The organism is Pseudoalteromonas sp. DY56-GL79 (assembly GCF_041414765.1).
Taxonomy (GTDB): domain Bacteria; phylum Pseudomonadota; class Gammaproteobacteria; order Enterobacterales; family Alteromonadaceae; genus Pseudoalteromonas; species Pseudoalteromonas piscicida.
Window position 1 is genome coordinate 1 of sequence record NZ_JANHZS010000004.1, and the last position, 224,359, is coordinate 224,359.

204 protein-coding genes, 1 tRNA gene and 2 pseudogenes are annotated in these 224,359 nt (G+C 43.2%); 104 read left to right on the forward strand and 103 right to left on the reverse strand.

The window, feature by feature from the left end:
- Window positions 1–86: 86 nt before the first annotated feature.
- The 8 genes from NO992_RS03660 to NO992_RS03695 form a co-directional block, all read right to left on the reverse strand.
- Window positions 87–476 carry a VOC family protein gene (locus NO992_RS03660; RefSeq protein ID WP_010378641.1) on the reverse strand — a complete coding sequence of 130 codons (390 nt, stop codon included), beginning with the start codon at window positions 474–476 and terminating at the stop codon, window positions 87–89.
- A gap of 118 nt (window positions 477–594) precedes the next feature.
- The gene (locus tag NO992_RS03665) at window positions 595–1,356 is read right to left on the reverse strand and encodes an SDR family oxidoreductase (protein WP_010378639.1); all 762 of its coding nucleotides are present in this window, start codon (window positions 1,354–1,356) and stop codon (window positions 595–597) included.
- 6 nt (window positions 1,357–1,362) lie between these two features.
- Window positions 1,363–2,250: a 3-hydroxyisobutyrate dehydrogenase gene (gene mmsB / locus NO992_RS03670; RefSeq protein ID WP_010604932.1), complete on the reverse strand. Its 888-nt coding sequence runs from the start codon at window positions 2,248–2,250 to the stop codon at window positions 1,363–1,365.
- 12 nt (window positions 2,251–2,262) lie between these two features.
- Window positions 2,263–3,402, reverse strand: a complete 1,140-nt coding sequence (locus NO992_RS03675) for an enoyl-CoA hydratase/isomerase family protein (protein ID WP_371374456.1) — start codon at window positions 3,400–3,402, stop codon at window positions 2,263–2,265.
- Window positions 3,402–4,178 carry an enoyl-CoA hydratase gene (locus tag NO992_RS03680; RefSeq protein ID WP_010378634.1) on the reverse strand — a complete coding sequence of 259 codons (777 nt, stop codon included), beginning with the start codon at window positions 4,176–4,178 and terminating at the stop codon, window positions 3,402–3,404. The genes NO992_RS03675 and NO992_RS03680 overlap by 1 nt, the downstream gene beginning before the upstream one ends.
- 10 nt (window positions 4,179–4,188) lie before the next feature.
- Entirely contained in the window at window positions 4,189–5,346 is a 1,158-nt protein-coding gene (locus tag NO992_RS03685) for an acyl-CoA dehydrogenase family protein (protein WP_371374459.1), read from the reverse strand.
- Window positions 5,347–5,454: 108 nt separating this feature from the next.
- Window positions 5,455–6,945: a CoA-acylating methylmalonate-semialdehyde dehydrogenase gene (locus NO992_RS03690; RefSeq protein WP_010604936.1), complete on the reverse strand. Its 1,491-nt coding sequence runs from the start codon at window positions 6,943–6,945 to the stop codon at window positions 5,455–5,457.
- A gap of 96 nt (window positions 6,946–7,041) precedes the next feature.
- Entirely contained in the window at window positions 7,042–8,220 is a 1,179-nt protein-coding gene (locus NO992_RS03695) for an acetyl-CoA C-acyltransferase (protein ID WP_017219490.1), read from the reverse strand.
- Window positions 8,221–8,535: 315 nt separating this feature from the next.
- On the opposite strand from NO992_RS03695, the gene NO992_RS03700 reads away from it, so the two are divergent.
- The 9 genes from NO992_RS03700 (at window position 8,536) to NO992_RS03740 (ending at window position 19,070) form a co-directional block, all read left to right on the forward strand.
- Window positions 8,536–8,928: a MerR family DNA-binding transcriptional regulator gene (locus NO992_RS03700; protein WP_010378624.1), complete on the forward strand. Its 393-nt coding sequence runs from the start codon at window positions 8,536–8,538 to the stop codon at window positions 8,926–8,928.
- A gap of 24 nt (window positions 8,929–8,952) precedes the next feature.
- Window positions 8,953–10,128, forward strand: coding sequence for an isovaleryl-CoA dehydrogenase (locus NO992_RS03705; protein ID WP_010378622.1), 1,176 nt, complete (start codon window positions 8,953–8,955; stop codon window positions 10,126–10,128).
- Between the two features lie 9 nt (window positions 10,129–10,137).
- On the forward strand, window positions 10,138–11,745 hold the full coding sequence (locus NO992_RS03710; RefSeq protein WP_010378620.1) for a carboxyl transferase domain-containing protein: 1,608 nt from the start codon (window positions 10,138–10,140) through the stop codon (window positions 11,743–11,745).
- 9 nt (window positions 11,746–11,754) lie between these two features.
- On the forward strand, window positions 11,755–12,537 hold the full coding sequence (locus NO992_RS03715) for an enoyl-CoA hydratase-related protein (protein ID WP_010378618.1): 783 nt from the start codon (window positions 11,755–11,757) through the stop codon (window positions 12,535–12,537).
- A gap of 8 nt (window positions 12,538–12,545) precedes the next feature.
- The gene (locus NO992_RS03720) at window positions 12,546–14,489 is read left to right on the forward strand and encodes an acetyl-CoA carboxylase biotin carboxylase subunit (RefSeq protein WP_371374464.1); all 1,944 of its coding nucleotides are present in this window, start codon (window positions 12,546–12,548) and stop codon (window positions 14,487–14,489) included.
- On the forward strand, window positions 14,489–15,397 hold the full coding sequence (locus NO992_RS03725; RefSeq protein ID WP_253105086.1) for a hydroxymethylglutaryl-CoA lyase: 909 nt from the start codon (window positions 14,489–14,491) through the stop codon (window positions 15,395–15,397). Before NO992_RS03720 ends, NO992_RS03725 begins: the two co-directional genes overlap by 1 nt.
- A 27-nt stretch (window positions 15,398–15,424) precedes the next feature.
- Window positions 15,425–16,123, forward strand: a complete 699-nt coding sequence (locus NO992_RS03730) for a CoA transferase subunit A (RefSeq protein ID WP_010378612.1) — start codon at window positions 15,425–15,427, stop codon at window positions 16,121–16,123.
- 9 nt (window positions 16,124–16,132) lie between these two features.
- Complete coding sequence (locus tag NO992_RS03735; protein ID WP_010378611.1) at window positions 16,133–16,798, forward strand: CoA transferase subunit B; 666 nt, start codon at window positions 16,133–16,135, stop codon at window positions 16,796–16,798.
- A 697-nt stretch (window positions 16,799–17,495) separates the two neighbouring features.
- On the forward strand, window positions 17,496–19,070 hold the full coding sequence (locus NO992_RS03740) for a BCCT family transporter (protein WP_017219496.1): 1,575 nt from the start codon (window positions 17,496–17,498) through the stop codon (window positions 19,068–19,070).
- A gap of 65 nt (window positions 19,071–19,135) precedes the next feature.
- Here the strand turns inward: NO992_RS03740 and NO992_RS03745 are convergent, their stop codons facing one another.
- The 4 genes from NO992_RS03745 to NO992_RS03760 all read right to left on the reverse strand — a co-directional run bounded on the left by NO992_RS03745 (window position 19,136) and on the right by NO992_RS03760 (window position 22,885).
- Complete coding sequence (locus tag NO992_RS03745) at window positions 19,136–19,837, reverse strand: 3'-5' exonuclease (protein WP_371374468.1); 702 nt, start codon at window positions 19,835–19,837, stop codon at window positions 19,136–19,138.
- A gap of 9 nt (window positions 19,838–19,846) precedes the next feature.
- Window positions 19,847–21,742 (reverse strand): DUF294 nucleotidyltransferase-like domain-containing protein, encoded by a 1,896-nt coding sequence (locus NO992_RS03750; RefSeq protein WP_371374471.1) that lies wholly within the window; start codon window positions 21,740–21,742, stop codon window positions 19,847–19,849.
- A gap of 77 nt (window positions 21,743–21,819) precedes the next feature.
- A complete protein-coding gene (locus NO992_RS03755) occupies window positions 21,820–22,398 on the reverse strand; it encodes a pyridoxal 5'-phosphate synthase (protein WP_371374474.1) in 579 nt (192 codons plus the stop codon).
- The gene (locus NO992_RS03760; RefSeq protein WP_017219500.1) at window positions 22,391–22,885 is read right to left on the reverse strand and encodes a cupin domain-containing protein; all 495 of its coding nucleotides are present in this window, start codon (window positions 22,883–22,885) and stop codon (window positions 22,391–22,393) included. The genes NO992_RS03755 and NO992_RS03760 overlap by 8 nt, the downstream gene beginning before the upstream one ends.
- Before the next feature lie 179 nt (window positions 22,886–23,064).
- Between NO992_RS03760 and astB the strand changes: the two genes are divergently transcribed.
- The gene (gene astB, locus NO992_RS03765) at window positions 23,065–24,405 is read left to right on the forward strand and encodes an N-succinylarginine dihydrolase (protein WP_371374477.1); all 1,341 of its coding nucleotides are present in this window, start codon (window positions 23,065–23,067) and stop codon (window positions 24,403–24,405) included.
- A gap of 62 nt (window positions 24,406–24,467) precedes the next feature.
- On the opposite strand, the gene NO992_RS03770 is transcribed toward astB, so the two are convergent.
- Window positions 24,468–25,454 (reverse strand): WD40 repeat domain-containing protein, encoded by a 987-nt coding sequence (locus tag NO992_RS03770; protein ID WP_253105078.1) that lies wholly within the window; start codon window positions 25,452–25,454, stop codon window positions 24,468–24,470.
- Between the two features lie 116 nt (window positions 25,455–25,570).
- On the opposite strand from NO992_RS03770, the gene NO992_RS03775 reads away from it, so the two are divergent.
- Complete coding sequence (locus NO992_RS03775; protein ID WP_371374481.1) at window positions 25,571–26,020, forward strand: hypothetical protein; 450 nt, start codon at window positions 25,571–25,573, stop codon at window positions 26,018–26,020.
- A gap of 75 nt (window positions 26,021–26,095) precedes the next feature.
- Here the strand turns inward: NO992_RS03775 and NO992_RS03780 are convergent, their stop codons facing one another.
- Window positions 26,096–28,366, reverse strand: a complete 2,271-nt coding sequence (locus NO992_RS03780; RefSeq protein WP_371374484.1) for an acyl-CoA dehydrogenase — start codon at window positions 28,364–28,366, stop codon at window positions 26,096–26,098.
- 363 nt (window positions 28,367–28,729) lie between these two features.
- Here NO992_RS03780 and NO992_RS03785 point away from each other — a divergent pair, with 363 nt between their 5' ends.
- The 5 genes from NO992_RS03785 to NO992_RS03805 all read left to right on the forward strand — a co-directional run bounded on the left by NO992_RS03785 (window position 28,730) and on the right by NO992_RS03805 (window position 34,213).
- Window positions 28,730–30,550 (forward strand): M2 family metallopeptidase, encoded by a 1,821-nt coding sequence (locus NO992_RS03785; protein WP_045965750.1) that lies wholly within the window; start codon window positions 28,730–28,732, stop codon window positions 30,548–30,550.
- A 175-nt stretch (window positions 30,551–30,725) separates the two neighbouring features.
- On the forward strand, window positions 30,726–31,532 hold the full coding sequence (locus NO992_RS03790) for an ABC transporter permease subunit (protein WP_371374487.1): 807 nt from the start codon (window positions 30,726–30,728) through the stop codon (window positions 31,530–31,532).
- A complete protein-coding gene (locus tag NO992_RS03795) occupies window positions 31,529–32,422 on the forward strand; it encodes an ABC transporter ATP-binding protein (RefSeq protein ID WP_371374490.1) in 894 nt (297 codons plus the stop codon). The genes NO992_RS03790 and NO992_RS03795 overlap by 4 nt, the downstream gene beginning before the upstream one ends.
- 230 nt (window positions 32,423–32,652) lie before the next feature.
- Window positions 32,653–33,624, forward strand: a complete 972-nt coding sequence (locus tag NO992_RS03800; RefSeq protein WP_371374493.1) for a transposase — start codon at window positions 32,653–32,655, stop codon at window positions 33,622–33,624.
- A gap of 154 nt (window positions 33,625–33,778) precedes the next feature.
- Window positions 33,779–34,213, forward strand: coding sequence for a transposase (locus NO992_RS03805; protein ID WP_371374758.1), 435 nt, complete (start codon window positions 33,779–33,781; stop codon window positions 34,211–34,213).
- A 473-nt stretch (window positions 34,214–34,686) separates the two neighbouring features.
- Here NO992_RS03805 and NO992_RS03810 read toward each other — a convergent pair whose 3' ends face one another.
- Window positions 34,687–35,058 (reverse strand): hypothetical protein, encoded by a 372-nt coding sequence (locus NO992_RS03810; protein ID WP_371374496.1) that lies wholly within the window; start codon window positions 35,056–35,058, stop codon window positions 34,687–34,689.
- Between the two features lie 134 nt (window positions 35,059–35,192).
- Here NO992_RS03810 and NO992_RS03815 point away from each other — a divergent pair.
- Window positions 35,193–36,347: pseudogene (locus tag NO992_RS03815) on the forward strand (IS110 family transposase).
- Window positions 36,348–36,754: 407 nt separating this feature from the next.
- Here NO992_RS03815 and NO992_RS03820 read toward each other — a convergent pair.
- A complete protein-coding gene (locus tag NO992_RS03820; RefSeq protein ID WP_371374499.1) occupies window positions 36,755–37,468 on the reverse strand; it encodes a hypothetical protein in 714 nt (237 codons plus the stop codon).
- Window positions 37,469–37,735: 267 nt separating this feature from the next.
- On the opposite strand from NO992_RS03820, the gene NO992_RS03825 reads away from it, so the two are divergent.
- Together NO992_RS03825 and NO992_RS03830 are read left to right on the forward strand one after the other, a co-directional pair.
- The gene (locus tag NO992_RS03825) at window positions 37,736–38,311 is read left to right on the forward strand and encodes a phage integrase N-terminal SAM-like domain-containing protein (RefSeq protein WP_371374502.1); all 576 of its coding nucleotides are present in this window, start codon (window positions 37,736–37,738) and stop codon (window positions 38,309–38,311) included.
- Window positions 38,312–38,343: 32 nt separating this feature from the next.
- Window positions 38,344–39,315 carry a transposase gene (locus NO992_RS03830; RefSeq protein WP_371374505.1) on the forward strand — a complete coding sequence of 324 codons (972 nt, stop codon included), beginning with the start codon at window positions 38,344–38,346 and terminating at the stop codon, window positions 39,313–39,315.
- Window positions 39,316–40,025: 710 nt separating this feature from the next.
- Here the strand turns inward: NO992_RS03830 and NO992_RS03835 are convergent.
- From NO992_RS03835 to NO992_RS03845, 3 genes are all read right to left on the reverse strand, one after another.
- Window positions 40,026–40,892 carry an alpha/beta fold hydrolase gene (locus tag NO992_RS03835; RefSeq protein WP_010378593.1) on the reverse strand — a complete coding sequence of 289 codons (867 nt, stop codon included), beginning with the start codon at window positions 40,890–40,892 and terminating at the stop codon, window positions 40,026–40,028.
- Between the two features lie 561 nt (window positions 40,893–41,453).
- On the reverse strand, window positions 41,454–41,621 hold the full coding sequence (locus tag NO992_RS03840) for a transposase (RefSeq protein ID WP_371374508.1): 168 nt from the start codon (window positions 41,619–41,621) through the stop codon (window positions 41,454–41,456).
- Between the two features lie 40 nt (window positions 41,622–41,661).
- Window positions 41,662–42,078: a MerR family transcriptional regulator gene (locus tag NO992_RS03845; RefSeq protein ID WP_371374511.1), complete on the reverse strand. Its 417-nt coding sequence runs from the start codon at window positions 42,076–42,078 to the stop codon at window positions 41,662–41,664.
- Window positions 42,079–42,232: 154 nt separating this feature from the next.
- Between NO992_RS03845 and NO992_RS03850 the strand changes: the two genes are divergently transcribed.
- Window positions 42,233–43,153 (forward strand): NAD-dependent epimerase/dehydratase family protein, encoded by a 921-nt coding sequence (locus NO992_RS03850; RefSeq protein WP_371374514.1) that lies wholly within the window; start codon window positions 42,233–42,235, stop codon window positions 43,151–43,153.
- A 277-nt stretch (window positions 43,154–43,430) separates the two neighbouring features.
- Here the strand turns inward: NO992_RS03850 and NO992_RS03855 are convergent, their stop codons facing one another.
- The 3 genes from NO992_RS03855 to NO992_RS03865 all read right to left on the reverse strand — a co-directional run bounded on the left by NO992_RS03855 (window position 43,431) and on the right by NO992_RS03865 (window position 47,257).
- Window positions 43,431–43,598 (reverse strand): hypothetical protein, encoded by a 168-nt coding sequence (locus NO992_RS03855; RefSeq protein WP_371374517.1) that lies wholly within the window; start codon window positions 43,596–43,598, stop codon window positions 43,431–43,433.
- Window positions 43,599–43,711: 113 nt separating this feature from the next.
- Complete coding sequence (sohB, locus tag NO992_RS03860) at window positions 43,712–44,725, reverse strand: protease SohB (protein ID WP_371374520.1); 1,014 nt, start codon at window positions 44,723–44,725, stop codon at window positions 43,712–43,714.
- A 102-nt stretch (window positions 44,726–44,827) separates the two neighbouring features.
- Window positions 44,828–47,257 (reverse strand): VolA/Pla-1 family phospholipase, encoded by a 2,430-nt coding sequence (locus tag NO992_RS03865; protein ID WP_371374523.1) that lies wholly within the window; start codon window positions 47,255–47,257, stop codon window positions 44,828–44,830.
- A gap of 196 nt (window positions 47,258–47,453) precedes the next feature.
- On the opposite strand from NO992_RS03865, the gene NO992_RS03870 reads away from it, so the two are divergent.
- Entirely contained in the window at window positions 47,454–48,197 is a 744-nt protein-coding gene (locus NO992_RS03870; protein WP_017219153.1) for a YciK family oxidoreductase, read from the forward strand.
- A gap of 48 nt (window positions 48,198–48,245) precedes the next feature.
- On the opposite strand, the gene NO992_RS03875 is transcribed toward NO992_RS03870, so the two are convergent.
- The 6 genes from NO992_RS03875 to NO992_RS03900 all read right to left on the reverse strand — a co-directional run bounded on the left by NO992_RS03875 (window position 48,246) and on the right by NO992_RS03900 (window position 52,650).
- Complete coding sequence (locus NO992_RS03875; protein WP_010378583.1) at window positions 48,246–48,650, reverse strand: GFA family protein; 405 nt, start codon at window positions 48,648–48,650, stop codon at window positions 48,246–48,248.
- A gap of 225 nt (window positions 48,651–48,875) precedes the next feature.
- Window positions 48,876–49,736, reverse strand: a complete 861-nt coding sequence (rluB, locus tag NO992_RS03880) for a 23S rRNA pseudouridine(2605) synthase RluB (RefSeq protein ID WP_371374527.1) — start codon at window positions 49,734–49,736, stop codon at window positions 48,876–48,878.
- Entirely contained in the window at window positions 49,733–50,320 is a 588-nt protein-coding gene (scpB, locus tag NO992_RS03885) for an SMC-Scp complex subunit ScpB (RefSeq protein ID WP_371374530.1), read from the reverse strand. The genes rluB and scpB overlap by 4 nt, the downstream gene beginning before the upstream one ends.
- Before the next feature lie 53 nt (window positions 50,321–50,373).
- Window positions 50,374–51,168, reverse strand: coding sequence for a ScpA family protein (locus NO992_RS03890; protein ID WP_099028700.1), 795 nt, complete (start codon window positions 51,166–51,168; stop codon window positions 50,374–50,376).
- A gap of 11 nt (window positions 51,169–51,179) precedes the next feature.
- The gene (locus NO992_RS03895) at window positions 51,180–51,800 is read right to left on the reverse strand and encodes an L-threonylcarbamoyladenylate synthase (protein ID WP_010378577.1); all 621 of its coding nucleotides are present in this window, start codon (window positions 51,798–51,800) and stop codon (window positions 51,180–51,182) included.
- A gap of 4 nt (window positions 51,801–51,804) precedes the next feature.
- Window positions 51,805–52,650 (reverse strand): PHP domain-containing protein, encoded by an 846-nt coding sequence (locus tag NO992_RS03900; RefSeq protein ID WP_371374533.1) that lies wholly within the window; start codon window positions 52,648–52,650, stop codon window positions 51,805–51,807.
- Window positions 52,651–53,086: 436 nt separating this feature from the next.
- Here NO992_RS03900 and NO992_RS03905 point away from each other — a divergent pair, with 436 nt between their 5' ends.
- From NO992_RS03905 to trpA, 6 genes are read left to right on the forward strand one after another with little or no spacing between them, the layout of a single operon-like run.
- The gene (locus NO992_RS03905; RefSeq protein WP_371374535.1) at window positions 53,087–54,664 is read left to right on the forward strand and encodes an anthranilate synthase component 1; all 1,578 of its coding nucleotides are present in this window, start codon (window positions 53,087–53,089) and stop codon (window positions 54,662–54,664) included.
- Window positions 54,657–55,238 carry an aminodeoxychorismate/anthranilate synthase component II gene (locus NO992_RS03910; RefSeq protein WP_010378569.1) on the forward strand — a complete coding sequence of 194 codons (582 nt, stop codon included), beginning with the start codon at window positions 54,657–54,659 and terminating at the stop codon, window positions 55,236–55,238. Before NO992_RS03905 ends, NO992_RS03910 begins: the two co-directional genes overlap by 8 nt.
- A 9-nt stretch (window positions 55,239–55,247) precedes the next feature.
- Window positions 55,248–56,252: an anthranilate phosphoribosyltransferase gene (gene trpD / locus NO992_RS03915; RefSeq protein ID WP_253105042.1), complete on the forward strand. Its 1,005-nt coding sequence runs from the start codon at window positions 55,248–55,250 to the stop codon at window positions 56,250–56,252.
- A complete protein-coding gene (gene trpCF / locus NO992_RS03920; protein WP_371374539.1) occupies window positions 56,245–57,609 on the forward strand; it encodes a bifunctional indole-3-glycerol-phosphate synthase TrpC/phosphoribosylanthranilate isomerase TrpF in 1,365 nt (454 codons plus the stop codon). Before trpD ends, trpCF begins: the two co-directional genes overlap by 8 nt.
- 7 nt (window positions 57,610–57,616) lie before the next feature.
- Window positions 57,617–58,801, forward strand: coding sequence for a tryptophan synthase subunit beta (gene trpB / locus NO992_RS03925; RefSeq protein ID WP_017219145.1), 1,185 nt, complete (start codon window positions 57,617–57,619; stop codon window positions 58,799–58,801).
- Window positions 58,798–59,604: a tryptophan synthase subunit alpha gene (gene trpA, locus NO992_RS03930; RefSeq protein WP_253105038.1), complete on the forward strand. Its 807-nt coding sequence runs from the start codon at window positions 58,798–58,800 to the stop codon at window positions 59,602–59,604. The genes trpB and trpA overlap by 4 nt, the downstream gene beginning before the upstream one ends.
- A 42-nt stretch (window positions 59,605–59,646) precedes the next feature.
- Here trpA and NO992_RS03935 read toward each other — a convergent pair whose 3' ends face one another.
- Window positions 59,647–59,919: an HU family DNA-binding protein gene (locus NO992_RS03935; protein ID WP_010374071.1), complete on the reverse strand. Its 273-nt coding sequence runs from the start codon at window positions 59,917–59,919 to the stop codon at window positions 59,647–59,649.
- A gap of 122 nt (window positions 59,920–60,041) precedes the next feature.
- Here NO992_RS03935 and NO992_RS03940 point away from each other — a divergent pair, with 122 nt between their 5' ends.
- Window positions 60,042–60,611 (forward strand): inner membrane-spanning protein YciB, encoded by a 570-nt coding sequence (locus NO992_RS03940; protein ID WP_010374069.1) that lies wholly within the window; start codon window positions 60,042–60,044, stop codon window positions 60,609–60,611.
- Between the two features lie 90 nt (window positions 60,612–60,701).
- The gene (locus tag NO992_RS03945; RefSeq protein ID WP_021032635.1) at window positions 60,702–61,343 is read left to right on the forward strand and encodes a CPBP family intramembrane glutamic endopeptidase; all 642 of its coding nucleotides are present in this window, start codon (window positions 60,702–60,704) and stop codon (window positions 61,341–61,343) included.
- A gap of 72 nt (window positions 61,344–61,415) precedes the next feature.
- On the opposite strand, the gene NO992_RS03950 is transcribed toward NO992_RS03945, so the two are convergent.
- Complete coding sequence (locus NO992_RS03950; protein ID WP_371374545.1) at window positions 61,416–62,840, reverse strand: sodium-dependent transporter; 1,425 nt, start codon at window positions 62,838–62,840, stop codon at window positions 61,416–61,418.
- A 221-nt stretch (window positions 62,841–63,061) separates the two neighbouring features.
- On the opposite strand from NO992_RS03950, the gene NO992_RS03955 reads away from it, so the two are divergent.
- From NO992_RS03955 to NO992_RS03975, 5 genes are all read left to right on the forward strand, one after another.
- Entirely contained in the window at window positions 63,062–63,361 is a 300-nt protein-coding gene (locus NO992_RS03955; RefSeq protein ID WP_017219142.1) for a YciI family protein, read from the forward strand.
- 108 nt (window positions 63,362–63,469) lie between these two features.
- The gene (locus NO992_RS03960) at window positions 63,470–63,727 is read left to right on the forward strand and encodes a PepSY domain-containing protein (protein ID WP_010374059.1); all 258 of its coding nucleotides are present in this window, start codon (window positions 63,470–63,472) and stop codon (window positions 63,725–63,727) included.
- A gap of 2 nt (window positions 63,728–63,729) precedes the next feature.
- Window positions 63,730–64,404, forward strand: coding sequence for a response regulator transcription factor (locus NO992_RS03965; RefSeq protein ID WP_010374057.1), 675 nt, complete (start codon window positions 63,730–63,732; stop codon window positions 64,402–64,404).
- On the forward strand, window positions 64,398–65,741 hold the full coding sequence (locus NO992_RS03970) for an ATP-binding protein (protein ID WP_010374055.1): 1,344 nt from the start codon (window positions 64,398–64,400) through the stop codon (window positions 65,739–65,741). Before NO992_RS03965 ends, NO992_RS03970 begins: the two co-directional genes overlap by 7 nt.
- Window positions 65,725–66,159 (forward strand): hypothetical protein, encoded by a 435-nt coding sequence (locus tag NO992_RS03975; protein WP_010374053.1) that lies wholly within the window; start codon window positions 65,725–65,727, stop codon window positions 66,157–66,159. The genes NO992_RS03970 and NO992_RS03975 overlap by 17 nt, the downstream gene beginning before the upstream one ends.
- Before the next feature lie 124 nt (window positions 66,160–66,283).
- Here NO992_RS03975 and NO992_RS03980 read toward each other — a convergent pair whose 3' ends face one another.
- Complete coding sequence (locus NO992_RS03980) at window positions 66,284–67,321, reverse strand: AI-2E family transporter (protein ID WP_017219139.1); 1,038 nt, start codon at window positions 67,319–67,321, stop codon at window positions 66,284–66,286.
- Between the two features lie 115 nt (window positions 67,322–67,436).
- On the opposite strand from NO992_RS03980, the gene NO992_RS03985 reads away from it, so the two are divergent.
- Window positions 67,437–68,333 carry a TIGR01777 family oxidoreductase gene (locus NO992_RS03985; protein WP_371374551.1) on the forward strand — a complete coding sequence of 299 codons (897 nt, stop codon included), beginning with the start codon at window positions 67,437–67,439 and terminating at the stop codon, window positions 68,331–68,333.
- Here the strand turns inward: NO992_RS03985 and NO992_RS03990 are convergent.
- Both NO992_RS03990 and NO992_RS03995 read right to left on the reverse strand, forming a co-directional pair.
- Window positions 68,328–69,674, reverse strand: a complete 1,347-nt coding sequence (locus tag NO992_RS03990; RefSeq protein WP_371374554.1) for a murein transglycosylase domain-containing protein — start codon at window positions 69,672–69,674, stop codon at window positions 68,328–68,330. The two genes, NO992_RS03985 and NO992_RS03990, sit on opposite strands and share 6 nt — an antisense overlap.
- A 41-nt stretch (window positions 69,675–69,715) precedes the next feature.
- Complete coding sequence (locus NO992_RS03995; protein WP_017219136.1) at window positions 69,716–70,294, reverse strand: LPP20 family lipoprotein; 579 nt, start codon at window positions 70,292–70,294, stop codon at window positions 69,716–69,718.
- 176 nt (window positions 70,295–70,470) lie between these two features.
- On the opposite strand from NO992_RS03995, the gene NO992_RS04000 reads away from it, so the two are divergent.
- The 3 genes from NO992_RS04000 to NO992_RS04010 are packed head-to-tail and all read left to right on the forward strand — an operon-like array spanning window position 70,471 to window position 73,742.
- Window positions 70,471–72,132, forward strand: coding sequence for a hypothetical protein (locus NO992_RS04000; protein ID WP_371374557.1), 1,662 nt, complete (start codon window positions 70,471–70,473; stop codon window positions 72,130–72,132).
- 4 nt (window positions 72,133–72,136) lie between these two features.
- A complete protein-coding gene (locus tag NO992_RS04005) occupies window positions 72,137–72,754 on the forward strand; it encodes a penicillin-binding protein activator LpoB (RefSeq protein WP_017219134.1) in 618 nt (205 codons plus the stop codon).
- Window positions 72,702–73,742: a hypothetical protein gene (locus tag NO992_RS04010; protein WP_248694158.1), complete on the forward strand. Its 1,041-nt coding sequence runs from the start codon at window positions 72,702–72,704 to the stop codon at window positions 73,740–73,742. Before NO992_RS04005 ends, NO992_RS04010 begins: the two co-directional genes overlap by 53 nt.
- A gap of 38 nt (window positions 73,743–73,780) precedes the next feature.
- Here the strand turns inward: NO992_RS04010 and NO992_RS04015 are convergent, their stop codons facing one another.
- The 3 genes from NO992_RS04015 to yejK all read right to left on the reverse strand — a co-directional run bounded on the left by NO992_RS04015 (window position 73,781) and on the right by yejK (window position 76,439).
- Window positions 73,781–74,185 carry a phosphate ABC transporter substrate-binding protein gene (locus NO992_RS04015; protein ID WP_010374038.1) on the reverse strand — a complete coding sequence of 135 codons (405 nt, stop codon included), beginning with the start codon at window positions 74,183–74,185 and terminating at the stop codon, window positions 73,781–73,783.
- Window positions 74,186–74,195: 10 nt separating this feature from the next.
- Window positions 74,196–75,272, reverse strand: coding sequence for a porin (locus tag NO992_RS04020; protein WP_010374037.1), 1,077 nt, complete (start codon window positions 75,270–75,272; stop codon window positions 74,196–74,198).
- A gap of 153 nt (window positions 75,273–75,425) precedes the next feature.
- Complete coding sequence (gene yejK, locus NO992_RS04025; protein WP_017219131.1) at window positions 75,426–76,439, reverse strand: nucleoid-associated protein YejK; 1,014 nt, start codon at window positions 76,437–76,439, stop codon at window positions 75,426–75,428.
- Window positions 76,440–76,504: 65 nt separating this feature from the next.
- Here yejK and NO992_RS04030 point away from each other — a divergent pair, with 65 nt between their 5' ends.
- The 7 genes from NO992_RS04030 (at window position 76,505) to NO992_RS04060 (ending at window position 82,993) form a co-directional block, all read left to right on the forward strand.
- Window positions 76,505–76,717 (forward strand): DUF1414 domain-containing protein, encoded by a 213-nt coding sequence (locus NO992_RS04030; protein WP_010374035.1) that lies wholly within the window; start codon window positions 76,505–76,507, stop codon window positions 76,715–76,717.
- 4 nt (window positions 76,718–76,721) lie between these two features.
- The gene (locus NO992_RS04035) at window positions 76,722–78,242 is read left to right on the forward strand and encodes a DUF3413 domain-containing protein (RefSeq protein WP_305776279.1); all 1,521 of its coding nucleotides are present in this window, start codon (window positions 76,722–76,724) and stop codon (window positions 78,240–78,242) included.
- 65 nt (window positions 78,243–78,307) lie between these two features.
- Window positions 78,308–78,784, forward strand: a complete 477-nt coding sequence (locus tag NO992_RS04040; protein ID WP_010374033.1) for a hypothetical protein — start codon at window positions 78,308–78,310, stop codon at window positions 78,782–78,784.
- A 164-nt stretch (window positions 78,785–78,948) separates the two neighbouring features.
- The gene (aceK, locus tag NO992_RS04045) at window positions 78,949–80,673 is read left to right on the forward strand and encodes a bifunctional isocitrate dehydrogenase kinase/phosphatase (protein ID WP_017219129.1); all 1,725 of its coding nucleotides are present in this window, start codon (window positions 78,949–78,951) and stop codon (window positions 80,671–80,673) included.
- 16 nt (window positions 80,674–80,689) lie between these two features.
- Window positions 80,690–81,628 carry a LysR family transcriptional regulator gene (locus NO992_RS04050; protein ID WP_010374031.1) on the forward strand — a complete coding sequence of 313 codons (939 nt, stop codon included), beginning with the start codon at window positions 80,690–80,692 and terminating at the stop codon, window positions 81,626–81,628.
- Window positions 81,629–81,727: 99 nt separating this feature from the next.
- Window positions 81,728–82,111 (forward strand): hypothetical protein, encoded by a 384-nt coding sequence (locus tag NO992_RS04055; protein ID WP_017219128.1) that lies wholly within the window; start codon window positions 81,728–81,730, stop codon window positions 82,109–82,111.
- Window positions 82,112–82,384: 273 nt separating this feature from the next.
- Window positions 82,385–82,993: a MarC family protein gene (locus tag NO992_RS04060; protein WP_045963896.1), complete on the forward strand. Its 609-nt coding sequence runs from the start codon at window positions 82,385–82,387 to the stop codon at window positions 82,991–82,993.
- Between the two features lie 37 nt (window positions 82,994–83,030).
- On the opposite strand, the gene mltG is transcribed toward NO992_RS04060, so the two are convergent.
- From mltG to yceD, 9 genes are all read right to left on the reverse strand, one after another.
- On the reverse strand, window positions 83,031–84,002 hold the full coding sequence (mltG, locus tag NO992_RS04065; RefSeq protein WP_371374568.1) for an endolytic transglycosylase MltG: 972 nt from the start codon (window positions 84,000–84,002) through the stop codon (window positions 83,031–83,033).
- Between the two features lie 5 nt (window positions 84,003–84,007).
- Window positions 84,008–84,847 carry an aminodeoxychorismate lyase gene (gene pabC, locus NO992_RS04070; RefSeq protein ID WP_371374571.1) on the reverse strand — a complete coding sequence of 280 codons (840 nt, stop codon included), beginning with the start codon at window positions 84,845–84,847 and terminating at the stop codon, window positions 84,008–84,010.
- 33 nt (window positions 84,848–84,880) lie between these two features.
- Window positions 84,881–86,119 (reverse strand): beta-ketoacyl-ACP synthase II, encoded by a 1,239-nt coding sequence (fabF, locus tag NO992_RS04075; RefSeq protein WP_010374022.1) that lies wholly within the window; start codon window positions 86,117–86,119, stop codon window positions 84,881–84,883.
- Between the two features lie 86 nt (window positions 86,120–86,205).
- Window positions 86,206–86,442 carry an acyl carrier protein gene (acpP, locus tag NO992_RS04080; protein ID WP_010374019.1) on the reverse strand — a complete coding sequence of 79 codons (237 nt, stop codon included), beginning with the start codon at window positions 86,440–86,442 and terminating at the stop codon, window positions 86,206–86,208.
- A 216-nt stretch (window positions 86,443–86,658) separates the two neighbouring features.
- Entirely contained in the window at window positions 86,659–87,405 is a 747-nt protein-coding gene (gene fabG, locus NO992_RS04085) for a 3-oxoacyl-ACP reductase FabG (protein WP_017219124.1), read from the reverse strand.
- A 13-nt stretch (window positions 87,406–87,418) separates the two neighbouring features.
- On the reverse strand, window positions 87,419–88,345 hold the full coding sequence (gene fabD, locus NO992_RS04090) for an ACP S-malonyltransferase (protein ID WP_010374013.1): 927 nt from the start codon (window positions 88,343–88,345) through the stop codon (window positions 87,419–87,421).
- 53 nt (window positions 88,346–88,398) lie between these two features.
- Window positions 88,399–89,445, reverse strand: a complete 1,047-nt coding sequence (gene plsX / locus NO992_RS04095; protein WP_010374011.1) for a phosphate acyltransferase PlsX — start codon at window positions 89,443–89,445, stop codon at window positions 88,399–88,401.
- Between the two features lie 11 nt (window positions 89,446–89,456).
- Window positions 89,457–89,627 carry a 50S ribosomal protein L32 gene (gene rpmF, locus NO992_RS04100; protein ID WP_010374010.1) on the reverse strand — a complete coding sequence of 57 codons (171 nt, stop codon included), beginning with the start codon at window positions 89,625–89,627 and terminating at the stop codon, window positions 89,457–89,459.
- Between the two features lie 10 nt (window positions 89,628–89,637).
- Window positions 89,638–90,162, reverse strand: a complete 525-nt coding sequence (yceD, locus tag NO992_RS04105) for a 23S rRNA accumulation protein YceD (protein WP_010374009.1) — start codon at window positions 90,160–90,162, stop codon at window positions 89,638–89,640.
- A 119-nt stretch (window positions 90,163–90,281) separates the two neighbouring features.
- Here yceD and NO992_RS04110 point away from each other — a divergent pair, with 119 nt between their 5' ends.
- Window positions 90,282–90,884: a nucleoside triphosphate pyrophosphatase gene (locus NO992_RS04110; protein WP_305776283.1), complete on the forward strand. Its 603-nt coding sequence runs from the start codon at window positions 90,282–90,284 to the stop codon at window positions 90,882–90,884.
- On the opposite strand, the gene NO992_RS04115 is transcribed toward NO992_RS04110, so the two are convergent.
- The gene (locus tag NO992_RS04115; protein ID WP_371374579.1) at window positions 90,870–91,514 is read right to left on the reverse strand and encodes an HAD family hydrolase; all 645 of its coding nucleotides are present in this window, start codon (window positions 91,512–91,514) and stop codon (window positions 90,870–90,872) included. The two genes, NO992_RS04110 and NO992_RS04115, sit on opposite strands and share 15 nt — an antisense overlap.
- Before the next feature lies 1 nt (window position 91,515).
- Window positions 91,516–92,466 (reverse strand): 23S rRNA pseudouridine(955/2504/2580) synthase RluC, encoded by a 951-nt coding sequence (gene rluC / locus NO992_RS04120; RefSeq protein ID WP_010374006.1) that lies wholly within the window; start codon window positions 92,464–92,466, stop codon window positions 91,516–91,518.
- A gap of 610 nt (window positions 92,467–93,076) precedes the next feature.
- On the opposite strand from rluC, the gene rne reads away from it, so the two are divergent.
- Window positions 93,077–96,484 (forward strand): ribonuclease E, encoded by a 3,408-nt coding sequence (gene rne / locus NO992_RS04125; RefSeq protein WP_371374583.1) that lies wholly within the window; start codon window positions 93,077–93,079, stop codon window positions 96,482–96,484.
- A gap of 148 nt (window positions 96,485–96,632) precedes the next feature.
- Window positions 96,633–98,291, forward strand: a complete 1,659-nt coding sequence (locus NO992_RS04130; protein WP_371374586.1) for a SulP family inorganic anion transporter — start codon at window positions 96,633–96,635, stop codon at window positions 98,289–98,291.
- Here the strand turns inward: NO992_RS04130 and NO992_RS04135 are convergent.
- Window positions 98,278–99,153, reverse strand: a complete 876-nt coding sequence (locus tag NO992_RS04135) for a LysR substrate-binding domain-containing protein (protein WP_010374004.1) — start codon at window positions 99,151–99,153, stop codon at window positions 98,278–98,280. The genes NO992_RS04130 and NO992_RS04135 overlap by 14 nt on opposite strands.
- A 95-nt stretch (window positions 99,154–99,248) precedes the next feature.
- On the opposite strand from NO992_RS04135, the gene NO992_RS04140 reads away from it, so the two are divergent.
- Complete coding sequence (locus NO992_RS04140) at window positions 99,249–100,370, forward strand: S-(hydroxymethyl)glutathione dehydrogenase/class III alcohol dehydrogenase (RefSeq protein WP_010374003.1); 1,122 nt, start codon at window positions 99,249–99,251, stop codon at window positions 100,368–100,370.
- Between the two features lie 56 nt (window positions 100,371–100,426).
- On the forward strand, window positions 100,427–101,269 hold the full coding sequence (gene fghA, locus NO992_RS04145; RefSeq protein WP_371374590.1) for an S-formylglutathione hydrolase: 843 nt from the start codon (window positions 100,427–100,429) through the stop codon (window positions 101,267–101,269).
- 366 nt (window positions 101,270–101,635) lie between these two features.
- Here fghA and NO992_RS04150 read toward each other — a convergent pair whose 3' ends face one another.
- Window positions 101,636–103,534, reverse strand: coding sequence for a beta-ketoacyl synthase (locus NO992_RS04150; protein ID WP_371374593.1), 1,899 nt, complete (start codon window positions 103,532–103,534; stop codon window positions 101,636–101,638).
- 117 nt (window positions 103,535–103,651) lie between these two features.
- Here NO992_RS04150 and NO992_RS04155 point away from each other — a divergent pair, with 117 nt between their 5' ends.
- Window positions 103,652–104,647, forward strand: a complete 996-nt coding sequence (locus tag NO992_RS04155) for a GlxA family transcriptional regulator (RefSeq protein WP_371374596.1) — start codon at window positions 103,652–103,654, stop codon at window positions 104,645–104,647.
- Window positions 104,648–104,677: 30 nt separating this feature from the next.
- On the opposite strand, the gene NO992_RS04160 is transcribed toward NO992_RS04155, so the two are convergent.
- Both NO992_RS04160 and NO992_RS04165 read right to left on the reverse strand, forming a co-directional pair.
- Window positions 104,678–105,154, reverse strand: a complete 477-nt coding sequence (locus NO992_RS04160; protein ID WP_371374599.1) for a transcription elongation factor GreAB — start codon at window positions 105,152–105,154, stop codon at window positions 104,678–104,680.
- Complete coding sequence (locus NO992_RS04165; protein WP_371374602.1) at window positions 105,151–105,585, reverse strand: hypothetical protein; 435 nt, start codon at window positions 105,583–105,585, stop codon at window positions 105,151–105,153. Before NO992_RS04165 ends, NO992_RS04160 begins: the two co-directional genes overlap by 4 nt.
- A gap of 306 nt (window positions 105,586–105,891) precedes the next feature.
- On the opposite strand from NO992_RS04165, the gene ccoN reads away from it, so the two are divergent.
- The 10 genes from ccoN (at window position 105,892) to uspE (ending at window position 114,989) form a co-directional block, all read left to right on the forward strand.
- Window positions 105,892–107,325, forward strand: a complete 1,434-nt coding sequence (gene ccoN / locus NO992_RS04170; protein WP_010373997.1) for a cytochrome-c oxidase, cbb3-type subunit I — start codon at window positions 105,892–105,894, stop codon at window positions 107,323–107,325.
- A gap of 12 nt (window positions 107,326–107,337) precedes the next feature.
- Window positions 107,338–108,012, forward strand: a complete 675-nt coding sequence (ccoO, locus tag NO992_RS04175; protein WP_010373994.1) for a cytochrome-c oxidase, cbb3-type subunit II — start codon at window positions 107,338–107,340, stop codon at window positions 108,010–108,012.
- A 5-nt stretch (window positions 108,013–108,017) separates the two neighbouring features.
- Window positions 108,018–108,203: a cbb3-type cytochrome c oxidase subunit 3 gene (locus tag NO992_RS04180; protein ID WP_010373992.1), complete on the forward strand. Its 186-nt coding sequence runs from the start codon at window positions 108,018–108,020 to the stop codon at window positions 108,201–108,203.
- Window positions 108,200–109,165 (forward strand): cytochrome-c oxidase, cbb3-type subunit III, encoded by a 966-nt coding sequence (gene ccoP, locus NO992_RS04185; RefSeq protein WP_045963915.1) that lies wholly within the window; start codon window positions 108,200–108,202, stop codon window positions 109,163–109,165. Before NO992_RS04180 ends, ccoP begins: the two co-directional genes overlap by 4 nt.
- A 118-nt stretch (window positions 109,166–109,283) precedes the next feature.
- Window positions 109,284–109,775: a FixH family protein gene (locus NO992_RS04190; protein ID WP_371374607.1), complete on the forward strand. Its 492-nt coding sequence runs from the start codon at window positions 109,284–109,286 to the stop codon at window positions 109,773–109,775.
- A 6-nt stretch (window positions 109,776–109,781) separates the two neighbouring features.
- The gene (locus NO992_RS04195) at window positions 109,782–112,157 is read left to right on the forward strand and encodes a heavy metal translocating P-type ATPase (RefSeq protein WP_010373985.1); all 2,376 of its coding nucleotides are present in this window, start codon (window positions 109,782–109,784) and stop codon (window positions 112,155–112,157) included.
- On the forward strand, window positions 112,154–112,354 hold the full coding sequence (gene ccoS / locus NO992_RS04200) for a cbb3-type cytochrome oxidase assembly protein CcoS (RefSeq protein WP_371374610.1): 201 nt from the start codon (window positions 112,154–112,156) through the stop codon (window positions 112,352–112,354). The genes NO992_RS04195 and ccoS overlap by 4 nt, the downstream gene beginning before the upstream one ends.
- A gap of 1 nt (window position 112,355) precedes the next feature.
- Entirely contained in the window at window positions 112,356–113,027 is a 672-nt protein-coding gene (locus NO992_RS04205; RefSeq protein WP_371374613.1) for a sulfite exporter TauE/SafE family protein, read from the forward strand.
- Between the two features lie 185 nt (window positions 113,028–113,212).
- Window positions 113,213–113,947 carry an FNR family transcription factor gene (locus NO992_RS04210; protein ID WP_010373979.1) on the forward strand — a complete coding sequence of 245 codons (735 nt, stop codon included), beginning with the start codon at window positions 113,213–113,215 and terminating at the stop codon, window positions 113,945–113,947.
- A 118-nt stretch (window positions 113,948–114,065) separates the two neighbouring features.
- On the forward strand, window positions 114,066–114,989 hold the full coding sequence (uspE, locus tag NO992_RS04215; protein WP_010373977.1) for a universal stress protein UspE: 924 nt from the start codon (window positions 114,066–114,068) through the stop codon (window positions 114,987–114,989).
- Between the two features lie 53 nt (window positions 114,990–115,042).
- Here the strand turns inward: uspE and NO992_RS04220 are convergent, their stop codons facing one another.
- The 6 genes from NO992_RS04220 to NO992_RS04245 all read right to left on the reverse strand — a co-directional run bounded on the left by NO992_RS04220 (window position 115,043) and on the right by NO992_RS04245 (window position 123,177).
- On the reverse strand, window positions 115,043–116,239 hold the full coding sequence (locus tag NO992_RS04220; protein ID WP_371374618.1) for a PepSY-associated TM helix domain-containing protein: 1,197 nt from the start codon (window positions 116,237–116,239) through the stop codon (window positions 115,043–115,045).
- 74 nt (window positions 116,240–116,313) lie between these two features.
- A complete protein-coding gene (locus NO992_RS04225; RefSeq protein ID WP_371374622.1) occupies window positions 116,314–118,467 on the reverse strand; it encodes a TonB-dependent siderophore receptor in 2,154 nt (717 codons plus the stop codon).
- Window positions 118,468–118,764: 297 nt separating this feature from the next.
- On the reverse strand, window positions 118,765–119,658 hold the full coding sequence (gene ttcA / locus NO992_RS04230) for a tRNA 2-thiocytidine(32) synthetase TtcA (protein ID WP_010373971.1): 894 nt from the start codon (window positions 119,656–119,658) through the stop codon (window positions 118,765–118,767).
- Between the two features lie 163 nt (window positions 119,659–119,821).
- Window positions 119,822–120,958, reverse strand: a complete 1,137-nt coding sequence (locus NO992_RS04235; RefSeq protein ID WP_010373969.1) for an ABC transporter permease — start codon at window positions 120,956–120,958, stop codon at window positions 119,822–119,824.
- Window positions 120,955–121,689 (reverse strand): ATP-binding cassette domain-containing protein, encoded by a 735-nt coding sequence (locus tag NO992_RS04240; RefSeq protein ID WP_010373966.1) that lies wholly within the window; start codon window positions 121,687–121,689, stop codon window positions 120,955–120,957. Before NO992_RS04240 ends, NO992_RS04235 begins: the two co-directional genes overlap by 4 nt.
- A gap of 3 nt (window positions 121,690–121,692) precedes the next feature.
- Window positions 121,693–123,177: an alpha/beta fold hydrolase gene (locus tag NO992_RS04245; RefSeq protein WP_371374626.1), complete on the reverse strand. Its 1,485-nt coding sequence runs from the start codon at window positions 123,175–123,177 to the stop codon at window positions 121,693–121,695.
- 89 nt (window positions 123,178–123,266) lie between these two features.
- Between NO992_RS04245 and NO992_RS04250 the strand changes: the two genes are divergently transcribed.
- Genes NO992_RS04250 through NO992_RS04260 form a run of 3 tightly spaced genes read left to right on the forward strand, consistent with a single transcriptional unit; the run spans window position 123,267 to window position 125,721 of the window.
- Window positions 123,267–123,638 carry a GntR family transcriptional regulator gene (locus NO992_RS04250; RefSeq protein ID WP_010373963.1) on the forward strand — a complete coding sequence of 124 codons (372 nt, stop codon included), beginning with the start codon at window positions 123,267–123,269 and terminating at the stop codon, window positions 123,636–123,638.
- Entirely contained in the window at window positions 123,638–124,471 is an 834-nt protein-coding gene (locus NO992_RS04255; RefSeq protein WP_371374629.1) for an ABC transporter ATP-binding protein, read from the forward strand. The genes NO992_RS04250 and NO992_RS04255 overlap by 1 nt, the downstream gene beginning before the upstream one ends.
- On the forward strand, window positions 124,468–125,721 hold the full coding sequence (locus NO992_RS04260) for a hypothetical protein (protein WP_371374631.1): 1,254 nt from the start codon (window positions 124,468–124,470) through the stop codon (window positions 125,719–125,721). Before NO992_RS04255 ends, NO992_RS04260 begins: the two co-directional genes overlap by 4 nt.
- Before the next feature lie 132 nt (window positions 125,722–125,853).
- On the opposite strand, the gene NO992_RS04265 is transcribed toward NO992_RS04260, so the two are convergent.
- Window positions 125,854–126,396 carry a TIGR00645 family protein gene (locus NO992_RS04265; protein ID WP_010373955.1) on the reverse strand — a complete coding sequence of 181 codons (543 nt, stop codon included), beginning with the start codon at window positions 126,394–126,396 and terminating at the stop codon, window positions 125,854–125,856.
- Window positions 126,397–126,587: 191 nt separating this feature from the next.
- On the opposite strand from NO992_RS04265, the gene NO992_RS04270 reads away from it, so the two are divergent.
- The gene (locus tag NO992_RS04270; RefSeq protein WP_010373953.1) at window positions 126,588–126,830 is read left to right on the forward strand and encodes a hypothetical protein; all 243 of its coding nucleotides are present in this window, start codon (window positions 126,588–126,590) and stop codon (window positions 126,828–126,830) included.
- 315 nt (window positions 126,831–127,145) lie between these two features.
- Here the strand turns inward: NO992_RS04270 and topA are convergent, their stop codons facing one another.
- On the reverse strand, window positions 127,146–129,791 hold the full coding sequence (gene topA, locus NO992_RS04275) for a type I DNA topoisomerase (RefSeq protein ID WP_010373951.1): 2,646 nt from the start codon (window positions 129,789–129,791) through the stop codon (window positions 127,146–127,148).
- A 251-nt stretch (window positions 129,792–130,042) separates the two neighbouring features.
- Complete coding sequence (locus tag NO992_RS04280; protein WP_371374634.1) at window positions 130,043–133,036, reverse strand: hypothetical protein; 2,994 nt, start codon at window positions 133,034–133,036, stop codon at window positions 130,043–130,045.
- 171 nt (window positions 133,037–133,207) lie between these two features.
- On the opposite strand from NO992_RS04280, the gene NO992_RS04285 reads away from it, so the two are divergent.
- The gene (locus tag NO992_RS04285) at window positions 133,208–134,542 is read left to right on the forward strand and encodes a dicarboxylate/amino acid:cation symporter (protein ID WP_045963936.1); all 1,335 of its coding nucleotides are present in this window, start codon (window positions 133,208–133,210) and stop codon (window positions 134,540–134,542) included.
- A gap of 494 nt (window positions 134,543–135,036) precedes the next feature.
- On the opposite strand, the gene NO992_RS04290 is transcribed toward NO992_RS04285, so the two are convergent.
- The 4 genes from NO992_RS04290 to NO992_RS04305 all read right to left on the reverse strand — a co-directional run bounded on the left by NO992_RS04290 (window position 135,037) and on the right by NO992_RS04305 (window position 140,948).
- A complete protein-coding gene (locus tag NO992_RS04290; RefSeq protein ID WP_371374637.1) occupies window positions 135,037–136,383 on the reverse strand; it encodes an IS1182 family transposase in 1,347 nt (448 codons plus the stop codon).
- A 122-nt stretch (window positions 136,384–136,505) separates the two neighbouring features.
- Window positions 136,506–139,172: a TonB-dependent siderophore receptor gene (locus tag NO992_RS04295; RefSeq protein ID WP_253104964.1), complete on the reverse strand. Its 2,667-nt coding sequence runs from the start codon at window positions 139,170–139,172 to the stop codon at window positions 136,506–136,508.
- A 314-nt stretch (window positions 139,173–139,486) separates the two neighbouring features.
- Complete coding sequence (locus tag NO992_RS04300; RefSeq protein WP_305776296.1) at window positions 139,487–140,137, reverse strand: DUF2987 domain-containing protein; 651 nt, start codon at window positions 140,135–140,137, stop codon at window positions 139,487–139,489.
- Complete coding sequence (locus NO992_RS04305; RefSeq protein WP_010373940.1) at window positions 140,127–140,948, reverse strand: glucosaminidase domain-containing protein; 822 nt, start codon at window positions 140,946–140,948, stop codon at window positions 140,127–140,129. The genes NO992_RS04300 and NO992_RS04305 overlap by 11 nt, the downstream gene beginning before the upstream one ends.
- A gap of 255 nt (window positions 140,949–141,203) precedes the next feature.
- Between NO992_RS04305 and NO992_RS04310 the strand changes: the two genes are divergently transcribed.
- Complete coding sequence (locus NO992_RS04310) at window positions 141,204–142,499, forward strand: anti-phage deoxyguanosine triphosphatase (protein WP_371374641.1); 1,296 nt, start codon at window positions 141,204–141,206, stop codon at window positions 142,497–142,499.
- Window positions 142,500–142,642: 143 nt separating this feature from the next.
- The gene (locus NO992_RS04315) at window positions 142,643–144,301 is read left to right on the forward strand and encodes a hypothetical protein (protein ID WP_371374645.1); all 1,659 of its coding nucleotides are present in this window, start codon (window positions 142,643–142,645) and stop codon (window positions 144,299–144,301) included.
- Window positions 144,302–144,309: 8 nt separating this feature from the next.
- Here NO992_RS04315 and NO992_RS04320 read toward each other — a convergent pair whose 3' ends face one another.
- The gene (locus NO992_RS04320) at window positions 144,310–145,698 is read right to left on the reverse strand and encodes a histidine kinase dimerization/phospho-acceptor domain-containing protein (protein ID WP_371374648.1); all 1,389 of its coding nucleotides are present in this window, start codon (window positions 145,696–145,698) and stop codon (window positions 144,310–144,312) included.
- The gene (locus NO992_RS04325) at window positions 145,695–146,372 is read right to left on the reverse strand and encodes a response regulator transcription factor (protein WP_371374651.1); all 678 of its coding nucleotides are present in this window, start codon (window positions 146,370–146,372) and stop codon (window positions 145,695–145,697) included. Before NO992_RS04325 ends, NO992_RS04320 begins: the two co-directional genes overlap by 4 nt.
- Window positions 146,373–146,576: 204 nt before the next feature.
- Between NO992_RS04325 and NO992_RS04330 the strand changes: the two genes are divergently transcribed.
- The 3 genes from NO992_RS04330 (at window position 146,577) to NO992_RS04340 (ending at window position 150,567) form a co-directional block, all read left to right on the forward strand.
- Window positions 146,577–148,478, forward strand: coding sequence for an LTA synthase family protein (locus NO992_RS04330; RefSeq protein WP_371374654.1), 1,902 nt, complete (start codon window positions 146,577–146,579; stop codon window positions 148,476–148,478).
- Between the two features lie 75 nt (window positions 148,479–148,553).
- On the forward strand, window positions 148,554–150,197 hold the full coding sequence (locus NO992_RS04335) for a phosphoethanolamine transferase (protein WP_371374657.1): 1,644 nt from the start codon (window positions 148,554–148,556) through the stop codon (window positions 150,195–150,197).
- Window positions 150,187–150,567 (forward strand): diacylglycerol kinase, encoded by a 381-nt coding sequence (locus NO992_RS04340; RefSeq protein ID WP_010605037.1) that lies wholly within the window; start codon window positions 150,187–150,189, stop codon window positions 150,565–150,567. Before NO992_RS04335 ends, NO992_RS04340 begins: the two co-directional genes overlap by 11 nt.
- A gap of 67 nt (window positions 150,568–150,634) precedes the next feature.
- Here NO992_RS04340 and NO992_RS04345 read toward each other — a convergent pair whose 3' ends face one another.
- Window positions 150,635–151,870, reverse strand: a complete 1,236-nt coding sequence (locus tag NO992_RS04345; RefSeq protein ID WP_371374660.1) for a DEAD/DEAH box helicase — start codon at window positions 151,868–151,870, stop codon at window positions 150,635–150,637.
- A 162-nt stretch (window positions 151,871–152,032) separates the two neighbouring features.
- Here NO992_RS04345 and NO992_RS04350 point away from each other — a divergent pair, with 162 nt between their 5' ends.
- The gene (locus tag NO992_RS04350; protein WP_371374662.1) at window positions 152,033–152,317 is read left to right on the forward strand and encodes a hypothetical protein; all 285 of its coding nucleotides are present in this window, start codon (window positions 152,033–152,035) and stop codon (window positions 152,315–152,317) included.
- A gap of 41 nt (window positions 152,318–152,358) precedes the next feature.
- On the opposite strand, the gene NO992_RS04355 is transcribed toward NO992_RS04350, so the two are convergent.
- Window positions 152,359–152,793, reverse strand: coding sequence for a hypothetical protein (locus tag NO992_RS04355; protein ID WP_010373924.1), 435 nt, complete (start codon window positions 152,791–152,793; stop codon window positions 152,359–152,361).
- 265 nt (window positions 152,794–153,058) lie between these two features.
- Between NO992_RS04355 and xthA the strand changes: the two genes are divergently transcribed.
- The 3 genes from xthA (at window position 153,059) to rlmA (ending at window position 155,370) form a co-directional block, all read left to right on the forward strand.
- Window positions 153,059–153,868 carry an exodeoxyribonuclease III gene (gene xthA, locus NO992_RS04360; protein ID WP_371374665.1) on the forward strand — a complete coding sequence of 270 codons (810 nt, stop codon included), beginning with the start codon at window positions 153,059–153,061 and terminating at the stop codon, window positions 153,866–153,868.
- Window positions 153,869–153,949: 81 nt separating this feature from the next.
- The gene (locus NO992_RS04365) at window positions 153,950–154,573 is read left to right on the forward strand and encodes an energy-coupling factor ABC transporter permease (RefSeq protein ID WP_017219087.1); all 624 of its coding nucleotides are present in this window, start codon (window positions 153,950–153,952) and stop codon (window positions 154,571–154,573) included.
- Window positions 154,570–155,370, forward strand: a complete 801-nt coding sequence (rlmA, locus tag NO992_RS04370; RefSeq protein ID WP_349197192.1) for a 23S rRNA (guanine(745)-N(1))-methyltransferase — start codon at window positions 154,570–154,572, stop codon at window positions 155,368–155,370. Before NO992_RS04365 ends, rlmA begins: the two co-directional genes overlap by 4 nt.
- Before the next feature lie 67 nt (window positions 155,371–155,437).
- Here rlmA and yfbV read toward each other — a convergent pair whose 3' ends face one another.
- Complete coding sequence (gene yfbV, locus NO992_RS04375; RefSeq protein ID WP_017219085.1) at window positions 155,438–155,884, reverse strand: terminus macrodomain insulation protein YfbV; 447 nt, start codon at window positions 155,882–155,884, stop codon at window positions 155,438–155,440.
- Between the two features lie 152 nt (window positions 155,885–156,036).
- On the opposite strand from yfbV, the gene NO992_RS04380 reads away from it, so the two are divergent.
- From NO992_RS04380 to NO992_RS04410, 7 genes are all read left to right on the forward strand, one after another.
- Window positions 156,037–157,236 (forward strand): acetate kinase, encoded by a 1,200-nt coding sequence (locus tag NO992_RS04380; RefSeq protein ID WP_371374669.1) that lies wholly within the window; start codon window positions 156,037–156,039, stop codon window positions 157,234–157,236.
- A gap of 2 nt (window positions 157,237–157,238) precedes the next feature.
- Window positions 157,239–159,386: a phosphate acetyltransferase gene (gene pta / locus NO992_RS04385; protein ID WP_026001076.1), complete on the forward strand. Its 2,148-nt coding sequence runs from the start codon at window positions 157,239–157,241 to the stop codon at window positions 159,384–159,386.
- Between the two features lie 148 nt (window positions 159,387–159,534).
- Window positions 159,535–159,915, forward strand: coding sequence for an ACT domain-containing protein (locus NO992_RS04390; RefSeq protein ID WP_010373910.1), 381 nt, complete (start codon window positions 159,535–159,537; stop codon window positions 159,913–159,915).
- On the forward strand, window positions 159,912–160,424 hold the full coding sequence (locus tag NO992_RS04395) for a PTS glucose transporter subunit IIA (RefSeq protein ID WP_010373908.1): 513 nt from the start codon (window positions 159,912–159,914) through the stop codon (window positions 160,422–160,424). Before NO992_RS04390 ends, NO992_RS04395 begins: the two co-directional genes overlap by 4 nt.
- The gene (locus NO992_RS04400) at window positions 160,421–160,768 is read left to right on the forward strand and encodes an ArsC family reductase (protein ID WP_039497426.1); all 348 of its coding nucleotides are present in this window, start codon (window positions 160,421–160,423) and stop codon (window positions 160,766–160,768) included. Before NO992_RS04395 ends, NO992_RS04400 begins: the two co-directional genes overlap by 4 nt.
- Entirely contained in the window at window positions 160,768–161,895 is a 1,128-nt protein-coding gene (gene dapE / locus NO992_RS04405) for a succinyl-diaminopimelate desuccinylase (RefSeq protein ID WP_371374673.1), read from the forward strand. The genes NO992_RS04400 and dapE overlap by 1 nt, the downstream gene beginning before the upstream one ends.
- Window positions 161,888–162,580 carry a M15 family metallopeptidase gene (locus NO992_RS04410; RefSeq protein WP_371374762.1) on the forward strand — a complete coding sequence of 231 codons (693 nt, stop codon included), beginning with the start codon at window positions 161,888–161,890 and terminating at the stop codon, window positions 162,578–162,580. The genes dapE and NO992_RS04410 overlap by 8 nt, the downstream gene beginning before the upstream one ends.
- Before the next feature lie 42 nt (window positions 162,581–162,622).
- Here NO992_RS04410 and NO992_RS04415 read toward each other — a convergent pair whose 3' ends face one another.
- Window positions 162,623–163,510 (reverse strand): NAD(P)-dependent oxidoreductase, encoded by an 888-nt coding sequence (locus NO992_RS04415; RefSeq protein ID WP_222240745.1) that lies wholly within the window; start codon window positions 163,508–163,510, stop codon window positions 162,623–162,625.
- A gap of 128 nt (window positions 163,511–163,638) precedes the next feature.
- Here NO992_RS04415 and NO992_RS04420 point away from each other — a divergent pair, with 128 nt between their 5' ends.
- Complete coding sequence (locus tag NO992_RS04420; RefSeq protein ID WP_010373899.1) at window positions 163,639–164,154, forward strand: glutathione peroxidase; 516 nt, start codon at window positions 163,639–163,641, stop codon at window positions 164,152–164,154.
- The gene (locus NO992_RS04425) at window positions 164,120–165,100 is read left to right on the forward strand and encodes a 2-hydroxyacid dehydrogenase (protein WP_371374677.1); all 981 of its coding nucleotides are present in this window, start codon (window positions 164,120–164,122) and stop codon (window positions 165,098–165,100) included. Before NO992_RS04420 ends, NO992_RS04425 begins: the two co-directional genes overlap by 35 nt.
- 78 nt (window positions 165,101–165,178) lie before the next feature.
- Here the strand turns inward: NO992_RS04425 and NO992_RS04430 are convergent, their stop codons facing one another.
- Window positions 165,179–165,766 carry a phospholipid-binding protein MlaC gene (locus tag NO992_RS04430; RefSeq protein WP_371374680.1) on the reverse strand — a complete coding sequence of 196 codons (588 nt, stop codon included), beginning with the start codon at window positions 165,764–165,766 and terminating at the stop codon, window positions 165,179–165,181.
- 322 nt (window positions 165,767–166,088) lie between these two features.
- Entirely contained in the window at window positions 166,089–167,069 is a 981-nt protein-coding gene (locus tag NO992_RS04435; protein WP_371374683.1) for a zinc-binding dehydrogenase, read from the reverse strand.
- Between the two features lie 155 nt (window positions 167,070–167,224).
- Here NO992_RS04435 and NO992_RS04440 point away from each other — a divergent pair, with 155 nt between their 5' ends.
- Window positions 167,225–168,196 carry a LysR substrate-binding domain-containing protein gene (locus tag NO992_RS04440; RefSeq protein ID WP_010605058.1) on the forward strand — a complete coding sequence of 324 codons (972 nt, stop codon included), beginning with the start codon at window positions 167,225–167,227 and terminating at the stop codon, window positions 168,194–168,196.
- Window positions 168,197–168,257: 61 nt separating this feature from the next.
- Here NO992_RS04440 and NO992_RS04445 read toward each other — a convergent pair whose 3' ends face one another.
- Complete coding sequence (locus tag NO992_RS04445) at window positions 168,258–169,760, reverse strand: bifunctional diguanylate cyclase/phosphodiesterase (RefSeq protein WP_239359244.1); 1,503 nt, start codon at window positions 169,758–169,760, stop codon at window positions 168,258–168,260.
- A 252-nt stretch (window positions 169,761–170,012) separates the two neighbouring features.
- Window positions 170,013–170,255, reverse strand: a complete 243-nt coding sequence (locus NO992_RS04450) for a YdcH family protein (protein ID WP_010373888.1) — start codon at window positions 170,253–170,255, stop codon at window positions 170,013–170,015.
- 386 nt (window positions 170,256–170,641) lie between these two features.
- Here NO992_RS04450 and purM point away from each other — a divergent pair, with 386 nt between their 5' ends.
- Genes purM through NO992_RS04465 form a run of 3 tightly spaced genes read left to right on the forward strand, consistent with a single transcriptional unit; the run spans window position 170,642 to window position 173,053 of the window.
- Window positions 170,642–171,694, forward strand: a complete 1,053-nt coding sequence (purM, locus tag NO992_RS04455) for a phosphoribosylformylglycinamidine cyclo-ligase (RefSeq protein WP_017219542.1) — start codon at window positions 170,642–170,644, stop codon at window positions 171,692–171,694.
- Window positions 171,694–172,344 (forward strand): phosphoribosylglycinamide formyltransferase, encoded by a 651-nt coding sequence (gene purN, locus NO992_RS04460; RefSeq protein ID WP_371374689.1) that lies wholly within the window; start codon window positions 171,694–171,696, stop codon window positions 172,342–172,344. The genes purM and purN overlap by 1 nt, the downstream gene beginning before the upstream one ends.
- Window positions 172,345–172,357: 13 nt before the next feature.
- Window positions 172,358–173,053 (forward strand): DUF3108 domain-containing protein, encoded by a 696-nt coding sequence (locus NO992_RS04465; RefSeq protein WP_019647394.1) that lies wholly within the window; start codon window positions 172,358–172,360, stop codon window positions 173,051–173,053.
- 64 nt (window positions 173,054–173,117) lie between these two features.
- Here NO992_RS04465 and NO992_RS04470 read toward each other — a convergent pair whose 3' ends face one another.
- The 5 genes and pseudogenes from NO992_RS04470 to NO992_RS04490 all read right to left on the reverse strand — a co-directional run bounded on the left by NO992_RS04470 (window position 173,118) and on the right by NO992_RS04490 (window position 176,485).
- Window positions 173,118–173,882, reverse strand: coding sequence for a class II glutamine amidotransferase (locus NO992_RS04470; RefSeq protein ID WP_010605063.1), 765 nt, complete (start codon window positions 173,880–173,882; stop codon window positions 173,118–173,120).
- 332 nt (window positions 173,883–174,214) lie between these two features.
- Window positions 174,215–174,475 (reverse strand): YbaK/EbsC family protein, encoded by a 261-nt coding sequence (locus tag NO992_RS04475; protein ID WP_371374765.1) that lies wholly within the window; start codon window positions 174,473–174,475, stop codon window positions 174,215–174,217.
- Window positions 174,476–174,864: 389 nt separating this feature from the next.
- Complete coding sequence (locus tag NO992_RS04480; RefSeq protein ID WP_371374693.1) at window positions 174,865–175,005, reverse strand: hypothetical protein; 141 nt, start codon at window positions 175,003–175,005, stop codon at window positions 174,865–174,867.
- Window positions 175,006–175,203: 198 nt separating this feature from the next.
- Window positions 175,204–175,488: a hypothetical protein gene (locus NO992_RS04485; RefSeq protein WP_010373877.1), complete on the reverse strand. Its 285-nt coding sequence runs from the start codon at window positions 175,486–175,488 to the stop codon at window positions 175,204–175,206.
- A gap of 119 nt (window positions 175,489–175,607) precedes the next feature.
- Window positions 175,608–176,485, reverse strand: a pseudogene (locus tag NO992_RS04490) (LysR family transcriptional regulator).
- A gap of 147 nt (window positions 176,486–176,632) precedes the next feature.
- On the opposite strand from NO992_RS04490, the gene NO992_RS04495 reads away from it, so the two are divergent.
- Both NO992_RS04495 and NO992_RS04500 read left to right on the forward strand, forming a co-directional pair.
- Window positions 176,633–177,349, forward strand: a complete 717-nt coding sequence (locus NO992_RS04495) for a haloacid dehalogenase type II (RefSeq protein ID WP_222240748.1) — start codon at window positions 176,633–176,635, stop codon at window positions 177,347–177,349.
- Between the two features lie 113 nt (window positions 177,350–177,462).
- The gene (locus tag NO992_RS04500; protein ID WP_371374696.1) at window positions 177,463–179,106 is read left to right on the forward strand and encodes a sensor histidine kinase; all 1,644 of its coding nucleotides are present in this window, start codon (window positions 177,463–177,465) and stop codon (window positions 179,104–179,106) included.
- 63 nt (window positions 179,107–179,169) lie between these two features.
- On the opposite strand, the gene NO992_RS04505 is transcribed toward NO992_RS04500, so the two are convergent.
- Window positions 179,170–180,690, reverse strand: coding sequence for an aldehyde dehydrogenase family protein (locus tag NO992_RS04505; RefSeq protein WP_371374699.1), 1,521 nt, complete (start codon window positions 180,688–180,690; stop codon window positions 179,170–179,172).
- Window positions 180,691–180,848: 158 nt separating this feature from the next.
- On the opposite strand from NO992_RS04505, the gene NO992_RS04510 reads away from it, so the two are divergent.
- A complete protein-coding gene (locus NO992_RS04510) occupies window positions 180,849–181,760 on the forward strand; it encodes an AraC family transcriptional regulator (protein ID WP_222240751.1) in 912 nt (303 codons plus the stop codon).
- Here NO992_RS04510 and NO992_RS04515 read toward each other — a convergent pair.
- The 3 genes from NO992_RS04515 to NO992_RS04525 form a co-directional block, all read right to left on the reverse strand.
- Window positions 181,696–183,213: a trehalase family glycosidase gene (locus tag NO992_RS04515; RefSeq protein WP_371374702.1), complete on the reverse strand. Its 1,518-nt coding sequence runs from the start codon at window positions 183,211–183,213 to the stop codon at window positions 181,696–181,698. The two genes, NO992_RS04510 and NO992_RS04515, sit on opposite strands and share 65 nt — an antisense overlap.
- A gap of 8 nt (window positions 183,214–183,221) precedes the next feature.
- Window positions 183,222–184,484, reverse strand: coding sequence for a sugar MFS transporter (locus NO992_RS04520; protein ID WP_222240753.1), 1,263 nt, complete (start codon window positions 184,482–184,484; stop codon window positions 183,222–183,224).
- A gap of 329 nt (window positions 184,485–184,813) precedes the next feature.
- Entirely contained in the window at window positions 184,814–185,815 is a 1,002-nt protein-coding gene (locus NO992_RS04525; protein WP_371374706.1) for a LacI family DNA-binding transcriptional regulator, read from the reverse strand.
- A gap of 253 nt (window positions 185,816–186,068) precedes the next feature.
- On the opposite strand from NO992_RS04525, the gene NO992_RS04530 reads away from it, so the two are divergent.
- Window positions 186,069–188,321, forward strand: coding sequence for a TonB-dependent receptor (locus tag NO992_RS04530; protein WP_174168695.1), 2,253 nt, complete (start codon window positions 186,069–186,071; stop codon window positions 188,319–188,321).
- Between the two features lie 109 nt (window positions 188,322–188,430).
- Here the strand turns inward: NO992_RS04530 and NO992_RS04535 are convergent, their stop codons facing one another.
- From NO992_RS04535 to rlmE, 9 genes are all read right to left on the reverse strand, one after another.
- Window positions 188,431–188,835, reverse strand: coding sequence for a PaaI family thioesterase (locus NO992_RS04535; RefSeq protein WP_010373862.1), 405 nt, complete (start codon window positions 188,833–188,835; stop codon window positions 188,431–188,433).
- A 323-nt stretch (window positions 188,836–189,158) separates the two neighbouring features.
- Entirely contained in the window at window positions 189,159–191,402 is a 2,244-nt protein-coding gene (locus tag NO992_RS04540; protein ID WP_174168693.1) for a TonB-dependent receptor, read from the reverse strand.
- A gap of 555 nt (window positions 191,403–191,957) precedes the next feature.
- Window positions 191,958–192,042: transfer RNA gene (locus NO992_RS04545), tRNA-Leu, on the reverse strand.
- A gap of 23 nt (window positions 192,043–192,065) precedes the next feature.
- Window positions 192,066–192,413, reverse strand: a complete 348-nt coding sequence (secG, locus tag NO992_RS04550) for a preprotein translocase subunit SecG (protein ID WP_010373860.1) — start codon at window positions 192,411–192,413, stop codon at window positions 192,066–192,068.
- Window positions 192,414–192,417: 4 nt separating this feature from the next.
- Window positions 192,418–193,158, reverse strand: coding sequence for a triose-phosphate isomerase (gene tpiA, locus NO992_RS04555; protein WP_371374711.1), 741 nt, complete (start codon window positions 193,156–193,158; stop codon window positions 192,418–192,420).
- Window positions 193,159–193,237: 79 nt separating this feature from the next.
- The gene (gene glmM, locus NO992_RS04560) at window positions 193,238–194,578 is read right to left on the reverse strand and encodes a phosphoglucosamine mutase (protein ID WP_371374714.1); all 1,341 of its coding nucleotides are present in this window, start codon (window positions 194,576–194,578) and stop codon (window positions 193,238–193,240) included.
- Window positions 194,575–195,420 (reverse strand): dihydropteroate synthase, encoded by an 846-nt coding sequence (gene folP / locus NO992_RS04565; protein WP_010373857.1) that lies wholly within the window; start codon window positions 195,418–195,420, stop codon window positions 194,575–194,577. The genes glmM and folP overlap by 4 nt, the downstream gene beginning before the upstream one ends.
- 148 nt (window positions 195,421–195,568) lie before the next feature.
- A complete protein-coding gene (gene ftsH, locus NO992_RS04570; protein WP_371374717.1) occupies window positions 195,569–197,521 on the reverse strand; it encodes an ATP-dependent zinc metalloprotease FtsH in 1,953 nt (650 codons plus the stop codon).
- A 67-nt stretch (window positions 197,522–197,588) separates the two neighbouring features.
- Window positions 197,589–198,218, reverse strand: a complete 630-nt coding sequence (gene rlmE / locus NO992_RS04575; protein ID WP_095728537.1) for a 23S rRNA (uridine(2552)-2'-O)-methyltransferase RlmE — start codon at window positions 198,216–198,218, stop codon at window positions 197,589–197,591.
- Window positions 198,219–198,304: 86 nt separating this feature from the next.
- Here rlmE and yhbY point away from each other — a divergent pair, with 86 nt between their 5' ends.
- A complete protein-coding gene (gene yhbY, locus NO992_RS04580) occupies window positions 198,305–198,601 on the forward strand; it encodes a ribosome assembly RNA-binding protein YhbY (protein ID WP_010373854.1) in 297 nt (98 codons plus the stop codon).
- On the opposite strand, the gene NO992_RS04585 is transcribed toward yhbY, so the two are convergent.
- Window positions 198,598–199,845: a serine hydrolase domain-containing protein gene (locus NO992_RS04585; RefSeq protein ID WP_371374721.1), complete on the reverse strand. Its 1,248-nt coding sequence runs from the start codon at window positions 199,843–199,845 to the stop codon at window positions 198,598–198,600. The genes yhbY and NO992_RS04585 overlap by 4 nt on opposite strands.
- A 98-nt stretch (window positions 199,846–199,943) precedes the next feature.
- On the opposite strand from NO992_RS04585, the gene NO992_RS04590 reads away from it, so the two are divergent.
- The 4 genes from NO992_RS04590 (at window position 199,944) to NO992_RS04605 (ending at window position 204,451) form a co-directional block, all read left to right on the forward strand.
- Window positions 199,944–200,747, forward strand: a complete 804-nt coding sequence (locus tag NO992_RS04590; protein ID WP_010373851.1) for a hypothetical protein — start codon at window positions 199,944–199,946, stop codon at window positions 200,745–200,747.
- 119 nt (window positions 200,748–200,866) lie between these two features.
- Window positions 200,867–201,574 carry a response regulator gene (locus NO992_RS04595; protein ID WP_010373849.1) on the forward strand — a complete coding sequence of 236 codons (708 nt, stop codon included), beginning with the start codon at window positions 200,867–200,869 and terminating at the stop codon, window positions 201,572–201,574.
- A gap of 21 nt (window positions 201,575–201,595) precedes the next feature.
- Entirely contained in the window at window positions 201,596–202,882 is a 1,287-nt protein-coding gene (locus NO992_RS04600) for a HAMP domain-containing sensor histidine kinase (protein ID WP_010373847.1), read from the forward strand.
- Between the two features lie 222 nt (window positions 202,883–203,104).
- On the forward strand, window positions 203,105–204,451 hold the full coding sequence (locus NO992_RS04605) for a sodium-dependent transporter (protein WP_045963472.1): 1,347 nt from the start codon (window positions 203,105–203,107) through the stop codon (window positions 204,449–204,451).
- 35 nt (window positions 204,452–204,486) lie between these two features.
- Here the strand turns inward: NO992_RS04605 and NO992_RS04610 are convergent, their stop codons facing one another.
- Together NO992_RS04610 and NO992_RS04615 are read right to left on the reverse strand one after the other, a co-directional pair.
- Window positions 204,487–204,933 carry a GNAT family N-acetyltransferase gene (locus NO992_RS04610; RefSeq protein WP_371374725.1) on the reverse strand — a complete coding sequence of 149 codons (447 nt, stop codon included), beginning with the start codon at window positions 204,931–204,933 and terminating at the stop codon, window positions 204,487–204,489.
- Between the two features lie 107 nt (window positions 204,934–205,040).
- Window positions 205,041–205,784 carry a sporulation protein gene (locus tag NO992_RS04615; protein WP_371374728.1) on the reverse strand — a complete coding sequence of 248 codons (744 nt, stop codon included), beginning with the start codon at window positions 205,782–205,784 and terminating at the stop codon, window positions 205,041–205,043.
- A gap of 131 nt (window positions 205,785–205,915) precedes the next feature.
- Between NO992_RS04615 and NO992_RS04620 the strand changes: the two genes are divergently transcribed.
- Both NO992_RS04620 and NO992_RS04625 read left to right on the forward strand, forming a co-directional pair.
- Entirely contained in the window at window positions 205,916–207,487 is a 1,572-nt protein-coding gene (locus NO992_RS04620; protein WP_371374731.1) for a cation:proton antiporter, read from the forward strand.
- A 277-nt stretch (window positions 207,488–207,764) separates the two neighbouring features.
- The gene (locus tag NO992_RS04625; RefSeq protein ID WP_010373837.1) at window positions 207,765–208,052 is read left to right on the forward strand and encodes a hypothetical protein; all 288 of its coding nucleotides are present in this window, start codon (window positions 207,765–207,767) and stop codon (window positions 208,050–208,052) included.
- 189 nt (window positions 208,053–208,241) lie between these two features.
- Here the strand turns inward: NO992_RS04625 and NO992_RS04630 are convergent, their stop codons facing one another.
- The 6 genes from NO992_RS04630 to ilvY form a co-directional block, all read right to left on the reverse strand.
- A complete protein-coding gene (locus NO992_RS04630) occupies window positions 208,242–209,228 on the reverse strand; it encodes a sterol desaturase family protein (RefSeq protein ID WP_371374734.1) in 987 nt (328 codons plus the stop codon).
- Between the two features lie 118 nt (window positions 209,229–209,346).
- Entirely contained in the window at window positions 209,347–211,554 is a 2,208-nt protein-coding gene (locus NO992_RS04635) for a TonB-dependent receptor family protein (protein WP_371374737.1), read from the reverse strand.
- Window positions 211,547–212,815: an imelysin family protein gene (locus NO992_RS04640; RefSeq protein WP_371374740.1), complete on the reverse strand. Its 1,269-nt coding sequence runs from the start codon at window positions 212,813–212,815 to the stop codon at window positions 211,547–211,549. Before NO992_RS04640 ends, NO992_RS04635 begins: the two co-directional genes overlap by 8 nt.
- An 82-nt stretch (window positions 212,816–212,897) precedes the next feature.
- Complete coding sequence (locus NO992_RS04645) at window positions 212,898–214,724, reverse strand: Ig-like domain-containing protein (protein ID WP_222240770.1); 1,827 nt, start codon at window positions 214,722–214,724, stop codon at window positions 212,898–212,900.
- A gap of 309 nt (window positions 214,725–215,033) precedes the next feature.
- On the reverse strand, window positions 215,034–215,729 hold the full coding sequence (locus tag NO992_RS04650; RefSeq protein ID WP_010373828.1) for a response regulator transcription factor: 696 nt from the start codon (window positions 215,727–215,729) through the stop codon (window positions 215,034–215,036).
- Window positions 215,730–215,792: 63 nt separating this feature from the next.
- On the reverse strand, window positions 215,793–216,686 hold the full coding sequence (gene ilvY, locus NO992_RS04655; RefSeq protein WP_222240772.1) for an HTH-type transcriptional activator IlvY: 894 nt from the start codon (window positions 216,684–216,686) through the stop codon (window positions 215,793–215,795).
- Window positions 216,687–216,791: 105 nt separating this feature from the next.
- On the opposite strand from ilvY, the gene ilvC reads away from it, so the two are divergent.
- From ilvC to NO992_RS04675, 4 genes are all read left to right on the forward strand, one after another.
- Window positions 216,792–218,264 (forward strand): ketol-acid reductoisomerase, encoded by a 1,473-nt coding sequence (gene ilvC / locus NO992_RS04660; RefSeq protein ID WP_222240774.1) that lies wholly within the window; start codon window positions 216,792–216,794, stop codon window positions 218,262–218,264.
- A gap of 270 nt (window positions 218,265–218,534) precedes the next feature.
- Window positions 218,535–220,436 (forward strand): methyl-accepting chemotaxis protein, encoded by a 1,902-nt coding sequence (locus NO992_RS04665; protein WP_371374746.1) that lies wholly within the window; start codon window positions 218,535–218,537, stop codon window positions 220,434–220,436.
- Window positions 220,437–220,635: 199 nt separating this feature from the next.
- The gene (locus tag NO992_RS04670; protein ID WP_010373821.1) at window positions 220,636–221,835 is read left to right on the forward strand and encodes a tetratricopeptide repeat protein; all 1,200 of its coding nucleotides are present in this window, start codon (window positions 220,636–220,638) and stop codon (window positions 221,833–221,835) included.
- 8 nt (window positions 221,836–221,843) lie between these two features.
- Window positions 221,844–222,770, forward strand: a complete 927-nt coding sequence (locus tag NO992_RS04675; RefSeq protein ID WP_371374750.1) for a M20/M25/M40 family metallo-hydrolase — start codon at window positions 221,844–221,846, stop codon at window positions 222,768–222,770.
- On the opposite strand, the gene NO992_RS04680 is transcribed toward NO992_RS04675, so the two are convergent.
- Window positions 222,698–223,030: a GIY-YIG nuclease family protein gene (locus NO992_RS04680; protein ID WP_010373817.1), complete on the reverse strand. Its 333-nt coding sequence runs from the start codon at window positions 223,028–223,030 to the stop codon at window positions 222,698–222,700. The genes NO992_RS04675 and NO992_RS04680 overlap by 73 nt on opposite strands.
- A gap of 181 nt (window positions 223,031–223,211) precedes the next feature.
- Here NO992_RS04680 and NO992_RS04685 point away from each other — a divergent pair, with 181 nt between their 5' ends.
- Window positions 223,212–223,571, forward strand: a complete 360-nt coding sequence (locus NO992_RS04685; RefSeq protein WP_010373815.1) for an outer membrane protein assembly factor BamE — start codon at window positions 223,212–223,214, stop codon at window positions 223,569–223,571.
- Window positions 223,572–224,085: 514 nt separating this feature from the next.
- Here the strand turns inward: NO992_RS04685 and NO992_RS04690 are convergent.
- On the reverse strand, window positions 224,086–224,359 hold a 274-nt coding region (locus NO992_RS04690), incomplete at its 5' end, for a transposase (RefSeq protein WP_371374755.1).

The following is a 224,359-nucleotide window of genomic DNA, read 5'->3' on the forward strand; positions in this document are numbered from 1 at the left end:
TCTCCCATTTTGATTGTTTGCAATTCAATCATGGCACACCGATGCCGAGTGTGGGAGGAGACCATTACATCAGGTTAGTTATCATCTTAACATTGCTCATAAAGCTCCAGCGGCAAACCATCAGGATCGCTGAAAAAGGTAAAGCGTTTGCCTGTATATTCATCTATTCGAACAGGCTCTACAGCAACTTGATTCTGCACAAGGTGTGCAATATAAGCATCAATATCTGATACGCTAAATGCTAAATGTCTCAGTCCTTGCGCCTCTGGATGTGATGGTCGTTTTGGAGGATTTGGAAACGAAAACAACTCAATCTGGCTCCCATCAGGCAGCGCAAGATCTAATTTATAGGACGCTCTATCTTTTCGATAGTTCTCACGGAGTACATGCAACCCAAGTACTTCGGTATAGAACACTTTTGATCTTTGGTAGTCAGAACAAATAACAGCGACGTGATGTATCCCAGATAACTTCAAGCACTTCTCCTCAAGCATTTAGTGTCTTTTAAATAAAAAAGCGGCAATTTGCATTGCCGCTTCACACACTCAAGTAGGAACTTGGACTACACGTTGTAAAACCAAGCCTATTTTTTCATTACAAGCGAATGCCGCCGTCAATCTCAACGACACGTCCCGTAAAGAAATCATTTTCAATGATATATTTTGCTGTATGAGCAATTTCTTGCGCTTCACCCAGACGCCCAACCGGCTTCATTTTCACTAGGCGCTCTTTGGCTTCAGGCTTCATTGCATCGGTCATTTTTGTACGGATCACACCTGGTGCAATTGCGCCCACGCGAATACCAAAACGACCTAATTCTTTAGCCCAACTGGTAGTCATCGCAACGACACCAGACTTTGCCGCTGAATAATTGGTTTGTCCCATATTACCAGCGCGCGCAACGCTAGACATATTAATGATCACGCCACCGTTACCCGCTTCTACCATTTTGACGGCAGCTTCACGGCCGCACAGGAAAACACCTGTAAGATTGACATCAATAACGGATTGAAATTGCGAAAGCGACATTTTATCGATGACTTGCCCGTCTTTTGCTTTGAGTAGCAAACCGTCACGCAAAATACCCGCATTGTTAATTAATACCGAAATATCGCCGAAGTCATTTACGATGGTATTAAACACATTTTCGACGTCTGATTCTTGACTAACATTAGCGACATACGTGTTAACTTGTGTACCGAATTGAGCAAGTTCGTGCTTCGCTTCTGCTAAAACGTCTTCTTGCATATCTATCAGGGCAAGTTTTGCCCCATGCTTTGCCATTTCAGTCGCCATGGCAAGACCCAAGCCTTGCGCACCACCAGTGATCACAACTGTTTTATTGTTAATATCCATAGTGTCCTATTTCTCTGAATAAAGCTTAAAAATCGCACTAAAGTCTTCACTGCCTTTACCTTGATTTTGCATCAAGTTATACAAATTCTTCGCCAGCGCCCCCATGGGTGTCGCAGAATTCGTTTGCTGCGCAGATTGCATCGCAAGGCCAAGATCTTTAGCCATTAAATCAACCATAAAGCCCGGCTTATAACCGTTCGAAGAAGGCACATTTTCTAGTACATCTGGACATGGGTTGTATAGCTCTAGCGTCCAGTTACGACCAGAGCTATTTAGCATAATTTCGCTCAATACTTTAGGATCTAAGCCATGATCTACACCCATTTGCAGCGCTTCACTTGTGCCTGCCATAAGTATTGATAGCAGCATATTGTTACATATCTTAGCGACTTGTCCCGCACCAATATCTCCAGCATGGAAGATATTCTTACCCATATTGGTCAGTACCACATGCGCACGTTCAAAGTCTGCTTTATTACCGCCGACAATAAAAGTTAAGGTACCGGCCGCAGCACCTGCCACACCGCCAGACACTGGCGCATCGACAAATGAAATGCCCGATTCTGCCAACTTGTTGCCAACAAACTGAGCTGATTCAGCATCAATGGTCGAGCAATCAATTACTTGTGTATTTTTACTAAGGTAATTAATTAATCCGTCATCGCCTGTATACACTGCTCGAACATGTTTGCCTGCCGGCAGCATACTGATCACATAATCGGCTTCGCGACATACATCGCTCACAACCGTCGCTTTCGTCGCGCCACTTGCTTCAAGCGTCGCGACGGCCTCAGGGTTTAAATCGAATACACATACTTGGTGGCCAGCCTTTAATAGGTTAATGGCCATTGGACCACCCATATTACCTAAGCCGATAAATCCTACTTGTGCCATTTAAGTCACTCCTTATAAGTCACGCAATGGGTGATCGTTTTCATCCCAGCGAGGTGCAAAAAAGCGTTCTACCGCGTCGTTTGTAACCTCGGCGACAGATTTAAATCGCCAATTTGGCTTGCCATCTTTATCGATAAGCAACGCACGTACACCTTCTTGAAACTCACCAAACTCGCCAGCCGTTACCGACATTCCCAATTCCTGCTTAAAACAGTCTCTTAGTGTTTTGCCTGCACTTCTAGTGAGCTGCGCTTTAACTAATGCTGCACTTAATGGTGAACCATGCTTTAATGCTGCCTGTGCCTTGCTTAGCCATTTGTTATCAGTGCTATCCAACGCCAAAATAAACTCAACCTGGTCTGACAACTCATGTTTCTCATCAAGCGCTTCAAACACTTTGATAAGCGGTTTAATTTCGCTTTTTGGCGGCGCATGAGACGCTTCATCTAGTGACAACAGCAACTGAGTAAGCTTTTCATGATTTAATACATTGGTTTTGCCCCAGTTCACTTCAACTAGGTTTTGTAACAGTAAGCTCAGTTTTTCTGAGTCCATAAAATGATCGGCGAGCCCAACCAGTTTGGCATCCGCAGCGTTAATGTTTGCTGCGGTGAGACCCAAGAATAGTCCAACGCCTTTTGGCATCTTATTGAGGAAATAGCTCCCACCAACATCAGGGTATAAGCCAATGGTGATTTCCGGCATCGCGATGCGCGACGTTTCTGTCATCACTTTATGGCTTGCGCCAGCCGTTAAGCCCAGTCCGCCACCCATGATGATGCCATTACCCCATAGTAGGATTGGCTTATCATAGTTATGGATTTGATAATCTAACCGGTACTCTTCACTGAAAAAGGTTTCGATTAATGCGTTACTCGTATCAGACGACATTTCGCGATATAAACTCACGACATCGCCGCCGGCACAAAACGCCTTCTCTCCAGCACCTTTTAGCATAACCATTGCTATTTGCGGGTCGTTTGCCCAAGCGTCTAGTTGCGGCGCGAGCAAACGGATCATATCAAGATTTAAGGCATTTAACGCTTTTGGTGCATTTAATGTCGCCAGCGCTATTTTCATCCCGTTATGGCATGTTGCCTGTTCGAATATAACCGGCGCCTCTTCGTGATTTATTAGCTCAAATTCAATCATTAGCCATTTACCCAATTCGCTTTACGCTTCTCTAAAAACGCGTTTACGCCTTCTTTTTGATCCTGGGTATCGAATAGTGTTACGAAGAGTTCGCGTTCAAGTGGCAGTGCGCTATTGATTGTGCCAGAGCGGCCTTTTTGAATGAGGGCCTTACAAGCCGTCACCGCAACAGGGCTTTGGTCTTCGACTTTCTTAGCAAGTTCAAGCGCTGCTTCCAGTGCTTTACCCTGCTCGACCACTTCTTCCACTAAGCCAATTTGCTGCGCTTTATCGGCTTTTAAGCGTTCACCGCATAAAATCATACGTTTTGCCCAGCCTTCACCTACAAGCCACGACAAGTTTTGTGTGCCGCCAGCACAAGGTAACAGCCCGACTTTCGCCTCAGGGAGTGCCATTTGTGCTTGAGCTTCGGCGATACGGATATCGCATGCTAGTGCTACTTCTAAACCGCCGCCCATTGCAAAACCATTGATAGCAGCAATTGATACGCCTCTAAAGTCGCTAAGTGTTTCAAACGCTTCGCCAAATACTCGAGACATATCCGCAGCGACTCCTTTGTCACCGTCGGCAAATACGTTTAGATCTGCTCCTGCTGAAAAGAACTTTTCACCTTCGCCAGTGATCACTAAAGAATAGATTTCTTTATCTGCGTTCAATTCGATTACTAGATTTTTAAGTGCAGTAAGTGTGTCTTTTGTCCACGTATTCGCCGGTGGATTTGACATAGTAACAACGGCAGTATGGCCTTGTTTTTCGAGTTTTAATTGTGCAGTCATGATACTCTCCTTATAGGACGCTTGGGGCGCCTTCAGCTAAGATCCGACGTGCAATAATTACACGCATGATTTCGTTTGTACCTTCAAGGATTTGATGAACACGTACGTCACGTAAATGACGTTCAAGTGGATATTCTTTGATATACCCGTAACCACCATGAATTTGCAGTGCATCATCACACACCTTAGTGCCTACATCAGTGGCAAAACGCTTCGCCATTGCGCAATAAGTGGTCTTTTCTGGGTCGTTGCTATCCAATTTAAATGCCGCAAGTCGAACCATTTGGCGCGCAGCCACAAGTTCTGTATTCATATCTGCAATTTTAAATTGCAGTGCTTGGAACGCCGCTAACGGTTTACCAAACTGAGAACGCTCTTGCATATACTGCTTGGCGGTATTAAGTGCTTGCTGGGCCGTGCCTATCGAGCAAGTTGCAATATTAATACGACCACCATCAAGGCCTTGCATCGCAAATTTGAAGCCTTCGCCTTCTTGGCCTAGCAGGTTGGCAGCTGGGATACGGACATTTTCAAGCGTGATAAGACGCGTAGGTTGAGCGTTCCAACCCATTTTTTCTTCTGCTTTGCCATAAATAACGCCATCAGCATCGGCAGGGACAACAAAGGCAGAAATGCCTTTTGGACCGTCTTCGCCGGTTCTTGCCATTACCACCAATACGTCGGTTTCACCTGCCCCTGAGATAAACATCTTAGAGCCAGACAAAACATACTCGTCACCTTCTCTTATTGCTTTTGTTTTCAGCGATGCAGCATCAGAACCAGAACCAGGCTCTGTTAGACAGTAAGAAGCCAGTAGCTCGCCTGTTACTAACTGATCCATATATTTTGCTTTGGTTTCTTCCGTTGCAAAGCTCGCTATCATCCACGTTGCCATGTTATGGATAGTCAACATGGCGGTGGTTGCTGTACAACCCATAGAAAGTTGTTCAAAAATAATACTTGAGTCAAGGCGAGATAAACCCAGACCACCTGCCTCTTCTGGCGTATATAGACCGCAAAAACCAAGCTCACCTGCTTTTTGAATTACGTCTTTTGGAAAAATGTGCTCTTGATCCCATTTTGCTGCATGTGGAGCAAGCTCGCTCATTGCAAATTGGTGCGCCATATCGGCAAATGCTTGTTGATCTTCGTTTAGGTTAAAGTCCACGCTAGACCTCTCTTGCTGTTCTGACACCCTGAATGTGTGTCGGTAATTCTTATCGTTTTGGTAAAAAAATAGCGTGCTCCCCCTGCAGAGCACGCTATGCAATATGAGTTATCTAAGGTTGATACTCATATTTGGACCACTAACAGCCTCATCGTCAAACCAACGTGAGGTAATTGTTTTGGTTTCTGTATAGAAACGCACGCCTTGCTTACCGTAGGTGTGTTGGTCGCCGTAGAATGAATTCTTCCAACCGGTGAATGAGAAGAATGGCAATGGCACAGGAATAGGAATATTAATACCGACCTGACCCACTTCGATTTCACGCTGGAATTTACGTGCTGCGCCACCGCTTGCAGTGAATAATGAGGTGCCGTTACCGTATGGATTGTTATTAATAAGCGTAATTGCTTCATCTAAACTATCGACAAATACACAGCAAAGGACTGGGCCAAAGATTTCTTCTTTGTAGATATCCATTTCAGTTGTGACGTTTGAAAACAGGGTTGGACCTACCCAGTTACCACTTTCATAACCCTCAACTGTAAAATCAGAGCCGTCTAGCAAACACGTTGCGCCTTGCTGCTTACCACTGTCAATCAGCGACAGAATACGCGCTTTAGCCTGCGGCGTCGTTTGCGGACCATAAGCGGCTTCAGGATCATCCCATACGCCAGGACGAACCTTCGCCATTGCGTCTTTTAGTTCCTCTACCCACTGTTGTGATTGCCCAACAAACACGGCCACTGAGATCCCCATACAGCGCTGACCACCCGCGCCGACCGAAGAGCCAACCAGGTTATTGATCACTTGCTCTTTTTTCGCATCTGGCATAATAACCATGTGGTTTTTCGCACCAACACACGCTTGAACGCGTTTGAGATTTTGCGTACCTTTGCTGTAAATGTACTGACCAACACCACAAGAACCCACGAAAGAAATCGCGCGAATTTCCGGCGCTTCAAGGATTTGGTCAACCTGATCTTTACTACCGTGTACTACCTGAAGTACGCCTTTTGGCGCACCGGCTTCTTCAAACAATTCAACCAAGCGCATTGGTGTTAGCGGATCTTGCTCTGATGGCTTAAGTACAAAGGTGTTACCACATACAATTGCCATTGGGAACATCCACAGCGGGATCATCGCTGGGAAGTTAAATGGCGTAATACCCGCGCAAACGCCTAGCGGTTGGGTATATGAATAGGTATCGATATTTCGGGCAACGTTTTCTACCGTCTCGCCCATCATCATTGAAGGGGCATTACATGCTTGCTCAACCACTTCAATACCACGCCATACATCACCTTTCGCATCTTCAAAAGTTTTACCAAGTTCATGGCAAATGATGGTTGCGATTTCTTCTTGGTGCTCTTTAAGAAGCGCTGCATAACGCATCATAATTCGCGCACGCTCAGTTACCGGAACATTACGCCATGTTTTAAATGCTTCTTGAGCTGAATGAATTGCAGCTTGTACTTCTTCGTTAGTAGCACAAGGCACTTTTGCTAATACTTCTTGATTAGCCGGATTAACAACGTCTAACCATTTGTCAGACTGAGACTGTGAAAATTCACCGTTGATGTATAAAGGTACTTGGTGCATGAAGCACTCCTCCCCATAAAACGAGTTTATGCGCTGCGTGAATGATTAGAATTATGGAAAACGCAGCGCCCCTTGAACGAAATAAATTGCAGTAACTTACACTTCTACCGCAAGCGCTACAGCTTCACCACCACCGATACATAGTGAGGCTACGCCTTTTGATAAGCCGCGGTTTTTTAGTGCATGGATAAGTGTAACTAAGATACGTGCACCGCTTGCACCGATTGGGTGACCAAGCGCACAAGCACCACCGTTTACGTTGACTTTGTTGCTATCTAACTGCATTTCGTTGATAGCCAACATAGTCACCATGGCAAATGCTTCGTTGATTTCCCAAAGATCAACGTCTGCTGTCGACCAACCTGATTTTTCAAGCAGCTTATTCATCGCACCGACCGGCGCAACGGTAAATTCAGCAGGCGCTTGTGAGTGAGTTGCATGGGCAACAATCTTACAAAGTGGCGTCAAACCGTGCTTTTTCGCTTCTGATTCACTCATTAAAATCAGCGCGGCTGCACCGTCTGAAATAGACGAAGAGTTGGCAGCAGTGATAGTGCCATCTTTTTTAAATGCTGGGCGAAGTGATGGAATTTTGTCTGGACGGGCATTACCAGGTTGCTCGTCGGTATTTACCTCAACATCCCCCTTACGTGTACTCATTACATGAGGAGCAATCTCATTGCCAAAACTGCCATTTTCGATTGCGGCGTTTGCTTTACTTAGAGAGCCAAGTGCAAATTCATCCATGTGCTCACGGGTTATGCCATATTCATCAGCGGTAGCTTGTGCGAAACAACCCATCGCTTTATTATCATAAGCATCTTCTAAGCCATCAGCCATCATATGGTCTTTGATTTCGCCATGACCCATACGCATTCCGCCACGGGCTTTTGGAATAAAGTAAGGTGAGTTAGTCATGCTTTCCATGCCGCCAGCGATAGCAGAATTAATGCTACCTGAGCGGATGAGATCATGCGCGAACATCGCCGCTTTTAGACCCGAGCCACACACTTTATTGATTGTTGTCGCACCAGTTGAACGTGCTAACCCTGCATGTAGCATCGCTTGACGCGCTGGCGCTTGACCGAGACCTGCGGGTAGTACGCAACCCATAATAACTTCGTCTATACTCGCGTCACTAAGACCTGTTTCATTCATTACTGCTTTAATTGCAGTCGCACCTAAGTCTGTCGCGGTTGCGTCAGATAGGCTTCCCATAAAGCCACCCATTGGTGTACGCTTAGCAGCGACGATGACAACAGCTTCGTTACTCATTGCAAAACTCCTGTTTACAAGCCAATCTTAGGCTTGTTAAAAATTAACTCTGTATTCGAGCATACATAATATTTACGTTTACGCCAACGTAAATCTAAAATCAAGCCAAACGAGATCAGTGAAAGTGTAAAGCTATCTTGCACAAATTTGTTTCCAAGGCTTATTTTCTCTGGCTGTAATGAAGATTTGATGACAATTCGAACGGACAGATTATTCCTTTTATAAGACTAAAGAAGGATCTGCTATTCTTACTTTACCTTTACGTAAACTTCACTTATATTGGTCTAATCAGTGACGTTGTAAGTGTAAATAAAAATGCAAGAAATTAATGAACCTACCTATTCAATCAGCGAGTTAGCTAAAGAATTTGATATTACTACTCGCAGTATTCGTTTTTACGAAGACCAAGGACTCCTTTCTCCTAGGCGCCAAGGACAAACGCGTATTTACTCAAAACGTGACAAAGTTCGATTAAAACTGATCCTTCGCGGCAAACGCCTTGGTTTTACACTTGCTGAAACTGGCCGATTATTTGAGCTTTACGACGCCGACAAATCGAGCGAAAAGCAACTTAAAACTATGTTGCAACTCATTGAAGAGAAAAAAGCCGACTTAAGCCAACAAATGGACGACATTAAAGTTGTCTTAATGGAACTGGTGACAGCTGAACGCCGTTGTCGCGACACCCTACACGAGCTCGAAAAATAAACTCTCACAACAGGATGAATACCGATGAGCACAGTATCTTTATATAAAGAATTAAACTTTGGACTAGGCGAAACAGCAGACATGATCCGTGATCATGTAAATAGCTTTGCAACCAGTGAAATTGCCCCACTGGCTGAAAAAACAGATCAAGAAAATGCATTTCCAAACGAAATGTGGCCAAAGTTTGGCGAAATGGGCCTACTTGGGATCACCGTCGCTGAAGAATTTGGCGGCTCAAACATGGGTTATCTTGAACACGTTATCGCAATGGAAGAGATAAGCCGTGCGAGTGCATCAATTGGCTTAAGCTACGGCGCACATTCAAACCTATGTGTGAACCAAATCAACCGTAACGGCAACCAAGCCCAAAAAGAAAAATATCTACCAAAACTTATCAGCGGTGAACACATTGGTGCGCTAGCGATGAGTGAGCCCAATGCTGGCTCTGACGTGGTTTCAATGAAACTACGTGCTGAAAAGCAAGGTGACAAGTTCATCCTAAACGGTAATAAAATGTGGATCACCAATGGTCCAGATGCCGACGTTTTTGTGATTTACGCAAAAACGGATACCAATGCAGGCCCTCGTGGGATCACGGCCTTTATCGTCGAAAAAAGCTTCCCTGGTTTTTCAACGGCACAAAAGTTAGACAAACTTGGAATGCGTGGTTCAAACACTTGTGAGCTGGTATTCGAAAACTGCGAAGTACCTGCAGAAAACATCCTTGGCGAATACAACGAAGGCGTTAAGGTACTCATGAGTGGCCTAGACTACGAGCGTGTGGTCTTGGCAGGCGGCCCGCTTGGTATTATGCAGGCTTGTATGGATGTGGTAGTACCTTATATTCACGAGCGTAAACAATTTAACCAATCCATCGGTGAATTCCAGCTGGTGCAAGGCAAAGTTGCTGACATGTACACGCAAATGAACGCAGCACGTTCATACGTTTATACCGTGGCAAAAGCCTGTGACCGTGGTGAAACCACTCGTAAAGATGCAGCTGGTGCAATTCTATATGCCGCAGAACTTGCAACCAAGCTTGCACTTGATGCCATTCAGCTTCTAGGCGGAAACGGTTATATCAATGAATATCCTACAGGTCGACTACTTCGCGATGCCAAGCTGTATGAAATTGGCGCAGGTACGTCTGAGATCCGCCGTATGCTTATCGGACGTGAGCTATTCAACGAAAGTCGCTAGGAGTGCTACATGACGGTACTAAATTCTGCGGTTAATCCGCATGAGCCCCAGTTCAAGGCAAACAGCGATGCGATGGCATCGCTGGTTGCTGATCTTAAAGATAAAGTCGCAACACTGAGCCAAGGTGGTGGTGAAGCGCTTATTGCCCGTCACCAAAGTCGCGGTAAATTATTTGTACGTGACCGAATTGAAACCTTGCTAGATGAGGGCTCGCCGTTTTTAGAAATTGGCCAATTCGCCGCGTTTGGCGTTTACGAGCAAGATATTCCTTGTGCTGGTGTGGTCGCCGGGATCGGACGCGTCAAAGGCGTTGAATGCATGATTGTGGCAAATGATGCGACTGTAAAAGGGGGTACCTATTTCCCTATTACCGTAAAAAAACACCTAAGAGCGCAAGAAATTGCGGAGCGCTGCCATCTTCCTTGTATTTATTTAGTGGATTCTGGCGGTGCGAACTTGCCAGAACAAGATGAAGTATTCCCAGATAAATTGCATTTTGGTCGGATTTTCTACAATCAAGCCCGTATGTCTGCAAAGGGAATCCCACAAATCGCAGTGGTTATGGGGTTATGCACCGCCGGTGGCGCATATGTACCAGCGATGGCCGATGAAAGTATTATCGTCAAAGAACAAGGCACCATTTTCTTGGCAGGGCCACCTCTTGTTAAAGCGGCCACGGGTGAAGAAGTGAGTGCAGAAGACTTAGGCGGCGCAGATGTTCACTGTAAAGTCTCTGGTGTAGCCGATCACTATGCAGAAAATGACGAGCATGCGCTTTCTATCGCAAGACAGTGCGTGTCACGCCTTAATCATCAGCGCCCCACTCGCCCGTTCCTGCAGGATGCCAAACCACCACGTTATGACATCAGTGAGGTGTATGGCATTGTCGGTACGGATCTGAAAAAACCGTTCGATGTACGCGAAGTCATTGCCCGTATCGTGGACGATTCTCAGTTTGATGAATTTAAACGCTACTTCGGCGAAACACTCGTGACTGGTTTTGCTGAAATTTATGGTCACCCTGTGGGGATCGTAGCAAACAACGGTATTCTCTTTTCTGAATCCGCACAAAAAGGCGCACACTTTATTCAGCTCTGTGCACAGCGCAATATTCCGCTGCTATTTTTGCAGAATATTACTGGATTTATGGTTGGCCAAAAATACGAAGCGGAAGGTATCGCTAAGCACGGTGCAAAAATGGTAACAGCCGTTTCCTGTGCTGATGTGCCTAAGTTTACAGTATTGATTGGCGGCTCATATGGTGCTGGTAACTATGGCATGTGTGGTAGAGCGTACGAGCCAACCATGATGTGGATGTGGCCAAACGCACGGATCTCCGTAATGGGTGGTGAACAAGCTGCAGGCGTATTAACACAGGTTAAACAAGATGGTTTAGCGCGTAAAGGCCTTAGCATGAGCGATGCCGAAGTGAGCGAATTTAAAAAGCCAATTATCGAGCAGTACGAAAAGCAAGGACACCCATACTATGCTAGCGCAAGGCTTTGGGACGATGGCGTTATCGACCCTGCGGATACGCGCACAGTACTTGGTCTTGCCTTAGAAGCTGCGAGTAACGCACCGCAAAAAGAATCTAAATTTGGCGTCTTCAGAATGTAAGGAGCACTTATGCCTGTCACTTTAAATATAACAAAAAGCAAAGTGGCGATTTTAGAGCTAAGTCGCCCAGAAAAACATAATGCCTTCAATGCGGAGGTGATTGCCGAACTCATTAAGAATATCGAATATGCCAGCGGCCTCGATGTCAGAGCGCTGGTATTAAAAACCGAAGGTAAACACTTTTCAGCGGGGGCTGATCTGGCGTGGATGAAATCCATGGCAGACAACGACTATAACGAAAACGTCGCTGATTCTTTAGAACTTGCTAAATTAATGCAAGTGCTGGCCACTTGCCCTCACCCAACCCTGTGTTTGGTGCAAGGTGCTGCGTTTGGCGGTGCACTTGGGTTAATCGCCTGTTGTGATATCGCCATTGCAGAGCACAACTCCAAATTTTGTTTAAGTGAAGTCAAGCTTGGTCTTATTCCGGCTGTGATTAGTCCTTATGTCATTAAAGCCATTGGGGAGCGCCAAGCGCGACGCTATTTTTTAACAGCCGAAGTATTTGATGGTGAAAAGGCGCTAGAAATGGGTTTAATTCACGAACTGAGCGATGATTTAGCAAAAAGCGAAGCGAATTTTCTCGATACCTTGCTTAACAATGGCCCTGCTGCTGTGAAAAGTGCCAAAGCACTGATCAGCGAAGTTGCTGGTAAAGAGATAAATGAAGCGTTGATCGCCCATACCGCAAAGCGTATCGCTGAAATTAGAGTAAGTGACGAAGGCCAAGAAGGGCTTAGCGCCTTTTTCGATAAACGAGCACCACGCTGGCAAACCGCCGCAAGCGAATAGGAGTCAACATGCTAACTAAAATTCTAGTCGCGAACCGTGGTGAAATTGCCTGCCGCGTGATGCGCACCGCAAAGAAATTGGGCCTAACCACAGTGGCAGTTTATTCTGATGCAGATGCCAATGCGATGCATGTGAAAACAGCTGACGAAGCCTATCATATCGGTCCGGCACCATCTAAAGAGTCTTATTTGGTTGCAGACCGAATTCTTGAAGTCGCCAAAGCGGCGGGCGTCGATTGTATCCACCCAGGTTATGGTTTTTTATCTGAAAATGAAGTATTTGCCAAAGCGTGTGAAGCAGCAAACATTGCGTTTATTGGTCCGTTGGCAAGCTCTATTGAAGCGATGGGGTCTAAGACCCGTGCCAAGGAAATCATGCATGACGCTAATGTGCCTTTGGTCCCAGGGTATTATGGCGACAAACAAGACGATGATTTCTTACAGGCAGAAGCTGAAAAAATCGGCTTTCCGGTACTTATCAAAGCCGCTTACGGCGGTGGTGGTAAAGGGATGCGCGTGGTACGAGAAAGCAGCGAGTTTTTATCGGCACTACATGGCGCTAAACGTGAAGCTGCAGCGAGTTTTGGCAATGACTTAGTGCTGCTTGAGCGTTTTGTTGATAAGCCTCGTCACGTTGAAGTACAAGTTTTTGCCGATAGTCACGGTAACTGTGTTTACCTCGGTGATAGAGACTGTTCACTGCAGCGTCGTCACCAAAAAGTGATTGAAGAAGCGCCCGCCCCAGGTTTGAGTGATGCGATGCGCAAAGCTATGGGTGAAGCGGCAGTACGCTGTGCGCAAGCGATTAACTATCGCGGCGCAGGTACAGTAGAGTTCTTATTATGTGGCGATGAGTTCTTCTTTATGGAAATGAATACTCGCCTGCAAGTAGAGCACCCAGTGACAGAAATGGTAACTGACCTCGATTTAGTCGAGTGGCAACTGATGGTTGCTGCGGGTGAACAGTTACCGCTGACTCAGGAGCAGGTTTCGTTATCTGGTCATAGTTTTGAAGCGCGCATTTACGCAGAAGACCCTGAAGAAAACTTTATGCCGTTTTCTGGTGTACTTTCACACCTTAGCTTTCCTGAAGCCAAAGATGGCGTAAGAATTGACACAGGCGTACAACAAGGTGATGAGATCAGTCCATTTTACGATCCTATGATCGCCAAGCTTATTGTTCATGGCAAAAATCGTGAACAAGCCTTATTAAAGTTAAAATCCAGTTTAGAACAAGTGCACTTGTGTGGCTTGAAATCCAACATTGCATTTTTGCATCACTTAGCAGGCCACCCTACTTTCACAGCTGGTGCGCCTGATACCCACTTTATCGACACACAAACTGAGGTATTAACTCAATCGAATACGCCGCTGGATAAAATGGTGTTATTAGCAAGTGCGGCCTACCTTAGCCACCAACAACCATGTAAAAACACGGTGTGGGGAAACTTAGGCTTTAGGCTTAACCAAACCGCGAAGGTGGATTTACCATTTGCAGATCACGTCGCCTCGGCTTATCAATCTCAAGGTGGTTGGAAGGTTTCGTTTAACGAGCAAATCCACCAAGTTGAATGTGAATTAAATGGACACCAGTTAACAGTGTTGATTGATGGTGCACGATTACACGCCAGTGCCATTGTTACCGAAGCCGCGATCACGATTATGTATGGTCCGTATCAACATACCGTTGAACTTAAGTCAAAGCATTACATTAGCGATCATGAGCACGAAGCCGCACCGCTGGCTGCGCCATTGAACGGCACCGTGGTTAAGCATTTGTTAGCCGTCGGTACTCAAGTCAATAAAGGCGATGCCGTGGTGATAATCGAAGCTATGAAGATGGAATATACGCTCAATGCACCATTTGATGGCACGCTAACTTCATACTGCTTTGCAGAAGGCGAGCTCGTCAGTCATGGCGATATGCTGGCGATTGTTGAGGAGCAAGACTAATGTCTCAGTATCCGGCTAAGGTCAAAATTGTAGAAGTCGGCGCACGTGATGGCTTACAAAATGAGCTCAGTGTTGCCACAGAAGCCAAAATCTCGCTGGTTAACACATTAAAAGACGCAGGTCTCAAGCACATTGAAGCAGGCGCGTTTGTATCACCCAAATGGGTGCCACAAATGGCCGACTCTGCTGCGGTTATTCAAGGCTTTGAGCGTAGTGAAGGCGTTGAAATAAGCGCTCTAACGCCGAACCTTAAAGGCGCAGAGCTTGCACTTGAAAATCAAGTCGACGAATTTGCCATTTTCACTGCCGCCAGTGAGGCATTTACGCAAAAAAACATCAACTGCACGATTGAACAAAGTATTGAACGCTTTCGTCCCGTTGTTGAACTTGCACAAAAAAACAACATAAAAGTAAGAGGTTATGTTAGCTGCGTGGTTGGTTGCCCATATCAAGGTGAAGTACAACCAGAGCAAGTTTTAGCTGTATGTAAACAATTGTTGTCACTTGGTTGTTATGAAATCAGCCTAGGCGACACCATAGGTGTTGGTACACCTAAAAAAGTCCAGCAGCTGCTCACCTTGTTACTGCAACATATCCCTGCTGACAAGCTTGCGGTGCATTTCCATGATACCTACGGACAAGCATTAACGAATATTCACACGGCCCTGCAAATGGGGATCGCAACTGTCGATAGCGCCGTTGCAGGTCTCGGTGGTTGCCCTTACGCCAAAGGCGCGTCAGGAAATGTTGCCACTGAGGATGTAGTTTACTTACTGCAAGGGCTTGGCATTGAGTGTGGAATTGATTTAGAAAGGCTAGCAAAAGCAGGATGGACAATTTGTGATGCGCTAGGCAAGACACCAAGCAGTAAAGTGTCGTTAGCACTCAAACAAACTTGTCAATCTTAAAACAATAACATTATTAGGAGTGGGCTTATGGCCGGTTTCGATAAAGTCGTATCAAGCTACAGCGAAGCGATGGCGGGTCTTAAAGACGGCGATACCATCATCGCAGGTGGCTTTGGTTTGTGTGGTATTCCAGAAGGCTTAATTGCAGAAATTAAGCGCCTGCAAACAAAAGAACTTACCGTGGTTTCAAACAACTGTGGGGTCGACGACTTTGGTTTAGGTATTTTGCTCAAAGATCGTCAAATTAAGAAGATCATCGCCTCTTACGTTGGTGAAAATGCGCTGTTTGAACAACAACTTCTCGATGGCATTATTGACGTTGAATTAACACCACAAGGTACGCTTGCAGAGAAGATGCGCGCTGGTGGCGCTGGGATCCCAGCTTTTTACACGGCAACAGGATACGGTACTCCCGTTGCTGAAGGTAAAGAAGTAAAAGAATTTGATGGCCGACCATATATTTTGGAAGAATCAATTACTGGTGAATTTGCCATTGTTAAGGCTTGGAAAGCAGATCGCTATGGCAACTTGGTGTTCCGCCACACAGCAATGAACTTTAACCCAATGGCAGCGACAGCCGGAAAAATCACCGTCGCGGAAGTTGAAGAAATTGTGGAACCGGGTGAGCTTGAGCCGAGTCAAATCCACACCCCAGGTATTTATGTCAATCGCGTGATCAAAGGTGACTTTGAAAAACGTATTGAACGTGTCACAACGCGCAAATAGGAGGCAATCATGGGTTTAAATCGTGAACAAATTGCGATGCGCGTGGCGCAAGAGCTTGAAGACGGTTACTACGTTAACTTAGGCATAGGTATTCCAACCTTAGTGGCTAACTACGTGCCAAAAGGCATCGAAGTGATGCTGCAATCGGAAAATGGCTTGTTAGGTATGGGTCCCTACCCAACCGAAGACCAAGTTGATGCCGATATGATCAACGCGGGTAAAGAAACCGTGACAGCAGCGACAGGTGCAGCAATTTTTAATAGTGCGGAAAGCTTTGCCATGATCCGTGGTGGTCATGTAGACTTGACGGTACTAGGTGCATTTGAAGTTGATCAACAAGGCAATATCGCGTCTTGGATGATCCCGAAAAAATTAATCAAAGGCATGGGTGGTGCAATGGACTTAGTTGCTGGTGCACGCAACATCATAGTGACCATGACCCATGCTAGCAAACACGGCGATTCTAAATTGCTTGAATCATGCACATTGCCGCTAACCGGCGTAAATTGTGTAAAGAAAATCGTAACAGATTTAGCTGTGTTAGAAGTAAAAGACGGCGCATTCCATTTGCTAGAACGCGCACCGGGTGTTAGTGTTGATGAAATAATCAGCAAAACTGCAGGCAAGCTTATCGTCGATGGTGAGATCCCTGAAATGCAGTTTGAGGCGTCGTAAGACACACCCTAACTTACAAATGTACCGACCTCATTCCCAGTGCCAAAGGCGCTGAGTTACCCAAAACCCCTCGCAAGAGGGGTTTTTTTTCACATGCCATCGAAGGAAAACTCTTTACTCTACACCACTCTCCATGTCTAGTTGATGAATGTGATGATTTTTAAATAAAAAATTCAGTAGCCATTTACTTTTCAATCTCACCCCCTAAACTAGTAGAGATAGTTTTGGTTGGCATTGAATATTCACCTGCCAGTACAGCTTAAAACTAAAGAGTTGCTGCTTTGAAGCATCGACTGAATATCAAGTTGACACAATATATTGATACCATAGCTTAGTAGCATAACGGTTCGGTTGGTTTATCTTAATTACAAGTATTGAGGCAGTATACTGTCGCTGTAACTAACATAAACCCATCATATATTTAGATAGTCATTCGGCTGATATGGTTGAAACGCATAAAACGAATGAATACGCTAAATAATCTAAACTAGACTAAGTAGTTTTTGTGGCTTATGGCTAGCATTTTTTATGGCTGATAAAGTCATTCTAAGCCGCTAATGATTAGCATTAATAGCCAGATTACATTTTGCTTTGTTGCATAGTTAGTTTATGTCGAATTGTTATCAACCATTGTCTAGCGATTAATTCAGTATATCAGCTTGGTGTCGTATCACGATGAGAACAACAAGAGGATATCATGGGCAATCACCACGATAAGTACAGCATCGATAATACAGACTACACCGTTGGACAAGACAATGTTCAAAAGTGGGGGTTTGACGTACATAACCCTGTATTTGGTGTAAGTGCAGGATTAATACTGGCGTTTTTAGTCGCCGTATTATTAGTTGATGCAAACACAGCTAAAACCACTTTAGACGGCATAAAGTGGGATATCATAGGTAACTTTGATGCCCTATTTATGTGGTCTGGTAATTTCTTTGTCCTATTTTGTTTGGTGCTCGTTTTATCGCCTTACGGTAAAATTCGTTTAGGTGGTGAAAACGCCAAACCAAGCTACACTCGGGCGTCTTGGCTGGCGATGCTATTTGCAGCAGGTATGGGTATTGGTCTGATGTTTTGGGGTGTAGCGGAGCCTGTCGCCTACTACACAGGCTGGTACAAAACACCGTTAAATGTTGCAGCAAACACTCCTGAGGCAGCAGAACTTGCGATGGGCGCGACCATGTACCATTGGGGTTTGCATCCTTGGGCCATTTACGCCGTCGTCGCGCTTTCTTTAGCATTCTTTGCCTACAATAAAGGCTTACCACTGTCGATCCGCTCAATCTTTTATCCTATTTTAGGGGACAGAGCTTGGGGTTGGCCAGGCCATATCATCGATATTCTCGCCGTTCTTGCTACCTTGTTTGGCCTTGCGACATCACTCGGTCTGGGCGCACAGCAAGCCGGTGCTGGGATCCAACATGTATTTGGCATAGAAGCAGGTCTCGGTCTAGAAATTGCCGTGATTGTGGGTGTTACTGCCCTTGCGATTATTTCGGTTGTTCGCGGTATTGATGGCGGTGTAAAGCTACTTAGTAACGTTAATATGTTAATTGCATTTGTGTTACTAGTATTCGTTGGCATTGCAGGTTTTGCGATTGCCATGGGTAATATTCCGACGACTTTAATGGCCTACGTTGAAAATATCATTCCACTGAGTAATCCGCATGGTCGTGAAGATGAAGCATGGTTCCAAGGTTGGACCGTATTTTATTGGGCATGGTGGATTTCTTGGTCACCGTTTGTCGGTATGTTTATCGCACGCGTTTCTGAGGGTCGCACCATCCGCGAGTTTATTACCGCAGTATTATTAATCCCGACATTGGTAACCGTGATCTGGATGTCAATCTACGGTGGCCTTGCTATCGATCAGGTAAAAAATGGCATTGGCGCTTTAGGTACTGATGGCTTGACTGAAGTACCACTTGCGATGTTCCAAATGTTTGAAAACCTACCTATGAGCGATTTACTCTCGTTCACGGCGATTGTACTTGTACTGGTTTTCTTCATTACCTCGTCGGACTCAGGTTCTTTGGTTATCGATAGTATTACCGCTGGAGGTAAAATAGATGCCCCAGTACCACAACGTATATTCTGGGCAAGTATTGAGGGTGCAATTGCGGCAGCGCTACTTTGGATCGGTGGTAAAGAAGCAATCGAAGCACTACAAGCGGGTGCTATTTCAACAGGTTTACCGTTTACTTTTGTACTACTACTGATGTGTGTAAGTTTAATCCTCGGGCTTCGAACTGAGCCTAAAAGTTAATCAACTTAACTTATGCAATTAAAAAATCGGAGCAATATTTGCTCCGATTTTTTTGTTATTTGGGTTTAGCTCCACCAGCGTTTCACTATGTCTGAAGGGTCTAAACAATATTGAGCTTGAGCTTGAAATAACTCCGCCGTTGCTAATGCGTCGGACAAGGCATGATGTGGCTGATAATAGGGAAGCCCATAGCGCTTTCTGCAGTCAGCTAAGCGTACCGAAGGAATAGGTTTACGTTTGAGCTTATCAAGCCAGCTTCTGGCGTTGTTTATCGCTGACTTTTCAATTTCCATCGTATCAATCACTGGAAACTCAATACCCTCACCCAATCTTGCTTTTAGCGCAGAATTGAAAAATGACTTCTCGACAAACTGATAGTGCACCACAATGACTTTACCATGCAACGAAGCAAACACCTCTTCAAGAATATCTTGCAGATCTGGCGCGCTTTCGACTTGTGAGTGTGTGATCCGGTGCAGTACCACAGACTCCTCAGCCAGCGGACTGGTTGGCTTCACTAACCAATGCTTGGCTTGAGCCAAGCGGATCCGTCGTAAGTCAAATGGCACTACGCCAACGCTCACAATGTCATCGATGTTTGGGTCGAGCCCTGTAGTTTCAAAATCAAGGGCAACAAACTCACACTGACTCAATTGCTGGTAAGGATCTACCACTCCTTGCTGATAAAATGCTTGAATTCTTGGGTCTTGCGACGTTTTTGCCAAATGCTGAAAGCGATTTGGCCATGACATAATCTCGCCTTGCATGTTACACCGCTACTTCATCATGGATTTGTTTTGATAGCGAAACTTTAAAAAGCTCTGTGCTTTGTCTAACACGCCAAAAGCTTCTTTAAGATTACGCTGTTCAAAATCAGAGAGTGTTTCTGGTGGCAAGCTGTTATCAGGCTTTTCGCCCTGCTCAATTTGCCATGCTTGGTGACGAATACGCATGATGGCGATGTATTCAAGCGCAGCTTGCAGATCTAGCACCTTGCCCTTTGGCAGTATATTTGCCTCATCAATATCTTCTAATCGCTCGAAGGAGTTTTGTTTTTTAGAGCCAACGCCAAGGGCATGCACTCGAACCAAATCTGAAAGCGGTGCTGTGCCACGGCGTTTAATGTTCATCGAACGCCTGTGCTCGCCGTCTTGCTCAAGGACAAAACCATTAAAAAATCCTAAAGGCGGTGTCCTTCTTAGCGCATTATGTGCCATCGCAGCCAAAAATTTTGGGGTATTTTTGGCCTTTTTACTGATAAAAGCGGTAAGTTTCTCAGCCCATTTTGTTTCACCCCATACGCCTTCCAGATCAAAGAAAATCGAACTATTAAGCAAAGCCTCAGGGCTTGGGTTTTCTATCCAGTCTTCAAATTGTGCTAACCATTGACTGTAAGTTAGACGCCAAGCAGGATTGCTGGCCATGATCCCACCATCGCAATATTTATAGCCGCAATTGGCTAGACCATCACACACAAACTTAGCCAACTTTTCGAAGTAAGCCCCATGCTCAGCGAGTTGATAACTGTCATCCAAGATCAGTGCATTATCCTGATCGGTCACAATTAATTGTTCGTCCCGAGCCATTGAACCAAGGGCAATAAAGCAGTAAGGGATTGGTGGCGGACCTAATTTTGCTTCCGCGAGTTCAAGTAACTTGTGTTTAAACGTTTTACCTATAATTGACATCGCAGAACCAATCATGTGTGAATTGGCGTCTTCATTCACCATACGAGTAAAAATTGCAGGAAGCTGCTTGGCGTAGCTACTCAAGTCTTCAACACTCTGCTGGTCCATTAGCCCTCTAACAAACAACAGGCTGCTTTGAGATTCATAGCGCAAAATATCGGATAGCGCGACCACTCCTATCGGTTTACGCTTATGAACAACGGGCAAATGATGCACATTGTCTCTTAGCATCAGCATCATGGCTTCGAAGACATAGGCATTGGAGTCAACGATAATAAGATCGGTCGACATAATCTCAGAGACTGGAGTTTGATAATTCAGCCCCTCTGCGACTACTTTTGTGCGAAGATCTCTGTCACTGATAAGGCCAACCACCTGACCATCATCTTCATCTGGATCTTCGACAACAGGTTTCTCGGGGTCATAGATAAGTAGTGATGACACATGCTCTTTTGCCATCACTTGAGCTGCCTGCTGTACCGTAGCGTTGCGTTCAACGTACACCACATCGCGTAGCAATAGTTTACGCACTTTGGCCGTGGTCAAATCATTGCTGTCGGCTTGCTCAGAAACCGTGATTTTTAGTCTAGCATTATCGTCAGCTTCAAAATAATCAGCAAACGCTTCATAAACGTCGCAATACTCATCAAAAATGCCAACGGGAATACAATACACCAGTGTATCTTCAAGGCTTTGAGCGCCAAAACGAACTTTACGATTCATCAATAACCCACGCTGGCCAAAGATCCCACCTGTGGAAATACGATTGTATAACTCACCTGAGCGCCGATAAAGCTCGACAGCACCAGATCGGATCACATACAGGTAAGTGATCTGCTCTCCATATTCCAAAATACCGCTGCCCTCTCGGTAGTAACCTACTTCGACTTGGCTTGCGAGTTTATGTAGTGCCTCTTGAGGCAAATCCGAAAACGGCGGGTAAGCTACTAAAAAATTGGCAATTTCCTGATGTTCAACTTCCATGGTTTTCCTTGATATAAAAAGGAATTTAACCCTATTGTGGGCAACGAGGGATAAATTTGCAATGAAAGTCGGTTTAACTAAGGCTGCAGCAATTGTTTTTTCCACTGCTCACCACTACGCTCATAAGACTCTCTAAGATGTAGCCGAGTCTCAGCAAAAGTGAGAAACTCTATGGAAATAGGGTTGATGCAATAGCCACCCCAATTTTCGGGTCTTGGAATTGGATTCGTGCTATATCTTAATTCCGCAATTCTTAATTTTTCAGTCAGATCACTTTGATCTCGCATAATTGCACTTTGGTTAAATGACGTTGTGGTTAGTTGAGCATCTCTAGAGCGCCCTTGCCAATATATATCCGCATCTCTATCTGAAATCTTCTTTGCTCTGCCAACAATACGGACCTGATACCCAACATGATCCCACCAAACTGTCATCGCGATGTTAGGAAGATTTTCTAAATGCTTGCCTTTCGCAGAATCGAAATATGAACAAAATACAAAGCCACTCTCATTAACCGCTTTCAAATCAACAAATCTACCTGTAGGAAACCCATTTTCATCAATTGTTGAGACACATACCGCATTGGGCTGATTTAATGGATTGTTTTTCAGAGCTTGCTGCCACCAAGATTCAAACTTTTCGAGTGGATTAATCATTATTATTATCCTGATTATTTTTCATCGGTTCCATAATGTCATTAATATCTACCACATTCCACGGCAAACCTTTTTGCCTGTAGATCCGCTTACCTTGCTTTGTATAATCACCAACATCATGCGGTAAGCGCTGACCAACTACAATACAACGTAATGTAACATCGCTATTGTTTACTAACTTATGAGGCTTACCACAGGCTCTGTATCCTATGAAATCGCCTTCACCAACACCAATTACCTCATCGCCAATGTACGCTTCAGCAGTGCCTTGCAATATATACACACATTCATCCTCGTGATAATGCATATGTGTTTCAGTCGAATCGAACCCCGGCTGGATTTCTATGATGTGAAAACCGAATCCTGTTATACCAGTTAAGTCTCCAAGTGATTTATTGAGCCTCTGCGCATTTGGGTTCAGAAAATGAACTCTTTTTTCCCCTTTTAATGCTTCGATTTCAGCTTTACTTACAATATATTTTTCCATTTCTTCAAACTCCTTATGTTGGGCTTAACCTAAAGGTATGTGTTTAAAGGATATTAGCTTAAATTACAGCAATTGAACTGCTTTCAATTACATCCATAATTTGACCTAGGTCACTTTAAAAACCAGCAAAACCGCCTCATACTAGTTATCTATAACTATTCGCAACAGGAACCGCACTCATGACTTATGAAGTCAATTTCGACGGCTTAGTAGGGCCAACACATAATTATGCCGGATTATCTTATGGTAATGTCGCGTCACTTTCTAACGCTACCAGTGTTTCTAATCCAAAAGAAGCGGCATTGCAAGGTCTTGAAAAGATGAAAGCAATGCATGATATCGGCCTAAAACAAGGGATATTTGCACCTCATGCACGCCCGAGTTTAGCTCCACTGCGCCGTGTTGGCTTTTCAGGCACCGATGCTCAAGTACTTGAAAAAGCATATAAACACGATCCTATATTGCTTCGAGCTTGTTACTCTGCCTCTGCAATGTGGACGGCAAATGCGGCGACTGTATCGCCTTCTATTGATTCCAGCGATGGCAAAGTACATTTCACAAGTGCCAATTTAAACTGCAAATTTCACCGTTCAATAGAGCCCGAAACCACCACAAATTTACTTCGTGCTATGTTCGCTAATGCGCAATATTTTGCACATCACCAGCATTTGCCTGAGCAGCCTTTTTATGGCGATGAAGGTGCTGCAAACCACACTCGTCTCGCCGATAGCCATGGCAGTAAAGGTCTACAATTATTTGTGTACGGTTCAAGTGGCTTTAACAGCGATATAAAAGGTCCTACTAAATATCCTGCTCGGCAAACATTAGAAGCAAGTCAAGCGATTGCAAGGCTACATCAATTAGATGATAAGCAAGCAATTTTTATCCAGCAAAATCCAAATGTGATTGATCAAGGCGTGTTCCATAATGACGTCATTGCGGTGGGCAATGAGAATGTGCTGTTTTGCCATGATCAAGCCTTTATTGATCAAACCTCCAGTCTAACTAAAATTAGACAAGCGTATATCGGCGAAAAGCCTTTGCATATTGTAGAAGTTCCGACGCATGCAGTGAGTGTTGAAGACGCAGTAAAAAGTTACCTATTTAATTCTCAATTGATCACCTTGCCATCAGGCGAGATGATGCTGGTTGCACCGGAGGAATGTGCGAAGAATGATAACGTTGCCGCATACATCGAATATATGCTCGGTGCAAAAAATCCGATTTCGCAAGTACGCTTTTTTGACTTACGCCAAAGTATGCAAAATGGTGGTGGACCTGCATGTTTGCGATTACGTGTAGCACTCAATGAAGCTGAGCTAAAAGCGGTAAATCCAGAAGTGATGATGAGCGAAGACAAATTTATTCAACTAAGCGCGTGGGTCAATAAACATTATCGCGATAAAGTCACGGAGCAGGATTTAGCTGATCCGAGCCTTTTGCAAGAGTCCTATGCTGCACTAGATGAACTCACCCAACTACTCAATCTTGGTAGCGTTTACGACTTCCAACGCGCCTAATTTCAAGTTTTGCTTGTCAAACTGCAATTAATCTGAGGTTTTAAGGGAGTGATTTCACTCCCTTACTTTTTAGCAAGTACATTAACCGCCCACGTCTCAAGCATACCGTCGCTATTTAGCGTTACTAAGGTGTCTGGGTTTGGGACATACATATCGACTACCGTTGCTCCCTCACTTTCAGTATGAATAGACCAAGTGCCTAATTCTTCCCCGCTCTCATAGCGCCAGATGGAGAGGTGAGATTTTGACGATGATGTCGCGAGTAAGCCTGAGTCAGAAATAAATTTAGCCTTTCTAAACATCTTAAAACGGGCCATATACTTTAGCTCACTGAGCTGTTTTCCAGACTCAAAGTCTAGTACATGTTGCGCATTCAACCCATCTGAGACGAATAAGTGCTTGCCATCATGACTCACTGTTAAACTGGTAACACGATGACTAAATTGATGCTCATATAAAGGTTCTGGTGAGGCAAATTGCCAAAGGGCAACCAACCCATCTTGTGCGCCGGTAACAAAATAGTCGCCACTATTATCAAACGCCAAATGCTCTATCGGCCGAGTATGTGGCATAAAACGATTGTTTAACTTCGTGAATAGATCCGCCATATTGAGTGAGCCATCATCCATCGCAACAAGCAAACGCTGGTTGTTATGGGAAAGCGCTAAAGCAGAGATTGAAGCAAGTGGACTCACCCCTGCAAAAGGTACGTTCGTTATCAACTTTTGCTTTGGAACAGACCAAATTGAGATAAGGTTTTCACCTGCCACGATGAGCATTTCCTTATCATCTGACAATAAAACTTCTTTGACTGGTGTTTTTATTTTGTCTTTGGGTACTGAGAATATGACAGACTGATTGGCATTGTCATAAATATGGATTTCAGCATGACTGTCTAATGTTACGCTCCACTTTCCATCTTTAGAAAAGTGTCCAAGTATTATGCCATTTTGCGTCAACTGGCTTGTTACCCCTTTACTAATTTCAGGCTGCGATCCACACCCTACTAAAAATAAAGCGAACCAAGCTAGTGATATTAAACGAGACATCTTAAACCCTTAGCACATAATACATTTATTTCATTTACTGACTTTACATATCGGCCGTTAGCAGACAAACTTAACTTATTGTGAATAATTTTAGACTGCATATGATGTATTTTAGCATGACAAAGTCACTTATTAAGCAAACTTTCGTTGTCTTAGCCGCAATGATTTTACTCTCAGCGTGCGGCTCAGAGGATAATGTCAGTGGTGACAAGGACACTCCTGGATATGCCGCAACAATGTATTTTGACGCACTCTATAATCAAAAAGATTTAGACGCTGCAATGAAAATCGCCACTCCCCGTCACGTGCGTATCATGCGCTCTTACGGTACTGCGTCGCAATTCGCCAGAAATTTAGTGAATATGCAATACGATGAAGTCACCATAGAAGTTGATATGACCAATCAAAGTCTGCGCGAACAGTATGGCGACAGCGCAAAAATTAATTTAATTTTTACAGGTCAGCTCCACGGTGAGCAAGTAGACGACATGCGTAGTGTTAGTATGGTACGCAAAAAAGGCAAATGGTACGTAGACAAAGTACTACCAGACCCCTTTGCACGTTAACTCAAGAATAAGAAAGGAAAGCCCCGTTGTCGGGGCTTTTTTAACAAATTAGCCAATATCCTCTGTCACAACAAACTAGTTGGGCGCTTTTGCATCAACAGCAACAGCTTTTGCAACCAGCGTTTCAATACAAAAGATGGTTTCAGAACTCTTATCATCAATCACGTTGTCATCCATTGCGATACTGAGTTTTTCATTCAATGTTTTACCCACCAGTTTCACGCTATTTTGTTTACACCACTTGCGATATTTTGCCATTAGTGGAGCATGCGCCTTTTCCAGTAAATAAGCATGCTCAACCGTATCTATCGCAGAGTGTTTTACCACGGCGCACAGATGCGAGATACGTTCTCGGGTCGAGTTGTGATCAGAAACATTGCTACATACCTGCACCGCCAATTTATCGCTCGGCGCTTTGATCCAATTACCAACGGGAAACGCCAAACGTTTTAACAAAAATGCCAGAGGTGCTGCGGTAAAGTTATCGCAAAATGCATAAATAGCCTTACTTGCTTCGTTAAGACAGTGATCTAAGGCAAACTTTACCAGCGGTAAGTCCCCTTGTTGACGGCCATCATCTTCGTATTTTTTTAATACACACGAGGCGATGTAAAGAAAGCTCAGGACATCTCCCAATTTTGCAGAGAGCATTTCTCTACGTTTTAGTGAACCGCCTAGCTTTAACATAGCAATATCACTATACACTGAGAGCGCTTGGCTCAACCATGTTAGACGTCGGTAATACGCCGCCACATCACCACTCACTGGCGCACGTTCGAAACGTGCTAGTGTGAAGCCATTAAAAAACGCCTTGAGCCCATTCACAGAGGTATGCTGCAAGTGTTTGCAAAGCACTTCATCAAACTCTTTCAAAGCGATTAATTGATCTTCTTGCTGTACGATACTCATTTCTTTCAGTATGAAAGGATGGCAACGCGTCGCACCTTGACCAAAAATCATCAAGCTTCGAGTTAAGATATTGGCGCCCTCAACGGTAATAGAAATCGGCATGCCCATGTAATTGTGAGCAAGATAATTCATTTCCCCCATTTGAATGGCTTTACCGCCATGAATATCCATCGCATCATTTAATGCTACCCTTGCATGCTCTGTGAGGTGATACTTGGCAATCGCAGTGACTACCGAAGGACTTTGCTTTAAATCAATTGCCAACGCAGTGGTTTGTCTCACCGCTTCAATTAGATAGCTATAGCCGTAAATTCTGGCTAACGCGCTTTGCACTCCTTCAAAGGCAGAGATGGGTACACCAAATTGACGACGGACACCGGCATAAGCCGAAGTCGTTCTGGCACTTAATTGAGCGGTTCCCGCGCTCAGTGCTGGCAAAGATATCCCCCGCCCAGCACTTAAACACGACACCAGCATGCGCCACCCTTTGCCGATACCCGCTTGTTCGCCTATCACCCAAGCCATTGGAATAAAAACATCTTCACCACTGGTTGTACCATTCATAAAGGCTTGCCCCAGCGGGTTATGTCGATCTCCTGTTTTTACGCCTTCATGTGTAGTCGGAATAAGTGCACAAGTGATCCCAAGCTCTACTTTATTTGAAAGCAATTGATCCGGGTCGTAAACCTTAAACGCAAGTCCTAATACATCAGCGACGGGCGCCAGCGTGATGTATCGTTTTTGCCAAGTTACCGCAAGTCCAATTTGCTTTTCTCCCTCAAATTCTCGCTCACACACAATCGCAAAGTCTTGAATGCTACCAGCATCGGATCCTGCCTCTGGCGAGGTCAATGCAAAACAAGGTAGCGCCTCACCCGAGGCAAGCTTTGGCAGCCAAGTATTCTGCTGATCATTGGTGCCATAATGAAGCAGCAGCTCTGCAGGGCCTAAACTATTTGGCACCATCACGGTTACTGCAGTAGACAAACTACGGCTGGCTATTTTTGCAACGATGGTGGAGTTCGCCTGAGCACTGAACTCCCGACCTCCAAAAGCCTTTGGAATAATAAAAGCAAAAAAGCCCTTTTCTTTTAAAAATTGCCAAACGTCTTCAGGCAAGTCTTGAGCCTCAGATATTTTTTCTTCATCAAGCATTTTTAGCAGCGTATGTAATTCGTTATCTATAAATGCCTGTTCTTCATCGCTCAGCTTTGGCTTATCATTGCTCAACCACTTTCGCCAATTCGGCTTACCAGAAAACAACGCGCCATCCCACCAGATACTCCCTGCTTCCATCGCTTCTCGCTCGGTTTGGGAGAGTTCAGGTAATGACGTTTTGAAATAATTGAAGAGCGGTTTAGTGATCAACTTAACCCTGATATCACGGACACAAAATACCACCACAATTGCCAATATCACCAATAAAACTAAAGTCATATGCACTCCTTTTTGCAGGCTTCAAATACGGCCTTTTGATACAATTGACTGCCTTAATTATGGTTAATAATCACACTAACTCAACTTTTATCTACGCTCGCATCTCATTGTTTGTCCATCGCAAAATTGTCGTTTTAAAGTCGTCCTGCTATTATTCTTGCCACCACAGCAAAAAATGATGCTTTGCTGCGCATAAAAGCCGCGCTCAGTACGAATTAGTTGTTCATACAACTAATACTAATTGGATTAATTTACTTGCTGATTTTTAGCAATTAACCCAATTAGTGTAGCTGGCTATAGATACTAAAACGCCGTCTAGTGTTAAGTCGGCTCGTGTATTAATTAAAACAACAAGTGAACCCTATGAAACCAAGATTTAAGTTAAGTGTTGGCGCACTCATCGTTGCCAGTACTTTTGCACTTTCTGCCTGCAAATCCACTGAAACTACAAATAAAGCATTATCAGAAGCCGATGCAGTTGCATTTTTAGATAAGGCGTCAGAGCAGCTGGTTGACCTTAACTTCCGCTCTAGCCGCTCAGCTTGGATTTATGCGAACTTTATTACTCACGACACAGCTTCACTTGCTGCAGACGTGAATGAGGAATACACCGCTGCGCTCGTGGAGCTTGCTAACCAAGCAGCACAATTTGATGGCTTGGCGTTAAGCGAAGATACCCGACGTAAGCTTGATAAATTGAAGCTAAACCTGACATTACCTGCACCAAAAGATGCTGACAAAACAGCGGAACTTGCAAAGCTCACTGCAGAGCTTGATGGTATGTACGGCAAGGGCAAATACTGTAAAGATGATGGCACTTGCCTAAGCCTTGGTGAAATGACGGCTAAGATGGCAAATAGTCGCGACTATGAAGAGCTTTTAGACATCTGGCAAGGTTGGCGTGAAGTGTCAAAGCCGATGCGTCCACTCTATGAAAAGCAAGTTGTACTTACCAACGAAGGTGCTAATGAGCTTGGCTACGCAGACACAGGCGCAATGTGGCGCAGTAAATACGACATGCCAGCGGACGACTTTGCAAAAGAACTTGACCGTACCTGGAACCAAGTAAAGCCGCTATACGATTCGCTTCACTGTCATGTTAGAGCTAAGCTTGGCGAGAAATACGGCGAAGATAAAGTGCCTCAAGACCAGCCTATTCCTGCACACTTGCTTGGCAATATGTGGGCACAAAGCTGGGGCAATATCTATGACTTAGTCGCACCAGAAAACGCAGATCCGGGTTATGATGTAACGGCGCTACTGGCTAAACACAATTACGACGAAATCAAAATGGTAAAAGGTGCAGAAAAGTTCTTCACCTCTATGGGTTTTGCTCCATTACCTGAGACTTTCTACGAACGTTCTTTATTTATTAAACCACAAGATCGCGACGTACAATGTCATGCATCAGCTTGGAATTTAGATGCCAAAGACGACCTACGCATCAAAATGTGTATCCAACGCACAGGTGAAGAATTCTCAGTTATCCACCATGAACTAGGCCATAACTTCTATCAACGCGCTTACAATCAGCAGCCTGTGTATTACCAAGAAAGTGCCAACGATGGCTTCCATGAAGCTATCGGCGACACCATCGCGCTATCTGTAACACCTGGCTACTTAAAGCAAATTGGTTTGTTAGATAACGTACCGGATGAGTCAAAAGATATCGGTCTATTGATGAAGATGGCACTCGATAAAGTTGCATTTATTCCATTTGGTCTACTTGTCGACCAATGGCGTTGGAAAGTATTCTCTGGTGAGATTTCTCCAGCAGAGTACAACCAAGCGTGGTGGGAATTAAGAGAAAAATATCAAGGTGTTAAAGCACCAATTTCACGTACTGAAAATGACTTTGACCCAGGTGCAAAATACCACGTACCTGGTAATGTCCCTTACACTCGTTACTTCTTAGCGCATATTTTGCAGTTCCAATTCCACAAATCACTTTGTGAAATTGCTGGCAGCAAAGAAGCCATTCACCGCTGTTCTGTTTACAACTCGAAAGCAGCTGGTGAGCGTTTAAATGCCATGCTTGAAATGGGCAGCAGCAAACCTTGGCAACAAGCACTTAAAACGCTAACAGGTAAAGATGAAATGGATGCAACAGCAGTACTTGACTACTTTGCACCATTGCAAAAATACCTAGATGAGCAAAATAAAGGCCGTAATTGTGGCTGGTAATTGCTAGCAAATTTAGACTAATAAACGGGCACACTCAATCGTGCCCGTTTTTTATTGGTTTAATTTTGTTACAGTTCAGCAACTTCCTTTTTTAGCGCCAATCATATACGCTCAGATCAAAGTCAGCCTACCGCTCTAGTAGTGAAAGTCTGTGTTGTCACTTGCAAGGATCCTTATGAATATAAAAAGAATTGGCCTAATTGCCATCTTTGAATTGCAACGCTTGTTTGCAACGAAACGCGGATGGATAGCCATCGCCGCATTTGTTTTAGTTTGGTATGCCATTTTGCGCTACGCCATTGCGGAAGCGGTATCCATTGTCAGCGACCCCAACTTCAAAAATATGATCCAGAGTTTTTCTGGCGTCGTTGGTATGCATCGTATTGCCCAATGGCCTGAAATGGAGCTTGCACTGTACTTAGTTTGGTCAATCTTTTTATTTCCTCTTTTTGTGATCTTTTCAAGCGCAGATCAAACTGTAGAAGATAGAACCCGCGGCACACTCAGATTTCTAACCCTGCGCACATCTCGCGCGGAAATTGTTGTTGGTCGCTTTGTTGGACAGGTATTCAATACGTTGCTGCTCATAGCGATTTCTGCTGTAGGCGCTTGGATATTAATGGTGGTGCGCGACCCAAGCTTATGGCTCACAGGGCTTACTCGGGCGACATTAATTGTCCTAGAGCTAACGCTTATTACTGCGCCATTTATTGCCCTGATGTCTGTGGCTAATCACTTTGCTAACTCTAGTAAAATGAGCATGATTTACGCGATTTTGACCTACTTAACGCTCGCCACTTTAGTCGCTTTTGCACTTGAGTACAGCGCTTACGCCGAGCACCTTTTTTATCTTTTTCCTGGGTTCCAAGGCTCAGAAACCATTGCACAGAATATCAACCTCACTCGCTTTGCCACACCGGTGCTGCATAGCTTCGTATTGATTGCAATTAGCTGTGAACTATTAAGAAGGCGCGCGCTATGACTAGCATTATTGAAGTTAATAATTTAGTGAAAGAATATGGACGAAAGCGCGCACTAGATAACGTATCTTTCACCCTAAACGCAGGTTCACCTATTGCGCTTGTCGGCCCCAATGGTGCGGGTAAAACCACCCTTTTTAGCACACTTTGCGGGTATCTAAATGCAGATGCTGGCAATGTTCAGATTTTGGGCCATAAGCCTGGCAGCGCTGCACTTTTTGGCCGCCTTGCCGCACTTCCACAGGATGCTCAGCTTGATCCAAGGTTTTCTGTCAGTAATCAGCTACGTTTATACGGACAGCTTCAAGGTTTAGATGCGAAAGCGGCCGAGAGTGAAACGCACAGAGTGCTTGAGCTTGTCGACCTCAAAGACTGTTATCACGCTAAACCTCATGAGTTATCTCATGGCATGCGAAAACGTATCTGTATTGCCCAAACGCTACTTTCAAAGCCTGAAATTGTACTACTTGACGAAGCCACAGCTGGATTAGATCCCGTGAATGCTCGTGAGATCAGAAACCTAGTAAAAAGGCTTCAATCTGAAACGACTTTTATTTTGAGTTCACACGATTTAGTAGAACTCGATGATTTGTGCGATCAGGTATTACATTTACAGCATGGTAAATTAACCGCTGTTGACCGCATCCAAGAAGCGGAACTTGCCACGCTAACTGTAAAACTTAAAGAGTCTGGCACCAGTAGTCACATAGCGCTTTTGAGGACCTTACAAGGCGTTGAAGAGGTGACAGTAAATGCCAGTGGCGCCCTGCTTATTGAATATCGTAGCGGCCAACAGGTGGATATTGACGTACTCCGACTTTGCCGTGAACAGGGTTGGCGTTACAAGTCGTTAGTTAACGGTAAAACACTAGAAGATGAACTGTTCGGCTAGCACACTGTTAGTTTAGTTAACCCGTCTTAGCATGTGGATTGACACTTTTTGAAATTAAAGCGCCCGATGAACTTCATCGGGCGTTTTTAAGGGCCGAATGTGGTCTTCGTTGATTATAGATATCGGTGGATTTTTTGAGTCAAATCGCTGACACCCACCACTAATTTACACCTTCCTAAGATACCGCCTACGCTTTAATTCTGCACTCAAAGGATTGAGGAAAACAAACTATGGCTACTGCCCGTAAAAAACAAATCAGTTTAACTGACACCAAATACTATCACTGTATCTCCCGTTGCGTAAGGCGCGCCTTTCTGTGCGGTGAAGATAAACTTACTGGCAAATCATACGAGTACCGCCGTGATTGGGTTGAAGAAAAGCTCTTGATGTTGGGGGATGTGTTTTGTATTGATGTCTGTGCTTATGCCGTGATGAGTAATCACACTCATATTGTTTTATATGTTGATGATAAAAAGGCTAAGCGCCTATCGGATAAAGCAGTTGTGATACGGTGGCACAAGTTGTTTAAAGGTAATTGGATAAGCCGTAAATTTACTGAAGGTGAGCCACTCAATGAGTCGGAGCAATTGATGCTAGATGAGCTGGTTGATAAGTACAGGGGAAGACTAGCGGATATTAGTTGGTTTATGCGGGTACTTAATGAAGACATCGCCCGCCGAGCAAATATAGAAGATAACTGTACAGGCCGGTTTTGGGAAGGACGATTCAAATCCCAAGCATTACTGGACGAGGCAGCATTGGTTGCGTGTTTAGCATATGTAGACTTGAACCCCATTAGAGCCAAAATTGCTGCAACGCCTGAAACCTCAGACTACACCAGCATCAAAAAACGCATCGACTACGCTAAACAGGGCAAACAACCAAAAAGCCTACTACGCTTTGCTGGTAGCCCACGAAAACATATTCCAAAAGGTCTGCCTTTTGAGCTCAAATCCTATATTGAATTGGTTGAGCTCACGGGCAAATGCATTCGCGCCGACAAGCGAGGTCATATCTTTGAGTCACAACCCATACTCTCTCGATTAAATATAGAACCGGAAAACTGGATAAAACTTACTACGCAGTTTTCTCGGGTATTCCACGGTGCAGTTGGACGAGAGCGAACAATAACCGCTTACTGCGAAACACTTCAAAAACGACGACGGACGAACCTAACAAACTGCGAGCGCTTGTTGGCTTAGCAAAACTCACATTCTCAATTCTAGAATTTTCTTACTGCTGTATTTACAGCACGTTGTCGTGCGTGATAACCCAGTTTTGGTGTAGAGATACGCTTGAGTGCTAAAAAACAACCTATCGATGCACGTTTTTGTACCCAGTAATTGAAGTATTTTTATACTTTTTAACCTAAGTTTGTCCAGCGTTGATGCAAATAGTATTGGGTGTCATCGATTCGTTACCATACCAGGCATTGGCCTTATTCTAGCCATGACAATTTTGTATGAAATTGGTGATATTAACCGCTTTGAGTCTGTACAAACGTTCGCATCTTATTGTCGGCTCGTTAAGTGTAAAGCAGAATCTGCTGGCAAAACCTATGGCACCAGTGGCAATAAAATTGGTAATGGCCACTTAAAATGGGCATTCAGTGAAGCCGCAGTGCTTTATTTACGTGGCAACGACAAAGCTCGGAACTACTTAAACAAATTACAAAAGCGCATGAGTAAAGCCAAAGCACTCTCAGTGCTCGCCCATAAGCTCGGGCGCTGTGTTTATTTTATGTTGAAGAATAAAACGGTATTCGATGATGAACGTTTTTTAAAAAGTTAAGTCGCACAATGGGGTGAGCTATACACCTAACTAGATAAGCATGAACAACCATGTACTATTTGTGTTTTTGTCAGCAAAAGCTGAATTTTACAGGTAAGTGTTGTCGAAGTAATAAGCTATTTCGCCTTGATTAGACACCCCATTGGTGCGCATTAATTTAAGCAATGAGTTAAATCGTTTACACCTTAGCTGAGCCTTTAACTAACTGGACGAATGAGCCATCCCCTTGAGTAGCGCCAAATTAAGGTTAACCGATGAATGTCTAGTGGCCCTAAACGATGAGTTGTATCGACTGATTTAGGCAGCGATGAGATCGCATTAAGAGATCCTCAATATGTGTTTGCCGTAAACGATTTAACGGCTAACCGACATAGCGAAGTGAACAGATTTAAGAATTGCAGGTACAAATTAGCTGCTTAAAAGCAGCTAAAAAGAATCGTTATGCTTACTTGACCCGAGAAGGTTCATATGTGTTAGGTAACATTTACCACCTGACTATTCGATTGCCATAACCAAATAGATGCACCAATACAAAAACCTAAGAACAACGTTTGCAGCTGTAAAGGAAAGCTATCAGAAATTATGTTAAGCGTATAAAAAGCAAAAGAATTTATTGCAACATCGCTAAGCATTATTAACAATGTTAACGCTATACCAGCTCTACGATATTTAACTAACAAGAAAACAGCTACAAGATCTATGACCGCCAATGCTGTCCAATAAATATTAACCCATTGAGGGGCAAACTCATAGGGTAAAAAACCATATACAACATTATCAAAAATATGTGTTCCACCACCTATAAATAAACAGAAGCACAGAACCCACACCACTACTCTATCCATGAGACTTTATACCTAATCAGTTACCTAGACATAATGACTCCCACACGGTGTTAGCCTCCGCTTTTCGTGGGTTAGCTTAATTCAAAGCCAGAGCCATAATTAGTTTGTCAAATAACTAAACAGCAGAGGCTAACATGAATAAACATAGCACACTTTTTATCGCTCTTGATACACATAAAGAATTCAACGAAGTCGCCTATATTGAAGAACATAGAGGCGCAAACGCTGTTCACCTTGGCCGATTCTCCTCTTCCAAACTGGCCGTTCAAAAGCTCGTTCGCCAATTCGAATCTAAATACCCTGGCGCAACCCTTCACTTTGTTTATGAAGCGGGGCCATGTGGTTATTGGATTTACCGATTAATTACCAGTCTTGGCCACTTCTGTTACGTGGTCGCTCCTTCGCTTACTCCTAAAAAGCCTGGCGAGCGTATCAAAACTGATAAACGCGATGCACTTAAGCTCGTAAAACTCCTCAAATCTGAAGACCTAACACCCATTTATGTCCCTGAGCCGGAAGATGAAGCCATCAGAGATTTATCTCGTGCTCGAGAAGTCGCCATGAAAGACTTAAAAGATGCTAAATATCAATTAAAAGCGTTGCTGCTTCGCAATAATATTAACTACAAAGGCACCGCAAATTGGTCGCAGAAACATTTACGTTGGCTCACTGAGCTGATGCTTCCACATCCCGCACAGCACATTGTCTAACAAGAATTTCTGCAAACAATTACCGAGCGAATAAGCCGACTTGAACGACTAGATAATGAACTGACACATCACGTTCATCAGTGGCGTTATTACCCCGTAGTTAAAGCAATACAAGCTATGCGTGGTGTGCGCTTATTAGTCGCAACTGGCGTTGTCGCTGAGCTAGGAGACTTATCGCGCTTCGACCATCCCCGTAAATTAATGAGTTATCTTGGTCTTGTGCCCAGTGAACACTCAAGTGGTGGCAAATGCCATATTGGCGCAATCACAAAATGCGGAAATGGCCGAGCAAGGCGCCTCCTTGTCGAGGGCGCGCATACATATCGCTATGCAGCAAATATATCGACAGATATGCAAAAACGACAAGAAGGTTTGCCAAAGAACATTATTGATATTGCCTGGAAAGCACAGCTTAGGCTCTGCAAGCGTTATAAAAAGATGATAGCCAAAGGTAAACATTACAACCTTGTTGTCACTGCAATTGCCCGAGAAATGATTGCGTACATATGGGCAATCGCTAAAGAAGTGGTGCTTACGCCTGTGAATACAAAACTGAGATTGGCAAGAGTACCCGCATGAGAAACGAATTAGAGTTGATGCATGGGATCAAGCATCGGGTGTGGCACAACCACCGACGGCGTTAGGATGGCAATGCAGCTAACGCTGCATTGAACCACGAACATAGACTGAAGACAGGTGCCACGACGAACTAAGTAAGGTCTGCTCTGTTACTAGAAATAGTAATAACCAACGAATATCAGCAAAATAACCGACGACATTACTTGCTTCATCCTATGTATTAACTCGCTCTAATTCGAGTTGAAATAGTTATGGCTTAAAAAGTTAGGCGGGATCAGTACGTTTAACTTGACAGTGGGAGTCATACCAACGCCCGCCTAACAGGCGTAAAAGGCTTGGCTAAAATTAGGAACGAAGTGACGCAAGCCAAGCTTTTTGCGTCCTTTGTTGAGGCGTTTGTTAGGTGATTATTCCTCAAATTCTGCATGATACACAGGTAGAAATTTTTGTATTAACTCAGGTGTTGGAACTTGATTTAAGTAATTGTCAGCACAAAAGCAATGGCCGCACTCTCTCCAAACTAACAAATCACGAATTTTTGATTTTTTGCTTGTGACTGTTTTAAACGCTTTTCTTGATTCTCTGCGAAGGCTGACGTCATCATTAATTAACACCTTCGGGTTGTCCAGGATTATACTTTCTAAGTAGTTAAAAAGAATTGGTTTACCAGGCTTTTTGACTGTAAACATTTTTCTCTGTATTTCGTGGTTGCTCCATTCATCAGAAAGCTCTTCGACACTCTCAAAGTAATTATCTGACACATCAGAGTTTTTAGACCAATATATTGGGTTATCCTTTGTCACCCATATTTCAAATTCATCATCTAGCAATAGCTCTAGACTAAATTGAAATAGGACAGGGCCATAATGATTTTGTCGGCAGAAATGTTTGTGTAGATCGGTAGTATCCAAAAATATATCGTCAAAAACATCAAATAGCTTATCTATTTCATCTGAAGTTTGAGGTGTTTGATATAACCCTTTGTTTTCGATGTATTCTCGTGAAAGCAATCCATCTTCTTCAATAAAAGTAATTGATGTTGCAACTGTATTTGCGTGGTAAAGATTAGTTACACCTTTATCTTTCAATAATTCATACAGTTTTCGATTGTCTAATTTCATACAGATGCTTCCCTATCACCTAACAATTTAATAGTGCGCAAATCGCGCATTTTTCTACCACGCATTGGCGCATTTTTCTACCACGCATTGGCTCACTTTTCTGACTATTACGTTTGTATCAAACTTACTAACCTTTTGCTAGCTATAAAAATATTTGCTGGTTAATAAACTGATCTAAGGCAAAAAATGCGCAAATTGCTCATTTTCTTGAATATGGGAGAAATTTCACCATACTGTATATAAAAACAGTACTCAAAGATAGTCTTTATGAAAACACGTTCGCCATTTTTGAACTCAATTGCTGATTACATGTTAAGCCGCCATTACTCGCTTAGGACCATTGAAACTTATTTAAAATGGATAAATTCTTATATTCATTTTCATGATAAGCGTCACCCAGCTTCAATGGGAGATAATGAGGTAACAACTTACTTGGATCATATCGTGCTCAAAGGTAATGTAGCGCCTCGAACTCAAGCAACTGCATTAAATGCATTAGTCTTTCTATACAAACACATCATTAAGAATGAGCTTTCTCTAAACTTGAATTTCGTTCGCTCTAAAAAACAACCCAAATTACCCGTGGTGATGACGCCAGATGAAGTAAAACAACTGATGAGTCATCTGTCCAAACGGTATTACCTAATTGCAGGGTTAATGTACGGTAGTGGTTTGCGGGTTATGGAAGCTGTGCAACTCAGGACAAAGGACATTGATTTTGACTATAAATGTATTCAAGTATGGAACGGAAAAGGCAACAAGCATCGAATTGTTACATTGGCTGCCAAATCGCTGACACCCACCACTAATTTGCACCTTCCTAAGATACCGCCTACGCTTTAATTCTGCACTCAAAGGATTGAGGAAACCAAACTATGGCAACTGCCCGTAAAAGACAAATCAGTTTAACTGACACCAAATATTACCACTGTATCTCCCGTTGCGTAAGGCGCGCCTTTCTGTGCGGTGAAGATAAATTTACTGGCAAATCATACGAACACCGCCGTGATTGGGTTGAAGACAAGCTCCTAATGTTGGGGTCTGTGTTTTGTATTGATATCTGTGCTTATGCCGTGATGAGTAATCACACTCACATTGTTTTATATGTTGATGATAGAAAGGCTGAGCGCCTGTCGGATGAAGCGATTGTCATACGATGGCACAAGTTGTTTAAAGGTAATTGGATAAGCCAAAAATTTATTGAAGGTGAGGCTCTCAATGAATCGGAGCAATTGATGCTAGATGAGCTGATTGATAAGTACAGGGGAAGACTCGCAGATATTAGTTGGTTTATGCGGGTACTTAACGAAGACATCGCCCGCCGAGCAAATAAAGAAGATAATTGTACAGGCCGATTCTGGGAAGGACGGTTTAAATCCCAAGCATTACTGGATGAAGCTGCACTGGCTGCTTGTTTGGCATATGTAGACTTAAACCCAGTTAGAGCCAAAATCGCCGCAACGCCTGAAACCTCAGACTACACCAGCATCAAAAAACGCATCGACCACGCTAAGCTGGGAAAACAACCAAAAAGCCTACTACGCTTTGCTGGCAGCCCACGACAACATATGCCTAAAGGACTGCCTTTCGAGCTCAAATCCTATATCGAATTGGTTGAACTCACAGGCCAGTGCATTCGAGCCGACAAGCGAGGCTATATTAACGAAGCACAATCCATTCTTACTCGTTTAAATATCGAACCGGAGAATTGGATAAAACTCACCACGCAATTTTCACGGGTATTTCACGGCGCGGTTGGCCGAGAGCGAACAATAACCGCTTACTGCGAAACACTGCAAAAACGACGACGGGCAAACCTAACAAACTGCGAGCGCTTGTTGGCTTAGCAAAACTCACATTCTCAATTTTAGAATTTCTTACTTCCGTATTTACAGCGCTTTGTCGTGCGCGATAACCCAGTTTTAGTGTAGCGATACGCTTATCAGCCAAAGGTCACCCTATCTAAGAACGCTTTTTTGTCCATATTCTTTAAGTGTTTCCGCTCGTTTTAATCTCACTTTGCCAGCTTAGATACAAATAACAGTGGGTGTCATCAATGATTCGCTCATGATTTACTCTAAAGAAGTGGTGCTTACGCCTGTGAATACAAAACTGAGATTGGCAAGAGTACCCGCATGAGAAACGAATTAGAGTTGATGCATGGGATCAAGCATCGGGTGTGGCACAACCACCGACGGCGTTAGGATGGCAATGCAGCTAACGCTGCATTGAACCACGAACATAGACTGAAGACAGGTGCCACGACGAACTAAGTAAGGTCTGCTCTGTTACTAGAAATAGTAATAACCAACGAATATCAGCAAAATAACCGACGACATTACTTGCTTCATCCTATGTATTAACTCGCTCTAATTCGAGTTGAAATAGTTATGTCTTAAAAAGTTAGGCGGGATCAGTGCGTTTAACTTGACAGTGGGAGTCATACCAACGCTTTGCTAAGGGGAAATTGACTGTTGGCTAAACTTGCGCGAAGCGCCAAGCCAACTGTTAATTGTCCCAGTGAGTTTACGAACGAACTTTAGCAACTTGTTAAGCCTCATTTGCCAACAAGTTCTTTGATGCTTTTTACTACCAGATCGCGGTCTGCGATATGCAGGTGGTGTTTTTCTGATTCCGAATAGATAACGCGGCTATTAGTGGATAGATTTTTGAAGTAGCCTTCTGCTCCAGCGTATAAGGAATCCATGGTATTTGCTATTTCATCGGGAACAAAAGGCGGATCGTATCGTTTACCTGTTTGCTTTGAGCGTACAACTATTACTGGTTTGTTTCCGTAATTTGAGGCGTTAGCTAATATTTTATAGCTTTTCATATGGTCTACATTTTCAGGCACTCTTTCAAACATTGGATCATGAACACTTTGCTCAAATTTATAAAAACGCTCTAAATTTTCATTATCTGTTTTAAAGTTTTTAGGCCATCTAGTACCCATTGTATAAAAATATCCAAGTGGTGGTGGATCAATAAGTACAGCTCCCATGACTTCTTGTGGATAAAGGTTGTTGTATGCTGCGACTATATAAGAAGCATATGAACTACCAGCAAAATAATACGGTGCTTTGATATTAGCATTTTGAAGCAAATTTCTGAGCCTACTTGCTATATCATTAACAGTGAAAGGAATTACACCTTTTTCACTTTTACCCAATCCAGCTCTGTCATATAAACAAATACTAAAATCGTTTTTTAATCGTTTTATGTTTTCTAACCAAACACCATCTGAACCAGAACGCCCAAAACCCTGCTCAAGTATTAATTGTGGCTTGTCATTTTCGTAACACTCAAGATAAAGCTTAAATCCACCAACATCATATAATCCTGATTTTGTTGGCTTCATTTCTAGCTCTGTAGCCAGCGCACCAAAACTAATAAAAATTGAACATAACAATATAATTGATTTCATTTAGACTCCATTCTCTCGATGAGGTTTAACATTTTAGTATTTATGCGACACGCAGTTTGTGTTGCATAATCGCTTGTTGGACTGAGCTGCTACCCGCTCGATGTGTCAGAGTTGGTGTTGTTTATGCTATAGGAATATGCTTTTTGGAGGCTCTCACTTTCCTAGCTAGTGTAATCAGTTTAGCTAGTGTTATGTAAGCTTTCCCTGCATTGCTCAGCGCTTATTATGTATTCATTACACCTAAATTTGCCTTAATTAGCAATTATATTTTTTACACGCACAGAGGCCGCTAGCCTGAGCAATTAAGCAGGTTAACTAATTGATTTTGAGCAGCTATCGAGCTGCTAACTCGTTCGGTCTACTTTGGTCGTTGTCGCATCTAACTTGAATACGCCAATTAGCCGCAAGATACCTGCCTTACAATGCTGACAAGGCCAATACGGTATCAGTGTCACGTTTTCTTCTGTCTTTGGTCTCTTTGCTCTGCATGTGCATGATGCCTGCGACCTTATCAGCGCTAACTTTCGCTTGCGACATGCATTGGCTAAAAAACCGTAATGCCTAATACGCATAAATCCTTTCGGTAATTAATACACGCTGCAAATGACGCCGTATGAATTCGTCATTACTCAGTGTCATCACTTTATCGTAGTTATCATCTGCGTAATCTCGGTATGTGAAGCTCACCGGTTGGGTATTTGCTAATACTAAACGTGCTTTGTTATACACGCAGCATTAGAAATGGCTGTCCTTCTTTCTCTCTTTGCATCTACCTCCTCCCTTTACCCATCCCTATTTGTGATATCACTCGCTTGGCATTGTCGGCACACGCCATGTCACGCGGTTTGGCTTCTATGTCATTAAGGATGGAGTTTAATTGTCGTTTGTTGTCTGCAAGCTTTTTCTCCATCAGTTCAATATCAGCAAGTTTTTGACGTAAAGCGTTAAGTAACTGATCATGTTTCCAGTCACTTAGATCACTCGGAAGTAATTTACTCAACTCATCTAAACTAAAGCCTGCCTTTTGACCATTTGAAATTAAATGCAATACAGTTTCAGCTTCAGGGGGATAGGTCCTATAACCATTGGCAGCGCGCTTAACTAATTTAAGTAGGCCAATATCCTCATAGAATCGAATTTTCGACGTCGCTAAGCCTGTTCTTTTTGATAATTCACCAATTTTCATAAACTCGAGTTCCTACTGCACTCAGTCTGCTACCTTAAATGAAAAAGTCTGTGCTTATCCCATACAATAGCAGATAACAGAAATTAAGTATTGACCTTCAAGTTTACTTTAACCTTATGCTTGCATAAAACGGATACAAATTAAGGTAATTTTTATGCAGACAATACTTGGAGCAAACGGCCAAATTGGTAGTGAGCTCGCCCTAGCTTTAAAGAAAGACTTTACCGATAACATTCGTCTTGTCAGCCGAACACCAAAAAAGATAAACAACACGGACGAATTACTCAGCGCTAATTTACTTGACGGCAGTCAAACGCAAAAAGCAGTAGCAGGCTCTAAAATTGTTTACTTAACCGCAGGACTGCCGATTGACACAAACATGTGGGTTGAGCAATTTCCTATTATGATGCGAAATGTCATCGATGCGTGTGCAAAACATAATGCCAAATTAGTGTATTTTGATAACACTTATATGTATCCGCAAAGCAATGAACGTCTCACAGAAGAAACACCTTTTTTGCCATATGGCGAAAAAGGCAAAGTTAGAGGACTAATAGCGAATATGCTGCTCGATGCGATGAGTACAAGCCAAGTCAATGCGATGATTTGCCGCGCGCCTGAGTTTTATGGACCGGGTAAAACGCAAAGTATCACCAATACAACGGTTCTTGATAAGCTGAGAGCAGGAGATGCTGCGAAAGTATTTATCAGCGATAATACGTTACGTACCTTGATATACACGCCAGATGCTAGCAGAGCAATGGCGTTACTGGGCAATACCTCTGATGCGTATGGCCAGACATGGCATCTACCATGTGATGACAATCGACTCACTTACAAGCAAATCGTTAACTTAGCGAGCGAAATACTCGGCATTCAAGGCAAGTATTCAATATTAAAGAAATGGCAGCTATCACTGCTAAGCATTTTTAGCAAACCTATAAGAGAAACACGAGAACTGTTACCTCGATATGCAGTCGACAACATATTTGTATCAGATAAATTTAAACAGCGCTTTACGGAATTTGAAATTACCGCTTACCGAGATGGACTAACAACAACTCTCAAGGAATGACGACGTGATTTAATACCTAGATCATTAGGCGCTAAGTTAAGTGCTACAACTAACACACGCTTTGGCGAGGAACAAACACTTAAATTGCTAAACTTGGACTCTGTACGGGAAATTGCACCGCACAGAGTTGATGCTTTTTATCTCATCCCTTTAAGAATTTCGACAATTTCTAGGGTATTTTCGAGTACCCTGATGACTCTACCTTCAACGCTTATCGTTACCAAATCCCGATCTTTGTCGCGATAAATCACTTTACCATGGTCGTAGATATCTGGATCTAAGCGTTCTCCAACTTGGAGTTTTTTTGCCAACCTGGCGGAAGTGGCTTGCCCTGCTTCAGCTTTTTCTCAAGGCCCGGCGGTAACTTCTCCGGTTTAGCATTCGCCTGATTTAAACCTAAAGTCAGGCTAAAGGTAAGTAGAGAAAGTACAATAACTTTATTCATAACAACCTCTCTATTAGAGCGCGGCGTCATGCGTTTTGTGAACACAACGCCGTCTATAAAGTATTGTTAATAGTTTGAAATAAAGTTTATTGACATAAACTGAACAACAATCACTAATATTTAGATTGATTTAGTTTTGTTAACGCTTTAACGGAGAAACGTTCAATGACAAGCCCCAACTGAAGTCCAAACTTCTCAGCAACGCCTTTTTTAGCCTTATAAGCCACCTTATAGAGTTGGTGACTTTCATTTAGTGACATGAGTAAATCGTCACTAGTGGATATTTCATCGACTAGTTTAAGTTCTAACGCTTGTGTACCAAACCAATGTTCTCCAGTGGCCACTTTCTCAATATCAAGGTCAGTACGATTGTCAGAGACAAAGTGTTTGAACAGACCATGCGTTTCTTCGATCTCCTCTTTGAACTTTTCTCTGCCTTTATCCGTATTCTCACCAAACAGCGTGAGTGTACGCTTATACTCACCCGCGGTTACCATTTCAAAGTCAACGTTATTCTTTTTCAATAAACGATTGAAGTTGGGGATCTGCGCAATCACACCGATTGAACCAATAATTGCAAATGGTGCTGCAATAATCTTATCTGCAACACAGGCCATCATATATCCGCCACTTGCAGCAACCTTGTCCACACAGACCGTCAGTGGAATACCCGCTTGCTTGATGCGCGTAAGTTGCGATGCACCAAGTCCATAACCGTGAACAACCCCACCACCACTTTCTACAGACACAATAACCTGATCCTTTTCTTTATCTGCAATCGTTAAAATAGCGTTGATCTCTTCTCTTAAACCCGTGACTTCGTGCGCGTCCATACTTCCATTAAACTCCAGATAAAAAACGTTTTTCACTGCTTCCTTATCTTGATTTTTTTGCGCTTTTGATTGCGACTTATTTAGGGATCTTAGCGCCTTTTTATCAAGCGTTTGCTGTAAAAACTGTTGTTTAGATTGCGACAGACTGTCGGTTAAATCGGTAACTTCAATTTCACCCTTTTTCGATTTTGGTTTTGAGCTTGCTCCCACCATCAAAATAATGACTACTGCAATACCAAAGATAATGGTTACTGTCTTGGCTAGAAATAACCCATATTCAAACAAAAATGCCAAGTCGTTCTCCTCATTTAGCTCATAAAGGGGCCCATTTTTTCAATATAAAATGGACACAAAAAAGGCCGCTAGTTGCGGCCTTTTATAGTCTCGAAAAATGTCTTAGTTTGCAACAACATCCGGGTTAGATACTTGTAAAACCAAACCCTTTGACTTCAAAAAGCTTGCAACTTGTGTTTGCATTTCAATTGACGCCGCTGCGTGTCCCGCTGCTGTGCCACCGGCTTTTTCATCAAAACCTGTCGTCAAGATTGAACTATGGTGACCCTGAGAGAACTTCACTACATAACTTCCAGGTGTTCCGTCTTGACTCATTTGCGTTTCACTTGCAGGCATTAAGCCCATGAAACCAGCAAGTGGTAAGCTACCTGACAAGAAGCTACGTTCTGTTGTTGGAGGAATAACCAAGTCAGCTGTATTGCCATCAACACCACCCGTAACAACGCTCATATATACTGGCGTTTGTAGCGCTTTCACGGAAGCTGCATAGTTAAGTGGATCGGCACTACCTAATGCGGTCTGTGCTGCAAAACCAAACTGCGTCACCGTACCATCAATCAGTGCTAATGTCGCGGTGTCTCCAGCCGCTTCTAAATTCGCTCTAAACGTTCCATATGCACAAGAAACATATTTGCTTTGATCCGCAGCAAACGTACCACAGTCAGTAATTGCGCCTTCTTGCAGATAGGCATTAAACGCTTGCGACGCTAGGTTACCTGCAGAGCTTAACACGGAGCCTTGAACAAACGGGCCAAATGATTTTGACTCAATCAAGAAATTAGCAATGCCCGAGCCACCACTTGCAAGTGCTGCTGACTCAACTTTAAAGAAACCATCAATTGCTGGATTTAATGGCGCATTGGTTTGAGCAAGGAAGCTTGGGCCTACAACCGAACCCAGTGAGTGACCTAAGTAACTAACTTGCTGGGTATTAAAGTTAACTTGACCGCCAGATGCTAGATTGATGAAGTTTAAGCCTAAACGTAAACCCATTAAATCTGCTGCTGATTGCTTTAAGTTATCACGCGCAACCAACAACGATGTTAGATTCATGTAGGACAACACGCTGCCTGTCGAGGCATTGAAATCATCTGTGCCGTCACCATCGATATCTAAACCGCGAGCACCGTGCATTGGGTGATCAATCGCAACTGTGGCAAATCCAGCTTGTGTTAATGACAACGTCAAGCCAAGCATGTCTTCTTTTTTACTCGTGATACCATGTTGCAAGATAACAACAGGCCAGCCGCCCTCTGGGCGCTGAGACTCATCCGCAGGCATTGTGATTTGCACAGGAACATTAGCAAGCCACTGCTCTTTAGGGATTGGATTGTACTTAGTTAAGAACTTAGTACCGTCTAAGCCTAAATCTCTCAGCTTTCCACCCGAAAGTGTATTACAAGCGATATCATTTGGTTCTGTTGGCTCTGGTAAACCACCAGCTTGCGCCGCATATCCAGCGACAGCTACCGCGCTGTCGCAGCGTGCTTGCCAATAGGTATCAGCTAGCGCAGAGATATCTTTATTTTTTGGTTGTGATAAGTACTGAGGTAGTTGTATTTGACCTTGCAATAAACGCACGCTTCTAAAAGCAGGTAAAATAGCATCAGGCACTTTTCCTACAAGGGCATCTGCAACGGTGATCACCGGTTGTGCAGGTACAGCGACAACAGGGTTAGCACCGCCCTGTAATTTTGCGGCTAACAATTGCTTAGTCGCCGCCAATGCATGACCTGTCGACTGTGTCGTCATTGCAGCAGTATATATAATCTCTTCTTTACTCACCGAACCCGCTGCACTTACCGCCCCTTCATAGCTACGAATCACAGCCTGTAGAGACTTCTGAGCATCAGTTACCAATGGCGCGTCTTGGCGCAACAACGTGTAAGTCGAAGAAGCATCTACACTTTGACCTTTTGAGTCTTTAAGACCTTTGGTCAAAACAGTAATATACGTAGTTTCAGGTTTGAATGGTTTAACTGGGATAATAACTAAACCGTTACCTGTGCTATTAGCCATGGTAACGAAATCGCCATCAGGGCCAAATTGTAATTCAGCAATTGGCTTACAAGCGATACCTGAAGGCACCTGAGCACAGTCTTCGTCGGTTTGTAATGGCCCACCCATTGCAACTTCAAAAATTCGTACAGAGCCCGGAGTCATAACGCTTTGCGCATCAAGCGTCAAACCATTCGGTGTCGTCATGTCGATAACGTAAGGCATTTGTGTCGACCAACCATCTAAGGCGCCAATCACAATGCTTGGGTTTGCGTAGCTTGCACGCGTTACCAGAGGGTTACCTTCACCATCTTTCACTCCTAACATTTCGTCAGGTAGATTTAAGGTACCGTCTTGAGTGCCGGATAAAAGGATATCGTTTGGAACTGAGATCACACCACCGGATGGATCAAATTTAACAGAAATCGTTGGAGAAACGGGTGTAGTATCATTTTTTACATCTTCTAACGTTTCACCGCCTCCACAGCCAGCGAGTGCTGCTGATACTGCGAGTGAGAGTAGCATTTTTTTCATTTTATAGGCTCCGACATAATCTTATTATTATTGTGATAATTCTCGTTAAATCTATGTAATAGCATTTTTAATAAGACATTAGACCAGTTAAACTTAACTCAAACTTTGTTATTTCGCCAGCCATATTTACAATAAATTCGCTAACTTGCTACTGCATTGTGATAAAATAGCCCAAACATCTTAATTGGAGTCCAGAATGCAGACTTATCAAGCTCCTGAAAACGCACTTGCAAATAAAACGATACTAGTAACAGGTGCTGGCGACGGCATCGGCCGTGTTGCGGCAATTAATTACGCCAAATATGGTGCAACGGTTATTTTATTAGGCAAAACCACCAGTAAACTAGAAGCCGTTTATGATGAAATTGTTAACGCCGGTTACCCACAGCCTGCAATTGTACCTTTAGATTTACGTGGTGCAACCAAACAACACTTCCGAGACTTGGCTGCCACCATCGAGCAGCAATTTGGGAAGCTTGATGGCTTGCTAAATAATGCGTCTATTTTAGGCTCTTTAGGTCCAATGGAACACTTTTGCGTTTCAACCTTTGAAAACATAATGAAGGTAAACGTAACAGCCCAAGCGGTGATCACTAAATCGCTATTCCCAGTAATGAGAAAAGCGCCTCACGCTTCTATAGTCTTTACTTCATCGGGTGTAGGACGCAAAGGTCGCGAGTTTTGGGGAGCATATGCAATTTCTAAATTCGCAACCGAAGGTATGATGCAAACTTGGGCCGAAGAAGTGGGTAAAACCAATATTCGTATTAACTGCATTAATCCTGGTGCGACAAGAACAAGTATGCGTGCATCAGCATTCCCAGGTGAAGATAAAGATAAACTAAAAACACCTGAAGAATTAATGCCAACATACTTGTACTTGATGTCTGATGACTCAATCGGAGTTAATGGCCAATCTTTAGATGCCCAAACCTACTAACTAGTACTTTAAAGGCTGCAGATCCACAATTGCAGCCTTCTTTATTATTTAATCTCTCGGCAAGGTTTCAAACGCCAGCACTTGCTCTAATTTTTCATCCCACTTTGCTTTGCTCGCGATAAATAGGTGTGCGGTTGGCGTAAGGCTCGGTGCATCATCTAAGCTACCGGCAGGTACCACTAAACCAACAGGCTGCTGGTTTGGTAATGCAGAACCACAACAAGCGCAAAAGGCTTTAACGTGCTTAGTATTCGGTAAAGTAAAGCGCGTTATCAACTTTTCGCCCGCGAGCCAAGTTAGCATTGCATTTTGAAAAAATAAATTCGCAGCATGTGCAGAGCCTGTGTCTTTTTGACAATATTCACAATGACATAGATAAAAGCCCTGCACGTTGCCCTCTACAAGATATTTAACCTGACCACACAGACAACTACCAGCAAACATCTCTTTCATTTGCATCTCCTTATCAAATACAAAAACACCAGCTCACTAGGCTGGTGTTTAATACCAATTAGTCTTAATACTTGATCAATTTGAAGGAGCAAACCTGACGCTAACTACGTTAAAAACTTCTCATTTAGAACAACTAAATAGCAAAATTTTTGCCTTGTTATCGACAAGATTTTCTCGCCTCAAAATAGCTCACTTACATAAGCTAATTGGTATAAAAAGCTTAAATTACTTTCTTCTTGGAGTTTTGACCCTTTGATTATGCTTTTTCACTGCTTTGCGGATCTTATTAATTTTCGCGCGCTTGTCTTTACGCTTTTCTGGCATGACCGACAACTTAGTTTGCTGCTCGGCTCTCATGCTTACCGATTTACGTAAGTAGTTAACATCTTCTAATTTTAATTCTTCCCATCCACCTTGTGGCAAGCGCTTGTTAAGCTCCAATTTTCCATAACGGATACGGATCAAACGCGACACTTCAACCTCTTGCGACTGCCAAAGACGCCTGACTTCACGATTACGCCCTTCGGTCAGTGTTACGTTGAACCATTTATTCAGACCTTCACCACCAAGTGGCTTAATCTTAAGGAATTTTGCAGGACCGTCTTCTAGCTCAACGCCTTTGGTTAATGTACGCAACGTTTGGTTTGTTACTTCACCAAATACGCGAGCAGAATATTCACGTTCGACTTCGTACTTCGGATGCATCAAGCGATTAGCTAGCTCACCATCATTGGTAAAGAGCAACAGGCCTGATGTATTGATATCTAATCGCCCAATTGCTATCCAACGGTCACCATCTAACTTTGGTAGCCTATCGAATACAGTACGGCGACCTTGAGGGTCGCGACGAGTACACAGCTCCCCTTCAGGCTTATGATACATTAGTACGCGACAGATGCGCTCTTCTTGCTGCTCTATTTTAACAACATGTCCATCTACACGGATCACCGAAGTCTCTTCTACTCGGTCTCCTAGCTTGGCAACTTTTCCATCTACACTTACGCGATTAGACTCAATATACTTTTCCATTTCGCGTCTTGAGCCAACGCCAGCTCTTGCCAATACTTTTTGTAGTTTTTCACTCATTCAGATGGTTCTCTCACAGAAGGATCGTTTAATAACTGTTCTATTTTCTCATTATGTTGTTCAGGTAATCGAGGTAATTCCCCAAGACCAGATAATGAGAAGTAATCTAAAAATTGTTTTGTCGTTGCATACAATGCAGGCTTACCCGGTACCTCTTTGTAACCCACCATTTTTATCCACTCGCGATCTATCAAGCTTTTGATAATATTAGAACTCACGGTGACCCCGCGCACTTGCTCTATTTCGCCTCGAGTGATTGGTTGTCGATAAGCAATCAATGCCAAAGTCTCAAGTGTAGCACGTGAGTATTTGGGTGCTTTTTCCTGCCACAGTTTACTTAGCCAAGGGCTCAAGTTCGGGCAAGCTTGAAAACGGTATCCAGTACCAACTTCAACCAGCCTTACACCGCGAGTTTGATAGTGATTTACCAGTGTTTCTAGTGCCTGATCAATACGCGGTGATGATACGCTGATATCTTCCAGCACAGTTTCTTTTAAGCGTTTTTTAGATAGCGGCTTATCTGAAACGAAAATCGCTGCTTCAACCAATTCAACCAGTTGTTCATCGCTAACGCGTCTTTTCATATTTTATGCTTGAAGATAAAAATGCGGAGTATAGCAGAGGCTGCAGTCATCCCCTAGCCTTTTAAATGCAGGTAAATCGACGCTGCTGTTGCTGACTGAATATAGTCAACTAATTGCTCCTTAATGAGTTCGAGCATGGCAATAAAAGTAACCACCACACCACTGCGCCCTTCGTCCAAGGTAAAGAATCGCGCAAATTCTACCGGCTTATTCTGTTCTCGTAGCAATTGCAATATAAAGCTCATACGCTCTCGAGTCGAAAGTGCTTCTGCAGATATATGATGGTGCTCAAAGGTCTTGGCTCGGGCCATCACTTCCGACAGCGCCAAAAGTAATTCCCTCAGTTCAATGTCTGGGAATTCTGGCTCAGTGTCGGTACTACTGTCTACCAACGCATGAGCGACAAAGATATCACGCTCAACACGAGGGATCTCATCTAAGTTCTCAGCAGCTTGCTTAAATTGCTCGTATTCCTGCAAGCGTCTCACCAGCTCAGCTCTGGGATCTTCCTCTTCCTCTAACTCTTCGTGTTTTGGTAGTAGCATTCTTGATTTTATTTGTGCCAGCAAGGCTGCCATCACTAAGTATTCACCCGCAAGTTCAAGCTGCATGTCCTTCATCATTTCAACATACTGAACATACTGCTGAGTAATACTAAAAATCGGTAATTCTAGAATATCTAATTTATGTCTTTTTATAAGATAAAGCAGTAAGTCCAACGGACCTTCAAAGGTCTCTAAGATAACTTCTAGGGCTTCGGGAGGAATATAAAGATCTTCCGGCTTTTCAATTACCGCTTCACCGTGTAAAAAAGCTAGCGGTAATTTCTGTTGGAGTGCTTCTGTCATCTCAACATGCGTTATTCAAAAGGCGACGTATCACCACAGCCACGACGCAAAATTTCAATGGTGTCTTCAGACATATCAATAACAGTGGTTGCTTGTTCAATTAAATAGCCACCATGGATGATCAAGTCTACGTGCTTCTCAAGACGCATGCGGATATCATCGGGGTCAGACTCAGTAAACTGCTCTCCTGGCAAAATCAAAGAGCATGACATCAAAGGTTCACCTAGTGCTTCCAACAACGCGCAAGTAATTGGGTTATCAGTCACACGGATCCCGATGGTTTTTTTCTTCTCATTGAGCAAACGACGAGGAACTTCTTTCGTCCCTTTAAAAATAAACGTGTACGGACCGGGCGTATTATTCTTAATCATCCTAAACATTTGATTATCGACACGGGCATAGGTCGAAAGCTCCGACAGATCGCGGCATAAAAGAGTGAAGTTATGGTGTTTTTCAATGCCGCGGATCCGCTCTATCCGCTCCTTAGCTTGCTTATTACCGAGGTTGCAACCAATGGCATAGCCGGAGTCGGTTGGAAACACCACCACGCCACCTTGCTCAATAATATCAGCCGCTTGGCGAATTAAACGCGTTTGCGGGTTATCTGGGTGAATATGAAAAAATTGACTCATAAGCTTATTCCTCTTTGCCTCCCCAATGACGCCAAACTCCTTGACAATCTTTAGGTAAATACAAGTTACGACCAAGGTCGACCCAAGGCATTGGGAAGTGGAAATCTGACCCTTGGCTTGCTAACAATTCAAACTCTTGACTTAGTCGCCCCAAAAATTGGCGCTCAGTAGGCGCTTGCTGCGGCTGTGCAACTTCCATTGCAGCTCCCCCAACCGCTTTAAATTCAGCAATTAACTTTCTCAACCACTTATTCGACATCTTATATCTGGCAGGATGCGCCAACACACTTACCCCACCCGCTGCATGAATAGCAGCAACGGCCGTTTGTATATTGCACCATTGACTTGGCACATACCCAGTCTTGCCCCGTGCTAAAAATTTATTGAAAACGCTTTGCACGTTTTTGGCCACGCCCCGCTCAACCAGCACTTGAGCAAAATGCGCTCTGGTGATCTGCGCAGTTTGGGCAAGTGCAAGGGCATCTTCGTAGACATGCTCATAGCCCTTTTTGGCTAAGCGATCGCCGATTTCTTTCGCTCTGGCTTCTCGCTTTTGCTGCTGTTCGTGCAGCAGCTTTGTTAATGCTTCATGCTCAGGGTCAAAATTTAATCCAACGATATGGATCTCAAAGCTTTCCCATTTTGTGGAAATTTCAACGCCATTAATAAGTTCTAAAGTCAGATTATTTTGGTTAATGTAGTCACGGGCAGGCTGGATCGCATCTATCGTGTCATGATCGGTAATTGCAAGAATATCAACGCCTTTTTCCGTTGCTCGCTCAAGCAATTCATCAACAGCTAAGCGGCCATCGGAAAAAGTAGTATGGCTGTGGAGGTCATATTTAATCAAAATGTATTAACTATCTCTATGAATTATCAACGTTTTGATTATATCACAAGTTAACTGATACGACCTTAGGTTATTTTCTGATATTTGCCCTTGACACTTGTAGCAAGAATAGGGTTTACTGTAGCTAATTTAGATTAAACAACGAAATATTCACAAATGAACAAACAAATTCAAAAAAACATTTGGTGGTGGCACTCGAACTAAGCGGGTGTGTTTCGTTATATCTACGATTTATCAACCCGCGCAATGTCGCGGGTTTTTTTATACTTTTTAGAGGCTTATATGAACAACAATATCACAGTAAACACAATTTGGTGGTGGTGGATGCCCTAGCGGGACGGTATTGTTGTGTCTGAACAATAACCCCCGCAGAGCTCAGCTTTCGGGGGTTTTTTATTTTCTAAACAGAATATCTAGAAATTAAGAGGAATGAGGTTTGATTTTTAGTCACATAACGACCACACCAGGTGAGGTCACCAGCATAAGACAAAGGCGCGATTATATTGCCAGCCCACTGTCTTTATACGCAGGTTTAAACAAAGTAAACTCGTTACTACTCGAATCAGCTGAAATAGAGTCTAAAGACAATGTGAAAAGTATCGTGCTTGTGGATAGTGCAATTCGATTCGAATGTAACGGCGCCCAAGTAATTGCCAAAGCCTTGTCTAACAATGGTGCTCAGTTGCTACCGTACCTTGCGCAAAAGGTCACAAATTGTGACGTGGTCCTCAATGATAATACCTTGACGCTCACGTACAACGCATTGGAAAGTGACATTGATGAGCATACAAAACTAAAAGCGGATAACGCCTTTAGTGCGCTCAGAACCTGTATAAATGAAATTAAACGTAACTCAGATACGCCGTTTTCCGTCTTTTTAGGTGGTGTATTCGCCTATGATATGGTGGCAAACTTTGAGCAACTTCCCGAAGTACCAGATGGGGACAACGACTGTCCCGACTATGTTTTCTATCTCGCTGAAACCTTAGTTGTGATCGATCATCAAGTACAAACCACTGAGCTCATTGGTAATGTTTTCAATGGCCCTGAGGTTCACGCCAATTGTTTTGAAGTAGGCAAACAGCTAGAAGAGCTAAACAGTCAGTGTGACCAAATCACCGAATTTCAGTTTGAGCCACAAAGTGGCGGCGCAGATGTCAAAGTCAATGTGAGTGACGACGAATATTGTCAACACGTTGAAAAGTTGAAAACCAACATTATCAACGGTGACATCTTTCAAGTCGTTCCCTCTCGCACTTTTTCACTTCCTTGCCATAACTCACTGGCCGCCTATAAACAGCTCAAACTACAAAACCCTAGTCCTTACATGTTTTATATGAAGGATGAACGCTTTGTGCTATTTGGCGCATCTCCAGAGTCGGCTCTCAAATATTGTGAGCAGAGTAACCAGGTTGAAGTCTATCCCATTGCAGGAACGAGACCACGAGGTAAGTTTGCTGATGGTAGTATCAACCCAGATTTAGATAGCCGCATTGAACTTGAGCTGCGCAACGATCAAAAAGAGCGTGCAGAGCACCTTATGCTGGTTGACCTTGCCCGTAATGATGTCGCGCGGATCAGTATTGCAGGTACTCGACACGCAAAAGAATTATTGAAAGTGGACCGCTACTCACAAGTCATGCATTTAGTATCACGCGTCGTTGGCCAATTAAAGCCGGATTTAGATGCGCTTCACGCCTATCAGGCTTGTATGAATATGGGCACTCTCGTCGGCGCACCAAAAGTTAAAGCCGCAGAACTTGTTCGCCATACAGAAAAGCAGCGTCGTGGCAGCTACGGCGGTGCGGTAGGTTATTTGATGGGCAATGGCGCGATGGACAGCTGCATCGTAATTCGCTCCGCGTTTGTAAAAGATAACGTTGCATACGTGCAAGCGGGTGCGGGTGTTGTGTTTGATTCAAATCCACAAAGCGAAGCAAATGAAACCAAAGCTAAAGCCATGGCAGTGATTAAAGCAGTACAGTCCACGTATGAAGGAGCAAACCATGACTAAGGTATACTTTTTAGATAATTTTGATTCTTTCAGTTATAACCTTGTGGATGAGCTTAGTTTGCTAGGACTCGACTTGGTCGTTTATCGTAACAATATCTCTGCCGAAACCATTTTCAATAAAATGTGTGCAGAGGTTGATCCCGTGATCTTAGTTTTATCACCTGGACCTGGCGCGCCATCGGAAGCAGGTTGTTTGCTCGCGTTAATTGAGCTATGTAAAGGTAAATTCCCCATGCTTGGGATTTGCCTCGGTCAACAAGCCCTAACCCAAAGTTATGGTGGTGAAGTTGGCAAAGCGGGTGAGACGGTACATGGAAAATCTTCTATTATTGAAGCGGATGAGCATCCGGTATTTGCCGGACTTGGGACGCAATTCCCCGTGGCGCGTTATCATTCTCTGATGGCAACAAGCGTTCCACCAGCACTACAAGTGATCGCGAGATATCAGGCCATTCCGATGGCTATCTATCACAGTGAGCACAAAGTGATTGGCTATCAATTTCACCCAGAGTCAATATTGACCCCCAATGGCGCTCAGCTATTACAACAAAGTATCGCATACCTTAGCGCTTAGGAGAGCACGATGGAAAAGTTACAACCTCTATTACAGCAACAAGATTTATCGTTCGACGCCGCCAAATCCTTGTTTAGCGATATTATGGCTGGACAACTGAGCGACATCGAACTTACAGCAGCGCTGCTTGCGCTAAAGTTTAAAGGTGAAACAGCAGCGGAAATAGCCGGAGCAGCTCAGGCTATGCGTGATCATGCCACCGCATTTGACAAGCAAGACCTACTCGCAGCAGACAGCTGTGGTACGGGTGGCGATGGCACAAATACCATCAACGTGAGTACCACCGCCGCCATTGTCGCCGCAGCATGTGGTATTAATATGGTCAAACACGGTAATCGCAGCGTGAGCAGTAAATCAGGTTCCGCTGATTTACTAAAAGCGCTTGGGATCAACATTGATATGACTCCCGCACTTGCAGAAAAGTGCTTAGCAGAGACCGGCTTTACCTTTTTGTTTGCACCGCATTACCACGCAGGTGTAAAACATGCTATGCCGGTTCGCACGCAACTAAAAACACGTACGATATTTAATATTCTGGGACCATTGGCAAACCCAGCCAAGCCTGAAGTGCAATTACTCGGCGTTTACGACCCTGCCCTTGTTTTACCCATGGCTGAAACGTTAAACCGCTTAGGTACGAAACGAGCGATGGTAGTTCACGGTAGTGGCACAGATGAAATTGCCCTACACGGCGAAACGCTAGTCGCAGAAGTAAAGCATGGTGAAGTGACGCAATACACTGTTACCCCAAGCGATTTTGGACTAGAAAACTATTCACTTGAATCTATTGCTGGTGATACGCCAGAATATAACGCGAAAGCGAGCCTTGCGATTTTAAATGGTGAAGGCGAAGCAGCACACAATGCAGCGATTATTGCAAACGTTGCAGCCTTGTTGGTATTAACCGATAAGGCGTCAGATTTTAAAACCGCAAGCCAACAAGTACGCGAAGTGCTTGCAAGCAAGAAAGCCATGACAACCTTGGCCAACATTGTAGAGGTGAGTAATGGCTAATGTATTAGAAAAAATTGTTGCCGATAAAGTCGAAGAATTAAAAGCGCGTAAGGCGCAGCGTCCGCTAAGTGACTTTATCGACGAAGTAACCCCCACCACGCTTAACTTCACCGCTGCGTTGGCGCAAGCTGGGACCCAATTTATTTTAGAGTGCAAAAAGGCGTCGCCCTCAAAAGGCCTTATTCGCTCACATTTTGATTTGACTGAAATTACCAGTGTTTATCGTAAGTACGCGACATGTATTAGCGTGCTAACCGACGAAAAATACTTTCAAGGCAGTTATGAATACCTTGCCACGGTGAGAAAGCTGGTTGACCAGCCTCTGATCTGTAAAGACTTCTTTATTGATGAATACCAAGTTTATCTCGCCCGCTTACACGGTGGCGATGCCATTCTTTTGATGTTGTCTGTATTAAATGACGAAGAATATTTGGCACTAGCGAGCGTGGCCAAATCACTTAATATGTCGATTTTAACGGAAGTAAGCAACGAAGAAGAAGTGACAAGAGCGCTTGCGTTAGATGCTGAGCTTATCGGTATTAACAATCGTGATCTCAGAGATTTATCAACGGATTTAGCAACTACAGAGAAACTAAGAACGTTAATCCCCGAAGACAAAGTCGTGATTTCAGAGTCTGGCATATACACACACCGCGATGTGAAACGCTTATCACCGATTTGTGACGGCTTTTTGGTCGGCAGTTCATTGATGGCTGAGCAAGACTTGGAACTTGCTTGCAGACGCTTGATTTTGGGCGAAAACAAAGTGTGTGGTCTTACTCGAAGCCAAGATGCGCAAGCAGCTTATGAAGCTGGAGCGGTATACGGCGGTCTTATCTTTTATCCAAAATCGCCTCGTTATGTCGACATTGATTGTGCGAAGGCCGTTGCTGATAGTGCGCCGCTCAAGTACGTTGGTGTGTTCGTTAACGCACCGCTTGAGCAAGTTGCAGAGTATGCGCAAATATTAAAACTGAGTGCAGTGCAATTACATGGCAATGAAGATGAGCTGTACATCGATACCCTGCGAAAACAACTTCCAGTTACATGTCAAATTTGGAAAGCACAGGGTGTGGACACAGCACTGCCAAGCCCCTTCGCTGGCGTAGACAAGCAATTGTACGATACCAAAACCGACACCGCATTTGGTGGCACGGGACAAGTGTTTGATTGGCAGCTATTAAATCGTAGTTCGAGCAATTATATGTTGGCTGGCGGCCTAAACCCCGACAATATTCACGGCGCCGTTAATATAGGTGCCGATGGTCTTGACCTAAATTCAGGCGTTGAGCAATCGCCTGGTAAAAAATGCGCTCAAAAAATCGCTAACGCGTTTACACAAATTCGAAAATATTGAGGTGGACATGAGTAATTCAGCTTATTTTGGTGACTTCGGAGGCATGTTTGTGCCCGAGTTACTCGTACCTGCGTTAAAGCAGTTAGAACAGGAATTTTATAAATCACAAAAAGACCCAGAATTTCAGCAGGAGTTTTATCAACTTTTGAATGAATTTGCGGGTCGCCCAACACCACTGACCAAGACACGCAACTTAGTTAAAAACCCTAAGGTCAAACTGTACTTAAAGCGTGAAGATTTACTTCACGGTGGTGCACACAAGACCAACCAAGTGTTAGGTCAAGCGCTCTTAACCAAACGTATGGGTAAAAAAGAAGTCATTGCTGAAACCGGCGCTGGACAACATGGTGTTGCAACCGCCCTAGCCTGCTCCTTACTCGGCTTAAAGTGCCGAGTATACATGGGGGCTAAAGATGTTGAGCGTCAGCAACCAAACGTATTTAGAATGCGTTTGATGGGTGCGGAAGTTATCCCAGTTACCGCCGGCTCCGGCACATTAAAAGACGCGGTAAATGAAGCATTACGTGACTGGTCTGCAAACTACAAAACGGCACATTATTTACTCGGCACGGCTGCAGGTCCTCACCCGTTCCCGACGATTGTCCGTGAGTTCCAAAAAATGATTGGTGAAGAGGCGAAACAACAAGTACTAAAAGCGGAAGGTCGTTTGCCTGATGCGGTTATCGCTTGTGTGGGCGGCGGCTCAAATGCTATTGGTATGTTCGCAGACTTTATTGACGAAAAAGACGTTAAATTAATCGGGGTGGAACCGGCTGGTAAAGGCCTAGATACCGATGAGCACGGCGCTGCACTATGTAAAGGAAGTAAAGGCATCTTGCACGGCGCCTATACCTATATCATGCAGAACAAAGATGGCCAAATTGAAGAATCTTACTCTGTGTCAGCGGGTCTTGACTACCCAGCGGTTGGTCCACAACACGCCTACCTTCATGAAACAGGCCGCGCGCAGTATGTTGGCATTACTGACACTGAAGCATTAAATGCCTTTCAAGCGCTTGCCAAACACGAAGGTATTATTCCAGCCTTAGAGTCGAGCCATGCTCTGGCATACGCATTAAAATATGCAGAAGCGCAAACTGAAGAAACGGTGATTGTTGTTAACTTAAGTGGTCGCGGAGACAAAGACTTAGCTCACGTCCACCAGGTACTATCTGAGCGAGGTGAACTATGAGACGTTATGACGCGATGTTCGCGCACTTAAATGAAAAAAGCCAAGGTGCATTCGTTCCTTTCGTAACGATTGGCGATCCCGATAAGGCACTCAGTATTGAGATCATCAAAAGCCTGATTGACGGTGGCGCTGATGCATTAGAGCTGGGTATTCCATTTTCCGATCCCATCGCCGATGGTCCGGTTATCCAAGCGGCTAACATCCGTGCATTAGAGCAAGATGTTAATACGCAAGACTGTCTTGAGATCATCGCTGAAATTCGTCGTTACAATAGCGATATTCCAATTGGCTTGTTGCTTTACTCAAACTTGATTTTTGCTCGGGGTATTGAGCAGTTTTATCAAGACGCCAAAACTGCGGGTGTGGATTCTATCTTAGTTGCTGATGTGCCACTGCACGAAGCCAAACCGTTTAGGCTCACTGCAATGGCAAATGACATCGCGCCAATTTTCATTGCCACACCGAATGCCTGCGATGATACGTTACGAGAATGCGCCACCCGAGGTCGTGGCTATACTTATTTACTTTCGCGCGCAGGCGTGACTGGCACAGAAACGTCGGCACAAATGCCGGCAACAGAGATGATCACCAAACTTATCGAGTATCATGCTGCGCCGCCACTGCTAGGGTTTGGTATTTCTGAACCGGAGCATGTAAAGCATGCGATTAGCTCAGGTGCGGCAGGTGCAATTAGTGGCTCGGCGGTGGTGAAAATCATCGAAAAACATTTGGATGATCCTAACACCATGTGCTTTGAGTTAAAAACCTTTGTTGAGCGAATGAAAGCTGCAACGCAGAAGTAATATTACTTTCAAGCCAGTGTTAGACACTGGCTTTTCTTAGCATTAACGCAAGTTATCTTTTAAGGCTTTAGCAGGCTTAAACAATACCTTGTTTTGTCCTTCAATGGTGATGGTCTCACCTGTTTGAGGATTACGTCCTTGCTTTGGGGGATGATAACTTAACGCGAATGTCCCAAGTCCATTAATTTGCATCTGATCGCCTTCTGACAAGCGCTTTTTAGTGGCCTGTAAAATGACATTTAACACCGCCTGTGAATCTTTCTTTGTTAATCCACTAATTTCCGCCATTTTTGTAACTAAATCGCTCTTATTCATGCAAATACCTCTGAACCATTGAATGAGCGCAGCAGGCTATGGGTTTCATCAAAGAAAGTCAATGTTGATGTTCTCGCCGTATCTTGGTAAAACCCTTACAACCAACTTTGTTAGGATAAAAAATGTCATTTTTAATTGAGTACTTACCGCTCATCTTATTTTTTGCGGTTTATAAGTTTGTCGATATTTTTTGGGCAACGGGAGTGCTAATCATCGCCTCTCTTATACAGGTCGCACACCAATACATCACTAAGCGCGAAGTCGCAAAACGTCATTGGGTATTCTTAGCGATTGCATTGATCCTTGGTGGGATGACGATTTTCTTCCATGATGAGCAGTTTATTAAATGGAAAGCCACGATTATTTATGCCATTTTAGGTGCGGCACTGCTCATATCCAGATACCTGTTTAATAAAAACTTGGTAAAAGGCGCACTCGAAGGCGTATTAAAGTCAGTTGCTGAAAAGGAAAAAAGCGAGATTGATATTGATTTACCAGCCAAAGACTGCGACCAATTAAATCTATTTTGGGCAGTATTACTTTTCTTCATCGCAGGCCTAAACCTTTACGTTGCGTACCACTTCTCTCTTGATTTTTGGGTGAACTTTAAAGTCTTTGGTTTAATTGGGATCACCTTCGTTGCACTCCTCTTTACCATGTTTAAAATTCAAAAATATTTACCTGAAGAGTAACCATTCAAGGTTCATCTGCAGCTGCTATAGTTAACGAGTGAGAGCTAACTATAGCGGCTTGTAGCCGCCAAATATTTTGGGGAACCAACCTTGAACGCAAGCCAATACCGGTGGTGTGAACTCGTATTTGTATTCTTTGTCCTGCCCATTGTCGCTTATCAATTCCGTGATCACCTCAACAATTGGCTTTTTCCAGCACTGATCATTTTAATGGCAGTCTGTACCCATTTACTACTAACCGACCCCCATTTCAAACGATTTAGGTTAACCAGTTTGGGAGAGTTTTCGTCCGTCAAAAAACGTTTATTCACCACGTTTTTCGCAGGTGCGATGTTTTCAGCCATGCTCTATGGTTTAGTTAGTCAAGGAAATTGGTTTTCCCTGCCGCTCAATTCACCCAGCGATTGGTTATTATTATTAATTGCCTACCCTATTCTTTCCGTCTTACCACAAGAATTAATTTTTAGGAGCTACTTCTTTCATCGCTATAAAAGGATTTTACCGAATAAGAACAATCGAGTTTTGCTAAGTGCATTAGTGTTTGCGCTTGCGCACTGCGTCTACGACAACTGGATAGCCGTGGCGTTATCTTTTGTTGGCGGGCTACTATTTTCTTATACCTACGCACATAGTCGCTCGCTTGCGGTGTGTGTGTTAGAGCATAGCCTGTGGGGGCTGTGGATGTTTACAATAGGAATTGGGCAGTACTTAGATTCGGGCGTGAAATTTTAGTGGCTTAGTGGAGAATAAACATCGGCGCATTAATACGCCGATGTCATCGTAGCCATAACGAATGTCCTGCAGCTAGAAGCCAAAGATACTGAATGCAAAATACTTGGTTGCAACGGTATTAATAAAAATAGCCAACAGGATCACAGGGATGAATGTAGATAGAGAGAAATTAATATATTTTTCAGTAAAGCTACCTACGTACCCTTCTGAGCCTTGCGCTAATTCTTCATTCAAACCAGATTTTTTCCAGCGATAAGTAACGAATAGACACAACAGCAAACCATTCAACGGTAAAATAGTATCGTAAAACACGTCGTAAATTAGGTCAAAGAAGCTCTTCTGAGCATCGCCATAACTTACAAAACTTGTAAGCCAGTCCACCATTCCAAAAGACATAGTAGATAACACAGTCAAAATACCTGTGGTCAACGCTAAGATAATCAGTGCCTTTTTACGTGAAATACATTTTTCTTCCATCAACGTCGCGGTAGGCACCTCGACAATTGACACAAGCGACGTTATCGCGGCAAAGAAAACCAGCAAAAAGAAAGTACCTGCAACAATTGAAGCACCGACGTAACCAATGTCATCTTGTAAAGCCAATAACAATTTAGGTAAGTAATCGAAAATCATAGATACTGAAGAGTCCGATAACTTACTTGGATCTGTATTCGGATTAAAACTAAAGATAGCCGGAAGTACCATCAAACCTGCAATGAATGCCACTAATGAATCTGTAATAGCGACCATTTTAGAGCTACCGACAATGTCGTCTTTCTTAGAAATATAGGAAGCATAGGTGATCAATATACCCATACCTAAAGACAGTGAAAAGAACGCCTGTGATAACGCGCCATTTAGCACACTTGCATTCATCTTTTCGAAGTCAGGAACGATGTAATAGCGTACACCTGCCATCGCGTTATCAAGGGTTAGCACGTATGCGACAAGGCCAATCAACATGACAAATAACGCTGGCATGAGTAACTTAGCCGCTTTTTCAATCCCTTCTTTTACACCGCCAACCAAAATAAGGTTAACAATAACGCCCACAATCAACATGTAGATGAAAACATCGGTATCGTTGATAAAAGTACCAAAGTACTTCGGAGAGGCGAGTACATCTAAGTTACCTAAAGCTGTTTGCGCTAAAAAGCCAAAAATCCAAACGGTAATAACCATATAGAAGACGGCAATCATAAACGGCGTGAGTACAGCCAAGAATCCAGCTATTGACCACTTTTTATCATGATTAGATAGTAGCTTATATGCGCCAAACGGGTCTTTTTGGGCTTTCCTACCCATTGCCATTTCGGCCATCATGACAGGTAAACAGATAAACACTACAAATAGTGCATAGATTAGTAAAAATGCCCCACCACCATTTTTTGCGGCGGAAACAGGAAAGCCGACTAAGTTACCAATACCAACAGCAGAACCCGCAGCGGCAAGGATAAACCCTAATCGAGAGCTAAAATGCTCACGGTTTGCACTCATTGCAATCAACCTTATTATTATTTTCTACAAATATCCGAAGGACTCTACCAGTCAAGCTGAGTGTTTTTCAAGTTTAAATGTCTAATCACTGAAAAACTCTGTGTACATTTACTTTTGCACTGAGGGCGTTTTATCATAGTATTGATAAACGGCCCTGAAAAGCCGACAAAATACATAAAAATAACAATAATAACCTAGAAACCAATCTGGAACTAATACTTATGCTTTACATGATCTATTCAACCGACGCTGAAAATTCATTAGCAAAACGTCTTGCTACGCGCCCTGCTCACTTAGCGCGTTTAGAAGAATTAAAACAACAAGGTCGATTGTTTGCAGCAGGCCCGTTACCAGCTATTGACTCGGAAGATCCCGGTGAAGCGGGTTTTACGGGTTCTTTGGTTATTGCTGAGTTTGAAAACTTAGAAAGTGCGCAGCAATGGGCGAGCGTCGATCCCTATATTGATGCTGGTGTCTATACTGCTAGTATTGTAAAACCGTACAAGCGAGTTCTGCCATAAAAGTTTACTGAACGTTAAGTTCAGCAAAGGTTAATTACAAAAGCACTAAATTTGTTTGAGATTTATGAAGTTTAGACACTTAGTATCTATGAAACTGTGGAGCTTAAAATGCGATTGCAACTCACTCTCTTAGCGTTGATCTTGGCGTTCGCTTCGAGTGTAGCAGACGCCAATAGCCGCAATGATAAGAATGTAAAGACAATTACAAAAAAAGAAGCTGTGTCTCTGGCGCTTGATAAGTATGCTGGGAAGACGCTTAAGATTTCTGAAGAAAATCAGTTTTTTGTGGTAAGAATTCTCCAACCAGATGGTCGAATTGTTGACTTAAAAGTCAACAAGAAGACAGGTGAAGTAAATAAGGACTAAGGATGCGTATTTTAGTTATCGAAGACGATATTCAACTAGCAGAAAACCTGCGAAATGCATTAGAGAAAGAAAAATATAGCGTTGACTTGTGTCATGATGGTGAGTCTGGATTATTTCACCTTGAAGAATATCCGTTAGATATGGCAGTGATCGATCTCGGTTTGCCAAAACTTGACGGTATTGAAATTATCCGTAGAGCACGTGCTAACGGCGTTAAGATCCCTATTTTAATCTTAACGGCACGTGATCGCTGGCAAGACAAGGTAGAAGGCCTTGATGCTGGAGCTGATGACTACCTCACTAAACCGTTTCATGTTGAAGAACTGATTGCGCGCTGTAATGCACTGATTAGACGTAGCGCTGGACAAGCAAATCCAGAGATTTGTATTGGGCCAATCAAAATCCATACTCGCTCACAGCAAGTCTGGGTTAACGATAACGAGCTATCACTAACGGCCTATGAATATAAAGTTTTAGAATACTTAATGGTTAACCCACAAAAAGTTATTTCTAAATCTGAACTCACAGAGCACATATACGATCAGGACTTTGACTTAGACTCTAACGTTATTGAAGTGTTTGTCTTAAGACTGCGTAAAAAGCTAGACCCTGATGGCACTCTGAACCCTGTTGAAACCCTTAGAGGACGTGGATATAGGTTCAAAAATCAGTGGTAAACAGCTCTCAAATTTCGCTTAAAATAAGACAAGGATTTATCCTTGTCTTTGTGCTTATTATTGCCCTTCCCGCGCTGTTTTTCTCCGTGGGCAGGGCTTATTATTCTTCTTTAGTCGATGCGACTGAAAAAACATTGGAAGCCCACCTCTACTCACTTATCTCTGAAGTCGAATTTGTCTCTAACGGACTCGAAATGCCTCGCAGTATTCTTGCACCTGAGTTAAACAGACTGAATTCTGATACTTATGCTCTGGTCTATCAAGATAACTCCCTCGTTTGGTATTCCGAGTCGGCTGTAAATCTCTCAATTTCACCTGACTTTTCAGAAAACCAAGCTGGAGCATCTGAGTTTAAACGAGTTGAATATAATGGTGTACTGTTTTGGCAACTTAGCCTAACTGTTATTCTCGGAAATGCAGAGCAATCGCAGCAAGCCCGCTTTGTACTTTTAAAGAAAAATGATGCGCTGATGGAGTTAATGTCAGGGTTTAGAAACACCTTGGTCAACTGGATGCTGGTTATGGGTGTGGTGATAGCTGGATTGATGGCATTTGGGTTTGTATGGAACGCAAGGCCGTTACAGCGATTGGATAAAGAAATTAAAGAGATTGAGGCTGGCGAGCGCGATAAGATCACGGGTCTTTACCCCGTCGAGCTTCTAACAATCAAATCCGACTTAAACCTACTATTGGAATCTCAAAAGCGTCAAAAAGAGAGATATAGAGCGTCACTTAGCGACCTTGCACACGCGTTAAAAACGCCCCTTGCGGTGATTAAATCCAGTCCACTGGCAAAAGATGCAGACGCTCAGGAGCAACTAGACAGAATCAATGCGATGATCGAACATCAATTGAAACGTGCTGCAACGGGTGCATCCGATACATGGAAGAAACAAACATCAGTAAAACCCGTACTAGACTCAATACTCAACGCCATGACTAAAGTGTATCACGACAAGCACATTCAATTTTCCTCCGAATGTGGTGAGGAGGTTGCATTTCTTGGCGATAAAACGGACTTAATGGAAATTCTTGGTAATATTATAGATAACGCCTGTAAAGCATGTGGTTCCTTGGTCGATATAAAAGTAAGTGCACCTAAAAAGCGCCTACTAATCATAGAAGTAGAAGATGATGGCCCAGGCATTCCAGAGCATCGCCGCTCAGAGCTGCTGACCAGAGGTGCAAGACTAGACACCTATGAAGCTGGCCACGGCGTAGGAATGGCTATCGTATCTGATTTAGTTAAGTCGTATCATGGCTTGATGCAAATCGGTACTTCCCAACATGGTGGCGCAAAATTTACGATAGAGTTTAACCATGAAAAGAATAATTAGCAGTCTATTGGTATCGGGATTAACCTTTTTTGTAATTGCAGATGACGATGTCACACTACAAGACTGTACGAAGTATGAGTCAACGCATCCGGAAAAAGCAAAAAAATTCCTCATGTGCCTAGATGGCAATATCAACTTACTTGAACGTCATCGTCAAACCTGGATCACTAAGTTATTGCTTGATACTAAAAAGTATCAAGCGGACACGGGTAATACTCAGATCTTGCCAATTATGGAACGTGCCCTTCGCAATCAGGAGGAATATATGGAAGATAGCTGCCGGTGGCGATACTTACTAGATATGCCAAACGCGACGCGCTCAGCGACGGCTTATAAAAATTGCAAAATTGCATTTTTAAAAGCCCACATCATTGAGCTGAAAAGCAGTAAAGTATTGAAAGAAGATTTGAATCTCTAGCAGCATTTTTGATTAGATTATTAGGTGGCAAGCCTTAATAACCTAAGCTTCAGCTAATGACGAGTAAAACTCTTAGAGAAGGAGCTGTTTGTAGCTCCTTTTTATTTGCCTAATCTCAGTGTTGTTAAGATGTTTTATTATCGGGTTGTTCTGAACCGAGAAGGATTGCAAGCCACTTACCCTCTTCACTGGTTTCAAGAGCAATTTTCACAACCATGGTAAGTGGCACAGAAAGCAGCATTCCCACAGTTCCGAGTAACCACCCCCAAAAGATTAACGAGAGAAACACGACTAAAGTCGATAAACCTAATCCTCGACCCATAAACCTCGGCTCAATAATATTGCCCATTAAGGTATTAATACAAATGTAACCCACAGCAACAATGCCGCTCACCAATGGTCCTTGTGTCACTAAGGCCAGTAAAACAGGCGGAACAGCTGCAATGATTGAACCTATGTTTGGAATATAGTTAAGCAAAAATGCAACTACGCCCCAAAGCACGAAGTAATCAACACCTAACGCCCATAAAAAAACGGCCGCCACGACACCTGTCGCCAATGACACCAGCGTTTTAATCGCCAAATAGCTATTGATAGAATCTAAAAATCTATCAATTTGCTGCATTTTCATCTCTGGATCGTCTAGGGCAAGATGCACTTTGTGGCCCAAGGAAGGCGCTTCAAAAAGCATGAAGACGACGATAAGCAAAATTAAAAAGCTATTTGCCATCACACCACCAAAGCCAGTTAACATATTGGTGGCCACATCGATTAGCTTATTTGGGTCTAGCATGCTAATAAGTTGTTGTTTATCCAATAAGATATTGTAGTTTGCGGCAGTACTGACCAACCAAACGAACTTTTCTTGTAAATCTTCTTTATAAGTTGGCAGCTGCTTGGAGAAATCATTGACTGATTGCCCAACAAGCCCACCAATACTTGCACCTATTAAAATCACAAGTGCGATAATCACCAGAATGGCCAGCCCTTTTGGTATTTTAAAGCGAGCCAAAAACTTGAGCATGGGATTACAGATAATCGCAATAAATGCAGCTAATATAAACGGCACGACAATCTCAGACGCAAGCTTGATACCACCTAACACTAAAAATAGCGAGGCCAAAACCACCAGCGTTTTGTTTATTCCAGTCAGTGAAGACACTGTTCACTCCTTTTGCTTTTTTACCATTCTAAAACAAACCACCTATAATGAAAATGAGTGATCTAACTCCTTGCTAAAACGTAGGTTTATTTGATTACAATAAAGAGTATTGAGAATGAATATATTTATAACAGGCGCAACAGGATTAATTGGTAAAAAGCTATGCCAATTTTTAGTACACAAACATAATCTGATTGTACTGACCCGTTCGCCTTCAAAAGCTGCAAACCTATTACCAAGTGGGGTTAGCTGCGTCACCGATACCGATGATGTCGACTTTAATGAGCTTGATGCGGTCATTAACCTTGCGGGTGAACCAATCGCCAGTGGCCGTTGGAGCAAAGAGAAAAAACAAGAGATCTACAGTAGTCGGATAAAAATCACTGAGCAAATCGTTGCGGCGATAAACACTGCGACGTCACCGCCCAAGGTGTTTATCTCAGGTAGTGCTATAGGTTTTTATGGACGCCAACCGGATAACTTAAGCATCACTGAAGATTTCAAGGATTACCATGATGAATTCTCCCATAGACTGTGCCGAGATTGGGAGGATACCGCCTTTAGAGCCGAGTCCAGCCAAACTAGAGTCTGCATATTAAGAACAGGTATCGTACTTTCAAAATCGGGAGGAGCTTTGGCAAAGATGTTACCGCCTTTTCGGTTTGGTGTGGGCGGTCCGATTGGTTCAGGAAGCCAAATGATGTCTTGGATCCATATCGACGATATGATTCAGGCGATACTGTATATCCTTAAACATGACGAGATCAGCGGCGTTATTAATGCTACAGCCCCTAACCCAGTATCAAATAAGCAATTTTCTCAAGCCTTAGCACGCGCTATCTCACGCCCTTGCCTATTTACCGTACCACCGTTTGTCCTCAAATTGGCATATGGTGAAATGTCAGAATTGCTATTGTACGGCCAATGCGTCGTACCCAAAAAACTTCTCGATGCAGGTTATCGATTCCGCCACGATCACATTGAAGGTGCCTTGAGCGCGCTTAACTTATAACTTTTGTGCAATACCTTCTTCTGGCGCTATATAGAGCTTTTCTCGCGTTAAGACTTTGTCCAGATAATGTTTGGTTTCATCATAAGGTAAACTTTTGTCTAGCGCCGCTAGTACGTTTTCTGGTGAGAGTGAATTAATGATCTTTGCCGCTTTTGTGATGGATCTCGAGTCATCAGCATTAAACACACGGGCAACATTGCCAGCACCCGTATTGTAAGCCGCAATGATGCAATACTTACGACTAAGTGGATTCTGTATTTTACTCAGGTAGCGTTTATCGAGAATATTCAGGTAAGCGGTCCCCGCTTCAATATTATTGTCCGTCACATATAAATAAGGCGCCGACATCGGTTCATCGCGATTGTACAACATACGATTCACATCAACACCCGCACTCGTCGGTACAATCTGCATCAAACCAAACGCAGGAATATGTGACTTTGCCATTGGGTTAAAGTGGCTTTCGGTATGCATAACCGCAAAAATTAAACTTGGCTCAATGTCAAAGCGCTTCGCTTGTGCATTCACTTGGCTAACATAACGTTCTGCTCGATGCTTGGAAAGTTCAGTCTGTTTGGGTAGCTTAAGCACGATTTCAGATACGACTGTTGCTTCACTTTTACCGGTATTACTTGCAGTTTCTAATAGCTTTTTAAGACGTTTTTGCTTTAACAGTTCAAGCTTTTTCTGTTGCGCTTGTTGTTGAGCCTCTGCTAATTTTGTATCTTCGCCGTCAATGATGGCCTCATCCGTCTGGCGTTCTATATAACGTTGCTGTTGTTCGAATTGGCTGTCTATTTGCTTTTTCGCTGCGATCAACGCTTTTGCACGAGCAGCGTTATCCACTTCACGTTTTGTTGTTTCACTTTGGTTTACCGCGAGCGTATCAGCATTAAATACATCAATTACTGCACGGTCTTTCGCGATAAATTCTTTATATAGGGCTTGAAGTTGAGCCTGCGATACCTTTTCATCTGCCGCATGCCTAATGCTTACGACCAGCTCATTGGCTTCAAAGTCGACAACCATTCTGGATGATAAATCATCACTGTAGGTGACAAATGCGGCTTGATCAGAAACAGTTATATCTCCCCACTGTTGGATCACGTTATCACGAAAGGCATCGTACTCTTCAAAATGCTCTTCGACATAATCAGCAAACTCACTTAATTGTTGGCGTTTATATTGCTCAAACTCGCTCAGCTCTTCATCACTAGGCTCGGAGGTTTGCCAACGTGACATTTTCTCTGACAGCTCTTCAAAAAGCTGGGCTTGACTCGCCACCGCACTTGGAATGGCACTTAACGCCATGACTAAAAATGAGTATACCGATTTGCGCATAGAGCGTTCCTTTCAAAAAATTAAAGCGTGAAACTCACGCTTTAATTAGTTAGCCTTGCAATTTCCTTCTCAAGATCTTTTTCCGCTTTGTAAGCTTTAAATTCTTGATATAAAAACTTTTCATCCTGAGGGTTTACACTGCGCTTACTTTCTTTGATCAAATCTTTGAAAAGTTCTTTAGTCTGATCAGGTGATAACGTCGTCAATGCACAGAAATAATCTTTACCAGAAATATCGATAACATCGGCCTTGACGATACGAGAGCCATTTAATGTTTGTTTAGTAAGTTGTTTGGATACAGAGCTAAAGGTTGCGCCTACCGTTGTATCATCGTTTGCATCTGTACGGTTCGCGAATGTCTTATCAAGGCCTTCGATGCGTGTTTCAATCTGTTGAGCAAGAGCAAGACGTGCATTTGCAACTGCCATTTTTTGATCGATTGAAATATTGCCCGAGTATTTCACACAATCTGCTGCCGCTATACCATCTTCGATTGTTGGATTGAGAACCCATTCTGGAATATTAACTCTTGGACTTGAAGCCGCATCGTCTTTACTTGAACTACAAGCCGATAGTATCCCTATAACGGCCACTGATATAAGTAGTTGTTTTGCTTTCATGTTGGGTTCCTTAATTGCCCTGATTACGGAATAAAATTTATCAAAAAAATCATTGATTAACAGTAATAAATTGTAAAAACGATTTTTAACAATTTAGCACTTTCAATTCAATTTTTTACTATTTAATTTATTGTTATATGATTGAACACAACAACACTGCCATTATAAGAACAAGTATGCAAGGAATGCGATTCCAAATTGATTTATATAACTTCATGATAAAACTCTTGATCTTTACGGGTTGCTTGATGCTGAGCGGCTGTAACTTGACCCCTAAAGCCAACAAGCAGGCCATAGAATACGCGGAGCAAGGAGATTTTATCTCAGCCCAACAGCGTATTGACTATGCCTATAAAAACTCATCTCGTGACGAGCTATTATATTATCTTGAATCCGGTATGTTAGCGCATTTACAACACCATTATGAATTAAGTAATCAACATCTTTCTCACGCCAAGGAAATCATTGAAGCCGCCTACACTGTCAGTATCAGCGACCAGCTTTTTTCCACTTTTACTGGTGCAAGTTACAAAAAATATACTGGCCGCGCTTTTCATAAACCCATGATCCATACATTAATGGCGCTTAATTATGTGTCGTTGGCAAACGCGTCGAAGGTAAACCGTGTTGCTTTGTATGACTCTGCACTGACAGAAATGCGCCAACTGGACTTATATCTCTCTCAATTACAGCAACAAACCGGAGGCTATGTAAGTCAACAAAAAGCTGGAAGTGATATTGAGCAAATTTTTAAAGCTATTTTTAATCAACCATTTATCAGCGGTGAACTTGAGTATAAAGACGATGCATTTGCACAGTATTTAAGTGGCGTTTTATATGAGCAACAAGGCGAGCTAGATAGTGCTCGGATCCAATATGAGCGAGCGGTGAGCGCATACAAAAATGGCTTTAGTAAACAATACAAACTAGGTCAATATGCAGGCCAACAAGCACAGCAAGATCTCAACAGAATGGTTGCAGACAAGGAAGAAAACTACTTCACATTAGTTCAAAGCTTAGGTGTATCACCGCAGCGCAAAGAGTTTAACCTTTATCTTAGACCTGATGAAGAGGCACAAGCGATAGTGATTACGCCGATTTATTGGGGGACAAAAGAAGAACGCCAAGCCCAGTTCGCATGGTTTAATTTAATGTTTGCTGATACCAGCTTGTTTGATCTCATTCAAAACTATGCAACAGGTGACTTTAGTGATGTTGTATTAGGCACTGTCACAAAACGCTTACCCCTTGGGGATAAATTATGGCAAAAAGCCGTAGACGAAGGGGTGATTGATGCACTCAAGTATGGCAGTAGAATCTCGGTTACTTACTTACAACCTCATAAAAACGATATCCAACGTGTTGCGCTTTTCGCTAACGGACAAAAACTTACAGAATTACACCCCTTTTATTCGGTAAACTTACTCACACTGTATGACACGCTAGGTAATGCCAATATGGAAATTTACACCGCTATTTCTCGAGAAGTGTTAAAAGCAGTCACAGCAAGTAAAGCGATAAAGCAAGTTGGCATCCAGCAGAACTCGCTGTTGGCAGGGCTTGCTCAGCTAACATCATCTGTCACCAACGCCATTACAGCAGCGGCAGATACTAGACAATGGCAATCTTTACCAGGTGAAATTAGAGTGGCTCGAGTGAAATTACCCGAAAATACCACCCACCTGCAATTGCAAACCCAATTAAGGACTGGCAGAGTGATTAAACAGGATATACGGCTGAATCAAACAGCACCGTTGCTTAGCCACATTCGCACCTTCACCGGTGCAGCTGAACCAGAAAAACAAAATTATTTATCATCTTTAACTAACATGGACTGAATACATGAAGCCTAAATTTGCAGTTAAATTAGTTGTCCCAATGCTCATCGCGTCTAGCGCAGCGATGACGGGTTGCTCTTCAACAACCAAAGTGAGTCGCGTGGACACCAATGAAGAAATAGCGCTTTCAGATAAATGGAATGCCAAAGACTCTCAGTTAGTTGCTGAAGCAATGATAAGCGATATGCTCGGCTTCCCTTGGGTACGTGAACACCGTGCCAAAGAAGGCACTCGACCCGCTATCATTATTCAATCTGTTCGTAACAAGTCGCATCAGCATATTGCAGTTGACACTTTTTTGAATGACCTCAAGCGCGCCATATTGCGAAGCGGGCAAGCTGACTTCGTCGCAAACCGCTATGTACGAGATGAAATTCGTGAGGAAAGGCGAGACCAAGAGCTTAATTCAAGCCTCGAAACTCGTAATGAGATCGGCCAAGAGCAAGGTGCTGATTATGCACTATCCGGCACAATTAACTCATTTGTTGATGAACAAGGTGGAAGTCGAGTCACTTTCTACCAAGTAGATCTTCGATTAATAGACATGACGACTAACCGAGAGGTGTGGAATGGACAGAAGAAGATTCAAAAACTTCAAGAGCGCAGCGGGTATGGTTTCTAAACGTCTAGTATTACCTCTGTGTATTCTACTTAGTTTATCGGCCTGTCAGTCTACTAAGCAGGCTGTTGCAAAGGAAGAAAGCTTACCCACGTGGGCTACGCAGCAGCCGAGCTCCGATTATCTAGTGTATGGCGTTGGTTCAGCGAGTCATATTGTAGATAGGACGGAAGCCAAACTTGCTGCCCAAGAAGCAGCTAGATTGGCGATTGCCAAACAATTAAATGTGGAAATTGAAGGAACGACACAAGTTGCTCAAAGCCAGGCTAATGGCGATTTTTCGTATCGAGTGGATGAGATTTTATATTCTCGAGTCCCAAGCATACAATTACAGGGGATCAATATTGAGCAGGAGTTTTACTCCTCAGAGCAAAAAACGGCCTATGCCCTTGCCTCATTTAACAAGATTGAGTCAAGGATGCACGCTGAGCTTGATATTAGACAACTTGACGAAGAGATCAGTAACGCGACTATTTCGGCACTAACCAATTCAGAAAAACTAAAAGAAGCGATGGCAATTAAGCGACTAATCGCCAAAAGACGCAAAGCAAACGAATATCACAGGCAATTAGGTGGCGGCAGCATTGCCATACCAACCTCAGTGAGCAACAAAAACAAAATGCTGAATGATTTTATTCAGTCATTAACTTTTAGTATTTCATCAAAGTTTTGGGGACAGGAGTCTATCCGCAACCAGTTAGCCGAAAGCTTGACTAAGCAAGGTCTTACTGTTGTGGGTGAAAAACAAAGTGCAGACTTTCAAATTGACTTTCGCGTAGATTTCGAAGACGTAAAGAAAAACAGCACTTATTATGTTTTTGCCAACTCGAGTTTAACACTCATGGAAAACGATAAAGAAAAGGCGCATGTTTCTGCACAAATAAAAGCAGCGTCTAGTTTTGAAAACATGGCTAAGTCTAATGCTGAAGAAAAGTCAGCAAAGATGCTAAGCAAAAAGCTGACGATGTTAATCATTGATAGCAAAATCTAAAGTAAGGCCCTTTTTTATAGGGCCTTACTTATCTCTTCCTAAAATGACTTCACCACTTTAACGCTGCTATCTGCGGCTCCCGAAGACACAAACCCAATTAGGTTAGGGTTACTCGCAACGAGTTTAAGTACCTCAGCATCATCGGCGGCTTCTTTTGGCGGTGTCCCTTTTCCAGTAAATACTAATTTTGACCAATAAGCTTTAAGTTGACTTGATGACTTATTAAGTACCTTTTCATTAAACTCATCGGTTACCGTTGAGCCATCAGCCTGAGTTATCGGAAGTGCTTTAGAGCCATCGGAGAATGATTTTGATTTACCGATAAAAATTTGCTTAATTTCATTCTCATCAAGTGTAGAAGTATTGGCAGGGTTGACAATGACATCCACGGCTAGACAACTAAAAGCGCTGCAAAGTAGAGTAAGTAAAAATAATTTTTTCATGCTTCTCTCCTTAAAATACCATGTCGATGCCAATTGTAATGGCTTTACTATCACCCGCGACCGCTAAACCAACGGAGTTATCCTCCACCTCATCATACTGAATCTTGAAAGCAGCGGAGGAATGAAAATCCCAACGTACTCCAAACGAAGTCGTTTCATGGCTTTCGGCATCCTCGCCCTCGCCTTCAAAATCTGCGTAAGATACAAATGGCGTGATATTGTCAAAACGATAGCCCAATGTCAGCATCTTGGTATCTAGATTACCGTCCAAGTCCAACCGATTTAGCTCAGATAAAATAAAGAAATTTCCCCAGTCTGCATTTACTGCTAAACCATAAAACTTACCATCTCGCTCATCACTTCCCTCCCATAAGACAGGCTCTCCAGAACGATATCGCTGGTTGGTGTAGCGCATATGGGTTAAACGCACTTCAAGCCAGTCATTACTGGTTTGAATTACGCCGCCTAGTATGTCTTTCCAGATTTCTCTAGTTGGTTCTTGAAAGAAAAACTCGCTCAACAGCTTATTGTCATCATCGTCTTCTTTACCCGCGTAAATATTCCCGCTTAATGACCAATCGCCTATACTGCCGCTGTAGAGCATATTGACGCCATTATAATTAAAAATTTGCCAGGTGTAGTTGTCCGCGGGTGCACGCATCCAAATATAGGCGTAACCCACATCATAAAAGTCGGAATAATAGAATAGTGGTAAGCGTTTTTTACCTGCTTGGAAAGTCCAATTCTCATTAATCTCATAGGACAAATAAGCCCACTCAAACTTTGCATCAAAATCATCTGCGCCGCGCGCAACAATCTGACCAGTAACGCTTAAACCTTCGGTTAGATCAGCACTAAATTGAAGACCCATCAGTGTTTCAGGTTCAAATGAGATATCCTCGTCGTAAACACTGACGATAGGATAATCGGCGAGAAATATTGGATCGTTTATTCCAAATTGTGGAACACCACTTCCGCTCAACACCTTACCAGCATTGATACTTGCGAATCCGGAAAAGTTAACCTCTGCATGCCCTGAAAAACAGGCAAGGCAAAGGGTACAACCTAAAGCTAGTTTCATCTTCATTGTGATTCATCCCAATTGCTTGTTCTACAAGTACTACATTGCAAGTATAGTTAAATTTAAAAAAATGCTAGCAAAAGCAGCAAATTGATAAAAATATTTGCAGAAAAAGGGATGAAATAGGAACAAAAAGCAGCTTACGCTGCTTTTTAACAACTAAGATTCATCGTTATAATAACGTTCAATTTGGTCCTTCAAGTTAGGCGGTACACCTTTAATCGTAAGCGTATCAGTCGCAGCATCATAAATAACCCGCTCACCCAAATGCTTCCGTTCAAAGCCAACGCTTACTCCACCGCCAAGCCCAGAAAATTTCACCATACTTGTTACTGTCTTTTTATCGACAGGAAAGCTTTCTTCCAGCTCATAGCCCTGCTCTTTATAAAAGTCTTCAAACTTCACGTCTGCAGACTTCGAAAGCGTCTCGGACAGTGTATTAACATCTGCGTCCTCACCGCTTGAAACACAGTCGTTACAGTAATCAAAAATTTCCTTGCGGATGTCGTCTTTTTCAGACTTTTCAAATTGCTGTGTAGACAAATAATCCTCAACCGCGTGTAACATAGTTTGCGATTGCTGCTTTGGATCGATCCCCTCTTCACAACCAAGAAAATCTAAAAAGAAATCAGCAACTTTTCGACCCGCACGCCCCTTAATGAAGGAAATATAACGGTTTTCTTCTGCGGCCGTATCCCAAGCATCTAAATCGATTCTCGCAGCCAATTGCATACGTGAAATATCTAAGTGTTTTGCTGCGGATAAGTCTAAGTCTGAGGTAATTGTGTAATGTTCTTTAATATTAATCAGTGCAATCATAATAAAATTGCTGGCAACATACTGATAATGACAAAACACTAAATACCCAGTTTCATGAAATGCATATTTATTAAGCTCTTCTTTAAGCACATTGGTTGCTTCTTGGGTTAAATTCCAAAAGTTAAGCTCATTATTTCTATAACTCTGCATCGCAGACGCGACCACACTGCTTTTTTCGCCGCTAAAAGCACAGAACCCTTTACCCGGTTTGCCATTGTAGGCATGATGCAATTGTTCAATGAAAACATTAACTTTGTCATTGATTTGCATTTCATCGTCACGTAGATGTATTTCGGTATCTTCGTCTTGTTTGTCTACATAGTGAACAACTAGTTTTTTTACCTCAACGCTCATCTTTGTTTTTCACGCCTCTAATGTTAAAATGTAAAAATTATTGCTTTTATAAATTGAACCAACTGATGCCTATCCAATCAAAGTATTCCAATAAACAAGTAGAAGAAATTGTTGACCAATTAGTTAATGTATTAAGCTCGCAAAACGCACCAGTTGATCTCAGCTTAATGTGTTTGGGTAATTCTATCACGCACATTCTAAAAGAACATGTTCCAGAGAGTAAGAGACAATCTGTTGCCGAAAATTTTGCCAAAGCACTTACACAATCAGTAAAGTAACGGAATGAATCTTACACCGCACAGCCCTTTTTCATCAAAAGCAAGTCAATTACTCAGCTGGGGACACTGGTTTACCTTTGCTAACATTGGCTTGGTTTTATTGATTAGCTCAGTTTATTTGTTCGCCGACAAAGCACCAAGTACCTTTGTCGGTTGGTTTTATATGCTGATCACGTGGATAAGCCATACCAGCTTTATCACTTTTTGTGCGTTTGTATTAACTATCTTTCCGCTTAGTTTAATATTCCCATACCCGCGACATATTCGCGGCATGGCTGCAATTATTGCCTCGGTTGGTATTGTGGTATTAACTGTGGATGCCTTTGTTTACCTACAACTTGGCTACCATATCAACCCAGCTTCGCTTTCCGATATTTTCGTTTTATTGTGGGAAACCTTAGTCGGATCATCCCTAGTTAATCTCATCATTACCATTGCAATGCTTGGACTGGTGCTGACTTTTGAACTACTTGCAGGCAATTATGCTTGGCGTCATTTAGCCGAGCTAAAATCCTATAAATTCCCTCGCTATGCGACTGGCACCATTGTGACCTGCTTTGCGCTCAGTCACAGCCTGCATATTTGGGCTGATGCGAATGCCTTTTTCGATATCACTAAGCAAGATAATGTATTACCCCTCTCTTATCCTACAACCGCAAAGAGCTTACTCGCCAGACACGATTTACTTGATATCGAGCAGTATGAAGAAGCGCACTCACTAAGCATTGGTGATACGCATTCAAAATACAAAGCCCCTGTAATTTCGGCGGTATGCAAAGAAAAGAAAGATACCACAGAGCAACCTATCAACGTTTATGCTTACACAGATGAGGCGCTGTTCCAAAAAACAGCAACAGCCCTTCAGAGCAACGTTAAAAATAACGTGTTCCGAATAGATTCTGTTTTACGCGCAGGAAAAAGCAGCGATGCGCTATTCAGCCTGATTTACGGTCTACCGAGTTATTATAAAGAGTCTGTCCTGCTGCAGCAGCAAGTTCCGGTATGGTCAATTAATAATGACTTAATGAGTGTTAATACTAACGGCGAGTTCTCTTTTGTGCCTTCTCATCAAGCAAGTAAATTAACAATCATTGAAGTAAGTGACGAAATTGACATTGATAGCTCAAAGCCGTTCGTGGCAATTGATATTAGTGCACAGCAAGCGACGGTATTAACCAGTTCTGCGGTAACGAACATTGAGCTGTTTGCTCAGGCTTCTGGTCTTGTACAGCCCAATGACATCACCTACACCCTGTTAAGCTCTTATCTTGGCTGCGCCCCCCTTGCTCAACAAAGTATGCTGGCATCGAACATAAAAACTCGCTCTCATGCAGAAGGCGTTAACTTTACCCAAGGTGTCTTAGTTGCCTTCAAAAAAGACAAAATCACCTTAGTCAATCAAGATGGCAGCTTCAAGCAGATGTCAGCAAAGGAAGGCTTTGTGTTAAACGGTAGTCTAGATATTCCATTTTTAATACAAAGTATTAAGACATTAAAAAAATTCACAGCCCCTGAAGCACAATAACCTTGAACAAAGTGGGATGTCATCTATGGTTAAGTAGATATTAACTGTTACAGCAAGGATGCCATATGCAATTGTATCTAAAACTACTTGTACTTATTTTTGTCTCTACTCATTGTTTCGCCACAACAACGGTAAAATACTTCAAATGCACGACCGACAGAGGCATCGTTTTTAGCCAATTTCCCTGCTCGGCCAATGCGACCCAGCATACGATAACTACATCCGATCCTAAAGCCTCAGCTCCCTCAGAACAGCACTATAAAACGCTAAATAATTTGGAACGTAACCAAATTGCGAAAAGGACAAAGCGTGCGCTCAGAGCCAAACACCATGAAAAAGCCGTGCTCAATCGCAAAAGAGATACCGCGGTTAGAGAGCAACAAGATAAGTTAACTAAACTGATGAATGAAGACAGGCGTAAAAAGGTCGTCAGACAAGTTAAAAAGGAAATAAAGGCCATTAATAAGGCACATGCTAAAGCGATTAAAAGCCTAGAGAAAGAGATTTCAAAATTAGAAAAGCAACTCAAAGAATATGAGTGATATAGCCGCTCAATTGCATGGATTGCCTTTTTGAGAATCGCACTTTAGCCAATGAGCATTCGCTATAATTATGCAAATGCCTTGACTGGTATTACCAGATGACTTTTCGCACATTACCTTGTAAAGTGAAACCACTCCGCGTGGATAATTTATGAGGGATGTAGATGCAAGCACAGCAGTTAGCAGAGCGAATTTTATCAGGTTTCCAAAACCACTATCACGCATTTGTAAAAATTACCAAACTGGCACCCATCGCTTTTGCTGCTCAAAATTGGGGAGAGATAGAACGAATAAGTAAAGCGAGGATCAGCCAATACGATAGCAAAGTTGATGAAACCGCACAAAAGTTAATACAACTCTATGGCTCGACGCAACTGGATGAATCGCTATGGTATCAAGTAAAACAGGCTTACCTTGAGCGTCTTACCTTTCACCCTCAACCAGAGCTTGCTGAAACTTTCTATAATTCAGTTTTTTGTCGCCTCTTTCACCGCCGATATTACAATAGCGATTTCATTTTTGTTGAAACCCAGCTAGCTAACGCCACGTCACTCCCTGTAGAAGCTGAGTATCGAAGTTATTTCCCAGTCGTCAATGGCCTCAAGCCCACCATAAAAAGAATTATTGAACACATTGACTTTCATTGTGAATTTGAAGATTTAGATAGAGATATTCGACTACTCGTTAAGGCGTTTCTTAAACAAGCACCTAACACGCATCATCAAGCGCATTTAATGCGCTTCGATATCCTCAGCGCACCTTTCTATCGTAATAAAGGTGCCTATATTGTCGGCCGAGTGGTATCTAAATCTGGTGTACAGCCGTTTATCATTTCGGTATTACATGCACAAACTGGGGGCTTACTGATCGATGCGCTGCTTACCAATAGCTCACAAATGCGGGTGATTTTTGGTTTTGCGCGTGCTTACTTTTTAGTAGAGACCCATGCCCCATCTGCGCTAGTTAAGTTTTTAAATCAACTCATGCCAAATAAAACAAAAGCTGAACTTTATAACGCCATCGGCTTTCATAAGCAGGGGAAAACCGAATTTTATCGTGAGTTTTTACACCACTTAGCTAATTCCGAAGAACAATTTGAAGTCGCTCCAGGTACACCCGGTATGGTGATGATGGTATTCACTCTGCCAAGCTTTCCCTATGTTTTTAAAGTGATCCGTGACCAATTTCCAGAAAGTAAGCCATTTACAAAGACAACCGTTTTAGAGCGCTATCAACTGGTAAAACGCCACGATCGCGTAGGTAGAATGGCAGATACGATTGAATATTCCGATGTAGTGATCCCACTTGCACGTATTTCACCTGCCCTTTATCAGCTGTTGCTGGATTCTATCTCTCAAAGTATACGTATTGAGGGAGACAATATGGTGATAAAGCACTTGTATATTGAGCGCCGCATGACACCGCTCAACCTCTTTGTACAGCAAGCCGATGAAGAAACGTGCGAGCAAGTCATTAGAGATTATGGCTATGCGCTCAAAGAGATGCTCGCTGTAAACATTTTTCCAGGTGACATGCTGTTAAAAAACTTTGGCGTGAGTAAACACCATAGAGTTATCTTCTATGACTATGATGAGGTGCAATATCTCACGGAAATGAACTTTAGAGCGCTGCCAAAACAAGGGCTCGATAATATGTACGACTCTGGCGATATTTCCAGTGCACCGCAAGACGTCTTTCCTGAACAGTTGTGTACATTTGTTCTGACAAATCCTACACTAAAGGAAATGTTTCTGCGCCATCATGCTGATTTGGCTGAGGTGTTGTTTTGGCAGCAAGCACAACGAGATATTCGTGAGAAAGTCGTAAGACATATTTACCCTTATCCACATGATAATCGCTTTCTCCAAGATGCCAAAAAAGAAGAATAATATAAAGGAAAACTGAGTGAACATTAGTAAAATTGACCTTAACCTGCTGGTTTACCTCGATACCTTACTTCGAGAATGCAATGTAACACGCGCCGCAAATCAATTAAGTATTACCCAACCGGCAATGAGTAACGGTCTTAAGCGTCTCAGAAACCTCTTTAATGACCCTATTTTAGTACGCACCAGTGAAGGCATGGTGCCAACAGAGCGCGCGCTTGAGCTGCAACCTGTGATCCGCGGCATACTCATGACTTTGGAAGAAACCTTAGCCCCTAACAGGGAGTTTGAGGCAGCGAGTAGTAATCGAGTATTTAGGATTATGGCCAGCGACTATGCTGCAAGTACGCTTGCGCCAAAACTTCTAACTAAACTTCATGAAGAAGCCCCAGATACAACCCTTGATATTCTCACGCCGAGTGATGTTACTTTTCATGATGTAGAAAATGGCAAGGTAGACATGGCAATTAACCGCTTCGAAAATCTACCGCAATCGTTTCACCACAAACGAATTTGGAAGGATAGTTTTTGCTGTCTGGTGAAATCCGATAACCCCGTTATTACCAACTTTACGCTTGATGCCTATTTAAAATCTCGCCATATTTGGGTCAGTAAAACAGGATTTGGTGTTGGGGTCGGAATGGATCCTGCAGATGTACAGAAGCTTGGCTGGGTTGACGAAGCGCTTGCACACTTTGGAAAACACAGAAACATCGCGACATTTACACGTAATTATCATGTTGCAATTCATTTAGCAAAAGAGCAGAACTTAATCGCAACATTGCCGTCAAAAGCCGCGAATATCTATCGTGATGATCCGACCTTAGCAGTTCTGGAGCCGCCATTCCCTATTCCGCCGTTTGAGTTAGATATGATTTGGAGCCCGCTATTACATCGCGATGCGAGCCATATTTGGTTGAGACAAAAAATTGCCGAGGTAGCTGAAGAGCTAGCATAGCGATATACCTAAGCTTTGCTTAGGTGCGCTTTTTGAAATTGGTATCGCCAGCTAATTGAACTATCCTTTTATCTATATGCATAAAAGGTGCAAGATAGCATGGCGAAATTCTCTTATAGAGCAACGGTTGATAGTAAAGAGAAACTTATCCACGCAGCCGCATACGGGGAATGCGTGGAAGCCAATATTATCGAGATGTACAAAAATTTAGGGCTTGCACTTAAATCGAATCAGCTAAAGAGTTTAGTTATCGACGTATCTCAATTACATATCACCTACGATTACCCAAGCGTCCTAACCGTTTTACAAAAACTCAATCAATTTGTCGATGGGATCACTCTTGCTCGAGTTATCTCCCCCTCAGACACCAAAAGTGGATTAATTGAAGCATTTGCTGACAAGCACGGTTTAACGATTAAGAACTTCGAGAACTACAACGACGCAGTGGCTTGGGTACATACTGTGAATCCAAAAAATAATTAAGAATATTCAGAATAAAGTCATGATATTAGTGATATTATTTGCCGTTGGTCAATAACAAATGGCCAACCATAAGTAATACCAATTGAATTAATTCTCTAATCAATTTGAAGGGTGAAATAGCATATTAGCTTCGTTAAAAATTTCTCATTTAGAACAACTAAATAGCAAAATTTTTGCCTTGCTACTAAAGCTATTTCCCCGCTTCAAGATAGATCATTTACTTAATACAACTGGTATAATTTGTGAACAACCTTTATTTCATAATAGGGAACTATGGAACACTATATCTCAACGTTCATTTTTTTCTTTGCGGTCATCGACCCCATTGGCACTATACCGGTATTTATCGCAACTACCACAGGCTTTGATATTGCGACAAAACGAAAGATAGCGGTTAAAGCCACACTGGTTGCAGCCATTGTATTGCTGTTTTTTATTATTGCAGGTGAAATCATTTTAAACGCAATTGGTATTCCCCTACCTGCATTCGCGATTGCCGGTGGCATCGTACTGTTCATCTTTGCCATGACAATGATTTTTGGCGAGGGTAAGCCAAGTGAAGAAATTAAGTTAGACAATAAAGCATCCGACATCGCTATTTTCCCTTTAGCAATGCCTTCTATCGCAAGCCCTGGAGCTATGTTGGCAGCTGTTTTGCTTACCAAAAACAGTGAAAATAATGTATTTGAACAACTCCAAACCTCGATTATTATGCTCAGCGTATTGGCTATCGTGTTGATATTTCTACTAGTTGCGACAAAAATTCACCAATGGATTGGTGATAGTGGCGCAAGTATCGTCAGCCGCGTAATGGGACTTATCTTAGCTTCCGTTGCAGTATCTAGTGTATTGGCAGGTATTAAAGAGTATTTTATGTTGTGATAGAGAGTAACGAGAGGGTTAGCCCTCTCTTTCGATGTCATTGTTTCAAAATAAATTTCTTCACCGCTTTATTATGTTCAGTCAGTGTTTTCGAAAAGTGATGTCCACCATCTCCTGATGCAACAAAGTAAAAGTATTCGGTTGTTGCTGGATTAAGTGCCGCATGGATAGCAGCACGAGACGGCATTGCAATGGGTGTCGGTGGCAAGCCATCAATTCGATAAGTGTTATATGGCGTCTTTTCACGGATATCTTCACGTTTAATGTCGCCATCAAAGTGCTCACCAATACCATAAATAATGGTTGGATCTGTCTGTAAACGCATGCCCTTACGTAAGCGATTGATAAAAACGGAGGCTACTTTATCTCTTTCTGCAACTACGCCCGTTTCTTTCTCAATAATCGAAGCCAAGATCAAGGCTTCATAAGGCGTGTTTAAAGGAAGATCAGGAATTCTATTTTGCCATTCCTTTTCAAGCACACTCTGCATTTTGGTATGAGCACGTTTAAGTAAGCGCAGCGCTGAGTCATTTCCATGATAGTGGTAGGTATCGGGGTACAACCACCCTTCAGCTGAACTTTGCGATATATTCAGTTGTGCTGTCAGCTTATCAATATCTTGCGTTAAGTAGGGGGCGCTGAGGAGCTTATTTTTGACTGCCCAAATGGGCATCCCTTCAATGATTGTAAAGCTAAAGTTGTGTTGATCCCCGCGACTAATCTTGCTGATGGCATCTAGTACAGTTAGCCCTTTAAGATCGTAAAAACCCGCTTGTAACGCGAATAATTTAGGCTCTACCTTACTATAAAGTTGGTAAGGAAAGCAGCTAGATAACGCCCCGCTACGCTGCCATAGATGACATAGCTGATTAAATGTTTGCCCAGCCTTTATCTCAACTAATGCCTCAGAGATATTAAGTGGTTCAAATTTAAACTTATTTATTTGTTGAGATAACCACCATGACGCTGCTGCTATCAAAAATGCGACTATGATAAACAGTTTTTTCATTTATATTACTTCCCTAAAAATCGCCTTTTCAAATCATGTAAGTCGGCGATATCGAAATGTTTATTCTCAATTCTTACTACGGGTACCAACTGCATTAAACTATTACAAATAAAGACACCATCAGCTGCTTTTAACTCGTCAAAAGCAATATTTTTAACCCTAATATCGTGCTTACTTTCAAGTGCGGTTAAAAACACACCTTTAATGCCTGAGCCACTAAGATCTGGCGTATATAGATTGTGTTCTTTAATCATGATGATATTTGCCGCTGACGCTTCAATCACCCTATCATTGATATCCGTCACAATGACATCGTCGCAAACCAATGTCTGTGCATCTTGTTTAATAAGTACTTGTTCTAACCGATTCAGTGTCTTTAATCCGGCTAATAACGGCTGAATACCCAGTTTAACTCGGCTTAATGCGACCTCAATCCCATTCTGCTGCCAAGTTGTATAGTGTGAAGGAAAAGGTAACACCTGAATACTCACACTCGGCTGAGGCGTCTCAGGAGCTTGGTAACCTCGCCCCCCATCCCCTCGAGTAATAAGGATCTTCAGCACCGCTTCGATTTTATCTTTAACTTGCTCTTGAACCAAAAACTCGATTTCGTCTAGTCGTAACTCAGGAAAGCCCAAGCGCTGCTGACATACAACAAGTCGCTTCCTATGAAGTGGCCACAAATCAACATTTCCATCACGGACTAACGCAGTGGTAAAAAAGCCATCACCATAGGCCAATCCTCTGTCAGTGTTAGAAAAAAGCTGTTGATTATCCACATCACTTTCCTTTTTAAGGGTTTCCAAAACATAAAAAAACTCGGCAATGCCGAGCTTTTTTATCATAACCTACTTTGCTATCAATTTACTAAGGCTGATCTACACCTTTTTAAATAGCAATGAACCGTTTGTTCCACCGAAACCAAACGAGTTACACAAAGTGTACTCCAGTTTCGCATCACGAGCAGTATGAGGCACATAATCTAAATCACAGCCTTCATCTGGGTTATCCAAGTTAATGGTCGGCGTTACTTTTTGGTCTTGCAGCGCAAGAATCGAAATAATAGATTCAACTGAACCCGCGGCACCAAGTAAGTGACCCATCATTGATTTAGACGAGCTCACCATCACATCTTTTGCCGCAGAACCAAACACCGACTTAACAGCATGCGTCTCTGCAACGTCACCCGCTGGAGTAGAAGTGCCGTGTGCGTTGATATAGCCAACCTGCTCTGCATTGATCCCTGCGTCGTTCAATGCATTAACCATGGCCTGTGCAGCGCCAGCACCATTTTCTGGTGGTGATGTCATGTGGTATGCATCACCACTCATACCAAAGCCAACTAGTTCAGCGTAGATCTTCGCACCGCGTGCTTTCGCATGCTCATACTCTTCTAGTACGATCACACCGGCTCCATCAGCTAGCACAAAACCGTCACGGTCTTTATCCCAAGGGCGAGAAGCCGCTTGCGGATCATCGTTACGCGTAGAAAGCGCACGAGCCGCGCTAAAACCGCCCATACCAATTGGGGTTGACGCTTTTTCAGCACCACCGGCTACCATCGCATCTGCATCGCCGTATGCAATCATACGGGCCGCATGACCAATATTATGAAGGCCAGTTGTACATGCAGTCACAATCGAAATATTTGGACCTCTCAAGCCATGCATGATGGACAAGTGACCAGAGATCATATTGATAATGGTAGAAGGAACGTAAAACGGAGAAAGCTTGCGTGGACCGCTATTTAATAGCTTGACGTGGTTTTCTTCAATTAGCGTCAAGCCACCGATACCAGAGCCGATGGCTACACCAACTCTAGCGGCATTCTCTTCGTTAACTTCAAGACCTGAGTCTTTTAAAGCCTGTACACCTGCAGCGATACCATACTGGATGAAGACATCCATTTTTTTAGCATCTTTAGGGGAAATGTACTCAGTGACATCAAAGTCGTTAACTAAACCAGCAAACTTAGTTCCGAAACCTTCTGTGTCAAAATGCGTGATATTGCGAATGCCACTACGGCCTTCTAATAAGCCCTGCCAGGTAGATGCAACATCATTACCCAGCGGCGTCAACATACCTAAGCCAGTTACTACGACTCGACGTTTAGCCACGGTGTCCTCCAAAAAGGGATTATTATAATAATTGGGGGGTCTAGAAAGAGTTAGGGCAGCGAGTGCTGCCCTAATAGAAAAGCTAGTTACTCAGCGTGAGCAGTAACGTAGTCGATAGCTGCCTGAACAGTAGTGATTTTCTCAGCTTCTTCATCAGGGATCTCTGTATCGAACTCTTCTTCTAGCGCCATTACAAGCTCAACAGTGTCTAGAGAGTCAGCACCTAAATCATCAACGAAAGACGCTTCTGATTTAACTTCTTCTTCTTTAACACCTAGTTGTTCAACAATAATTTTCTTTACGCGTTCTTGGATGTCGCTCATTCTTCTTTCCTTTATTTAAACGCTACTGCGTTAATTTTCAGATTGCGGCGCAGTTTACGACGCATCATTCTGGGATTCAAGGATTGACCCGTACTTTTTTTTCTGGTCAAACCTGTTACAAAGCTTTTGATCTTTTTATCGCCTATTTTCGCGACGATTTCAAGTACGTTGTCGACAAGATCACAAAAATTTCAATTGATTTGTGATCTTAGCGGGTTAAACCATGTACATCGCACCATTTACGTGCAAAGTTTCACCAGAAACATAAGCTGCCGCATCTGATGCTAAATAAACCACAGCCGCTGCGATTTCTTCAGGCTGACCTAAACGACCTGCTGGTACATTTGCCAAAGTCGCTGCTTTTTGCTCATCAGTTAGCTCATCCGTCATGTCTGTCTGAATGAAGCCAGGTGCTACAGTATTTACCGTAATACCACGAGATGCAACCTCACGCGCCAATGATTTTGTAAAACCAATTACACCCGCTTTTGCAGCAGCATAGTTAGCTTGACCCGCATTACCCATAGTGCCCACTACTGAGCCAATGTTAATGATACGGCCATTTTTCTTCTTCATCATTGGACGAAGTACCGCTTTTGATAAGCGGAAAATGGATGACAAGTTAGTATCGATGATGTCATCCCACTCTTGATCTTTCATGCGCATCAGCAAGTTATCGCGTGTGATACCAGCATTGTTTACCAACACATCAATATCACCTAAATCTGCTTTGATTGCATCCAAAGTTGCTGTGATTGAGTCGGCATCTGTCACGTTTAGCGCATAACCTTTACCATTTTCGCCTAGATACTCTGAGATACGCTCTGCACCAGACTCACTCGTTGCTGTACCCGCAACTTTTGCACCTTGCGCTACTAAGGCGTTAGCGATTGCTTTACCAATACCACGGCTAGCACCCGTTACTAGTACAACTTTTCCTTCTAAAGAAAATAAATTACTCATAATGCTCTCGTTATTATTCTGCTGCAGCAATGGCAGCTAAATCATTTACCGACACACACGACACTGAGCGGTCGATGCGTTTCACAAGACCCGAAATCACTTTACCAGGGCCGAACTCAAAAGTTGTTGTAACACCTTCTTTCGCAACCGCTTGTACAGTTTCAGTCCATCTTACTGGACTATAAAGCTGACGAATAAGCGCATCTTTTATTGCTGCAGCATCTTTTGCAACAGCAACGTCAACATTGTTGATCACATCAAACTTTGGCTCTGAAAATGCAAGTGCTTCAAGATCTTTGGCTAATTTATCAGCCGCAGGTTTCATTAATGCACAATGAGATGGAACGCTGACTGCAAGCGGTAATGCGCGCTTAGCTCCTGCTTCTTTACACGCTTCAGAGGCTCGATTTACGGCTTCAACGTGACCCGCAATCACCACTTGACCTGGTGAGTTGTAGTTTACCGGCGAAACAACGTCGCCCTGTGCAGATTCGGCACACACCTTGGCAATCACGTCATCATCTAAACCAATAATTGCCGCCATTGAACCCGTACCAGCGGGAACCGCTTCTTGCATGTATAAACCACGTTTTTCCACTAATTTAACGGCATCTGCAAGGGTTAATACTTCTGCACATACCAATGCAGAGTACTCACCTAGACTATGGCCTGCTAGTGTCAGTTCAGCTTCAACACCTTTATCTTGCCACGCTCTAAAGATAGCAACACTTGCGGTTAATAATGCCGGTTGAGTACGGTGCGTTTGGTTTAATTCTTCTTCAGGACCGTTTAGCACAAGTTCGGCTAAATCGTAGCCTAGTGCTTCTGACGCTTCAGCGAAAGTCGCTTTAACGATATCAGAAGATGCTAATAATTCAGATAACATGCCCACGCTTTGTGAGCCCTGTCCTGGGAAAAATAATGCGATTTTTTGTGACATATTGTGCTCTTATTTTCTCTGTTGTCGCCACGTCCTCATGTCACTTAGCAGTGTTAGGGATGCGGACCTGACGGTTGTTTTTCTGTGTCGACCTGAGCAAACACCGCTTGGATCTTTTCAGGGATCTTGCGTTGTACTTCTTGCGCAGCTTCTTCAATCGCGGCTAAAAATGCCTTCGTTGTGGCATTTCCGTGACTTTTCACAACAATACCGCGCAATCCTACCAGACTTGCGCCGTTATACTGGTCGGGGTTCACCCTTCTATACAATTTTTTTATAACGGGTCGAAGTAAAAAGGCCAACGCTTTATAAAAAAAGTGCTTTTTTAACGCTTTGCTAAACTTATGCATGATGAGTTTGGCAATCCCTTCACAGGTTTTCAAGGCGACGTTGCCGACAAATCCCTCACATACAATTACATCGGCTTTGCCAGAGAACATATCGCTCCCCTCACAATAGCCTTGATAATTAATAACAGATGAGGATTTCATTAATTTTGCAGCTTGCTTGATACCATCATGGCCTTTGATTTCTTCAGAGCCAATGTTTAACAAACACACTTTAGGTGAAGGAATATTTAAAGCCTCTCCAGCTACGATTGAGCCCATAATACCAAACTGATAGAGGGTTTCAGGATCACAATGCACATTCGCACCAAGATCAAGCAAATAAACGGGCTGCTTTTTCTCTGTTGGAACGGCTGAAATTAATGCGGGACGCTTGATGCCAGGCAACATTTTTAACACATAGTGGGCCATAAAAAAGAGCGCACCTGTATTTCCTGAACTAACACAAGCCTGCGCTTCGCCAGATTTCACCAAATCAAGCGCAATACGCATTGAGGACTGCTTTTTATTTCTAAGTGCAGAGGCAGGTTCACAACCGTTAGTGACGACTTCTTTACAGTGTTTAATTTTGAGTCTTGGATGATCCAGCATATTAGCTTTAGTCAAAGCACTTTCAATAACTTGCTGATTACCACAGAGGATTAAATTTAGATTTGGGTGCTTAAGCACAGCAGCGATAGCTGCGGGGATAGATGAACGGGGGCCGTAATCGCCCCCCATCATATCTAACGCAATGGTTAGATCGGTCAGCATAAAGTAATCTCTTACTTAGAAATTACTTTAACGCCTTTGTAGTAACCGTCAGCAGTCACGTGGTGACGACGATGAGTCTCGCCAGAAACCTGATCTACAGTTAGAGCTGGTCCACTGATCGCATCGTGTGAACGACGCATACCACGACGTGCGCGTGACTTCTTGCTTTTTTGTACCGCCATTAGCCTTCTCCTAAGAATCTTTCTTAAGTTGTTTCAAAATTTCAAATGGATTTGGTTTGCTATCTTCTGCTTCAATTTCACCAAAGCTCTTTGGCTTATCAGAATAAGAGCATAGTGCTTCATCATGCGTCGGGACTATCGGAATTGCGAGTAATAGTTCATCTTCGACGATCTGTCTTAGATTAACCTCACCCTCTTCATCCAGTTCCAACACATCATAACGCTCGGGAAGATCATCCGACTCTGCACCTAATCCGACTGGCGAATACGCAAAGTCTTGTTCCAAATCCAACCCTAATTCATCATTACAACGCTGACATACAACAGTTAGATGGGCTCGGACTTTGCCTTGCACAACAACCAAACCTTGTTCGTCGATGTTGAAATGAATGTCTACCGCTATTTCACTATTTTGATCACGCACAACTTGCTGCAATCGAGAAAGTTCTTCAAGCATTACAACACCGTCATAAGATGCTCGACGTTGCGCTGCTCTGCATGGATCAATAGTGATGGGAATTTTCACCTTTTGCATAGGGGCTGCATCATATAGATAGTTACTGTGTTAGTCAAAGTAAAAATACACTTTCCCTTTGTTTTTCGCGTTATTGCGCATTATCCTGTTGGCAATGTTGTCACAAATATAAAAATCTCATGAAAACGCCCCTTATTCTAGCCTCAAGTTCGCCATTTAGGCAGTCAATTTTGAAAAAATTAATGCTTCCTTTTGCATCTTTTTCACCGGATGTAGACGAGCAAGCACTCGAAGGTGAATCAGCACAGCAACTTGTTGCACGATTGAGCGAATCAAAAGCCAAAGCAGCAATAGCAAAATATCAACAAGGTGTGGTGATTGGTTCAGACCAAGTTGCGCTATTCAACGGTGAGATCCTAGGAAAGCCACATAATAAAGAAAACGCGATTAAGCAACTAAGCCTATTTAGCAATAATCGCGTGACTTTTTTGACTGGTTTAACCGTTTTCGACATTGAAAGCGGCAAAACGGTCACTGAAGTGGTACCTTTTCACGTTTACTTTCGCCAACTTACCCAAACACAGATCAGTAACTATTGTGATGCGGAAACACCTTACGACTGTGCTGGAAGCTTTAAAAGCGAAGGATTAGGGATCTGTCTGTTTGATAAGCTTGAAGGAGAAGACCCCAATACCCTGATTGGCCTTCCCCTTATTCAACTCACTAAAGCACTGCTCACGTTTGGTATTGATGTGCTCGCCGAGCAATCAGGCCAACAATAGGTTAGACAAGTCATGATAGTTATCGCAAATATGGGCAGCCGACGTTTGCGATAGCTGCTCTCTTGTTGCAACACCCATAGTGACGCCGATCGCGTCAATGCCTGCATTTTTCGCTAAATTCATATCAATAATCGTATCGCCTATCATGACAGCCTCTGTAGCTTCCACATTTAGTTCAGCCAAAATCTGAAGCAACATATCGGGATGCGGTTTAGACTCCGCTTCACATGCCGTCCGTGTCGTAACGAAAATATCACTCAACCCGCTTTCTGCCATCAGGCGGTCAAGTCCTATTCGGCTTTTTCCTGTTGCAACCGCAACTTTGATACCACTGCCATGTAATTGCTTTAAAAGCGTTTCAGCACCTTCAAATAGAGGCGCTGGGGTTTTGTCTTGATGCTTATAGATATATTTATAAGCCGCAATTAAAGACGCTAATTTGTCTTCATGATTTGGAAAAAGTGTCAGTATCGCTTTATCGAGAGACAGGCCGATAATACTTTTCGCAGCTTCGTTACTGACGGGTACAATTCCACAAGATTCAGCAGCCAAATGAATGGTATTTACGATTTTTGGCACTGAGTCCATAACGGTGCCATCCCAATCAAAAATTACACACTTGTAGCGCATGTTACTTCCTTAATTTAACTAAGCATGCTTCCAAAGCCCCATCCAATGGCGCCTCTACATGGTGTGTCGTTTCTGTTTTCGGGTGCATAAATCTGAGTTCTTTAGCATGCAAAAACAGCCTATTTAATCCCACTTCACGCATTTTGGCATCAAACACCTGATCGCCATACTTATCATCACACGCAATCGGATGTCCTTTACATTGAGTATGCACTCGGATCTGGTGCGTTCTACCTGTTACTGGTGACGCCTGCACTAAAGTTGCGGACTCAAAACGCTCGACGACTCTAAAACGAGTATGAGAAGGCTTGCCTTGCTCATGATCCACTCGCACCACTCGCTCACCTGACTTTAAGGTATTTTTACGTAGCGGTTCGGTGACATTTTTATGTTTGGCATCCCATTGCCCTGAAACCAGCGCAAGGTAATTTTTCTCCATGGTCTTTTCTCTTAGCTGCTCATGAAGTCCTTTAAGCACAGCGCGGCGCTTTGAAATCAACAAACAACCCGATGTATCGCGGTCCAAACGGTGAACCAACTCCAAGCTTTGCTCTTGTGGGCGTAATGCTCTTAATGCTTCAATTAAGCCATAGCTTAAGCCGCTGCCACCATGCACCGCCATACCGGCTGGCTTATTTATAACTATCAGATACTTATCTTCATAAAGAATGGCATCTTCTAGGTTTGCGACTTTATCTAGATTTTTAGGCACAAACTCTGTTTTCTCCGCAACACGCACAGGTGGGATACGGATTTCATCATTGATTTGTAGTTTATATACAGGCTTCACCCGCTTTTTGTTTACGCGCACTTCCCCTTTACGAAGAATTTTATATACGGCGCTTTTTGGCACCCCTTTCAAATGCGTAACTAAAAAGTTATCGATCCTTTGACCTTCTTGGTCTTCAGTCACGGTAACGAAGCTAACTTGTAATGCGGGTTTCTCTGACATTGCCTAATCACTGATTTGAGTAATAATTTAGTTGCTATCTCGACATTATTAGTGGGATAATCAGGCCGCAAATTTTTGCGAGGTGCTTTTTATCGCAAAAACAATGTCGTGATGCACATCTTGGATGGCAGATCATACAGATTAGAGCTAATATTTCCAAAGCTTTTATCATGCATCTAAGATAAACACGTGCGAACAGTCAGTGCGAAGCGCGTAATATTTCGTTTAATGACTGGACACGATGAACAAACCAAAAAGCAAGAAATTAAAATTTGTCTGATACGTTTACCACAGTTGCAGTAATACCCGTGCATAGCAGGCCGCAACTCGTGAATAATCACAAAGCAATCAAGTCAAAAGATGGTGATAGCCAAGCTTGGCAAACCAAGCTCAACTTACCCCGTGCATGACTACTTTGTGAAACGAATAAACGTGCAAAAAGCGAACGATGGATCAGTGATTTTACCCTGATTTAAAGCGGAAACTGTGAATATGTTCCCTTTCCCCCAGTCGTGAGACTGCATCATTTAATAGGAACATCCAAGGCGTAGCACGCTGTCGCTGGCAAGACGTATCAGGCGCTGTAAATAATTAAGTAGAGAATTACAATATGAAACGTATGCTGATCAATGCAACGCAGCAAGAAGAGATGCGCGTGGCACTGGTTGACGGCCAGCGTCTATACGATCTAGATATAGAAAGCCCTGGTCACGAACAGAAAAAAGCCAATATCTATAAGGGTAAAATTACCCGTATCGAACCATCCCTAGAAGCCGCATTTGTTGATTATGGCGCCGAGCGTCACGGATTCCTTCCTTTAAAAGAAATCGCTAAAACGTATTTCCCTGATGGTTATACATTCAATGGTCGCCCTAACATCAAAGACGTGATCAAAGAAGGTCAAGAAGTCATCGTTCAGGTTGATAAAGAAGAACGTGGTCAAAAAGGCGCGGCACTCACAACGTTTATCAGCGTCGCAGGTAGTTACTTGGTATTAATGCCTAATAACCCAAGAGCTGGCGGTATTTCTCGTCGTATCGAAGGTGACGAGCGCATTGAGCTAAAAGAAGCATTGAGTCGCTTAAACGTACCTAAAGGTATGGGTCTTATCGTTCGCACCGCGGGCGTAGGTAAATCTTTCGAAGAACTAGAGTACGACCTTAAGGCGCTACTCGTTCATTGGGACGCAATCCAAAATGCGGCAAATAGCGGTAAAGCACCTTTCTTAATTCACCAAGAAAGTAACGTGATCTTCCGTGCTATTCGCGATTATTTACGTCGCGATATCGGTGAGATCCTAATTGATAAACCGCGTGTTTTTGAAGAAGCGAAGGCGCATATCGAGCGTTTCCGTCCAGATTTCATCAATCGTGTTAAGCTTTATCAAAACGATGTGCCGTTATTTACGCATTATCAAATTGAGAGTCAAATTGAGTCAGCTTTCCAGCGTGAAGTGCGTTTGCCTTCAGGTGGTTCTATCGTTATTGATCCAACAGAAGCTCTCACTTCTATCGATATCAACTCGTCAAAAGCGACGAAAGGTGGCGATATCGAAGAGACCGCGCTGAACACTAACCTAGAAGCCGCTGACGAGATTGCACGCCAGTTACGTTTACGTGACTTAGGTGGACTAATCGTTATCGACTTTATCGATATGACTCCGCCTCGCCATCAACGTGAAGTAGAGAACCGCTTGAAAGAAGCCGTTCGTACTGACCGTGCTCGCGTGCAAATCGGTAAGATTTCTCGTTTCGGCTTATTAGAAATGTCGCGTCAACGTTTGCGTCCGTCGTTAGGTGAAGCGAGCCAGCATACGTGTCCACGCTGTGACGGCCAAGGCACCATTCGCTCAAACGAATCCATTGCTTTGTCTATCTTGCGTCTAATCGAAGAAGAAGCTATCAAAGATAATACCGCTCAGGTCAACGCCCAAGTGCCTGTTGCTGTTGGTGCTTATCTATTAAATGAAAAGCGTCGTTCTGTGCAACGCATCGAAAAGCGCCATGAGTGCCACGTTGTTATCATTCCTAACCAACATCTAGAAACACCTCACTATGAAGTGGTTAGATTGCGTAAAGATGAAACAACAGAAGCAGCAAGCTATGAGCAGATCATCGCGCCTGAGCCTGAAGTCGTTGAAATTGCTCGAGCTCAAGCGATTGTGAAAGAGGAGCCTGTGTTAAAAGGTGTCGTTATGCCTGATGCACCAGCGCCTGCGCCAGCCCCTACTCCAACTCAAGCTGCAAAACCACAAGCACGTAAGCCACAAGCACAACCAGCTCAAAACGGCACCAGCCTGTTTGCAAAGATTGGTCAATGGTTCAAGAGCCTATTTGCTAGTGACAGCGATAACAAAGAAGAAAACAAATCTTCTGAAGAAAAATCATCGCGCGATAACAACCGTGATAATCGCCGTCGCAATAATAACAATCGTCGTCGCAACAATAACCGCCGTCGTAACGATCAACAAAAAGAAACAACGGTTGAATCGAAAGACGAAAACAACGGTAACGAGCAACGTGGTGATAACCGCAAACGCCGTCGTCCAAATAACAGAAAACGCCAAGATCAGGACAAAGCAAACCGTCCGGCTAAGGAATCTGTAAACGATAACGTTGAAGCGGTCGAGGCTAACGACGCGCCCGTTAAAGAAGCGACAGTAAAACCACGCAGACAAAGACGTAATCTTCGCAAGAAGGTACGTGTGGAAGAAACCAACGCACAGGATACTAACACCTCAGAGCAAGCTAGCACTGAAGAAGTGAAAGTAGAAGCAAAGCCGCTTGAACAACCAGCGAAAACGGCAGCTGAGCCTAAAGCTGAACAAAAGCCAAGGCAAAGAAAAGCGAAACCTGTCGCGGATAAGTCAGAGCAAGAGTCTGCAACGAACGAACAAGTAGCTGCACCTTCTGAACAAGCTGACGTACACGCTCAAGCAAAGCAGCAAGAAACTGCTAACACTGAGCGCCACGAACAAAACGATGTTACCGAGGTGGTATCAGCTGAACTTTCAGAATCGCAAATTGATGACGAAAATAAAGAAGGCCGCACTCGCTCTAGACGCTCTCCGCGTCATCTGAGAGCGGCAGGTCAACGTCGCCGTCGTCAGGATACGCCTGAAAAAGGTCAAGCTGCTGCATTTGTACCCGTAGCAGATCAAGCCGCTGCAGAATACGAAGCTGAGCTAAAAGCGAAATCTTCTTTTGACACTGACGTTCAAGAGGGTGTACAGCAAGAAGCAAGTACAGTTGAGACTCAGTCGTCACCTGAAACGGTAACTGAAGACAATGCACCAGCGGCAGAAGCGACAGTTTCTGAGACGCACACTGATGCAGAGCAAGATGTCGAAGCTAAACCAGCCGAAGCACCAATTGACGAAAATGCAGCGCAAGAAGTGGAGCCTGTAAAAGAAGTAGAGGCAACCACTGCTGAAGCGCCATTGCAACAAGCTGCACAGCCTGAAACATCCGCAAGCGCTGACGAAGTAGTCGCAGAAGAGCTAGAAGCTATGCCGCCAGAAGAAGCAAAAGTAGTTAAAGCTGAGCCAATCGCTGACACGCTAGAGACTGAACAAGTGGAAACGGCGAAACCTGAAGATGAAGCTGAGACTGAAACTGCAGTTGTAGAAGAAACTCAGGCTTCTGATACTGAGGCAACGGCAGAAGTTCAGGAGCCAGTAGTCGAGACACAGGCAACAGAAGCGGTTGTGGAAACAACAGCGGCTGAAGCAGTTACTGAATCTTCAACTGAAGATACACCAGCCGTTAACGCTATTGAAGCACCTACTCAACAGGTAGTAAACGGCAATTCAGTACAAAGCCGTGTACGCTTCAACCAAACCGCTGCAGCGCCAATGACAAAGGCACAAAGTGTGATTGAGGATTCAGTGGTAGAAACACCATCTGCGATGCCACATGAACTACGTCAGGCTGTGGCGAATAGCGGCTTGGGTGTTGGCTCTAAGTCACCAACAGGCAGAGCAAGCGCCGACATGGCCTCTCCTGCTCAGGTTGACTAAGCAGTAATTGAAAAGCCAGTCTTTTTAGACTGGCTTTTTTGTGTCCGAATTTTACTGAGCAGACAAATGGTAATACCAGTCCTTCGTAGCACTCCGTGCTATTTATCAGTAGAATGCCGTCAATTCTTTGATCGTTAAAGTCAAAAGTATGATCACACTTAAGAGATTTAAAAACGCCTCTTTAAAAGGTGACCTATTCGGTGGTGTAACCACTGCGATTATTTCTTTACCACTCGCACTCGCTTTTGGTGTTGCCTCTGGTGCTGGCGCAGAAGCTGGGATGTGGGGCGCAATTTTGGTTGGCTTATTTGCCGCACTGTTCGGTGGTTCAACCTCCCTCATTTCTGAACCAACCGGCCCAATGACTGTTATCATGACAGCAGTACTCACCGCCATGATGAGCAAGTATCCCGAAAATGGTCTTGCGATGGGCTTTACTGTTGTCATGATGGCAGGTGCTTTTCAGGTTTTACTCGGTACGCTCAAGTTAGGTAAATACGTTACCTTGATGCCTTACAGCGTCATCTCTGGATTCATGTCTGGTATTGGTGTTATCCTCATTATTTTGCAGCTTGCTCCTTTACTTGGACACCAAGCGCCTGCAGGTGGTGTTGTTGGCACTTTGTCTAACTTGCCCAGCCTGCTGATGGACTTACACTTTTCTGAGTTGTTCCTCGGGGTGATCACACTTGCAATCTTATTCAAAATGCCAAGTAAGTGGCGCCAGTACGTCCCCGCTCAACTGGTAGCACTCGTCGCCGTTACACTGCTTTCAATTATTATCTTTGATACCGATAGTATTCGCCGCATCGGTGAAATTCCAAGTGGCCTGCCAAGTATTATGTTTCCAGTATTATCACCAGAGCTATTAGTTGAAATGCTTATCGATGCACTGGTATTGGGCACTTTGGGCTGTATAGATACGTTGCTAACAGCAGTAATAGCCGACAGTTTAACGCGAACCGAGCATGATTCTGATAAAGAGCTCAGAGGTCAAGGTATTGCTAATATGATAGCTGGCCTTTTTGGTGCATTGCCAGGTGCTGGCGCAACGATGGGAACAGTAGTCAATATCCAAGTGGGTGCTCGCTCGCCGATTGCTGGGATATTCAGGGCACTCATTTTAATGGCCGTAGTCTTTATCGCGGGCAGTTTGACCGAGCCAATCCCAATGGCGGTGCTTGCTGGTATTGCAGTGTATGTTGGTTTTAATATTCTGGATTGGAGTTTTATCCAGCGTGCTCATAAGCTTAGTGTCAGTCAAATGGCGATTATGTATGGCGTAATGCTACTTACCGTTTTTGTTGACCTGATTGTTGCCGTGGGCCTTGGCGTATTTATCTCTAATGTGATGATCATAGAGAGATTAAGCCGAGTGCAAGCTAATCACGTTAAAGCAATTAGCGACAGTGATAGCGATGAAGATGTGCCTCTTACGAAAAAAGAAAGCGAGCTGTTAGATAAAGCCAACGGTAAACTATTATTCTTTTATCTTTCAGGGCCAATGATTTTTAGCGTCTCAAAAGCAATCGCAAGACAACACCGCAAGATTAGTGAATACAAAGCCATGGTATTAGACTTAAGCGACGTAGCTATGATTGACGTCACCGTGGGCTTAGCCATTGAAAATGCGATTACAGATGCGCTTGATGCGAACTGTAGCGTGTTTATCTATTCACCGAATCTGGAGACCACCGATAAACTTAAGCGCTTAAACATTCATGACCGTCTAGGCGACCGTGCGTTTTGTGATAGCCGCGAGATAGCGCTCAGCCAAGCCATTGATACTATGGCTAAAACTTATTAAAGTGCGCACTTAGGTGATCTAGTAACAATCGTAAACTGGTCGCGACAAATTGTCTGGGTGGATACAGCGCCCAGACGCCCTCCTCTTCAGGTCTAAAATTGGTGAGTACCTCTGTTAACTCTCCACTCTCTAGCGCCTCTTGCACGTAATAATGCGGTAACTGTACCAAACCTAAGCCTTGCTTTGCTGCTTCCAAAAGCCCCCATCCACTGTTGCAACGAAGTGGCCCTGCCACTTTAATTTGTCGCGCTTTACCGTGCTCAACAAAGCGCCATTCGCTACTATTGCCAATCAAACATTTATGATTGCTAAGCTCAGCGAGCGTATGCGGTTGGCCAAATTGATTTAAATAGATATTTGCACCACACACCATGGTTTTGCGTGTGGTTAGCCGTTTAGCGCGCAGTGATGAATCCTGTAACTTACCGAGTCGAATTGCCAAGTCAAAGCCTTTATCGAGTAAGTCGACTTGGTTGTTCGTCAAATGCATTTCAACCTCAACTTTGGGATACAAACGCATAAAGTCAACTACGGCAGGCATGACATAAGATTCGCCGTACATTACTGGTGCGGTAAGCTTAAGTTTGCCTGTTGGCTGTCTATCACGTTGACGGATTGCAGCAGTGGCGTCATCTAATCCATGCTGTAAATGCTTTGCGTGAGATAAAAACACTTCACCTTCCTGAGTCAGCGCTAATTTTCGGGTGGTGCGCGTCAAAAGTTGTATGTTGAGCCGCTCCTCTAACATTTTCACTCGGCGACTAATTTGCGCAACCGAAGTATTTAACTGAGTTGCAGCCCCACTAAATGAGCCATTACTTGCGACCGCAACAAACTCATCAATGCCAATCCATCTATCCATTATTACATATACGTAAAAGTCTTTATGATTTTTATAGATTATCAAAAATCATAATGTAGTTATACTGCTACCAACTTTTAAGAAAGGAACAAACCATGTCTGAATTTATTAAATCTAAAGCAGCAATCGCTTGGGGCCCAGGTCAACCGCTTAGTATTGAAGAAGTTGATGTTATGCCACCGAAAAAAGGCGAAGTCTTAGTTAAAATCACCGCAACAGGCGTATGCCATACCGACGCTTTCACTTTGTCTGGCGACGATCCTGAGGGCGTATTCCCAGCCATTTTAGGTCATGAAGGCGCAGGTATTGTTGAAGCAGTTGGTGAAGGCGTTACTAGCGTTGCCGTTGGCGACCACGTGATCCCATTGTACACACCGGAGTGTGGCGAATGTAAGTTCTGTAAGTCTGGTAAAACGAACCTTTGTCAGCAGATCCGTGAAACCCAAGGTAAAGGCTTGATGCCTGATGGCACAACCCGCTTTTATAAAGACGGCCAACCAATTTATCACTACATGGGCACGTCAACGTTCTCTGAGTACACTGTACTGCCAGAAATCTCTTTGGCTAAAGTAAACAAAGCAGCGCCGCTTGAGGAAATCTGCTTGCTTGGCTGTGGTGTTACCACGGGAATGGGCGCAGTAATGAATACCGCTAAAGTGCAAAAAGGCGATACCGTTGCCATTTTCGGCCTAGGTGGGATCGGCTTGTCTGCTATCATTGGCGCGACAATGGCTGGCGCGAGTCGGATCATCGGTATCGACATCAATGAAGATAAGTTTGAGCTGGCGACAAAGCTTGGCGCAACCGATCTTATCAACCCGAAAAACTTCGACAAACCTATCCAAGAAGTGATCGTTGAAATGACCGATGGCGGTGTGGATTTCTCATTCGAATGTATCGGTAACGTAGATGTCATGAGAAGTGCCCTTGAGTGCTGTCACAAAGGCTGGGGTGAGTCGGTGATCATCGGTGTTGCAGGCGCAGGACAAGAGATTTCAACACGCCCATTCCAATTGGTTACTGGTCGCGTGTGGCGCGGTAGTGCTTTTGGTGGCGTAAAAGGTCGCTCAGAGCTTCCTGAGATTGTTGAACGCTATATGGCTGGTGAATTCAAGCTCAATGACTTTATCACTCATACCATGAAGCTCGAAGATATTAATGAAGCCTTTGATTTAATGCACGAAGGCAAGAGTATCCGCTCGGTGATCCATTACTAGTACCCGCTCAAGGACGCACAGGTTGCGTCCTATTTCACTTAATTAAGGAGCACTTGATGGAACTGATTTCCAGCAACAAAGTATCCGGCGGTTGGCATAAGCGCTACACACATACCAGCCAGTCGACACAGTGTGAAATGACCTTCGCCATTTTTTTACCTGAAATCGTCAATGAGGGACAACAAGTCCCGGTTTTATATTGGCTCTCAGGGTTAACCTGCAGCGATGAAAACTTCATGCAAAAAGCAGGCGCGTTTAAAAAAGCCAACGAGCTTGGCATCGCGATTGTCGCACCAGATACAAGCCCGCGCGGAGAAGGCGTTGCAGACGACGAAAATGGTGCTTATGACTTTGGTCTAGGTGCGGGGTTTTACGTCAATGCGACACAGGCGCCGTATAGTCAACATTATCAAATGTATGACTACGTGACAGAAGAGCTGCCTCAGTTAATCGAAACGCACTTCCCTGTTAGCCCACAAAAAGCTATTAGTGGCCACTCCATGGGTGGGCATGGTGCGTTAATTATTGGGCTTAGAAACCCTGACGCCTATACGAGTATCTCTGCGTTTAGCCCAATCGTTAACCCAAGTAACTGTCCCTGGGGTCAAAAAGCGCTAACAGGATATTTAGGGGACGACAAACAGTGTTGGCAACAATATGACGCGACCGAACTATTGTCGCACTATGTTAGTCCAACAAAACGTCCGATACTCATTGAGCAAGGTTCAAGTGACCAGTTTTTAGACGAGCAGCTAAAGCCTTGGTTATTCGAACAAGCTGCAGAAAAAGCAGGCTACCCTATCACGCTAAACATGCATGAAGGTTACGATCATAGCTATTTCTTTATCTCGAGTTTTATTGAACATCATCTTGAGTTTCATGCTAACTATATGAGGTGAGCCTGACTGCCGTTTGCGCATTTCAAGCACTAAGCTAAAAATAAAAAAGGCGTACTCCCTGTACGCCTTGCTTGCTTAACATTAGGGCCTGTTGATCTTTCAAGTTTGTTTTTGCAGCAGTTTGATTGGTATTTGTACAAGGCAGAGCCTGCGTAGCATAGTTATTCTATGTAAGTTAGGCGATAACACAGTAGAAATGCCAATCAAGCGCTGCCCTTTGGGTTCCCCTGAGTGCGCTTTGTTCATTGTTGCTCAACTTTTGCCTAGATTACTAGGCGACAAGTCGAGCGTCGCGATCAAAACACACTCAGGAGAACAAAAATCAAACAGCAAAGGTCAACAGGCCCTATTCTTTGTATCAAATCATCAGATTAAATCGCCGTATGGATTCGTTGGACAAAGCTGTATGCTTTGCTCGAACCCAGGAATGGCTAACTCTTGCTGACTTAAATTCAATTCAGACTCATCAATCATGCCATTGCCAAAACGATAAATCAGCTCGTATTGGCCATAATCGGCCGCTTGCTGATATGCAATTTGTCTTTGTGTTGTAATCGCAAGTTGTTGCTCGTAACTTGCAAACTCAGCTTGGCTATAACGCTTGCTTAGTAGCTGCTTCGTAAGATTTGGAGAAAGTACTGTTGCTGTTGCATTGTTACCACCAAAGCCCTTTGAATTTATAAAGGCGATATCCATTGGCTCGCACTCATAGTGCTCGGTACGAATATCTAAATGCTCGGCGTGAACATCCTCTGCTACTGCATTGATTGTAGTGATCCCAGGCATAATATTGTATTCAAACACCCCAAGTGCCATCGCTAGCTGATCGCCAGATGCCGGCGCGATGGTATGACCAACATAGGCTTTTGGCGCCGCCACTTTCCAACCATTAATCGCAAAGGTTTCTGCAATTTTGTGGTAGATGAGCGACTCTGTAACCCGGTTTTGTGGTGTGCTTGAGCCATGTGCCAAAATAAAGCTGCGTTTTACTAATGCCTCTGTGCCTGCGATTTGCTGAGCCAGCGCAACCGATTTTGCCATGGTAATGTAGTTACCAGGTCCAGGGGCCGTAATCGACTTTTTCACGCCGTCTGCGTTAACATATACATCAGCCACAGAGCCCATGATCTGCGCGCCAAGCTCCAGTGCTAAGGCGTCATCCATCAAAATCGCGACTTGTGCCCCTTCACCAATTGTAAAGCCACAGTTTTCACCAAAGGGACGACTTGTTTTGCGATAATCTACACACTCAGTACCATCAAGTTTACGCAAGCCTTCTTCATTTGCGAGTGCGCCCATATTACCGAAGCCTTCGATGATCTCTGGTGTAATAGCACACTCGACACTGGCTACAATCGCCACTCGAGTACGGCCAGCCTGAATATCATTCACTGCAGCGCGAAGGTTATATAGAAACGTTGCACAGGCACCTGATGTCGTAAACGTTGTGCCAACGCTGCCAGTAACATAAGCATTGATAAAGTCAGTGGACATGGTATTGAGTCCTAGCGCCAACTGCTTAGTGCTTACTCGGTCGCCACGTAAACGACTACGTACTAATCCACCTAAGCCCTCATCATTCATTTGCCCCGCCACAGAGGCGGAGTAAGTGCCGATTTGGTCCGGTCGTACGCTGTTCATTATCTTATCCCACTCAAGACCCGTTGAGCGGATAGCGTCGGTTGCAGCAAAAATCGTCGCCTGAAGGCCGCGTGGTTGGTAACGGCTGTTATACATGAGCGACGGCTCAAAGCCCGTTGGTAATTGGCCTGCGGCTTTAATTGGATTGTCTCTATAGCTATCGTGCTTAACTTCAATCTGGTCCGCAATGGTTACCTCAACCGTTTTTGGATCAAGCTCAATCACTTGCCAAGCTGCAGGGACTGGCTCTGGTAAGTCACGCTTACGACAACTGAATACTATCTTGCTGTCATCATTTGCTTTCATTGCGAGCTTTTGCTGCCAAGGGGTCGCATCTACATCAAAATGGTTTTTTTCGATTTTACGGATCAACGTACCCGCTAAGATCTGCTCACCAAAACGCGACTCAATCTCCACCTCTGGAATGACTTGGTCGTTTTGGTCAATTAGCTGGCCATCTTCATAACGCACTAAGTTCATTAAACTCGCAAGGCCCAAATAGGTCTCTTGTCGGTCTTTAGCATTTAGCTTATCAAGTACAATACGTTTGTAGCCTTGATGGAAAGAGGTGCGCCCCGCGGCGTTAATACCCCCCATTCCTACAATAATTGGCAATGCTGTCATGTCGTTCCTACTTCTGAACTAAGATAATGACTTGATTTTAATTGCATTCGAATTTAAGTTTTTACAAAATACGCCACACATAAATCATTTTTCGCCAAACCAAAGAGGTCGGAGCAGATGAAACCCTGTACAAAGGTCGCCATTGTGCTTTACAAGCATATGCTCGTTACCAGTGTCACCTTACCGCTGGAAATGCTCAAAGCCGGACAAGCCTTTGCTAAAGTGCATCTACTAAAAGAGGCTTATGTTCCTTTAGAAGTTCTCCTTTGCAGCAGCCAAGGCGAGGCAGTCAACGCCGATAATTACCTGACACTTGAGGCACAAAGTGACTTTAGCTCCTTGCCTTTATATGACTACATTATTGTGCCAAGCATATGGCGAAATCCAAGACCTATTGTAAGACAAAACCAAGCGCTGAGTGAGTCACTTGCCGATGCATGGGGAGCAGGAAGCACACTGATAGGTGTAGGTACGGGTGTTTGCTTTTTAGCAAGTTCTGGCCTGCTTGACGGGCATTCAGCAACGACCCACTGGCATTTTGCCAAACAATTTTCTCAGCTATATCCCAATGTTGAATTAAAACCGGATTACTTTATCACTCAATCAGAGCGGATCTACACTGTAGCCAGCTTAAATGCGCTGGCCGATGTGATTGTTCATATTATTGAGTTACTGTACGGGATAGAAGCCGCACACCATGTGCAGCAAAACTTCTCTCATGAAATTCGTAAACCGTACGAAGAACAGCGCTATTTAGAGGGTGCTGTTGACCGTCATGCTGACGAGCAAATTGCTGCAATTCAATTTTGGCTGAAAAATAACGCCGCAACGGAAATCTCTTTACCCGCTGTTGCGGCGCAATTTGATTTAAGTTATCGCACCTTTAACCGCCGCTTTAAACAAGCAACAGGACAAACTGCCGTTGCCTACTTACAACAGGTGCGTATTGAAATGTGTAAAGAGCTGCTCGCAAGCAGTAATCTCTCCATTCAAGATATTGCCCTCGCTTCTGGATTTAATTCACAAGGGCAATTAAGCAGAGTATTTAGGCAATTAATGGGAAAATCACCAAGCACATATCGGGCAATAGTAAGAAAGAAATTGTTCTCGTAGCAACTCGTAGCAAAACGAGAGTAAACCACTCTACAGTATTTGCATCACGGTTAACGTTTGCTGTTGGCCGTTGAAGAAAAATGAAATATCTTCGTCTACCGTTAACCCTTTTAGGCGCTTGCCAAGAGGCGCATTAAACGTTAACACCAACACAGGTATTTCTTTATATTGAATTTTTAGTCCGCCTTCGCAAGGCGCAAAATAGAACCAATGACAGTTGCCCTGCTCGTCTTCAATTTCAACTAGTGCGTTATGTGTAATTGTATTGCCCACAGCTAAAGCCAATTGATTCAATATTGTTTGTTTTGCCAAATGCATGGCATCAACGCGCTCACTTTGCCCTTCTGCTAGGTAGCCATACTCGATACTCAACGAGTCGTATTGTGTTTCAGCAGCACTTTGTTCGTGAGTCGCGTCAGCACGAGCACTGTTTGCCGCTTCAGTGGCTTCAAGCAGCTTTTGTTCAAGTGCAAACTTGAGATATTCGATAAAAACAGATTTATTCATTGGTAATTTACAGCTATTGGATGAGTGGTCGTAACAGACTGGCCGTTAACGGTTAGCGCTAAATGTAAAATCCAACGCATAGATTTATCCGTGCACACACCAACCATGGTTTTTGCTATCAGTGTGTTTTTGTTAAAGAACACGGGAATTCTCCCCATGTTCATATTTTCTCCCTCAAGCCATGCCGAAACGACCTCTACTTTAGTCGCACTTTTTAGCCCAATGGTAAATTCTGTTTCAGGTTGAACCTGCTCTGAGCCTAGATAAATCTGCACTTGTGGAGTTAACTCACAGGCCGCTGAAAAATTACAGACATTTCTTGTTACTGAACTTTCACTTTTTTCTGAACTTTCATGTATAATAATAGTCGGGTCTGAACAGGCCACGAGGAAAACACCTAGCAACCCGATTGTTAATTGCTTTGCAATCATGAGGGATTTACCGTCACTTCTGAATCCTGCGCAGTGTACGCAAGTTTCAGGGCAAATGCTAGGTTGCTTAAGAAGCGAACAAAAAGCGCGTGAAAACTTGATTGATGTCATAATTTTAGGCGTTTTAGGTATCTTTTCATAAGCAAAAAAATTATCATTTCCTCGCAAAAATAAAGGTTTCTCGGGCTGGTTAGGTTTTCACTCATCTTTTGAGTTAAAACATGACGGGCTTGAAGAAATATAACTAGGGCCTGTAATTCAGGTAATTCATTTCTAATCGCAATAAATTGCAGCGGAATCCAGAAAATGAGCCAAACAGTAGCATCACAAACTGAGTACAATTATAAAGTTGTACGCCAATTCGCTATCATGACAGTGATTTGGGGCATTGTTGGCATGGGTGTAGGTGTATTTATCGCAGCGCAACTTGCGTGGCCTGCGTTAAACTTCGACATTCCATGGTTAACTTACTCTAGACTTCGTCCGTTACACACGAACGCAGTAATCTTTGCATTTGGTACAAGTGCACTATTTGCAACCTCTTACTATGTTGTTCAGCGCACGTGTCAAACGCGCCTGTTCTCTGACAAACTTGCCGCATTTACCTTCTGGGGTTGGCAAGCCATCATCGTATCTGCGGCTATCACGCTTCCTCTAGGTATTACTTCTTCAAAAGAATACGCTGAACTAGAGTGGCCGATTGATATCGCAATCGCGGTAGTATGGGTTACTTATGCTGTAGTATTCTTTGGTACTCTTATCAAGCGTAAAGTGTCACACATCTATGTAGCAAACTGGTTCTACGCTGGTTTCATTATCACTGTTGCAGTGCTTCACATTGTAAACAGTATGGCTATCCCTGTATCACTTACTAAATCTTATTCAATCTACGCAGGTGCAGTAGATGCGATGGTTCAGTGGTGGTATGGTCACAACGCTGTAGGTTTCCTACTTACCGCTGGTTTCTTAGGTATGATGTACTACTTCGTACCAAAACAAGCAGGTCGTCCAGTTTACTCTTACCGTCTATCGGTTGTTCACTTCTGGGCACTTGTTTCTCTATATATTTGGGCAGGTCCTCACCACCTTCACTACACAGCACTACCTGACTGGACACAGTCTCTAGGTATGGTGATGTCAGTTATCCTATTCGTTCCTTCTTGGGGCGGTATGATCAACGGTATCATGACGCTGTCTGGCGCTTGGCACAAACTACGTACTGACCCTGTACTGCGTTTCTTAGTTGTATCTCTATCGTTCTACGGTATGTCTACGTTTGAAGGCCCAATGATGGCTATTAAGTCTGTAAATGCGCTTTCACACTACACAGACTGGACAGTAGGTCACGTACACTCGGGTGCACTAGGTTGGGTTGCGATGATTTCTATCGGTGCAATTTACCACCTAATCCCAGCCCTATTTGGTCACGGTAACATGTACAGCATCAAGCTAGTTAACACACATTTCTGGCTACACACAGTAGGTGTTGTGCTTTACATCGTCGCAATGTGGATCTCTGGTGTTATGCAAGGCCTAATGTGGCGCGCAGTAAATGCTGACGGTACATTAATGTATAGCTTTGTTCAGTCACTAGAAGCTTCTAAGCCTTTCTATATCATGCGATTCCTAGGCGGTGTATTCATCGTAGTTGGAATGCTGGTAATGGCTTACAACGTATTCCGTACGGTTACTGCAAAAAGTGGTCAACTTGCCACTGATGCAAACCCGCAAGTGGCTTAAGGGGTATTGAGTATGAGCAACAATAACTCAACAAACAAACACGAAATCGTTGAAAAGAACGTTGGCCTGATGGCTATCTTAACGGTATTCGCAATTAGCTTCGGTGCACTAGTCGAAATTACTCCACTAATGTTCCAAAAAGATACCACTCAGCCAGTAGAAGGCTTACGCCCGCTGACCGCGCTTGAAATGGAAGGTCGTGATATCTTCGTACGCGAAGGTTGTTACAACTGTCACTCACAGATGGTTCGTCCATTCCGTGATGAAGTTGAGCGCTACGGTCACTACTCTGTAGCCGGTGAGTCGGTATGGGATCACCCATTCCAGTGGGGTTCTAAGCGTACAGGTCCAGATTTGGCTCGTGTTGGTCAGCGTTATTCTGACGACTGGCACTATGCGCACTTAATGGATCCTCGCTCGGTGGTACCTGAGTCAAACATGCCAGGCTACCCTTGGCTTGATAGCACTAAAGTAGATACCACTTATACTCTGAAAAAATTACAAGTGTTCCGTGATGCATTTGGTATTGATAAGTCGTCAGACCGCTACAATGGCAAAGGCTACGGTGATGATGCTGAACTACAAGCGCAAGTGGATGAAATCCACGCGATGAACGGTGGCGAAGGTGCAACAGAAATGCAAGCACTTATCGCTTACTTACAACAACTTGGCACACATTTGAAGTAATTGTTATGGATTACGGCACATACAGAGGCATTTTGACTCTGGTAATTTTGGTACTGTTTATAGTGATTGTTGTGTGGGCATATAGCAAGCGGTCTAAGCGCCGTTTCGACGACGCTGCTAATGCCATTTTTGAAGATGAGAAAAAACATAACAACACTATCTCTAACGAGGAAAAGGAGTCTGAAAAATGACTAGCTTTTGGAGTATTTGGGTTATCGTACTAACCCTAGCGTGTCTAGCTCTGATTTTCGGCCTGCTAATTTGGAACCTGAAAAACTACACAGGTGTCAAAGAAGGCGAAAGCTGTGGTCACGAGTTCGACGGAATTGAGGAATTAAATAATCCACTACCAAAGTGGTGGACTTACATGTTCTTCGCGACTTTTGTTTGGTCAGTATATTATCTTGCTGCTTACCCAGGTCTTGGTAACTTTAAAGGTTTCTTAAACTGGACGAGCTCTAACCAAGGTATTACTACCTTGGCAGAGTCTAAGAAAGCAGTCGCTGAAGCACATGAAAATGGCCAGTGGGTACAACTTGATAAAGAAGTTGAAGCAGCACAAGACCGTTTTGGCCCTATCTTCCAAGAATTTGCAAAGCAAGACGTACTTGCGCTTGCAAAGAATGAAGAAGCCCTAGAAATCGGACAGCGTTTATTCTCGCAAAACTGTGCTCAGTGTCATGGCTCTGACGCTCGTGGTGGCGCAGGCTTCCCTAACCTAACTGATAAAGATTGGTTATATGGTGGCACGCCTGACAAGATCAAAGAAACACTGCTTAACGGTCGTGTTGCAGCGATGCCAGCTTGGCAAGATGCACTTGGTGATCAAGGCGTAAAAGAAATGACTGCTTATGTACTAAGCCTTTCTGGGCGTACCGTTAACCAAAAAGATGCTGATGCAGGTAAAGCTAAGTTTGCAATGTGTGCGGCTTGCCATGGTATGGATGGTAAAGGTTCTGTTGCACATAACCTTCCGTTCGGTGCACCAAACTTAACCGATAATATCTGGCTATACGGTGGTTCTCAACGCGCAGTTGAAGACACACTTCGCCACGGTCGTGCGGGTGTAATGCCAGCATGGAAAGATATCTTAGGTGAAGATAAAGTACACCTTCTAACAGCGTATGTTTATAGCTTGTCACAAGACCAATAAGCTTAGCTTTTAGAACATTATTTGAGATCAAAAAAGCCTCCATTTGGAGGCTTTTTTTTAGGTATTTACCGCAACTTACGGTAGAATACGGGCAAGTTTTATAGCCATGTGAGCAACTATGAACCCTACCCCTTGGTATAAGAATTTTTGGCCTTGGTTTTTAATTTTTTTCCCACTCGTTACTGTCGTTGCCTGTGTTTTTCTCATCACGTTTGCAGTCGGTAATGGTCCTGATATGGTCGTTGATGACTACTACAAAAAAGGTAAAGCCATCAATCTAGAGCTGAGTAAGTTTGATAAAGCAAAAGCGCTCTATTTACATGGTGACCTGCAAGTAGCAGAGCAAAAAGTCACCTTTAAATTTACCAAGGGCGACGCTTCTAAAGTTCATGCATTAAAGCTCTCGTTTTACCACCGCACTATTGAGAAATACGATTTTGCAGTCACACTGACTAAAAACGCCAGCGGCGAGTTTACTGGTTTATTTGATGAACCACATAGCGGTGTGTTCTCGGTATTTATAGAGCCTATGGATAACAGTTGGAAAATGAAAGAAAAAATCCAACTGCCACATGATGGTATTATCGCGGTCACTCCACAGTATAAGTAAGCTGCCATGGCAAATTCGTGTTTTCATTGTTTGGAGCCTATTCCTAAGGGGTTTGTAGGCTCGGTTACCTTTGAGGGTAGCGCACAACCGGTTTGCTGTATTGGCTGCCAGGCCGTTGCCGAAACCATTATTTCTCAAGGTATGAGTGACTACTATACTTACCGCACAGAAAGTGCAGGTAAAGTTGAAGAACTCGTACCTGAGCAACTAAAAATGCTACTCAGCTATGATAACGACGAGATCCAAGAGGACTTCGTCGAAATTAGTGGTGAGCACAAAGAGGTACTGCTCAGTGTTGAAGGAATAAGCTGCGCCGCTTGTGCTTGGCTTATCGAAAAACAACTACTGGCGCTCGGCGGTATCGTTCGTGTTGATGTTAACACCTCCACCCATCGCGCCATGATTGTATGGCAAGATAAACACGTTAAGCTAAGCGATATAATCAAATCCTTGATGGAAATCGGCTATAAGGCCTACCCATTTCAGGCCGATGAAGAAGCCGCACAGAAACAAGCCGTAGCGAAAGCATATATTCGTCGTTTAGGTGTAGCAGGCCTCATGACTATGCAAGTGATGATGTTTGCATTTGCCATGTACTTTGGCATGTTTTCAGGCATGGAAGAGGACTTTGAACAGTACTTCCGTTGGATAAGTCTCGTGCTCGCCTCTCCTGTTATTCTGTATTCAGCGATGCCATTTTTAACGAATGCGGTTAAAGGACTGAAAGCTAAACAACTGAATATGGACCTCCCTGTTTCACTTGCTATATTCGGAGCTTACGGCGCCAGTACTTACGCGACTTTTATGGAAGTCGGCGAAGTCTATTTTGAATCCATCTGTATGTTTACCTTCTTGCTGTTGTTAGGTAAATACCTTGAGTTTAGGGCCAGACTCAAAGCCAGTGAGTTTACAGCAAACCTGCAAAAGCTGCTGCCATTGACCGCCAGAAAGGTTGATGAGAATAACAATGAACAACATATTGCCGCCAAAAAGCTAAAGCTGAACGATCTGATATTAGTTAAGGCTGGAGAAACTATCCCTGCGGATGGCTTAGTGATCAAAGGACATACCACCGTTGATGAGTCGATGATGACGGGCGAACATTTGCCAGTTAAGAAATATCAAGGCCATCAAGTGTATGCGGGAACCGTGAATCACGATGGTGTAATTACGTTAGAGATCAATAAAATTGGGCAAAATACCCTGCTCAACCAGATTATTCGACTGCAGCATAACGCACTTACCAAACGCCCTAAATTAGTGGAAATCACAGATAAAGTCGCGCAGTGGTTTGTTGCCTGTCTATTAGTTTTTGCCTCAATTACCGCCATCGGCTGGTACCCGATTTCACCAGATAAGGCTTTTTGGGTCACGATTTCGGTGCTAGTAGCAACCTGCCCTTGTGCGTTAAGCCTTGCGATACCAACCGCGCTTACCTGCGCTGTGGCGTCACTTACAAAGAAAGGGATCTTGATTAAAGAAGCCCATGTATTAGAAACGGCAACCAAATTAACGCGTGTTGCCTTTGACAAAACAGGCACTCTGACCGAAGGCCGTTTCTCAATCAAACATATCGAATTGCTGCAAACTAACTATAACGAGCAACAAGTCTTGGATTTTGCCGCAGCGTTAGAGCGATTTTCTGAGCACCCTATCGCTCGCGCATTTGCACATATCACCCCAACCGAAAACCTAGTCCAAGATGTTGAAGTTGTGGCTGGTTCTGGTATCCGTGGTCACTGGCAAGGAGTCACTATTGCCCTTGGGAAAAGCCATTGGTTTGATAATCACGCGTCATTTGCTCAAGCAACCTTGTTTATTGATAACAACGCAGTCGCTGACTTTTACTTCAATGACAAAGTAAAAAGCAATGCAGAAACAGTTGTTGAACAGCTACAACAAGCTGGCCTTACGTGCCACATGCTAACTGGGGATAGCTCCAATGCAGGCAAAGAGTTATCGCAGCAGTTAGCATTAGATAGCTACCAAAGCGCTTGCACACCAGAGATTAAGCAACAAGCCGTTGAAGCTTGGTCCAAACAAGGCGAGATTGTCGCTATGGTTGGTGATGGCATCAACGATAGCCCGGTATTCAATAGCGCTCACTTGTCAGTTGCGATGGATACCGGCGCTGATATCTCAAAGAATACCGCTGATGTGGTGTTGTTAAATAGCGATTTGAATGCCATTCTAGCCCTTCAGCAAGTAGCGAAACAAACGCGCAGAATAGTAAAGCAAAACTTAACCATATCACTTTTGTATAACGGCTCCATTTTGCCACTCGCTGCGCTTGGCCTCATTCCACCTTGGATAGCAGTTATTGGCATGTCAGCCAGCTCGATCATCGTGATCGGTAATTCATTAAGGTTATTAAAGCTATGAGTATCATCTACGTATTAATACCTATCGCCATTTTATTCGTCATTATTGCTATTGGTATTTTCTTTTGGGCAGTAAAAAGCGAACAATTTTCAGATTTGAATAAACAGGGCCACAGCATCTTATTCGATGATGATAAAGTGCAAACGGGTGATAAGTCCTTAAAACCATCAAATAATAAGAGTAATAACGACAACTAGCATGAACGAGATAAGCTTGCTAAGTGCATTTGTGATGGGGCTTGCGGGAAGTGGTCACTGCTTGGTGATGTGTGGCGGTATTGCCAGCTCGCTACAACTGGCGAGTAAGCAGCTTTCTGCAGTGGTTGTTACCCTGTTGTATAATATCGGACGTATCTCCAGCTATGCACTAGCTGGCAGCCTTGTTGCCCTACTCGGGGCAAGTCTCGCCAAGCAAAACACGTCACTCGCCATTATATTACAATTGATGAGTGGTATTTTTATGGTGCTTGTCGCTATCTACGTAATGCGCTTAGCCAGCACCTTAAAATGGCTAGAGTCGTTTGCTAAAAGCTTAATTTGGCAACATATTGTTAAGCTCAATCACTACTTAGTCCCGGTCAATACAAAAACCAAAGCGTTTTGCTACGGGGCCTTATGGGGATGGCTACCCTGTGGCCTAGTTTATTCGGCTTTAACATGGACATTACAAGCAAAATCAGCAACTGAAGGCGCACTCATTATGCTCGCCTTTGGTGTCGGCACAATGCCTGCACTGATTGTAATAGGACAATCGGCTCAGCTGCTACAAAAGTTTATAAATCATTTAGTTACACGTATTATTATGGGTAATTTATTGATTTGGTATGGTGTTTATTTAATTATTATTGCAACTGATAAGTTAGTACATTAACCTATCCTTATCTAAGCAAACTCATCATTTAAGATTATTGGTTAGCGCTTTGAGATTAGGAGCTCCAATTGATAACCAAATTTTCTTTTGCGTGTCATATGAGTTTGTGGCGATCTGTAGTACCAAAACCGTTATGCTTTGATACTAGGTTGCCTTCACGTGCGTCATAGACTTATGGAAATTTTATGGACTTAAGTAATCAAAACCGCTCAAAGAGCCAATGCACAATCAGCTGCAATAATTGCAGTATCAGTCAACTTTGCCTCCCATTTTCGCTCAATGGCAGCGAAATGGACAAGCTAGATGAGATCATTGAACGTAAAAAGCCGCTTCATAAAGGGGATTTTCTTTTCGAGTCAGGTGCGCCATTAAATGCTATCTTTGCCGTTCGTTCCGGCTCATTTAAAAGCTACACACTGTCTGAGCAAGGCGACGAGCAGATCACAGGATTTCACCTTGCGGGCGATCTTGTGGGTTTTGATGCCATCAATAAAATGCAGCACCAGAGCTTCGCACAAGCTTTAGAGACCTCTATGGTATGCGAAATCCCATTTGATACCCTAGATGAATTAGCCGGTAAGCTGCCAAAACTGCGCCAACAGATCATGCGATTAATGAGCAGTGAAATTAATTACGACCAAGAGATGTTGTTATTATTGAATAAGAAGACTGCTGAAGAACGCTTAGCAACTTTTATCTATAACCTCTCAAATCGCTTTGGCGAGCGTGGTTTTTCTCGTAAAGAATTCCGCTTTACGATGACGCGCGGTGAAATTGGTAACTACTTAGGGCTTACTGTAGAAACCATTAGTCGTTTACTCAGCCGTTTCCAAAAAGCGGGAACAATAAAGGTCGAAGGCAAGTTTATTACCATTATTGATGCTGCTGCCCTCGCTGAAACAGCGGCGATTGCATCTTGATTTAGAACAAACTATTTATCGTTAAGACTTTATCCTTAGATAGGATCGGTTACACTCAATAAGGTCAGAGGTGAAAAAACTTCTGATCTTATTTGTATACCGTTTTAAGGAGATAGTCGTGGATAAAATCAAAAGTATACTCACCGTAATTGATCCAACTAAAGAGCGCCAAAATAGCTTAGAACGCTCTATCAATCTTGCCAAGCGTACCGGTGCAGCCATCACTGCATTTATGTCTATTTATGACTTCTCCTATGAAATGACCACGATGTTGTCTAAAGACGAGCGTGAAGCAATGCGTGAAGCGGTAATTAAAGACAGAGAAGCATGGCTTGCCGATATGGTTAAGGGCTTTTCTGATGTGAGTATCCAAACTAAAGTGTTGTGGCACAATCGCCCCTACGAAGCAATCATCAAAACCGTGCTTGCGCATGATTATGATTTGGTCATTAAATCCACCCATCAGCACGATACACTAAAGTCAGTTATCTTCACCCCAACCGACTGGCATTTAATTCGCAAATGCCCTGCGCCTCTATTACTGGTTAAAGATCACGCTTGGCCAGATCAAGGCAACATTATTGCAGCTGTAAACTCTGTCAGCGATAACGAGCAACATCAAGAACTCAATAAGCGTATCATTACGGATGCTCAGTTTTTATGTGAATTAGCCAATGCCAAATTGAGCCTGGTAAACACCTATCCAGCAACGCCTGTTAATATTGCGATTGAAATTCCCGAGTTTAACCCATCGCAATACAATGAAGCCGTAAAAAAACACCATGAAGACGAAACATTTGCACTCGCAGAGACTTATTCAATAGATAAAAGCGATTGCATCATCAAAGAAGGTCTACCGGAGGACGTTATCCCCTACGTTGCTAAAGAAAAAGACGCTGAGTTAGTGGTCATTGGCACTGTCGGTCGCACTGGACTGAGTGCAGCGCTTGTTGGCAATACCGCTGAGCATGTAATTGATAGCTTAGACTGTGATGTCTTAGCACTAAAGCCTGATGGCTATAAATCCCCATTAGAAGACTAACTCTGCGCTCAAATTAATTTAATGTGCGGCAAATAACCAGCCGCACATCCCCTTTATGTATATCTGGCAAGCCAGAAATAAAAGTAAAATGCTGATAAACAAAATATCGGCAACGTTGCCAACTGTGCGCCCGTTATACTTTTAGACTTAGTGCGCTTGTATGTCATCATCACGCCGGTAAATGACAGTCCGGCTAACGCTAGACCAAACACAAACCATATAAGCTTAGAGGTGATCCCAGCAAAATAACCAAAGTGTAATGGATCTGCATATTCGTTAAGATAATTGCCCCACGCCATATTTTCAGGTTGCTGTATTGCTAAAACCTCTAGCGTTGTTGGGTCCATATAAACTTTGTGCGCTCTATCACGAAGTAAAGGGTTTGTACTCATTCCTTGAAAACGCAGCACCGCATTATCTGCTCTTGGCAGCTGTACGGTTGTTATCGTCCAATTAGGAATGGCATGCTGCGCCTTTTCAAAAGCGCTTTCAAAGCGCCCTGCAGATAGCATGTTGGCGTCTTTTACCGCTGTAACATGTCCAACTTTTGGAGCTGGAGGCTCCAAACTCACACCGGCTACCCGTGCAGAAAACTCAAACAGATACCAAATACTGGTGATAATAATAAGTGTGGTAAACCACAGTCCCCATAAGCCAAAGGCCTTATGCAAGTCACTCAAAAATACTCTTGTACCTTGCGCTACTCTCAAACGCCACAGCGCGACTTTCCAATTCCGGGTGGTTTTCAGCCCAGTGTAGAGAGAGATCATTAAAATGAAAGCAAAAGCGGTGACGATTGGCAGCCCGGGCACCGCAGGCATAAATAGATAACGGTGCAAATCTCTAAAAAATCGTTGAATTGTAAGTAATGGGATGTCGCCGGTTACTTCATAAGTCCATTGATCGACGTGCACATACCTGTCACTTTTAGCCTCGAAAGCCACCCGTGCTCGATAGGTAAAGTAGTCGCTTCCCATTGTACCTAACGTAGTAATACGACCTTCTGGATAGCGCTCAGCTATCGACGCATACATGTTTCTCCAAGATACAGCCGTTTGCTCTTTTACTTCTTTGGGCTTTTGACTCGCACGCATTTGGTCAAAAACCAGCCAATCTAATTCATTTGAAACAGTTGCGATTGTGCCCGTTGCGAGGATCACAAACATAACGGCCGCTAATTGAAAGCCTACCCAGGCATGTAAATCATATAACTTGCGTAGCCGCTTTCTTTGTCTAGCTTTGTCAGCCATCTTGATCCTCATAAAGGTAGACTTTTATTTCCACAAGCTCGGATAACTCACCGAGCCTCAGATTAACTTAAGCATTACCAATTGTAGGTAAACTCAAGGAAAGCATTTCTTGGATCGCCTGGAAAGTGCCCTGTACGCTCTAAAAAGCCCGACTCTGCATATTCTTTATCGAATACGTTTTCAACTCTGAATAGCACACTGTAGTTATCTAATTCCCAAATAATTGAGGTGTCAGCGACGAAATAGGAATTTAGTGTTTGGCCAGATAAACTAAGCTGCTCATCCACATAGTTTCCGCCAACTGCGAAAGCCAAATTCCACTCAGGGATCTGATATCGAGTCCACACCCCAAACTGATTTTCAGGGGCGTTGGCAAATTTATCGCCAACACTATTGCGGATCCCTCCAGCGCCATTGTCAGCGGTGATAGTCGCATCATTATAGGCATAGGCCAGACTTACTACCCAGTCAGGGGTCACATCGGTGATCAATTCAATTTCTAGGCCTTTACTCGTGATTTCTCCGATTGACGCTAAATTATCAACACCATCTTGCTCAGGATCTGTGCCTGTATTTTGTAGCAAGTTTTGCCTTGTTATCTGATAACCAGCCACTTTTAGCAATGTACTTCCGTCAAATAACTCTGCGTTAAGCCCAACTTCAATGATATCACCCGTCGTTGGCTCAAATGGACCACCCGCTTTTTCGTCCTGGCTGGATACGCCTTGAGGTTCGTAAGAGTCAGCCCACTGTGAATATAATGAGATGTCATCAGATAGCTTGTAGATACCACCAATTCTGAAGCTAACATTGGTATCATCAAACTTACTGCCGTTGGCATCGTCTTCAAACTGGTCATAACGTATGCCTGCAACAAACGTTACTTTCTCCCAAGCGAGTTCGTTTAGTACATAGGAGCCATTACGCTTTTGTTTCGTTGTACTTTCTGGCGCAAATTTCACATTGTATTGGTTTGGCTGCGTTTCGCCATAATTAGGATTGTAGAGAGACAAAGGCAAAATATCCGATCCTAACGACGTACCATTTAGATAACGAGTGACAAAGTCATTAGATGCTGACGCTCGACCTAATAATGCATCTTCTTCACCAGAATATATATCTAGTCCAAATGCGGTACGCTGCTCAGCGCCAAGTACTTGTGTTTCGTAAACAAAGTTAGCCGCAAAAGAGAGTTGAGATTGGGCTCTTAGTTGATCTCGGAACTCACGTGCGACCAAATCGATTTGACTATCTTTATTGCTGTCGATGAGTGCTCTTGGTTCATGATAATTTTGTTCTTGTTCATTATCTATATAGCGAAGCGCAACGTTGTAACTTAGCGATGGACTTAAATCCCCTACAACACTTGCTTGCAATACATCTGAGGTTAGATTTAAAAAGTCTGTAGGCTCATTGTGGTTCCACGATGGTGTGGTTAGAAACTCACCGTCATCACCAGCAGGGACACCGCGTAATCGATTCGCGTCCAAGTCCTGTTTGTAGTGCGTGTATTGCAAAATCAAACGAGCATTATCAAAATCATAAGCGTAACCTGCATCCACAATTGCCACTTCGCTGGCACTATTATCGCGGTAGGTATCTTGTTGTTCGTAAAAGGCTCCCAAGCGAATGCTTTGCGCTTGTGCTACTTCACCAGTCACCTCACCAGAAGCACCATAGCGGCTATCTGTGCCCGCGATAATACGAGTGTTGGCACTAAACTCAGATTGCGGCTTTTTAGTTATATAGTTGAATAATCCACCAGGAGCACCAGGGCCATACAGCATACCGGCGGGACCTTTTAAAAAGTCGACACGCTCGACATTAAATAGCTGTGGGACATTAAACCCAACATATGGGTCGCCTCTTAGACCATCAAAATAGATTTCTTCTTGACGAAAGCCACGTGCAGTCACCCCTGCGTAGCTAAATTGGCTTACTCCCGCGATATTACGATAGAGATCTTTAGCATCTCTTGCTGCTAAATCACGGATCAGATTTGCATTGAGAGAAGTCACCATCTGGGTCGAGTTAAGTGGGTCAACCGCAAGCTTTCCCGTTGAAGACTCACCATTGCGGTATAAATTTAATGTACGGCTAACGACGGTTATTCTTTCTATGTCTTGGTCTGTAAGGTTATCTTCTGACACTTGCTGCTGAGCTGATGCGTGCAAGGAGGGATACATAATCGCTAACGCGATAAGGGATAGTTTTGATACTGTTTTCATTAAGAGCCACAACTTGGTTATTATTAAAGCGCAAACAAATGATAACAATTATTAATTACATTTAAAATAAAAAACCTGAATTTAATTGCATTTTTTGCAAAATCTAGAGTAAAAATATCTCATGCAGAGAGCACTTCCCCACTGCATGCATAAAGTAGGTACGTAGAGTTAACAGGTCATTTAAAGTGAAAGATTTTTAGTCTGTTGGTGAGCGAGAGTAGCTAAGTTATAGAGTAGCAATTATTGAGTTTGAGACTAAGCCTATCAGACCTAGTCTGGAAAAATCATTGTTGAGAATTAAATATTAGTTACATCAATAAACAATGATTCATCAATGTTTGTCGAGGAAACCACAGCTTCATTAAAATCATAAGCTTCACGCTCACCGTCTCTATCTAGAGGCAAACTTTCGAAGTCAAAGAGTTCAGTGTCAGCCAGCTGGCTTGGACTAACATTCTGAATTGATTTAAAAATGTTCTCTACTCGACCAGGTGTTTTCTTGTCCCACTCTACCAACATAGATTTAATATTTTGACGTTGTAGGTTTTCTTGCGAGCCACATAGGTTGCACGGAATAATAGGAAAATCCTTATGTTCAGCGTATTGAATAAGATCTTTTTCACGCGCATAAGTGAGCGGGCGGATCACCACATTACGGCCATCATCAGAGCGCAGCTTTGGCGGCATCGCTTTCATTCTTGCGCCGTAGAACATGTTTAAAAACAGCGTTTCAACAATATCATCTAAGTGATGGCCCAGTGCGATTTTAGTTGCGCCAATCTTTTCCGCAAATGAGTACAAAGTACCACGACGCAAGCGTGAACAAAGACCACAAGTCGTTTTGCCCTCTGGTACTTTCTCTTTAACGACTGAGTATGTATCTTTATCAATGATGTAATACGGAATGTCTAACGTTTCGAAGTACTCAGGCAAAATATGCTCTGGGAACCCAGGCTGCTTTTGATCCAGATTGACCGCCACCACATCAAAGTGAATTGGTGCTGCCTTTTTTAGGCTAAGTAAAATATCCAGCATGGCGAATGAATCCTTACCACCGCTGATACAAGCCATCACCACATCGCCTTCTTCGATCATATTGTAATCTTTGATGGCGTTGCCGACATTACGGCGCAGACGCTTTTGCAGCTTATTAAACTCTAAAACTTCTTTGCGATTATCTTGCTCTGTCATGGTGTTAGGTGCCGTATTCATACTTACTCAACTGTGTACTGTGGGCGTTATCGCGCTAGTACATTACTACATCAATTATGGGGCGCCGATTATACGTGAAATTGAGATGAGGTAAAATACAAAAATGGCGCCACTTCGGGCGCCATTGTTGGGAACTAATAAATTAAAGGCCGAACACTACCTTTTCACTTTTTAGCATACGACTGCTTAGGTAGGTGAAAATAGCAAACAAGCCCAGCGTTACCGCACTCGACAATAATAATTGTGGTACCGGTATCGCATTGCCTTTAATGATTTCAATCATTGCGTTTTGCTGCGCTGCGATCGGCATCCACTGCATAATATCGGTAGCAATATCATAGGTCGTTGCCATACTCATCATTACCGGAATGAACAGCGCCATCGCTACATAAGATTGCGCCTCTTTAAATGATTTAGCTAAGAAAGAGATAAATATCAATAAACTGGCTGACATTAGCGCAATAGGCAGGCCAATGATAATTGCCGAAATAATGAATTTAGGACCAATAATCACCGTAAAGCCCATCATTTCCCAAGGCACCATATTATACGCAAACTTTGATACTATGGTGGTTAACACTAAAGCAATGATAGAAAAACCTGCGATTGCCCCCACTTTAGCTAACACAATATGCATGGTACTGATCGGGTGGCTAAGTAATAGCTGTAAAGAGTTGCGTTCACGCTCCCCTGCACTACTGTCAATTGCCATACCCATCGCCGCATAAAATAGTGAAATAATAATAGATAACGTTGCAATACCTAATACGAAGCCCCCTTTAGAGGTTGGTGTCGCTTGGTCATGAGTTTGCACATCTATCGCACGTGCAATTGTCGGATCGATACCACGCGCGACTAACCGCAATGAAGCAACTTCGCTGTTGTATAACATGAGGTTACGCTCTAGTCGGTTAATTGATGAACGTAACTTTTGCTCCGATTTATCAGCGATGATAAATACCGTCGCGCTCTTACCTTGCATCATATTTTCTTGGTAATCTTCGCTTACCTCCAAGGTAATAGCTTTAACCTCTTCGCCTTCACCATGTTCAATTTCTTTACTCGCTAAAAATTGCACTAAGTTAGGCGCATTCTCTGCGTTATTAATGGTGATTTTGAGAGCATCAGGCGAAGCCATTTGCTTAAACATGACGGTAAATAATACACACATTAGAATAGGTGCACCGATGCAATAGTAAAGGCCAGCCATCACCGAACGTTTGTCGCGGCTTGCGTCTAACACTTCTTTTTTAAATAAAACCGAGATTAATTTCATCATGCTGCAATTCCTTCATCCGTACCGATTAGGGTAATGAAAGCTTCCTCAAGCGACGCTTTACCTGTTTGTTCGCATAGAGCTTGTGGAGAACCTTCCGCGACCACTTTACCTTTCGCCATGACCACAACATGATCGCAAAGTGCTGCAACTTCTTGCATCACGTGGCTAGAAAATAAGACACAGTGACCTTGCGCCTTAAGCATCAACAACAAATCTCGTAACACTCTGGTACTCATTACATCTAAACCACGTGTTGGCTCATCAAGTACAATATTCGTTGGTTTATGCACAATAGCCTGCGCCAACGCCGTTTTCATTCTTTGGCCTTGTGAAAAGCCTTTACAGCGTCTATCCGCGATATCCAACATTTGTAGCTTTTCTAACACTTCTTGTGTCGCGGCAGCGGCCGATTTTGCGTCCATGCCACTTAGTTCAGCGTAAAACTGGGTATATTCACGCGGTGTCATGCGCTCGTAGAGTCCACATGGGTCTGGGAACAATCCTAATTGTTGTTTTGCCCTGGTTGGCTCTTTGGCAACATCAATACTATCGATAGACGCCATACCTTGATCAGCTTGGAGCAGGCCAAATACGGTCCGTAAACAAGTCGTTTTACCTGCCCCATTTGGTCCCAATAGTCCCGTAATTTGGCCATCTCGAGCGGTAAATGACAGCCCGTCTAGCGCGTTCACTTCACCAATCTTTTTGTATAAGTTATCTACTTGGATCATGAGTTACTCCTTATTAGCGGTTGCTGGGCCATTGATGTTCATAAAGAATTGTTTGCGTGTGTCTTCTTCAAGACAGCTAGTATCAAAGTCTCCCACCGTCTTTTCATCGTAAAACTTAGCAATAAGCTTATTAGCACAGCTTTGCCCTGCGACAATATGCGTAGCCGTTGGCGCAACTAAGTGCGTAGCATTGCTTAGTTTTTCCATCGCAACGTCTGCCCACTTAGCAGGCGTTGCTGGGTCTAATCCGCCAGAAAGCAGTAAGGTTGGAATATCGGACGCAACGGGTTCATAATAACTACTTGGCACCGGACTCACATTCCAAATTGGACATGTCGCATCTAGTCCTGTGATCATCATCTTACCCATATAGTTTTCACTATATTTGGCTTTGTCCGCAGCCGTTAATCGTGGCCAATCTTCCCCACATACAATCGCCTGATGCATCCCCATGGCCAATCCCAGACCGTCTTCACTTGGTGCCATCATGCCAACAAGTGGAGCAAGGTTACCTTTAGTCGCTTCACTAATCGCAAGCGGCACCAATGCGCGGAAAGAATGAGAGTAAAGCGCCATCCTAATCGCGCTAAATAGCTTCATTTTGGTCATCGTCATAGCAAGCGGTTTGCTGGTTCTAGGGTGAAGTACAGACACCTCTATCGGCGTTTGCTCTACTTGATTAAGCAAGCTTTGCCATTGCTGCTTTAGATTCGGATAACTATTTGCACATTTTTTATCGGACTCACATTGTGCAAAAAGGGCATTCAATGAATCTTCTATCGCGCCACCAATCGCCATTAAGCTTTGGTTATTGGGTGCAAGACCATCTAACACGGCCGATGCAACACTATCAGGGAACTGTCTCATATACTCAAGTGCGATGCGTGTTCCATATGAGCCACCATATAGGTGTAATTTGCTATAACCAAGCGCGACTCTTACCGCATCAAAATCTTTTGCAGCTGCAACCGTCGTATAATCGGAAAGATCTGTGTCTAGTTTTTCTTTACACTTAAGGGCATCTTCTTTGTAAAAATCGAGACCCAATAAGGTATCATTTAGCGCAAACTGTTGCTCAAGATCATCCATATCACATTGCAATAGATTGGACTTTCCAGTTCCCCGTTGATCAACAAGTATAATGTCTCTATTTTCTCTCGCGTATTTAAGAATTCTTTCAAAGTTCGCTGCAATTTCAGTGGCCGATTGTCCAGGTCCCCCTGCAAACGCAATAATCGCTTCTTGTGGGTAAAGCGGCTTTATTGCTGGAATAACCATAAAATGAATATCAATTTTTTGTTCTGTTTTGGTTTCACTTAATGGTTGCGAGATTTTTCCGCATTGCGCTCTGTCACTGAGGCCTTTTGCATAACAAGCGGATAATTCTGCTGTTGATGTTGCCGCTTGTAATGGCAGCCCAGTTCCTAAAACGAGAGGAAGCAGCGCTAGCTTTACTAAGCTTTTCTTAAACTTAAATGGCTTTTTCATAGTTATTTCCTTGTTGACTCACGGTCAGTATGCTAACTTTAAGTGAGTGTATCAGTGTATTATTGTATTAATACAGTAGAATTAGAGTAATGCTAGATCTTATTCATGTCAACCCCAACAGCGCAGAGCCGATTTATAAGCAGCTATTTGATCAGATAGTGCGTTTAATTGTGTCGGGTAAAGCACAAGCCGGAGAAGAGCTACCTTCTGTAAGAAAGCTAGCTGAACACTTCTCGGTAAATCCGATGACCGTCTCTCGGGCTATCGGGCAACTTGTCGATCAAGGTTGGCTTGAACGAAGACGCGGCCAGCCGACACGCGTTGCACAGCAGCAAACTACACAACAGACCGATAATCTACTCCATAAAAACCTAGATATTTTAATTAGTGATGCGAAACAGCTTGGGATCAGTAAGACTGAATTGATATCATTAATTGATAAAAATTGGGGACAAGAATAATGACAAGCCCACTACTACAATTTACTAAAATCCATAAACAATTTGCCGACAAGCCGGTTCTTGAAGACATAAATCTTATTATTGAACCTGGCATGGTTATGGGTTTACTAGGACGAAACGGGGCCGGTAAAACGACACTACTGCGAATTGCACTTGGGTTAATCGAACAAAATAGTGGTGAGGTTAGCTGCCTCAACAGCAGCAACATAGAACTGAGCCCTACGTGCAAAAGCCAAATTGGCTATGTGCCACAACAGCCCTGTGGCTATCAAGGTTTTAAAGTCAAAGACGCTCTCGCACTGCACCGCAGCTTTTATCCAAATTGGGATATTACACTTGAGCAAGAATGGCTTTCTCGCTTCGAGTTAGACGAAAACAAGCTAGTAAGTAATCTTTCAGTTGGCCAACAACAAAGTCTAGCGCTGATAATGGCGATGTCGTACCGACCTAAGTTACTGATCCTTGACGAACCAGTGTCAAGTCTCGACCCCATTGCACGCCGGGAATTTATGTCGGACTTATTCGAGCTAGCACTTGAGTCCGGCTCCGGTGTACTTTTCTCCTCGCATATTACATCTGACGTTGAGCGCGTTGCGAGTCATATTGCCATTATTAAAGATGGTAAGGTTTTGGTTACTGGCGAATTAGATACACTAAAAGAACAAATTAGGCTTGTACCACATCATCTTACAAGCAAACTGCCATCAGGAAACGTACTTCATCAATCTGAACGTTTTAGCATTTATCAAGCTCACGACAGTGCAAACTGGTCAGCAGGCCTACAGCAAAGCCATAGCAACCTTGAGCAGCTCTTTGTGGAGCTACACGCATGAGTACATTAACTCAGCGTAATTGGTGGACAGGGTTTTCCGGGTTCTGGTTGCGAGAGTGCGGCTCAGCAAATTTTTTCATTCCTGGGTTCTTAGCGTCTATCGCTTCACCTTTGTTAACTTTAATAGAAGATCAAAATATACAAACATTTAGTTTGGTCTTTTCAATCAGCGCCTTATGGATGGCTTTTTGTTGGCAGTTAGTGAAGTTGCAAGCACAGGAAAGCACCTTACTATTCCCTGCAATTAAACAACACATATACTTGCAAGGTATGGTAATTCTGGTCATTGGCTACCTACTCAATGCTCTTGCTCTTCTCAACCGCCCCGCACCTGAAGTGGCCTATGCCATGTTATTTGCAACGAGTTTTGGCGGTAGCTTCTTTTTGCTATGTCTTCGAAATAGTGTGTACTTCAAACATAATAGTTACGTTTTTATGCTCGCACTCGTGCTCGCCATGTTTTTTGGCGATACCCCCCAAATTTTAGCACTGCTTGCCGTCCCCCTTATGTTAATGGGAACATACCTGTTAGTGACACGGACTCATCACTGCCAATGGCATCATTTGGCATATCAAACCTACATAAATAATATTCAAACTGGGTGGCTACCGAGCAATACCTTCGCACCAGATTTCCTCACTCAGGGGTTTAGACAATTTTTTATGCCAATGAGCTATTTTGCGGGTAATCTGTTGATACAAACCTGTCAGATTTTACTTGTCTCTGGGCTATTAGCGATTGTGGCAAGTGGCTTTTTTGGTGTCACACTCCATTTTGTTATCGGCTTTACCGATATGCTTGTTCTGATGGTCGCTATTTTTGTCTGTTGGTCCAAACTACAAACAAAAATGACATGGGATCAACTATACCTACTCCCTATCTACTCAAGCCTTAAAGCGATAAAGCAGGCTTACCACGTCTCTGCGGTTAAACTTGGGTTTTGCCTAGCCTTGTTTCAACTTCTAGTATTGCTAGCTTGTAGCTTCTTTTCCACATTCGAAACTGTGACTTTCTACTTAGTAATATTTACAGGCTCTGTAGCAGGATTTGTTCTTTGCGTTGCGCTAGGAAGCATGATTAAAAGCGCCCTTACGTTGTCGCTTTCCTGCATGTTCGTCGTCATTTTGCATAGTGCATTTAAATCTTACCTGTTAAATCACGAACAATCAGCAACCACCGTATATCTATTATTAGGTTACGTTGTGATTGCCACCTCACTGCTTGTTTACAGTAATAAGAAATTTGATTAAGGAGTACTCGGATCCGAGATGTCTCACGAAGAGGCGTTGCGCTAGCGATTGAACCACCAGAGACGGTGCAGGATAGAATATAAGAGTGATAGTGAACATAAGTCGATTATCACTCCTTTACAGCTGCAATTTTTAATGGGAGTGGGTTCGACTATTAATAAAATCGGTGACCGAAAACAACACCCCAGAGATCACGAAAGTAATGTGTATGCCTACTTTCCAAGCAAGCTGCTCACTGGTTAAATCTTGAGAATGAATAAAGACCTTGAGCAACTCTACGGCAGATATCGCTACTATGGCGCTGATCAGCTTGATTTTAAGCCCTGAGAAGCCAACTTTCCCCATCCAAGTCGGTTTGTCTTCTTGTGGTTCGACATTAAGCTTAGAAACAAAATTCTCGTAGCCACTAAAAATAATAATGATCAACAACCCAGCCAATAAAGCCGTATCAACCAATGTTAAAATACCAATGAGTAACTCTTGATTTGTCGCGGTAAGCGCACTGATGGTCATCACATAAAGCTGTTTAAAGAACTTAAGTAACAGCAACACAATCGCGAGTAGTAGGCCAACAAAGAACGGCGCTAACAACCATCGTCCTTTAAATAAGGTTCTTTCTAAGAGATGTTCATAACGATTAAATTGCTCATTCTCGGACTTGGTTTCTTGCTCCATGTTTTTGATTTTCACCATCTTTAGTAAGTTTGACTGAACCTATAAATGTAGCATCAACGCTTATATTTCTCACTATTTATTGACGTAAATTTGAATCAATTTTCTGCTCTTTAAGAGAAAATAAATTCGTTTTCCTTATTTTAAATTTTGCTTTAAAACATGCTTGTTCTTTCAACTAACAGGTAACACGAATGAAAACCTTAGTTTCATCATTAATCGCTCTATCTCTTTTTGCTTGTGTACAAGTACAAGCCGATGAAGAGTTACCAGTCGCGCCTGCAGATTTGGTTCAAGAGTTAACTCAAATGTGCCTTGATTGGGCAAAAGATGATGATGTACAAGCATCTGAGATGAAAAAATATGTTTTGAATTGCGTTAACGACGAGCTAGAAGCAACTGGCTATCAAAAAGTCAAAGACGTAAACATTAAGTAATACCAGTTCGCTTATTTAACCTGAGCTGCGGATAATTAATGCCTTTCTAGCAGCCAGTTTTAGCGCTAACTGCGTTGAATTCACTTCCAATAGCCAGCTATTGGTGCGTAAATTCGCCTTGTTTTCCCTAAAACTCTCTGGCTAGACAAGGAGAAAACTAAGTTGTGCTTTAGCAACAATGAGTTGGAACATTCCTTATCCAAGCCTCAGGTTATTTAAGTGATGGCATTCATGATGAAAAAGGCCGCTCAATGTGTTGAGCGGCCTTTTATTTTCAATAACACCTGAAAGCAATTATCGATGTTTGGCTAGCTGTTAAGCTTTCTTTTTCTTGGTAGTTTTCTCTTCTTCTACCCATTTACCATTGCTATACGTCGCTTTCCAACCCGTCGCTTTACCATCCACTTCTGTCATCACATATTGTGTCTTGGTTTTTCTAGAGTAGCGAACAATCGCAGGATTACCATCCGAGTCTTGCTCAGGCGCATCAGCCAAATAATAGAATTTAGGTGAAATTCTATCTCTGAAGCGTTTTAGCTCTGATACTTTCGGGGCTCTTGTCTCACGTGATTTCGGGAATGTGTGCGCCGCTAAGAAAATACCTGAAGCGCCATCTCGAAGCACAAAATGTGCGTCCGACTTTTCGCATTCTAGTTCCGGAAGCGGAACTGGATCTTCTTTCGGTGGTGCAGCTTCACCGTTTTTCAATAGCTTACGTGTATTTTTACAGTCTTCATTTGTACAACCAAAATACTTACCAAAACGACCAGATTTAAGCTGCATATCCGAGCCACACTTGTCACACTCAATTAGTGGTCCATCATAGCCTTTGATCTTAAATGCACCGGTCTCAATGACATAGCCCTTACACGCCGGGTTGTTACCACATACATGGAGCTTTTTCGTTTCATCGATAAGGTATGAGTCCATTGCCGTTTCGCAAATTGGACAACGTTTCATATGACGCAGCGATTCAGCTTCCGCCTCTTCATCCGCATCCGCGGCAACCGCTTCATCACCAGACACTAGATTGATTGTGGTGGTACAACGCTCTTTTGGCGGCAAGTTATAGCCTGTACAACCAAGGAATACTCCAGTAGAAGCAGTACGAATACCCATTTTGCGTGAACATGTGGGACAATCTATGTCCGTTTCAACCATCACATTTTGTCGCATGCCGCCTTCACTTTCATCGCCAGCTGCGATTTCTAGCTGGTTAGAAAAGTCGGCGTAAAACTTATCAAGTACCTGCGTCCATAAACGTTCGCCCTCTGCGATATCATCCAGGCGACCTTCCATTTTTGCGGTAAAGTCAAAGTCCATTAAATCGTTGAAATTCTCAACGAGTCTGTCAGTTACGATCTCGCCCATTTTTTCAGCGTAAAAACGGCGGTTTTCAACTCGAACATAACCACGGTCCTGAATCGTTGAAATGATAGCTGCATAGGTAGATGGGCGACCAATACCACGCTTTTCTAATTCTTTAACTAAGCTTGCTTCGCTGAAACGTGCTGGTGGTTTAGTAAAGTGCTGCTTAGGATCAATCGCAATAAGATCAAGCTTGTCGCCAACTGAAACACTTGGAAGCGCCTGCTCTTCTTCATTCTTCTTACGAACGGCTGGTTGTACACGTGTCCAACCATCAAAACGTAGCACGCGACCTTTCGCTTTTAACGTGTAATCTTCCGCGGCGACGGTCAGCGTCGTTAGATCATACTCTGCTGGCATCATTTGACACGCTACAAACTGACGCCAAATAAGCTCATAGAGCTTCTTAGCATCTGCCTCTACGCCGTCTAAATGACCTGATAAGATCGTCACGTCAGAAGGACGAATTGCCTCGTGCGCTTCTTGTGCGTTGCCTTTTGCGGAATAACGCAGTGGTGCTTCTGGAAGATACTTACTACCGAATTCACTATCGATATAGCCACGACACATTTCTAACGCGTCGTTTGATAAATTCGTCGAGTCCGTACGCATATAGGTGATGTAACCCGCTTCGTATAGACGCTGCGCTAACATCATGGTTTTCTTTACGCCATAGCCTAAACGAGTACTTGCCGCTTGCTGCATTGTCGAGGTAATAAATGGCGCACTTGGCTTACTCTTACTTGGCTTTTCTTCAACCTTGACTACTTCGTAAGCACTGTTTTCAAGCACTTGTACAGCAGTATCAGCCTGCGCTTTATTTACTGGCTTAAATGCTTCGCCTTTAAACTTAGTAACCGCTAGGCGAATATCATCTTTTGTTGCTTTAACATCGGCGTGAATATCCCAAAACTCTTCTGGAATAAACGCTTTAATCTCACGCTCTCGCTCAACAAGTAATCTCACAGCAACAGATTGTACGCGACCTGCCGACAACCCTCTTGCTACTTTTTGCCAAAGCAGCGGGGAGACCATAAAGCCAACAACACGGTCAAGGAATCGTCTTGCCTGCTGGGCATATACCATGTCGGTGTTAAGGTCGCCAGGCGCTTCAAACGCTTGGGTTATCGCGTTTTTGGTGATCTCGTTAAAGACCACACGCTTATATTTGCTCTCATCGCCACCGATAATCTGTTCAAGGTGCCAAGCAATGGCTTCCCCTTCTCTATCCAAATCGGTTGCGAGATAGATATGGTCAGCATCTTCAGCAAGTTTCTGTAGCTCTTGAACTACTTTTTCTTTACCCGGCAAAATTTCGTAATGCGGTTCCCAACCCTTCTCAGGATCAATCCCCATCCTCGCAACTAAATTTGCATAATCTTTTTGCTTTTTATATTGCGCTTTTTCTTCAGGTGACATTTTACGTACTTCAGCTGGCGACTTAGTTGCCAAGCCTTTCGTTTTACCTGCCCCTGAGGTAGGAAGATCTCGAACATGGCCTACACTGGATTTAACAATGTAATCCTTGCCGAGGTATTTATTGATTGTTTTTGCCTTCGCGGGAGACTCTACAATTACTAGCGATTTGCCCATAGCTGCCTATTTTTGACCGATTCTGTCTGATGTTTGCCCTTACTTGGGCGTTAAATTACTTATAGGTATATCTACAAACACCTATTGTTACAAGCTAAAAATACTAACTTTTCCCTGATCACCGAATTATTATCCAATTTATGTACAATATTCAGCCAATTTAGGGACGCATTCATATATATAAGGTTAAGGCACGGGAATATAAAGGAATAGAAACAAAAATGCCAACCCGAAAGTTGGCATTTGTTGAATTATCCAGCGTCTGTAACGCTTATTCCGATTGATTGTGTCTTTCGTTCGTCATCATCATCTCCCAAAGCTGGGAAAGTAAATTTGATCCCTAATACGCCAGAAAGTTTGTTGTTTGGCTCAGCTTCCCTCGCCAAAGTAACGTTGAAGAAGTTTGGCTTATCACTTGTGTAGTTCCCTAAGGTGCCAGACACACTACCACTGGTCAACTCACCGTTATTTGTTGAAATTTCGACTTCTGTACCTGCTGGAAGCGGATTACCAAACTCATCAGTGAAATAAATCGTGATAGGAACAGCTGATGGGCTGCCTGCCGCCGTGAAGTCTACACTGGCGAGGTCGCACACACCATCTACTCCAGATGGTTCAAGCACTAAGCCATTGCCACTTGGGCACGTATTCGAACCTGCAAGCGCAGCCGGCACTGTAAATCGCACAAAAGCATTATCACCAGACATTATCAATTCAAATTGTCTGTATACATTAACTAGCTCTTTAGTGCATTCTCCTGCGGCTTCAGCTGCTTCTGAACAAAGCAAACCATTATATTTGCCGTCCCCTTCATAAATATTGTTGCCATCGATATCAAAATCAAAGCGACCATTGTTATTGCTATCCATCCACCAATCGTCATGACCGCCATTTACAGTTCCGGTTGGAGAACAAGGTCCAGTGTTTGCGGCAGAATCACAATTCTCTTTATCAAAGCGACCATTCTCATTGGTATCTAGGAATGCTTCTGTAAGGTCAAACTCTTGGCGATATTCACCAATATCAAATCGACCATTACGGCGCTCTACTCCACCGCTTGATTGCTCATCTCTGAAATTTTCTTGGCCTTTAACAAAAGCCAACACACTTACACGCCCACCCATAACAATTCGTCTAAGCGCAGTTGTAGCGCCATCGTTCGACGAAGCGTCTTTTTGTCTTAGCATGCCATTAATACATGGTGCTGCATTACCAAAATATGGGTCACAGTTCCAATTAGCTGAACTTTGCTTTTGAGTATTTGATAATGTAGCTGCTAGCCTAGGTGCTACCGCTTCAAAGGTATTCGCATTACCGTCTATATCACCAATGCGGTTACCCCAACGATATTCATAGAAAGGTCTATCTCCTTGGCTACGCCATACCACAGTACAAGCAGCATTATTCGTTCTACAATCGTAAGTGTCCTCAGACTCAGTACTACCAATAGCACCGGCTTCAGCAATCACAGTTGCAGCAACGCCATCAGCATTAAACTGATTGAATTGATCACCAAAGAACAAGGTAATATTTGTTGTTACTCCATTATAATTAAGCGAGTTGGTATTGAATGTAACGGGGGAAGCGTCAAACGTATCCTGATCGGTGACACCTGAGCTTAAAATTAATCCCGACGATACACCAAAGATTTGCTCACTTAATGGGATTGTGTGCATTACGCCTGAAGGACAGCGGGCATCGTCGTTTGATGCATCTGCATCATTACAAGCGTTAGCAATATCCGTCCAACAGGTAATCGCATCACCTTCAGGCAAATTCACGTAAGATTCTTCTGGGATATAACACGCACTGACAACAAGCGGTCCTGGCACAATACCAGACTTAACCGTTGTTCTTACAATACCATTTGCATTGGTGTTTCCGGTAATTTGCGTAAGTGAGGCTAGGCCTTGCTCATCTGACAATCTAAAGTCGACTCGCGCTCGTGGAATTGCAAGGTTATCTTCATCTACCAGTTTAAAGCTCACAACAGATTGGGTTGGTAAACCGCCTTCACCAGGGGGTAAAGCAATAAACTGATTAAACCCATCTTCTTCCGGTAAAAATTGTACCGCTTGTGCAAGCGCGCTATCCACTTCAATAATCGTTTCTTGATTTATTGGAGAGCTGCCGTTTTGGATAGTAACAGAAATTCTATCTTCGCCTTGGCAACCTTTAGCACGGTATGTAGAACGGGCGATACCATTTGAGGTATTTACCGTTTCATCTAATTCTGCAAGCGCAGGGGTCGCTACGGAACAAGCTGAGCTAAATGCAACTTCAACAGCGCTATTGATTAATGCCCCATTCTGATCCTTTAACGTCACGGTAATAACCGTACTTCCACCTGCGGAAAGCTTTTGTTGAACTCCATTACTATCAACCAAACCATTGTCAATCGTAACATTCAACTGAGCAACACCAACATTAAAATTGATAGCCTGAGTGACATCAACATAATCTGGAGAGTTTACCGTAATAGTACCTGCGCCACCTTGGTTACCAGGCTGAAACTTTAGGATTGCAATACCAAAAGAATCCGTTAGCGCGGTGCCTGTCGATGGTAAAATAGCCCCTAAAGTAGTCTCAGCGCTAATTAACGCGTTGGCAATAGCATCACCTGTTTGGCTAGATGTCATTTTGATGAATACATCAGCAGTCTCGTTTGACGATACTTGATTGACACGAGTACACCCAGCAGCAATTGGATCTATCATTGCCTGATTTCGGCTATCATCCCAACCTGCAGGGCATTTACTTAACAACATAACCTCAAGTTTTGCTGACGCGGTTACATTACCGTCATCACCACCACCTTGAGAGGTAAAATCAAAAGATCTCGTTGCACTATTATCACCTTGAGTGTAAGTCGCCGTAATACGTCCAGCACCTACAGTAGCCGTCACTTTTAAAGTAATTGACGCTTTACCCTCAGTATTTGTAAGCACAGACCCTGAGCTGGGTTCCATGGTCGCAAATTCGTCGCTCTCAAAAACGACTCGACTATTTGCCAGAGGGCTACCATCTTTTGTTAACGTGGCAGTGATTACTAGAGGAGATAAAGATGAAAGTGTATTCGTTGAATTACCACTAGTATCCGCTCCTGAAAGCGTAATGGCATAAGTACCATCGCTACCATCATCACCATTACCATTATCTGTATCTTTTTGGATACTGCCGCCGCCACCGCACGCGGTCAGTAAGAATGCTAGCATCAGTATGCTAAAATAGCGCATCAAGGGCATTCACCTATCTCCCTAGCTAAGTTAATTTTATTATTGCTCAATAGTAACCCAATTTTAGCGATAAAATCACAATTTTTTATTAGATTAGATAGATTTTCTATCGTGAAATGCTGTTCATCTGCGCCAAGCCTGTTAAGCTTTAGCAGTTTTAAGATACATAGTGTTAGGACAATGTCAGAAAATCAAAAAATGGGCCTAACGGCGCGCATTATGATAGGCATGGTGTTGGGTGTTGTATTAGGCCTCACTCTTCAAGCCATCCTAGGTAAGAATAAAGAAATACTCATTCCTTTAGGTCTTTTCGACCTCCCCATTAAAGGTTTTTTCGTTGACGGTTTATTCCACATAGGTGGGCAAATCTTCATTGCAAGCTTAAAAATGCTTGTTGTTCCTTTAGTGTTTATTTCCCTTGTATGTGGCACATGTAGCCTTAGTGACCCAAAGAAATTAGGCCGCTTGGGTGGTAAATCCATTGGTTTGTATCTCATTACAACAGCAATCGCAATCACGGTTGCAATCACGCTCGCACTACTCATTGCACCGGGCGGTGGCGTTGAAATTCCAAGCAGCGCGTCATTTGACGCAAAGCAAGCGCCGACACTTGTGCAAGTTATAATCAACATGTTCCCGACTAACCCAATTGACGCGATGGCCAATGGTAACATGCTTCAAATCATCGTCTTTGCGCTGCTATTTGGTATTGCTATGGCACTAAGCGGAGATGCCGGTGCTCGCCTAGCATCTGTATTTGAAGATCTCAATACAGTAGTGCTTAAGTTAGTGACTTTATTGATGAATGTCGCTCCATATGGTGTATTTTGTTTGATGGCCAAGTTGTTTACAACCATCGACATGGGGTTAATCGCCGAGCTCGGCAAATACTTCATGGTAGTACTAGCAGCGCTGCTAATTCATGCATTCATTAACTATTCAATCTTATTTAAGCTGTTAACAGGTTTAAGCCCTATCATCTTCCTAAAGAAAATGAAAGACGCGTGTATGTTTGCCTTTAGTACCTCAAGTTCAAGTGCGACTATGCCAGTAACACTAGAGACTGCAACTAAGAAGCTAGGTGCACATAACTCAGTCGCTTCTTTCACAATCCCTCTGGGTGCAACCATTAATATGGATGGCACAGCTATTATGCAAGGTGTTGCAACAGTCTTCATTGCTCAGGTATTTGGTGTAGACCTCACCATTAATGACTATCTCATGGTTATCTTGACTGCTACTCTTGCCTCTGTTGGTACGGCAGGTGTGCCTGGTGTTGGTTTGATCATGCTTGCAATGGTGCTTAACCAAGTTGGATTGCCAGTTGAAGGTATCGCGCTTATCATTGGTGTAGACAGACTACTAGATATGACAAGAACAGCCGTTAACGTCACTGGTGACTGTATGGTAACTTGTGCTGTCGCTAAGTCTGAAAACGAATTTGATATTGATGTTTTCAACGACCCTGATGCAGCAAAAGAACTAGAAGAAACCACTTCAAAATCAAAAGCGTAAATATCAATAACGCAGCTAGGTATAATAGCTGCGTTATTTTCCTCAATAAGCTAACTCAATACTCTCTAGCGACATATCTGCAATCCATACCCTTTTCTTCATTGCCACTTTTTTCTAGGTACAGAATAGGGTTAAGCAGAAGATTCTCCGCGCCTAAGCACGTGAGCACTTTAGTTATAGCAGGATTTGGACATGGAGTTATCGGTAAGCCTCTCTCACCTCAAAGCTAGACCACTTATCTAAACATTTGCTCGGCTGAGTCCGGTTCGACAAATGCATTGTTGTGGATAAGAAAAAACCGCGCTATAAAGCGCGGCAGATTGATGATAAACCCCGCTTTTTTAAGCGGGGTTTATTTTTCCCAGTTGTTGGAGCAGTTTTCTCTGCCGTAAGTTTCAGCGTTGGTTTTTTTGTGTTGGCTAGGCTAATTATTGTGATTTGGTGTGTCCAAGATCGTTTTGAGGGCTTTTAGGGGGAGTTTTCGAGGTTTTTTGCTAGTGTGCAGCCATGAGCGCCATTTTCTTCATATTTTGACATGCCGCTGCTAACAAGCACTGCGCGGTCACTTTTGACAGACCTCTATATCTGCAGTAGCGATGTCCATGATGTTGTTTCGCATCAGCGAAGCTTCTTTCCACCGTTTCGGCTCGTCGTCGATAGAGCTTTTTACCCCAGTCGCTCAGCCTAATCGCATTGGCGTTTTCTACGCTCGATTGCCAAACATGCCGCGTTATAACTTTGGTTTGATTTTTACTGGCTGTACATTGATTTCTGACTGGACAGCGTCCACATTTGCTCGGGTCGGAATGATAGTGACGATAGCCTGTTCGGCTTGTTGTTTTGTAGATTAGGGTTTCACCTTGCGGGCACAGGTAAGTATCTGTATCGGCTTGATATTGATACTCACGTTTGGCGAAGTAGCCTTTCTTTTTATTTGGTCTTCGATATCCCAGCACGCCAACTAATTGCCTTTCTTCCAGATTGTGGCATACCGCGGCGGTAAAATAGCCTGCATCTAGCCCAACCGCGATAGGGTTGAGTGCAAAGGTATCGAGCGCTCTGTCGAGTCGACTGATAATAGGTTGTGAGTCATGGACATTGCCTGCGGTGGCGTGTGTATCAACAATAATGCCGTGTTTACCATCCACAATTCGATGGTCTAGATAGAAGAACCCTTTTGGCTTTTCATCCCGTACCATAAACCCGCTATCTGGGTCGGTGCGGCTGACTTTGGTTGGTTTTGTGCAAGTTGTTTCTTCCTTACACTTCAGGGGCTTTTTTCCTTCATCCTCCCGGTCTTGCAGTACTGCTTCGTTCAATTGCTCTACATACACTGAAGGACTGACTTTTAAGTCTTCTATGTCATAGCGCTTTTTATTGGCATTGGCTTTGAGGTGTGTACTGTCAGCAAATAAGCTATAGCCACCTATGAGTTTTTGTTTCATCGCTTGGCGGACAATGTTATCGAAGATGGATTGATAAATATTGCTGTCTTTAAAGCGCTTTATGCGGTTTTGGCTTAGCGTCGAGTGGTGGATGACATCTTCAGTTAGTCCCACACCTAAAAACCAACGATATGCGACATTGACTTGGATTTCCTTAATCAAGCGACGCTCGCTTTGAATGCCAAACAGGTATCCAAGAAATAAAATCTTGAACATTCGCACTGGGTCAACCGCTGGGCGACCATTGTTTTTACAGTAGAGATGGGCGACTTCATCGCGGATGAATTCGAAATCAATCGCAAGGTCAATCAGGCGAACTAAATGGTCTTTTGGAACCAATTGGTCGATAGCGACCATTTCTAGTTCATATTGCTGAGGGGTTTTGTCTTTAAGCATGGTGAACTCCCTAAACTCACTACGCTTATTAGATCAAAGGGCTAGATCTGTGTCCAGCCCTTTTTCAACAGTCTGCCGCGCTATAAAGCGCGGCTTCTTTCATTTTAATAAACGCTAACCTATTAGAATTGGTATGCAAACTTCACGTATGCTTGACGACCAAGGATACTGTGCGTTTTATTGTCAATTCCCATAGACTCTGAAGGAGCAAGCGGCGCTTCCTCATTAAACAAGTTAGACGCACCAAGCGTTACTGTCAGCTTTTCTACGCCAATATAACTGACGCTTGTATCAACGGTAGTCCATGAATCAATCTCATATTTATTGCCATCACTATCGGCAAGGTCTTTATACGAATCAACATAGTTTACGCTGATATTTGCAAGCCAATCATTCTTGGCCCAGTCCATGCCCGCAGTCCAACGGAACTGTGGGTGCTGGTATTCTCCATTGAGATCTTCTGCAACATTGAATGTGTTACCTTGATCGTCACTTTCAAATGATTGCTCTTCAAAGTTAAGTGCGTAAGTTAAGTTATAATTGAACTTAAACTCACCCATTTCACGTGTAGTTAATGCGTAGGCTAAGTTAACATCGAAACCGTCTGTTTCACGACCACCAATATTAACAAAGGTGTCGTTAATAGTTAGAATACGACCAAGTGTGCTGCCCTGATTCGGCGCACGCACCACCAAATTAGGATCGGTACCACAACAATCAACTAACTTCTGTGCACCTATCTTCTTGATAAGATCTTCTTGATCATAGTTCCAGTAATCCACACCGATACTAAAGTCATCGGTCGCTTGCCACACAACACCTAAGTTGTAGTTTTCTGACTCTTCTGGTTGTAGGTTTTTGTTACCAGACACAATCGCAGTGTATTCATACGGGCTACAATCATCATCAGCGCCAGTTTGGCGACAACGCTCGCGGTCTATCACGCTTGGAGATTCGTCTGTTCTACCTAGATGTAGCTGCACAAGAGAAGGTGCTCTAAATGCTGTCCCCCAAGAACCACGAACCACAAGGCTATCAAGTGGTGACCAACGAAATGCTACTTTTGGATCGGTTGTTGTCCCAAAGTCACTATAGTCTTCATAACGCAATGCTAATTGTAGCTCTAGCGTATCTAGCACTGGTACGCTAAATTCTGCGAATATCGCAGTGTTGTCGCGATCACCGTTCGCTTGCGTCGCTTCTGTACCAAAAATTTCACCTCTGATGTATTGGCTATCTGGGTTATCTTCGATTTTCTCGTAGCGATGTTCGAAACCAAACGCTGCAGCAACGTAGCCTGCACCCAATTCAAACAGTTCACCTGAAATGGTACCGTCTAATGATTGCATGGTTGATGCACCATAACGTGTGGTCGTGGTCTCAAAAAACGCCAGACCTGCTTCTGTATTGGTGCTGGGTTCAAATGGGTTCCAAAGACCCTCATCAATCGCTTGCTGCGCTCTTAGCTTGTTAGGGAAACCATCAAAACCCTTTTCAACTGCACTTGAACGAATAGCAGAATATGCAACTTCCCAAGACCACGCATTCCACTCACCACGAGCACCAAGGACTGCGCGGTAGTATTCAGAATCAACATCTTTTTTACGGTTACCGATATCGACTGTACGACGACGCATTGAAATATCTACACCATGTAAGAAATGGTCTGGGTCGTTAAATAGTGGATGGTTTGGGTTATCACCATCCATAAACAGTTCTGTAAAGCTTGGACTACCTGCACCTTGAATGAAAGTTGTAGAATGCTGTGCCGAAAGTTCAGCAAAGCCTTCAATACCATCGGTGATCTCTTGTACACCGTTATAGTTAAAGCTAATACGTTCTGTCGAAGGAATTGCGGTCATGTGTGGCGCGTAGTCGTAGCGACAAATATCACCAATATCTAAAGCAGGATCGCATTTATCATTACCCCATACGTCCGTAAAGATAGTCTGTCTTACCTGAGTGCCATCGTCTTCAACACGAACAACGGGTAATCTCGCCCACTGCTCGTCTGTTAACATGCTTCTCATTACTTCAACACTACCAGGAACACCAGCAGAACTTAATGAGTTATTACCACCACGAAAACGCTGATCAGCAGATGCCGTATAGTCACGATCTGCATACGTTAAGTGACCGCGTTTAAAGTAATCTAGTGAAAAATTATGGTGACCATTTTGTGTTGATGAGCCCCAAAGAAGGGTAAAGTTTTGTTCTTCGGCACCACCATCTGCGGTGTCTGAGATTTTACCTGCAACTTCAAAACCGTCGATATCATCACGAAGAATGATGTTAATAACACCCGCTACTGCATCCGAACCATAAGTCGCAGAAGCGCCATCTTTTAGAATATCGATACGTTTAACCGATGACACCGGAATGGTATTTAAGTCCACAAATGATGTTTCGATATCTTTTGCAAATGGGCTAACCGCAACGCGGCGGCCATTGATTAATACAAGTGTCGATGATGCCCCTAACCCTCTTAGAGCAACACTTGATCCACCATTTGCAGTGTCATCGCTTGAGTTACCTTGCGTACTAAAAGTACCAGTACCCGATACCGGCAGCTTTTGCAACGCGCCAATAAGGTCCGTTGATCCCGTTGAAGCTAGATCAGCTGCTGATAAACTTTGGATTGGTGACGGGCCTTCTAAATCTGTTCTTTTAATGTGAGAACCGGTCACTTCAATACGTTCAACTTGCTTCGTTTCTTCAGCCTTAACTTGTTGATTCATGCCGATTAAAACGGCAATAGAGAGCGCACTGAGTGGTAATTTATAGGTCATCCTGTTTCCCCTTAAGTTGATAATTACACTGTAGTTTTTTTAATAATCCAGCCATTATTAGCATACCGAAGCAACTTTAACAATGCATTTATTTAACATTAAGTTTCCAATTTGGGTGTCTAATAGCAGAAATTCACGACGAATAGATATCGTTATTTGCCAGTGTGAATTATTGTCAAAAGAAGGATTAAAGGTAATAAGAGAGGGTTTTATCTGTAAGAAATGCAAGGGTAAAGTAACGTCCAACGAATTTAGTTAGTCTGAATAGCTCCGACTAAAGTCTATAGACGTTACTTTATATTATGATGGGCTAATTATAGTGCCAGCCAAGGTTGCACTGACTTCACATTAGCAGAGTCAGCAAAATGTGTATTGTCGTTTGACCACGTCTTCGGGACGCTGATTTGACAGACTTGCAACTCACACTTCATTGTAGCGTCGGTAACGGTTTGACTTCTGCCAAAGGTCACAATAACTCCCTGTTGCTCAGGCAGCAAAAATGACAGTAAGTTTTTAATAAAAAAGCCTGAGAGATCAGCCAGTAGCTCTTCAAATTCCTGTTGCATTTTATAAAGGTCAGCTTTGCTCAAAGATGTTGTGTTAAATAACTCAGCTTCAATCTGCATTTTTAGCTGGCAGTCCGAGTTTGCGCCCTTCGTTTCAATCACTACTTTTGCTTTGTCTTTGTCCAATTCTTTGTCAAATGGCAGCAAGAGCTGCGCTTCATCAGTGTACGACAATGGAAAGCTCGCTTCCTCGGTCACAATATTACCCGTCGTGATTTTACAGGCTTGCATACTCACTGTATCAACAAGGTAAAAACCCACACGTGCAAACTCAAACTCGCCTTTACTTACCACTTTTAGTCTGTCGTAAAAGCTGTCGTATGCAAAGGTGACCGTTTTAGCAGAGGCTATCGCACTCCAAAGTGCCATTATCAGGACAACTACAATCTTACTCTTCATCAAAATACGCTCGGTTATGCCTTATCATATCGTTAAGTTCGTTCACGTAGTCTTCACCACGCTCTGAATAACTCAACAGACCACTTGTTAATACTGTCGCGTCAATCGGCGCTTTTTGAGCTCGCAGCTCTGCTCGTACCGAACGCAACTCCCTGTATGCATCATTGGTGTTAATATTTCTAAAGTATGACTTGACCGCGGCTCTTACCGACTGAAATGCTCTAACTTCGTGATCGGCCGCATCTTCTCGCCGCTTCGGCACCATGCCGCAGCCTTTGGTGTAACACCATTGGCCAAAAAAGTTTAACCCAATCCGTGCAAACCGTGACGTGCCCCAGGCAGATTCATTAGCAGCTTGCATCAGCGCCAGCTCTTTAGGAATAATATCCACTCGGCGCAGTGCTCTTTTGAGCGAAGATTCATTGATGGCTTCGCCTTTTAAATCATACTTGGTGAAAATCATCGCAATCTTTTCTATTTGTTTGCGTGTTAGCGTTTCATCAAATTGCACCATCATCAGAGCGATTTCAAGCGTTGCCCGCTGCTCTAAGATCTGTTTATTTTCGGCTTCTACATGCGGTTTAATAAAGTCGAAAAACGCCGTTTTCTTTTCCTTAATGTCACGAATGGCTGAAAAATTGGGTAGCTTTACGCTATGGAGTGGCTTTTCCGGCACCTTAGGTACAACCTCTGCACCGGTATCCTCTTGATCTAAGGTAGAATCTTGAGGACCTTTATCTTGGATAAAAGGATAAATTAACGCCCAAATGGTCACTAGGGCAACAATGAGTTTAATCAGTTTAGCTTGCATACTTCTCCTCGCAGTGGCGTTGTTCTGGAAACGGAGTCTCTTTCCTTAAGTCTCTAAGAACTTTTCTCAAGCTCGCTCAATAACAGTTTTATTCTGTTACTATAGTTTGATAGAGCGTTGATAAATTGCGCCAAAATAACAGTATTCAAAAATAGCGGCTGATAATATCAAAAGCCACAATTAAACGCGAATTTTCGTTCAGTTATCGTACATAGTTTAGACGAGTTTGAGATATAAAGAAAAAGGAACAGAAGTATGACGTCTAACGCTTGGCAACAGCGTCTGCTATCGCAGCAAAAAAACCGCCCTAACGACAATCGCTCAGCATGGCAAATAGATCGTTCTAGGATCATACATGCCGCTGCTTTTAGGCGCTTGCAAGCCAAAACCCAAATTATGGCAATCGGCGTCAACGACTTTTACCGGACTCGCTTAACGCACTCTTTGGAAGTATCGCAAATAGGCAGCGGTCTACTGCGCCATTTAAGAAAACAACATCCTGAATTTGAGCACTTTCCTTCGACAAGTCTTATTGAAACTCTGTGTCTAGCGCATGATATCGGCCACCCACCTTTTGGCCATGGTGGAGAAATAGCGCTTAATTACCTTATGCGTGATCACGGAGGGTTTGAAGGAAACGCCCAAACCTTGCGTATCGTCACCAAGTTGGAACCATACACTAAAGGTTATGGCATGAACTTAACGCGCCGCACCTTATTAGGTTTTATTAAATATCCTGCATTAATCGACACACTTTGGTATCACCAACCAACACAAACACAAAGTCGAAAATACATATTGTCTAGTGATTGGCTGCCTGCTAAAGGCATTTATCAATGCGACCAATCGGTATTTGATTGGATCCTCTCGCCATTTTCTCAAAACGACCAAATAAAGCTGCAAGAAACCGAGGTAAAAGACACCTTCCGTCGCAAGACAAAGTTTAAATCGTTAGATTGCGCCATTATGGAATATGCCGATGATATCGCCTATGCAGTTCATGATTTAGAAGATGCGATTGCAACCGAGACCCTTAACGAGGCAGCATGGCATGATTTTGCGCTGCCTGAATTACAAAAGTTAGACTCATCTTGGCTAAAGCACAACTTACAACGCGTAAGCGAGAGTTTATTTTCAGAAGATGAATCTAATCGTAAAGATACCATAGGTGAGCTCGTCAACCTGTTTATTGTGCACTGTAAACTCACCGTTCAAGACTCAGATTTTGACTCAGCCCTACTTCATTTTACCGTTGAGATGGCACCCGAATTTCAGGAAATCCTGCAAGTATTAAAAGTGTTCGTATATCGAAGATTAATTCGTGAACCTAAAATGCAGCAAATTGAGTTTAGCGGTCAAAACCTGCTTATTGATTTATTTGAAGTTTTTGCCAGTGATCCCATGCGATTATTGCCGTATACAACCCAAACATTGTACCTGCAAGCAACCGATGAAACGCAGCAAATGCGTGTGTTAGCGGACTATCTTGGTGGCATGTCTGATGAGTATGCAAGAAAAACGCATCGACGCTTATTTACCGGGGAATTGTAAACTCTATTCGTAGAGCCAAAACTTAATCATGAGAAATTCGCATACATTGGCAATTAACTCATTCTTTAATTTTTCTTAAGCCTTTCTTAAGTATCTGCATATATGTTTTCAGCGTAGCTTGATATTTTTCAGTTGGAGCATATATGCCAGCCAAAGCCGTTGCGGTATTCGTGTTAGTCTCTTCGATCACTCCTGCGTTTGCGGGTGACCCATTTAGCATCGTCTCTCTTTGCAATAATAACGCTGAACATCGTAATAAAATGGCTCGACAGACGGATAAAGCAAGTCAAGAGAAAAACATCAAGATTGAGTCTATCGAAATAAACTCAAACCCTATTTTTAACCCAGACGACCCAGAAACGACCTCTTTCCATGATTTCGTAAACTGGCTGCATATAGAAACCCGAGATGCGACTATCGCTTCTCAACTCCCTTTTCAGGCTGGTGACCTAGTCAGCGAGGCCGATATTTTAGAGGCTGAGCGGATCTTGCGTGCTAAAAAATACATCAGAGAGGCGAAAATTAACTATGCCAAACCATGCAGCAGTGCCGAGCCACAGAAAATATCAGTGCAAACGTGGGACACCTGGAGTTTGCTGCCCAGCGTAAACTTTGGCCGAAGTAGTGGAAACAATAAGTTAAGTTTGGGGTTTAAAGAGGAAAACTTGTTAGGGTATGGCGTTAGGGCATCCGTAAAATACAAATCTGACCATGAACGTTCTGGTTACCATAGCGTATTGCAAATGCCTGCGCCATGGCAACCACATGCCATGATAACAGTGCAAGCAGATGATTATGATGACGGTCAAATATTTATGACTGACATTTATCAACCTTTCTATCAGCGCTCCAGCTCTTTGTTATATAGAGCTTATATTAATGCACAAGAGCAAACGACTTCTATCTATCATAACGGTCAAACAGAAAGTCAGTTTCGATATAATGGTACATCTGCGCAGTTTGCTTATGGCCGTTTATGGCAGCAAACCAATAGCACCACACTAAGGTGGATAGCCGGTGTCGATTACCAAGATGTGAGCTACGACGAGCAAAACTTAGCCACAAGAGATAACCTTAATGACTTCAAGCTGTTAGCGCCTTGGATTAGCCTTCAATATATTGAAGATAATTACATCGTGCTGCAGGATGTAGACTTAATCAATCACAGTGAAGATTTCAACCTCGGATGGTCACTTGCGGCCAAGGCAGGTTTTGATACCGAAGCGGACGGAGTTGGCTCAATTTGGGAGTTTTCAGCCAACAAAGCATGGCTATTTAATGAGGATGTCTTATACCGATTTAAAGCATCAACCAATGCCCAAATTGGCACGCAGCAAGGTGATAGAGTATGGTCTACTCTCGCTGCTAAGGTAAATTATCGCTGGACCGATAGTTTTGCTTTTTATGCTGATGTCATTGCTGCGTGGCAAAACAAGGAGTTTGCCGAGCGTCCTCTTGCTCTCGGTGGAGATGAAGGGATCCGTGGCTTCCCACAAAGCTATCAACAAGGTACGCAAACGGTCAAATCTTCATTCGAACTCCGTATGTACCCCAACATTAATATTTATCAGCTGGTTGATTTAGGATTCGTTGGTTTTGTTGATATGGGAAAAGCAATCGGGAATATACAGCACCCTAATATGAGCAATAACATGCTCGGCAGTGTAGGGCTCGGAGTTCGTTTATATTCCGCACGTTCAAGTAACGAAAACGTAGTGCATATAGACTTTACTAAACCATTAAGTAATTACCCTGAAGTTGACAGCTGGGAACTAGGTTTATCAGTAGAGACTCACTTTTAAATAGCGCCTCAAAGGGTCAATGTAAAGGTGATGGTGCTCCCTTCCAACGTAACAGTGAGTTCCGCGTCAATGGCTTCAGCAAAGGCCCTAGCAATAGGCAACCCCAAGCCAAAGCAATCATTCGCGCTTCTCGATTGGTCGCTTTGCCATAGTGGTTCAAATAACTGTGCTAAATTCACACTTTCGAGCTCGCCGGAAACCTGATTGCTCACTCGAACATTTATTCCATCCATCGCCCCTTTTTCAACAACAATAAGTGCTTTTGAACCCAGTACACGGTGACGCTTGGCATTTTTTAGTAAGTTACCAATGATACTCTCGACTGCCATTAAGTTGGTCTGAATTGGACATTCTGAGCGAGTTGTCTGAATCTCAACGTTATCAAGTGCTATCTCACCTATCGAGCGGTTGACGACTTGCAATACATCAACAACATCGTCTTTGGGTAGCTTTATCTGCTCGTATTTATGTAGCAACATTACATTGGTGACGATGTTTTTCATCCGCTGACTTATTCTTAATACTTCTGGCACAAAGTCATCCGCCAGTTCATTGTCTTCCGGGAAGCGTGAAATAACTTCCGCCAAATTAATAAGCTCCGTAATGGGCGTTTTTAATTCATGCGAAATATCTGAGGTTAAGCGCTTTTCTCGCAAGTACAATTGTCTGTTTTCAACAATAAAACGGTTTAAGCTTTGCTCAACGGGTAATAACTCAGAGACTGGCTTTTCTAATATTATGGTGTCTGAATCGTTAGAGAAATTTAGTTTGGCTATCTGAGCATTCATACTATTCAACGGCGCGAGACCAACATCGACCGTTTTACGAACAAAGACACGAATAAACACCACAACACATACGATAGTCACGATAAAAACGATATCAATGAGCCAAAGAATAAAGTCCAGTCCCTCCGACGAGGCCGCGTAGGCAATAACAAGCTCATCATCAAAAGATTTTCTTTCCCCTTTTAGGGTATGGATCTGCGGAATAAAACGGGTATATATGATCCGTCCTGCACGACCATCTGGCAGGGTTTCACTTACCACTTTACTTTCACCAAGTGATAACGACAAATAGGGTAACTCGTGTTGCGAAAAAAGATCTAAGCTGTCAGAGCGTGCAAACACTCGGTCGTTCAACCAGATTTGATAATATTCAGGCTCGATATTACCTGTAAACTCAGGTAAAAACTCACCGGAAAAGTGTAGTTCTAGATGATCTTCATCTTCAGAGACTAGCGTCATCAGCATACCAACTTTTGTATGCATCGCTTTGTCGAATTGTGAGTCAATCCAAGAGTCAACAGCCAAATCTGTGGCGAGTAAAATGGCGACTACAACACCTGTGATGGTAATTGATAATGTTCTAACTAAGTTCCCTCGGATCGACTTCATGGTAGTTGCTCAACATAATATCCAAACCCGCGTTTAGTTTTAACTGGCAAGCATTGACCCAGCGCTTTGACCTTTTTGCGTAGCGAAGAAAGGTGAGCTTCGATGGCATTTTTCGACACACTATCGAAATTTCCGGTAATATAAGTGCTCAATTTTTCTGGTGTAATAATCTTATTTTGATTAGTAAACAAACATTCCAAAATTTTATACTCATTGGGTGTTAAGTCTATCCGCTGCCCTGCAATTAACGCCGACTTTAGCTGCAAGTCAATGGTCAAGAAGCCATACACGATTTCATCACCATCTTGTTTAAATGCCCCTCTTCTCATTAGCGTTAATAGCCGTGCATGCAGCTCATCAAACGAAAAGGGCTTGGCGAGATAGTCATCTGCACCACTTAATAAACCCAGCACTCGGTCTTCAGGTTGTGACTTTGCTGACAACACCAACACTCGAGTGTCGTTCTTCTGTTGTCTTAGCGCTTTAAGCACACTTATGCCATCCAAACTGGGCAACATGATATCTAAAATAATTACATCATAGTGATCCATCAGCGCCATACTCAAACCGCTAGAGCCATCCGCCGTATCATCTACCGTAAAACCCAGTTTAGAGAGTCCTAAGGTTAAGCTGCGACGCAAGGACTCAGAATCTTCAATCAGTAACACATTCATAAATAAACCTTTGGCTAGTGCTTAATATCACATAGCTTAGTTGCTCAAACTTAAGATTCGCTAAAGAGAACTTCAACTTTCATTAATTCCGAAGGATTTCCTAAGCTTTTCTTAAGTTTCGTCGGATAGTCTTGTGATAAATGCAGCTATTCTTAACACTCTATGAACAAAGTACACTTTTCAACTCCTTATGCAAAACCCTTCATGGTGTTTTTTCTTTCCTTGTTGATGATTTTGACGCTTAGCCGTTTAGGACTATCAGCTTGGATGTTAGAGAGAATGGCAGGCTCTGATCCTTTGACCTTTGTGATATCAGGCCTGCGAGTTGATTTGAGTACTACCGCTTATCTCGCAATACCGCTCTTATTATTAATGGTCGCGCACTATTTTATACCCAAGCCATTGAAGCCTTTACTTACTGCGCTAGTAACGGGATATATTGCATTGGGTATTGCATTTGTCCTACTACTCGAAGCTGCAACTCCGGCATTTATTTTGCAATACGACATCAGACCAAATCGTTTATTTATTGAGTATTTGATTTACCCCAAAGAAGTCATTTCAATGTTGTTGAGTGGTCACTTGGGCACAGTGATATTCACCCTACTTTTATGTACTTTGGCTTTAATAACCACCTTGAGATATTTTCCTCGCATTGGCAACGATGTGCCATCAAAACGGAATATAGCTATCTCTACTTTTTGTAGTCTTATCTGTTTAGCGCTGTTAGCAAGAGGCACTCTGGGCCATAGACCGCTTAACCCTGCTACCGTCTACTTCTCACAAGATGCATTGGTTAATTCGCTGACCATCAACTCGGCTTATAGTGTTGCGTTCGCAGCAAAAAATATGGGTAGCGAAAAAAGTGCCAGTGCGCTTTATGGTTCGCTATCCGAAGCTAAGGTTTTTGATACGGTAAGAAAAGCAAGTTACAGACAAGATTTTATCTCAAATACACTTCCTACCTTAGCCACTAATCCGGCATACCATCAGGGCAAAAAGAAAAATTTGGTAATTATCTTGGAAGAAAGCTTAGGCGCGCGTTTTGTAAGCTCGCTAGGAGGAGCAAATCTAACCCCAGAATTAGATAAACTGTATCAAGAAGGCTGGGGGCTGGAGAACCTCTACGCAACGGGCACCCGTTCGGTCCGCGGAATTGAAGCCGTGATCACCGGCTTTGTACCTTCACCGTCACGCTCCGTCGTTAAGCTTTCAAAGTCTCAGCAACAGTTTTGTACGTTGGCGGATATTTTAGCCCAAGAAAACTATACCACACAGTTTATTTATGGTGGCGAAAGCCACTTCGATAACATGAAAAGCTTCTTCTTAGGAAATGGCTTTCAACGTATCGTTGACTTTGATGATATAGAAAACCCGGAATTTGTTGCGTCTTGGGGCGCCAGCGATGAAGATCTGTTTAATCAAGCGGATAAAGAACTAACTCAGCTGAGTGAAGAAGAAAAGCCATTTTTTAGTTTGATCTTTACATCTAGCAATCACGACCCGTTTGAAATTCCTGACGGAAAAGTATTGTTACCAACAAATCATAAAAGTGATAAACCTGCGCGAGATCTCGCTATCAAGTACGCCGACTATGCCCTCGGAAAGTTTATTGATAAGGCCAAGCGAAGTCGTTATTGGCAAGATACTATCTTCTTAGTTGTTGCAGATCATGATGTCAGGGTGTATGGATCCGAGCCCGTCCCTATTAAGTCTTTTCATATTCCAGCCGTTATTTTGAATTCAGACTTTGATCAAAAACAAGATAAAAGATTGGTCAGCCAAATTGATTTACCTGTCACTTTGCTTTCTTTAATAGGGGTTGAGCGCCCAACGCCTATGCTTGGCTTTGACTTAACCAAACAATATCCAGTGCAAAGAGCGATGATGCAATATTACGATAATTTTGCCTACATTGAAGATGACAAAGCCGCCATTTTGATGCCAGGCAACAAAGTGAGTTATTGGCAATATGACACGGCAACTAAGATGCAAAAACCACTGGTGAATACAACACACACCGCTGATTTGAAAGAAAAAGCACTATCTCATGTATTATTTAGTAATTTGGCCTATCAGGAGCAAATTTATCGATTAAAAGAGTAAAGCATAAGGTTGTCTTAAGTATTTCTATAGAAAATAAAGATAACTTAGTTTTTATTTTCTCGTCAGGAGTTGGATATGTTTAAATTTTTAAAACATATCTCCCCATCAGGCTATACCAGTCTGATGGTTCTCGCCACCTTTTATTGTACCTTTGCTTTTAATAGCCTATTTTTTATCAAAGTATTTAATGTTTCTACAATACAGGACTGGTCCGATTGGCTATTTTTAGCATCTGTCCCTATCCTTTTGTTTTTCCTGACACTGTTACTATTTAGTTGGTTTTCTTTAATCACCTTCGTACGGCCTTTTCTATTCATTACCATTGTGCTATCCAGTGTGTTGCTATACGCATCAATAAACTACGGCGTAATATTTGATAAAAGCATGATGCAAAACGTTATTGAAACAGACACGGGGGAAGCATTTTCATATTTAAATATAAACCTAGTTCTTTTCGTACTAACTTTGGGTTTAATTCCTGCTTATTTAATGACAAAAAACAAAATAAGGCAGCCACTCAAGCAAAGACTAAAATCCTTTATTCTCATTAACTTTGTTTCAATTACCTTCATCTCTTTGATAGCATTTAGCTTTTATCAAAACTATGCCTCCGTTGGTAGAAACAACAAAGAAGTCGCAAGCTATATCACGCCATTTTCATTTTATATTGCAGGATATAAATACCTGAGAGATAACTATTTTTATCCTCCATTACCATTTCGATTACTAGATAAAACACCTGCTTTAGCTTCCAAGTCAGGTGCGAATATTACCGTTGTTGTTGTTGGTGAAACTGCACGTGCAAGCAACTTTTCATATGGAGGCTATAAAATAGATACTAACGAATACACTAAACAGGACGGCATCAAATATTTCAGTAACATGTCATCTTGTGGCACAGCGACAGCAATTTCAGTACCCTGTATGTTTTCACGGCTAGATAGAGCAGGTTACAATAGCCGTCTTGCTCAGAGCCAAGATAACGTGCTTGATGTGATCCACAGGGCTGGCGCCGAAGTGTTTTGGATAGACAATAATAGTAGTTGTAAAGGTGTATGTAATCGGGTTGAGAATTATCGAATTGATACTAACAAGGATAACCCGCTGTGCGACGGTAAGTATTGCTTTGATGAGGTACTAATCCCATCACTTATGAATACCATAAACAACGCGCAAACAAGCAATATTGTTGTTGTCTTACATATGATTGGCTCGCATGGCCCAACTTATTATCGCCGTTACCCTAAAACACAGCAAAAATTCCTCCCAGATTGCCAACGCAGCGATATCCAAAATTGTACGCCTCAAGAATTAGTGAACACCTATGACAATACCATCGCTTATACAGATTTAGTGTTGCACAAAATCATTACACAACTGTCTTCGTTGGACGCAGAAGCTGTCAACATGCTCTATGTTTCCGATCATGGCGAATCACTTGGTGAAACCGGATTATATTTACATGGCTTTCCATATCGTCTAGCGCCTAAAGAGCAAACTCAAATCCCGATGATTTACTGGAGTAATCGGCTAACAAATAAAAACTATAGTGGTTGCATTGACGCTGTAAAACAGCAACCCCTTTCTCATGACAATATCTACGATACGTTACTTGGCTTAACGCAAGTTAAGTCGAAAACCTATCAGTCCAAAAAAGACATATTCGCAACCTGTCGAACTCAATTACTCGCAACTAATGGAGAAACTAATGCATTTTGATAACACCAATAAGCCAACTGGAGCAAAACGACTATTGCTGGCGCTTGGACACTCATTTAGAGCGTTTAATTGGCTCACAAAAAATGAATCCGCCTTTCGGCAAGAGCTTATTCTATTGCTGGTTACTATCATTTTGCTATTTACACTTGAACTTTCACTCTATGAGCGCGTTATGTTGTTTTGTGCAACGCTGTTTGTGATGTTTGCAGAGATAGTGAATACCGCTATTGAAGCGACAATTGACAGAGTCGGTTTAGAGATCCATCCACTGTCGGGGCTTGCCAAGGATTTGGGCTCGGCTGGCGTGTTGATCGCACTTATCGTTTTTATCTGTATCTGGGGCAGCTGTTTATATCAAAACCTCTACTAGCAAGTAATGGCCAATCAAGCTTATGTTTGGATGAGAGAAGCCAAACATAAGCTTTAGCGCTAACCCATTACTTCCTTCTACGTTTGGTTCTTGTTCCTAAAATCCGCTTTTTATCCCTTTGTTTTTTAGATTTTCCCGTATTGCGGCGATTATCTTTAGCTTCTCGTGTTAAATCAGGCTCATAGCCCGGCAGCCACTGTGGGGCAAAGCGCTCATCAAGAAAGATCTCGATTTCTTCTAATAACCATTGCTCATCAATACTCACAAGCGAAATGGCTTGGCCGTTTTGTCCAGCACGACCACTACGGCCGATACGGTGCACATAGTCTTCAGCAACATAGGGTAACTCAGCATTGAAGACATAGTTTAGCGAGTCAATGTCAATGCCACGAGCTGCTACATCCGTTGCGACCAAGACGCGAATTTCACCTGATTTGAATTGAGATAGCGCTTTGTCACGCGCGCCTTGAGACTTATCACCGTGGATCGCTGCAGTTTTAAGGCCATCCTTATTCAATTCTTTTGCGTAGCTATCAGCACTATTTTTTGTGCGAGTAAACACCAGTACCTGATGCCAATTATTTTTGCCAATCAAGTGGGAGATCAATTCACGTTTGCGATCTTCGTCTACCGAATAGAAAGTTTGCGTAACTGTACTTGCGGTGCTGTTCTGGGATTCAACACCTACTCGCTTAGGGTCGTTCAACCAAGGCTTTACTTGGGATAACACAGCATCGTCAACCGTAGCTGAAAATAGCAACGTTTGACGCTTAAGCGGCATAGTACGCATGATCCGCTTAATTTCCCCCATAAACCCCATATCTAACATGCGATCAGCTTCATCGAAGACCAGGTGTTGAATATTTTTGAGTGTTAATGTGCCTTTGATTAGGTGATCAAGTAAACGCCCAGGTGTCGCCACCACTACGTCTACACCCGCTCTTAAGCGCTTTTCTTGCGGGCCAATATTTGCACCGCCATATAAGCACACGACATTTAAGCTGGTGTTCGCCACTAACTTTTCAGTATGCTCTGCAACCTGTTGTGCCAGCTCACGAGTCGGCGTTAGTATCAATGCCCTAACCGATTTCTCACCTTGCGCGCCGCCCATCAGCATGGAGTGCAAAATCGGCAGCATGAAAGCAGCAGTCTTACCGGTTCCAGTTTGGGCACTTGCAATTAAATCAAAACCACTGAGCAGAAGTGGAATACTCTTTTCTTGGATTGGTGTTGGTGACTCAAACCCAAGCTCAGTAATTGCGCTTAGTAGTTCGGGGTGAAGTTGTAGCTCGCTAAATGTCATTGGAGATCAGTGTCTATTACCAAAATTGTGCGGATTATAGCAAATAATTATCTAAGCACTGTAATGTTCTAATACTGATTTTTATTTAGCCAGAACAACTTCTCAGATAAGATTAATCACGCTAACGCACAATCCCCAAAAGTGATAAATAAGGAGATGTACATGTCACAAAAGCAATTGAAACTTTTAGCGGTGAGCCTAGGATTTCTCGCCATTGCGCCTTTATTTGGTTTACTTATTGCTGAACTTAGTGTTGCAGTATTAGATTGTCGGGTTGCAGAAAGTGGTCATTCTGATTGTGTTATCGGCGGTATTGATATTGGAATGCTACTGGCCATTTTATACACAGGTGGTTGGGTAAGTATGGTTACGATCCCTGTTGCGGGCTTGGCGGCCTTAGTTTGTTACATCAAATACCGTGATGCAAAACAAAATAATAACCGATAAAAAAGGGGCTAAATGCCCCTCTTCTCTTCACATCAATTTGATTAAATTGCTGCGTTTCTGAATTCTTTAACAAATTGCTTAACAGGCATATCATTACAACGTAAGTTGCGAACCTGTTGGTTGTTCAAACGTAAATGATTAACGCCGTGACGTACTGCATCTAAACATAGCTCAGTTGCGGTATCTGTTTTTTCAGCGATTAGCTCAACTTTCTTTTCTTGCTTTTGCGAGCGCTTTGCCGCTTTTGCAAACTCACGAATATCTTCACCATTACAGTGGATGCTTGGTGAGAAGCGAGAAATAAATAGGCCTAGTGATGCAGCTTCTTTACGTGCTGCACTGAAACCTTGCTCTGCTGCAACAGCACATACTTTCGTCGCTGGTGATGCGTCAGCTTGAGTGAACTCAACCTGTGAAGCGAAAGCCGTTGTAGAAACCAAAGAAACAAGACCAAAGAAAGAGAGAGATTTAAGCATAATATACCCCAATTGAACGATTCGGCGCGGATTATAATTACAACGATGAATAAGTAAACAGCTAAATCATGCAATTTTGGTTATTTAATGATCTATTTACACTAAGCTAAAATCCTCGTTATCATCTCGCTAAACTTGTGCAAAATTTAACAACTGCCACCATGCTTCTCAGCTGACTAAATAAGTAATTTCACCCAAGCGCTGACCCTCTCGTTTTTAAGTGATAAACTTTGCCAAATAACAGCAAGAATCTAAAGAGCGCGCTATGAAAATTGTTTCGTTTAATATAAACGGCCTCAGAGCTAGACTGCATCAATTACAGGCATTGATTGAAAAACACCAACCTGATGTCATTGGACTGCAAGAAATTAAAGTCCATGACGAAGCTTTTCCTATCGACGATGTAGAAGCACTTGGCTACCATGTTTACTTCCATGGTCAAAAGGCGCATTACGGTGTGGCACTACTCTCCAAGAAACCTGCAAAAGCTATCCAAAAAGGCTTCGCTACGGATACTGAAGATTCACAACGTCGCATGATCAGCGGTACGTTTGAAAGTGATTCAGGTAACGAAGTTACCGTTATGAATGGTTACTTCCCTCAAGGTGATAACATCAGCCATGAAACTAAATTTCCGTATAAAAGACAATTTTATGCAGATCTCATGACCCACTTGAATGATTTTGCCGATCCTCAATCTAACCTTGTTGTCATGGGCGATATTAATATTTCTCCACTGGATGCGGATATTGGTATTGGTGAGCAAAACCGCAAGCGTTGGTTAAAGACGGGTAAGTGCTCGTTCCAACCAGAAGAGCGCGAGTGGTTAAAAACACTGCTAGATTGGGGCTTTAAAGATACATTTAGAGTGCTGACACCTGATGCAACCGAAAAGTATTCGTGGTTTGACTACCGCTCAAAAGGGTTTGATGATAACCGTGGTCTACGCATAGATGTGGTTTTAGCAACCGCGCCATTAACTGCGAAATGTATCGAAAGTGACATAGATTACGAATTGAGAGGAATTGATAAGCCCTCAGATCACGCACCAATTTGGGCAACTTTCGACATTTAATCGTCTGCTTTTTCCGCCGAGACTGTGAATACAGTGCTCGGCATAGAGCAAAATCACCAAATTTAAAAACTGGATAGAAACGTGACGTTTATCGCTGCCCTTGGGTTATTTTTACTCAGTTTTCATCGCAAAGAATACCAGCAATTACTACAAGTACCAGCCAGACAAACCGGCGTATTAAGTTGTGCGGTTGTCCTCACGTTACTGTGGCAAATAAAGGCAGGTATTTTACCTGAACTGAACATTCATATTCTTGGAATAACCGCAGTAACGTTAATTTTAGGTTGGCGACTGGGTGCGTTGAGTGCAACTTTGGCATGCCTCGTCCATAGTTACTTTAGTGCTTTTACCTTGGTGGAGTTTGGTAATTTTTGGCTGTTTACTGCACTGTTCCCTGTCTACTTAAGCTATGGACTCTTTGCCCTTTGCTATCATCATTTACCGCGGCACTTTTTCGTTTATATTTTTGTTTGTGCATTTATTTTCGCAGGTACGGTGGGCTGTTTAAAGATACTTCTAAGCGCATTCTATTATTATGCAATCGATGCCTATACTTGGTATCAGTTGGCAGACAATTATCTCCATTTTGCCGTAATAATGTGGTTCCCTGAAGCCATGTTAAATGGCATGGCCATCACTTTACTCATTACATATCGCCCACATTGGGTAAAAACTTTTTTTGATAGGGAATACTTAGACAAATGATCTCCCACTACCGCTGTCCACTGTGTAAACTGCCTTTATATCAAGGAGGTGCAAGCTACAGCTGCAATAATAATCATCAATTTGATATTGCCAAAGAAGGCTATGTCAACTTACTACCCGTGCAAAATAAAAAATCAAAACAGCCGGGCGACAACCAAGAAATGGTCGCAGCGCGTCGGGCATTCTTCGAAACCGATCATTATCACTTTCTACGTGATAGGCTTGCACAAATCGTCTCTGAAAAAGTGCCGGCTACCCTGCTGGACCTAGGATGTGGTGAAGGCTTTTACACCCATGAAATCGCAAATCGCTGCGAGAATGCCAAAGTCTACGGGGTCGATATCGCAAAGCCTGCTGTCCGTTATGCCGCTAAACGCTATCCTCAAGTAGAGTTTAGCGTAGCCTCCATCAAAGAGGCTCCTTTTGAAAATGAATTTGCAGATGTGATTGTGAGTATTTTTGCGCCAGTGTTCGCCGAGGAACTCGCTCGCCTGTGCAAACCATCAGGCAGTTTGTATGTCATCTCACCTGGTGAACACCATCTATTCGAACTCAAGTCTCTGATTTATGACAATGTAAAACTACACAAGGCACCAGAAACACCACAAGGGTTTGAATTGGTTGAACGGACTAAATTGCAACAAACACACAGAATGGAATTTGAGTGTGTTGAACACTTAATCATGATGACGCCATTTGCATGGAAATTTAAGCAACAACACATGGATAGATTACAAAAGATGGACCATATCGAAATCACACTCTCGTTTTTGATAAACCAATATCAGCGCAAGTAACCCAACATCAGATCACCAATTATGAGCAAATCGCTGCCTACTTGCTTGGTAGGCAGGCAAACAGGAATTACAGATTTTCTTGCGTAAACGCTTTGTCCATTTTATCGAACATATCTTTTAGCAACCGCGCTAAATCTCTGTATCTAGGCTTTCTTGAAGACATGGGCGAATCATAGCCATTAGCAACCATCTTCTGATGCAGTTCTGTATACCAAGAATACAAAGCCGGATTTAACGGCGTTTCAGCTCTTTTACCAAGCCATAATAACCCTTGGACAGGAAGCGATAAAAAGAATAAAGCAATCGCAATGGCTTGCGGCAAATATTGAAAACCCAATTGGCTGGTCTGCAAAAACAGAGTAAACACCGCCAGCATAGGCATTGTATTTAAAGCAAGTTCTGTCGCCTTGATCACCCTAAATTCAGGGAACAACGGTGCTAGCTCCTTGCGCATAGGCCACTCTTTCGAGTATTGACGTCCAAGTTGCACTTGCGAAATAAGACTTTTTTGCATCATAACTCCTAGGTGCTAACTTTTATATAAAAAATGAGGTAAAATCGACGTCTTTACTGTCAACTATACCTTAGTCTAAATGCGTAGCTTATATGCGCTATAGCTTTAAGCTTAATACGCAATAACTGTTATTGTCAAAACGGAAAGTCATTATGTCATCTCAGCATGTTTTGGTTCTTAATTGTGGAAGCTCCAGTCTTAAGTTTGCAATCATCGATAACGCAACGGGAGAGGAGATATTATCAGGTCTGGCTGAACGCCTAGCTGAACAATCACCACAAATTAAATATAAGTTCCAAGGCAACAAGGAAATCGTGCCCCTAAATAGTGGTGATGCGCACCAAGTTGCGATCACAACGCTTGTAAAACTTATCAAAGATCTCGCGTTAGACGCAAATCTTGTTGCTGTCGGCCACCGCGTGGTACACGGCGGTGAGCGCTTTACACAATCTGTCATTATCGATGACTCCGTTATAAATGCTATCCAAGAAACGGCTAGTCTGGCGCCTTTACATAATCCAGCTAACCTACTTGGGATCCGCGCAGCCCAAGCCGCATTCGCGCATCTACCGCAAATTGCTGTCTTTGATACGGCTTTCCATCAAAGTATGGATCAAACAGCTTACCTTTATGCCCTACCTTATTCACTATATCGTGAACATGGTGTTAGACGTTACGGTTTCCACGGCACCAGCCATGCTTATGTATCGGCGCAAGCCATCAAGATTTTAGGCTTAAAAGATAAGCCATCTCGTATTATTACCGCACACTTAGGCAATGGTTGTTCCGTTACCGCGATTAAAGACGGTAAATCGGTGGACACCAGCATGGGCTTAACACCATTAGAGGGGCTAGTGATGGGCACCCGAAGTGGTGATATTGATCCGGGCTTGTTTTCGTTTTTAGTTAATCACCTTAACTATTCAACACAGCAAATTGACACTTTGTTGAATAAACAAAGTGGCCTTTTAGGTATTAGTGAGCTTTCTAACGATTGCCGAACTATCGAAGAAGCTGCGCAGGAAAACCACCCTCAAGCAACACTGGCGCTTGATATTTTCTGTTATCGTTTAACCAAACAAATTGCTAGCTTCTTGGTACCACTAAACGGTTTAGATGCACTTGTATTCACTGGCGGAATTGGCGAAAACTCTGACGTTATCCGTGAAAAAGTAGTGAACCAACTTAACTTCCTTGGCATGCACATCAATAAAGAGCGTAACCTCAACGCACGCTTCGGTAGCCAAGGGGTGATCACTGATGAGTCTCACTCCCCTGTCGCTATGGTCATCCCAACCAACGAAGAATGGGTGATTGCCAACGACGCAGCTACGCTTGCTAAAGGAGTGTAATGATGGGTCGTCGTATTATGCTTATTCCTATTTCAACGGGCGTTGGGTTGACGTCGGTGTCTGTAGGAATAGTCCGAGCACTGGAACAAAAAGCAGTAAAAGTAAACTTCTTTAAGCCAATCGCACAACCTCGTAAAGATGAAGTCGGCCCCGAGAAGTCAACACTCATCGTTCAGCAAGGTTCTACCATTGCCCCACCCACGCCGTTTGAGCTGAGCTACGCTGAGCAAATGATAGGTGATGGTAAAGGCGATGACCTGTTAGAAGAAATTGTGGAGCGCTTTGAAGGCACAGTACAAGATGATGAAGTTGCCATCATTGAAGGAATGGTTCCTACCCGTCGTCAACCTTACGCTGGCCGTGTAAACCGCGAAATTGCGCAAACATTAGGTGCAGATATCGTGTTTGTCTTAACGCCGGGTAATGACTCTATCGACGAGCTTGAAGACCGCTTAGAGATTGCTGCTGGCAATTATGGCGGTGTAAACCACCCTCGCGTATTGGGTTGTATTTTCAATAAAGTGAATGCACCGCTGGATGAAGATGGCAGAGCGCGCGCCGATCTGGTTGATCAATACAAACCAGAAGAGCTTGAAAACGAAATGAATCGTTTGGCATCGCTGCCTATTTTCAGAAAGCACCCATTTCAACTTTTAGGTGCCATACCATGGGACTTTGACTTAGTTGCGCCGCGAGTTATCGACTTAAGCAATTATTTAAAAGCCGAAATCATCAATGCGGGTGATATGGAGCACCGTCGTCTGCGCCGTGTTACTTTCTGTGCAAGAACGGTATCGAACATTCTTAACCACTTTACGCCAGGTGCACTATTGGTTACTCCTGGCGATCGGTCGGATATCTTAGTCGCTGCGTGTTTGTCGGCCATGAATGGCACCAAGATTGGCGCCATCTTGTTAACTGGTGGATTCAAACCAGAAGAGAAGATCATGACCTTATGTGAGCAAGCGATGGATACCGGTCTGCCTATCCTTGCTACTGAGGCCGATACTTGGCGCACTTCTTTGCTATTACACAATTTCAATATGGAAGTGCCAAGCGATGACGAGCAGCGCATCGAGCGCGTAAAGCAGCATAACGCCCGTCACATCGATAGCGAATGGCTGGAAAGTTTGGCCAAAGGGGTCGCGAAAACCCGCAAACTCTCGCCTCCTGCATTTCGTTACCTGCTGACTGATTTAGCTAGACGTGCAAGCAAAACTATTGTGCTGCCTGAAGGTAATGAGCCTAGAACGATTAAGGCGGCTGCTATCTGTGGTGCGCGAAATATCGCTAAAACCGTACTGCTTGGAGACAGAGAAGAAATTGAGCGTATCGCCCAGCAACAAGGTGTTGAGCTGAATGAAAACGTGACTATCTTATCTCCTGAAGAAGAGCTGCAAAAGTACATTGCGCCTATGGTTGAGCTACGTAAAAACAAAGGCCTAACCGAGGTTGTTGCGGCAGAGCAACTGCAAGATAACGTCGTGCTCGGCACCATGATGTTAGCCGAAGGCCAAGTTGATGGCTTAGTATCTGGTGCGGTAAATACCACCGCCAATACCATTCGCCCACCACTGCAGTTAATCAAAACGGCACCAGGCGCGTCGTTGGTAAGCTCAGTATTTTTTATGTTGCTACCGGACCAAGTGTTAGTATACGGCGACTGCGCAATTAACCCAGATCCAACGGCAGAGCAGTTAGCAGATATTGCAATTCAATCTGCAGATTCCGCTGCAGCATTCGGCATTGAGCCTCGCGTTGCCATGATCAGTTACAGCACAGGAACATCAGGACAAGGTGCAGATGTAGAAAAAGTCCGTGAAGCTACCGAGATCGCACAAAAGAAACGCCCTGATCTCGATATTGACGGGCCGCTGCAATACGATGCTGCCATTATGGAAAATGTCGCACGTAAAAAAGCGCCAAACAGCAAAGTCGCTGGTAAGGCAACGGTATTTGTCTTCCCAGATTTAAATACAGGTAACACCACATACAAGGCGGTGCAGCGAAGTGCTGAACTTGTCAGCATCGGACCTATGTTACAAGGTATGCGTAAGCCGGTTAACGACCTAAGCCGCGGGGCTTTGGTTGATGACATCGTGTACACCATTGCCTTGACAGCTATTCAGGCAACACAAATCGAAGAATAATCTTTATCCCAAGGGTTCAATACATGAGCCCTTTTCTTTATCACATCACTAATCCTCTAGAATTCGGGCGAACCCTCTGGTCTTTAAATTGACTTCGCTATACTATGAATTATACCAATTGGTATTTTTCAAAAAACAAGGGTTGGTAATGTCAAAGCAAACGCTGCAATTGCTCAAACAAGAATTTACGATACATAGCTTGGATTGCGATGACGCTGTCCCGCAAGCTGTGTTAAACAGTAAAATCTTTTTTATTGCCAAAACAGAAGATGAACTCTCTATCGTTTGCGCATCAGATATCGCAGTCAGTAGCCTCGCGGCTGAAAGTCATTGGAGAGCATTGGAAGTCGTTGGTCCGCTAGGGTTTTCATTAACGGGGATTATGGCTAATATTTCTGGTGTATTAGCAAAGTCCAACGTCTCTATTTTTACCTTATCAACATACGATACCGATTACATTCTGGTAAAAGAAAGCCAAATCCAGCAAGCGATGCAAGCACTTAAAAAAGATGGATATTTATTACTTTGATTGAACTCTCACCACCAATCCAATATCGGCCAATATCCCAAATCGCAAACCCGATTGCGCACATTCCAAGTCCTTTTTCCGGCAAAGTCTTACCGCTAAGTACGCATCCAAACGCGGCGATTGCGTCTGGTATGTTAGGAATAGGCGTTTGCGTACAAATGCGTGTGCCCTTGTTGCTATCTCCTTGTAACGGAAAACTAATCCAGATCAGAAAAAATAACTGCGAATACATTTTACACGCCAATAACGGCTTAAAAATGTTACTGAGCTTAGAGGTCGGCAATGAGTTTGCCAAACCCGAATATCTCAAAGCAAACAGCTTTGGCAAAACCACGATAAAGCTTGGAGAGCCGCTATGCTTTTTTGATATTCCACTCAGTGAAGCAAAAACCATGGCCGCCATTGTGCTACTCAATGCACAAAAGCTTGGTGCGTGTTATTATCCTTTAAAACAAGTATCTGCGGCCAAAGAGCCGATAATCACAATTGCAAGGGCGTGTGCTTTATGACAATCACCATGTATGGGATCAGCAACTGCGATACCATTAAAAAAGCCAAAAAATATCTTCAAGACAACAATATCGAATTTACTTTTCATGACTATCGCAAAGATGGATTAGACGAAGCTCTACTCACTGCTTTTATTGACCAACTTGGCTGGGAAAACGTGTTAAACAAACGCGGAACCACATACCGAGCGCTTAGCGAAGAACAAAAACAAAATCTCGATGCGCAGTCAGCGAAACAACACCTTTTGGCGGCACCAGCCATGATAAAACGCCCTATTTTGCAGTACCAAGGTCAATATCACTTGGGTTTTAAAGCTGCACAGTATGATGAGATTTTTGCCTAATGAGCGAAGTAGTTGAGCTCGCTCAAGCTCTGATCCAAAGGGCTTCTGTTACACCTGATGATGCTGGTTGCCAACAATTAATGAATGAACGTTTGGCAAAGCTTGGCTTTACCATCGAAGAACACTTCTTTGTTGATACGCTCAACACGTGGGCACGAAAAGGCGACAGCGGACCACATTTTTGCTTTGCTGGACACACAGATGTAGTACCGGTTGGTGACGAGAGTCAATGGCAGCACCCGCCATTTTCCGCTGTGATTGAAAATGACATGTTACATGGCCGCGGAGCTGCTGACATGAAAGGCTCACTTGCAGCTATGATCGTGGCAACGGAGAGGTTTATCAAAAAACACCCTAATCACAAAGGGTCATTGTCTTTTCTGATAACCTCTGATGAGGAAGGCCCTTTCGTGAACGGCACAACTCGAGTTGTAGATTTATTAGAAGCCCGAAACGAAAAAATTGATATGTGCTTGGTTGGTGAACCTTCATCACGCCATGAGCTTGGCGACGTAGTAAAAAATGGTCGTCGCGGTTCACTCACCGGACACCTAAAAGTGATTGGAAAACAAGGTCACGTAGCTTACCCTCATCTCGCTAAAAACCCCATTCACTTGTCTGCACCGGCGATTGCTGAACTCAGTCAGACCGAGTGGGATCAAGGGAATGCATTTTTCCCCGCGACAAGCTTCCAAGTTTCCAATATTAATGGCGGAACTGGGGCTGGCAATGTGATACCGGGCTCTTTGCAAGTACAGTTTAACTTTCGCTTTAGCACCGAAGTTACAGCCGGTGAGCTCAAACAACGTGTTATTGCAATTTTAGACAAGCATCAACTTGATTATGAGCTTAATTGGATACTGAATGGCTTACCGTTTTTAACAGAGCCAGGTCCATTGCTCGATGTGACGATTGCAGCCATCAAAGAAGTGACGGGAAGGCAAACCTCACCGGAAACTTCAGGTGGTACATCAGATGGCCGATTTATTGCCCAAACGGGATGTAAGGTGATTGAGCTTGGCCCAATTAATGCCACAATCCATCAAGTCGATGAATGTGTGAGTTGCAAAGACCTAGATCAATTAGCCTTAGTCTATGAAAAGATCTTGGAGAAGTTACTTGCCTAGCCGCTATATGCTTACAAGCGCTGAATGTAGCGCTTGTGGCGTCAACGAATCACATCTGGTTTTTTACCAGGGCCGCCATGTGCATAGCGCAATCGTTTCTGATCTCAACGCCCTCTCACACGCTGCAAAAAAGGCCGGTTTTGAGTTTTACATGGCGTCCGCATATCGAGGATTTGAAAGGCAAAAAGCGATTTGGAATAGCAAGTTTGCGATGCGCCGTCCTGTTTTTGATATCACTAACCAAGAGATAGAGCTGAGTAATCTCTCAGACATCGACAAAGTAAAAGCAATTATGTTGTTCTCCGCCCTACCCGGTGCAAGTCGCCACCATTTGGGCACTGATTTAGATGTGTTCGCCAAAAACCTCGTACCGACAGGACAATCACTACAACTAGAACCATGGGAATACCAGCAAGATGGACATCAGCACGAATTTTCGCTGTGGCTTGACGCGCATTTAGCAACTTTTGGTTTCTACCGGCCTTATGATCGTTATCGAGGGGGAGTTGCCGAAGAACCTTGGCATATTAGCCACCAGCTAACGGCATCAAAGCTTGCCACGCTGCAATCCGTTGACGCAATTGATGCCGTGCTTAAACGCAGCAATATCAAAGGTAAAGACGCAATACTGGCAGATCTCAGCGCACTACATCAGCAATTTATCACCAATGTAGCGCAGCCATAACGACTGATCCGAGCTTAAGTTACTTAGACTAGAAACGAAAGGTTATTTGTTTTTGTCGTGGATAGCGTCAAGCCTAGCCAGTAGACTTGAGGTATCAAAACGGTTGCCGCCAAGCGCTTGAACATCTGCATAGTATTGATCCACTAAAGCTGTAAGCGCCAAATTAGCACCGTTACTTCTTGACTCGTCTAGCGCAATGCCTAAATCTTTTCTCATCCAATCGACCGCAAAACCAAAGTCATATTCGCCTGCTAACATAGTTTTATAACGATTCTCCATTTGCCAAGAGCCAGCAGCCCCCTTGGCAATCGTTTCAATCACCTTTTCACCATCAAGACCCGCTTTTTTAGCAAAGTGCAAGCCTTCTGCGAGCCCCTGCACCACACCCGCGATACAAATCTGATTGACCATTTTACAAAGCTGCCCCGCACCCACTTCTCCAATTAATTGGCTAAAACGCGCAAACGCGGCCATGATTGGTTGTGCTTTTTCAAACGTATTTTCGTCTCCTCCAACCATCACCGTCAACACGCCATTTTCTGCACCAGCCTGACCTCCTGATACCGGGGCATCTAAGAATTCAACTTGTAATTTCTTGGCTTCTTGCGCTATTTCACGGGCAACTTTTGCAGATGTTGTAGTATGGTCAACTATCACAGCTCCCGGCTTTACTCCCGCTAATACACCACTTTCGCCATATACGACTGAGCGTAAATCGTCATCATTGCCAACACACATAAATACAAAATCACAGTCAGTCGCTGCGTCTTTAGGTGTCACTGCAAAGTTGCCAGCATACTCAGCGGCCCATTTTTCGGCTTTGCTGGTGGTACGATTGTATACCGTGACTTGGTAACCCGCCTTCTGCAAATGCCCAGCCATTGGATACCCCATGACACCTAATCCTATAAATGCGACTTTCACTGACATATTTCTGTCCTATTTCGTTGTTATCTTAATAAGAATGGAGTTTTTATACCCGAGCACCTCTGTCATAGCAAATGAAAAAACCGCTTTGATACCGAATAACATGAATAAATCACACGGAGCCTGAAAGGATGGAGAATATTTATCGTTTTAGTGCACAACTTATTGATGGCCAAGTTTTGCCATTACAGTCTCTAGCGGGAAGACCGTTATTGATCGTTAACATTGCGAGCAAATGTAGCTTTGCTCCGCAACTGTCTGCACTTGAAAAGCTATACAGCAAATACAAACCTTTTGGATTTGAGGTATTGGCCTTTCCTTGTAATCAGTTCGGTCGCAATGAACCACTTGAAGATGAAATGCTTAAAGAGTTTTACAATACACATTTCAATTTAAGCTTTAAGATCTGTACTAAAACACAAGTCAACGGACCTGATGCACACCCATTATTTAGCTATTTAAAATCTCATACCCGTGGTATCGCGCAAAACCGCGCAATTAAATGGAATTTTACCAAGTTTCTAATAAACTCTGAAGGCATGCTAGTATCAAGATATGCCCCAAGAACAAAACCAGAAACGCTTAAGTCAGTGATAGAGAGCCACATTAATCATGAGAATCGCCCTATTCAGTTCGCAAAACTATGAAGTGCCGTTTTTTGAGCAAGCCGTAAATTCCTATTCTGAACTTGAAATAAGTTTTATTAGTGAGTCACTCAATGAAAAAACGGTTTCGCTGTGCCAGCACTATGACGCGGTTTGTGTATTTGTAAACGATACTGTAAATGCACAAGTGATTGATAAACTGGCTGACTATGGCGTTAAAACCATCGCCTTACGCTGCGCAGGTTTCAATAACATTGATATTCAACAGGCAAAACAGCGTCACATAAAGGTTGTCCGTGTTCCAGCCTACAGCCCAGAAGCGGTTGCAGAGCACTGTATCGCGTTGATGCTAACGCTCAGCCGCAAGACACATAAGGCCTACAATCGAGTTCGAGAGGATAACTTTGATCTCAACGGCTTACTTGGTTTTAATATTTATAATAAAACGGTCGGTATCATCGGTTGTGGCAAAATTGGCCAAGCCTTAGTCAGTATCTTGAACGGCTTTGGTGCCAATGTGCTGGTTTATGACCCAAACATTGGAGAAGGTCCCTATACTTTGGTCTCTCTAGATATCTTACTAGCTCAATCGGATATTATTAGCTTGCACTGTCCGCTTAATGAATATACTCATCATATTATTGATGATGCTGCGTTTGCCAAAATGAAAGCGGGTGTGATGCTTATTAACACCAGTAGAGGCGCGCTGTTAGATAGCAAAGCCTGTATCGCCGCGCTCAAGTCTAAACGCCTCGGTTACCTCGGCTTAGATGTGTATGAGCAAGAGTCAGAGCTATTTTTTAAAAATCACAGTGAAGAAATAATTCAAGACGATGTTTTCTCGCGTTTAGTTAGCTTCCCCAATGTACTAGTTACAGGACATCAAGGCTTCTTTACCAAAGAAGCACTAAAACAAATTGCAACAATAACCTGTGAAAATCTCGACGCAGCAAGACTGGAAAAACCACTAATAAACCAAGTCGTCTGATTTCAGAACCAAAAAAAAGAGCATATCAATCATGATGTGCTCTTTTGGTTACTTCAAAGTCGGGGGAAGTAATTTGATTTATGCTTTACTCTTCAATTCAGCCGTAACCTGAGCTAAACCTACTTCTGAAATTCTCATCGTGATCTCTTTTTGCTTAGCACTCAATAAAGAAATACCTTCAGCAACCATGTCATACACTTTCCAGTCTCCATCTTTGCTTTGACGAAACTTAAAATGCATGTCTATATCTGGTTTTGATTGCTCTCTTATTACCACCTTAACCGTCGCAAAATCAGCACCATCAGAAACCGGTAACTCTTCAAACGATACGTCTTGGCCTTTGTACTGTAAAAGTGCATTAGCGTAGGTAGATACAAGATAGTTATCAACCGCACCAATAAACTCGATGGCTTCGTCTCTTTTTAGCCCTTTAATATGTTTACCAAGCAATTTAAAAGATACAAACTTCACATCGATGTGTGGCATCAAGTGACTACGTACTATGCCCTTCATCTGAGTTTCAGTTGCCTTGCCATCTTGATTAACCGTTTTTATATCAGCAAATAGCTTATCGCCAACTTGGTTAATTAATTCATAAGGTGTGTCATTCGCAAACGCGACACCTGAGAAGATGAGAAAACTGAAAATAACAAGTAACTTTTTCATTGTTTAATCCTTATTAAACTGATGACACTAGTCTATCCAATTTGACGAGTGCAAATAAACATATCAATTCGCACCAAATTGATGCCCCTCCGACATCAATTAACGCATTGTAAAATTTCGCCTTACGATGACAATGACTCTTTATGAAGTCGTAAAGGAAAGGCGTATTCCCTTCATGGCGAGGCCTGCAGGGAAGTATACGGTGTTCAAACGATGAAAAATGTCAGAAATTGTATCAATTTATTTGGAAGCTGAGCCTAGCGAATGAAGCCAAACTCAGTATTGTTGCGTGAAGAGGATAAATTATCGTTGCAGATGGGGACTATAGTTTCATATCTGCCGCAAAAAATGTGATGTTATCGTTGCTTTCTAGCTTTTTCAGCGTTTCAATTATCGCATCATGCTGCGGTGAAATTGATTCAAGTTGCTGCAAAGTAATTTCATTTTTTTCAAGCTTTTCAGCCAGGGTATTTCCGATGAATGCCATTCTCTGCTGCGCACAAACACTATTGGAAAGCCAACTACCACACAAAGAAACGATGCCTATGTTTGGCGCTTTCTTCATTAAGACGTGTTGCTCAATAGCAGGTAATCCCGCTAAGCAACTTACTCGACCACAAAATATCAAATGCGAAATCAATTGTTGGGTATGTGTTCCTGTTAAATCTAGTGCGCCTTGCACCTCTGCTGCACCAAAATGAAGCTGCATGGCATCGGCTAAGCCAGCGAAATCAGACTGGGTATACACGAGATCCGCACCTAGCTTTTCAAGCAGCTTTTTATATTTTGACTCGGAACATGCCGCCACCCCAAGCCCAACTTGTTTGGCAAATTGTATTGCCATTTGGCCAACTGGATGATGAGCAGATTCGATTAAAACCGTATCCCCTGCATTCAGTTGAAGCTTAAATAACCCAATCAATGCACACATAGCAGGTGCGATTGCCGCTGAAGCGAGCTTACCATCAACATTTTCTGGTAGTACAGTAAGTGCGTGACTTGGCACCACGGCAAATTCACTCATCGTGCCTTGCTCTCGAATGTCACCATGCCAAAAAACCCGTGTACCAGGCTCTGGGAATCCCGTTTTACATGCTTTTTCCACAACACCCACAGCGTCAACACCAAACACTCTATTCGGTGTTTCTTCACAGGGACAATTGGCCACTTTGGTATCGATAAAGCTTAAACCAACGTATTCAACTTTGACCAAGACTTGATCATCGGTTGCCTCAGGTAAATTAATTTCTCCCTGCTCGAAGGTAAGTCCATTTGTGTGATTGAATCGGACTGCTTTCATCATATGCCTTTGCGTTATGTTAAAAATAAAGTAGTGAGACTAAATTCATTAAACCATTGTTAGCATTTTGCCACAACTTTATTAGTGTAAATATGCTCCTCGCAATTCCAATTGTTTAGTGTCACAATGGCATCAGTCTTAGTGAACTTTCTCGCATTATGGATATTAGCAGCAGATTATTAATCTTTTTAGACGTTGTGGAACGTGGTTCCTTTGCCAGTGCCGCGCAACTGAGAAATATCGATCGCTCTGTCATTTCTAAGCAGATGACCAAGCTGGAAGAAGAACTCGGTGTAAGATTAATGAATCGTACAACTCGTTCCTTCTCGCTCACCTCTGCAGGTTCCGAAATGGTAAAAAAAGCAGAAGAGCTAAGGCTGCTACTAAACGACACTCAGCGCATCGCACAGAATTATCACACCGAGCCTAAAGGTTTGCTTAAAATTGCCAGCTCTACAGTGGTAGGTCGACGCTATGTACAACCTGTTATCAATGACTTTCAAAAACGTTTTCCTCATGTTGAGGTTGAGCTTAGGCTTGAAGACAGGCTCGTGGACTTAGTGGGTGAAGGTTTTGATTTAGCTTTTCGTGTCGGCGAGCCGAAAGATTCATCGCTTATCGCCCGCAGAATTGCGCGCAATCGATTGCTCATATTAGCAAGCCCAACGTTCTTAAAAACCCATGGCACGCCAAACTCGCTTGAGGAGCTCAGCGAATTGCCTGCAGCAACCTACGCCAGTGATGCATTAAGGTTTACCAGTATCACCTATCAAGACGAGCAAGGCATCGAACAGCAAATGCCTGTAAAGAGTATCTTCAGAACCAACGACGGAGATACATTGATGGAAAGTGTGCTATCTGGTACTTGTTATATTGTTGCACCAGCCTTTCTAGTCGGTAAAGAAATTACTGAAGGCAAATTACAACCGATTTTAACTAACACAAAACTGGTCGATTTTGCTGCTATGTATGCGCTCTACCCCCACCGCGACTTGCCTGTTAGAACAAGGCTCTTTTTAGATGCATTCAGGGCATATATCGGTGAAGAGACCCCAATATGGGAAACTGAGATCCCAGGGTTTGAACAAATGTACGGCTTTATCCCACCTAAACCCATGTTAACTTTCTAGTCGACAGCAATTTATTCGTATATCTGGGTATCAAGCTTTTAGCAGAAAAGGATTATTGACCTCAACCGTCTAACCTTTTCATCGCGCCTCTCACCATATTCTGGGAATTAATCCACTTTACGCATTCGCTTAGCGAGAGAGGTTCACATATCTGAAAGCCCTGAATATAAGGACAGTCTAAGCTATATAAATACTGCAAGCAGGCATCGCTTTCAACACCCTCGGCAACAATACTGCAATTCAATTTACGCGCTAAAAACATACTGGTTTCTACTATGGCTTGATCTTTTTCACTTTCATGACTTAGCCTTACAAACGAGCCGTCTATTTTAATCTGCGAAATTGGTAACTCTTTTAGAATAGAAAATGAAGAAAAGCCAGTCCCAAAATCATCAATACTCACTGCAAATCCCATATCTATTAATGTTTCAATTAGGCTTCTCGCTTTTTCCACTTCTTCCATTACGGTGCTTTCTGTAAGCTCAAATACTATATGAGTTGGGTCTACTCGATGAGTATCTAGCAGCATGGCAAGAGTATTAATTAGATTTTGTTCAGCAAAATCTTGGCAGGAAAGATTGATATGCACAACCAACTTGTCATCTATTTCAATCAATATTGCGAGGTCCTGGAATACACGGTTAATCACAAACGCACTCAGTTGCCTGATCAAATTATTACGTTCCGCTAACTCAATAAACTGATCTGGCATTATCATTGTGCCGTCGGACTGAGGCCACCTTAATAGCGCTTCTACCCCATGAATATCACCGCTTTGAGAACACACTATCGGTTGATAATAGAGCGTCAGTTCACCTCGAGCGAGCGCAACTTTGAGGTTAGCCAATAGTTGGAATTCAGCCTCAATTCCCTCATGGAGCTCTTCATCGAAGATGACGATGCTTTGACGACTATGTTTAGCCGAATACATGGCAATATCAGCTTGCTTCAAAAGGTCAAACACATCAAGTTGGCGCGATTTAGTCCATAAGCTTGCTCCTGCACTATACGTCACGTCCAACTGCAACTCTTCAATTTCTATACCTGACTTTAATTCGCTCAGCAGTGCATTATTTTGAGAGTAAATACAATTTACGTCAGTCACGTCCATCAAAATGATAAATTCATCGCCGCCCATGCGATATAACTTGCTACGAGGAAGCAGTGCTGCGCGCATTTTGTGGGCAAGTTCCACCAGTAATTTATCACCAAAGAAGTGCCCTTTTGCATCATTGATCTGTTTAAAATTATTCAAATCAACCAAGATAACACTAAAGTCGAGCTGCTGATGTTTACGTTCATTAATGGCATCAATGCAGCGCTGACGATTCTCCAAATCCGTTAAAAAATCATGTTCAGCGTTATATTTGGCCTGCGTTGCAATTTCATTTAATTCTTGCAGGCTAGTTAGACTTAAACAATTCACCACAAAAACAAAAATGGAGCCAAGAAACAGGATTAGACTTAAGCCTTGCTCAATAAAACTAGCACTATTGTGATCGTACAGGAAGTAGGCAAAGCTCAAATATCCTAGTTCAAACAGAGCCATAAGAATTAACAACACTCGCCACCCGACCGAAGAGGTTAATCGACATATTTTAAAGGCCGGAGAAAAAGCTAATCCCATGATAAAGCTGCCAGCTAATACTAATATAAGTGCAATCAAAGGAGTCGTCGTGCATGGAATACAATGGTTAGAGTATAGATTATAAATCTGCCCTTGCTCGGGACAGGCTAAATTATTCAACAATTGGCGGGAAATATAGTAGCGGACTTGACAGCCCGCTCACATAAACCGATTGGCCTTGATTAACAGTTAGTCTGCACTTTTTAGAATTCGGTAAAGTTGATCTTTTAACCACAGTCTCTTTTTCTTCAGTGATTCAAGATACTCATCACTTGAGTGCTCTACACCGTCTTCAATTCGAATAACTTCATTGTCTACTTCATGGTAATCTTTAAAGAGTTTTGAGAAATGTCCATCAGACAGTTTTAATTCATGAATTCTGTCTTTAAACTCTGGCAGTTCTTTAGCTAGGCTGTGGCGTTCAATATTCATCGTTTTATTCCCATAATTAGCTAGGTAATCTGAGTTTGGGTACAAACCTCAGATTAAGGCTGAAAATGCATTTGAGTTTAGGGTAGACCCAATCAATGCGCCGTTAGTGACAGTGATTTCGAATACATTTTTTGAAGTTACTGTCTGATTGGGTCTGTTTCCATAGTACGCTGCTACCTTCCTTGAGTATTGATCTAACGCAAATCACATTCAGTTATAAACAATCAGAGTTTTTGTCGTTTCTTTATACTGTTCGAGATATAAAATCGAGGACCTTTGACCACATTCTTAGGGTTTCTCGCAAAGTCGCTAGCCGCCTAGATGCAATTGTTGTAAAATGTCGGCGTTTCTAAGCAAATCTATCTAGCAACTTTTGAGGAAAACCTGTGAGCGAACAAAAACAGTCTCTTAGTTATAAAGACGCTGGCGTTGACATCGATGCGGGCAACGCATTGGTCGAAAGAATTAAAGGCGTAGTGAAAAAAACTCGTCGCCCAGAAGTAATGGGTGGTATTGGTGGTTTTGGTGCACTATGCGAACTCCCAACCGGATATAAAGAGCCTGTTTTGGTTGCTGGCACTGACGGTGTTGGTACTAAGCTACGCTTAGCTATCGATTTGAAAAAGCACGACACAGTAGGTATTGACCTAGTTGCTATGTGTGTTAACGATCTTATTGTCCAAGGCGCTGAACCCCTATTTTTCTTGGACTACTATGCTACAGGCAAGTTAGACGTTGATGTTGCAGCGGACGTAGTATCTGGTATTGGTAAAGGCTGTGAACTATCTGGTTGTGCGCTTATCGGTGGTGAAACGGCTGAAATGCCAGGCATGTACGAAGGCGATGACTACGATATGGCTGGTTTTTGTACTGGTGTGGTAGAAAAGTCTAAAATCATTGATGGAACTAAAGTTGCGGCTGGCGATCAGCTAATTGCATTGGGTTCAAGCGGTCCACACTCAAACGGCTACTCTCTAATCCGTAAAGTACTAGAAGTATCTGGCGCAGATACTAACGCAGAGTTCGAAGGCAAAACTCTAGGCGAACACCTGCTAGAGCCAACCCGTATCTACGTAAAGCAAATCTTAGCGTTATTAAAAGAAGTTGATGTTCACGCGCTTTCTCACATCACTGGCGGTGGCTTCTGGGAAAACATCCCTCGCGTGCTCCCTGAGTCAGCAAAAGCGGTAATCAAAGGTGATAGCTGGCAATGGCCTGCAATCTTCAACTGGTTACAAGAAAACGGTAACATTGCAACGCACGAAATGTATCGCACATTCAACTGTGGTGTTGGCATGATCTTAGTTGTTCCTGCTGACAAGCTTGAGCAAAGCCTTGAAATCCTAAAAGCACAAGGCGAGAATGCTTGGCACATCGGTGAAATTCAAGACGCTCAGGCTGGTGAAGAGCAAGTTGAGATCTTAGGTGGTGCCGAGTAATGGCACCCACTCGCCTTGTTGTTCTGATTTCTGGTAGTGGTTCAAATTTGCAAGCAATCATTGATGCTTGCAAAGCGGGCTATATTCAAGGTGCAATTGCTGCCGTTATTAGTAATAAAGCGGACGCATACGGCCTAACCAGAGCGCAAGAGGCTGGTATAGCAACATCTGTTTTAGACCATAAGCAATACGCTTCTCGTGAAGAGTATGACGTTGCGCTTGGTCAACTAATTGATAGCTTTACACCAGATTTGGTTGTATTAGCTGGATTTATGCGTATTCTAACTCCAAACTTGGTGCAAAAATTTAGAGGAAAAATGTTGAACATTCATCCTTCTTTGTTGCCTAAGTATCAAGGGCTGAACACCCACCAAAGAGCAATCGATGCAAACGATGCAGAACATGGTGCTAGCGTTCACTTTGTCACAGAGGAGTTAGATGGTGGTCCTGTGGTCTGTCAGGCCAAGGTCGCTGTTCTTCCAGATGATACGGCAGAGTCACTGGCGCAACGTGTGCATAAGCAAGAACACATTCTTTATCCTTTGGTGGTCAAATGGTTCAGCGAACAAAGACTAACAATGGAAGCAGACTATGCTGTTTTTGATAACAAAACCTTACCAGTTCAAGGTGCGCCGTACCCAGAAAAATAAAAAATGGAGCGCTGTGCTAATTGGTATTAGCGCTCTACTTTCCACTTCAACATTCGCAAACTCACTCACTGAATATCACGCCGAATACCAAGTTTCACGCAAAGGTAAGGTTCATGGTAGTGCCACGCGAGACCTCACAAAAATAGCGGATGCAACATACGCTGTACGTTACAAAAGCGATATCGAATGGATGATTTTTTCAGACGTAAGAACTGAAGAATCATTGTTTAAAGTCGCTGAACATACCGTCAGCCCACTACATTACAGTATGACTCGTGAAGGGACTGGCCCAGATAAAAGCTACAAAATTAAGTTTGATCACCAAAACCAAGCAATCACCTCCAGTGAAGAAAAGTATCCACTGAAAGTGAAATGGCTTGAGAATCAGCAAGATTTAATTAGTTATCAAGTGCAGCTGCGAGAGGATTTAAAGGCGGGAAAGACCAAGTTTAGCTATCCTATCATAGACAAAAAAGGCGATCAGCGAAGCTATGATTTTGAGGTGGCCGGCGAGGAAATGATCACTCTACCTTTTGGCAATGTCAAAACCATCAAAGTTAAACGCGTTTATGATGATAGCGATCGTCAGGCCATTGCTTGGTTTGCACCAAGTTATGATCATATGCTGGTTAAAATGTACAAAGGTAAAGATGGTATGGAGCAGTTTCAGATTGAGCTTAAAACCTACCAACCTAAATCAGAGAGTTGATAGCAACATCGTTGATTCATCACGGCGGCTCAACTAAGCCGCCTTTACTTACAAAAACTCAGAACTATACCTTCTCACCTAATTTGAATAAAGCAAACTCACCGGGTTCAAGCTTCTGCCACTGTTCATCGTTGGTCAGCGGTCGAGTTGCAATAACAGTGACAACATCATCTGGTGTGGTTTCTTTTTGGAAGTCTACCACCATATCCGCATCAATTAAGGTTGCCTTACCAAATGGGGCTCTACGGGTTATCCAATGTAGGTTATTGGTGCAATACGCCAACACATAAATACCATCGGTTATCAACATGTTGAATACCCCTTTGTCTCTCAATGTGTGCGCTAGCTTTGCGATATACCTGAAAACTGAGACCATGTTTGACGGGCGACTTGGGTATTTTTCTCTTACTTTGTCCAAAATCCAGCAAAAGGCAAGTTCACTGTCTGTATTCCCAACAGGTCGATAGAAGTCAGTTTTTAAATCTTTATAGTCCGAAAGCTGGCCATTGTGAGCATAAGTGATCTCCCGACCCCATAATTCTCGAGTAAATGGGTGGGTATTTTCAAGACAAGTTCGCCCCCTATTTCCCTGTCGAATATGACTTATTACAGACACGCTTTTAATCGGATATGCTTTGACCAGTTTAGCAATTTCAGACTGACAGCTAGGCTCTGGATCTTTAAAGGTTCTACAACCTTTCCCCTCGTAAAAGGTGATACCCCAGCCATCTTTATGAGGACCCGTATTGCCACCGCGCTCCAACAAACCAGAAAAGCTAAAACAAATATCCGTCGGTACGTTCGCCGACATCCCCAAAAGCTCACACATAAATCACTTAAACCCTAAATATCATAAAGTTATGATTAAAATACAAATCACAAATATCAAAAGGTCACACGTTTGGTCACACTTATGACTAGTAGCTCGATTATCGTAGATAGTCATACTACTGAATTATTGGCGGTAAGTTTATCATGTATCTCTGTGTCTTTACTTTTTTAAATTCAACTACTTTGAGAGCGGTATTAATGCGATTATTTTAAATGACTATCGGGCTCTTCTCATCTAGAAAACACTTTATTGGTTGAGAACCTTAATGACCACCCCAAGTAAATTCCTAGTTGGATCACTTAAACATAAAGTAGATTACGAACTGAGAGTTACTTCGCAATATCTAACCAAGTGCCACCCGTAAGCGTATCTAGATCATGCGCTTTTAACTCAAAAACCGAGTTGGGCGTGCCAGCAGCAGCCCAAATACGATCGTATTGCTTTAAATCTCTATCTATTATCGTCAACACAGAGTCAGTGTGCGCCACAGGAGGCACACCGCCAATGGCAAACCCGGTTTTTTCCCGCACAAAGTTTGCGTTCGCTTTTTTGATCTTTACATCAGGGCCTGTAGACCTTTGCTGTTTGATTTTTGTTCTTCTGAGTGTGTTTTGGTCGCGACGCTCGACTTGCCGCCTAGTAATCTAGGCAAAAGTTGAGCAACAATGAACAAAGCGCACTCAGATGAACCCAAAGGGCAGCGCTTGATTGGCATTTCTTCTGTGTTGCCCCACAAGGATGTGGGGTAAGGTGACTTTGCAGGAGCACAAAGTCTTTATCGCCTGACTTACATAGAATGACTATGCTACGCAGGCTCTTCCTTGTATAAATACCAATCAAACTGCTGCAAAAACAAACTTGAAAGATCAACAGACCCTAATTGCAGCTTCCATTTTTTTCACGGACACTTGGTTGCTACCAGAAGCAATTATCAAGACCGCCTTTTCAGTATTGCTATCTTTAAATATCAGAGACTTGGCTATTTGAGACTCAATGCAACCAATCGCACATCTTTCGCAGTACGAGTAGAGTCTGCAAGCTCTGTAACGGTGAAGTTATGCCCATGACTGGCTAGGAACTCTTGAACACGTATTGATGAGAGTTTTAACGACTGTGACATTCAATTGCTCTTCCATGCTGTGGTAGTTAAAACCAATCTAACAGCTAGTGAGCTGATTTTAAACATCCAGTATGTTTTATACTATTTGTGATATGAGGTTAACTCTATCTCGGGGTAGCATTGAAAAATATCCGAGTATCCCATTAATAGGAACTCGGATTATAGCTGTATATAAACACTCAAGGTATTAAGTAAAGTCTATATTGTTACCACATGCCACTGGTACGCAAGGCTAGCGCCAGCCAATGAGCATGCTAATAAAAAGTTCATTACCTCTTTTGAGCTAAGTGAGCGAGACTCCCGAGAAAAATGCTTAGCATGTAATCTCATACCTAATGGTTGCAATTCTTTTTCATGTTTTGGCAATGCAATCAATCCGGCAAGTAGCATGACTAAACAAAGCATATAACTACCTTGCACGATAAAGAATAGAGTAAGTGAAAATGCGGTGATAGAAAAAATCCAAGAAATGAATTTGAACATAGCAGCTCCGTTTGCTATCAGTGTTACCAGTTTGATTTTACAACCATCTCGCTGGCTAGTTTCTAATTTTAATACGGAGTTTAGAGTTATTAGTTTAAAAGCACAAGCAGACTAAAGTATTAGCCCTTATTTTCGAACAATGACTTCATAAACTCATAGAATGCCTCTGCTTTGCGTGTCTTCAGCGAGTGTTGAGGCCTGACAAACCAAATAGGTGCGTCGTCACTTTCGAGACAGCCTGGAATTATGGGCACTAACTCACCTCTTTTTAGGTTATCTCTGATAGCGATGTGAGATTTAACTGCAATACCATGCCCTGCTAGGGCGGCAGAAGTCATATTGTCTGAGTTTGAAATCGTAAAACGAGTTTTTGCGTTAAAGTGTACAATTCTACCGTATGGTTCTTTTAACTTAAATTCTCGTTGCCAAGGTAAGCATACAAAAAAATGATTTTGTAATTCGTTGATATTTTCAGGCATACCATAGCGGTCAATATAGCTCGGCGCTGCACATAATATCCGGTGGTTATCGCATAGTTTTCTCGCCAACAACCCAGAGTCAGCCAGTTGCCCAACGCGTATCGCTACATCTTGAACACCTTCAACTATGTTTACAAACTGGTCGTTGATCAGGAAATCGAGTGCTAACTGTGGGTGCGCTTGCTCAAATTGACTTAGGTTTGGCATCACAAATTGTGAAAACACCCAAGGCGACGAAGTAACCCGCTCACCGCTGAGCCCCTTGCACCTATTTCGTGCTCAGCATCATAAAGTGCCTCTAATATATGCTCCACCCTCTCTCTAAATGTACTTCCGGCTGGGGACAATGTTAGCGTACGACTATCTCTAAACAGCAAAGTCGTGCCTAAATGTTGCTCTAACTTATTAAGACGATGACTAACTGTCGCGGGTGAGAGTCTCAACTGCTTAGCAGCATTAACCACTCCTTGATGTTTAATAATAGCCAAGAATGTTTCGAGTTCAGCGATTGAATACATGTTGATTTAATTTTTCCGAATCTTGCTTTCGAATATGCGCGCTTTGTTTAAATTTATCAAATAAATATACTGCTTCTCATCGCAACTAAATTGGAATTATCAATGAAGCGCACCTTAATTAGTCTATTCGTTATATTAGGAGGCCTAATGCCGAATATTAGCCAAGCCAACTCAAAGGTTGAACGTCCGGAAGTTATTTTCTTCGATGTCAATGAAACCTTACTTGATTTAGAGTCAATGAATAAACCTGTTAGCCAAGTATTGGTTGGCGATGAGTCCCTATTACCCCTTTGGTTTTCCACTATGCTACATCACTCGTTAGTGACTACGGTAAGTGGTGATTATCAAGATTTTGGCAAGATAGGCGTTGCCGCGCTACAAATGGTTGCAAAGAACAAAGGCCTAACGATAACTGACTCACAAGCTAAACAAGCAATCGTGCCCGCCCTGCTCTCTTTGCCCCCGCATGAAGACGTCATTCCAGCGCTAAAACGGCTCAAACAAGCAGGCTTTAAACTCGTGAGTTTAACCAATTCATCGAATGCGGGGGTTAAAGCGCAGTTTGAAAATGCCGGTCTAATTACCTATTTTGATCAACGCTTGAGTATTGAAGACATTAAAGTGTATAAGCCCGACCTTAGAGCCTATGAATGGGCGTTACAGCAATTAAATATTCGTCCAGACCAAGCGCTAATGGTGGCGGCTCACGGCTGGGATGTTGCCGGCGCTAAAGCCGCGGGCATGCACACGGCATTTATTGCTAGACCACAAAAGCAGCTCTACCCACTGGCAGAAGCACCAGATTATGTGCTACCTGACTTAACAAGTTTGGCTGACGAGCTCACCACTTCTGGAAACGAGTAACATTGGAAAGTATCAGCTGGCACCTCGATACCAGCTGATAAAAATGCTCAGCATGCTTTATCTACATAATAAATGTACTAGATTTAAGGAGGTGAATCGAAGGAATAGCCTCCATGAATATAAATAAAAACACCCACATTGTGATCTGGATAATCATAGGTGTTAGCTTAACTATCCACGGCGCATCCCTTTTACTGAGCAATACGCTTCTTAATAATATAACTTGGCCGCTGATAGAAGCGCATGCAGTGGTTGAAACCTTCGGCTCCGCTGTTGCCCTTTTTATTGCATTGGCCCTGTTATTTTTTGAAAAGTACAACACCGGTACAAGTTTTAATATCGAAATAGCCACGGCGCTGCTAGTAATGGGGATCTTAGATGCATTCCATGCCGCCGTAAATGTTGGCCAAACCTTCGTTTGGCTTCACAGTATCGCGACTTTCTTTGGTGGTCTCACTTTTATCACCCTGCTTGCTCACAACCGATTTACTTGGTTTAAAAACCGCTATTGGCTGATCAGCGCATGCACAGCCGCTATCATCATCGGCACCATGAGCCTAACTTACCCTACGGATTTACCACACATGGTTGAGCAAGGTCACTTTACTGGTACAGCGATGGCACTCAACGTCATTGGCAGTACTATGTTTTTTGTCGCCGCAGTTAAAATTCTCCTTGTATATCGCGACTCTCATAATGTGAGCGATTTGCTCTTTTGCTTACATTGTTTCCTATTTGGCGCAGCCGCTATTATGTTCGAGCAATCCAAGTTGTGGGATACCGCATGGTGGGGCTGGCATATTTTAAGGTTAATGGCCTATATCGTCGCTTTAGGGTTTTTACTAGTTGAAGGAATGCAAATCTTACAAGAGTTAAAACAACATAAAGAGCAGTTAGAAGAGTTAGTGAGTGAGCGCACTCGCTCACTAGTCGAGACCAATCAAAAGCTAGAAGAAACCGTTGCCTATCTCAACCGTACTCATACGCAATTGCTTGAGCGAGAGAAAATGGCATCGCTTGGCGATTTGGTTGCGGGTGTTGCACACGAAATCAATACCCCCATCGGGATTGGCATCACCTCTACCACTTATCTACAGCAGCACTTAGACGACCTCACCATGAAGTACCAAACCAAAGTGCTCTCTACCGGAGTATTGGAGGACTTTATTTCAGATTCTACTGGCGCTTGCAAACTGCTATTAAAAAATCTCCAACGCACCGCTAATTTAATTAATAGCTTTAAGCAAGTCGCTGTCGATCAATCTTGCGAGCAAGTGAGGGCCTTTAATGTCCATGATTATGTTCAAGAGATCATCGCGGCACTCAGTCCAGAGATTAAAAAGCATGACCATAAAATCAAGTTTCATTGCGATCCCGGCCTTATCGCCACGACCTATCCCGGTGTCATTTTTCAGATCATTTCGAATTTAGTCGCAAATTCCATTGCACATGGCTTTAAAGAGTCGGAACAAGGTGAGATCACCATTGAATTCTTTAAACATGATGAACACATTGAGCTTATTTATAAAGACAATGGTAAAGGCATGTCGGAGCTTGAATTAAGTAAGTTATTCGAGCCATTTTACACCACCAAAAGAGGAAGTGGCGGTATGGGACTTGGCGCTTATATTATCTATAACTTGGTGACTCAAGGGCTAGATGGAGATGTACACACCGTCAGCGAGCCCGGCAAAGGACTCGAATATAGGATAGCATTTGCTAATGAACAAGCGACGCCATTAAAAGTCGTTTCTTAATCGGATAACTGATTGAGTACTGCCTCAATGGTCAGTACTCGTTATTTCTGTAAATGATAAGAATTAGAAAAACCCTAAAGGACTGGTGCTATAGCTCACCAAGAGGTTTTTGGTTTGTTGGTAATGATCCAGCGCCTTTTTGTGAGTTTCTCTGCCAATACCTGATTTTTTATAACCACCAAATGCCGCGTGTGCAGGATACATATGATAACAGTTAGTCCAAACGCGACCCGCTTCGATTTGGCGACCAAATTGATATGCGCGATTCATATCTCTAGTCCACACCCCGGCACCTAAACCAAACTCAGAGCTATTCGCCAACTCCAACGCCTCCGCTTCATCTTTAAAAGTGCATAAAGAGATCACCGGACCAAATATTTCCTCTTGGAATACCCGCATTTGGTTGTGCCCTTTTAACAGCGTCGGCTGAATATAAAAGCCTTTGTGATAACCCTCGCCAAGCTCCGCGACTTCGCCACCGATTAACACTTCAGCCCCCTCCTTCTTGCCAATATCAATATAGCTAAGGATTTTATCAAATTGAGCTTGTGAGGCTTGAGCACCAACCATGGTCTCTGTATCAAGCGGATTGCCGCGTTTTATCGCTTTAGTGCGTTCGATGACTTTGGCTATAAAGTCATCGTATATATCTTCTTGCACGAGCAATCGCGATGGACAAGTACATACTTCGCCTTGGTTAAAGTAGGCCAGCACCGCGCCTTCAATACACTTGCTTAGGTAATCATCATCAGCTTGCATTACATCACTAAAGTAGATATTGGGTGACTTACCTCCTAGCTCCACCGTTGAGGGAATGATATTTTCAGCAGCACATTTTAGAATGTGAGAGCCCACAGGAGTCGAGCCTGTAAACGCAATTTTTGCGATACGTGTACTCGTAGCAAGCGCTTCACCAGCCTCTTTCCCGAAACCATTTACAATATTAACCACGCCATTTGGTAATAAATCAGCGATTAGTTCCATCAACAACAAAATAGACGCAGGCGTTTGCTCCGCAGGTTTTAGCACTACGCAGTTTCCAGCAGCGAGAGCGGGTGCAAGTTTCCAAGCGGCCATAAGTAATGGGAAGTTCCATGGGATGATCTGCCCCACAACGCCCAGAGGCTCATGAAAATGATAGGCCACGGTTAACTCGTCAATTTCACCTATGGCTCCTTCTTGAGCACGAATGCAACCTGCAAAATAGCGGAAATGATCAGCAGCAAGCGGAACATCAGCGGCTAGCGTTTCACGTACAGCTTTACCATTATCCCATGTTTCGGCTACCGCTAGGTATTCAAGGTTTGCTTCTATTCGGTCTGCGATTTTGAGTAATATATTGCTTCGTTCAGTGACCGAAGTTTTACCCCACGCCGCCTTTGCAGCATGGGCGGCGTCAAGTGCCAGTTCAATGTCTGCATTATTTGAACGCGGGATCTGACAAAACACTTCGCCATTAACAGGACTAATATTGTCGAAGTACTGGCCGTCAACGGGTGGCGTCCACTCACCACCAATAAAGTTTTGATATTGCGACTTAAAGCTGACGACTGCACCTTCAGTGTTTGGATTTGCGTATATCATTTTTACCTCTGCAACTTGTGTTATTTATTTGGGCTTCATTCGTCCCAGTTTTGTTTTTACTAATATTTGACATTAGTCAAATTCACCTTTAAAAACTTAACTTAGGGTCTCGGAATGTATACGCACAGTCCAAAAGTAACCGAGAAGGAGTGCATTATTTGCAGATCTCTAAACATCGCAGTCGTGTCGAACGCTTAGTTGAAAACAAAATAAGCTTTGCTGCCAATCAGGTAGAGCTTAGCGTCTATGACACATACGAAAGTACCAATAGAGTCAAACTCGCCTCTAATGAAGTGTTGTTTTGTGCGATGATCACTGGTAAAAAAGTGATGCACGTAGACAGTTGTGACTATCACCAGCCCTTTTTACCTCATCAAAGCTTCGTATTGGCACCAGAACAAACCGTATTTATAGACTTTCCCGACGCCAGCTTATCCGCTCCCACCACGTGTTTAGCAATTGAGATCAGTCGAGAGAAAATTAATACCGTGAGCGAGAAGTTAGCGCTTTCGCTTCCTAGTGATTTTAATTATCAAAAGCAGCTGGTTCACACCGAGCATAACTGGCAAACCCAGCATTGCTTGGGGCGATTGCTCCATCTATTCAGTGAGAATGAGGCTGAGCGGGGGTACTTTATCGATTTGGCAATGGACGAACTAATTGCAAGACTACTACAGCAACAAAGCCGAGATCTGCTGTTAGGCGCAGTAAAACAAGCACCAGATCATAATGGTTTGTATCAAGCGGTGCATTATTTGGAGACTCATTTAGACGAGCCATTAGATGTAGAGAAACTTTGTAAACTTAGCTGCATGAGTAGAAGTCGCTTTTTCACTCAATTTAAAAAATCATTCGCGACGACGCCACAGCAGTGGCTCCAAGCACGGAGACTAACTGAAGCAAAGGCAAAACTAAAAGCAGGAATTCAGATCACCGCAATTAGTTTTGCACTCGGCTTTAAGCATCCAAGTCAATTCAGTCGAGCGTTTAAACAAGCCTTTAATATCACGCCGAAGGACTATCAACTTCAGGCACTAAAAGCCGATAAAAACGACTGGTTACTCCGTTAGTCCAGCCAAAACCCTGTTGCACCACGTATTCTCCGCCACTAGCCTGTTTATCCGGTTCAACCACATTGTACTTCTCAAGCAAACAGCCGGTTTGCTCAAAGCCGGTTTCAACAGCATAAAGCCATGCTTGCATAATCTTATTCGCGAGTTGATTTTGACCATATGCCCTTAAACCTGACACCGCAAACCACTGCAGTGGTGCCCAGCCATTAGGACTGTCCCACTGCTGTGAAGTAGTGACTAAGGTACTAACCAATCCACCTTGCTGCAAAAACTCTGCCTCGAGTTTTTTGCCAATATGCTCTGCCTGCTCGGGTGTAACCAGCTCAGCAAACATAGGCACAACGCCCGCAAGAGATTCAACGGAGGTACGCGCATAATCATTAAGATCCACATCGAAAAACCAGCCTTTTTTATCACACCAACAATATTTCTGTATCAGTGCACTGCGATTTGACGCTAAATTGGCATAGTACTGAGCTTCCGTTAGCTCGTTTAATTTCTCAAAACAACGTGCGATTTGCGACTCAAGCAATACCAGCAGTGCATTTAAATCCACTGGGATAATGTCTGTTGTACGAATGCTCGCTAAATCGTCAGCGTTTGCTAACCAGCGGCTACTAAAGTCCCACCCCGACTCACAAGCCGCACGAATGTGCTGATAAAAGGTTTCGCTGTCCGTAACCGCTGCGGCTAATTCTATATCCTCAATAAAAGACTCTGGGCGCGGTGCTGCAAGCGGATCCCAGTAGCGATTCAGTGTGCCCCCACATGGCATGTTGACGACTCGGTACTGCGCTTTTTTATCCGTGCAACTCAAATCCTCTCCGGTCTGCCAAAACTGATGTTCTTTCAGTAATGCCTGAGTAACTCGCGACAGCCACTGCTTATCATGAGATTTTTCCTGCCACAGTAAATCAACCATTAATGCCGTTACAGGTGGCTGGGAGCGACTTTGGTAATAATCTCGATTACCGTTAGGTACATGTCCAATACGATCAATAAGACTCACAAAGTTATCTAACATTCCCTCAACGAGATCGCTTCTGTTCGCATCCAAAAGCCCGAGTGCCGTAAAGTAGCTATCCCAGTAATAAATCTCGTTAAAACGTCCACCCGGTACAACATACTGATGGGGTAAAGGTAGCAAGGAACCTTTAGCAACGGTGCTCGGCTTTCTAGATAAACGCGACCACAGCGCACTGATATACTGCTGTGCACTAGGAAAATCGGGTAAGGCATCTAATTCTTTGTTGGCAACAAAGTCAAAATGCGCATGCACAAATCTAAGTAATGCCTCTCCCGTCGGCTTTTGCATCACATACTGGTTTTCTATCTCTGCGAGCGGAATTTTTGCGATGGCATCTGCAAAAACCTTACTGTCTGAAAACAGGCCAGCGCTTTGCACCGCCTTAAAAATCTCTGTGGAATAAAAGTTTGATTGGTACTGCATGTAAAACCTCAGCTCACCTTTTGTTGGCTTGGTGTGTGAGCATGATTTGATTGACTAGACTCACTCATCGATTTAAAGAAATATAAACACACAGCAATCACCAGCATGGGAATAAGTGCCCCATAAAACGCTTGTTGACCACCAAAATGTTGAAATACCAAACCTGTGATCATAGAGCCCGTGCTACCACCCAGCGCTGAAAATACAACGATTAGCCCTGTCATCGAAGCGTGCTGTGTAGTGGGTAAACTACTTAGCATTACCGAATTAATCACTGGATAAATAGGCGCCATAAAAAGACCGATCAGCGGCATGAGAAAAGCCACAAGGGGTGCGTCAAATAACGAAGAAATAAGCGTTTTCTCAATACCCTCAGTCATCGGTAACGTTAAAATCACTAATCCTGCCATAGCGGCAAGGCAAACATTTAACACCACATACCAATGTACTTTGGTGAGCACAACGCCGGCACCAAGCCGACCGAGTGCTAAACAGGCAGCAAAAACACTGGTAATTTGCACGCTAATATTCACCGGTAATGACAAGATCTCATTATTAAAAGTAGGCAACCAAGTGCCTATACTCTGCTCTATCAATACGTATAAAAATGCGGAAATCACAAATACCAGCACAAGCGGCTTAGCCACAAGCTTTAGCATAGCCATAAATGCAGAGACACTAGACTCGGTGGCTTGCGTTGGCTCAGGCTTTGCAATTGGGGAGATCCAAACAATAAACGCGGTGAAAGCACTCAGCACAGCTAACACGAAATAGACGTTTAACCAGCCAAGAGAGTTATCGCCGCTGTCAATAAACGCCGCAAATATCCAATAACCGCCGAGGACCCCCAACATAAACACGCCCTCAATAAAATTAAGCAGGCTTGAATGTTGGTTGCTTCCTTCAGTGACTTGGCCAACCAGCGCATAAACCGACACTTTGACCACCGCAAATGCCGCACCCACGCAGGCAAATACTAGTTTAAGAATCCAAAACTCAGCGACCATAGGAGTGATACTGCAAATCAATGCTACACCCGCAAGCACAGCGGTCAGAGCGATTTTAAATCCGACCCTAGGGATAACCGACGCAACTAGAAATGAAACGATGGCGATGGGAAGATCTTTAAATGCCTCTAAGGTGGCGGCCTGCGCTTTTGTAATGCCAAAGCTATGAATAGACTGCAAGATGACCGTCCCTACGCTATTGAGCAAAATAGCAAATAGGAAGTAACTAACGGCCATGGCAAGTATGATACGTGCTCGATTCATTGTTATTCTCGTTAAAACACTGTGATTCCTTTTTAGTCTAGACAGACTTTCTTATTTTTGCAATCGTTTGCATTCCAAATCACATCAATACAATTTAAGCTAATGATTGTTATCGCATATTGTGCTGCTTTAACTAACCTGAACTCGGGATAAGAAGTTAGTTAAGCTACCAAGATACCTAAGTTCAAAGCGTAATATCACTCTAGCCAGAAGTTATTTCTTAATACAAGGCAAATTTGTGCGTCAATAGCCGGCCTATTGCAAGCAAATTTAACGCAGTAGTAAGGGATAACAGCTGCTAGAGAACAAGTTGTTATCCCAAGTTCAGGTTAACTAGATTGTCTGATCACCAGTGAGGACGGCACCTCTTGAGAAGCACATGTCTCACCACTTAGCTGAGAGAGTAGCTTTTCCACCAATAACTGTGCTGCCGCGTTGGTGTCTTGTTTAATCGTAGATAGCGCAGGGAAGCTGATCTGTGCCATGGCAATATCATCAAAGCCGACTATTCGTACGTCATTCGGCACGCTAACATAACGCTCTTTTAGGGCTTTTAGTGCTCCAAGCGCGACCATATCACTACATGCAAAGATCCCATCAAAGGTTAATCCTTGTGCTCGCAACGAAGCGTTTATACTCGCGTAGGCAGCCTCTGAGGTAATGTCGATTTTAATCATTTTCGCTTCTACCTTGGCTTTTTCCACCGCATGGCAAAATCCGCGATAGCGCTCACCAAGTTCGGCATGGCCCGGATCGCCCAAAAATAGAAGTTTAGACGATCCCTTTGCAATTAAGTGCTCCGTTGCGTTAAGGCCACCAATAAAATTGTCACTACCAACGATAGGATAATTTGCAGAAGTTTTAGGGTCGCCCCATACCACGATCGGCGTTCCCGCTTTTGCGGCACGTTCAATTCGTGCTTGCTCCTTGCCTTGCCCGACGACGATGACTCCATCGGCTCGACGGCCAGAAATAAAATAACCATGCCAGTCTTCCCCCGCCATATAAGAATTGGAGAGCAATAACTCGTAGCCTTTTCGGTTCACTGCACGGTTAATATCGCTCACTACTTTAAGTAAAAATGGGTCGTCGACGGATTGTTTGGTTTCAGCTTCGAGGTTGATAATAACAGCAATGACTTTGGTTTTTTGCATCCGTAAGCGACTAGCCGCCGCGTTAACGCTAAAGTGATGCTCTTTTGCAAGCGCCTGAATTCGCTCTCGAGTTTCCTTTCTTATCAAAGGGTTATCATTGAGTGCACGGGAAGCTGTGGAGGTAGAGACTCCAGCTAGCCTTGCTAGATCCGATAGCTTTAATTGTGTTGTTCCCATCGCAAACCCCTTCTTAGCACACGTTATTACATCGCTATTCTTACAATTTTTTGATACTTAAACCATAACTAATTGAATCTCCTACCCTAACCAAGCAGAAAAGATAAGCAATCACTGTAAATTTGTAACGCCTTCCATCATTTTATGACAAATTTTTAAACAACATCATTGCAAACGTTTGCATTAAGATCTATTTTAAAAAATAGACAGTCGTTAAATACCAGTCTATGACAACAACAAGAGGGCTTTAGCCGTGATAAAAACTAACTCCTTAAGCTTGATCGCTGCAGCTATAACGCTTGCGTTAAGCGCATCAGCTCAGGCTGAACAACAACCGAACAATAACAAAGAAAAAGTAGAAACCATCATTGTGTCAGGTACACCTGGTGGCGCAGGGATCAGAAAAATTGATGCAAGCTTTGCTGTGACTAACATCGATGCCGTGCAAATTGATAAGCTCGCCCCCAAAAGTACCGCTGACTTGCTTAAAGCGGTGCCTGGGATCTGGGTTGAAAGTTCAGGAGGTGAATCCGGTGCCAACGTTTTTGTTCGCGGCTTTCCAGGCGGTGGGGATGCACCATTCTTAACGGTTAGTTTGCAAGGCAGTCCTATATATCCCGCGCCAACGCTCTCATTTTTAGAAAACACCTCGATTTTCAGACTCGATGAAACCATCAGTATGATGGAAGGCCTGCGTGGTGGACCAAACCCCGTGGTGTCTAATGGTCAGCCGGGCTTAACAACTAACTTTCAACTTAAACGCGGCCAAGCCGACACCGAAGGGACGTTTAAATATACCACCACAGACTATGGTCTTAACCGCATTGACGGCGTGTTAAGTGGTGAGATCTCCAATGATCTTTACTACATGGTTGGCGGCTATATCAAACGCTCTTCTGGGATCCGTGATGCGGGCTTTACCTCAGAAAAAGGCCATCAATTTACCATAAACCTAACCAAAGAGTTTGCTGATGGTGAATTTAACCTTTATACCCGTCAAACTGATGACAGAGGCGCATGGTATCTGCCAACCCCACTTAATGTTGAGGGTGTGGATGCGGGCTTTACTCAGCTGGGAACGAATAATCGCAAAGCCATTATTTATGTCGGTGATGAAAATGCACCGATGAGCGTAGATATGGGTGATGGTCGCGGCTGGAAAGGCCATGTTTCTGGAGGTAGCTTAAAAGTAGAATTCAAAAATGGTTGGCAGTTAAATGACCGCTTTAGCTTAACGCAAGGCGATGCAAATACACTAGGCCTTGTGCCTGCTGGCAGTGCCATGCGTTTAAGTGAAGTGGCGGACAATGGTGAAACCGCAACAGGTAGCGTCACGGGCGATGAATACGCGGGTGATACCATGGTACAACAATATGGTCGCTGGGTTGTATTAAAAGATATCGAAGCTTTCACCAATGACTTAGCCTTAAGCAAAACCTTTGGTGATTGGTCAAGTGCCTTTGGTATTTATACAGCAACTACTTCTGCAAAAGACTGGTGGAGCTTAGGCAATACCGCCTACCACGTTTTGGAACAAGGTGGCGAAGCATTGAATGGTATCGCGTGTAATAGCGATGTTGCCGGTTGCGCCTTCAACTACGACATTAACAGTTCTGGTGATGCCACGACATGGGCAGTTTATACCACTCATAGTTACCAAGCTACTGAAGCGCTTAAATTAGACTTAGGCCTGCGTAGTGAGCAGCACGAGGTAGAATACTCTGTAGATGAAGATTTAGACGGAGTGATCACAAAAGCGGTTGACTATGATGAGCGCAAGACTTCATGGACCTTAGGCGCTGACTATAGTTTGAGCTTAGATTCAGGTGTTTTTGTGCGTATGAACAAAGGCTACAAAATGCCTTATTTCGACGACTTCAGAGACAACTATAGCACCTATGAATCGGGCGAGTCGCTGATTAAAGAAGTCACACAAGCTGAGCTTGGCTATAAATATATGGGTGAAACCGGCGACCTCTTTGTTACTTTATTTACCAACGAAGTAAAAGGCGACACGTTTGTAAGACGCCCAGGTATACCTGCGGAAATTCTAACCAATGAAGCAACCGGTGTAGAACTTGATTACAGCTATAACCATGAATCGGGTTTATCGATAAACTTGAATGCCACTTGGCAAGACACTGAAATTACTGAAAGCCCAACAAATGAGGGAAATAAAGCACAGCGCCAACCAGATTGGATGCTGCGCGTTACACCAAGCTACGACTTTGAAATGTCAGGTATGTATGCCACCTTGTATGGCACACTCTCAGCTGTAGATGACCGTTTTGGCGATAATGAAAATACTGTCGTGTTAGAGGGCTACGAAAAGCTTGATATTGGCCTTATCGTAGAGCCAACAGAGGGCGTAAAATTACAACTAGCGGTAGATAATCTTACTGATAAACAAGGGATCACCGAGGGGGATCCACGTAACCCAGATTCACCTAACGGCCGCTATATCATGCCAAGGAGTGTAAAGTTTAGCGTTGCGTATACGTTCTAGTTGCTGTAACTAAGCGTTTAACATAGCGCTGCCCGCTTATATCAAATGCCTGAGGCTGGTAGCGCTAAAAAGACCTAATCAAATACACTTCAGAACACCGCCTGCTACCCTAAACCTTAGTTATTGTGCCAAGAGAAACCGCCACCAACTTTTCTTCGTCACCGCTTTGCGCATATACCTTACATTCGCATGTCGCCTGACGTTTACCCGAATACAACACGGTTGACTTCGCAATTAGCTTATCGCCAATAGCGGGTCTAACATAATTCACTTTATACTCTGAGGTAACACAGCTGCCCAGCACCGATGCACCAGCAAAAGTAATACAATTATCAGCTAGATAGCTAACCACGCCGCCATGTGCAAAACCATAGTTTTGTTTAAGATCATCCCGAATAGCGAGACTTAACTCAGCAACGCCAACCTCAAACACCTCCAACTCAGCGCCCAACAACAAACTAAAAGACTGCTGTGCTAGGATCTCCTTTCCTTCCTCTAACATAGTATTGCTCAACTTCTTCTCCTTAATTATATTTAAAATATCAACGCTCAAATAGACTCGACGTCGCGAATAGTCTTCACGTTATAGTAAACAATCATAGTTAATTAAAACCGCGATATGATTAGCTCAACACGACTAAAAACTGGGCTAGAAATACCGCCTATCACTAAACTCCCATAGGTCAACTACAATGTAAACAAGCAGCTATATCAATTATTTTACGTATTCTGAATGAGTTTGAAATGTTGCCACTAATTTAGGACGGGTTAGCTACAATAAAAAAGCCGCTTAGCTAGAAACTAAACGGCTTTTTCTATATTCAAGCTAGGGTTGGATTAATCTAACCAGAACTCTTTTTTGAACTTAATACCAAACTCACTGCGGTCATTGCTGCGCATGACACCAACAAAGCCACTTTGCTGTAGACGACCTACATCGTACACTTCGTTTAGCACGTTTTCACCGTATAGCGTTACTTCCATATCACCTTCAGCGTTGGTGTATGAGATGTTAAAGCCTAACAATTCGCGAGAATCAATATGCTCGCTTGCTCGTGTTACAGACTGACCTTGCATGTCTGAGCGGTACGAGTAGCTTGCGTTAACTGCAATCGTTGCACCATGCTCTAAGTCATGGAAGTAAGATGGTGCGACCATCACAGTCCATCGAGGTGTGAGTGCTGGCGCATCGCCTTTACCAATACCAATAACACCTTCATCAACATGGGTAATTTCTGAGTCTAGGTAACCGATTGAGCTGCGTACTGAGAAATCATCAGTAATTGCGATTGTCGTTTCAAGTTCAATACCTTGTGCTTTCGACTCACCTGCATTTTCCACGATAGTGACGAAACCACCGCCAGCAGTCGGGTCGTTGAAAGGTAGCGCCAGATCGGTGTAATCCGTTACAAATGCAGCAACCATCATAGATACGTTGTCATGCACTTGGCCTTTGAAACCGATTTCGTAGTTAATCGCTTTAGTTTCATCAAACGCAGCGAATTGATCTGGACCACCAAATGGACGTGGTGGGAAGCCGCCACTTTGGTACCCTTTTTGGACCTGCGCGTAAACATTGATGTCACGAGTTAACTGGTATGACGCATTCACGTCCCACGTCACTTCGTCAAAGTCTGCGCTTACATATTTACGAGCACCAAAGCTTGGGAATAGTGCGTTTGCCTCTTTTTTGTCTTCAGAGTAACGTAAACCACCACCTATGCTGAACAGCTCAGTCACGTCAAAGCTTGCATTTATGTAAGCCGCATAGGCATCGGTTTCTTGATTGATATCAAAGTAACCGTAGTCACCAAAAGAAGCTGTCTGACCATCGTTTAATAAGCCATTTGGCGTGTTCCACGGGCTAAATACGAACGGACCAGAGCTGGTAAAACCATCTTCGTTAAAGTAATAAAGACCCGATACAAAATCCCAAGAGTCATAAGTACCGTTTAGTTGTAGTTCAAATGAGTACTGATCTGCACCGCCCTCTTCTGGGAATTCAGATAGATTAAGTGCTACCGCATCGTCATCTAGGCCACCGGTATATTCAGAACTACGCTTGCTTGCGATAAATTTAACAGAGTAAACATCACTTGCTTGCCAATCAGCAGTCACTGACCCACCCCAACCAGAATAATCTGTGCTTTCAATGCCAGCAACCGTTGTTGCCAAATCATCAGGATTGTTTGGCAACATAGACTCATCTAGCAATGGGAAGTCACCATTGAAAGGGTCATTTGAGTCAAGTGGACCTGTTAATTCAATAGTATACGGTGATTGACCAGACTCGTTCTCAACGCCGTCAAATGCAGCGGTGACAACTAAATCATTCGTTGCTTGCCATCTAAGTGCTAAACGGCCACTAAACTCTTGCTCTTCGCCGATTTCCTTTTCAGGATTTGCTAAGTTGATTGCTTTACCTACACCGTCGCGCTCTTTATAAGAAGCACTTGCAGAAAAGCTCAGTGTGTCTGTTAACGTCTGGCTTGTATACAGGTCAGTCGCTAAACGACCGCGAGAACCTATTTTAGCTTCAACGCGTGCAACTTCTTCAGCGCCAGGTTGTTTAGTGATCACATTTACCGCACCGCCTAATGTGTTACGGCCGTACAGTGTACCTTGTGGACCACGTAGTACCTCTACGCGTTCAACATTGGGCAGTGAAAGGTTAGAACCCATCTGACGGCCAAGGTATACGCCATCAACGTAAACACCAACACCTGGGTCCGTTGTGATCACATGGTCTTGTAGACCAATACCACGGATAAATACAGAAGCATGTGCAGCGTTACCTACACCATAGCGAGTAATATTTAAGTTTGGAACGAACTTACCAATATCGTCTAGATTGCTGATATTGGCTTTATCAATATCACTAGCACCGATAGAAGTAATCGCAGTAGGCGTTTCGAACAAGCTTTCAGTACGTTTACGAGCAGTCACTTCTATTTTTTCAAAAACTTGTTTTTCTTGCTCTACATTAGCTTGTTCAGCCAATGCTGTACTAGGAAGGGCTACTGCTGCTAACACTGCAGCTGAAATCGCAGATAAACCAAGGCGAGGTAAAACTGTAATCATATAATCTCCAAAGGAATCACCGTGTGTGTACTAGTCGCGAGAGGTCGCAAACTAGAGAAGCAACAAGCTCAGTGTTATTACTTCTAGCCCTGTAATCCGTAAAATCTAAATAGATTTGGACACTACAAATTTTGGGCATAAAAAAAGATGCACTAGGGGCATCTCTTTCCTCTGGAGGGGTATTATAGTCACAACGGGGATAAATTGAAATAATTATTTAATAAAAATTACTTTTGGGGTTTTTGTAACCAAAACAAAACCAATATTGGGAAATTAATTTTTGCAAAAAAAGCGTTATAGAACAAATAATTACACTAAATAGCAGGATGATATGTTACTAAAGTGAAACTTCTGCCTAGGTTTTTGCCGTGGTGCTAAGTTCGTCTGAAATTTTGAGGCGAGAAAATCTTGTCGATAACAGCGCTACCGCATCCTGCTATTGCCGAGGTACCAATATCCATTTAGCCAAGGCTAAAATTCTGCTATTTAGTTGTTCTACAGGCTTAGTGGCAAACGATAGACGAAAAAAAACCAGCATAAGCTGGTTTTTTTATTTGGTGCGAATGGGGGGACTTGAACCCCCACGGCCTAAGCCACCACCCCCTCAAGATGGCGTGTCTACCAATTCCACCACATTCGCAAATTCGGTGTATTTCCTAACGATTAGTTAGGTACGTCAGAAGCTGGATTTTCTTCTGTCGCTGGCACATCATTTGTTGCTGGAACTGTTGTTGCAGCAGCTGGTGCCTCTAGATTTTCCCACTCATTAGTCTTTTTAATCTGACCTGTAGTTAGGTTACCTAGAACAATACTTAGCACAAAGAAAATCGTTGCTAAGATTGTTGTTGTCTTAGTCATAAAGTTGCCTGCGCCTGATGAGCCGAAAACTGTCGCCGATGCACCTGCACCAAACGAAGAGCCCATATCTGCGCCTTTACCTTGCTGAATCAACACCATACCAATTAGTGCTAACGCCACAATTAAGTAAACAACCATTAGAATTTCGTACATTTACTTATCCTTTTGCACTTCTGCATATAGCTGCGAAACTCTCAGGTTTTAGGCTTGCGCCACCGATAAGTCCACCGTCTATATCGTCTTGTGCGAATAACAATTCACTGTTCTGTTCATTAACACTGCCACCGTAAAGAAGTCGCAGTGCTTGTGCGATTTGCTTGTCATTTTCTGAAAGCAAATCACGTATAAATTTGTGTACTGCTTGCGCTTGCTCTGGAGATGCTGTTTTACCAGTACCAATAGCCCAAACAGGTTCGTATGCTATCACAGAGTGAGTTAGCGCTGCTACACCTAATTTGGTAATAACCGCGTTTATTTGCCTAGCAACGACTTGCTCTGTTTGCCCATTTTCTCTTTCTTCTTCAGTTTCACCAACACATAAAATTGGTGTCAAACCTTGTTCTTGAGCATGTGCAAATTTATTAGCAACATCTTCATCGTTTTCGCCATAAATAGCTCGACGCTCTGAGTGACCAACTAAGGTATATGTTGCACCTAGCGATTTTGCTAGGGACGCCTGAATTTCTCCAGTGTATGCGCCTTCTTTATATTCCGAAACAGTTTGTGTTCCGACAGTAAGCCCTTTACTTGCTGCTTGCTCAATGAGCATGGCAGGAGGAAAAACAATTACATCTGCTTGAAATGCTTGATTGCTTACTGCTTCTGATATTTGGTCAACAAGGGCTTTTGAGCCATTCATTTTCCAGTTACCAGCAACAATTTGCTTTCTAATTGTCATACGATACTCCGCAGTAGAAAGCGGGTGAGATACTAACTCTACTCACCCGAAGTTACAAGAAATAAATTTAATTTTTGGTTTAATTGCTCACAGATTCAACAACTTCAGCGATTTTTTGGGCAAAATCGATAACTTGCTTCTGTTGCTGAGCTTCAACCATGACGCGAACCACTGGCTCTGTACCAGATTTACGCAATAGCACTCTGCCCTTTCCGGCAAGCTGAGTTTCAACTTCAGCGACAACCGCTTTAACAGCGGCTTGCTCGGTTGGATCATCTTTAGTGCTATAGCGCACGTTAATCATCTTCATTGGGTATTTGCTAAAACCTTCACCCAAATCTTTTAATGTTTTATTCTGCGCAACCATGGCAGCAAGCACTTGTAAGCTAGAGACAATGCCATCACCGGTGCTGATCAGATCCAGATTTAAAACGTGACCTGAACTTTCGCCGCCAATTTTCCAGCCTTTCTCACCAAGAAGCTCCATTACATAGCGGTCACCGACCTTACTACGCTCAAAAGCAATTCCGCGTGATTTAAGGGCGTTTTCGAGCCCCATGTTAGACATTACCGTACCTACAACACCGCCACCTAATGTGCCATCGGCATGAGCTTGGCAAGCGATAATATAGACGATGTCATCACCATCAAATACATGACCGTCGTGATCGACCATCATGACTCGGTCACCATCACCATCATAAGCAATACCAACATCCGCTTGATGTTCAAGTACGGCTTTTTTCAATGCTTCGACATGCGTTGCACCGCATTTTTCGTTGATGTTGACACCATTAGGTTCACACGCAGTTGTGATCACGTCCGCACCAAGTTCACGCATGACACTTGGCGCAATGTGATAAGTCGCGCCATTTGCGCAGTCCAGTACCACTTTCAACCCTTCAAGCGATAGCTCTTTAGGAAATTGGCCTTTACAAAATTCGATATAGCGACCATCCGCACTCTCTAGACGCTTAGCTTTACCGAGTTTTTCAGACGCGACACACGTCATCGGTTCATCCAGCTTTGCTTCTATTGCAAGTTCCACCTCGTCAGGGAGCTTTTTACCATCGCCACCAAAAAACTTGATGCCATTGTCATGGTATGGATTATGAGATGCACTGATCACAATACCAGCCTCAGCTCTGAACGTTTGCGTCAAGTAAGCAACAGCAGGTGTCGGCATAGGCCCCAATAAAATCACATTGATCCCAGCGGCAATTAACCCAGCCTCTAACGCGGTTTCAAGAAGGTAGCCAGAAATGCGGGTATCTTTGCCAATAATTACCTTTTTGGTACCACGCTCAGACAGCACTTTTCCAGCCGCCCAGCCTAGTTTCATTGCAAATTCAGGCGTAATTGGGAACTCGCCCACCATGCCCCTTACACCATCCGTACCGAAGTACTTTCTTGTTGTCATTGAGTAACTCCATTGACCGACGCTAGCCATACATTAAGCGCGTCGCTTGTTTCTTTTACGTCATGAACACGAATTATGTGAGCGCCTTTCTGCGCACATATCAATGCACCAGCTAGACTCGCAGCTACGCGCTCATGCGTTTCCCGAGTGAGTAGTTGTCCAAACATGGACTTTCTAGAGAGGCCTGTCAGAATAGGCAAATCGAAAGCATGAAACTTGTCCAATCCACCTAATATCTGAAAGTTATGCTCTAGAGATTTACCGAAGCCAAAACCTGGATCTAAAATCAGCCGGTTGGTATCAATCCCAGCTTGCTTGCACGCACTGATCCTAGCTTCGAAAAACTGACTGATGTCTGAAAATAAGTCATCATAGTGAGGGTTATTTTGCATTGAGCGAGGTTGACCTTGCATATGCATTAAACAAATTGGTACATCACTGTATTGAGCTGCGACTTCAAGCGCACCTGGCTCTTGCAACGCTCGAACATCATTAATGATATCAGCACCAGCCTCTATTGCTTGTTTCATTACCTCGGCTTTACTAGTATCTACCGAAATCACACAGTTAGAGTGTGTGCGAATTGCTTTAATAATCGGTATTACGCGCTGTAATTCTTCTTCTAATTCTACGTCTGGCGCGCCGGGACGAGTGGACTCTCCACCTATGTCTAAGATGGTAGCGCCTTGTGAAAGCATTAAATTTGCTTGCTCGATTGCGCTATCAAGGTGAGTAAAATGTCCACCATCAGAAAATGAGTCGGGAGTAACATTTAAAATCCCCATTACCTGAGGCTTATCTAAACTAAGGGTGCGCCCTTTGGGTAAACGTAACTCGTACATTCTATACCTATTTTCTGTAGTCTAAGTTTGGTGATAACGAAAGGCTTATAGCAGTTGATTTAAGTTCTCGCATTGAATGCTAATAAAACTTATATCAACTGATACAAAAAAGCCCCGATTGCTCGGGGCTGTCGTATTCTACCTAATCTTACGATTTGTCATCAAGTTCTGAGTTTGATGATGTGTCGTTTGACTGCTCTTCTGCTGGTTTTTCAGCTTTAGGCTCAGGTTTTATGTCTGTTACTTTCGCAGATTCTGCTTTTTTCTCTGGCTTAATGTCATGCGCATCCCTTGGTGGACGAACATCACGACGCTCCATTAGATCATCAATCTGCAATGCATCAATCGTTTCGTATTTCATCAACGCATCTTTCATCGTGTGAAGAATATCCATATTATCTTTTAGGATTTGCTCCGCCCGTTTGTAGTTGCGATCGATGAAATCTTTAATTTCAGCATCAATAAGCTTAGCGGTTTCATCTGACATACCTGACATGCGATGAGAACCACCACCCATGTACATCTCGCCTTGCTCTTCTAAGTACATCTGTGGACCAAGTTTCGGACTTAAGCCCCACTGAGTAACCATTTTCTTAGCAATATCGGTTGCGCGCTCAATATCGTTGCTCGCGCCTGTCGTTACTTTGTCATCGCCGTAAATCAGCGCTTCAGCGATACGACCACCGTATAAACTCGAAAGCATAGATTCTAGGTGTTGCTTAGAGTGACTTACACGGTCTTGCTCCGGTAAGTACATTGTTACACCTAATGCGCGACCACGTGGAATAATCGACACTTTATATACTGGATCATGCTCAGGCACTAAACGACCAACAATCGCGTGACCGGCTTCGTGATAAGCCGTCATTTCCTTCTCTTGCTCGCTCATCACCATGGACTTACGCTCAGCACCCATCATGATTTTATCTTTCGCGGCGTCAAATTCCGCCATACTTACCTTACGCTTGTTGCCACGAGCAGCAAACAGTGCAGCCTCATTCACAAGGTTAGCTAAGTCAGCACCAGAAAAGCCCGGCGTACCACGTGCAATCACTGACGCTTCAACATTATCGTCTAAAGGCACTTTACGCATGTGAACGTTTAAGATTTGTTCACGACCACGAATATCCGGAAGACCAACCACGACTTGGCGATCGAAACGACCAGGACGTAATAATGCAGGATCTAGTACATCAGGACGGTTAGTAGCAGCAATAACGATAATACCTTCGTTACCCTCAAAGCCATCCATTTCTACAAGCATTTGGTTAAGTGTTTGCTCTCGCTCGTCGTGACCACCGCCCATACCGGCGCCACGTTTACGGCCTACCGCATCGATTTCATCGATAAAGATAATACAAGGCGCAGCTTTCTTTGCCTGTTCAAACATGTCACGGACACGAGATGCACCAACACCGACAAACATTTCTACGAAGTCAGAACCGGAAATGGTAAAGAATGGTACTTTTGCTTCGCCAGCAACGGCTTTAGCAAGTAGGGTTTTACCCGTACCTGGAGGACCAACCATTAACACGCCTTTCGGAATGCTACCGCCCAATTTTTGGAACTTTGACGGGTCACGCAAGAAATCTACTAGCTCAGTAACATCTTCTTTCGCTTCGTCACAACCAGCAACGTCCGCAAATGTTGTCTTAACTTGGTCTTCGCTCATTAGTCGAGCTTTACTTTTACCAAACGACATTGCGCCTTTGCCGCCACCGCCTTGCATTTGGCGCATGAAGAAAATCCATACCCCAATAAGCAAAAGCATTGGAAACCAAGAAATAAAGATGTTTGCAAGGAAAGATTGCTCTTCCGGTGCAACGCCTTTGATATTTACGTCGTTCTTAAGTAAGTCATTAACCAAATCCAAATCAGTTAATGGAATTACTGTTTGAAAACGATCTCCACTTGAACGAACGCCACTAATCACGCCGGTTTGACGATCAATACTGACTTCTCTTACAGAGCCATTGCGCACATCCTTTACAAATTGTGTGTAACTCGTTTGGCGATCATATTGTTCGCCACCGTTAAAGCTCTGGAACACAGTCATTAGCACTACTGCAATCACTAACCAGAGTATTAGATTTTTAGCCATATCGCTCAAGGAGTTAACCTCTTGTATCCAAAAAAATTCAAATTCAACTTGATGCTTTCCAACTGTACTACAGTTTGTAGCCCGTCGCCACTACATATACTTCGCGTGAACGAGGACGAGACGCTTTTGGTTTACGGATCTTTACGACCTTAAAACAATTACGTACCTCTTGTACAAATTGATCAAAGCCTTCTCCTTGGAAAACTTTAACCGCAAATGCACCGTTTGATTTTAGCACTTGATGGCACATATCTAATGCTAGCTCGACCAGATACATACTGCCAGATTGATCGGTTGACATATTTCCGCTCATATTTGGTGCCATATCAGAAAAAACCACATCAACATTCTTACCGTTTATTCTATCCAGTAATGCATTTAATACCGCTTCTTCTCTGAAGTCCCCCTGAAGGAAATCAACCCCCGCTAATGAGTCCATCGGTAAGATATCACAAGCAATAACTTGTCCGTCAATATCTACCTGCTCTGCGAGATACTGCGACCAGCTCCCTGGAGCCGCCCCTAAATCAACTACCGTCATTCCTTTACGGATCAATTTATCCTTTTGCTGGACTTCTTCCAGCTTAAAAACCGCTCGTGAACGATAGCCACGTTTTTGGGCTTCATGCACATACGGGTCTTCTACGTGTTCTTTTAACCAACGTTTCGAACTGGCGGAATGTTTTTTATTTGCCATATTAACTACAACTCATTAGTAATATTGTCTAGATGGCGTTAGAATATCGATAATTCAAGCCTTTTAATAAATAAGATTGTATCAATATGACCTTATCAAATAAACAAAAGCAGTTCCTAAAAGGGCTAGCTCATTCTTTAAACCCAGTTGTTCTTCTAGGCGCAAACGGCCTAACCGAAGGCGTCATGGCTGAAATTGAGCAAAACCTGAACATTCACGAACTTATCAAGGTAAAAGTACCAACCAATGATCGTGAAACTAAGAAACTGATTTTTGAAGCAATTGTTCGTGAAACAAATGCACATAAAGTACAAACCATTGGCCATATCATTGTATTGTACCGCCAAAGCGAAGACAAAAAGATCCAGTTACCTCGTAACTAATCTTTGTTGTCTGCGACGTTTTCACCTGAAGACGTCGCAATCTCTTGTAATAAACTTGCTTCTTCCGCTTTTACTTTCTTAATTTCCTGCTCACTCACCTGAGGCAGTAATTTCTTCTCAAGCGCCAATGCGTCAACAATAAAATCGTTCGTTAACTGATTAATGATACCACTCTCTGCATTTAACAGTAGACTAAACCCAACTCCAAGCTCTGGAATAATCACGACATCGGTACGATAACCTTGCACCCAGCCGCTATGGTAATAGAGCAACTTGCCATCATAGCGATAAATTCGCCATCCAAGTCCATAGTAAGCTTCTTCTACATGACCACGCCAAACACGCCTGCGCAGCTCACGTTTCGTCAACGTATACGGCACTGATTGCTTACTCAGAGCATCTGGTGATAAAACACTTGGATACAGACCTAATTGTGCTTTTAACCACTGCGCCATATCAGCAGCACTAGCGTTTACACCAGCTGCGGGGAGCACTTTATAATAATGCGGCTTTAATTTAGCGGTATGCCAACGCTTTCGCCCTCTGACATGCGGCCACGCAAAATTATCATTTTTTGTCATTTGCTCGTAGCCTAGACCGGCGTCATGCATATTAAGTGGCGCGAAAACAAACTCTTCCATCCAAGTTTTGTAACTAATGTTCGTCGCCTGCTCGATAACATCTCCAATTAAGCTAAACATGACATTTTGATAACCATAACACTCCCCGGGCTTACATAACGCTTTGACTTGCAGTAAGCGCTCAACAATTTGTGGGTAGTCCATGCGAGACTCGATTAAATTATCGTAGGCATTAGGTACTAAGCCACTCGAGTGACTTAACAAATGATAGAGCTTAAGTTGGCTATAATCACCTTTGGCGACTTGCGGCAAATAGCTACCCACTCTATCGTCAATATTAAAATACCCTTCGCTCGCCAATTTAGCCGTTAGACTTCCTGCAAACGTTTTTGAAACCGATGCCAAGCGAAAGCGAGTTTGTTCGTTGACCACACTTCCTTGACGACTTTTTGTCTTGCCAAAACCTTCTGCGTAGCTGCCGTGCTCGACATGCACGACGGATAAAGCAGCACCGGGCACCGATTTTTCTTTTAGTTTGCGCTCGACTTGCTTAGAATAGCTCTTTAAAAATTGTGACCATTGCTGGTTTGGGGTTTTTGCAATCGTTATTTTTGGATAACTAATGCAAAAAAAACAAACTAATGTGAGAATTAGCGACTTCATAATGACTCATTTCATTAACACTCGCCCGCCATACTAACATGATGAATTGGCGGAACTCACTAAATATAAGAAAATAACTGTTTAATTGAGGTATTTTAATGCGTTTAGTGCTAGCAGCTCTATGTACAAGTCTACTTTTTGGATGTGTCACCACAGCGCCATTAGCGCCAAAGTTAGATGTACCTAAGAAGCCACTACTAAAAAAGTCTGTTTATCAAATCAGCTATAGTACCGAACTTAATTCCGCACGAATTAAATCAGTGCAATTGCCCGCTCACCCACTTGCTCAAGGTGACACAGTCTACATCAATGCCGATAAGGTCAGTTTGACTGATACACTGAGAAAGCAGATTGTTGCTTTACTTGAGAAAAAAGGTCTGAAAGTTGTTGCAGCTAAAAACGCAAACTACACGCTAACGATTCATCAACTTGATTTGGAATTTGCAGCTAATAAAACGTACGCACTGGATAGGCCAAGAAATCCACATCCACATATTGCTGAACTTGCTCAAAATTCGCCAGCATTTCAATGTACTAATATTGTAGCTTCTGTCAGTATGCGTTTAGCGCATCAAGCATCATCCGATGTTGTCTGGTTTGCCAAGTCATCGGTAGATAGCGCAGGCTTCCAAGGTATCCCTTTACAATTCACCTTTACTGAAGTGGAAAAAATAGAAAACGAACACGATGTACTGTCGTTTATCGTCGCACAAAATACCGACGAGGCACGCCGTCAACGTGGCCAGAAGCCTGTTGATATTCCTCCTTACAAGGTAACTAAAACGGTTTCACCGCTTGAGAAAACCGCTGGTGCATGTACCCAAACGGAAGTGTCAGCGTTAACAGCTGATATGCAAAAACACTTGGCCGAGAGTCTAATTGAGAAACTAAACGTTAAGTAGCATAAGTACTCGCCAGTTTGACAAAGGTTAACTGCAAGCTGGCGCTACACTTATTTACAGACAATAACGCTTTTAGGATTATACTCGACGCAGAAAAATAAAAAGTTCGGAGTAAAGACATGGAGCAATACGGCACAATCTTATTGGTTGAAGATGATACTTCATTGGCGCAATGGGTCGCTGAATATCTTGATAACCAAGGCTATAAAACACATTGCTGCTATCGCGGTGATGAAGTTATTGAACGTGTTAAGTCACTAGACCCCGACCTTGTTTTACTTGATCTTATGCTTCCAGGTAAGGACGGTATCAGCGTATGCCGCGACTTACGTCAGTTTTATAACAAGCCTGTTATTATGCTCACTGCCAAAGATGAAGAAATGGATGAAGTCATCGGTTTGGAAGTTGGTGCTAGCGATTACGTTATCAAGCCCGTTCGTCCTCGTGCCTTACTCGCTCGAATCAAAGCAAATGTGCGCGCTGCACAAGAAAAACCCCAAGATCATCACGCAGCCAATCACGAACTCGTAGTTGGACAGTTATGCATCGACACTCAAGCTCGCAAAGTCAGTGTTACTGGCCAAGAAGTCATCGTTTCTAGTGCTGAATATCTACTACTACAATTTTTAGCCAGTCACGCTGGTGAAGTTGTCTCTCGCGATGCGGTATTTAAAGCGACAAAAGGAAGAGAGTATGACGGCCTCGACAGAAGCGTTGATGTGCTCATTTCTGCCTTGCGTAAAAAGTTTAATGATGATCCTCAAAACCCAGAAAAAATTAAAACGGTGTGGGGTAAAGGATATCTACTCGTACCATCAGCTTGGTAATGAAGGTCGCAAGCTAATATCGTGAAGAAACTCTACATCTACTTACTCGCTGGTGCATTGATTTCGATCTTTGCACTGGGTTGGGTGATCGACACCTATAATCAGCAAACCGCTCCTTTAGAAGATAGTTTTGAGTGGCAGAGCAAACTAATTACCGGCCTTGCGAAACAAGTTGCAAATATTGAGCAGGAAGAGCGCGAAAATGCAACGGCTTTAATTGCTCAACAATTCGACATCAACATCCGGTATAAAGATGGCGATACTTTAGCCATGCCGCTCGAATTAAAACAACAGATGTTACTACCAGATGGGTTAGTGATAGAAAACGAGAATGTATATCTGCTAAAAACAACCCCTGAAATGGCGCCTGATTACGTTGAACTTGAATGGGAGCCTCAGGTTGAACAGGCAGATTACGACGTATTGCTGACATTATTTTTCTACGGTGGTATTTGCGCAATATTATGGTTTATTCTCTCTCCGTTAGTTAAACGCTTGATCGTTCTCAATACTGCAGCAAAGCACTTTGCCAGTGGTAATCTAAGCGCGCGCATCGCCCCAAATCATTTCACTTATATCCGTGACTTAGAAAATACCTTTAATCGAATGGCAAGCCAAATAGAGAAGTTGATGGCTGAGAATAAGCTAATGGCCTCCAGTCTTTCTCATGACATTCGGACACCTGTTGCGTGCTTAAGATTTGGCCTAGACGCAGCTTTAGATGAAAGTGACATCGATGCCATTCGCGATTATTTAGCGCGCATGGAAAAAGATCTAGATCAAATGGAAGATATGCTCTCGAGCTACCTATCTTTTGCGACGCTTGAACAAAAGTCTCATTTACTAAAACATGAAGTAACGACCCTATCTCGCTATGGTCAAGATCTGATGCAGCAAATGCAACCAAAGCTGCAAAATAACCAGCTGTCTGGTCGGGTAGAAATTCCGGAACACTTAATGATCCATGGTGACTTGCATTGGCTTGCAAGAGCGATAAGTAATTTGATCAGCAATGCCTGTGATTTTGCCACTGCCAGTGTATTATTAAGTGCACACCGCACTGAGCATTGGCTCATTATTACCGTTGAAGACGATGGCCCTGGGATCGCGAGACAAAATTGGGATAAAGTCTTTAGTCCTTTCTTTCAAGAGCAAACTCACCGTAACCGTGCAGGTAAAAGCTATGGCTTAGGCCTTGCAATCGTTGCAAAAGTCATGGATTGGCATCATGGTACAGCCACCGTTAGCCAGTCAGAACGATTAGGTGGCGCAAAATTTGTGCTTTCGCTACCCTGTAAAGAAAAATAATTATTGTAAATAAGTCGCTACACGTCGACTTATCTCATATAGAAATAATCGTGAAAACATTAGCTTATAAGCTAAGCTTTGCTTTTTGAGTGCAACAACTTAATTACGGCTAAATATCAGGCTAAAACTTGCGCTAAATCAAGGTAATTTACTCTTTTTATTTCTTTTTAATTACAGTAGATTGTCAGCGCCGTTAGAAATTTTTAGAGAAGTATAATAATTATGAGCAATGTCCGAGGAGAGTTCAGCTCTCGCTTTGGTTTTATTATGGCCGCCGCAGGGTCGGCGGTAGGTTTGGGAAACATTTGGGGGTTTCCAACACAAACGGCATCCAATGGTGGTGCTGCGTTTGTTTTAGTTTATCTGGTTTTGGCTTTTTGTCTTGCTTATCCAGCACTAATGGCAGAACTCGTCATTGGTCGTCACGGCCAAGCAAATGCCGTATCTTCACTGCGCAAACTAACAAATACAGCATGGCAAAGTAAGCTTGCTTTTGTTGTCGGATTCGGCGGCATAATTTGTGCGGGTCTCATTTTAAGTTTCTATGCAATCGTGGCTGGGTGGATGTTTAGCGCAACACTTGAACCCATCGCGGAAGTTGCATCAATGACTCAAGCGCAATCTTGGCTTGCTGATTCGTCTATGTCGCGCAACATCGTCTTTACAGCGGCCTTTATTGCACTCACCGTGCTTATAATTAGTAAAGGCGTAGAAAACGGCATTGAGAAGTGGTCAAAACGTTTGATGCCTGCTCTTATCGGTATTTTATTCTCGTTAATTGCGTATGTATTAACCCAAGAAGGTGCCGTTGAAGGTCTTAAGGTGTACCTTGTTCCTGACTTTTCTTCTGTGCTTAATCCACAGTTGCTCGTTGATGCCCTAGGACAAGCATTTTTCTCGCTTTCACTTGGTACCAGCGTGATGATCATTTACGGCTCATACATTAGTAAAAAAGAGAATTTAGTTTCACTTGGTGCCATGGTTACCTTAATCGACGTCTTTATCGCATTCGTTGCTGGCTTACTTATCATTCCCGCCATGTATGTCGCACAAGCGCAAGGCGTAGAGATTTTTGCGGCTGACGGCTCACTACTAAACGAAGACACCTTAGTGTTTCAAGTATTGCCAGCATTGTTTGATAGCATGGGTAGTATTGGCCTTTTAGTAAGCTTCGCTTTCTTTGCTCTGATGAGTATTGCCGCACTCACCTCGTCTATTTCGATGCTAGAAGCGCCCGTCTCCTATGCTGTTGAACGTTTTGCACTGGGCAGAGTGCAGGCCACCTGGATCATCGGTACCTTGGTAACAGCCGTAAGCTTCACCATTTTGGTAAACATCGAAACCCTGTTCGGCTTTACTGTTAGCCTGACAACAAAGTTTGGTCAGCCACTACTTGGCATGCTGTGCTGTGTATTTGTCGGTTGGATTTGGCACAGAGCAAAACTGCTTAAAGAAATTGAATCAGGATGCCCGGAAGTTGGTAGTAGTTTCTTCTGGAAAGTATGGCCTTGGTACATCCGCTTTGTTTGTCCAATTGCCATTGCTGCGGTATTTTTAAACTCACTATAATTTCGCTCATAAAAAGAGGCTACGCATAGCCTCTTTTACTTTTTCACAAATAACATATCCTGATGCGGGATCCCATCTTCTAGATATTCTTCACCTTGCTTCACAAAGCCGAGCCCCGTATAAAACTTGTCTAGATAACACTGCGCAGAAATAACTAGAGTCTCATTAGAAATCTCCGTTTCACAACAAGCAATCGCACGATGCATAAGGTCATGTGCAACGCCCTGCCCTCGAAGCATTGATGAAACAATAACACGGCCAATGGATGCAGTAGTTGCGGATTTTCTATAACAACGTGCATACGCTAAAATTTGTCCATCTTTAACTAAAAATAGATGTCGAGTTTCAGGCGCCCTATCGGTATCATCAATTTCTGGATAGGGACATGCTTGTTCCACAACGAATACATCAACCCTTAGCTTTAAAATCTCAAAAAGCTCATCTTTAGTGAGCGCATCATAACTTTTAATTTGCCAATTCATATTATTCTCTGTCATACCAATTAGCTTAATTAAGACTAATTGGTATCCTTTATGCCTAAAACAAAAACGCCCAGACAAAGCTGGGCATTTTAGAGTAAATTAAGTGATTATGAGAACAGCCGCTCCAACTGATCGCACAATTGAGAGATATTTACGTGATCGTGCTCAATCGTTAGATCGACGTAACCATCCCCTCGAAACGCTCTGTCCAACTCTATCAGTACATGAGTTCGATGCGCTTCAGGTACAAACGAAAGCTCAACTTCTTGTAGTCCAAATAATGCACGTGAGTTTGGTCGGTATTCTAATTCTTGGTAACAACCAGAAACAGACTGAAACTCAGACGCTCGTAAATAGCCCTTTTCTACATCCGCTTTTACTAAATGGAAACCTAAACGCTCCATCGCTGTCATACATGCTTTCACAGCTTCATTTGGATAAATGTGTAAAGCATCTTTGTCTGACGGATCGATTGCTAAATCAATGTCTAAGCCAGTTTCAATCCAAACATGACAACGGTTGAAGCCTGCATTGATTTCTGTGATTGGTGTTTCTGAATGAAGTCGAGCTTCAAAAGGAATAACTTTTTCTTCGCCTGGGCCTATCGTGAAATTATTACCTACACGCCAACGGTCAATAACATGATTACTAAAGTATTCTCCGTCTTCCCCTTCAACCTTAACTCTTGTCATTAGCGCAAGCTCTAAACCTGTTACTTCTTGGCTAACGCCACCGCCTTTTATTACAATTTGCGCTTGAAATTTCTGTCCCGGGTGCAAATGCTCTGTTTCCAATACAGTGTCTACTTTTGCCGCACCGATACCGACAGATGCTAGGATCTTCTTAAACATTACGTCTCCTGTCCGGTATGTCCTTACCTGCATCATAACCATATTTTTTCCAACTTGTCAGCGAAAATTTATAATTTATATATCAGGAGGTTTTGGTACACTGCTCATATCTTGGATAAAAATTTAAAGTTATGGAACTGCTCTATTTTGCTGTCGCATTTGCATGCGGATTTTCTGTTTATCAATTAAAGCTTCCTCCTTTGATTGGTTTTTTGATGGCAGGCTTTGTCTTAAACCTACTTGGCCATAAAACCACGGACTTACTTACCCAACTGGCAGATCTTGGTGTAACGCTGCTGCTTTTCAGCATCGGCTTAAAATTACGAGTTGGTAACTTGATAAAGCCTCAGGTTTGGGCACCTGCGAGTATGCACATCATTACCAGTACGGCGTTTTTCGCTAGCCTGTTGTTGATGCTAGGGACGATGAGCCTACCTTTATTTACCGACCTAGACTGGCAAAGCGCTTTACTGGTTGGTTTTGCATTTAGCTTTTCCAGTACCGTTTTTGCGGTAAAAGTGCTGGAAGAACGCGGTGAAATGGCAAGTCTTCACGGTAAAATCTCAATCGGTATTTTGGTTATGCAAGATATCTTTGCGGTTATCTTTCTCGCCGTCAGTACAGGCAAAGTACCCAATATTTGGGCACTGGCACTGCTTGTGGTGCTACCGCTTGTACGTCCAGTTATGTTTTGGGTATTAAGCCGCTCAAAGCATGGCGAGTTACTCCCTCTTTTTGGCTTCTTTTTTGCCTTGGTCGCAGGTTATCATGCCTTTGAATTTGCGGGTCTCAAAGGAGATCTCGGTGCGCTGATCATGGGTATGATTTTCGCCCCACATAAAAAAGCTGGTGAGTTGTCAAAATCCCTACTGAATGTGAAAGACATCTTGCTTGTTGGATTTTTCTTGAATATTGGTTTGAATGCCACGATTACACTGGACGCGCTTTTAATAGCGATTCTACTGGTAATTGTTTTACCGATTAAAGTCTCTCTTTATTATCTCTTCACCAATATGTTCAAATTGCGTGCTCGTACATCGCTATTGAGCGCTTTTACACTCACTAACTATAGCGAGTTTGGTCTTATTGTCTGTTCCGTTGCATCTGCTTCTGGTGCGGTTGCTCCTGACTGGTTAGCGGTCGTGGCTATTGCTGTTTCTATTACTTTTGTGATTGCCTCTCCGCTAAACAAACGCTCGAACGAAATCTACGTTAAATTAGAGCCTTGGTTATTAAAGTTCGAGAGCCAAGACCGCTTAGAAGAAGAACTACCCGTAAACCTGACCGATACAAAAATCGTAATATTTGGCATGGGAAGAATTGGAACAGGTGCTTATGAAACAATACAAGCCAGTTTCCCTGATACCGTTGCAGGTGTAGATATTAAACCTGAGGTGGTTGAAAAACATGTGTCCAGAGGCCGCAGAGTATTAACCGCCGACGCAACCGATCCTGACTTTTGGCAACGTGTAAATCATTCTGAAGTAGAAATGGTAATGCTCGCGATGCCAAAGCATATGCAAAACATTTACGCACTAGAGCAGCTCAAAGCATCGGGTTATAACGGCCAAGTTACCGCCATTGCGAACTACCCTGATCAACAGAAGGAATTAGAAGAAATGGGCGTGAATTCTACCTATAACTTCTACCTTGAAGCAGGTAGTGGTTTTGCAGAACACGTAAAAGAGAAATTATTTACTTAAATTAGATATTGGTTCTCAGTATCATAATTGGTACTGAGAACTATTTTCATATTCAGATCATTGCGTTACGTCTAGACGTCTATTTTTATTGTTTCATTCCTCTCATTATTCGATTTACAAAGCTTTACATCCAAGATGGTAATTAGCCCCCACTTCAGAGTAAACTGATCACATCGGACATGGCGTAAGTATCTATTTTATGAACATAAATTGATACCGAATGCCCTTTGAACATCGTGTCACTGGATTGTGAACAAGCTATACCTTTGGGGGTTTTATGATTAAGAATAAATCTAATGGTCAATTTTCTGCAGTAGTGGATGACGTCAAGGCTGCGCCTTTTTCAGACCTCCAAGAAAGACTAGACGCAATTCAGGACAGCGGTATGACAGCGCTGGCAATTCGCAATATCCTCTTTCATAAAATGCTCGATATGCATGCGGTACCAAACGATCATTATTTAAGAGATGAAGAAACTCCGAGCCGTTTAGACGATCCAAAACTAATTGAGAAGTTAAATGAGCTAGGCTTTTTCCGCAGCAAGCCTTCATCGCAACTACACTAGTAAAGATTTAGGGAGCCTACTCTCCCACATAGGCTGACAATGCCCGTCGTCAGCCTATTTTCCTCTTCCAACGATAAGCCTTTTCCTTTTACCCAAGTATTCTTATTCACAGTAATAAAACACGTAAGCTATAAGGTGATCTGCAACAGCAATTTTTCCCTGCAAAGATGTGGAGCTGAGTAACTGAGGTCAGTCACCCTGTGGAGATTTAAGTGGCGGGTTATTTTTCTTTTTCGGTAATAACGTTTTCCAAGCCTGCTTGAATGGCTTCAAGTAAATTGCGGTCAGTGAATCATGCCCTGCATCATATTGCCCAACTCCAATGGTAATTTTACCCGCACTCGAGGCCTTAATAAGCGAACCATACATACGGTCCCAAATGGCTAGTGCTGAACCTAAGTTGGTATCAAAATGGATTGGATTGCTACTGTGATGCACTTGGTGTTGTGCAGGACTAATAAACCAATTCTCTAGCCTATTACCCCAACTCAGCCATATATGTGAATGCCTTAAATTAGCCCCAAAGATATTAAATAAAAAGACAAACGCATTCGCACCAAGAATATCGTACATACTCAAGCTACTGCCAAATACGTAATACCCTATTCCAACTACAATTCCTTGAGTTAATGCCATACGACAGGCGTACAGGTAGCTTTCAACGGGATGTGAGCGATAAATGGTAAAGGGAGTCAGGACTTTTGCAGAATGGTGCACCTTGTGAAACTCCCAAAAGAATGGGATTTTATGTAGGATCAGGTGCAGCAAGAACCGAGTGAAGTCATCGACTATAAATAAAAATAACGTAAATAGTCCAATCACCAGCCATTCTGGCGCTTCAAGATGTAAAGCTGGACCAAAAAGCGCTTCAAGCCCACCGGATAACCCTAGCGCCACCGGTACCATAGTCAACACGATAGGCGTGAACGTCGCCGCCTTTATCAATCGATTTGTGACCAATAAACAGTAATCGAGCTTGGCGCTTTTGCACCACCACACTTGCTTGGGAAACAGAAACTTTAAAAAACCTTTACCAGAGCGCGCTTTTTCTGTGGCGATATAAACAGGAACAGCCATCAAAATGGCACTAAACAAGTATGGCAAATACACTCTTTTATTGGCATCGAACAAGTAGCCTGGGAGTTCAGTAATGCTTTGCCATAATTGCTCTAACATAGTCATTTCCATCAAAAAGAAATAATGAGTTCATATATTTTTGGAATAGCTCCATAGGTCTAGCGACAAGCCGCCATGAAGCTGCGGCCCTTATTTTAAGAGCCGCATAGACAATCAATTAAAACTGGTATTTATAGCCTAAACTAAATTGTCTTGGTTTGCCTGGGCGCGCGCCATACGGGCGACGACTGACAATTTCTGCTTCATCGAACAAGTTATCGATTTTAGCATAAACTTGACCATACTGACCTAGCTCGTAACTTGCGGATACATCAACGATGGTTGTGCTAGGCACCTTGGCACCTTCAAGTACAAGCTCAAAGTCTTCAGTGCTTCTGCCAGCAGCTTCGTTCATCTCACTGATGTATTTGATGGCTACGTTAACTTTCCAGTCATTTGCTGCGAGGCCAATGTTAAAAGTGGCTTGATGAGATGGTAAATACGGAAGCTCATCACCATTTTTAATATAACCCCATTGTGCGAACGTTGTCGCACGCTCATTCTGGAATTCACCTTTCGTATAGGTGTAGGTGAGACTATAAGGGATATCCAGTTGAAGGTTCAAAGGGTAACGTTGTGCAAACTGCATTTCTAGACCGTAAACATCCACCTCACCGCCACTGAATTGCTGATCTTGCTGGTCATTAACACCACAATTAGACTGACCACAGCTTTCGTTCAGATTCTCATAATCGTTGAAAAAGCTCACAATCTCAAACTGAGTCACACCATCATTAAAGCGCCCACCAAATTCGTAGTTAACGCTCTTCTCAAGCTCTATATCCGGATCTTGTTGTGGTGAAGAAGGCACAAAACCTTGGTGCACACCAAATAAAAGACCGGCATCATCAGAAAGTTGATAGAAACCACTTAGGCTAGGTAGCCAAATACGGGTGGTTTTATCAATCCAAACATCGGCATCTTTATTATCTTGGTAAGACATGTCCATCAGCTCGCCACGAAGGCCAAGGCCTAGTGTCAACGCATCAAATTGTACTTTGTCTTCTAGATATACCGACCACGCTTTAGTATTTTCAGTATTCAGTGATGTAAACTGCTTTGACCCCTCAAGCAACACAGGTGAACCACCTTCCATTGCATACGCTTGCTCAAAATGTTTGCGCTCAATTTCATCTTCGTGGAAACGCACGCCAACAGCAATATCATGGGTTAAGTTAAACAGACTAAAGCTCGTATTGGCATCGACTTGAAGACCTTGAGAGAAATACTCACGGTCATTAGTCCCCATATTCAAAAAGATATTTGAACCTGCAACGACAGAGTCCCTTGCCCCAGTGATCACACCGTACTCATTTGCAAAAGTCTCTGGGTTTGCCATGATTTTTGAAAGAGATGCTCCACTTTTGCTACCTACACTATTGAGCTTAAGCCAAGCTCGCTCATAGTCATTACGGTACAGTCTTGTTGTAACGTTAAAGTCTTTGCCATCAAGCACATGGGATAACATTACCTGAGTATGCTTGGTATCCATCTCTGCTGGCTGAGACGCTGCGTATCGACGATACGGGTTTTCAGCAAAATCTGCCTCCGTTAAACCAAGGTAGGTTTCGTCAGACAACTCGTCGGCGTAGCTGAGTTTTAAGCCAAAGGTATGATTTAGATCACCTTGTGAAAGTTTATAATTAAACTTGGCTAAGATATCGTTCTTCTCAAACCCCGTATCACCACCGCCATCAAGCTCTTTAAAACCATCGGCTTGTAGATTAACCGCTTCGAATAAGAAGCCGACATTATTTACGACTGAACCGTAGTAGCCGTGCGCTTTGGAATAACCATCGCTGCCAGCCGCAACATCAATACCGCCTTCTGTAAATTCTGGCACTTGGCGAGTCACCAAGTTAAGCGCACCAGCAACGGTTTGCGGGCCATGCTTGATAGCCGCAGGTCCTTTAAACACCTCAACTGCAGTCATACGAGTCGTAACCGGGAAATAATAAGCAGCTGGCGCAGAATAAGGAGCCGGACCAATGAGCACGCCGTCTTCCATTATGGTGATTTTCTTGCTTCGCTCAGGTGTTACACCACGAAAACCGATGTTTGGTCGCAGGCCATAACCATCTTCTTCACGAATATTAACGCCAGGCACATTGGAAAGAATACGGTGAATATCATCGTATTCGTATTCTGCCAACTGCGCTTCTGACAACAACGTTGCAGAGCCAGCTTCTTTTCGCAATTTATCGTGGTGGCTGATAATAGAGATATGCTCAATATCTTGATTGTCATCCGCAGCTTGCGCTTGAGGTAGTGCAAAGATTACCGCTACCGTTAATAAAGATTTCTTCATGTTCATGCGCTTAGTCATTGTCACCTGCCGAAGTTTGTGGAAGTTCTAGGGCGAGCTTTTCGATAAACTCGGTCTTTAAATCATCCGTCACTTTTTTAACGTCTGTATGCGTTTGCGTCACTTGCTCTGTAGACCCTGCTAGCTCAGCTTTAAGGCTCGCATTCATCGCAAGCAGTGTAGCTTCTGCATCCGCTAGCCCTGCAAGCATGCGCTCTTTTACATCACTACCATTCTCAGCATCTAAAAAGTCGTCAAAGCCCAATGTATTCTCAGCATCTTGGCCATTACCAGTGAAGATGTTTCTAAATGCTCTGATGTTAGCAAGTAAATTCTCTTTCGAATGTTCTGCAATTGGCGATTCCACCGCTTCAGGGCAAGCCTCTAAACCACACGCATTCGGAAAACCTAGGCCTAACGGCGTCGCTATTTTGCCGTCTTTTAACTCTTCGGTCATGTAAAATAGCGCCTTTGATATTTCATTGAGCGCTAAGTGGGGCGTGTCAAACGGCGAGCCTGGTTGTCCTGCATTAACAAGTTTAGCTGCATAGCCATTTTCTCCAGTCCATTGAGACAAGAGTATACTGCTCTGTGCTTCAATGTCTTTAGCCACTTCCGTCGCAAACTCACAACGCGCAACCGCTCTTTCCTGAGTTGAACGGCTATTCCATGGTGCCAAAGCATCATTCACTGACGAGCAGTTGTGGTCAAGATTGGCATTGAATAGAAGGTGCTCTAAGGCAGTTAAGCCTTTACGGTTTGCAGTACGCTCAGAGATATTATAAGGATTGCTAGCATTACCATTAATAACGCCATCCTCAAAATACACTACATCCAAGTCGATATCACATAAAGAGCCTGTAGCGGGCCAAACATAAATTTTATTTTTAAGCTCTTTACTATTGGCAGTAAGTGGACCCATTTGCATCAATTCAACATACTGCCACCCCACCATAGCGTTGCGCCAACTTTGTTGAGCGTTTTGCTTTAACGCGGCGGTGTTTTCAGCCAGTGCTTTTTCTGCACTACAATAACTCGCAACTTCAAGTTGTTGTGTTACAGCGAGTTCATTGAATTGCTCAATTGCAGGGGTAAGCACATTATTCACAAGATTACTTACCAAGGCTGCTTCATCAAATTGCGTGGGTAAAGTTGGGTTATCCGTTCCAGAGTTATTATCCTTCACTCCAGGACCTTGGCTACTTGAAGTACTTTCACCACAACCCGACAATACCAAAGCCACAGCGACGGCAGCGGCACTTAAACGTTTAGATACTCTCATTTGTATTCTCTATTATCTATATACAACAAAAGGTTAGCAGAATTAACGGCTAACCTTTTAACGTTATAAACGAAAATTTAGATTACCAGTTGGCAACATTCTCAGCATCGAAATCATATGCAGTTGCAATGATTTCTCGCGCTTCCAATAAAGCAGTCTTATAAGCTTCCACTTTATCTGCCGCGAATTCAGGCTTATCACCCATTAATTCATGGATTTTAACAAAGTCTGCATCTGTAACAGGAGAAAACGGATTAAACTGGAAGTTTAATGCGAAGCCTTTCATTTCAGACCAGTGCTTTGCTACTGCATAGAATTGATCAGCATCAAAATCACCTGATGCGATATCGTCTAAATCACCATCATCATTTGAGATTGTATCATTGATATAATGCACAACGGTTGCAGCGATAGACTTTTCCCATGCTAACAACGCTTGATTACGCAATGTCTCTAAACGCGCTTTATCCTCGTCTGACCACTGCGCAACATTAGTACCAACATTAGCGTTGATAAGTTTACGCGCTTCAATAAACGCTAATTGTGCTTCAGCGCTGAAGTCCGTTGGGTTAGCGTTAGATTTAGTGCCACGGTCACGCTTTGCTGCATTTGTTGAGTTACCAAAGTTAAATTCAGATAGTAGATCGATTTTGCCATCATTATCCAAATCATGATAACCACTTGCATACGCTTCACGGCCACCTTTAGCTGAAAGTTCATCATCTGTATAGTCTAGATAATCAACAGCCGCACCGAAATAGCCATAGCCTTCATCAAACTTGTGTTCAAGTTCTGTGTAGCTTTTGCCATCCGCTAATGTCGCGTTATCAGCTGACTTTTCACCAATGAGTAAATCATCTAGATAATCGTCCGCACCTTGAGAAAGCGACACTGCACCATTTAAATGTTTTTGCATTAACTGGGCAAGATCAAGGCCTTCCGGTGTTACGTAGAGTTTGTTCAGCGTGATAGCTGTGCCATTATGCTCTGCTTTGATTGTTGAGCCATTTTCAAACTGCTGAAGTTGCGCTTGTAGCAGGTCTAAATAGTGTAGGGCTAAACCTTCAGGTGTTTTTGGCTGTGTACCAAAGTTAACCCAACCAGCCATGACACCATCCTCTTCCCATGCTTTATGCATATTAGAGGTATCACGTCCCGCAATTTTACCACCTTCGCCAGCGACGTTTTTCAGTGAACTTGAAATTTGTCCTAATGTAGTTTGTGCAGCGTTTGCGGCAACAGCGAAATCAAGGGTTTCATCCAAGACCACTGTGTCTGTCGGCATTAAGAAGGTTTTAATCTCAGTGATTGCCGCTTCAGCTGTTTTTTGCTCCGCCGCATTACCCACAGTTTCATTATTAAGTTTACCCATTAGGCTCTTAATATGAACCATAGCTGCGTGACGTGCGATTTGGCCAGAATAAGAAACTGAAGATTCACCTTGTGTGTTATTAAAGGCATAGCGGTTTACACCCGCTTTGTTTTCTTCAGCAATTTGTTGAACAGCAATTTCAGCTTCAACTTCTGTTTTTTCGCCTTTGCTATCAGTTGCCGTGATAGTTACCGATACTTTACCGCCTTCAACCTGTTCGAAGTTTAGTGCGTTTGCAGCTTTGAGCTTAACCGCACCGTCGACAATTTCAAAACGGTTGTCAGAGATGGTGAGTGTTAATGCACTTACTTCATCGTTGTCGTCAGCAAAAGTAATATTTGCAACAGCAGCACCAAGTGTATCTTCAGATACTGATGCACTATCTACGGTAATAGTAGGTGCAGCATTGGTGGCTGGAGGTGGTGTTGTGTTGTTATCATCGTTGTCATTTGAGTTGCTGCTAGAGCCACCACATGCGGTAAGGCCTAAAGTTGCAGCGAGGATAGCAGTCGTTAACAGAGACTTTTTAAGTGCCATTGAATTGTTCCTTTGAGACTAATTATGTTTATATTTTCATAACTAGGCGTAAAGTATACACACACCTAAATAGCAATCAATATTATTTGCATTGTATAAATAACAATTTTTTTAAAAATGCTACGTAACAGCTAACTACTCCAGCGCTATCACTCTTCAAAAGGAGTATAGATACTTCATATAAAACAAAGGGATAAAACCATAAATATGGCATTATCCCTTTGTATCAGAAACCTGTTTCACAAATTTCTCCGAATTGAGCATTCGAAAAATCCGAAGTATCTTTGCGTTAAATCAAATTGTTACTTTTTAGTTCCAAACATCGGTAACAAATAAGTAACCTTGACGCCAAATCGTTTTGATCTTCTCTGGTCGACTTGGATTATCGTGTAGCTTTTTACGCAAGCGAGAGATTCGGACGTCTATTGTTCGCGTATCTGGGCGATAATATTTGCCAAGGATCTGCTCGTATACAAAGTCACGTTTCACTACTTTGCCGCCATTGCTCGCAAGTAACCATAGCAACTCAAACTCATGGGTTGTGAGGTCAATGCGCTCCTGCCCATAACTCACTCGTCTGGTGTTTTTGTCGATATGCAACTGGCCAAAGGTCAATTGCTCTGGCTCATCGTCAAACTGCGAGTTTGCAGCTTGTCTTCTTAACACTGCATCTAGTCGAGCTCGCCATAATCTAGGCTTTGCATCTTTGGAAATAACTTCGTCAGCACCGAGCTCTAAAAACAGGCTGTGAACATCCTCGTCATCGCTGTCAAGACTGACGATCACAGGGGCTTTGAATCTTTGTCTAAATTGGCTGATTGAATCGCAGGTTGGTACGGATGCGATAGCTTGATCAAGCACGATACCGTTAATAGATTTCCCTGAAAAACCATTCAATTGACCTAATTCCCTCAACAACTCAACAGTATAGCCTTGCTCTTCAAGCATTTTTTGTTGTGATGTCAATATATTGTTATTGCTTTGTGCAACCAAGATAGTGGACACGGACGCACCTCATTCATTCAACATGGATGAACACAGTGTAGTCACGCAACCTGAATGGATGCTTTACAGCGTAAATAATCCTTTTGCCGTATCCCAAAGTGCTTTAACAACTGGGTCATATAACCGTTTATTCTTAGTTACAAGTCCAATTTCAATTTCATCCGATCTAAGCTGCAAAAGCTGAACTTGATTCTTAAATGGACTTTGACTAATTACTATCTCGGGGACACACGCAATACCAAACCCTAAACTCGCGAGCGCAACCATAGCTTCATGACCCGAAACATGCGCATAAACCTTAGGAACAAAATTGTGTTTTTTGCAAAAGTTATCAATTCGATCTTTTAACACACCTTGCTCTGGCATAATAAAAGACAGCCTCTGCCACGGCATTTCACTATGACTATATTCATCAATAATAGACTTAAGCGGACAGTCCATCGTTGGGCCAATAAACACCAATCTCGAACGGCCGATTGGCAAGTACTCTATACCGTTTGGTAGATGTTTTGGCTTCACCGCTACCGCGACATCTTCTTTACCACTGGCAACTTCTGCTATTGAGTGCGCGGGGTCACCGGTAATAAGATTTAACTCTACTTGCGGGTACTGATGGCGAAACTTGGAAAAAAGGTCATAAATAAAACTGTAAGTCGCGGTCACTGAACAAAATAAACTCAGCTCACCAGTCAAAGGCTTATCATCGTCTACGCATTCACTCTTAAACTGACGCCAGCTTGCCAACGTCGCTTGCGCGTAATGAACAAACGCTTTGCCTTGCTGAGTCAGCTCAACGGTGCGATTATCTCGTAGGAATAAAGGTGCGCCGACTTCCTCTTCTAACTGTTTGATTTGACGACTTAATGTCGGAGGACTTACAAAACAGCGTTCACTCGCCCGAGAAAAATGCAGCGTATCTGCAAGTGCCAAAAAATATTTAAGTTGTTTGTGATTCATAGTATTTCACCTTTTGAAACACTATAGTTCAAATATATCATTTTACGCAATCAAAAGTTCGCCCTACTCTGACTTCAATCTATTTCTACAGAATCAGGAAATATCATGTCGAATTACTTTAATACTTTATCTTTACGTGAGCAATTAGCTCAGCTTTCTCAATGTGAATTCATGGATCCAAAAGAATTCGAACAAGGTGTCGACGTTCTGATTGGTAAAAAACTAGTCATTGTTGGTTGTGGCGCACAGGGCTTGAACCAAGGTCTAAACTTAAGAGATTCTGGCTTGAACGTCAGTTACGCACTACGTCCTTCAGCAATTGAAGAAAAACGTCAATCGTTTCTTAATGCATCTGAAAACGGCTTTATTGTTGGCACCTATGAAGAACTCATTCCTGAAGCTGATTTGGTTCTAAACTTAACGCCTGACAAACAACATACTTCTGTTGTAAACGCAGTCATGCCGTTAATGAAACAAGGCGCAACGCTTGCTTATTCTCACGGTTTCAACATCGTAGAAGAAGGTATGCAAGTGCGTGAAGATATCACCGTAATCATGGTTGCACCAAAATGTCCTGGCACAGAAGTACGCGAAGAGTACAAACGCGGCTTTGGTGTACCTACGCTGATTGCAGTTCACCCTGAAAACGATCCTGAGGGTAAAGGTCTCGCGCAAGCTAAAGCATATGCGGCGGGAACCGGTGGTCATCGTGCTGGCGTATTGCAGTCATCATTTATTGCTGAGGTAAAATCAGATCTAATGGGTGAACAAACCATCCTATGCGGTATGTTGCAAACTGGTTCATTACTATGCTTTGACAAAATGGTAGAAGAAGGCATTGAACCTGGATATGCATCAAAGCTCGTACAATATGGCTGGGAGATCATCACCGAAGCGCTAAAACACGGTGGTATCACCAATATGATGGACAGACTGTCTAACCCCGCCAAGTTGCGTGCATTTGAACTGAGCGAGCAACTAAAAGACATCATGCGCCCGCTTTACAACAAGCATATGGACGACATCATCAGTGGTGAATTTTCAGAGGGTATGATGGCTGACTGGGCTGAAAACGACAATAAATTGCTTACATGGCGTGCAGAAACCGCACAAACCGCGTTTGAAAAGCAAGCGAATACTGATGCTGAGATTTCAGAGCAGACTTTCTTCGACCAAGGTATTTTGATGGTTGCTATGGTCAAAGCTGGTGTAGAGCTAGCGTTCGAAACCATGACGGCGGCTGGTATTATTGATGAGTCAGCGTACTACGAATCACTACACGAAACGCCGCTAATCGCGAACACCATTGCGCGCAAGAAGTTGTTCGAGATGAATCGTACCATTTCAGACACCGCAGAATATGGTTGCTACCTGTATAATCACGCATGTTTGCCACTGTTGAAGCCATTTATGGAATCAATCACAAAACGTGAGATTGGTGAAGGCTTGTTAGACAGTGACAATTATGCTGACAACCAAAAGCTCATCGCTGTAAACCGTGCGATCCGTAACCATCCGGTAGAAAAAATCGGTGAAATCCTTCGCGGTTATATGTCAGATATGAAAAAGATTGTTTAGTAAGTAGAAATAAATTTGCGTCAATAAATTAGCAAACTAGTTCGCTTGTTAGTAACCAAGGCCACTTTCCACCCTGAGATTGTGGCCTTTTATCTCTGTTTCTCAACATAACCTCCCATTTAACTCAAATACAGTTAACACTAAATACTGAGGTTAACTTTATTTTATAAACCAAAATTATTTTTTTGTGACTTGGATTGTTACTTGTTCCGAGCTGGTTATTTACTATGCTAGAATAATCGGTTCCACGGGATTACACACACAAATCGAATGCAAAACACAGGTTTAACAATTACTCAAAGAATTACCCTTTTGGGTAGTCTCATTGCGATTGCTGTCGCTTGTTTAATCGGGTTTACCTCGCTTTACAGCGCCAAAACGCTCATTAATGAACGCATGATGCAATCTGAATTGCCAAGCAAGATAGAAAGTATCAATAAATCATTAAGCAAGCAGATAGACACGTTGAAAAATGCAGCCGAGCAGCTTTCAAGCAATTTATTAATCACCCAAAGTGCCAAACAAAATACTTTGGATGAAAAACTTCTTGTCAACGAACTCAAGCGTATTGCGGCGCAGTATGACTTAGTTACGGCTTCTTGGGCTAACCGCGAAACCAAGCAATATTGGAATCAAAACGGCTTTCTGCGAGTACTAAATAGAGAGCAGGATGGTTGGTTTTTCGGCTTTACCACTAGTGGCTCGGCTTACTCTATTAGTATCTATCAAGAAGCGCCGGGCGATGTGAAAATGTTTGTAAACCATCAACAGCTAAACGGTGTTGGTTTAGCTGGACTTGCGAAAAGTATTGATGATATGCAGGCGATGCTTGCTAATATGAAAATCGAGCAAAGTGGCTTTGTTTTCGTCATTAATAGGCAAGGTACGGTGCAATTGCACCCAGATGCAAGCAAAGTCGCAAAGTCCTCGATTGAAGACTTTTACGGTCAGCACAGTCGCGACTTTACCTCCACACGTGGATTTATCGTTAAAGAGTTGGAAGTGGGTGGCGAAACCAATTTAGTTGCAGCGAGCCCAATTCCAAACACAGATTTGCTTGTTATTGCCCAAGTGCCAACCAGTGAAATCAATAGTGGGATCACTTCTTTGCAGTGGCAAATCATTGGTTTTTCGCTGGTGATTGCGCTAGTGGCGAGCTTTTTTAGTATGCTGCTGGCTAAAAACTTAAGCGCGCCACTTAAAAAGATGGCAGATTTATTTGAACAGCTTGGCAGCGGCGACGCAAAACTTAATTATCGTTTACCAGATTCAGCACAACCTGAACTTCATGCTTTGGCTGGCGGCTTCAACCAGTTTATGGCTAAGATAGAAGAAGCTATCCACATGGTTGCACAAGAGAGCCGTTCAATTCGCGTGACGAGCGAAGCCGTGTTTAAACAGAGCCAGCAAAACTCTCAGTCTCTGGATGAGCAAAAGTCTCAAACTATGTCTGTTGCCGCGGCAATCAATGAAATGGGTGCGACAGTACAAGAGATAGCGAGCAGCGCGACCAACACGGCAAAATTAACAGAAGAAAGTAAAGCGTCAACCAAACGCAGCCGTCAAGGTGTGCAAGAGAGCCAAGAAACACTTCACTTACTTGCTGGTGACATCGAAAATATGGCAGGTCAAGTCGCTACGTTGGCCGAAAAAACACAGTCCATTGCCAACATCGTTGATGTGATCAGGGGCATATCTGAACAAACCAACTTGCTTGCACTTAATGCCGCGATTGAATCTGCCCGTGCGGGTGAGCATGGTCGTGGGTTTGCCGTCGTTGCAGATGAGGTGAGAGCGCTTGCGAGCCGTACATCACAATCAACTGACGAGATCCAAGCAACGATATCTGAATTAACTCAGGTGTCTGGCGCTGTCGTAAGCCAAATCCAACAATCCAGTGAACAAGCAGAGCAAAGTGTTCAAACGATGCAATCGTCAGTGGAGTTAATGTTGGAAATCTCAGAAACCGCAAATCAAATAAATGACATGACCGCGCTTATCGCAACAGCGACAGAAGAGCAAAGTAATGTCGTCGCGGACGTCGGCCGCAACATCGAGCAAATTAGCGAAATAAGCGATGCAGTGATGAACGAGCAGCTTGACACGGAACAAGCAATTCAGCGTCTTGCTGCATCAGCAAAAGCGCTTGATGATCTCGTCGCGAGCTTTTAAAACCTCTGCTCAACTCTAAAGTAAGCCTGCACGTTTCGTCTTGTAGGCTTACCCTTTCAAATTATCTCTTTGTTACATGGTGTAACAATCACACCGCGCAAATTTTGCAATTATAGTCTAAATTCAATAATAGTAAGGGCCAAAGGTAAGCAATTAAGCCTTAACTAAAAGCCAGCCGAATGCCCAATCTGGAGGTTGTATGAAGATAGTAATTCAGTTCTCTATTATTGTGCTTAGTGTTTTACTTAGTGCCTGTAATAGCACTCCCAAAGCGACGATAGACACGTCAATTCTTAATTCAGAGCATCAATTTAATATCCAGCCTGTAGAGTCATACTCAGAGGTATTTCAGCTAAACAATCAAATTAAAGCAAAACTCGCTCAATATTTTCATCACGACGAAATTGGCGTTAAACGCGCAAAAATGTTGATGGCGTTTTTGGTCAATAGTGGCGACGATTCAATGTCATATTTATCTGGCGCAAATCTCACTGCCAACCAAGCTTTTAGTAATATGAATGCCAATTGTCTTTCGCTTTCAATTTTAACCCATGCTATCGCGAGACAAGTGGGTTTGAGAACTCAATTTCAACGTGTACACATACCCGAATATTGGGACGAGAGCCAAGGCTACAGCTTGCTTACAGGGCACGTAAACATAAAAATATTTGAAGTGGATAATACCCAAGATTCTGTAAAAACACTCTATGTCAAACCCGCTTCCGTTACCGTAGACTTTGACCCTAATAGCAGAGCACAACATTTTAGTACATCGGCAATAGATACAAACACTATCTTATCCATGTTTTATAACAACAAAGGCGCCATGGAAATGATTAATGGCGACCTTGACATGGCCTACAGTTACTACAAAGCAGCGGTAGAGAGCGATCCCTATCACGATGGCGCATGGGGTAATCTTGGGATCCTATATCGCCTAACTCAACAGTACGACCTTGCTGAGCGCGCATATAACCAAGCACTTGCCATTAATCATGACAATCGAAACGCACTAGGCAATCTTGCAAAACTTTACCATCTCACAGAGCGTGACCACGAAGCAAAAGTGATCGAAGCCAATATTCATAACTTAAGAAAGAGCAATCCCTATTATATGCTAGTGTTGGGTAATGAAGCGTTTAAGCATGGAAATTTAAGTCGCGCTAAGCATTTTTATCAAAAAGCTTATCAACTCGACCATAGTATTCATGGCAGTTTCTTTGGATTAGCTAAAGTTGCATTTGAAGAAGGGAATAGAGAAAAAGCAGAGTATTACCTCAATAAAGCATACAAAGCATCTGTCTTCGAGCACGACAAAGCTCGCTACGAAGGCAAGTTGGCCTTGTTGAGAGGTGTTGCAAGCAACCAGTTAAATTCCACAGACAACGATGAGAGATAACAATAACAATGAAGAAGTGTTCTTTCAAACTACTTGGCATGATGTTGGCCGCAATATGTACCACGAACACGGTGGCGCAGGCGCAACATCCAAGTATTGATAATATATTGGTGCGAGATTTACAAACACTTACGAGCATTGGTCACCAAGGCCGTAAAAGTGGTGCTCAGTCTCCCAATATCAGTGCACAATATATTTTTGCTGCTTTTGAGCAATTAGGTGGAAATCCGAGCTATCAGCACTTTACATTTAGAGCCGGCATTTTTAGTAAAGACGCAGGTCACAACATCACAGCGACTTTACCTTGCACCCAACCTCGTTGTGACAAGGCCATTGTTATCAGTGCGCATTACGACCATTTAGGAACCACAGGGCAGAGACATTATCCGGGCGCCAATGATAATGCATCTGGCGTAGCTGCGATGTTACACATGGCTAGGCAACTCAGTAAAACAAATCGCGCTCGCGATATATTGTTTGTCGCAACCGATGCTGAAGAGCGCGGCTTACATGGTGCAAAATATTATGCCAAACACCTTACTCAGGAAGTTGAACTCAATATTAATTTAGATATGTTAGGGGTAAATAACAACAACCGTTTATTTGCGTTGTTTTCACCGGGTTTTAAGGAATATAAAACTAAGCTCCAGAACAAGGCGCAATCTCAAATCAAATTAACTATAGTATCGTCACAACGACAAATTGAGCGTTATACAAATAATCCAAGAATTGATTGGCACAAAGCAAGTGATCACTACGCCTTTTATCGCCAAGGGATCCCCTATATTTATTTCGGTATGGGTGAAGATAAACATCATCACACTACAAGAGATACATTAGATAATATGGATTTAAATAAGTATCAGGCAGGGGTAAATCTCATCAATGACTTTATTTTGTCATTAACTCGCTCACCACTTGACTCTACTAGCTGAATTTTTTGTGCTTTTGTAAGCTGCTTAACATGCCACTCAAGTTTTGCAGCTTGGGATTTAGTACCGACTCGATATTGGTATTTTAACGTTAAGGGCCCTTTACCTTTTAAATTTTTTGCCCCCTTCCCAGCCTGATGCTGCTCTATGCGCCGCTCTACATTGGTTGTTATTCCTGTGTACCAATGACCAAAGCGCGTTTCTAGGATATATAAGCTCCAAGTAGCTTGGTGATCCGTCTTATTCGGCTTGCTAAGTAACATTTTTCCTAGCACTTAGAGGTTCTCCTCAAGATCTTATCGACGATTTATGTCGCACATGATGACTATTGCAACTTATGTACGAACTTTTTACACTTAGTGCAGTCCAATTCCGCTAAGAGACTTTACCTTCTCTGTGCAATCGGTATCATGCAAACAACTGATAATAAGGATACACAATTTCATGCTGTCTAATAAAACCCTTTCTGTTTGGCTCAGTGCTGTAGTTATGACGGTGTTTATGTCTGGCTGTTCAAGCTGGATTTATCGCATCAACGTGCCACAAGGTAATTTCTTAGAGCAGTCAGATGTAGATAAGCTTCGCGTCCAAATGACCAGAGAGCAAGTGCTATATGTACTAGGTACACCACTTGCAAAAGACACTTTTAATAACAATGTCTGGCATTATCAATACGTATTTAATATTGACAGAGACTCTGAGGTCCGAAAGTCATTTAGCGTTTATTTCGAGAATGACAAACTAGTTCGCGTAAGCGGCGACTTCGAAGAGCCAGAAGAATTTAACACTCCTTTAGACTCATAGAGTCAAAGGGCACACATTATTTCGTAGTCAAAGGGGAAAGGTATTTCCCCTTTTTTAATTAACCTGAGGTTTGGATAAGGAATGAGCTAACTCATTGTTTTTAATAACACATTTGTTTTTAATACCACATTAAATTATACCCTTATCTAGCCAGACAGTTTTAGGGATAACAAGGCGAATTTACGCACCAATAGTTGGCTATTGGAAGTGAATTCAACGCAGTTAGCGCTAAAACTGGCTGCTAGAAAGGCATTAACTATCCGAAGCTCATATATGGTCTCCTCCCTTATTGCAAGGTTTCTTTAGTAAATAACAGGGACAGGATTGCTGTCATATATACGGTCTGTTAATGAGTTTTATTTGAAACTCTGACCTAGATGTAAATCGCGCATATTGCCCTAATCAGGTTATCGGTATTTAGCTACCCCTGAGCTCGACAGGTTTTCAATATGCCGGTTTGACCTGTTATGTCATCTACTTCAGTCACTTTCGCAATTCGGTGAAAGAAATCTACTTATCTTGCTTGATATGCCTCTTTTGATACTGTAATTGCCCAGGCCACTCTAGCCATTTTATTGGCATAAGCGACACAGGCTTTATTATGCCCTCGCGTTTGTACAAGTCGATTTATCCAAAGACTCAGTTGGTCTGTTTTATACTTTGCTCTCGATACAACCGATTTCGCCCCTTGAATAAGTAAACATCTCAAATATCGATTACCACGCTTACTTATCCCGAGCAAAACTGATTTTCCACCCGTACTACGTTGCTTGGGCACGAGACCTAAT

Coding starts and splice junctions, on each gene's coding strand:
- NO992_RS03665 (WP_010378639.1), bottom strand. CDS start 1,356: ATGGATATTAACAATAAAACAGTTGTGATCACTGGTGGTGCGCAAGGC.
- mmsB (WP_010604932.1), bottom strand. CDS start 2,250: ATGGCACAAGTAGGATTTATCGGCTTAGGTAATATGGGTGGTCCAATG.
- NO992_RS03675 (WP_371374456.1), bottom strand. CDS start 3,402: ATGATTGAATTTGAGCTAATAAATCACGAAGAGGCGCCGGTTATATTC.
- NO992_RS03680 (WP_010378634.1), bottom strand. CDS start 4,178: ATGACTGCACAATTAAAACTCGAAAAACAAGGCCATACTGCCGTTGTT.
- NO992_RS03690 (WP_010604936.1), bottom strand. CDS start 6,945: ATGCACCAAGTACCTTTATACATCAACGGTGAATTTTCACAGTCTCAG.
- NO992_RS03695 (WP_017219490.1), bottom strand. CDS start 8,220: ATGAGTAACGAAGCTGTTGTCATCGTCGCTGCTAAGCGTACACCAATG.
- NO992_RS03700 (WP_010378624.1), top strand. CDS start 8,536: ATGCAAGAAATTAATGAACCTACCTATTCAATCAGCGAGTTAGCTAAA.
- NO992_RS03705 (WP_010378622.1), top strand. CDS start 8,953: ATGAGCACAGTATCTTTATATAAAGAATTAAACTTTGGACTAGGCGAA.
- NO992_RS03710 (WP_010378620.1), top strand. CDS start 10,138: ATGACGGTACTAAATTCTGCGGTTAATCCGCATGAGCCCCAGTTCAAG.
- NO992_RS03715 (WP_010378618.1), top strand. CDS start 11,755: ATGCCTGTCACTTTAAATATAACAAAAAGCAAAGTGGCGATTTTAGAG.
- NO992_RS03720 (WP_371374464.1), top strand. CDS start 12,546: ATGCTAACTAAAATTCTAGTCGCGAACCGTGGTGAAATTGCCTGCCGC.
- NO992_RS03725 (WP_253105086.1), top strand. CDS start 14,489: ATGTCTCAGTATCCGGCTAAGGTCAAAATTGTAGAAGTCGGCGCACGT.
- NO992_RS03730 (WP_010378612.1), top strand. CDS start 15,425: ATGGCCGGTTTCGATAAAGTCGTATCAAGCTACAGCGAAGCGATGGCG.
- NO992_RS03735 (WP_010378611.1), top strand. CDS start 16,133: ATGGGTTTAAATCGTGAACAAATTGCGATGCGCGTGGCGCAAGAGCTT.
- NO992_RS03740 (WP_017219496.1), top strand. CDS start 17,496: ATGGGCAATCACCACGATAAGTACAGCATCGATAATACAGACTACACC.
- NO992_RS03745 (WP_371374468.1), bottom strand. CDS start 19,837: ATGCAAGGCGAGATTATGTCATGGCCAAATCGCTTTCAGCATTTGGCA.
- NO992_RS03750 (WP_371374471.1), bottom strand. CDS start 21,742: ATGGAAGTTGAACATCAGGAAATTGCCAATTTTTTAGTAGCTTACCCG.
- NO992_RS03755 (WP_371374474.1), bottom strand. CDS start 22,398: ATGATTAATCCACTCGAAAAGTTTGAATCTTGGTGGCAGCAAGCTCTG.
- NO992_RS03760 (WP_017219500.1), bottom strand. CDS start 22,885: ATGGAAAAATATATTGTAAGTAAAGCTGAAATCGAAGCATTAAAAGGG.
- astB (WP_371374477.1), top strand. CDS start 23,065: ATGACTTATGAAGTCAATTTCGACGGCTTAGTAGGGCCAACACATAAT.
- NO992_RS03770 (WP_253105078.1), bottom strand. CDS start 25,454: ATGTCTCGTTTAATATCACTAGCTTGGTTCGCTTTATTTTTAGTAGGG.
- NO992_RS03775 (WP_371374481.1), top strand. CDS start 25,571: ATGACAAAGTCACTTATTAAGCAAACTTTCGTTGTCTTAGCCGCAATG.
- NO992_RS03780 (WP_371374484.1), bottom strand. CDS start 28,366: ATGACTTTAGTTTTATTGGTGATATTGGCAATTGTGGTGGTATTTTGT.
- NO992_RS03785 (WP_045965750.1), top strand. CDS start 28,730: ATGAAACCAAGATTTAAGTTAAGTGTTGGCGCACTCATCGTTGCCAGT.
- NO992_RS03790 (WP_371374487.1), top strand. CDS start 30,726: ATGAATATAAAAAGAATTGGCCTAATTGCCATCTTTGAATTGCAACGC.
- NO992_RS03795 (WP_371374490.1), top strand. CDS start 31,529: ATGACTAGCATTATTGAAGTTAATAATTTAGTGAAAGAATATGGACGA.
- NO992_RS03800 (WP_371374493.1), top strand. CDS start 32,653: ATGGCTACTGCCCGTAAAAAACAAATCAGTTTAACTGACACCAAATAC.
- NO992_RS03810 (WP_371374496.1), bottom strand. CDS start 35,058: ATGGATAGAGTAGTGGTGTGGGTTCTGTGCTTCTGTTTATTTATAGGT.
- NO992_RS03820 (WP_371374499.1), bottom strand. CDS start 37,468: ATGAAATTAGACAATCGAAAACTGTATGAATTATTGAAAGATAAAGGT.
- NO992_RS03825 (WP_371374502.1), top strand. CDS start 37,736: ATGAAAACACGTTCGCCATTTTTGAACTCAATTGCTGATTACATGTTA.
- NO992_RS03830 (WP_371374505.1), top strand. CDS start 38,344: ATGGCAACTGCCCGTAAAAGACAAATCAGTTTAACTGACACCAAATAT.
- NO992_RS03835 (WP_010378593.1), bottom strand. CDS start 40,892: ATGAAATCAATTATATTGTTATGTTCAATTTTTATTAGTTTTGGTGCG.
- NO992_RS03845 (WP_371374511.1), bottom strand. CDS start 42,078: ATGAAAATTGGTGAATTATCAAAAAGAACAGGCTTAGCGACGTCGAAA.
- NO992_RS03850 (WP_371374514.1), top strand. CDS start 42,233: ATGCAGACAATACTTGGAGCAAACGGCCAAATTGGTAGTGAGCTCGCC.
- NO992_RS03855 (WP_371374517.1), bottom strand. CDS start 43,598: ATGAATAAAGTTATTGTACTTTCTCTACTTACCTTTAGCCTGACTTTA.
- NO992_RS03865 (WP_371374523.1), bottom strand. CDS start 47,257: ATGAAAAAAATGCTACTCTCACTCGCAGTATCAGCAGCACTCGCTGGC.
- NO992_RS03870 (WP_017219153.1), top strand. CDS start 47,454: ATGCAGACTTATCAAGCTCCTGAAAACGCACTTGCAAATAAAACGATA.
- NO992_RS03875 (WP_010378583.1), bottom strand. CDS start 48,650: ATGAAAGAGATGTTTGCTGGTAGTTGTCTGTGTGGTCAGGTTAAATAT.
- rluB (WP_371374527.1), bottom strand. CDS start 49,736: ATGAGTGAAAAACTACAAAAAGTATTGGCAAGAGCTGGCGTTGGCTCA.
- scpB (WP_371374530.1), bottom strand. CDS start 50,320: ATGAAAAGACGCGTTAGCGATGAACAACTGGTTGAATTGGTTGAAGCA.
- NO992_RS03890 (WP_099028700.1), bottom strand. CDS start 51,168: ATGACAGAAGCACTCCAACAGAAATTACCGCTAGCTTTTTTACACGGT.
- NO992_RS03895 (WP_010378577.1), bottom strand. CDS start 51,800: ATGAGTCAATTTTTTCATATTCACCCAGATAACCCGCAAACGCGTTTA.
- NO992_RS03910 (WP_010378569.1), top strand. CDS start 54,657: ATGACTAAGGTATACTTTTTAGATAATTTTGATTCTTTCAGTTATAAC.
- trpD (WP_253105042.1), top strand. CDS start 55,248: ATGGAAAAGTTACAACCTCTATTACAGCAACAAGATTTATCGTTCGAC.
- trpCF (WP_371374539.1), top strand. CDS start 56,245: ATGGCTAATGTATTAGAAAAAATTGTTGCCGATAAAGTCGAAGAATTA.
- trpB (WP_017219145.1), top strand. CDS start 57,617: ATGAGTAATTCAGCTTATTTTGGTGACTTCGGAGGCATGTTTGTGCCC.
- trpA (WP_253105038.1), top strand. CDS start 58,798: ATGAGACGTTATGACGCGATGTTCGCGCACTTAAATGAAAAAAGCCAA.
- NO992_RS03935 (WP_010374071.1), bottom strand. CDS start 59,919: ATGAATAAGAGCGATTTAGTTACAAAAATGGCGGAAATTAGTGGATTA.
- NO992_RS03940 (WP_010374069.1), top strand. CDS start 60,042: ATGTCATTTTTAATTGAGTACTTACCGCTCATCTTATTTTTTGCGGTT.
- NO992_RS03950 (WP_371374545.1), bottom strand. CDS start 62,840: ATGAGTGCAAACCGTGAGCATTTTAGCTCTCGATTAGGGTTTATCCTT.
- NO992_RS03955 (WP_017219142.1), top strand. CDS start 63,062: ATGCTTTACATGATCTATTCAACCGACGCTGAAAATTCATTAGCAAAA.
- NO992_RS03960 (WP_010374059.1), top strand. CDS start 63,470: ATGCGATTGCAACTCACTCTCTTAGCGTTGATCTTGGCGTTCGCTTCG.
- NO992_RS03965 (WP_010374057.1), top strand. CDS start 63,730: ATGCGTATTTTAGTTATCGAAGACGATATTCAACTAGCAGAAAACCTG.
- NO992_RS03975 (WP_010374053.1), top strand. CDS start 65,725: ATGAAAAGAATAATTAGCAGTCTATTGGTATCGGGATTAACCTTTTTT.
- NO992_RS03985 (WP_371374551.1), top strand. CDS start 67,437: ATGAATATATTTATAACAGGCGCAACAGGATTAATTGGTAAAAAGCTA.
- NO992_RS03990 (WP_371374554.1), bottom strand. CDS start 69,674: ATGCGCAAATCGGTATACTCATTTTTAGTCATGGCGTTAAGTGCCATT.
- NO992_RS03995 (WP_017219136.1), bottom strand. CDS start 70,294: ATGAAAGCAAAACAACTACTTATATCAGTGGCCGTTATAGGGATACTA.
- NO992_RS04000 (WP_371374557.1), top strand. CDS start 70,471: ATGCAAGGAATGCGATTCCAAATTGATTTATATAACTTCATGATAAAA.
- NO992_RS04005 (WP_017219134.1), top strand. CDS start 72,137: ATGAAGCCTAAATTTGCAGTTAAATTAGTTGTCCCAATGCTCATCGCG.
- NO992_RS04010 (WP_248694158.1), top strand. CDS start 72,702: ATGGACAGAAGAAGATTCAAAAACTTCAAGAGCGCAGCGGGTATGGTT.
- NO992_RS04015 (WP_010374038.1), bottom strand. CDS start 74,185: ATGAAAAAATTATTTTTACTTACTCTACTTTGCAGCGCTTTTAGTTGT.
- NO992_RS04020 (WP_010374037.1), bottom strand. CDS start 75,272: ATGAAGATGAAACTAGCTTTAGGTTGTACCCTTTGCCTTGCCTGTTTT.
- yejK (WP_017219131.1), bottom strand. CDS start 76,439: ATGAGCGTTGAGGTAAAAAAACTAGTTGTTCACTATGTAGACAAACAA.
- NO992_RS04030 (WP_010374035.1), top strand. CDS start 76,505: ATGCCTATCCAATCAAAGTATTCCAATAAACAAGTAGAAGAAATTGTT.
- NO992_RS04035 (WP_305776279.1), top strand. CDS start 76,722: ATGAATCTTACACCGCACAGCCCTTTTTCATCAAAAGCAAGTCAATTA.
- NO992_RS04040 (WP_010374033.1), top strand. CDS start 78,308: ATGCAATTGTATCTAAAACTACTTGTACTTATTTTTGTCTCTACTCAT.
- aceK (WP_017219129.1), top strand. CDS start 78,949: ATGCAAGCACAGCAGTTAGCAGAGCGAATTTTATCAGGTTTCCAAAAC.
- NO992_RS04055 (WP_017219128.1), top strand. CDS start 81,728: ATGGCGAAATTCTCTTATAGAGCAACGGTTGATAGTAAAGAGAAACTT.
- NO992_RS04060 (WP_045963896.1), top strand. CDS start 82,385: ATGGAACACTATATCTCAACGTTCATTTTTTTCTTTGCGGTCATCGAC.
- mltG (WP_371374568.1), bottom strand. CDS start 84,002: ATGAAAAAACTGTTTATCATAGTCGCATTTTTGATAGCAGCAGCGTCA.
- pabC (WP_371374571.1), bottom strand. CDS start 84,847: ATGATAAAAAAGCTCGGCATTGCCGAGTTTTTTTATGTTTTGGAAACC.
- acpP (WP_010374019.1), bottom strand. CDS start 86,442: ATGAGCGACATCCAAGAACGCGTAAAGAAAATTATTGTTGAACAACTA.
- fabG (WP_017219124.1), bottom strand. CDS start 87,405: ATGAGTAATTTATTTTCTTTAGAAGGAAAAGTTGTACTAGTAACGGGT.
- fabD (WP_010374013.1), bottom strand. CDS start 88,345: ATGTCACAAAAAATCGCATTATTTTTCCCAGGACAGGGCTCACAAAGC.
- plsX (WP_010374011.1), bottom strand. CDS start 89,445: ATGCTGACCGATCTAACCATTGCGTTAGATATGATGGGGGGCGATTAC.
- rpmF (WP_010374010.1), bottom strand. CDS start 89,627: ATGGCGGTACAAAAAAGCAAGAAGTCACGCGCACGTCGTGGTATGCGT.
- yceD (WP_010374009.1), bottom strand. CDS start 90,162: ATGCAAAAGGTGAAAATTCCCATCACTATTGATCCATGCAGAGCAGCG.
- NO992_RS04110 (WP_305776283.1), top strand. CDS start 90,282: ATGAAAACGCCCCTTATTCTAGCCTCAAGTTCGCCATTTAGGCAGTCA.
- NO992_RS04115 (WP_371374579.1), bottom strand. CDS start 91,514: ATGCGCTACAAGTGTGTAATTTTTGATTGGGATGGCACCGTTATGGAC.
- rluC (WP_010374006.1), bottom strand. CDS start 92,466: ATGTCAGAGAAACCCGCATTACAAGTTAGCTTCGTTACCGTGACTGAA.
- rne (WP_371374583.1), top strand. CDS start 93,077: ATGAAACGTATGCTGATCAATGCAACGCAGCAAGAAGAGATGCGCGTG.
- NO992_RS04130 (WP_371374586.1), top strand. CDS start 96,633: ATGATCACACTTAAGAGATTTAAAAACGCCTCTTTAAAAGGTGACCTA.
- NO992_RS04135 (WP_010374004.1), bottom strand. CDS start 99,153: ATGGATAGATGGATTGGCATTGATGAGTTTGTTGCGGTCGCAAGTAAT.
- NO992_RS04140 (WP_010374003.1), top strand. CDS start 99,249: ATGTCTGAATTTATTAAATCTAAAGCAGCAATCGCTTGGGGCCCAGGT.
- fghA (WP_371374590.1), top strand. CDS start 100,427: ATGGAACTGATTTCCAGCAACAAAGTATCCGGCGGTTGGCATAAGCGC.
- NO992_RS04150 (WP_371374593.1), bottom strand. CDS start 103,534: ATGACAGCATTGCCAATTATTGTAGGAATGGGGGGTATTAACGCCGCG.
- NO992_RS04155 (WP_371374596.1), top strand. CDS start 103,652: ATGAAACCCTGTACAAAGGTCGCCATTGTGCTTTACAAGCATATGCTC.
- NO992_RS04160 (WP_371374599.1), bottom strand. CDS start 105,154: ATGAATAAATCTGTTTTTATCGAATATCTCAAGTTTGCACTTGAACAA.
- NO992_RS04165 (WP_371374602.1), bottom strand. CDS start 105,585: ATGATTGCAAAGCAATTAACAATCGGGTTGCTAGGTGTTTTCCTCGTG.
- ccoN (WP_010373997.1), top strand. CDS start 105,892: ATGAGCCAAACAGTAGCATCACAAACTGAGTACAATTATAAAGTTGTA.
- ccoO (WP_010373994.1), top strand. CDS start 107,338: ATGAGCAACAATAACTCAACAAACAAACACGAAATCGTTGAAAAGAAC.
- NO992_RS04180 (WP_010373992.1), top strand. CDS start 108,018: ATGGATTACGGCACATACAGAGGCATTTTGACTCTGGTAATTTTGGTA.
- ccoP (WP_045963915.1), top strand. CDS start 108,200: ATGACTAGCTTTTGGAGTATTTGGGTTATCGTACTAACCCTAGCGTGT.
- NO992_RS04190 (WP_371374607.1), top strand. CDS start 109,284: ATGAACCCTACCCCTTGGTATAAGAATTTTTGGCCTTGGTTTTTAATT.
- NO992_RS04195 (WP_010373985.1), top strand. CDS start 109,782: ATGGCAAATTCGTGTTTTCATTGTTTGGAGCCTATTCCTAAGGGGTTT.
- ccoS (WP_371374610.1), top strand. CDS start 112,154: ATGAGTATCATCTACGTATTAATACCTATCGCCATTTTATTCGTCATT.
- NO992_RS04205 (WP_371374613.1), top strand. CDS start 112,356: ATGAACGAGATAAGCTTGCTAAGTGCATTTGTGATGGGGCTTGCGGGA.
- NO992_RS04210 (WP_010373979.1), top strand. CDS start 113,213: ATGGACTTAAGTAATCAAAACCGCTCAAAGAGCCAATGCACAATCAGC.
- NO992_RS04220 (WP_371374618.1), bottom strand. CDS start 116,239: ATGGCTGACAAAGCTAGACAAAGAAAGCGGCTACGCAAGTTATATGAT.
- NO992_RS04225 (WP_371374622.1), bottom strand. CDS start 118,467: ATGAAAACAGTATCAAAACTATCCCTTATCGCGTTAGCGATTATGTAT.
- ttcA (WP_010373971.1), bottom strand. CDS start 119,658: ATGACAGAGCAAGATAATCGCAAAGAAGTTTTAGAGTTTAATAAGCTG.
- NO992_RS04235 (WP_010373969.1), bottom strand. CDS start 120,958: ATGATGAAATTAATCTCGGTTTTATTTAAAAAAGAAGTGTTAGACGCA.
- NO992_RS04240 (WP_010373966.1), bottom strand. CDS start 121,689: ATGATCCAAGTAGATAACTTATACAAAAAGATTGGTGAAGTGAACGCG.
- NO992_RS04245 (WP_371374626.1), bottom strand. CDS start 123,177: ATGAAAAAGCCATTTAAGTTTAAGAAAAGCTTAGTAAAGCTAGCGCTG.
- NO992_RS04250 (WP_010373963.1), top strand. CDS start 123,267: ATGCTAGATCTTATTCATGTCAACCCCAACAGCGCAGAGCCGATTTAT.
- NO992_RS04255 (WP_371374629.1), top strand. CDS start 123,638: ATGACAAGCCCACTACTACAATTTACTAAAATCCATAAACAATTTGCC.
- NO992_RS04260 (WP_371374631.1), top strand. CDS start 124,468: ATGAGTACATTAACTCAGCGTAATTGGTGGACAGGGTTTTCCGGGTTC.
- NO992_RS04265 (WP_010373955.1), bottom strand. CDS start 126,396: ATGGAGCAAGAAACCAAGTCCGAGAATGAGCAATTTAATCGTTATGAA.
- NO992_RS04270 (WP_010373953.1), top strand. CDS start 126,588: ATGAAAACCTTAGTTTCATCATTAATCGCTCTATCTCTTTTTGCTTGT.
- topA (WP_010373951.1), bottom strand. CDS start 129,791: ATGGGCAAATCGCTAGTAATTGTAGAGTCTCCCGCGAAGGCAAAAACA.
- NO992_RS04280 (WP_371374634.1), bottom strand. CDS start 133,036: ATGCCCTTGATGCGCTATTTTAGCATACTGATGCTAGCATTCTTACTG.
- NO992_RS04285 (WP_045963936.1), top strand. CDS start 133,208: ATGTCAGAAAATCAAAAAATGGGCCTAACGGCGCGCATTATGATAGGC.
- NO992_RS04290 (WP_371374637.1), bottom strand. CDS start 136,383: ATGCTTAAAGACAAAACCCCTCAGCAATATGAACTAGAAATGGTCGCT.
- NO992_RS04295 (WP_253104964.1), bottom strand. CDS start 139,172: ATGACCTATAAATTACCACTCAGTGCGCTCTCTATTGCCGTTTTAATC.
- NO992_RS04300 (WP_305776296.1), bottom strand. CDS start 140,137: ATGAAGAGTAAGATTGTAGTTGTCCTGATAATGGCACTTTGGAGTGCG.
- NO992_RS04305 (WP_010373940.1), bottom strand. CDS start 140,948: ATGCAAGCTAAACTGATTAAACTCATTGTTGCCCTAGTGACCATTTGG.
- NO992_RS04310 (WP_371374641.1), top strand. CDS start 141,204: ATGACGTCTAACGCTTGGCAACAGCGTCTGCTATCGCAGCAAAAAAAC.
- NO992_RS04315 (WP_371374645.1), top strand. CDS start 142,643: ATGCCAGCCAAAGCCGTTGCGGTATTCGTGTTAGTCTCTTCGATCACT.
- NO992_RS04320 (WP_371374648.1), bottom strand. CDS start 145,698: ATGAAGTCGATCCGAGGGAACTTAGTTAGAACATTATCAATTACCATC.
- NO992_RS04325 (WP_371374651.1), bottom strand. CDS start 146,372: ATGAATGTGTTACTGATTGAAGATTCTGAGTCCTTGCGTCGCAGCTTA.
- NO992_RS04330 (WP_371374654.1), top strand. CDS start 146,577: ATGGTGTTTTTTCTTTCCTTGTTGATGATTTTGACGCTTAGCCGTTTA.
- NO992_RS04335 (WP_371374657.1), top strand. CDS start 148,554: ATGTTTAAATTTTTAAAACATATCTCCCCATCAGGCTATACCAGTCTG.
- NO992_RS04340 (WP_010605037.1), top strand. CDS start 150,187: ATGCATTTTGATAACACCAATAAGCCAACTGGAGCAAAACGACTATTG.
- NO992_RS04345 (WP_371374660.1), bottom strand. CDS start 151,870: ATGACATTTAGCGAGCTACAACTTCACCCCGAACTACTAAGCGCAATT.
- NO992_RS04350 (WP_371374662.1), top strand. CDS start 152,033: ATGTCACAAAAGCAATTGAAACTTTTAGCGGTGAGCCTAGGATTTCTC.
- NO992_RS04355 (WP_010373924.1), bottom strand. CDS start 152,793: ATGCTTAAATCTCTCTCTTTCTTTGGTCTTGTTTCTTTGGTTTCTACA.
- xthA (WP_371374665.1), top strand. CDS start 153,059: ATGAAAATTGTTTCGTTTAATATAAACGGCCTCAGAGCTAGACTGCAT.
- rlmA (WP_349197192.1), top strand. CDS start 154,570: ATGATCTCCCACTACCGCTGTCCACTGTGTAAACTGCCTTTATATCAA.
- yfbV (WP_017219085.1), bottom strand. CDS start 155,884: ATGCAAAAAAGTCTTATTTCGCAAGTGCAACTTGGACGTCAATACTCG.
- NO992_RS04380 (WP_371374669.1), top strand. CDS start 156,037: ATGTCATCTCAGCATGTTTTGGTTCTTAATTGTGGAAGCTCCAGTCTT.
- pta (WP_026001076.1), top strand. CDS start 157,239: ATGGGTCGTCGTATTATGCTTATTCCTATTTCAACGGGCGTTGGGTTG.
- NO992_RS04390 (WP_010373910.1), top strand. CDS start 159,535: ATGTCAAAGCAAACGCTGCAATTGCTCAAACAAGAATTTACGATACAT.
- NO992_RS04400 (WP_039497426.1), top strand. CDS start 160,421: ATGACAATCACCATGTATGGGATCAGCAACTGCGATACCATTAAAAAA.
- dapE (WP_371374673.1), top strand. CDS start 160,768: ATGAGCGAAGTAGTTGAGCTCGCTCAAGCTCTGATCCAAAGGGCTTCT.
- NO992_RS04415 (WP_222240745.1), bottom strand. CDS start 163,510: ATGTCAGTGAAAGTCGCATTTATAGGATTAGGTGTCATGGGGTATCCA.
- NO992_RS04420 (WP_010373899.1), top strand. CDS start 163,639: ATGGAGAATATTTATCGTTTTAGTGCACAACTTATTGATGGCCAAGTT.
- NO992_RS04425 (WP_371374677.1), top strand. CDS start 164,120: ATGAGAATCGCCCTATTCAGTTCGCAAAACTATGAAGTGCCGTTTTTT.
- NO992_RS04430 (WP_371374680.1), bottom strand. CDS start 165,766: ATGAAAAAGTTACTTGTTATTTTCAGTTTTCTCATCTTCTCAGGTGTC.
- NO992_RS04435 (WP_371374683.1), bottom strand. CDS start 167,069: ATGATGAAAGCAGTCCGATTCAATCACACAAATGGACTTACCTTCGAG.
- NO992_RS04440 (WP_010605058.1), top strand. CDS start 167,225: ATGGATATTAGCAGCAGATTATTAATCTTTTTAGACGTTGTGGAACGT.
- NO992_RS04450 (WP_010373888.1), bottom strand. CDS start 170,255: ATGAATATTGAACGCCACAGCCTAGCTAAAGAACTGCCAGAGTTTAAA.
- purN (WP_371374689.1), top strand. CDS start 171,694: ATGGCACCCACTCGCCTTGTTGTTCTGATTTCTGGTAGTGGTTCAAAT.
- NO992_RS04470 (WP_010605063.1), bottom strand. CDS start 173,882: ATGTGTGAGCTTTTGGGGATGTCGGCGAACGTACCGACGGATATTTGT.
- NO992_RS04480 (WP_371374693.1), bottom strand. CDS start 175,005: ATGTCACAGTCGTTAAAACTCTCATCAATACGTGTTCAAGAGTTCCTA.
- NO992_RS04485 (WP_010373877.1), bottom strand. CDS start 175,488: ATGTTCAAATTCATTTCTTGGATTTTTTCTATCACCGCATTTTCACTT.
- NO992_RS04495 (WP_222240748.1), top strand. CDS start 176,633: ATGCCGAATATTAGCCAAGCCAACTCAAAGGTTGAACGTCCGGAAGTT.
- NO992_RS04500 (WP_371374696.1), top strand. CDS start 177,463: ATGAATATAAATAAAAACACCCACATTGTGATCTGGATAATCATAGGT.
- NO992_RS04505 (WP_371374699.1), bottom strand. CDS start 180,690: ATGATATACGCAAATCCAAACACTGAAGGTGCAGTCGTCAGCTTTAAG.
- NO992_RS04515 (WP_371374702.1), bottom strand. CDS start 183,213: ATGCAGTACCAATCAAACTTTTATTCCACAGAGATTTTTAAGGCGGTG.
- NO992_RS04520 (WP_222240753.1), bottom strand. CDS start 184,484: ATGAATCGAGCACGTATCATACTTGCCATGGCCGTTAGTTACTTCCTA.
- NO992_RS04525 (WP_371374706.1), bottom strand. CDS start 185,815: ATGGGAACAACACAATTAAAGCTATCGGATCTAGCAAGGCTAGCTGGA.
- NO992_RS04540 (WP_174168693.1), bottom strand. CDS start 191,402: ATGATTACAGTTTTACCTCGCCTTGGTTTATCTGCGATTTCAGCTGCA.
- secG (WP_010373860.1), bottom strand. CDS start 192,413: ATGTACGAAATTCTAATGGTTGTTTACTTAATTGTGGCGTTAGCACTA.
- tpiA (WP_371374711.1), bottom strand. CDS start 193,158: ATGACAATTAGAAAGCAAATTGTTGCTGGTAACTGGAAAATGAATGGC.
- glmM (WP_371374714.1), bottom strand. CDS start 194,578: ATGACAACAAGAAAGTACTTCGGTACGGATGGTGTAAGGGGCATGGTG.
- folP (WP_010373857.1), bottom strand. CDS start 195,420: ATGTACGAGTTACGTTTACCCAAAGGGCGCACCCTTAGTTTAGATAAG.
- ftsH (WP_371374717.1), bottom strand. CDS start 197,521: ATGGCTAAAAATCTAATACTCTGGTTAGTGATTGCAGTAGTGCTAATG.
- rlmE (WP_095728537.1), bottom strand. CDS start 198,218: ATGGCAAATAAAAAACATTCCGCCAGTTCGAAACGTTGGTTAAAAGAA.
- yhbY (WP_010373854.1), top strand. CDS start 198,305: ATGACCTTATCAAATAAACAAAAGCAGTTCCTAAAAGGGCTAGCTCAT.
- NO992_RS04585 (WP_371374721.1), bottom strand. CDS start 199,845: ATGAAGTCGCTAATTCTCACATTAGTTTGTTTTTTTTGCATTAGTTAT.
- NO992_RS04590 (WP_010373851.1), top strand. CDS start 199,944: ATGCGTTTAGTGCTAGCAGCTCTATGTACAAGTCTACTTTTTGGATGT.
- NO992_RS04595 (WP_010373849.1), top strand. CDS start 200,867: ATGGAGCAATACGGCACAATCTTATTGGTTGAAGATGATACTTCATTG.
- NO992_RS04605 (WP_045963472.1), top strand. CDS start 203,105: ATGAGCAATGTCCGAGGAGAGTTCAGCTCTCGCTTTGGTTTTATTATG.
- NO992_RS04610 (WP_371374725.1), bottom strand. CDS start 204,933: ATGAATTGGCAAATTAAAAGTTATGATGCGCTCACTAAAGATGAGCTT.
- NO992_RS04615 (WP_371374728.1), bottom strand. CDS start 205,784: ATGTTTAAGAAGATCCTAGCATCTGTCGGTATCGGTGCGGCAAAAGTA.
- NO992_RS04620 (WP_371374731.1), top strand. CDS start 205,916: ATGGAACTGCTCTATTTTGCTGTCGCATTTGCATGCGGATTTTCTGTT.
- NO992_RS04625 (WP_010373837.1), top strand. CDS start 207,765: ATGATTAAGAATAAATCTAATGGTCAATTTTCTGCAGTAGTGGATGAC.
- NO992_RS04630 (WP_371374734.1), bottom strand. CDS start 209,228: ATGTTAGAGCAATTATGGCAAAGCATTACTGAACTCCCAGGCTACTTG.
- NO992_RS04635 (WP_371374737.1), bottom strand. CDS start 211,554: ATGACTAAGCGCATGAACATGAAGAAATCTTTATTAACGGTAGCGGTA.
- NO992_RS04640 (WP_371374740.1), bottom strand. CDS start 212,815: ATGAGAGTATCTAAACGTTTAAGTGCCGCTGCCGTCGCTGTGGCTTTG.
- NO992_RS04645 (WP_222240770.1), bottom strand. CDS start 214,724: ATGGCACTTAAAAAGTCTCTGTTAACGACTGCTATCCTCGCTGCAACT.
- ilvY (WP_222240772.1), bottom strand. CDS start 216,686: ATGAATCACAAACAACTTAAATATTTTTTGGCACTTGCAGATACGCTG.
- ilvC (WP_222240774.1), top strand. CDS start 216,792: ATGTCGAATTACTTTAATACTTTATCTTTACGTGAGCAATTAGCTCAG.
- NO992_RS04665 (WP_371374746.1), top strand. CDS start 218,535: ATGCAAAACACAGGTTTAACAATTACTCAAAGAATTACCCTTTTGGGT.
- NO992_RS04670 (WP_010373821.1), top strand. CDS start 220,636: ATGAAGATAGTAATTCAGTTCTCTATTATTGTGCTTAGTGTTTTACTT.
- NO992_RS04675 (WP_371374750.1), top strand. CDS start 221,844: ATGAAGAAGTGTTCTTTCAAACTACTTGGCATGATGTTGGCCGCAATA.
- NO992_RS04680 (WP_010373817.1), bottom strand. CDS start 223,030: ATGTTACTTAGCAAGCCGAATAAGACGGATCACCAAGCTACTTGGAGC.
- NO992_RS04685 (WP_010373815.1), top strand. CDS start 223,212: ATGCTGTCTAATAAAACCCTTTCTGTTTGGCTCAGTGCTGTAGTTATG.